Here is a 228,959-nt window from a genome sequence, read left to right on the forward strand (position 1 = left end):
AGTCATCCTGTTTCCCGACGCGCTCGTCCTCTGGCTGCCGCGCGCATTGGGCCTCTGAAACTGAAACTAATGAAAGAAGATACCGTCCATGATGACCCCCAACCGTTTCATCGATGTCATTTACACCCATACCGATGGTGAAGAGACATGCATAATCCCGGGCGCCATTCCTTATCCTTACGGTCTCAGCATCGTTGAGAAACGGGATTTCATACGTCAGAATTACGACACGGTTCGCACAGGATTGCTCAGAGAACCAAGAGGCCATCATGACATGGTGGGTGTGTTCGTGACGCCTCCCTCAAGTGCAGACTTTGATGCCGGCATGCTGTGGTGCGACGGTGACGACTTCATGGAAATGTGCGGTCATGGCACAATCGCGCTTTCCATGGCGATGGTTTCGCATGGCATGGTTCATGACGACGGCGGAGATGTGGTCAAGATCCGTTTTGAAACACCGGCAGGTCCGGTGACGTCGGAAGTGGGGCGTGAAAACGGGCAGATCGCCTGGACCCGCTTCCAGAATGTACCTGCATTCGTGCTGGCGCAAGACGTGCCAATCGACCTGCCGGGGGTTGAAGGCGTTGTGGCAGACATCGCATTTGGAGGAAACTTCTTTGCGGTGGTGAAATGGCCCTATGCGGACAAGCCTATCGGGCCCGACAATGGCCGGATGCTCTCTGATCTGGGCGTCATGGTGAAGGATCAGATCAATGCGAAAATGGACGTGCAACACCCCACGAAACCACACATTCGCGGATTGAACTTCACGACATTCTGGCAAGAACCGGACCATGCCGATAGCCTCTACCGCAACGTGCACGTCTTCAGCGATGGCAAGCTGGACCGTTCGCCGGGTGGCACAGGAACATCAATGATGATGGCGACCTTCGAGGCGCGCGGGAAGATCGGATTGGGTCAGAAGATATTTTCCGAGGGACTGCTTGGCATCGGCCGCTTCGAGGGCGAGCTGATTGGTGAAACAATGCTCGGCAGCCAGCGGGCAGTTATTCCGACAGTCAAGGGAACTGCCAAGGTGACCGGCTACGCAAAATGGTTGCTGGACGACACCGACCCCATCGGTCGCGGATTTGTGGTGAGATAACCAGCAACCCGAGAAGCAGTCTCAAAGCAGCAGCAAGCGGGGTCTATCGCCCGCTTGCGAGAGGCTAACGTACATCGCCATTACATGTCGCGTTCAAAAGAAACAATTTGAGCGCGACATGCATGAAGTTAGCAAAGCCGAATGCGGCGGGATCAGGTGTTGACGCCGATTTCGGCGAGGCGCGTCAGGCAGGATTCCTCGATATTGTCGAGTTCCAGCAGGGTTTCCTCGATGTCCTTGCGCTTCTGGCGCAAATCCTCACGTTTTTCCTCGATCTTGCGCATCAGAAGCCGCAATTGGCCGGCCTCTCCGGGCGGGTCCTTGTAGACCTGAATGATCTCGCGGATTTCAGCGATAGTGAAACCGATGCGCCGCCCCCGCAGGATCTCCTGGATCAAGCGGCGGTCAGTCGAGCGAAACAGCCGGGTTCTGCCGCGGCGCTCAGGCTGGACCAGACCCTCGTCCTCATAATACCGCAAAGTCCGGGTCGAAATGCCGAACTCGCGGGTCAATTCGGTGATGGTATAGTACTTATCCAATGTGGATCATTCCTGAAAATCGCCATGAGTATTACGCTTACGTATAAGTCAATATTTGCGCCATGACCACCATGCAGGCCGAGAAATCAGGTCATCGACAACCACCAGCCGGCCAATCCGAGGAACGCGAAAAAACCGACAACGTCGGTGACGGTGGTGACGAACACTGCCGAGGCGATCGCCGGGTCGGCGCCGACCTTGTCCAGCAGCAGCGGCAACAGGATGCCGGCAAGCGCTGCGGCCAGCATGTTGACCACCATGGCGGCAGCGATGATGCCGCCTAGTCCGGGGCTTGCAAACCAGCCGCCGGCGACGACGCCGATGATCACCGCAAACAGGATGCCGTTGATGAGACCGACAGCGGCCTCGCGCCGGATGATGCGGCCGGCATTGTAGATATCGAGATCCCTCGTCGCCAGCGCGCGCACGGTCACCGTCATGGTCTGGGTGCCGGCATTGCCGCCCATGGAGGCGACGATCGGCATCAGCACGGCGAGCGCCACCATCTGCTCGATGGTGGCGTCAAACAGGCTGATGACGCCGGAGGCAAGGATGGCGGTGCCGAGATTGATCAGCAGCCAGCTGAACCGCGAGCGCACCGTCGACAGGATGCTATCGGAGAGTTCTTCGTCACCGACACCGCCGAGGCGCTTGATGTCTTCATCGGCCTCCTGATGGATCACGTCGACCACGTCATCGATGGTCAGCACACCAACAAGCCGCTCGTTTTCATCGACCACGGCTGCAGACAGAAGGTCATACTGCTCAAACAGTTGCGCTGCTTCTTCCTGATCCATTTCGGCATCAATGCGATAGCGTGATTCCTCCATCACGTCCTCGATGCGGACCTGGCGCTTGGTGCGCAGTATCCGGTCGAGATCGACGGAGCCGAGCAGCTTGAAGGTCGGATCGATGACAAAAATCTGGCTGAAACTTTCCGGCAGATCTTCCTCGTCGCGCATGTAGTCAATGGTCTGGCCGACCGTCCAGAACGGCGGCACGGCCACGAACTCGGTCTGCATGCGGCGGCCGGCAGTATCTTCAGGGTAATCCAGCGAGCGGCGCAGACGCACCCGTTCGGTGAACGGCAGTGCCGCCAGAATTTCCTTCTGGTCTTCCTCGTCGAGGTCTTCGAGAATATAAACCGCGTCATCGGAATCGAGCTCGCCCAGCGCTTCGGCAATCCGGGCATTGGGCAGCGCTTCGATGATCTGCAGCCGGATGGCTTCGTCGACCTCGGTCAGCGAGGCGAAATCGAAATCATTTCCGAGCAGCGCAACCAGTGCGTGGCGTTGCTGGACATTGATCGATTCCAGCAGGTCACCGAGTTCGGACTCATGCAGGCGCATCACATGTTCGCGCAGGAACAGGATGTCGCGGTCGGCGATCGCCGCGCCGATGGCGGTCAGATAATCCTGCCGGATCGAGCCGTCCTCGCCGTAAATTTCGTCATGCTCCATCACATCCGGCGTCGCGGGTGACGCAGGAGGCGGTGTGATGTTTTCGTCGCGGTCAGCGGGGTCGGTCATGGGCCATGGCTCGCGGGCGGATCGTGTCAGCCGCTTGCGGCCAACAGGTTACAGGGGTGGAAGGCGTCACGCATCATAAGGGCTCAGGCAGATGCACACCAACCGTCGTTGGGGCATATTCGCACAGGAATGTCTGTTTAATTCAACCCTGCACAGAAGGACAGACGTATTTGACGTGTTGAGATGCTTCCGGCTTGAAAGCGCCCGTCGGTCAAAATGTCGAGGATGCCCGATACCGATGCAGGCAGGCCCACTCATGGGGAACCGTACCGTTCAGGGGCCACGGTCCGGATCAGATATCAGGGAGTTGAAGCGCTGCGAGAACGAACGCGAAAGCGGCCTTTTTTGCGTCTGCTGCGCGGCACTGTGACCAAATCGCAACTGAACCCAAATATATTCAAACATTCTGATCTATATGATGGAACCATGATCGGCATCGCTTGAACGGCAACAATGACTGCTTTAGTCAATTGAACAAGAGGTTCGCTTGGGGGTTGATTCCAGGCATTGGTGACATGGGGAATTTATTCCCTACTGAGGAGTCCAAGATGAAAAAAACTATTCGCCATCTTACCGCAACCGTTGCGCCTTTGGCGATGCTTATTGGAGCATCGTTTCCGGCTGCAGGTTGGGCAGGGACACTTGACGGCGACGAAGTCCTGATCGGAACATCCGGGGATGGCATTGTCTATGTCGACACAACCGAGAACGTTGTCGAACCCGGCATGAAGGCCATCACCTTTACTTCGACGCGGGTGCCCGGATCAAACCCGCCCGTGTACGTTGCGCCGTTTGAGAATATTACCCTGGACTATACTGACGGCACTAATCCCGCCGATCCATTGGGCAAATGGACACGCGGTGAGATCAGCAACTGCCTGATGGCCAGCAACACCAATTATTGCGACTCGGAATCAGGGTCCGGCAAGCGCATCAAGGCCTATCTCTACGGCCCCAATCCGTTGGATATGCGGATGAGCACTACCCCGAGCACGGCTTATCCGCAGGTGGATTACTTCACCTTCGGCAAGATCTCGAACTTTGCGCCGGCCCGGATTACCGGTTTCTCGATCGAGGTTCTCGATGCCGACGGCAACACGATGACCGGAACCGACGCCGAGAAGGTGTTGTTCAATCTCGACGCGACACAGGTAGGCCTTGGTGCTCGCCTGGTTGACGGCCTGTTTGGCGAGGGCGGACAGGAAGGCGAAGAAGGAGGCGTCGGTTTCTTCGATGCTCCGGACGGCACTCCCGGAGATACCGGACGCGCCGGCTTCAGCCTGGTCCAGAGCACTGATGTGCTCGACTTCGGCGGCGCAGCCGATCTGATCAGCAACGACGTTCACACGACGTTCTTCGGCAATGCGATGATATACGATGCCGCCGTACCGGACGGCATTTTCTGGGACGAGACGCCTGCAATCGATACTGATGAGAGCACCCTGCTCACCTGGTACCATACTGGCGATAAAACTTGGTATTATGGCAATCTCGGCACAGCAGCCACCCCGGAACTCGATGCCAAGCTCGCCGCCATTGCGGTCGATCTCGGCGTGGCTGTCGCTGACCTCGGCTACACAGCCGGCGGCGACGCAGTTCCAGCCGCAATCATTGCCGCGATGGAAGGTGACGATCTGTTCGCAATCGACAAGATCGAAGACCTGCGCAATGCCAACCTGAACTACACGATCACGGTCGGCAACGTCGAAGATGGCCAGTTCATCATCCGCATCGCGCCGCGCTTCGCCCCGGTCGTCGAGCTCGCCGGCACCCCGTACCAGTTTGCCGTGGCTGGAGCGCTTGACGCCTCCAATATTCCATACCTTGCAGCTGACCCTGGATATCAGGCGATGATCACCCAGGTGATGGCTCTTCCCACACTCGCTGAACAACAGAGCGCGATTGAAGAGTTGGGCTACAGCTTTCTTCGCACCTACATGGCGACAGGCCTGACGACAGGTCGGGAGCAGGTCTCCACGCTCAACACCCTCGGTCGGATCGGGGACGGACCCCAGGGTTCAACATGGTCCATGACTGACACCATTAGCGGCTTCCTGTCGGGCAACGGCACCGTCTCCAGCTTCGACCGGACAACCAACAATATCGGCTTTGATGTGACCAGCGGCTCGCTTTGGGCTGGCATCGAGTCAGAGGTGTCCAGCGACTTTTCATTGGGCGGCATGTTTGGTGGCTTCCAGTCCGATGGAACCATTGATGCTGGACGCGGCTCCCTGGACAGCAAGGGCTTTGGAACGGGTCTTTTCGCACGGGGCAACAATGTTTGGGGCCACCTGAACTTCCAGGCGATGGCCGGTTACCAGAATCTGGACTTCACCAGTTCGCGCAATGTCATTCCGGCAGGCTTGACTGCTCGAGGCGAGACAGATGCTGACCTGTGGTTTGGCGCAATAACCGCCGACTGGATGACCAAATACGGCGACTTTGAAGTCGGACCTACCGCTTCGTTGGAATATTACAATCTTTCAACCAAAGGCTTCACCGAAACTGGCGCCGGTATCTGGAACCTGACCATCGGTGAGCAGGACGACAATGTCACTATCGGGCGGATCGGATTGAAAGCCAACTATCGGATCGTCACAAGTTCCTGGGACATCGGCACCTCCGGCCATGTGGCCTATGCGGAACAATGGGGTAGCGATGCCGTCAATTCTGCGAAGTTTGCCGGATTGCCGCAGATGAACCTGGCGGTTGATGGTCTGGACTCAAGCAGTGTGGACTTCGGTGTTGGCTTCAAAGCCTCGCCTGCGTCGCATGACAACCTGCAGTTTGGGGTTTCCTATCGTGGTACGGTTGCGAGCAATGACACCAGCAACAGTGTTCAGGTGTTTGCGAGAATGAAATTCTGAGATTGAAATTCGCCCCTGGCAAAAGCCAGCGGGCACCAATCCAAACAGCCCAACAGACAGACCCGGCCAGAAATGGCCGGGTTTTTTCTGACTAAACCTCTCATGTGCCAGCGAACGAAGTCTGCAATAGCCTGAAGCTTACGCGAAACTTGCGCAAACACGATCCAGCTCTGCTGGGTCGTGGACATTGTTACCCGAATCGCTGAACCTACTGAGAGAGATTAAGTATTTTCAGTATTGCACAGTGTGATTTGAGTTTTCCAAACAACTCCTATCGGGACACGCACATGAGACATGCTCTTCGACTGGCCAAAATGCAGCAAATCCACAGCGACAAGGAGCCGGAGATTATCCGTCTTGTTACGGATCCGGCCACTTCCACTTATCAAAAACAGATGATCTATGGATGTCTGAACAAGATGTGCCGGATGTCGGCCAGCCTGTTCGGTGATCTTTCGAGCAAACCGGGCAATTACGATCTGATTGAACAGGCGGCAGAGCTCGACAAGGCGCTCTTGGATTTGCGCAGCTTCGTGGGAAGTCACATCTCAATCAGACTGCTCAAGGCAGCCTGAGCAAAAGGCCTGACACCGAGCACCCATCCGCTGCCGTTGTGCCGGCAGGGACAGGCGCTCCGCAGTCAAAACCAGTTCCCACCATCGTGATCGCCAGCCTCAGCGCAAGCGCCAGGCCTGGGTCCTGCCCAGGATCCGCTTTGAGGCAAACATGTGCAGCAACCGTGCGCCGGCATTGGTGTAGAAGATCATCATCCCCATCGCCGCCGCAGGTGCGATGTCGCCGGCATCGTCCATGTTCAGAACCGCAACTGACGCCAGCGCGGTGTGGGTGGAATAGATGAACACCACCGCCGACACTGTCGTCATCGCATTGACGAACATGTAGATCGAGATGTCGAGGATCGCCGGCATGCAGACCGGCACGGTGACGCGCGTGAACAAGCGGTAGAACGGCTGGCGCAGTGAACTGGCGACCGGCTCGAACTCTGCATCGATCTGTTTGAGTGCCGTCAGTGCAGTCAGGTGACCGACTGTGTAAAAATGCGTGACGGTGGAGACCACCAGAATGATCATGGTGCCGTAGATGAAATTCAACGGGTTGTCGGGATTGTTGAAGAAGAAGATATAGGCCAGCCCCAACACCATTCCCGGCACCGCCATCGGCAGCATGGCGAGAAACTGGAACAGCCCGCGCCCTGTTTTAAAGCCGTCGATCTTTTCGACCATATAGGCACCGGTGAAGACGATGACCGTTCCGAACACTGCCGTCAGGCAGGCCAGCTTGATCGAGTTGTAATAGGCCGACCAGCCTCCGCCATCCATCTTGTCGAAGGCGTAGTTGTTGAGACTGAGGCTGAGATTGTAGGGCCAGAACTTGATCAGCGCCGCATATTGGCAGATGGCGATGATGCCGACGATGTAGACCGCCATCAATGTGCACCAGGCCAGACACACCGCATCGAACTTGCGGTTGGGTTTGGGTTGATAGGGCACCGAGCGGGCCGACAGCAGCGAGACCTGTTTCTTCTGTACCTGGCGGTCAACGTAAAACGCCAGAACCGCCGGGATCAGCAGGATGACAGAGACCACAGCGCCCATTTCGAAATTCTGCTGACCGATCACCTGTTTGTAGATGTCGATGGCCAGCACATTGTATTGTCCGCCAATCACCTTGGGCAGGCCGAAATCGGTAATGACCAGGGTGAAGGTGACAAAGGCGGCGGAGATCAGGCCATAGCGCGCGCCCGGGATGGTCACGGTCCAGAAGGTGCGCCATTTGCTGGCGCGCAGGCTTTCGGCGGCTTCATACTGGCGCTGATCGGCGATCGACAGCGCCGTGGTGATGATGATCATCGCATGCGGGAAGGTGAAGAACACCGATCCGATGACGATGCCCAGAGGGCCATAGATGCTTTGCCCCATCAGCAGCGAATTGAGCATTCCCTGATTGCCGAACAGATAGATCAGCGCGATGCCGGGCAAAAGTGACGGCACCAGGATCGGCATCATGGCGACAAGCTTGAAGAACCCCTTGAACCGCATGCAACTGCGGTTGAGCGCATAGGCAAACCAAAAGGCAAATACCACGGTCAATATGGTGCTGACGACGGCGATGAACACCGAATTTTCGATCGAGGAAAACAGCGCCGGATTGGAGAAATACTCGACATAATTCTGCGGGCCGACGGATTGCACCGGTCGCAGATTGATCCGCCGGAAAGTGTTGCTGTCGTATTCGCGCCATTCAGTCGTGTTCTGCAGATCCAGACCGACCAGATAAGGTGCATCCGAAGTGGTGCCGCGAAGCCGGTATTTTACCGGGCTGCGGAAGCTGAAGTCCGGGAAGAAATCCGTGACCGTCAGCCGCCCGTCCGAATTGGACGCGAGATCATCAGCCGACTTCAACCCCAATTGCTCGTTGAGGGCCTCGGCGGTGACGGGCGCGCCAAACACGCCGGCCTCGTCGCTGACCTGAAACTCGTAGCGGTCGAGCTCGAATCCATAGGTGACAAAACTCTTCGACAGCATGGTGTAGAGCGGCAAGGCCAAAGCCACGATCAGATAAAGCGCGATCACCCCCATGAACAGGCGCTTGATGACACCGTCGCGATCAAGCTTCAGCTTGATAGCGGCTCCTGCAGGCAGGGTCACATCGGTCATGTTCATTCCCCCCGGGGGAATACGAGGACACGTTCGGCGGGCAGTTCGACCACCAGATCGGTGCCGGTCTTCATGTCCAGACGGCGCACGGCGTTGATCGAGAAATTCGCGATCAACGGAGCGTCACCCAGCACCGGGCTGCGCAGATGGCTGCGCCAGAAGGAACCCAGAAACTCCATATCGGTGATGGTGACAGGCAACATGTTGAGACCGCCCTCACCCATCACTTCCGTGCTGTGCGGCACAACGTCTTCCGGACGGACGGCGATGGTCACGGCGGCTCCCTCGGCAATGCCGGTTGCTTCAGTCGACAAATCAAGATTGCCGAGCGCAACTTTCGAGCCCTTCATAACCGAAGCCACCTTGTTGGTCTCGCCAATGAAATCTGCCACGAACAGCGTCGCCGGGTGGCGGTAGATATCGGTCGGTGTACCGATCTGCTCGACCGTGCCGTGGTTCATGACAACAATGCGATCGGCCATCGACAGCGCTTCTTCCTGATCATGGGTCACCATGATGGTGGTGACGCCGAGCTTGCGCTGCAGATCCTTGATCTCGTGGCGCAAATACACCCGAACCTTGGCGTCAAGCGCCGACAGCGGTTCATCCAGCAGCAACAGGCCGGGTTTGATGGCAAGGGCGCGGGCAAGCGCGATCCGCTGTTGCTGGCCGCCGGAGAGTTGCGCGGGATATTTGTCAGCCTGTTCAGGCAGTCCGACAAGTGTCAGCAATTCAGCGACACGCGCGGTAATTTCGGCTTTTGGACGTCCGGTATTCTCAAGCCCGAAGGCGATGTTGCGAGCGACTGTCAGATTTGGAAACAGAGCGTAGGACTGGAACACGATGCCATAGTCACGCCGTGACGGCGGCAGGCTCGAAATGTCGACGCCCGCCTGGCGGATTTCGCCGCGTGTCTGCGGATCGAGCCCCGCAACCGCACGCAGCAAAGTGGTTTTGCCACAACCTGAAGGTCCGAGAAAACAGATGAACTCGCCGGCCTGGATATCGAGATCGATATTCTTGAGCGCCAGAAAATCTCCAAAGGCCTTCCACAGACCCTTGATTTGCAAATAGGAAACGGGATCGGCGGTAGCGGTTTGCGCCACGCCTGTTTGGTCAGACATCATCATCATCTTCCAGATGGAGAACATGGAGAGACGCAGCGCACCGCACTGCGTCTCCGAGCTCGCTAACCGGAAGGGTCAGCCTTTGGGTTCAGACTTTGTATCGTAGCGCTTTGTCCACTCTTCCAGAATGGCAGAGCGGTTGTTCGCAGCCCATTCAAAGTCGTTATCGATCATCGCGTCGGTGATGCCCTCGGGGAAATATTCCACCGGCTTGGCAATGCCCGGAATTGCAACAACGGCGTAGCCGACATTGTACATTTCCATGGCCTTGGGCGTGATCGACCAATCGAGAAGTGTCTTGGCGGCTTCTTCATTGGCGGTGCCTGCAATCAGCGCAGAGGCTTCCATGTCCCAACCGATGCCTTCGCTCGGAACGATGATCTCGATCGGAGCGCCTTCAGCCTTGGACTTGGCGCCGCGGAAGGCAAAAGACACGCCGATTACGGTTTCGCCGGAGGCTGCCATCTTGCACGGCTTCGAGCCCGAATGGGTGTAGGCGGCAATGTTGTTGTGCAGCCCGTCCATAAATGCCCAGCCCTCATCTTCACCGAAGATCTGCAGCCAGGAGGAGACGTCCAGGAAGCCGGTGCCTGAGGACGCCGGATTTGGCATCACAACATGACCGGCATATTCCGGCTTGGTGAGATCCATCCAGCTGGTTGGCGCTGTCAAGCCAAGCTTGTCACCTTCAACCGTATTGAAGCAGACCGAGGCGACCCAGGCGTCCATGCCAACCCAGGACGGCGGGTTGTCGCCATCACGGAATTTTGGATCAAGCTTGTCGAGGCCGGCAGGCGCATAAGGCTCCAGCATGCCTTCTGTCTTGAGCACCAGAAGTGACGTGGCGGCAAGACCCCAGACCATGTCGGCCTGCGGATTGTTCTTTTCGGCCAGCAGCTTGGCGGTGATAACTCCAGTTGAATCGCGAACCCAATTGACCTTGATGTCAGGGTGTTCCTGATTGAAGGTTTCAGCGTAACGGGCCAGGTCTTCCGCCTCGACAGCGGTGTAAACGGTCAACTCAGTTTCGGCGAGTGCCATGGTGGTGCACAGCGCCGAGATTGCGGCAGTGAGATACAAGCGGTTCATTATAGTCATTTTATTCCCCTTTTTTATGAACTTGCAGCGTTGTTTTTGTTCCAGTTTTTGCTTTGATAAATTCCTCCGACAGGTCCCTATCTGGCTTGTTATTTTTCCAGTCTAGTCCATCTCGGACTACAGGAATAGATTTTTAAGGACCAATCCGGATTGGAGTGTGAGAACCGGCGATCAATAAGTAAAATCTATTTAATTTATGATTGCATCGATTCTTCCCTGAAAAATATTCATGTTCCGGCACAGTTGCACACGGTCTCTCGCGACAGGCGCAGCGGTGATCATTGCCGCTACCAGTCGCCCTGTCCCACCCTGTTACGGATATGCTGTCTGGTCAGCCAAAGATCACTCCACGCGTCTGGGCTCTCAATCTGGGGTCATGCGATTTGACATAGACCGGCTTGCCGGAAACCACTTCTGCGCACCGTTCCAGTGTTTCATACTCCAACCGTTGCATGGCTTCCTTCGTATAAAAAGTCAGGTGCGGGGACATGATCACCTGATCAAGCTCGAACAGCCGGCTCAGCGGGTGACCGGAACGCTTCAAAGGCTCGTTGGCAAAGACATCAAGCCCCGCCCCGGCGATCCACCCTGCCTCCAGTGCCCGCAGCAATGCCGCCTCATCGACAAGTGCGCCGCGTGAGGTGTTGATCAGATAGGCGGTTGGCTTCATCGCATTGAGCTCCGCCTCGCCGATCAGCCCCCGGGTGGTCTCGTTAAGGGTGCAGTGAAGCGATACAAAATCGCTTTCCGAAAGCAGTTGCTGCAGATCATCCCGTTTTGAGGCGCCCGCTGCCTGAATTCTGGCTTCTGACATATCCGGATTGTAGGCAATGACATTGGCCCGGAAGCCGGCCCCGGCCATCCGGGCGACGCTTCTGCCAATTTTGCCAAGTCCGACAATGCCAACGGTTTTGCCGGCAATATCGGAGCCCAGCCAGCGCTGTTCGGGCCAAGCCCAGCCATCGCGTTGCATCACCCGTCCCAGCGGCTGCAGCTTCTTGGCCAGGGCAATCATCAGCGCGAATGCACCTTCGGCGACGGTTTCCTCGGCATATTCCGGGATATTGACCACGGGAACACCGCGTTCGATGGCGGCAGGGATATCGATTGCATCAATGCCCACGCCGTATTTGACGATGCCCTTCAACCGGGGTGCCGAATCCAGAATGCGCCGGGTGATCGGCGTGTAGCACATCAAAACGAGATCGGCGTCACGCACCGCGTCCGCCAGTTCCGCCTCGCTCACCCCGTCGGGCAGCAGGACCAGATCATGGCCCTCATCACGCAGTGTGGCATCCACATGTGGCAGTTGCAGTTCACTGTCGGTCCTGACGATTTTCATCCGCTATGCCACTTCTGCCAGAATTGCCGTCTCGACAATATCCAGCGCCCGGTCCAGATCCTGCCGAGCAATCGTCAGCGGCGGCGACAGCGTCAGCACACAGCCGGCGCTGATCTTGAAACTCAACCCAGCCTCAAGGCAGCGGTAATAAATTCGCTCGGCGCGGTCACGCCCTTCGGCCCGCGTCTTCCGGTCGTCGACGATCTCGACCCCGAACATCAGGCCCCTGCCCCTAACATCCCCAACGAACGGACTTTTCGGCGCAAACTCCCTGAGCCGGTTCAGGGCGTAGGCGCCGAGTTCGGCGGAGCGCTCGACCAGACCCTCATCCTCGATGATCTGGATGGTGGTCAAGGCGGCGCGGGCCGTCACCGGGTTTTTCTCATGGGTGTAGTGGCCGATGGCGAAATCGCCGCAGACGTCGAGATCATGGCGCGCCACCACCGCGGCGATGGGCAGAATGCCACCGCCCAACGCCTTGCCCATCGTGACAATATCGGGAATGACCTCGTCATGCTCGAAGGCGAACATGCGCCCGGTCTTGCCGAGCCCGGTGGGAATTTCGTCCATGATCAAAAGCGCGCCGTGGCGGTTGCAGGCTTCGCGCACCGATTTCCAGAACCCCGGCGGCGGCACGGTGGGAACCGCACGCATCGGTTCGGCAATCACAGCGGCAACATCGCCCTCGCGGCCCAGCACGTAGTCGACCATCCCGGCGCAGGCCAGCCCGCATGTCTCGGGGCCGGCATGATTGTAGGGGCAGCGGTAGCAGGCAAAGGGGGCGACATGTTCGGTGCCGGCCATCAGCGGCCCGGCGATATGACTGCGAAAGGTCGCCTCGCCGCCAACGCTGGCAGCGCCCATGCCTGCGCCGTGAAACGCATCCCAGAAGGACACGGTCTTGAAGCGTCCGGTGGCGGCGCGGGCGATCTTGAGTGCAACCTCGTTGGCGTCGGACCCGCCGGTGGTGAACAGCACCTTGTTCAGGTCACCGGGTGCGATTTGCCCGAGCTTTTCGGCCAAGTCCACGGCGGGCTCATTGGTGAACCGGCGCGGCGCAAAGGACAGCTGATCGAGCTGGTCCTTGATGGCGGCAATCAGCCGTGGATGGGCGTAACCAATGTGGTGCACCGAGTTGCCGTGAAAATCCATGTAGCGCCGGCCAGCCGTATCCTCAATCCAGATACCTTCCGCCTTTGCGATGGTCGAGACACAAGGGCTCGACAGGCTTTGATGCAGAAAGGCGTCGGCGTCACGTTTCAACAGATCGCGCGTCGCAGTGTCGGGGTGCTTTGCGGCCCATGCGCGCCGGGCAGCCGATGTGTTGGATTCGCCTTCGGTGTGGGTGATCTTCATCGCGGGCCCTTCAGGTGAAACCGCGACCCGAAAGCCGCGTGAATGCAGTCGATATTGTTACATTAAGCGCCTGTATGATCGAATCCGGATGACGCTCCAGCTTGTTGTTTTTGAATCACAATCCTGCCGCCGACACGGCGAACGAACCATGCTTCATCGCGGCCAGGGCAACGAGTACGTCTTGACGTTGGTGAAGAACTTCATCGCCTCCAGCACGCCCTCCTTGACTGCATTGCCGCTGTCCTTGATCCCGCCGAAGGGTGACATTTCAATGCGGTATCCCGGCTGCTCCCAGATGTTGACGGTGCCTACCTCCAGCCCATTGACGAAGGCAATCGCCCTGTTGAGATCATTGGTGCAAACGCCCGAGGACAGGCCGAACTGGGTGCTGTTGGAGATCGCCATCACCTCGATGTCATTGTCGGGTACGCGAACGATCGGAATGATCGGGCCGAATGTTTCTTCCATCACCAGTTCCGACCCGTGCGGCACATGGTCGACGACTATGGGTGGCAGCAACGCGCCCTGACGGCCCGGGTGATAGAGGACCTTGGCGCCTTGGGCCTCGGCATCATGGACCCGGTTTTCAAAAGTCTCCGCCGCCTTGGCGTGAACCACACAGCCCAATTGTGTCTCGGGATCCATCGGATCACCAAAGCGCAGTTTTTTGGCTTTCTCCAGCACCAACGGCACAAACCGGTCGGCGACGCTTTCCTGCACCAATATGCGCTTGACCGCCGTGCAGCGCTGGCCGGAATTTCCTGTAGCTCCGGCAACCGCGATAGTTGCCGCTTTTTCCAGATCAGCATCAGAGAGGTCGTTGAGAATGATCAACGGGTCGTTACCGCCAAGTTCCAAAGCACAGCGTTTGTAGCCGGCCTTGGAGGCAATCATCTTGCCCACCGGCACGCCGCCGGTGAAGGTGATGATGTCGATATCGGGGTTGGTGATCATCTCGTCACCGATATCCTTCGGCCAACCGGTCACCACCTGGAACATCTCGTGCGGCAGTCCGGCCTCATAAAGGATGTCAGCCAGAGCGATTGCCGTCAGCGGTGTCAGTTCGGTCGGCTTGCAGACCACGCAGTTGTTGGTTGCGATCGCCGGGGCGATCTTGTGGCTGACCATGTTGAGCGGATGGTTGAACGGCGTGATCGCCGATATTGCTCCGACCGGTTCACGCAGAGTGAAGATCTTGCGTTCCTTGCCCTGGGGGGTGAGATCGCAGGAAAAGATCTGACCATCATCCAGAATGGCCATTTGTCCGGCCAGACTGAACACGTCATAGGCGCGCCCGGTCTCATAGAGCGCATGCTGCCAGCAGATTCCGAGCTCCAGCACCAGCCAGTAAGCCAGCTCTTCCCGGCGCTCCCTGATCAGCTCGGCTGTGCGAAACAGGATCTGCTGACGCTCGTACCGCGACAGTTTTGGCTTGTAGGCGGCGGCGATCGAGAAAGCGCGCCGGGCATGCTCGGCCTGCCCGGCGGGAACCGTGCCGATCATCTCATCAGTATAGGGGTAGTGAACCTCGACCACCGCATCGGTGAAAACCTTCTCGCCACCGATGCGCATGCCTTCATGGCGGATTTCCCGCTTGCGGGTGCGCGGATCATAGACTGGGGCACTGGCGTTCATGGGATGGTCCTTTCAGAGCGCTGCCGCAGTGGTGGCGTAGAAGAAGGCATCGAAATTGCGCAAGACCGGCTGGCTTGGCAGATCGATGACGCGATTGACGATGAAAGGCACTTCCTGTTCGGTCAAACCGCCATGGCTCCGCAGCGGTTCGTTGAGCGCTGCGAGATCGTGGCGGTGGGCTGATGTGCCGATGGTGACATTTTCGCCGGAGACCAGAACAATGTCGCCGATCCGGTCGCCGGGCAGTTCAAACCGTTCAACTGCCTCTTCCCTTGTCAGCACATGGGTGATGCCGTCGATGGCTTTCAGCCTGGCAATGATATCGGCCTGATCGGCGCCCTTTGGCAAATAGGCCGTGGCGAACGACCCGAGTGCGCCGTGGTGAACCACATAGGGGTCGGTGATCGGCAAGATCAGCCGGGCCGCGGCCTCGCCGAGCCATGTGTCGAGCAAATCCTGAACATAGATCACGGCGGGTGAGCCATCGGCCAGGTGCTTGGGCTTCATGCCGTGATCCGCAGTGACCACAATGGCAGCTCCCATGGCGTCGAGCTGGGTGAGATATTTGTCGAACATCTTGTAGAAGCTCTGCGCTTCGGGCTGTTCAGGGGCGTATTTGTGCTGAACATAGTCGGTGGTGGTGAGATACATCACGTCCGGCTTCCATTCAGCCATCAGCTTGACGCCGGCGGCAAAGACAAACTCCGAAAGCTCAGCCGAATAGACTTCCGGCTGCGGCATGCCAAGCCATTTGGAGGCTGCTTCCTGGCCATGCTCGGCAGTGGTTGAGGTGTCGGACTTCTCGGCGGAGAAACATTTGGCGCGGTCGTCATCAAACTTCAGCCCGGCGCCGAGCAGGGCGCGGAGCTTGTCCTTGGCGGTGACAATGGCAACCCGGGCACCGGCATTGTAGAATTGCGAGAAAACGGTCGGCGCGCGCAGGAAGCGCACATCGTTCATCATTACCTCTTCGCCGGTTTCGGGCTCGTAGAGATAGTTGCCGCAGATGCCGTGAACGATCGGCGGGCGACCGGTTGCAATCGACAGATTATTGGGATTGGTGAAGCTCGGGATGACCGAGTGGGCCAGCCGGTCGGTGCCGGTCTCGCGCATCCGCTTCAAGGTCGGCATCAGGCCTGCCTTGATCGCCTGTGTCAGATATTCCGGCTCGCAGCCATCGAGGCAAATCGCAATGGCCGTCACTTTCGGCCAGGGGTAGACTCGGTCATTTGCCGTAACGGGAGCATGGGTGGGGTTTGTCATTTCGGGTCCTTCAATTGGATCGTCTGAATATTTGAGAACATGTGCCGGTTCAGGCGCCGAGCTTGGCGCGTTCGGCAATGGCAGCGGCTGGTGGAGCGGCGGAAGCAACGTTCATTTCCGCAAGCGACTCCGCGGCGGCACTGACCACGCGTCGCATGATGTGTTCATCCATCCGGCCAATGCAGCCGACACGGAAGCTTTCCACCACGGTGAGTTTGCCAGGATAGATGATGAAGCCCTTTTGCTTCATCAATTCATAGAATGTCGTAAAGACGAAATTCGGATCTTCCGGACAGAAAAACGTGACAATGATTGGGGATAGCCAGCGATCTTTGAGCAATGTTTCAAAGCCCAGTTCACGCATTCCGCCGACCATGACATCACGGTTGCGAATGTAGCGTTCGCCCCTGCCTGCCACGCCGCCTTCGGCTGCATGGATCCTCAACGCCTCGAGAAACGCCGCTACCACATGGGTCGGCGGCGTATAGCGCCACTGGCCGGTCTTGACCATATTGGCCCATTGCGCATGAACATCGAGCACCAGCGAATGGCTGTTGCCCTTGCAGGCTTCAAGTTCAGCCTTGCGGGCAATGACAAAGCCAAAACCGGGCACGCCTTCAATACACTTGTTGGCCGAGGACACCATTGCCTCATAGCGGATCGTGTTGACATCAAGATCAATGGCGCCAAAAGCGCTCATTGAATCGACCAGCAGCTTGCGGCCACGGGCATAGGTGGCCTTGGAGATTTCGGCGATCGGATTGAGGATACCCGACGAAGTTTCACAGTGAATGGCGATGACATGGGTGATGGCCGGATCGGCATCGAGTGCTGCGGCAACTTCGTCACCGCGCGGCGGCATGTAGTCGCCCTTGTCGATCAGCGTAAAGGCACGACCGAGATAGCGCATGGTTTCGGCGGCGCGAAGCCCATAGGCGCCGTTGGCCAGCACCAGCACCTTGCCATCACGTGGAACGAAGGTTCCAAGCAGCGCCTCGACGCAAAAACTGCCCGAGCCCTGCATCGGCACGCAGGCAAACTCATCCCTGGTGTCGCCCGCCAACGCCACCAGTTGATCACACAGCGACTTGGTCATGGCGCGAAAATCGCCATCCCAGGAGCCCCAGTCACGCAGCATCATCTCTTTGACGCTGTAGGCAGTGGTCAATGGGCCAGGCGTAAGAAGGAAAGGTTCTCCCATCACGGGATCGGCGAAAGCTTCTGATTGCACGATCGACATCGGATTTCCTTGCTGTCAGAGTTTCGGTCTTGACCCAAGGTTTCCCATCCGACGTAATATATGTAAAATCGTTATTTTGTATTCCTTGATAAGTTTTTCTTTGATTTTTGCACTGTCAGGCCGGCTGCGCCAATCGGCTTTGCAGCAGTTGGCCGCTCTCGGTCAGGATCGGATACGCAACGGTGACAAGAAGTGAATTGATCTCCTTCAGCGCGCGGACAGTTTCAAGATGGATGTTGGAGGTGTTGATGCTGTCCGAATGGCCTTCGCGAAGACGGGCAAGATGCCGGTCATGGCTGTCGCGCTCGAGCTGCCGCATCGTTTCCTTTTCCTTGACCAGCTCGCGGGCGCTTTCGGTGTCGCCGGAGACGAGCACGTTGAGCGCAAGCTGAAAATTGGTTTCGACGCGGGCATGAAGATTGCACATTTCGGCCCAGCCTTCCGGTGAAAAATGCAGATTTGTCTGAGACCGCTCCTTGGCCAGAGCCAGAAGGCTCTTGGCGATGATATCGCCGATATGCTCGAGATTGATCGAGAAATCGGTTAGTTCGACCCCCTGCCGGATTTCCCGATCCGAGAGTTTGCCGCGGTTTACCTCGGCAATGAAAAGCTTGATGTCGGTGTGCATGCGATTGACCTGATCGTCGATCTTGCGAACGCGCTCGATCTGCTCAAGATTGCCTCCATCCATCAATTCCATCACCGGCCGGTACATGGCGCACACGGTTTCTCCCATGCGCAGGAGTTCGCGCTTGGCGCTGGCCAGGGCAACGCTGGGCAAAAGTGCCGGACCGCGCTGAAGCATGCTGGCAATCGCATCGGTCGCCACCGGATCAATTTCCGCGACTGGAACAGGAAGCAGCACCGCTGTGAGCCTTTCCATCGGCCGAACCAGCGGAATCGCAATCAACACCAGAGCCAGGTTGAAGGCCAAGTGAAAATTGACAAGTTGCACTGCTTCGGTGCCGCCGAGATAACCCATCGGCACATCGATGACCTGCAGGGCAGCGAGACCCAGTAGCGCCGCCGTGCCTCGGAAGATCAGGTTACCCAGCGGGATTCGGCGCGCCTCGATCTCCATGCCGCGGGTCAGCCAGACTGCGATCACACCACCGCCGACATTGGCGCCGAGCACCATCGGCAGCGCCACCTCAAGCGGCAGAAGATCGCTGGCCGCGAAGGTTACAAACAGCAGCACCGTGGCCACCGAGGAATGCACCACCCAGGCGATGACGGCAGCAACCACGAATGCGGTCAGCGGATCACCCTTCAGATAGCCGATCAGGCCGGGCAATGCGGCGCTGTCACGCAACGGTTCTGTGGCCTCGCCAACCATTTTCAGCGACAGCAGGATGAAAGCGATACCCAGCACGATGCGCCCGGACTGGCGGACCGTGCGGGCCTCGAACTTCAAAAACATCGTGGCGCCGACGAGCAGCAGAATCGGGATAAGCCCGCTAAGATTGAACGACAGGATCTTGACGACCAGCGCGGACCCGAGATCGGCGCCCAGAAGTGCTGCAATCCCGGAACTGACGGTAAGAATGCCACTGGTTGCGAATCCTGCGGCCAGAACGCCCACGGCCGTGGAGCTTTGCAACACGATGGCGAGGATTGTCCCTGCGGCAGCCATCTGCATGTTGCCGCCACGCGCATCGCGCAATGCCGATTTCAACCGGGTACCGTGCGCCCGCTCCACGCCGGTCCGCACCATGCGGACGGCCCAGAGCAAAAGCATGATAGCGCCGGCAAGATGCATCAGGAATGCGACTGGTAACATTATGACCTCATGGATTCATTTGCTGAAGGCAATCGGCAATTGAGCACCCTTGCCTTCCATAAAACAAATCGTTAGTTTTGATGGTTATATAACTTGAAGCTATCTTATACGGTTCCTTATGCGCTACGTCCAGTTACGTGCCTTTCACTTCGTCGCGATTTGCGGCGGCTTTTCGCGTGCAGCAGAAGAGCTGTTTCTGACACAGCCGGCAATTTCCGACCAGGTTCGCAAGCTGGAAGAAGAATATGACATCCTTTTGTTCAACCGCCACAAGAAACAGGTCACGCTGACGCCAGCAGGCGAGCGGTTGCTGGACATCACCCGTCGGTTTTTCGAAAATGAAAATCAGGCGCGTGAGCTCCTGTCGGAAAGCCGCGTGATGCGTGCTGGAACCTTGCGGATCATTGCCGACAGCGCTGTGCATGTGCTTAAAATCGTCGCCGAGTTCCAGAGGAAATATCCTGGCGTCGGCGTGACTATCCGGGGCGGCAATTCGGAAAGCGTGATTGAAAACCTGTTCAGCTATGAGGCGGATATCGGCGTTCTTGGTGAAATACCCCAGAGCCGCGAGTTCGAAACAATCCTGCTGAATGCCACACCGATTACCGCATTCGTTGCCGCCGGCCATCCGCTTTCTGCCAAAAAGTTCCTCAGCTTCAAGGATTTGACGGATCTTCCTTTGGTGATGCGAGAGCGCGGCTCCCGAACCCGCAAGAAGTTCGAAGAGCAAGCAGCACTGGCCGGGTTTGAATACACCGCCTCCATCGTCGCCGAAGGCCGTGAAGCCGTGCGCGAGATTGTCGCTTCCGGTGTCGGCGTAGGCTTCGTGTCGGTGGCCGAATTTGGCGAAGATCCACGGCTGGTCCGCATCCCGCTGGAGAGCAATGAAAACATGGTTATGGAGGAAACGCTGATCTGCCTGCGCGAGCGGCGCGGCGGCAAGCTGGTCAGCGCGTTTCTGGAAATTGCCCAGGACCTCGCCAAACCAGCCTGAGCTCGCTCAAACCGCCGGTTTGAGATGTAGCCGCGCTGCAAACACGTCTCCCGCCAGATCAATTGCATAGCTACCTTCGGTGAGATAGGCGCGATCAATTGGCTGGTCCGGCTCTTCAATCCGGCACAGCGCCACGGGGCGATCGAGCGTATGACCATGGGCCGCTGACATGACCTTGCCGACCGGCTCACCATTGCGCAGCAGCAACTCGCCGCCCCACAATTGCGGTGCCGGATCATCGAGACTGACCTGCACGATTTTCTGATGCAAGCCGCCCGCCGCGCGGGCTGCCACCAGTGCTTCCCTGCCGATGAAGCCATCGGGCTTGTCGTAGTCGACGGCAAAGCCGAGACCGGCCTCCAGCGGAGTGATGTCCGGGGTCAGTTCCCTGCCCCAGGCCCGGTAACCCTTTTCGATGCGAAGGCCCTCAAGCGCGTAGTAACCGACGTCGATCAGCCCCATGTCGGTGCTGTGCAAGGCTTCGTAGACGCCGACAGTGAATTCGACCGGAACGAACAACTCCCAGCCCAGTTCCCCGACATAGCTCATCCGGTTGGCGAGCACCGTGGCGTAACCAAGGTCGATTTCCCGCACGGTGGCGAAGGCAAAGGTATCTTCTGACAGATCGGCGCTGCTGAGTTTCTGCAATAGCTCCCGCGATTTTGGCCCCATCACCGCCAGAACTGACCAGGCATTGGTGACATCGGAAATCCAGACATCGGCGTCGTCCGGGGTGTTCTTGCGGATCCAGTCGGCATCATGGACGGTTTGCGCCGAGCCGGTGACCACCATGAATTTCTGCTCGGCAAGGCGGAATACGGTGAGATCGCTTTCATAGCCGCCGCGTGGGTTCAACAGCCCGGTGTAGACCGAGGAACCTATCGGGCGATCAAGGTCTGCAGCGCAGATGCGATTCAGAACGGCAAGCGCGTCGCGTCCTTCGACCATCAGCTTGGAAAACGAACTCAGGTCGAACATCGCAACATTGTTGCGCACGGCATGATGCTCTGTGGCCACAGCCTCGTGCCAGTTCTGGCGCCCGAAGGAATAGTCGATACGGGCCACCTCGCCTTCGGGAGCAAAATAGTTGACGCGTTCCCAGCCCATTTTCGAGCCCCAGACTGCTCCCTTGGCGGCAAAAATCGAGTACAGCGGCGAGCGGCGGAAAGGCCGGGCCGATTCCAGTTCCAGATTGGGCCAGGGCATGGCGTAGTGCAGGCCGAGGGTTTCCTTGACCCGGTCATGCAGAAAGGTCGGGTTGTTGTTGAAGCCGGCAAAACGGCGGATGTCGACCGGCCACAAGTCCATCGTCGGCGCGCCGTTTGCGATCCACTCGGCCAACGCCTTGCCGGCGCCGCCAGCGCTGGCAATGCCCATCGAGTTGAAGCCGGCCCCGACATAGAAGTTTTTCAACTCCGGCGCTTCCCCCAGCAGGAAATTGTTGTCCGGGGTAAAGCTCTCCGGTCCATTGTAGAATTTCTTCACTTCGGCACGGTCCAGGGCCGGGACCCGAACCAGCGCGTTCTCCATGAGAATTTCGAACTGATCCCAGTCGTCTTCGAGCAACTGGAAAGCAAAGTCATCGGGAATTCCATCCATCCCCCAGGGCTTGGCTGAGGGTTCAAAACCGCCCATCGCCAGACCACCGACCTCTTCCTTGAAGTAGATGAAGCCGTCAGGGTCGCGCATCACCGGCAGGTCGGGATGGACGCCGTCGACCTTGCCGGTGACGATGTACATGTGTTCGGCTGAGTGCATCGGCACGGAAACGCCGCACATCAGTCCAATCTTGCGGGCCCATTGCCCGGCGCAGTTGACGACAATCTCCGCGGTGATTGCCCCCTGTTCGGTTTCAACGCCGATGACGCGGCCTTTTTCGGTGGTGATCCCCGTCACCCGAATGCCTTCAAATACTTGGGCGCCGCCCATCCGGGCGCCCTTGGCCAGAGACTGTGTGAGATCGGTCGGATTGGCCTTGCCGTCGCCGGGCAACCAGATGCCGCCCTCGAGATCGTCAGTTGCCATTGGCGGCCACATCGACCCGGCCTCCTCCGCCGTCAGCAATTCCACCTCAACGCCCTGCGACCGGGCCGAGGCAACGGTGCGCTTCAACTGGATCATCCGTTCCTTCGTGCGTGCCACCGACAGCGATCCGCATTGCTTCCAGCCGGTTTCAAGTCCGGTCTCAGCGCTCAATTCGGCATAGAGTTTTGTCGAATACTGGATCAGCGAGGTCATCACCGAATGGCTGCGCAATTGCCCGACCAATCCGGCAGCATGCCAGGTCGTGCCCGACGACAATTGACCCTGCTCGAGCAGCACCACGTCGGTGATGCCGAGTTTTGCCAGATGATAGGCGACGGATGTGCCAATCACCCCGCCTCCAATGATAACGACGCGGGCATGGCTGGGCAGATTGGTGCTGGTCATAGCTTTGGGTACTCCCTCAAGTTTTGACAAGGCTACCCAGATTTGGCAATATTTGGAAAATATTTTAATTTATTGGCATATCAGTTTTGCTGTTGGCGGACTGCGCCGGAAAGAAATGAGCATGTCGGAACTTCCCTTCAGGCGTCATGCGTTGATCCTGCAACATCTTGAGCAGCATGAAGGCGCGCGCACCACCGAGCTTGCTGCGCTGCTTGACGTGACGCGAGAAACCATCCGCACGGATCTGGCGCACCTCTCGGACCGCAATCTGTTGCAACTGGTGCGCGGCGGTGCGGTGGCGATCGGGGCGCGCGAACCCGAGCTTGCGGAGCGTTTGTCGGCAAACCCGCTAGGCAAGGCGTTGATTGCAGCCGAAGCCGCCGCGATGGTTCCCGATGGTGCACGTGTAATCCTCGATTCCGGCTCGACGACCTTGGAGATCGCCAAGCGGCTACGTGGCCGCTCCGGGCTGAGAATCTGGACCAATGATATCGCCATCGCCTTTGAACTGATGCAGGTGGCGGAGGTGACGCTGCTCGGCGGACGGCTCGATGCCACCGAGCGCACGCTCGGTGGTCAAGACGCGATCGAGATGGTGCAAGGATATGCCACCGACCTGGCCTTTGTCAGCCTTGGCGGGCTCAGCGCATCGCATGGGCTGACCGATTTCGACCGTACCGGTCTGGCGCTTCGCCAGTCGATGATCCATGCCGCAACAGACGCCTATTATCTGGCAGATCAGACGAAATTCGGGCGCAATGCGCCACTTCGGTGGAAGCCGATGGCGCAGACCCGCGCCGTGATTTGCGACATCGCGCCGGACACCGGCATCGCGCAACGTCTGAATGAGTATGAGCTTGGCTTGATCCTGCCACGCCAGATGTGATCAGCAGCTTTTGCAGCGGCGGGCAAAACCGAATTTGATGGCTCACACTCATCGACAGTGATCGACTGGTCAATCATGTCCGGGCTTTGATTTCGGATGGTGGCCTCACGCTGGCTGCATCCATCGCCAAAAAACCTTTTTCGAACCAATCATCCATTTAGGGAATATCAAGATCCAGAGCTGATTACTCTGCCAGCCTTTCCAAGCGTTACGGACTATCTCCCGCTGGACGATTGCTAGGCGACTATGCAATGACAAGTGCAAACCAAACGGTATTGGAGACCTAGATGTCCGACAAAGGTAAACCCACTTCGCTGCGTTCCCAGCTCTGGTTTGACAACCCGGAAAACCGTGAAATGACGGCGCTCTATGTCGAACGCTATGTCAATTACGGCCTGACGCGCGATGAGTTGCAGTCGGGCAAGCCGATCATCGCCATCGCCCAGACCGGATCTGACCTGTCGCCGTGCAACCGGCACCACATCGAGCTTGCCAAGCGGATCCGCGATGGCATCATTGCCAATGGCGGCGTGCCGCTGGAAGTACCGGTGCATCCGATCCAGGAAACCGGCAAACGTCCGACAGCGATGCTCGATCGCAACCTGGCCTATCTGGGGCTGGTGGAATCGCTCTACGGCTATCCGCTCGACGGCGTGGTGCTGACCATCGGTTGCGACAAGACAACCCCTGCGCTGCTGATGGCGGCGGCGACGGTGAACATTCCGGCCATCGCCTTTTCCGTTGGACCGATGCTGAACGGCTATTTCCGCGGCGAGCGTACCGGATCGGGCACAGTTGTCTGGAAAGCGCGCGAACTCCACGCCGAAGGCAAGATCGATGACGAGCAGTTTGCCGAACTGGTGACATCCTCGGCGCCATCGGTTGGCTATTGCAACACTATGGGAACGGCTTCGACAATGAATTCGCTGGCGGAAGCGCTGGGTATGCAGTTGCCGGGCTCAGCCGCAATCCCCGCGCCCTACCGCGAACGCGGCCAGATGGCCTATGCCACCGGCAAACGCATCGTCGACATGGTGCACGAAGACCTCAAGCCATCCGACATCATGACCCGCGAGGCATTCGAAAATGTCATCGTGGTGAACTCCGCAATTGGCGGCTCGACCAATGCGCCAATTCACGTTGTCGCCGTCGCCAAGCATATCGGCGTCAGCGTCACAAATGACGATTGGCAGGCGCTCGGGCACCGGGTTCCATTGCTTACCAATCTGCAGCCGGCCGGCGAATATCTGGGTGAAGACTTTCACCGGGCCGGCGGCGTTCCCGCCGTTGTGGCAGAGCTGATGCGCGCCAATTTGCTGCCGCATCCGGGCGCACTCACCGTCAATGGCCGCAGCATCGGTGACAATTGCAAGGATCGCGAAAGCGAGAATGCCGATGTCATCCGACCGATCTCGAACGCGCTCGTCAATGAAGCCGGGTTCCTGAATCTGAAGGGCAATCTGTTTGACAGCGCGATCATGAAAACCTCGGTGATTTCCGACGCCTTCAGACAGCGCTATCTGTCAAATGCGGAGGACATGGAGGCTTTTGAAGGCTCTGCCATCGTGTTCGACGGGCCGGAGCACTATAACAAGATGATTGATGACCCGAGCCTTTCGATTGATGAAAATTCGATCCTGGTCATGCGCGGCACCGGTCCGCTGGGCTATCCCGGCGGCGCCGAAGTGGTCAACATGCGGCCGCCAAGCTATCTGCTGAAACAGGGCATCACTGCCCTGCCCTGCATCGGCGACGGGCGCCAATCAGGCACCTCGGCTTCGCCGTCGATTCTCAATGCATCGCCTGAAGCCGCCGCCGGTGGCGGGCTGGCGCTGCTGCGCAATGGCGACAGGATCCGCATCGATCTGCGCACCTTCCGGGTTGATGCGCTTGTGCCCCAGGACGAGTGGGAACAACGCGGGCGCGACCTCAAGGAGGCCGGCGGCTATCCGATTCCTGAAAGCCAGACGCCGTGGCAGAAATATTTCCGCGAACTGGCCGAACCGTTCTCGGAAGGCATGGTGCTGCGCGGCGCAGACGAATTCCAGGGTGTCGCCCAGAAACACAGTCCGCGCGACAACCACTGAGCCGGGAAGGAAACTCGAAAATGCTTGAGACCCTGGATCAGCAAGGCGTCTTTGTCGGACGCGCCTGGCTAGATGCTGCAGGCGGGCCCGCGGTGGTGACACTCCGTGACGGCATGCTGGTCGACATCACCAGTCGCGCCGCGCCGATGGTTCGCGATATTTGTGAGATGGACGATCCGGCTGGTCACGTCCGGTCTGCTGATGGCACAATCATCTGCGCGGTTTCCGAGCTAGGAAGCCGGGCAGATGTCACGATGCTTGCGCCCTGCGATCTGCAATCCATCAAGGCCTGTGGCGTGACCTTTGCCGAATCCATGGTCGAACGGGTGATCGAGGAACGCGCTGCGGGAGATCCTGCCAAGGCGACCGCGTTGCGCGCCCGCATTGGCGCAGAAATCGGCGCCAGCCTCAGTGATGTGGTGCCAGGTTCGGAAAAAGCAGTGCTGGCCAAGCAGGCGCTGATTCGCGAGGGTCTGTGGTCGCAATATCTCGAGGTCGGAATCGGCCCCTACGCCGAGGTGTTCACCAAATCCCAGCCGATGTCAGCTGTCGGCAGCGGTGCGCTGGTCGGCATTCACCCCGAATCGCGCTGGAACAACCCGGAACCGGAAATCGTGCTGGCGGTCAGTTCGACCGGCCGGATTGTTGGCGCAGCGCTTGGCAACGACGTCAATCTGCGCGATTTCGAAGGTCTGTCGGCGCTGCTGCTCGGCAAGGCCAAGGACAACAATGCTGCCTGCGCCATCGGACCGATGATTCGGCTGTTTGACAACAGTTTCGATCTCGACGACGTCCGCAGCGCCGAGCTGGACCTGACGGTGACGGGAACCGACGGCTATGTGCTGTCAGGCCATTCGAGCATGCGCAAGATCAGCCGCGCCCCCAGCGACCTGGTCGCGCAGACTACCGGACGCCACCATCAGTATCCGGACGGCTTCATGCTGTTTCTCGGGACACTGTTTGCGCCGGTGCAGGACCGTGGCGAAAAGGGCATGGGGTTCACCCATCATCTGGGCGACACGGTGGAAATCTCCAACGCCAAGCTCGGCGTGCTGAAAAACGTGGTGCAGCATTCAACCGACTGTCCGGAATGGACCTTTGGCTCCAGCCATTTGATGCGCAATCTGGCGCAACGCGGGTTGCTGTAAAGGTCGTAAGAGCTAATTTGCAGCTCTGCCGCCCTATCTCAGGCCCCTCGATTCAGGCGCAGCACACCGTCATGATGAACCACTTGTTCCTGATTGAAAATACAGGTTTTACGGCCGCCTTCGCGGCAAGTCGTTTTTGTGACGAATGCGCTTGTGCTGCCCAAATCCATTTGCTACATGCAGCGCGCCGACAGGTTTCGGCTCTACCACGTGCGGTCGTGGCGGAATTGGTAGACGCGCAGCGTTGAGGTCGCTGTGGGGTTAAACCCGTGGAAGTTCGAGTCTTCTCGACCGCACCATCAAACACCCGCTTCGGCGGGTTTTTTTGTGTCTTTAATCCGCATGCTGAGCCATTACCGGATCTGCCCGACAGTCGTGCATCCCAGGCCGATTACGTCTTATGTCGATGTGATCAGTATATGGGTCCGGCAAATCCCTTCCATTTTGGCGCCATCGGATCTAGACCAATCCAATGAACCAACGCGACACACTCGAGACACGGTTTTTCCCGCGAGACGGCAGTGCGCCGGTGAGATGGCGGATATCGGAAGGGCTGACGCCCTACCCCGACGCCGTGGCGCTGATGGAGGCTGAAGCCGAGAAGATCGCAGCCAGCCAGGCTGATGAACTCGTCTGGCTTGTCGAGCATCCGCCGCTCTACACCGCCGGTACCAGCGCCAAGGCGGAAGATCTGGTCGCTCCGGACCGTTTTGAAGTGCACCAGACCGGTCGCGGCGGCGAATACACCTATCATGGCCCCGGCCAGCGCGTGGCCTATGTGATGCTTGATCTCAAGCGCCGCCGGCAGGATGTGCGCGCCTTCGTTTCAGCCATGGAGGCGGTAATCATTGCGACGCTGGCAAGCATGAATGTCACGGGCGAACGGCGCGAAGACCGGGTTGGTGTGTGGGTGCGCCGGCCCGACAAGCCGCGGCTTGCCGACGGCGGCATGGCCGAGGACAAGATCGCGGCAATCGGCATTCGTCTGCGCAAATGGGTGAGCTTTCACGGGCTGGCATTGAACGTCGATCCGGATCTCGACCATTTCTCCGGCATCGTGCCCTGCGGTGTGCGGTTGCACGGGGTCACAAGTCTGGTTGATTTGGGCCTGCCCATTCCGATGCACGAAGCCGACATCAGGCTGCGCGATGCGTTTGAGACGACATTCGGAGCAACTCGGGACGACAGCCCGAATTCCCCCCAATAGCCTGCCCTGACGAATCAGACGGCCCCATACGAATTCTGACAACGCCATGCGCAGGACAAAGTTCTGGCTGAAGGGTGAGCGGGGTAGCCTCAGACCTCGATTTGGTCTGCGGCTTGCCTTCGGACGCCGCAATGACGTAAACTTAGCATCTACGAAAATCCCTGGCCCGCAGACAAAGCGGGCGGCGCTCTGGACTGAGTGTGCACAATCACCGATAGTAACGGTGCAGGAACAGAGACCTTGGCCGAGATTCGACAGGTCCTGCCTTCTCCCGAAGTAAAACATTACCCGGGGACGCCGCTCAAATCGTGGCTGCGGAAGGTCATTATGTGCAGCATGCTGATGCATGCCGCACGACGGTTGCAAAACTCCTTGGGTCAAAACCGATTCGAGGGCAGAGTTTTGCGGCAATTGCTGGAACGACAACAGAGTCCTTTACGCCTCCTTATTGAGGCGCGGCGCTGTGGGTTTCACACGAACGATACGATCCAGGCTTTGGCTGGTCCCGGACGGGATTGGCTGCCGCGCGCCTGATGGCGCAATTCGGCTTGTGATCGGCAAATCAAAGGAATGAACGACATGAATGTAATGACAGCGGAAATCTATGATGACGGCGACACCCTCGGCGGCAGAATTACACGCGCGCGCGACCTGTCCTCGCTGACTCTGGAAGATACCGCATCCAATATCGGCGTGACCGTCGAGACCCTGGCCGAATGGGAATCGGATCGCTCCGAACCACGCGCCAACAAGATCATGACCCTTGCCGGTGTGCTTGGCGTTTCGCCAGCCTGGCTGATCAGCGGCACCGGAGATGCGCCGCAACCCGCAGGCATTTCCATTGCAGTTGCCGAAATGTCGGGCGAAATCAATCGGCTCAGAGAACTTGCCACGCAAATCACCTCGAGTGTCGAAATGCTTGAAAGCCGTCTGTTGACATTGATACAGGCCGCAAACGACTGATCCATGCCTCGTTCAAATGGATCCATTTGAACAGCAAGTCATGTGCACGAATTCAAATTGTTACAGCGCCGCGCATTCAAATGAATGTGCGGCGTTGAAATTAGCTCAAAATCAGGGTTGAGCCGCGACTGCCGCTCTGGCAGGTATGGTTCGAATGACAAACACCATCCGGGAGCATTGCAATGGACGTTCGCGCAGCCGTAGCCTTCGAAGCGGGAAAACCGCTTGAAATCACCACCGTTCAGCTGGACGGACCGCGCGCGGGCGAGGTGCTTGTCGAAATCAAGGCCACCGGTATTTGCCATACCGACGAATTCACGCTGTCAGGCGCCGATCCGGAAGGCATTTTCCCGGCTATTCTCGGCCATGAAGGTGCCGGTGTGGTGGTTGATGTCGGCCCCGGCGTGACATCGCTGAAGAAAGGCGATCACGTCATTCCGCTCTACACGCCGGAATGCCGCGAATGCGAATACTGCCTCAATCCGAAGACCAATCTGTGCCAGGCGATCCGCACCACACAAGGCGCAGGCCTGATGCCGGACGGCACATCGCGGTTCTCGCTCAATGGCAAGCCGATATTCCACTACATGGGCACCTCGACATTCGCCAATTTCACCGTGCTGCCTGAAATCGCGCTGGCCAAGATCAACCCGGACGCGCCTTTCGACAAGGTCTGCTATATCGGCTGCGGTGTGACCACCGGTATTGGTGCGGTGATCAACACCGCCAAGGTGGAAATCGGCTCCAAGGCCATCGTCTTCGGTCTTGGCGGCATTGGTCTCAACGTGCTGCAGGGCCTGCGTCTTGCCGGCGCAGACATGATCGTTGGTGTCGACCTCAACCCGTCCAAGGTCGAGATGGCGAAGCGCTTCGGCATGACCCATTTTGTCAATCCGAACGATGTCGAAGGCGACCTGGTGCCTTATCTCGTCGATCTGACCAAGGGCGGCGCAGACTACACCTTTGACGCCACCGGCAATGTCGGCGTGATGCGTACAGCACTGGAATGCGCCCACAAAGGCTGGGGCGAAAGCATCATTATCGGTGTCGCCGGCGCCGGTCAGGAAATCTCCACCCGGCCCTTCCAGCTTGTCACCGGCCGCTCTTGGCGCGGCACGGCCTTCGGTGGTGCACGCGGACGCACCGATGTGCCAAAGATCGTCGAGTGGTATATGGAAGGCAAGATCGAGATCGATCCGATGATCACCCATACCATGGGGCTTGAGGGAATCAACGAGGCCTTCGACCTGATGCACAAGGGCGAAAGCATCCGCAGCGTTGTGGTTTACTGATATTTTGGCGAGGGCCTCCAGTGCGGAGACCCTGCCCCAACCGGGCGGCACAAGCATGAAAATCATTTCGGAAGCCAAATCCCACGGCGGCTGTCAGGGCGTCTATTCGACGCAATCGGACGCCTGCGGCGGCGACATGACCTTCGCCGTGTTCAGGCCTCTGGTGGCCAAGGAACAGCTGTGTCCGGTGGTCTGGTTCCTGTCGGGCCTCACCTGCACCCATGCCAATGTGATGGACAAGGGCGAGTACCGCCGGATGGCTGCCGAACTCGGCCTGATCATCGTTTGCCCTGATACCAGTCCACGCGGCGACCATGTGCCAGATGAGCCGGACAACTGGCAATTCGGCAAGGGCGCAGGATTTTACCTTGATGCGACGCAAGCGCCCTGGTCGCAGCACTACCGGATGGAAAGCCATATCCTTGACGAGTTGTCGGGACTGGTGGCGGCTCATTTCGCCGCCGACATGGGACGGCAGGGCATCATGGGCCACTCCATGGGTGGCCATGGCGCACTGACATTCGCCCTCAAGCATCCGGACCGGTTCAAGAGCTGCTCCGCCTTCGCGCCGATCGTCCAGCCGTCCACGGCTGACTGGTCACGCCCGGCGCTGGAAAAATATCTTGGTGCGGATGAGACGCTTTGGCGGCGACATGACGCAACGTTGTTGATCGAGGACGGCGCACGGTTTCCGGAGTTTCTGGTGGACCAGGGAACCGCTGACGGCTTTCTGGAGAACGGTCTGCGGCCTTGGCTACTGGAAGAAGCATGCCAGAAGGCTGATATCGGCCTTAGCCTGCGGATGCAGGAGGGTTATGATCACTCCTACTACTTCATCTCGACATTCATGGACGACCACCTCGCTTGGCATGCCGAGCGGCTGAAGTGATCTCGACCAGTTCCGTGTCACTGATTTACGTCCCGGTCGCGCCCAGCCTGCTCTACTGACTGTCAGGATCACTGCACTCGTTCTCGAGCGTGATGATGCAGGGTTCGCCATCGCTTTCTGCAGGCAATGATTCCGCCGCGGTAACGGGCATTTGCGGCCCGATGGCTGATACGGAGGGAGCGGCGGTCTGGGCTGGCACAGGCTCCTCGGCAGCCGGTTCGGCTGTCAGCAGCGGCTTTGAAATGTCGAGCGTCGGGCCGGCATCCGGATCCAGATCGAAATCCATCGTGGTCGGTGTGACGGTTCCATTGAGCAACGGATCAGCGGATAGAAACTCGATGTCGGTGAGGTTTTCAGGTTTCAGCATCGGGCTGGCGACCACGCGTTTGGTGCCGGTGACCGGATGCGGCGTGGTGCCGGACAGCCCAAGCATCGCCCGGATATCCTGCACCAGCCTGCTGACAAGGACAGTTTCGGCACGCTGCCCGTTTCGACGCGCAGACGTGGTCCGCAAGGCGCTTGTGCGTAGTACCTGTCCAGTGTTCGCATCCACAAGCACCAGATTGAGACTGGCTGCCCTGATGGAGCTGTCAAAGAAATTTATCAGGCCGGTCTCGGCACCGTAATCAAGCACGAACACCCGCAGGGTCGAGGTCTGGCCGATATCGGAGGTGGCGCGCCCGGCAGTAGCCTCAAGCCGTTGCTGCAGCCGTTGGGCAAAGTCCAGATCCCTGATGTTCTCGGCTGTGACCTGCACTTCGGTGACTGTGTAGGGCCGGGTCGGGTCAATCGGCTTGGGCCGGCCGGCGCATGCGGCCAGAACCACGGTTAATCCGAAGACGGCCAAAACCCTGAACAGCTGCGCCGTTAAATACTCTTTTTGACCCACGCCACTGCTCCCGAACAGGTAAATCCTGCAGGGGTAAAATCGCATTTTATGGTTAGCGCTTGGTTAAGAGGCTTCGTTCCTGGACAAATAGGAAGCGCCGAAGCCAATCGGATGTCGCACCCGTGCCGACAGGTTCAGGCCTTGCAGGCTGACAGGATCTGCGCTGCTGCTTGAAAATCGATCAGCCGTGTGGCGCGGCGCGCGGCGGCTTCATAATCCTCGCCCCACTGGGCGATATTGAAGTCCTCATCGACATGGGCAGCATCCCAGATCTCCGATGGTTCCGCCCTACCCTCGGCCAGCGCCAGAGCCAGCACCAGCGATCCGGTGATGGTGGTGATGGTGTGGAGCGCTGTGAGTTCCAGCGGGGTGGCATAGCGGCGCAACAGCACCGCAATGGCGCGGATGGCGTCAGCCGGCTGCTCGACATGGATGATGCCCTCGGCCAGAACCAGCCGTGCTCCCATGCTGGCTGCCCAATCGAGATGCGGGTCCCAGTGCTTTGCTTCACGCGCCACCAGCGCTTCCGGCCCGTCAGCACGGTAGCACAGCAGATCGGAACCGGCGTAGCGCAGGATGTCCTCGAACACCTCTTCCTCGGCGGTGGACACAGCATCGATCGCGGTGTTGATCATCCGCGTCAGCGGCATGGTTGCGGGATCGATCTTGTCGGTCTGCGCTTCCCATTCCGCAGCCAGGGCTGCAGCCAGATCTGCATAGGCAACACCAAGTTCCTGGCGGGACGGCGTGCGCACCGGTTTTCCGTCGAGCGCTACAACAAAACCGCCTTCAGCGCCGGGAATGACATTCGCCTGCTTGTAAAACCGCTTGGGCAAGACTTTTTTCAGGCCGGCCTGGGCTTCCCGGACCGGATCGGAGGGCTTGGCGTCTCCAAGATCAAGATCGCTCAAAATGTCGGACATGATCCGCGTCTCCTGTCGTCAGATAAGGGTGGCAATTTCGTCGGCGGTGGTGACCACGTGGTGCGCGCCGGATGCCGTAAGCGCGTCCACCGGGCCATACCCCCAGGAGACGCCAACGGCGCGCGCGCCGGCATTGACCGCCATCTGCATGTCATAGACCGCATCGCCGATCACCGTCGTCTGCCCCGGTTCGATCCCGGCTGCCGCACAGCACTCCAGCACCATGGCCGGATGCGGTTTGGAGGGGCAATCATCGGCGGTGCGGGTGACAAAGAAAGACTGGGTCAAATCGTGATGGGCCAAGATGGCGTCGAGACCGCGGCGGGATTTGCCGGTGACCACGCCAAGGATCACGTCATCGCGCGCAGCAAGCGCTGCAATCAACGGCAGCAAGCCCTCATAGGCCGGTTCAAGCAGCCCGCCGCTTTGGCGGTAAAGCATGAAGTGTTCTTTGTAACGCGCCGTCATCGCGGTGATTTCCGGATCGACGATGCGGTTGAGCATCTGCCCTATGGCAATATCCAGCGTCAGCCCAATGATCGATTTTGTCAGCTCCAGACCGGGCCTGGCCTGTTCAAAATCCTCAAACGTGCGTTCCATGCAGGCATGGATGACTGCGGCACTGTCAACAATGGTGCCGTCGCAATCAAACAAGGCGAGCTTCATTCGTCGGGCTCCCCGCCGGTCGCCTCTTCAAAGCCGAGCAGATTCCAGCTCTGCACCATGTGCGGCGGCAGCGGCGCGGTGACCGAGAGCCGGCCGCCATCGGGATGCGGTACCGAAATATGCCGCGCCAGCAGATGCAGACGCTTCTGGATGCCGCCGGGGAATTCCCAGTTGGGATCGAACTGGTAATATTTCGGATCGCCGATGATTGGATGGCCCATATGCAGAGCATGAATGCGCAGCTGGTGGGTGCGGCCGGTATAGGGTTCGAACTCGAGCCAGGCGAGGTTCTGCGCGGCCTTGTCGATGATCTTGTAGTAGGACACCGCATGATCGGCACCCTGCTCGCCATGTTTGGCAACCCGCATCCGGTCGCCATCATCGGTGGCTTCCTTGATCAGCCAGGTGGAGATCTTGCCTTCCTTTTCGCGCGGCACGCCGCGGACAAGCGCCCAGTAGGTTTTCTTGGTGGTGCGCTCGCGGAATGCAGCGGTCAGCGACTGCGCCGCACTGCGGCTACGAGCCACCACCAGAACGCCGGCAGTGTCGCGGTCGAGCCGGTGCACCAGTCTGGGCTTCTCGCCCTTCTTGTTGCGCCATGCCTCAAGCATTTCGTCAACATTGCGGGTCACGCCGGAGCCGCCCTGCACGGCGAGACCGGCGGGCTTGTTGAACACAAGCACCTTGTCATCTTCATGCAACAGCATCTGACGCAGCACGTCGTCGTCACCACGGTTCTTGATAGTGTTGGACGTCAGCGGGCCGGTGGGCTTCTCGTCGACATCCATCGGCGGCACCCGCACGGTCTCGCCTGAATGCACCCTGCGGTCGGTCTTGACCCGGCCACCGTCGACGCGGATCTGCCCGGACCTGAGCAGCTTTTGCAGCTGCGCAAAACCGAGACCCGGAAAATGTGTCTTGAACCAGCGATCGAGCCGCATGCCCGATTCTTCAGGATCAACCTGTATGAGCTGTACGCCCGCCATATCGATTATCTCTTTAACTTGCGTGATTACAGCTGGCGCGCCAGCCAAAGCCCGCCAAACAACGCCAAGATGGAAACTGTGACGCTGGCAATCACATAGGCTGCCGCCGCCGTCAACGCACCGCGCTCGTAAAGCGACACTGCATCAAGCGAAAAGGCAGAAAAGGTGGTAAAACCACCCAAAAAGCCGGTTGCCAGCAGCAGTCGCAGGTCCGCATCGCCCGATGAACGACGCGCAAGCCAGGCGATCAGCAAGCCCATGGCCAGCGAACCGACGATGTTGACCACCATAGTTCCCCACGGAAACCCCGGCCCAGACAGACGCATCACCGCCATCCCGGAGAGATGGCGTGACACAGCACCAAAGCCGCCGCCGAGAAAAACAAGCACCAGAGCGTTCATGGCGCCTGCTTAGCTCAAAACCGTGGCGCAATAAAGCTTTGGCCGAAGCGATCCGCAGATTTCGCCAGTTACGTCCAAGAAAGCCTCATATCTGCGTGCCTCAGGCTCTTGCCGCCAGCGCCACATCATCGGCAAACTCGCCGACAAAGCTGTCGAGTGCCGCCCAGTCGGTGAATTCATGATCCTGACTGGTATCTACCGGGCCGCCTTCGGCGGCTGCAATCTGACGCATCAACATGCGTTTGAAGAAATCATACTCGAGAAATTTCAGCGCACCGGCGGCGTGATGGATCCGGTTCATGTGAAATCCGGTCTTCTTTTCCAGTTTGGCGGGATAACTTTCCGCCTCGGCACGGTCTTCGGCATCCTTGCTGTAAATGCCGAGCGTGACGGAAATCAAGGCGGTCGGCACATCAGCCAGCGCAGCCTTCCAATCGATCAGAAATCGCACCACCGAGTCCGGATAGCGTCCAACGTGGATCGGCGCGCACAACAACACACCATCAAAGCGGCCCGGAATTGCGAAGCCGGGCTCGCGAAGATCGGCCAGCACCACACCTTGGCCCGCTTTCTCAAGCTGAGCTGCGGCATGCTCGGCAATCTTGCGGGATTGGCCCTCAATGGTGGCGTAAAGAACCAGAACAGTCACGGCGCGTCCTCCTTGATCATCTCAAGGTCACTATGCCTCTGACTGCGAGGTACTCGCCTTGACAGAGGTCAAGCCGCCGATCGATTCACCTGATGGCGGCCGCGCGCGCGATCGCCAGAAGATCTGAACCAAGCAATGCGGGTGATGCCCTGGCGGCGAAGGCATCATCCACCAGACGACAGATGAGTTGGTTGACCGGCGCAGTGCGGTCATGTGTCTCTGCCAGCGAGACGACCGCTCCGTTGAGAAACCGTGTTTCAGGCTCCCTGCCCGCTCTGAGGTCATCCCAGGAGGAGGATCGCGCCGTGTCATCCATCTTCAGTTGCTGGCGAGCGGCAATTCGAAACAACCATGTCGGCAGCCGCAAGACTTTCGGGATCAACCGCGGATTTGTGCGTGTCGCGCCAATCGCCCTGATGCCTGCTGCATCAAGCGCCTGCAACAACTCATCCATGGCCATGGCCAGCACGGTGCGGTAACCCGGATCGTCAAATTGCTGGCGCAGGGGCAGCCCGCTCAACACATTAAGCCCGTTGTTGAGGTTCAAAAGCAGCTTGCCCCATTGCACGGCTTCCAAATCCTGATGGACGTCCAGCTTCAATCCGGAGCCCTTCGCCAGAACTGCAAGTTTGCCGGAAGCCGCCGAGGGTCCGACCAGAACCTTGCCCTCCATCGCGCAGTGCACGGCATTGGGGGACAGCCGGACAACATTGAACGGCACCGTTCCGGCGACAATCTCATGGTCCGGCAAGATAGTATTGAGCACATCGACATTGCCGACGCCATTTTGCAGGCTGATAACGGTGGCGCCGGGTTTGAGGCAGACCGAGAGTTCGCGTGCCGCCGCCTCGGTGTCGCCGGATTTGGTACAGAACAGGATGATATCGCAATCAGCGAGGCACTCTGCGCCGCCAAACCGGTACTGTACCGGCTTCAGCTCAGCCTTGAAGCCGTCATAGCGGGTCAGCGCCAACCCGCGCGCGATTGAGTCCAGCGTGCGTCCCCGTGCGGCGAAGGCAACTGGTGCGCCACTGTGGGCCAGCATGCCGCCGACATAGAGCCCGATGGCACCGGCGCCCATGATGCCGATGTTCGGAACTGAACCCTCGCCTGCGCTGCTCATGCCGTCCTACCCCTTGCCGCCGCGCTCTTTTCGCAGCCGTGACCAGAAATCCAGCCGCTTGCGGATGTCGCGTTCAAAGCCGCGTTCGGGCGGATCGTAGAAGGTCTTGCGGCCCATGGCTTCAGGGAAATAGTCCTGTCCGGAAAAGGCGTCAGGCTGGTCGTGGTCGTAGCGGTAGCCCTCGTTGTAGCCCTCGGCCTTCATCAGCTTGGTAGGCGCGTTGAGGATGTGCTTGGGCGGCAACAACGAGCCGCCCTCCTTGGCGGCCCGCATGGCCGCTTTATAGGCGGTATAGACCGCGTTGGATTTGGGCGCCGTGGCGAGATAGACGCAGGCCTGCGCCAACGCCAGCTCACCCTCGGGTGAACCGAGAAAGTCGTAGGCCTCCTTGGCGGCATTGGCGATCACCAGCGCCTGGGGATCAGCCATGGCGATTTCTTCTGACGCCATACGAACCAGTCTCCGGCACAGGAACAGCGGATCCTCACCGGCGTCGAGCATGCGGCAGAGATAGTAGAGCGCCGCGTCGGGATCGGAGCCGCGGATCGATTTGTGCAGGGCGGAAATCAGATTGTAGTGCCCGTCCTGGCCCTTGTCATAGACCGGGGCGCGGCGCTGGACGATCTTGACCAGGGCTTCGGTGTCGAAGATTTCACCTTCGCGGGCGCCACGCCAGACTTCTTCGGCCAACGTCAGCACCGCGCGGCCATCGCCATCGGCCATTCGCAGCAGGCTCTGTCGGGCATTCTCATCGAGCGGCAGCGGATTGCCGGTGTCATCCTCGGCGCGCACGAGCAGGCTTTCGAGGCTTTCCTCATCATGCGACTTGAAGGTCAGCACCCGGGCGCGCGACAAAAGCGCGGCGTTGAGTTCAAACGACGGATTCTCGGTGGTGGCACCCACCAGCACGATGGTGCCGTCCTCCATCACCGGCAGGAAACTGTCCTGCTGTGCCCGGTTGAAGCGGTGGATCTCGTCAACGAACAGCAAGGTCTGACGGCCACCCATGCGCCGGGCACGGGCAGTTTCAAAGACTTTTTTGAGATCGGCAACGCCGGAGAAGATCGCCGAAATCTGATCGAAGGCCAGATCGGTCTCGCCTGCCAGCAACCGCGCAACGGTGGTCTTGCCGGTGCCCGGAGGTCCCCAGAATATCATCGAGCCGAGACTGCCCGAGGCGATCATGCGGGTGATCGCACCGTCCTCGCCCGTCAGATGCGGCTGGCCGGCAACCTCGGCCAGCGTTGCGGGCCGCAACCGGTCGGCAAGCGGACGGCGCCCGCTATTGGCTGCGTCAGGAGTGGCGAACAGATCACTCATCCCTTCACCGGATAATCTGACGAATGCGCTGACCGCCACGGATGATTTCGAACCGCCAGAAACTGGCACCATCGGCCAGTATCTGCTCCAGAATATCGACATTGGCGATATCGACGCCATTGATCACGGCTATCAGGTCGCCGGGGCGAACTCCATATCGGCGGGCCAGAGTTTTGGCCGGCACATCGGTGACGATGACGCCGTCAACCGATGCCGGAAGGCGCAGTTTCTCGGCAATACGCGGCGTGATGTTGGAGACGATGGCGCCCGAAAACGGGTTCTGGCCCCGCAGTGTGCGACGGGCGCGCGGATCATCCGCGGGTGGCGCCTGAAGCGTGATCTGCACGGTCTTGCGCCCCTTGCGGCTCAACACCTCCAGTTCTGCCAAAGCACCGACGCCGGTGGTGGCAAGACGGTAGCCAAGCGCATCGGGATGCTCGATCGGCTGGCCGTTGAAGCCGACGATGATGTCTCCGGCGCGCAGGCCGGACTTGCCTGCCGGACCATCGTCGGCAACATCCGAGACCAGCGCACCGGTGGCGCGATCAAGTCCAAGCGCTTCGGCGATGTCGGGTGTAACGCTTTCGAAGGTGGCACCAATGTAAGGCCGCTCGAACACGTCGCCGCCGGATTCGGCAGTCTGTGCCACCGCCCGCACCAGATTTGCCGGAATGGCAAAGCCAATCCCGTTGGAGCCGCCAGACCGGCTGAAAATGGCAGTGTTGATGCCGATCAGATCGCCATTCATGTCAATCAGCGCACCGCCGGAATTGCCGGGATTGATCGCTGCGTCGGTTTGAATGAAAAAGCCGAAATCCGATATGCCGACACGGTTGCGCGCCAGAGCCGAGACAATGCCGCTGGTCACGGTCTGGCCGACACCAAAGGGATTGCCGATGGCGAGCACGATGTCTCCGACCTCGATGGCGTCGGTGTCGCCGAATTCGATCGCCGGAAACGGGCCATCGCCTTCAATCTGCAGGATGGCAAGATCGAAGCGCTCATCCTTGAGCAGCACCCGGCTGTTGAACTCGCGACCGTCGGTCAGCGCCACCCGGATGTCGTCGGCATCCTTGATGACATGATTGTTGGTGACCACGATGCCGCGGCTTTCGATAATGACGCCCGAGCCGAGTGAGGACTGGCGTTCGGTGCGATTGGGCATCTGCTGGCCAAAAAACCGCTCAAAAAACGGATCACCGGCAAACGGCGAGGCGTTGCGCTGGACCTTGCGGTCGGCATAGACATTGACCACTGCCGGTGCGGTGGCTTTGACCAGCGGCGAGAAGGACTGCATCATGTCGGCTTGCGACCGCGGCGGCTCCCGGCGTAGCGCGAGCTGCGGTGTCGATTTTTGTGCCGCCGAACCGGCCGCCTTGTCGCTGTTCCCGCCCAGTACGTCGCGGAAAATCTTTCCAATTGCGTCGCTTACCGATTCTTCGGTTTTGGTCTGGGCAATGGCCGGCGCAAGATTGAAAGTTGTCAGCGCGACAATCGACAGCAGAGCAAGCAGGAGTGCGCGATGGCGCGAGCGATCTGGAATCATGACGGGGAATCCTCAGTGATTTGGGCAGTATGACCTTTATGACCCCGTAAAGTCATTATGAGTTTGACCGCTTGATGGCAAGAACGGCAGATACTGGCCTACCGGGCGATACAGGCTCCGTTCGCAGCCTGTTTTCCGGCCTGCAGTTACATTGATCACCTCATCTACACGAAAATGTGGTCGTGCAGCTCCTTTGCGGCGCTGCTCAATTGTATATCATGGAACAGTGTTCAAGCACGCGCCGGTAGCGCCGGTCCGTCTATCCCAGGAGCTATCAGGCCATGCGTCGTTACCGCCCTACCGCCATCCCCGGATCAGAGATCACGCCCGAGAGCAGCTATTTCGGCAGGCGCGACATCCTGCGCATGGCCGCTGCCGGCGGTTTTGCGCTGGCCGCGCCGTCACTGGCATTGAGCGCCTCCCAAACCGAACTGCAGTTCACGCCCGGCGGTTATGATCCGAAAGAAGAGATCACACCGGAAGCCGACGCAACCAGCTACAACAATTTTTATGAATTCGGCACAGGCAAGGCCGACCCTGCCGCCAATTCCGGCGATTTCAAGCCACGCCCGTGGAGCATCAAGGTCGACGGATTGGTCAACAAACCGGCCGAATTCGATCTCGACGCGCTGATGGCGCTTGGTCTGGAGGAGCGGATTTACCGGATGCGCTGCGTCGAGGCCTGGTCGATGGTGATCCCCTGGATCGGCGTATCCCTCGCCAGCCTGATTGAAAAGGTCGAGCCGCAGGGCAGCGCCAAATATGTCGCATTCGAAACTGTTGTCCGGCCTGCAGAAATGCCTGGCCAGAGCGGCATATTCCAACCGCTCAACTGGCCCTATGTCGAAGGTCTTCGGCTTGACGAGGCGCGGCACCCGCTGACCATTCTGTCGATGGGGATGTATGGCAAGACCCTGCCCAACCAGAACGGTGCGCCGGTTCGGCTGGTGACGCCATGGAAATACGGGTTCAAAGGCATCAAGTCCATTGTCCGCATCACCCTGACGGAGGAGCAACCGGCATCGACCTGGAACCAGATCGCTCCAGGCGAATATGGGTTTTATGCCAACGTCAATCCGGCAGTCGATCATCCGCGCTGGAGCCAGGCAACGGAAAACCGTGTCGGTGGCGGCGGTTTCTTCGGCTCGAACGACCGGCCGACGCTGCCGTTCAACGGCTATGGCGATGAGGTCGCCAGCCTCTATGCCGGCATGGATCTGAAAGCAAATTTCTGATCATGCCCCTGCCCGCTCTGCCAAAACGGTTTCATGCCGCATCGATATGGGCGCTCTACGGGCTCGGGCTGTTGCCTGCGGCATGGACCTTCTATCTTGGCGCAACAGGGCAGTTGATTGGCAATCCGGTCAAGATCTTCGAGCACCTGCTGGGCGAATTGGCCTTGCGGTTCCTGATCCTGACGCTGGCGATCTCGCCGCTAAGAGATCTCGCAGGCATCAACTGGGTGCGCTATCGCCGCGCGCTCGGGCTGCTGGCGTTCTATTATGTGGCGATGCATTTCCTCGCCTATATGGTGCTCGACAAACGGCTGGCGTTCAGTGTGATTGTCGAGGACATTTACAAACGCTGGTTCATCACCATCGGCATGGCGGCATTCGTGGCTCTGATCCCGCTGGCGCTGACGTCGAACCGCTGGTCTGTCCGCAAGCTTGGACCAGGCTGGGTCAAGCTGCACCGGCTGATCTATCCGATTGCGGCAGCGGGCGCGCTGCATTTTTGCCTGGCGGTGAAAGTGATAGGACCAGAACAGTTGATCTATTCCGGGCTGGTCGGCGTGCTGCTTGGCTGGCGTTTGCTACGCCCACGCTACATGGACTGGAAGCGTTCGACGCGTCAGAACAAGACCGGGTTTACGGCATCAAGGGCGCAACCCGAGTGAACGGCTGAATTGCTGGCCTCCCGATAGCAGCCCCCGGCATCAATCCACCAATCTCCGCACACGTCAAAACAGCGAAAAGCCGGGCGCGTGAAGCACCCGGCTTTTCAATATTTGCCAATTGGCTAAATCGGAAGCGCTTACGCTGCTTCGTCTTCGGCAGCAACTTCCATGGCAACGCGAGCGCGGTCCTTGGAACCCTTGGCATCCGGATCACGATCAACGAATTCAACAACGGCCATCGGCGCGTTGTCGCCGGTGCGGTAACCGGCCTTCATGATGCGAATGTAGCCGCCGTGACGGGTGGCGTAACGTGTGGCGATCGTGTCGAACAGCTTGCGAACAACTTCGTTGTCGCGGATCTGCGAGATCGCCTGACGGCGAGCATGCAGATCGCCGCGCTTGCCGAGTGTGACAAGCTTTTCAACGATCGGGCGGATTTCCTTGGCTTTCGGCAAGGTCGTCACGATTTGCTCATGTTCGATGAGCGAAGCCGCCATATTGGCGAACATCGCCTTACGGTGACTTGAAGTGCGGTTCAGCTTGCGACCTGCATTTCCATGGCGCATGGCTAGTCTCCTTCACATGCAGGCGCACGCCTGCCGTTTGACGGTTTAATATTGGTCTTCGTAACGCTTGGCGAGATCTTCGATGTTTTCCGGCGGCCAGGATGGAACTTCCATACCCAGATGCAGGCCCATGGAAGCCAAGACTTCCTTGATCTCGTTGAGTGATTTGCGGCCAAAGTTCGGAGTCCGGAGCATTTCGGCTTCGGTCTTCTGAATGAGGTCGCCGATATAGACGATGTTGTCGTTCTTCAGGCAGTTTGCCGAGCGGACCGAAAGTTCCAACTCGTCGACCTTCTTGAGAAGCGACGGATTGAAAGCGAGTTCGGCGACCGTTTCCTCGTGAACTTCCTTCTGCGGCTCGTCGAAGTTGACGAACACACCGAGCTGGTCCTGAAGGATGCGAGCTGCATAGGCAACGGCATCTTCACCGCTCACCGAACCATCTGTTTCGATGTTCAGCGTCAGCTTGTCGTAATCGAGAACCTGTCCTTCACGGGTGTTTTCCACCTTGTAGGAGCACTTCTTGACCGGCGAATAGAGGCTGTCGACCGGAATCAGGCCGATAGGCGCATCTTCGGCACGATTGCGGTCAGCAGGCACATAGCCCTTGCCGTTGTTGACGGTGAACTCCATACGGATTTCAGCGCCTTCATCAAGCGTGCACAACACGTGTTCCGGGTTGAGGATCTCGATGTCGCCTACGGTCTGAATGTCGCCAGCCTTGACCACACCCGGGCCCTGCTTGCGAACGACCATGCGCTTTGCTTCGTCGCCTTCCATGCGGATGGCGATTTCCTTGATGTTCAGGATGATGTCTGTGACATCTTCACGAACGCCCGGGATCGAAGAGAATTCATGCAGCACGCCGTCGATCTGCACCGCGGTGACGGCAGCGCCACGCAGTGAGGACAAAAGAACGCGACGCAGGGCATTGCCCAAAGTCAGGCCGAAGCCACGCTCAAGCGGTTCTGCAACCACGGTCGCCTTTGTGCGATCAGAGATGTTGAACTCGACCTTGCTCGGCTTGATCAATTCCTGCCAGTTTTTCTGAATCATATCTGCTGCCTTCCTGTTGCCGCACCATCCAATCGTGACGGCCAAGTGAGAAGAGGATCAGACGGGCGCAAGCGAAGCCTGACCCGTCGAAAAATTTGGAACGTATACTAGACGCGGCGCTTCTTGCGCGGGCGGCAACCGTTGTGCGGGATCGGAGTCACATCACGGATGGAAGTGATGGTGAAACCGGCAGCCTGCAGAGCGCGAAGTGCCGATTCACGACCTGAACCAGGTCCGCAAACTTCAACTTCCAGCGTCTTCATGCCGTGATCCTGCGCCTTTTTGGCAGCATCTTCAGCAGCCATCTGGGCTGCGAACGGGGTCGACTTACGCGAACCCTTGAAACCCTTTGCACCGGCTGACGACCAGGAGATCGTGTTGCCCTGCGCATCGGTGATGGTGATCATGGTGTTGTTGAATGTCGAGCTGACATGGGCAACGCCCGACGAGATGTTCTTGCGTTCGCGCCGTTTGACGCGTGCAACTTCCTTGGCCATTATTTATCCTTTCGAGATATCAGCACCGCCGTAGCACCAGCGGCTCCACCGGAATTCACCAGACCCGAGACGAAAACTTCAAAACGCCGGTCATCAGACCAAACGCTCCAAGGCAGTCGCCGCCGGGTCAGGCAGATTCCACTAATTACTTCTTCTTGCCGGCAATCGCACGTGCAGGACCCTTGCGGGTACGTGCATTGGTGTGGGTCCGCTGACCGCGCACTGGCAAGCCGCGACGATGGCGAAGACCGCGATAGCAGCCCAGGTCCATCAGACGCTTGATGTTCATCGAATTCTCGCGGCGCAGATCGCCTTCAACCTGATAGTCACGGTCAATGGTCTCACGAATCTGCAGGACTTCGGAATCAGTCAACTGATTGACACGGCGATCCAGAGGAATGCCGGCCTTTTCGACGATTTCGGATGCAAACTTCTGCCCGATACCGTGAATGTAGGTCAGCGCGATCACTACGCGCTTGTTTGTCGGAATATTTACGCCTGCTATGCGGGCCATGTGCTTCTCCATGTAGGCCGGTCGAGCCGGCGGGTTATCGTTGACCCGCGTCCGGTGGAGGCCGGCCCTTGCGGGGTAGTCCAGTCCAAACTCCGCTCAGCCATCTGGCAGAATGAAGCATATTTTCAAGCTCGGTCCCGGCGCACTTAAAAGCGACCAGAGCCGAATCCCTGAATTTCAAGGGAATCGCACCGATCGCTTGCATGTGGCGAGTTGAACGGCTCATAGCGGAACATCAAGGCTTTCGTCAACCTTTACCGCGATCTTATTTTCTGCACCTGGCAGATAAAAAGGCCGGATCTCTAAGTGGAGAACCGGCCTTTTTGAATTTCTTGTGCGATCAAAGCGACGCCAAAACGGTATCGATCTCTTCGGTGACCGCTTCAATCGACGCCATGCCATCGACAGTGCGCAACATGCCCTTGGCATAATAATAGCCGGTCAATGGCGCGGTCTTCTTGTAATATTCGCGCAGGCGTTCTTCGAACACCTCGGCGTTGTCATCCTTGCGCACCGGCTGTCCTGCCGCTGCAGCTTCCTCAGCACGCTTGATTATACGTCCGACAAGCGCCTTGTCATCAACAACAAGCTCAATCACCGTATCCAGCTTCAAACCCTTGCTGTTGAGCATGACCTCAACCGCATCGGCTTGAACGAGCGTGCGTGGATATCCGTCAAGAATGAATCCACGGACGCAATCCGGTTCATCAATGCGGTCTGAAACAATCGCATTGACGATATCGTCGGACACCAGTTCGCCGGCGTCCATGACAGCCTTGGCGCGTTTACCGACTTCAGTTCCGGCTGTGACAGCTGCCCGCAACATATCGCCCGTAGACAATTGCGGAATGGAATACTTCTCAACCAGACGCTGGGCTTGAGTCCCCTTCCCCGCGCCTGGTGGTCCCAAAAGTATAAGCCTCATCTTCCCTTCTTGCCTCCCCGAAGTTTCGACTTCTTGATCAACCCTTCATATTGCTGGGCGATCAGATGTCCCTGAACCTGCGCTACCGTATCGAGCGTCACCGAGACGACGATCAAAAGCGATGTCCCCCCCAGATAGAACGGAACGCCGGTCTGCGCGATTAGAAATTCGGGTAAGAGACAAACAAAAATCAGGTACATGGCGCCAATCAAAGTGATTCGCGTCAGCACATAGTCGATATATTCGGCCGTACGCTCACCCGGGCGGATGCCGGGGATGAACCCGCCATGACGCTTCAGGTTGTCAGCGGTGTCCTTCGGATTGAACACGATGGCCGTGTAGAAGAACGCGAAGAAGCCGATCATCAGGGCGTAAAGAGCCATATAGGCAGGCTGGCCATGCCCCAGGGATGCAAGCAATGTCGTTGCCCATCCCGGCAGATTGCCGCCGGTGTTGGCAAAGCCCGCCAGCGTGGCCGGCAGCAGCAACAGGGACGACGCAAAGATCGGAGGAATCACGCCGGCGGTATTGAGCTTGAGCGGCAGGTGCGAGGTGTCGCCCTGGAACATCCGCGAGCCTACCTGGCGCTTTGGATACTGGATCAGCAATTGCCGCTGGGCACGTTCGATGAACACGATAAACGCGATCACGGAAATGGCGACAACGATGATGGCAATGATCAGGCCTGTCGACAGGGCGCCGGTGCGACCCAGTTCCAGCGTACCGGCCACTGCCGTCGGCAGAGCCGCAACGATGCCCGAGAAGATGATCAGCGAAATGCCGTTGCCGATGCCGCGCGCGGTGATCTGCTCGCCGAGCCACATCAGGAACATGGTGCCGCCAACAAGAGTGATCACGGTCGCAATCCGGAAGAACCAGCCCGGATCGGTGACGATGCCGTTGCCTGATTCGAGGCCGACGGCGATGCCATAGGCCTGAACCGTGCCAAGCAGGACGGTGCCGTAACGGGTGTACTGGTTGATGACCTTGCGGCCCTGCTCGCCCTCTTTCTTGAGTTGCTCAAGCGTGGGAACGACAGACGTCATCAACTGAATGATAATGGAAGCCGAAATATAGGGCATGATGCCGAGGGCGAAAATCGCCATGCGCTCAACGGCGCCGCCTGCAAACATGTTGAACAGGCCAAGAATGCCGCCCGACTGGCCCTCAAACGCTTGCGCGAAGGCCGCGGGGTTGATCCCGGGAAGCGGAATATAGGTTCCAAGCCGGTACACAAGCAGTGCGCCGAGAGTAAACCAGATCCGCTTCTTCAGATCTTCCGCCTTGGAAAAAGCCGAAAAATTCAAATTGGAAGCGAGTTGTTCGGCTGCAGATGCCATTGCGTTCTCCGCGCGGCCCATCCGGCGCCTGATGAACCCGATCATCTCCGGAGGGTCTGAGTTGGTGTCACCGGACGGTGCGGCCAGGCCGGATTAAATGTGCCTGGCGCCTGTCCTGCCGACGCAACCTAAAGCGTCGACCGATCCCATATGGGACGAAAACCGCCCGATGTGAAGCACCGGGCGGTTATTATTTACTTATTCTTCAGCAGCTGCTGCAGGCGCAGGCGCCGGTGCGAGCAACTTGATCTTGCCGCCAGCCTTTTCGACCTTCTCGGCAGCCGCGCTTGATACGCCGGCAACTTCGAGGTTGAGCTTGGCCTTCAGGTCGCCGTCGGAGAGGACGCGAACGCCATCCTTGAGGCGACGGATCACGCCAGCAGCCTTCAACGCAGCAGCATCAATCATGCTCTTGCCGTCAAGCTTGCCAGCATCGATGGCAGTCTGAATACGACCGACCGACACGGTGTTGAAATCGGACGAGAAGATGTTGTTGAAGCCACGCTTTGGAAGGCGCCGGTAGATTGGCATCTGGCCGCCTTCAAAACCGTTGATGGCAACGCCTGAACGGGACTTCTGTCCCTTGACGCCACGTCCGCCGGTCTTGCCGCTACCCGAACCAATACCGCGACCTACGCGCTTGCGGTTCTTGTTGGCACCTTGATTATCGGTGATCTCATTGAGTTTCATGACAGTTCACTCCCACTCACTGCTCGTCGACGACGCGAACGAGGTGGCTGACCGAACGGATCATGCCACGAACGGACGGAGTGTCCTCGAGGGTCCGGCGGCGGTGCATCTTGTTGAGGCCCAAACCGATCAGCGTCTGACGCTGAACGTTGGGGCGGCGAATCGGGCTGCCGATCTGTTCGACGGTGACCGTCTTGCCCGTTTTATTGTCAGCCATGGTGTTGGCTCCCTAATAGGAATAAAGGCAGACGCCCGATTACTCTTCGGCGCCCGTGGTAACACCACGGCGTTCCTGGAGCGTGGAATACTTCATGCCGCGCTGAGAAGCGATGTCCTTTGGGTGGACCTGATTCTTGAGCGCGTCAAAAGTGGCACGGACCATGTTGTACGGGTTGGATGATCCCGTCGACTTAGCCACAACGTCCTGCATGCCGAGCGTTTCGAACACTGCACGCATTGGACCACCGGCGATGATACCCGTACCAGGCTTGGCTGCACGAAGCAGAACCTTGCCGGCACCGTGACGGCCATGCACATCGTGGTGCAGGGTCCGGCCGGAGCGCAGCGGCACGAAAATCAGATCGCGCTTGGCAGACTCAGTCGCCTTGCGGATAGCTTCCGGCACTTCACGCGCCTTGCCGTGACCGAAGCCAACGCGGCCCTTCTGATCTCCAACAACCACCAGGGCTGCGAAACCAAAACGACGACCGCCTTTGACGACCTTGGCAACACGGTTGATGTGTACGAGTTTGTCAACGAATTCGCTGTCGCGCTCATCGTCTCTACCGCGGTTGTCGCGGCGACCTTCCTTGGCCATGTTCCTTTTCCTTATTCTTTTCCGGAATCAATCGGCTGGTTCGAATTAGAAGCTCAGACCGCCTTCGCGAGCAGCTTCTGCGAGGGCCTTGATACGGCCGTGATAGATGAAGGCACCGCGGTCGAATACCACATCCTTGACGCCTGCCTCTGTTGCACGTTCGGCAATCAGCTTGCCAACCGCTGCAGCGGCAGATGTATCAGCGCCGGTCTTGAGATCGCCCCGAAGGCCGGTATCAAGCGTTGATGCTGCGGCAAGCGTAAGGCCAGCTGCGTCATCAATGATCTGCGCGTAGATGTTCTTCGACGAGCGATGAACCGACAGGCGCGGACGGCCATTGGCCACCGCTTTAAGCTGGCGACGGACACGATCGGACCGACGCGTAAGGGATTGTTTCCTGTTAGCCATTTCGCGTCTTCCTTACTTCTTCTTGCCTTCTTTGCGGACAATCCGCTCTTCAGCATATTTGACGCCCTTGCCCTTGTAAGGCTCAGGTTTGCGGTACGCGCGGATCTCTGCAGCCACCTGGCCAAGCACTTGCTTGTTGATGCCGGTGATGACGATTTCCGTCGGCTTGGGGCAAGCGATGTCGACGCCTTCTGGCGGGTGATAAACGACATCATGGCTGAAACCAAGTGCCAGCTGCAGGTTACGTCCCTGCATGGCAGCGCGGTAACCCACGCCGTTGATTTCAAGCTTGCGCACGTAGCCGTCCTTCACCCCGGTGAGGATGTTGGAAACCATGGTGCGCGACATGCCCCACTTGGAGCGGGCGTCCTTGGAATTATCCACTGGCATGACGACAACAGCATTGTCCTCAAGCTTGACAGTGACTTCGTCGTTGGCGACGAAAGACAATTCACCTTTAGGACCCTTGACGACCACTTTCTGGCCTTCAATCGTCGCGGTGACACCGGCCGGAACCGGGACGGGCTTTTTACCGATACGAGACATTGTTCAACCTGTCTGTTAGAGTTTGAGATCCTGCCTGATCAGAAGATCGAGCAGAGAACCTCACCACCAACATTGTGCTCGCGCGCAACGTGATCGGCCAAAACGCCCTTCGGAGTCGAAAGGATTGTGATACCGAGGCCGTTGGCGACCTGAGGAATGGACTTAACGGAGACGTATACACGCCGGCCGGGCTTGGAAACACGAGCGATCTCACGGATCACGGGCGCGCCTTCATGATACTTGAGCTCGATGCTCAGTTCAGCCTTGCCATTGTCGTATGCCACTTCGGTGTATCCGCGAATGTAGCCTTCGGCTTCCAGCACGTCGAGCACGCGAGCGCGCAACTTCGAAGCAGGAGTCGAAACCGACGATTTGCGGCGAGCAATACCGTTACGAATGCGGGTGAGCATATCACCCAGAGGATCTGTCATTGCCATATTGCGCGCTCCTTACCAGCTCGACTTGACCAGGCCGGGCACCTTGGCCATCGACCCGAGTTCACGCAATGCGATACGCGACATGCCCAACTTGCGATAATAGGCGCGCGGGCGGCCGGTAACCTGGCACCGATTGCGAACGCGAACTTTGGCCCCATTGCGCGGCATTTCAGCCAGCTTCAGGGTTGCACGAAAGCGCTCCTCGATCGGAAGCTCCTGGTTATGCGTGATCGCATTGAGAGCGGCGCGCTTTTCAGCATCGCGCTCGACCTGCTTGCGACGACGTTTGTTTTTTTCGATTGAGCTGACTTTCGCCATATCAGATATCCTTTTCCACGAATGCCGTTACGATTACTTCGGAAACGGGAAGTTGAACTCTGTCAGCAGAGCCCGCGCTTCGTCGTCCGTTTTCGCCGTCGTGCAAACGATGACGTCCATGCCCCAGATCTGATCAACCTTGTCGTAGTTGACCTCCGGAAACACGATGTGCTCCTTGATGCCCATGGCGAAGTTGCCACGGCCGTCAAAGCTCTTCGGGTTCAGGCCGCGAAAGTCACGAACGCGCGGAAGCGCAATCGTCACCAGGCGATCCATGAACTCATACATACGGGCTCCGCGCAGCGTGACCTTGGCGCCAATCGGCATCAGTTCACGAAGTTTGAAACCGGCGATCGAATTACGGGCGCGAGTGATGACAGGCTTCTGGCCTGCAATCGCCGCGAGATCCTCAGCCGCAATCGCGGGCTTTTTGGAATCGGCGGTGGCTTCGCCAACACCCATATTGATCACGATCTTGTCCATACGCGGGATCTGCATCACGTTCGCGTAAGCGAACTGCTCTTGCATGGCGGTGCGGATACGCTCGTTGTAGTCCGTCTTGAGCCGTGGCTCATATTTTGCTTCAGCCATCGATGACCACTCCCGAACGCTTAGCCACACGGACCTTCTTATCGCCTTCTACGCGAAACCCGACCCGGGTCGGCTTGCCGTCCTTGGGATCAGCAAATGCGATGTTGGAGATATGAAGCGAGGCTTCCTTGTTGATAATGCCGGCTTCCTGGGTCTGTGTCTGGCGCTGATGGCGCTTGACCATGTTCAGACCTCGGACAACCGCCCGGTCTTCCTTAGGCATGACAGCCAGGACTTCGCCAGTGCGGCCTTTGTCCTTGCCGGTAAGAACGACGACCTTGTCGCCTTTGCGGATCTTTTGCATCGGTTCGTTCCTTACAGCACTTCAGGAGCCAGAGAGATAATCTTCATGTGGCTCTTGGCGCGCAATTCGCGCGGAACCGGTCCGAAGATGCGGGTGCCGATCGGCTCTTTCTTGTTGTCGATCAGGACGGCTGCGTTCCGGTCGAACCGGATCACGCTTCCATCGGCGCGGCGAATGTCTTTGGCAGTACGTACGACTACCGCCTTCATTACATCACCCTTCTTGACGCGGCCACGCGGAATGGCTTCCTTGATCGAGACGACAATGATGTCGCCGATGGAAGCATATTTCCGCTTTGAACCGCCCAGAACCTTGATGCACATGACACGACGAGCGCCGGAATTATCCGCGACGTCGAGGTTTGTTTGCATCTGAATCATATCAGGCCGCCTTCTTGTTGTTACCGGCACGGTTGGGCACAAAGGCCCCCTATACCAGCTTATGAATCAATTCTATCTTGCGCGGGAAGATTTATGTCAGGGTGGTTTCCCTCAAGGGACCTTCCGTGCGCTGAAAGCAGAAGAACGCCCGTTACCGGGGCGTTCTTGCGCCAATGCCTGTGTCATACAGGATTCGCGGCAAGGTGCAAGAGCTCCCTGCCGCAAAAGCCGTTCAATCAGGCTTCTGTCGCTGAAACAACTGTCCAGCGCTTGTCCTTGGAGATCGGCGCACATTCCTGAATGGCAACCTCATCACCTACCTTGTACTGATTGGTTTCGTCATGCGCCTTGTAATTCTTGGTGCGACGAACAATCTTCCGCATGACCGGATGCGCGAAACGGCGTTCCACCCGGACAACCACGGTCTTCTCGTTCTTGTCACTGACAACAGTGCCCTGCAGAATGCGTTTTGGCATTTTATTCGTCCTTAGGCTTTGGCTACGGCCGCCTTCTGGCGGGCAATAGTCTTGATGCGAGCGATATCGCGGCGGACTTCAAGAACGCGCGATGTCTTTTCGAGCTGGCCGGTAGCGCCCTGGAAGCGCAGGTTGAACTGCTCTTTTTTCAGCTTGGCTAGCTCATCATTGATTTGGTCGACGCTCAAGGCGCGAACATCTGCGGCTTTCATGGTGCGTCTCCTTAATCTGCGATGCGCTGTACGAAGCGCGTCTTGACCGAGAGCTTGGCAGCGCCGAGGCGCAAAGCTTCACGGGCGAGCTCTTCGCTGACACCGTCAATTTCAAACATGATACGGCCGGGCTTGACCTTTGCAGCCCAGTAATCGACCGAACCCTTGCCCTTACCCATGCGGACTTCCGTCGGCTTGGATGTGACCGGCACGTCAGGGAAGATGCGGATCCATACACGGCCTGCACGCTTCATGTGACGCGTGATAGCCCGACGGGCAGCTTCGATCTGACGCGCATTCACACGGTCAGGCTCTTGTGCTTTCAAGCCATAGGCCCCGAAATTCAAGTCAGAGCCGCCCTTGGCGACGCCCTTGATGCGGCCCTTGAATTGCTTGCGGTACTTAGTACGCTTTGGCTGCAACATTGTCTAATTCTCCGAATTGTCTGCCAGGGGCAAAATCAGGCGTGTTCGCGCCGGCGATTGCCGCCAGAAGCGTCGCCTTCAGTGGCTCGGCGTTCAGACGCCATTGGATCATGCTCAAGAATTTCGCCCTTGAAGATCCAGACCTTGACGCCGCAAATTCCATAAGCAGTCTTTGCTTCAGCCGTGCCGTAATCGATATCGGCGCGCAGCGTGTGAAGCGGAACCCGACCCTCACGGTACCATTCCGTCCGCGCGATTTCCGCGCCGCCGAGACGACCGCCGCAAGTGATCTTGATGCCTTCGGCACCCAGACGCATGGCCGACTGAACCGAACGCTTCATGGCGCGACGGAACGCGATACGACGCTCCAGCTGCTGTGCGATCGACTGCGCAACCAACACTGCATCAACTTCCGGCTTGCGGACTTCGATGATGTTGAGGTGCGTTTCAGACTGGGTCATTTCCGACAGCTTGCGACGCAGCTTTTCAATGTCTGCGCCCTTCTTGCCGATGATCAGGCCGGGACGGGCAGCATGGATGCTGACGCGGCACTTCTTGTGCGGACGCTCGATGACGACCTTGGAAATACCGGCCTGCTTGAGCTCCTTGAGGAGATAGGCGCGGATCTTCAGGTCTTCATGCAACAGCTTGCCATATTCGGCATTGTCGGCGAACCAACGGCTGTCCCAGGTACGGTTGATGCCAAGGCGAAAACCGATTGGATTGATTTTTTGACCCATTACGCGGCCTCCCCTTTGGCTTCCATCTCGCGCACGACGATGGTCAAATGAGCGAACGGCTTTTCAATGCGTGACGAACGACCGCGACCACGGGCATGAAAGCGCTTCATGACGATAGACTTGCCGACGAATGCCTCGGCAACGAACAGCGAGTCCACATCGAGATCATGGTTGTTCTCGGCGTTTGCGATCGCTGATTCAAGGGTCTTCTTGACGGTCGAGGCGATGCGCTTGCGCGAAAACTCAAGTTCTGCCAGCGCTTTATCAACCTTCTTGCCACGGATCAAGGCCGCAACCAGATTGAGCTTCTGCGGGCTGACGCGAAGGGTGCGGGCTACTGCCTGCGCCTCGTTGTCCTTGAGCCGGCGTTCGGTTTTTGCCTTGCTCATAGTTACTTCCTCTTAGCTTTCTTGTCGGCGCCGTGGCCATAATAGGTCCGCGTCGGAGAATATTCGCCAAGCTTCTGACCAACCATGTCCTCGGACACGTTGACCGGAATGTGCTTGCTTCCGTTGTAGACGCCGAATGTCAGGCCGACGAACTGCGGCATGATGGTGGAGCGGCGGCTCCAGGTCTTGATCACTTCATTGCGGCCGCCTTCGCGAACCTTCTCAGCTTTCTTGAGAAGATAGCCGTCAACAAACGGACCTTTCCATACTGAACGAGCCATTGGAGACTTCCTCTCTTATTTCTTACGCTGATGGCGCGAGCGCATGATGAACTTGTCGGTCGACTTGTTCGAACGTGTGCGCTTGCCCTTGGTTGGCTTGCCCCATGGGCTGACCGGGTGACGACCGCCTGAAGTGCGGCCTTCGCCGCCGCCGTGCGGGTGATCGACCGGGTTCATTGCAACGCCGCGAACATGCGGACGCTTGCCCCTCCAGCGCGAACGACCGGCCTTGCCGTCGTTGATGTTGCTGTGATCCGGGTTGGACACGGCACCGACGGTCGCAAGGCATGTGCCCTGAACCAGACGCTGTTCACCGGAGTTGAGCCGCAGGATCGCCATGCCCTGGTCACGACCGACCAGCTGAGCGTATCCACCAGCGGAGCGAGCAATCTGACCGCCCTTGGCCGGCTTCATCTCGATGTTGTGGATGATCGTGCCAACCGGCATGAACTGAAGCGGCATGCAATTGCCAGGCTTCACGTCAACAGCCTTGTCGGACGAGATCACCTTGTCGCCAGCAGTCAAACGCTGCGGCGCCAGGATGTAGGACTTTTCGCCATCCGCATATGTAATGAGCGCAATGAAGGCGGTCCGGTTCGGATCGTATTCCATGCGTTCCACGGTGGCTTCAACGTCGAACTTGCGACGCTTGAAATCAACCATGCGGTAGGTGCGCTTGTGACCACCACCGATCGACTGGGCTGTAACCCGGCCGGCGTTGTTGCGGCCACCCTTGCTGTGCAGGCCGTGGGTCAAGGACTTGACCGGCTTGCCGCGATGAAGACCCGAACGATCAACGATGACCAGCTGACGCTGGCTCGGGGTCGTCGGATTGTAACTTTTCAGTGCCATTTTCCTGTTCCCTTTTGGGGGCTTGTTCCCGCGCGGACCTTACAGACCGGTGGAGACGTCGATCGACTGACCTTCGGCAAGCGTCACATACGCCTTCTTAACATCAGACTGGCGGCCGGCGATTCCGCGGAAGCGCTTGGTCTTACCCTTGCGCAGCAGCGTGTTGACCGCAGTAACCTTGACCCCGAAGAGCGCTTCAACTGCAGCCTTGATTTCAGGCTTGGAAGCGCGCCGCGCGACATTGAAGACAACCTGGTTCTGTTCGGAAACCATGGTGGACTTTTCGGTGATCGCCGGAGAGACGATCACATCATAATGGCGAATATCCGTCATTTGAAGCGCTCCTCCAGAGCAGCGACAGCATCCTTGGACAAGACAAGCTTGCCGCGACGCAGAATGTCGTAGACGTTGATGCCCTGCACCGGAAGCACATCCACATTCGGAATGTTCTTGGCGGCAAGACGGAAGTTCTGATCAAGCTCGGCACCGCCGATGAACAAAACGTTGGTCAGGCCCATCTTCGACAGCGAACCGGTCAGCGCCTTGGTCTTGACCTCGGCAGCCGTCAGGCTGTCGACGATGATGATGTCGGACGACTTGGCCTTGGAAGAAAGCGCGTGACGCAGAGCCAGAGCGCGGACCTTCTTGGTCAGATCGTGAGCGTGGCTGCGAACAACCGGGCCATGAGCCCGACCGCCGCCACGAAACTGCGGCGCACTTGCCGCATGGTGACGAGCGCGGCCTGTGCCCTTCTGCTTGTACATCCGGGCGCCTGTGCGGGCGATTTCCGAGCGGCCGAGGGTCTTGTGACCGCCCTGCTGCTTCTTGGAAAGCTGCCAGCGCACCATGCGCTGGATCAAATCCTGGCGCGGGTCGAGGCCGAAGATCGCGTCGGAAAGCGAAATCTTTCCTGCGTCCTTGCCCTCAAGTGTGGTGACGGTGAGATCCATTATTCGGCTCCCTCATTCGATACGGTTGCTGCCACGCGAAGCGCTGCAGGAAGAGGCGCATCAGCCGGGATGCCGGACTTGACTGCGTCGCGAACGACAATCCAGGTGCCCTTGGAGCCCGGAACCGCGCCCTTGATAAGGATCAGTCCACGATCGACATCGGTCGAGACGATTTCAAGGTTCTGGGTCGTCACGCGGGTATTACCCATGTGACCAGCCATCTTCTTGCCCTTCCAGACCTTGCCCGGATCCTGGTTGGAACCGGTCGAGCCGTGCGAACGGTGCGAAACCGACACGCCGTGGGTGGCGCGAAGACCACCAAAACCGTGACGCTTCATAGCGCCGGCAAAGCCCTTACCCTGGGTGACACCGGAGACATCAACCAGCTGCCCGGCAATGAAATGCCCTGCAGTGATCTCTGACCCGACATCGATCAAATTGTCCGAGCTCACACGGAACTCGACCACTTTGGCCTTGGGCTCGACATTTGCGATGGCAAAGTTGCCGCGCATAGCCTTGGATGTATTCTTGACCTTGGCAACGCCGGCACCGAGCTGAACAGCAGTGTAGCCATTCTTCTCTTCCGTACGCTGGGCCACCACCTGGCAGTTTTCCAACCGCAAGACGGTTACGGGCACATGATCGCCGGCGTCATTGTAGACCCGGGTCATTCCCAACTTTTGTGCAATCACACCTGAACGCATCGGTTCATTCCTCTTGAGATGAGCCTGTCGGGGGCCTGCCCCTTCATGCCTCGTTCCCTGTCTTCAAGGCTATGGGCCTTAAAGCTTGATTTCCACATCAACACCCGCGGCGAGATCCAGCTTCATCAGCGCATCTACGGTTTGCGGTGTCGGATCAACAATATCAAGAAGACGCTTATGTGTGCGCATCTCGAACTGCTCGCGGCTCTTCTTGTCGATGTGTGGCGACCGGTTGACCGTGAATTTTTCGATCCGGGTCGGCAGCGGCACCGGGCCACGTACGCTTGCTCCGGTCCGCTTTGCCGTCGACACGATTTCACGCGTGGAGGCGTCGAGGATCCGGTGGTCAAACGCCTTGAGGCGGATGCGGATGTTCTGGCCGTTCATTCGACTTGTCCTTGCTTGTGTGAGAACCGCATGGTCCGGATCAATCCGAACCATGCGCCCTAACCCAGTTTGTTACTCGATGATCGTAGCGACGATGCCGGCGCCGACGGTGCGGCCGCCTTCGCGGATAGCGAAGCGCAGCTTTTCTTCCATCGCGATCGGCACGATCAGTGCAACTTCAGCCGAGATGTTGTCGCCCGGCATCACCATTTCGGTGCCTTCCGGCAGTGTCACAATGCCCGTCACGTCGGTCGTGCGGAAATAGAACTGCGGACGGTAGTTGGTAAAGAACGGCGTATGACGGCCACCCTCTTCCTTGGTCAGAATGTAGGCTTCTGCCGTGAACTTGGTGTGCGGCTTGACCGAACCCGGCTTGCACAGGATCTGGCCACGCTCGACGTCTTCACGGCCAACGCCGCGAAGCAGTGCGCCGATGTTGTCGCCAGCCTGGCCCTGATCGAGCAGCTTGCGGAACATTTCAACGCCGGTGCAGACCGTCTTCTGGGTGTCGCGGATGCCGACGATTTCGACTTCTTCGCCAACCTTGACAACGCCACGCTCAACACGACCCGTGACAACCGTGCCGCGACCCGAGATCGAGAAAACGTCTTCGATCGGCATCAGGAACGGCATGTTGATCGGACGCTCAGGCGTCGGGATGTATTCGTCAACAGCGGCCATCAGCGCGCGGATGGCGTCTTCGCCCTGTGCCTTGTCGCCATCATTGAGTGCGACAAGCGCCGAACCCTTGATGATCGGAATATCGTCGCCCGGGAAATCGTAGGACGACAGAAGTTCGCGAACTTCCATTTCGACGAGCTCGAGAAGCTCTTCGTCGTCAACCTGGTCGACCTTGTTCAAAAACACCACCAGCGAAGGCACGCCAACCTGACGGGCCAGCAGGATGTGCTCGCGGGTCTGGGGCATCGGGCCGTCGGCAGCGGAAACGACTAGAATGCCGCCGTCCATCTGTGCTGCGCCGGTGATCATGTTCTTGACATAGTCGGCGTGGCCTGGGCAGTCGACATGGGCGTAGTGACGGGCCTCGGTCTCATACTCGACGTGAGCCGTCGAAATGGTGATGCCACGGGCTTTTTCTTCAGGTGCGGCGTCGATCTGGTCGTAGGCCTTGAATTCACCGAAATACTTGGTGATCGCAGCTGTCAGCGATGTCTTGCCGTGGTCAACGTGACCAATCGTGCCGATGTTCACATGCGGCTTATTGCGCTCGAACTTACCCTTTGCCATCTTTGGCTCTCCATTCTCATTCAGCCCGCTAGGGGCAAATTACAGTTTCGGTGTCCGGTCCGGACCGGCGTCGTTGGACGCGGGCCCGGCAATCCGGCAAATTATGCGTATTTCGCCTGAATCTCCTGGGAGACGTTCGACGGCACTGGTGCGTAATGATCAAAAGTCATCGTGTACTGTGCCCGGCCCTGAGACATGGAGCGCAGTGTATCGACATATTTGAACATGTTGGCCAGCGGAACGTGCGCATCGATCACCACGGCAATTCCGCGCATTTCCTGACCCTGAATCTGCCCACGACGGGAGTTCAGGTCGCCGATCACGTCACCGACGTAATCTTCAGGCGTCACAACTTCAACAGCCATGATTGGCTCGAGCAGCTGAGGACCCATGAACTTCGAATTCTCGCGGAAGCAGGCGCGACCGGCGATTTCGAAGGCGAGGACGCTGGAGTCAACATCATGGTAAGCGCCGTCGATCAGCGTTGCCTTGATGCCCAGCATCGGGAAGCCGGCAAGCGGTCCGGAATTCATCACGCTGTTGATGCCCTTCTGGACACCCGGGATGTATTCCTTGGGAACCGAACCACCAACGACCTTGGTTTCGAAGATGAACTCGTCGTTCTCGTCGTTTGGCTCGAACCGGATCTTGACGCGAGCAAACTGACCCGAACCACCCGACTGCTTCTTGTGAGTGTAATCGGCTTCGTAGGACTTCGTGATCGATTCACGGTAGGCAACCTGCGGCGCGCCGACATTGGCTTCGACCTTAAATTCGCGACGCATACGGTCAACGAGAATGTCGAGGTGCAATTCGCCCATACCGGCAATGATCGTCTGTCCGGATTCTTCGTCGGTCTTGACGCGGAACGAAGGATCCTCGGCAGCCAGACGGTTGAGCGCGAGGCCCATCTTTTCCTGGTCGCCCTTGGTCTTCGGCTCGATCGCGATCTGGATCACCGGCTCAGGGAATTCCATGCGCTCAAGAATGACCTGGTTGAGCGGATCACACAAAGTGTCACCGGTCGTGGTTTCCTTGAGGCCTGCAAGCGCAACGATGTCGCCGGCAAAGGCTTCTTCGATGTCTTCACGGGAGTTCGAGTGCATCTGCAGCATACGACCGACGCGCTCGCGCTTTTCCTTGACGGTGTTCTGAACCGACGTGCCCTTTTCGAGCTTGCCGGAATAGATGCGGGCAAAAGTCAACGAACCAACGAAGGGGTCGTTCATGACCTTGAAGGCCAGCATCGACAGCGGAGCTTCGTCCGTTGCTGAACGTGTTGTTTCCTGCTCGGTCTTGACGTCGATGCCTTCGATGGCAGGAACGTCAGCCGGGCTTGGCAGATATTCGACAACTGCGTCGAGCAGCGGCTGGACGCCCTTGTTCTTGAAGGCAGAACCGCAGAACATCGGGAAGAACTGCACAGCAATCGTGCCCTTGCGGACCAGTGCGCGGATCTCGTCATTGTCAGGCATTTCGCCTTCCAGGTAACGTTCCATGGCAGCTTCGTCAGCTTCCACTGCAGTTTCGATCAGCAGCTCGCGATATTCAGCAGCACGTTCCTTGAGATCGTCCGGGATCTCAACGATGTCCCACTGAGCGCCGAGCGATTCATCACGCCAGACAAGTGCGTTCATTTCGACCAGGTCGACAACGCCCTTGAATTCTGTCTCAGCGCCGATTGGCAGCTGCATGACAACGGCGGTAGCACCAAGACGGGACTTGATCATCGAAACCGAACGGTAGAAGTCGGCTCCGGTCTTGTCCATCTTGTTGCAGAAGATCATCCGCGGGACATTGTACTTGTCGGCCTGACGCCAGACAGTCTCTGTCTGCGGCTCAACACCGGCGTTGGCGTCGAGCAGCGCAATGGCGCCGTCGAGCACACGCAGCGAACGTTCTACCTCAATGGTGAAGTCAACGTGGCCTGGGGTGTCGATGATGTTGAAACGGCACATCTTGCCGGTACGGCCCTTCCAGTAGGTGGTGGTCGCAGCGGAAGTAATGGTGATACCACGCTCCTGCTCCTGCTCCATCCAGTCCATGGTGGCTGCACCGTCATGCACTTCGCCGATTTTGTGCGACTTGCCGGTGTAATAGAGTACCCGTTCGGTGGTCGTGGTTTTACCGGCGTCGATATGCGCCATGATTCCGAAGTTGCGGTAGTCTTCAATTGCGTATTCGCGGGCCATCTTGAATGCCTTTCGAGAACAGTTCGTGATTACCAGCGGTAATGCGAGAATGCACGGTTAGCGTCGGCCATCTTGTGGGTGTCTTCCCGCTTTTTGACTGCGCTGCCACGACCGTTGGCCGCATCCATGAGTTCGCCCGACAGGCGCTCAATCATGGTGGTTTCGTTGCGCTTGCGCGCAGCGGCAATCAACCAGCGAATGGCAAGAGCCTGACGGCGCTCGGGACGCACATCGACTGGCACCTGATAGGTAGCACCACCAACGCGGCGTGAGCGAACTTCCACATGCGGCGCGACATTGTCGAGCGCAGTATGGAACTGAACAACGGGCTCCTGCTTGGAACGCGCCTCAACCTGGTCAAGCGCACCATAGACGATCTGCTCGGCAACAGACTTTTTGCCGTGCATCATAATGGCGTTCATGAACTTGGTGATGATCAGATCGCCGAATTTCGGATCCGGGTTGATCTCACGCTTTTCTGCACTGTGACGTCGTGACATGCTTTTCGTCTTTCAACTGATGGGTCGAAACGGCCCGCCGCATCTCATGATGCGACCGGCCGACACAATTATTACTTCGGACGCTTGGCGCCGTATTTCGAACGGCGCTGCTTGCGGTTCTTGACGCCCTGTGTGTCGAGGACACCGCGAATGACGTGATAACGCACGCCGGGCAAATCCTTTACGCGGCCGCCGCGGATCATGACCACGGAGTGTTCCTGCAGGTTATGACCCTCACCCGGGATATAACCAATCACTTCAAAGCCGTTGGTCAAACGGATCTTGGCGACCTTACGAAGAGCCGAGTTAGGCTTCTTCGGAGTCGTTGTGTACACACGTGTGCAAACGCCGCGCTTCTGCGGATTCTGCTCCAGCGCGGGAACCTTGTTGCGCTTGACCGGCGCCTGGCGCGGCTTGCGGATCAGCTGGTTTACAGTTGGCATGTAACCATCCCTCTAGAACTCATGTTTCGCCCTCTCAGGCACCATGCACGTAAACCGAATGCGCAAAACAAGGGCCGGATCCGGTTTTCCCGGAAAGGCCCAAAAAAGCAGAGGACACCAGAAGCGTCATGCGTGCAGCATTATAAGTTCACTGTGCAGTCAGAGCCATTGTTTGAGGCAAATTTCAGGACGTGTCGTCCCGAAGAAATGCGCCTCACATCTGTCTCGGTGATCGGTAACTACTGATTTCGCCCCATGCAGTCAAGGCCATTGATGAATTATTCGCTCCTGACCGGGGGGGGGCACCAGGAATGCACGCCTGGCGCGACAGGTTATTGCGTCGCGCCAGGCTTATTGGGTGTTTAATTGCCCTCCCCGGAATATCCGGCGATTGAGGGAGCGAATCGAAGCCAATATCTGTCGCCGGCAGCCTCGCGGACAGGGGACACGCGACTCACCAGACCGCTTGCAGAGAATCAGGCTTTTCGCACAAGTCCTATAATAAACAGCAGAATCACCGCGCCGATGGTGGCGTGAATGATCGATCCGAGGATGCCGCCGCCGATAGATATGCCGACCATCGGCAGCACCAGGCCCGCAACAAATGCACCGACGATACCGACAATGATGTTGCCAACCAGGCCGAAGCCAAACCCTTTCATGATCACGCCGGCGAGCCAGCCGGCAACGGCGCCAATCAAAAGAAAAATCAAAAGCCCTTGGATGCCCATATGTAGTCCTCCCACGGTTCCAACAGATTGATGGATGGCACGGAGAAAGCTCCCTGCCCCGCAATCAGACAACCACGAAGCCGTCCCGACGGCAAGCGTCACCGTGGATTGGTGGTGGGCTCACCTCAAACACCAACTGATATTATCGCCGCCTGCTCGGGAGCTGCCAAATTTGGGGGACGTTACCGGGCAATGCGTTGCCTTCGCGCATGCAACATGGGAGGACAAGACATCCAGTCCCGGAGCAGAAAGGACAGTACGATGATCTCGGACAATGACAACGACCACAGCGACGAAGAAACACCTGCGATCTTCATCATCATCGGCCAGATCTGCAAACAGATGGGTGGCGAGAAAAAGCCGGTCCATGTCATGCTTGCCGCTCCCGACGAGGACACTGCCGTACGGCTCTGCCTGGATGCGCTGTCATCCAAGGGATATGCCGAGGCCGACCTCGATCAGATCGGCGTCATGGGTGGTATGCCCGGTGACGAACCGCATGCCTCTGCCTATCAGGGCGCGCTGGAAGGCGAAGTCGCCGTCATCGCTTTCGACTGATATTTCCGTTTCGCCACTGAATTGGCTGGTTACTTACTCGGGACGCCCCGTGCGGGTCACGATTTTGTGCGCATTTTACGGAAAAGATGATTTCGTCCTGTGGCAGCGACATGTTTGCATGGGGCGTCATGAGATTGAGGGCGACCGTATGTCTGTGAAAGCATCGCACGGAACCCTGCACTTGTTCAGTCGTTGACGTTATGAATTTCAACAGTCGAGGGAGACCTAATAACAATGGCGATCTACAGAAAACTCAGATTCGCAGCCGCCGCTACAACGGCAATTTTGCTGGCAACGAGCGTTTCGGCACGAGCCGAAGACGGCTGGGTGATCAAGAGCAGCGCTGTTTCAGTGGAAAAAACCGCTGACAAGCTGGTAGCGGCCGTGGAAAAGGCCGGTGCCAAGGTATTCGCCCGCGTCGACCACGCAGCAGGCGCCAAAAGCATCGATGCCGAACTGGCTGACATGACAATGGTTATGTTCGGCAATCCGAAAATCGGCACGCCAATTTTGCAAGCAGAACCGCGTGCCGGGCTCGATCTGCCGAATCGCGTTTTGATCTGGGATGATGAAGGTCAGACCAAGATCGGTTATCTGGATCCAGCAGACCTCAAGGCGCGCTACAAGATCACGGGTGCAGATAAGGCCTTTGATGTGATGACTGGCGCTCTTGGCAAATTGACCGACGCGGCATCACAATAATATCCGATAGCTGCTTTCGAAACGCAAAAGGCCGCCCCGAAGGGCGGCCTTTTTTAATGAGTGAACGCTTGGGCTTATTCGGCCGGCGTCGGCTCTTCTTCCGATGTCATCTTGGTCAGCATAGGTGCCGCCGATTCCGCACCAGATGTCTTGCGGCGTTCGTCCAGGATCAAATCGTCGCGCGCAGTGGCGATACGACGGATCAGGGTCATGGTGCCGCCGGTACCCGCAGGCACCAGACGTCCGACGATAACGTTTTCCTTGAGACCCTGCAGCGTGTCGACCTTGCCCGCAACTGCGGCTTCGGTCAGCACCTTGGTGGTTTCCTGGAACGACGCAGCCGAGATGAACGAAGGCGTCTGCAGCGATGCCTTGGTGATCCCGAGCAGAACCGGCACGCCGTAGGCTGGCTTCTTGCCATCTTCGACAAGACGATCATTAGCGTTATCAAGCTCGATCTGGTCGACATTGTCGCCAACGATGTAGACGGAATCGCCTGCATCAGTGACTTCGACCTTCTGCAGCATCTGACGAACAATCACTTCGATGTGCTTGTCGTTGATCAGAACGCCCTGCAAACGGTAGACTTCCTGGATCTCGTTGACGAGGTAGGACGCAAGTGCCTCCACGCCCTTAATTGCCAGAATGTCATGCGGCGCAGGATTGCCGTCGAGGATGTAGTCTCCCTTTTCGATGTAGTCGCCATCCTGAAGGTGGAAAGGCTTGCCCTTCGGAATCAGGTACTCGACCGGTTCCATGCCATCTTCAGCCGGCTCGATCAGGATGCGGCGCTTGTTCTTGTAATCGCGGCCAAAGCGGATTGTGCCATCGACTTCTGCGATGATGGCATGATCCTTCGGACGGCGAGCTTCGAACAATTCCGCCACCCGCGGCAGACCGCCGGTGATGTCCTTGGTCTTGGCGCTTTCGAGCGGCACACGGGCGAGAACATCGCCCTGGCTGACCTTGGCGCCGGGTTCGACCGACAAGATCGCGTCAACCGACAGCTGGAACCGGGCTTCGCCACCGCGAGCCAGTTTGGCGACTTCGCCATCCTTACCCTTGATCACGACGGAAGGCTTGAGATCGATACCGCGCGGCGTCGAGCGCCAGTCAATAACCTGACGCTTGGTGATGCCGGTTGCTTCGTCTGTGGCTTCGAGAACCGAGATGCCGTCGACGACATCTTCAAATTCCACGGTGCCTTCGACTTCCGTCAACATCGGACGCGTATACGGATCCCATTCGGCCAGACGCTGACCGCGCTTGACCGCATCGCCGTCGTCCACATAGATCCTCGATCCATAAGCAACACGCTGCGAAGACCGCTCGGTGCCACCTTCATCAAGAATCTGAACCGCCATGCTGCGACCCATGGCAATCAGGTTGCCATCGGAGTTGCGCAACATGTTGCGGTTCTTGATGCGAACCGTACCCTCGTAAGAGGCTTCCAGGAACGATTGGTCGACCACGGTGGCGGCGCCGCCAAGGTGGAAGGTACGCATGGTAAGCTGCGTGCCCGGCTCACCGATCGACTGCGCGGCGATAACGCCGACAGCTTCACCGATGTTGACAGGCGTACCGCGTGCAAGGTCACGTCCGTAGCAGGTTCCGCAAATTCCGGTCTGGATTTCGCAGGTCAGCGGCGAACGAATGCGGATAGACTGGATGCCGACAGCTTCGATATCTACCACTTGCGCTTCATCAATCGTCGAGCCGGCCTTGACCATAAGCTCACCGGTCAGCGGATGATTGATGTCATCAAGCGTGGTGCGGCCAAGGATACGCTGACCGATCGAGGCAACAACCTGTCCGGCGTCGACGATTGCTGTCATCGTCAGGCCTTCGGTGGTGCCGCAATCGACGTGGGTAACGATGCAATCCTGTGCAACATCAACCAGACGACGTGTCAGGTAACCGGAGTTCGCGGTCTTCAGCGCGGTGTCGGCAAGGCCCTTACGTGCGCCGTGCGTCGAGTTGAAGTACTCGTTCACGGTCAGGCCTTCCTTAAAGTTCGAGATGATCGGCGTCTCGATGATTTCGCCCGACGGCTTGGCCATGAGGCCACGCATGCCGCCCAACTGACGCATCTGGCTCGGAGAACCACGCGCGCCGGAATGGCTCATCATGTAGATCGAGTTCATCTGCTTCTGCCGGCCATTCTCATGGAACTCGACAGACTTAATGCGCGCCATCATTTCGTCAGCCACCTTTTCGGTAGCCTTGCCCCAGGCGTCAACGACCTTGTTGTACTTTTCGCCCTGGGTGATGAGGCCTTCATTGTACTGCTGCTCGTATTCCTTGACCAAGGTGTCGGTGTCGCCGACGATTTTCGCCTTGGTTTCCGGAATGACCATGTCGTCCTTGCCGAACGAAATGCCGGCGCGGCAGGCATGACCGAAGCCGAGCTGCATGATGCGGTCACAGAAGATGACCGTGTCTTTCTGACCGCAGTGACGATAGACCGTGTCGATCATCTTGGAGATGTTCTTCTTGGTCATTTCCTGGTTGCAGGTCTCGAACGGCACATTGACGTTCTTGGGCAGAAGCTCGCTGATGATCATGCGACCTGGTGTGGTCTCATAAATCTTCGAAACCGGCTTGCCTTCGGCATCAATTGTCTTGAACCGGCCCCTGATCTTGGTGTGCAGGGTGACGATCTTGCTTTCGAGTGCGTGGTGCAGTTCGCCCATGTCGGAGAATGCCATGCCCTGGCCCGGCTCGTTTTCAGCGACAATCGAGAGATAGTACAGTCCCAGAACCATGTCCTGTGACGGCACGATGATCGGTGCGCCGTTGGCAGGGTGCAGGATGTTGTTGGTCGACATCATCAGCACGCGGGCTTCGAGCTGAGCTTCCAGGGACAACGGTACGTGGACCGCCATCTGGTCACCGTCGAAGTCGGCGTTAAAGGCCGTGCAGACGAGCGGATGCAGCTGGATAGCCTTGCCTTCAACCAGAATCGGTTCGAAGGCCTGGATGCCCAGACGGTGAAGCGTCGGCGCGCGGTTGAGCAGCACCGGATGCTCGCGGATGACCTCATCGAGGATATCCCAGACTTCCGGCTTTTCCTTCTCGACCAGCTTCTTGGCCTGCTTGACGGTGGACGAATAGCCCTTGGCGTCAAGACGGGCATAGATGAACGGCTTGAACAGTTCGAGCGCCATCTTCTTGGGCAGGCCGCACTGGTGCAGCTTGAGTTCCGGACCGGTCACGATGACCGAACGGCCGGAATAGTCGACGCGCTTGCCGAGCAGGTTCTGCCGGAAACGGCCCTGCTTGCCCTTGAGCATGTCGGACAGCGACTTCAGCGGACGCTTGTTGGCACCGGTGATGGTGCGGCCACGGCGGCCGTTGTCGAACAGAGCATCAACGGCTTCCTGCAGCATCCGCTTTTCGTTGCGGATGATGATGCCAGGTGCGCGCAGTTCGATCAGACGCTTGAGACGGTTGTTGCGGTTGATGACCCGGCGATAGAGATCGTTCAGATCGGACGTCGCGAAACGGCCGCCATCCAGCGGCACCAGCGGACGCAGGTCGGGCGGGATCACCGGAACGATCTTCATGATCATCCATTCCGGGCGGTTGCCGGAATCAATAAAGCTCTCAACGATTTTGAGGCGCTTCATCAGCTTCTTCGACTTGAGTTCCGAGGTCGTGGTGGCAAGCTCGGTGCGTAGTTCACCGGCAATGCGCTCAAGATCCATCGAAGCAAGCAGTTCGAAAATGGCTTCCGCGCCGATCATGGCGGTGAAGCTGTCTTCACCGAACTCGTCGACGGCGATCATGTAGTCTTCCTCAGAGAGAAGCGAGTTCTCCTTGAGCGACGTCAGGCCTGGCTCGGTGACGATGTAGTTCTCGAAATACAGGACGCGCTCGATATCCTTGAGCGTCATGTCGAGCAGCGTGCCGATGCGCGACGGCAGCGACTTCAGGAACCAGATGTGGGCAACGGGGGCAGCCAGCTCGATATGGCCCATGCGCTCACGGCGCACGCGCGACAGCGTGACTTCGACGCCACACTTTTCGCAGATGACGCCCTTGTACTTCATGCGCTTGTACTTGCCGCACAGGCATTCATAGTCCTTGATCGGACCAAAGATACGCGCGCAGAAAAGACCGTCGCGTTCAGGTTTGAACGTACGATAGTTGATCGTCTCCGGCTTTTTGATTTCGCCGAAGGACCAGGAAAGAATCTTTTCCGGGCTGGCGATCGAAATCCGGATGGAATCGAACGTCTGCGCCGGTACGGCGTTGTTGAAAAGATTCATGACCTCATGGTTCATGCTGTCTCCTTTTAGGGCTGTTCGCCCTTAGCTTGCGACGGCGCCGGCAGACACCCGGCAACAGGCCATCGCCTGAAATTCGTTTAGTCCGCGTCAAACGCGGGCGTAATCTCCCTCCCGCTGATCGCGGGAAGGAGTATGGCGCGAGGAACTCGTGTCCCTCGCGCCTTCCAGGCTTTATTCGGCCGCGTCGGGAAGTTCTTCCCGGTCCGCATTGTCCTCGACCTTGGCCGATTCCAGCTCGACATTCAGTCCAAGCGACCGCATTTCCTTGATGAGAACGTTGAAGCTCTCCGGAATGCCGGCTTCGAAGGTGTCGTCGCCGCGCACGATGGCCTCGTAGACCTTGGTCCGTCCGGCCACGTCGTCCGACTTCACCGTCAGCATTTCCTGCAGGGTGTAGGCGGCACCATAGGCTTCCAGAGCCCAGACCTCCATTTCCCCGAAACGCTGACCGCCGAACTGCGCCTTGCCGCCCAGCGGCTGCTGGGTCACGAGCGAGTAAGGTCCGATCGAACGAGCATGGATCTTGTCGTCGACCAAGTGGTTCAGTTTGAGCATATAGATGTAGCCCACTGTAACCGGACGGTCGAAGGTTTCACCGGTACGCCCGTCATAGACCGTCGACTGACCCGACACATCGAGACCTGCCTGAGCAAGCATGATGTTGATGTCGGCTTCAACCGCACCGTCAAACACCGGTGTGGCAATCGATACGCCGCGGCGGGTCTGCTCTGCCAACAGCACAATCGACGGATCGTCGTATTGCTGGATCGGCTCGCCCTTCGGACCTGTACCAATCACACTGTCGATGGTGTCACGCAGCGGCTGGATATCTCCACCTGCATTGTAAGCATCGAGCATGGCGCCGATCTTCTTGCCCATTCCTGCGCAAGCCCATCCGAGATGGGTTTCAAGGATCTGTCCGACGTTCATGCGCGACGGCACACCCAACGGGTTGAGCACGATGTCGACATGGGTTCCGTCTTCGAGGAACGGCATGTCTTCGCAAGGCAGAATGCGGGAAACCACACCCTTGTTGCCGTGACGGCCAGCCATCTTGTCGCCGGGCTGAAGCTTGCGCTTCACAGCCACAAAGACCTTGACCATTTTCATGACGCCCGGCGGAAGTTCGTCGCCGCGCTGGACCTTTTCGACCTTGTCCATGAAGCGGCTCTCGAGCAGCTTCTTGGAATCGTCGTACTGGCCACGCAGAGCTTCGATTTCGCCCTGCAGCTTTTCGTCTTCGACAGCGAATGTCCACCACTGGGAGCGGGGATATTCGCCAATCGTGTCGGCGTTGACTTCGGAGCCCTTCTTGAAGCCCTTCGGTCCGGCGATTGCCGGCTTGCCCGCCAGCATGTCCGACAAGCGGCCATAGACGTTGCGGTCAAGAATGGCCTGTTCGTCGTCACGGTCCTTGGCCAAACGCTCGATTTCCTCGCGTTCGATCGCCATGGCGCGTTCGTCCTTTTCAACGCCGTGGCGGTTGAAAACGCGGACTTCGACGATTGTACCGTAGGTTCCGGGCGGCATCCGCATGGACGTGTCACGGACGTCAGAGGCCTTTTCACCAAAGATGGCGCGCAGAAGCTTCTCTTCCGGCGTCATCGGGCTTTCGCCCTTCGGTGTGATCTTGCCGACAAGAATGTCGCCCGGAGCCACTTCGGCGCCGATATAGACAATGCCGGCCTCATCGAGGTTCCGAAGCGCTTCTTCCGAGACGTTCGGAATGTCGCGGGTGATTTCTTCCGGTCCAAGCTTGGTGTCGCGCGCCATCACTTCGAACTCGTCGATGTGGATGGAGGTGAACACGTCATCGGACACGATGCGCTCGGAGAGAAGGATCGAATCCTCGTAGTTGTAGCCGTTCCAGGGCATGAACGCGACGAGCACGTTGCGGCCCAGCGCCAGATCGCCCAGATCGGTCGACGGACCATCGGCGATGATGTCACCCTTGTTCAAAATGTCACCCACGGTGACCAGCGGACGCTGGTTGATGCAGGTGTTCTGGTTTGAACGCTGGAACTTCTGCAGCCGATAGATGTCAACGCCCGAACTTGCAGCGTCGATATTTTCGGTAGCGCGGATAACGATACGCGTCGCGTCAACCTGGTCGACAACACCACCACGACGGGCAGCGATGGCAGCACCGGAGTCACGGGCCACGATCGGCTCCATGCCGGTGCCGACAAACGGCGCCTCGGCACGAACCAACGGAACCGCCTGACGCTGCATGTTCGATCCCATCAACGCACGGTTGGCGTCATCGTTCTCGAGGAACGGGATCAAGGCAGCAGCAACCGACACCAACTGACGTGGCGACACGTCCATCAGGTCGATATTGTCGCGCGGGGTCATCATCACGTCGCCGGAATGGCGGCAGACAACGAACTCGTTGACCAGATGGCCATCTTCACCGACGTCGGCATTGGCCTGCGCAACAAAATATTTCGCTTCTTCCATCGCCGACAGATAGACCACTTCCTTGGTGACCAGGCCGTCCTTGATCTTGCGATAAGGGCTTTCGATGAAGCCGTACTTGTTGACGCGCGCAAATGTGGCGAGCGAGTTGATCAGACCGATGTTCGGGCCTTCCGGCGTTTCAATCGGGCAGATACGGCCATAGTGTGTCGGGTGCACGTCGCGGACTTCGAAGCCTGCGCGTTCACGGGTCAGACCGCCGGGTCCAAGCGCCGACAGACGGCGCTTGTGGGTAATCTCGGAGAGCGGATTGACCTGGTCCATGAACTGCGACAGCTGCGAGGAGCCGAAGAACTCTCGCACGGCAGCAGCTGCCGGCTTGGCGTTGATCAGATCCTGCGGCATCACGGTGTCGATCTCGATGGACGACATGCGCTCCTTGATGGCGCGCTCCATGCGCAGCAGACCAAGACGGTACTGATTTTCCATCAGCTCGCCGACAGAACGAACCCGGCGGTTGCCGAGGTTGTCGATGTCGTCGATTTCACCCTTGCCATCGCGCAGCGAGACAAGTGTCTTGACCACGGCAAGGATGTCATCCTTGCGCAGAACCCGAACCGTGTCTTCAGCGTCCAGATCGAGACGCATGTTCATCTTGACGCGGCCAACTGCGGACAGATCGTAGCGTTCTGAATCGAAGAACAGCGAATTGAACATGGCTTCGGCCGAATCGATGGTCGGCGGCTCACCGGGACGCATGACGCGGTAGATGTCGAACAGCGCTTCCTGGCGATTGGTGTTCTTGTCTGCATGAAGCGTGTTGCGGATATAGGCACCGATGTTGATGTGATCGATATCAAGGATCTTGATATCGTCATACCCGGCTTCGATCAGATCGATCAGGTTGCCCTTGCGCTCGCCGGTCTTGGCGTCGACCACGAATTCAAGCTCGTCACCGGCTTCAAGATAGACTTCGCCGGTTTCCGGATTGACGATATCTTCAGCCAGATAGGCTCCAACCATGTCATCGTCGGTCGCCTTGATCGACTTGAGGCCCTTCTCGGTCAACTGCTTGAGCAGGCGCGGAGTGAGCTTCTTGCCGGATTCGACCACCACTTCGCCGGTGTCGGCGTCGATGATGTCGGCCATGGCCTTCTGACCCTTGAGGGTCTCGGGCTGGAACGGAATCCGCCAGCCTTCGCCATCCCGCGAATAGATCGAATGGGTGTAGAAGGTCGACAGAATTTCTTCGGCATCCATGCCAAGCGCCAGAAGCAGCGACGAGGCCGGAATCTTGCGGCGACGGTCGATACGGGCGTGGACAATGTCCTTGGCGTCGAATTCGATGTCGAGCCAGGAACCACGGTAAGGGATGACGCGTGCGGCAAACAGCAGCTTGCCCGACGAATGGCTCTTGCCCTTGTCGTGATCGAAGAACACACCAGGCGAACGATGCATCTGGGAAACGATGACGCGCTCGGTGCCGTTGACGACAAAGGTACCATTGTTGGTCATGAGCGGCATATCGCCCATGTAGACATTCTGTTCCTTGATGTCCTTGACCGACTTGGCGCCCGTATCCTCGTCGATATCAAACACGATAAGACGCAGCGTCACTTTGAGCGGCGCTGCGTAGGTCAGATCGCGCTGACGGCATTCTTCCACGTCGAACTTGGGATTTTCAAACTCGTAAGAAACGAATTCGAGCATCGCACTGCCGGAAAAATCGGAAATCGGGAAAACCGATTTAAAAACCGCCTGCAGTCCTTCGTCAGAACGGCCACCGAGCGGCTCGTCCACCATCAGGAACTGGTCATAAGAAGCCTTCTGAACCTCGATGAGGTTCGGCATCTCCGCCACTTCCGGGATTTTTCCGTAAACTTTGCGTACGCGCCTACGACCGTTGAAAGAAAGGGTCTGAGCCATCGTCGCTCCTTGTCAATTTGCATCCGGGCCTGCAACAGACGATCGCCGCTGGCCAAGCGACTCCGTCATATAAATGAATTCGTTCAATCTCGTCTCATTTCCCAGAGCGGCGCGGCCGGAGTGCCTTGCAGTCTGGTTCAAGACTATTCTTTTGAAGAACCCATTACCCAAAAGCCGTTTTTCGGGCTTTTGGGTAATCCGTTCATCGCCAGATACATCCGGGGGAGAGGAAACCTCACCCCCCGGACGCAATGTCGTCTTACTTGACGGTGACTTTGGCGCCAGCGTCTTCAAGCTTCTTCTTGATGTCTTCAGCTTCACCCTTGGAAATGGCTTCCTTGACTGCCTTAGGAGCAGCTTCGACCAGATCCTTGGCTTCCTTGAGGCCAAGACCTGTGATCGAACGGACTTCCTTGATGACGTTGATCTTGTTGGCGCCGATGTCGGCGAGGATCACGTCAAATTCAGTCTGTTCTTCAGCGGCTTCAGCAGGAGCAGCAGACGCAGCAGCGGCAGCAGCCGGTGCAGCGGCGGACACGCCCCATGTTTCTTCAAGCATCTTCGAAAGCTCAGCAGCTTCCATGACGGTCAGGGCGGAAAGTTCTTCCACGATTTTGGCGAGATCAGCCATTTTCATATTCCTTGTATTCGGTTCGAACCGGTTTTGACTTGTTAAGCGAAGGTCTGCCTATGCAGCCTCGTCCTTGCGGGCATATGCGCCGATGACACGCGCGACGGAACCCGCCGGTGCGTTGACGATCTGGGCAATGCGCGTTGCCGGTGTGACAATCATGCCAACCAGTTTTGCGCGCAGCTCGTCGAGCGATGGGAGCGTGGCCAAAGCCTTGATCCCGTCGGCGTCGAGCATTGTTGACCCCATCGCGCCACCAAGAATGACCAGCTTTTCGCTGACCTTGGTGAACTCGACGGCGATTTTCGGAGCTGTCACAGGATCATCACAATATGCGATGAGCGTCTGACCCGTGAAGAGATCTGCGACCCCTTCTGACTCCGTGCCCTGAAGAGCGATTTTGGCAAGGCGGTTCTTCGCGACCTTGACCGTGCCTCCGGCTGTGCGCATGCGCGACCGGAGGTCGTTCATTTGCGCAACCGTCAGACCGGCGTAGTGGGCTACGACAACCGAACCTGCGTTTGTGAAAACGCCGTTCAGTTCCGCGACGAATTCGCGTTTTTCCGCTCTATCCACTGCGTTTCTCCAGTTGGCAGATGATGCACGCACCACCTGCCGGGTTTGCCTTTGCCGCCAGGGATTCTCAACGAACCCACAAGCGACGCTTGAGGATCCTGTCCCCTCGCGCCGAAACCGACAAGCGGATGCGACACAAGGCAAGCGAGGTTCGAACCGCTGAGAGTTTTCACTCTTCAAATCGGATCTTACCCGTCTCATGCAGGCTACCAAATTAAGGTGAACCGGTTAGGGCGCACCACCTGCAGTCTCGGACAGGGAGCCCGGGGATTGCGCCCCGGACCTTTTCGGCCCGAAGGCCGAAAACTGAAGAGGGCCGGACAACTTGTCCGATCCTCCTAAACTTTTCAGTCGGCGCTGAGCGACGACATATCGATCTTGACGCCAGGGCCCATGGTCGATGAAATCGCCATGCGCTTGAGGTAGTTGCCCTTGGCGCCTGTTGGCTTTGCCTTGATGACCGCATCGGCAAAAGCACGAATGTTTTCTTCGATCTGCTCGGGGCCGAAAGAAGCCTTGCCGATACCGGCATGGATGATACCAGCCTTTTCGACGCGGAACTCGACAGCGCCACCCTTGGAAGCATTGACCGCACCGGTCACATCCATGGTCACGGTGCCAACCTTCGGGTTGGGCATCATGCCGCGCGGGCCGAGAACCTTGCCGAGACGACCGACAAGCGGCATCATATCCGGCGTGGCAATGCAGCGATCAAAGTCGATCGTGCCAGCCTGAACGATGTCCACCAGCTCTTCAGCACCGACAATGTCAGCACCAGCTGCGCGGGCTTCATCAGCCTTTTCGCCACGGGCGAAAACGGCGACGCGAACGGTACGTCCGCTTCCGTTTGGCAGGCTGACGACACCGCGAACCATCTGGTCAGCGTGACGCGGATCGACGCCGAGGTTCATCGAGATTTCAATGGTCTCGTCGAACTTGGCAATCGCCCGTTCCTTGATCATCGAAACGGCTTCGCCGAGCGGGTAGTATTTGTTGCGGTCAACACCTTCATTGACCTTTTGCATGCGCTTTGCAGTCTTGGTCATGGTCTTATCCCGTCACTTCCAGGCCCATGGAGCGGGCAGAGCCCTCAACCATAGCCATCGCGCCTTCGATGTCGGCAGCGTTCAGATCCTTCATCTTGGCTTCGGCGATCGCACGGACCTGGTCACGCGTGACCGAACCGGCAACTTCCTTGCCCGGCAACTTCGAACCGGACTTGAGCTTTGCTTCCTTTTTGAGGAAGTAGCTCACCGGGGGCTTCTTCATCGCAAAATTGAAGGACTTGTCCTGGTAGTAAGTGATGACGACCGGAATCGGCATCCCTTTTTCCATTTCCTGGGTAGCAGCATTGAATCCCTTACAGAATTCCATGATGTTGATGCCACGCTGACCAAGTGCCGGACCAATCGGGGGCGACGGAGTCGCCGAACCGGCCGGTACCTGCAGCTTGAGTTGGCCTGCAACTTTCTTAGCCATATTCTCTCTGCCTCTCGTTATGGCGCCGCTTGAAGCGTCGCCTTAGTGCCGGACAAGTCCGGCGGCTGCGGTTGCGTGGTGCGGTTCGAAAGGCCGGCTACAGCCCCCTCGCCTTCCACGCGGTAACATCACCGGCAATCCGGCAATGCAAAACCCGTCCGCATCCTCTTGACAAAGACGCGAGCCGGGCAATTCGTATCAGACCTTCTCGACCTGACTGTATTCGAGCTCGACCGGGGTCGCACGACCAAAGATGGATACCTCTACCTTGAGACGCGACCGCTCTTCGTCGACTTCCTGAACCGTACCGTTGAACGAGGCGAATGGTCCATCGGACACTCGCACCTGTTCGCCGATCTCGAAAGCGATCGACGGCTTTGGCCGCTCGACGCCTTCCTGGACCTGAGTAAGGATGCGCTCAGCCTCGGAATCCGGAATCGGCAACGGACGGGAGTCACTGCCGAGAAAGCCGGTTACCTTCGGTGTGTTCTTGATCAGATGAAAGGCTTCATCGGTCAAATCGGCGCGAACCATCACATAGCCGGGGAAGAACTTGCGTTCCGCATCAACCTTGCGGCCACGGCGAATCTCAACAACCTTCTCGACGGGCACCAAGATCTTCTCGAACAGATGGCTCAAGCCCTTCTGGCGCGCCTGCTCCTCGATCGATTCGGCGACCTTCTTTTCGAAGTTCGAATAGGCGTGGACAATGTACCAGCGTGCAGTCATCTTATTCCCCGCCTCAAGCGCCGATGTTCAGGATAAGCGAAATCGCCCAACCCAAGATTTGGTCGGCCGTAAAAAAGAAAATGGAGGCCAACACCACCATAACGAGGACCATGATCGTCGAGATCGAGGTCTCGCGGCGCGACGGCCACTTCACTTTCGCAGTTTCAGCCCGAACCTGCTGGAGGAATGTAAACGGATTTGTTTTGGATGCCATTGTCTGCCCACGCTTATACGGCGCGTAAAGCCGGTCTCCCAGCTCCACGCACCGCGTGTCTGTTAACGTCCTACATAAAGCCCGATTCTTGAAATCACAAGAGGTAATCGGTCTTTTTTCGATATCTACCGGTCAACTGGCCCGAAGATTGCCCTCAGTCCAGACGTCCGGGCCAAATGTCCGGCCCATTCGAATATTTACCAACACCGGCTGGCAGGGGCAGCAGGACTCGAACCTGCGACCTACGGTTTTGGAGACCGTCGCTCTACCAACTGAGCTATACCCCTAGGCCGGTGGCGGCTCTGATAGCGTCAAAAGCACGGGCAATGCAACAAAGAAGTGACGGCAATCGCTTCGACAGCTTCTTTTTCTGCCTCGGGATCGGTTTTGGCGCCGTATCAACCCGGATCTGACTGCGGTGCAACCGGTATCTACAGCCTGCTTCTGCCCGGTCGCTGACCGATTCCCACCCTGCCATCTCTGGCCGCCCGCGGCTCTCCAGAGCCCGGCAGTAGTCATGCTGCGCTTTCCAGCGCCGCGATGTCGGCGCCGGTGACGGCATCAACATTGCGGCCTATCTTTTCGACCTCCCAGTCCCACCAGCCAACCGCCATCAACCGCTGCACAATTTCCGGCGAAAATCGCATGCGGATGATTTGTCCCGGATTACCGGCAATGATCGCATAGTCGGGTACATCGCGCGTGACGACGGTGCGGGCTGCGATGATAACACCATTGCCGATCCGGACACCCGGCATCACCACCGATTCGAATCCGAGCCAGACATCATGTCCAATTTCCGTGTCGCGATGATTGCCGACAGTCGAGGCATAGCTGCCGATCAGATCCCGGTTGAATACCGCGAAGGGAAAAGTCGAAAATCCGTCCATGGCGTGATTGGCAGAGCTGGTGATAATACGCGCGCCGTGGGCAACCTGACAGTATTTGCCAATTGTCAGGCGTTCGGGCGCACCGGGATAGAGATAGGGCGCAATCGAGGCGGCATAGTCCGTGAGCGTTTCAAATCCCGAATAATAGCTGAAATCGCCAATGGAGAAATTGGGGTGGTCGACGACCTGGTTGAGATGGACGGTGCCCGTGTGGGGCGAACCGTCAGGCAGGACAATCGGATGCCGCAAGGCGGCGTCAAGAAAAGGACGAGGCATGGATCTGCTCTTTCAATCTGAATGATGATTTTCCGGATTTTCAGAACAGGGACTTGTTCACCGTCGCCTCCATGGTTTTGACGTGTAGCCAGCGATGTCGATGTGCTCCGCCGGCAGAATTTCCGTTTTAAGCCCGGACATGAGGCTTTTCAACCCGGTCAGCCGGAGGATTTTCGCAGCGCGCATTCCTTGTTGAGCCCGGTTCCCGGCGCGTTTTCAAAGGTGCATTTTTGTGTCGGCGGATTGCCGCACTGTGCTTTCAGCGACTTGTGAAACCGGCGCATTTTTTCGTGGCGTTGATCCTGTAGCCCGGACCGCCCTTGCAACCGCACCCGGTACATGGCGGACGCTCGGGGCAGCCCGCAGCATGGCTCGCCGCCACCGGCGACAGCAGGCTCGATCAATGCGACAGTAACCGCGACCCGCCCCATGAAACGCAAGCTGTCCCCATTTCAATATCAACTGCGGGTATGCACCCTGCCCGCGCCCTAGCCAAGCTGCAGGCAGCATCACTGGATGCACGGCAGCGCCACGCGCCATGTCGGTGTTGCCAGGCCAGGGCGGGCTCACTCACAAAACAAAAACGCGGGCCCGAAGACCCGCGTTGTGCAGTGCTCTCAATGCCGTCGGCAGCTTTCGCCATCGACGTCCGATCATCGATTACTCGATGATCGTAGCGACGATGCCGGCGCCGACGGTGCGGCCGCCTTCGCGGATAGCGAAGCGCAGCTTTTCTTCCATCGCGATCGGCACGATCAGTGCAACTTCAGCCGAGATGTTGTCGCCCGGCATCACCATTTCGGTGCCTTCCGGCAGTGTCACAATGCCCGTCACGTCGGTCGTGCGGAAATAGAACTGCGGACGGTAGTTGGTAAAGAACGGCGTATGACGGCCACCCTCTTCCTTGGTCAGAATGTAGGCTTCTGCCGTGAACTTGGTGTGCGGCTTGACCGAACCCGGCTTGCACAGGATCTGGCCACGCTCGACGTCTTCACGACCAACGCCGCGAAGCAGTGCGCCGATGTTGTCGCCAGCCTGGCCCTGATCGAGCAGCTTGCGGAACATTTCAACGCCGGTGCAGACCGTCTTCTGGGTGTCGCGGATGCCGACGATTTCGACTTCTTCGCCAACCTTGACAACGCCGCGCTCAACACGACCGGTGACAACCGTGCCACGACCCGAGATCGAGAACACGTCTTCGATCGGCATCAAGAACGGCATGTTGATCGGACGCTCAGGCGTCGGGATGTATTCGTCAACAGCGGCCATCAGCGCGCGGATGGCGTCTTCGCCGATTGTCTTGTCGCCATCGTTGAGCGCGACAAGCGCCGAACCCTTGATGATCGGAATATCGTCGCCCGGGAAATCGTAGGACGACAGAAGTTCGCGGACTTCCATTTCGACGAGCTCGAGAAGCTCTTCGTCGTCAACCTGGTCGACCTTGTTCAAAAACACCACCAGCGAAGGCACGCCAACCTGACGGGCCAGCAGGATGTGCTCGCGGGTCTGGGGCATCGGGCCGTCGGCAGCCGACACAACCAGGATCGCGCCGTCCATCTGCGCAGCACCGGTGATCATGTTCTTGACATAGTCGGCGTGGCCTGGGCAGTCGACATGGGCGTAGTGACGGGCCTCGGTCTCATACTCGACATGGGCCGTCGAAATGGTGATGCCGCGGGCCTTTTCTTCCGGTGCCGCGTCAATCTGGTCATAGGCCTTGTACTCACCAAAGAACTTGGTGATCGCAGCTGTCAACGACGTCTTGCCGTGGTCAACGTGACCAATCGTGCCGATGTTCACATGCGGCTTGTTACGCTCGAACTTACCCTTTGCCATCGTCCTGTATCCTGTAATTCTGTTGGCAGACTGTGGATCCGGAGGTTTTGAACCCGGACCCGCGAGAAGTTAACGCGACATAAGGGTTTCGTTCTGGTTTCGCAAGCCCAAATCGCGATGCCGGAAATGCAACAAACCCGCGTAAATGGCTGCAAAAAGTCTCATTCGCCACACCAGACCATGGCCAAAAATCCGGGTCGCCAGAAGAATGCGCCAGCGATTCGCCCTGCAGGCAACATACCCCCCTGCGGCACGTGATTGCTTGTTTGTTTGGACTGATCCATCTTAAGGGAAATTCAGCACGGTGGCCGAAAAATCGGGAGCCCGCGTCACACTAAATCGTTTTTTGATTAGCATTTTGAATGCCGTAAACGGCTTGCAATCATATGTTTTCACCACACAAGAAATTGAGTTTTGGAAGGGATGCCCACCTGGCTGACCGCCCTGATATTCGTTTTGTTTGTCCTGTTTCCAATCGGCATTTTGTTTTTGGGACTGAAGCAGATTATGAAAGTCCACCGTTTCCGGAAAACGCGATCCGGGTGAACGGTACGGTCGTCGACATGAAAGAGACGACCAGCCGAGACGAAGACACCATCACGACCACCTATCAACCGATATTCGAATTTACCGGGCCCAATGGCGAATTGCTACGTGGCGACACATTGCTTGCGGCCGCGAATTACAATTTCGAGCGCGGCAGCCAGCACACCATTCTAGTGAATTTTAAGCGAGCCTGGCACAGTTCACATGCCCGGCACCTGGCCCTATATCATCGGAACGGCGATGGTGGTGGTTGGCGGAATTATGGCCTATTTCGGCAGCGGCGCCTTGTCCGTATCGGGATAAATCGGCAGCAAAAAATCCCGTGATGGCGCACCACCGCTTGCTGACGCGCGTGGATCGTCAATCATTTAAAAGGAAGAGTTGACGTGCCGATTCCCAGGTCGCGTCAGTCAGTTGCTTCGCATGTATCCAGACATTGGCTGAGGACTGCCCGCCCCTCTGAACCTGGGCAGGTATCGTCATAGGCATCCTCTTCCGTAATATAGACCCCGGGGTTTTTCACAGGATGGCGCGCGTCAGGCGCCTTCTGTGCACCGGAACTCTGCGGATTCAGCGCTTGCCACTGCTTCTCCTCGTCGGCGGCGCACTGCAGAATTGCTGCGTCATTCGCATCAAAGCACTTCTGTTCGCACTGCCGCTGGTCCGCCTGGTCTTGCGCCGCTGTCGCCGAAACGACAAAGACGGTACAAGCGAGGCTTGCCAGCAGGCGCAGGGCAAAGCCGCAATCAACAATTTGTTTGATCATCGGGGCCTGGCTTTCTGATGGTTCGGATGTGGACGGGCAGCCCTTGCTTAACAGTCCGCAGGGCTCCCCAAAACAGACAGCGCGACATTGATCAGGAAGTGACAGTACTGGGCAATCCACGATCTAATCACCGACCAACCGTAGCACGTCTATGCGAGACCATTGAAAGAATTTGGAAATTCACGGAAATTCTGGAGCGGGTAGAGGGAATCGAACCCTCGTATTCAGCTTGGAAGGCTGCTGCTCTACCATTGAGCTATACCCGCATTCACGACCCCGCGACGGTGGTGGAGGAAGTTGGATTTGAACCAACGTAGGCGAAGCCAACGGATTTACAGTCCGTCCCCTTTAACCACTCGGGCATTCCTCCGGTCCAACCGTCAGGGTCATGCATCCAAGATGGACAACCCGAAAACCATCGGGCTTCGCTCGCCAGGTGATTGGTTAGAAACACCAAGCTTGCGGTCGGCGTTATGACGGCGCATGGTTCCCGTGTCAACAAGCTTTGCCACAAAAACAACCGGTTCCGGCCAGCTTCTTCACCAAGGCTCACACGGCCGATCTTTTCGACCTGTCGCCACTTGCGATGTTCCGCTGCCTCGCAGCCTGCTGCGCCATGTTGCACCCCGGACCAATAAGGGTATAAAGCGCGCCATGAGCAAAGATGATGATGCCGGCGCGGCCGGTTCCAACCGCGATACCCATTATGCCAAGCTGCGCCGCACCCATCGCGACGCAAAGCGGGATCAACAGGGGCTGCCGCCAGTCCAACCGGGGAGCAAGCGCGACCTGCCTGCCCGCAAGGGATCACTGTATGGCGAGAAGGTGGCGCCCGATACGGTGTATCTGTACGGGCTGCACACGGTGCGCGCCGCACTCGACAACCCGGCACGCCGCATCACCTCGTTCAAGGCAACCCGCAACGCGCTGATGCGGCTGGAAATCGCCGAGGATGCCGTGTTGCCGTTTCCACTGGAAATGGTCAGCCCGCAGGAAATCGACCGGTTACTCGGCGATGACGCCGTGCACCAGGGCGCGCTGCTGGAAGCTGCCCCGCTCAAGCCACGGCCATTGACCGATCTCGGTGAGGCGCGGCTTCTGGTGATTCTCGACCAGGTGACCGATCCGCACAATGTCGGCGCCATCATGCGCTCCGCGGTGGCGTTTGGCGCCGGCGCGATTGTCACCACGCAACGCCACAGCCCGCAGGAATCCGGCGTGCTGGCAAAGGCTGCTTCAGGTGCGTTGGAAATGATCGATCATATCGAGGTTCGCAACCTGGCTGCCGCGATCGAGGAGATCAAGGCGCAGGGCTTTGTCACCATCGGGCTTGATTCGGATGGCCCGGCACCGATTGAAACCGGACTGTCGGGCGGCAAGATCGCGCTGGTGCTTGGCGCCGAGGGCAAGGGCCTGCGACAGAAAACCCGTGAAACGGTTGATGCACTGGTCCGTCTCGACATGCCTGGCGCGATCAAATCGCTCAACGTCTCCAACGCCACCGCGATTGCGCTCTATGCCGCGCAGCAGTTTTTGAACAAGGACGGCGCCGCCTGAAACCACTCGGAAGCGGCCTGACTGGCCGGTTTCGCACCAATTTCCGTCCCCGGTTTGGGGACGGAATCAGATTGAGATCCGTGATCACGCGGATTTTGCTTTACAGACGCGGTGGATATGCTATCCGCATCCCCGCTGCCCTTGTAGCTCAGTTGGTAGAGCACCTGATTTGTAATCAGGGGGTCACGGGTTCGAATCCTGTCGGGGGCACCATTTTTCTTAATGATTACAAATGCTTACATGCATTGTAATTGCCCTATACGAACTTTTTTCGGTTCGTATTACGCACTTCCACCCTTTTGCTACAATTTTAAGCCTGTCTAAAAATTCGGCATTTCCACCTATGCGCGATTTTTGATCGAACATTTCGCACAGTTCACGAATTTTATCGCGGGCTCGAATAAGGGCTCTGCATAATCACTTGGCGCTAACACCACCGACAATTGGGTATTCTGGAATTCTTCGCATCGCTAGCCAACGATGCGGTCGACAGTCCGGTTAAAATCGGTGTTGTCGCTGGCTAGCCCAATTCAAATTTTCTTGGACCGCAATTACTGCACACCATCAACCATTCTGAGAATCCTTACTGCCCTCACTGGTTGACTCCCCTCCAAGACTCGCGGATGGATTTAAACGTTCACAGATCGGCACCTAATTCATGAATCGCTTAGCAATCATTCTTACAATCGTCCTCATCGCTGCAGGATGCGCCAAACGACCCGACGCGATCGTGCCGACATCCATTTCGAGCGATATTTATACGGCTTTGGACTGCAAGCAGATAGGAGACGAGCTCGCCCGCGAAACGCAGACCTTAACTACGCTTTCGCGCGCCCAGAACGATGCGGCTACGGGAGATGCTTTCAGCGTGTTCGTAATTGGCGTGCCGCTCGCCAGCGCGGCAGGCGGCAACAAGGAAGGGCTCATCGCCGTATCAAAGGGCAAAGTGCAGGCGCTGGAAGGCGCGAAGCTGCGCAAGAGTTGCTGAACTGCGGCGACCTTTGCGGCACGGCCATCACTTATGCCTATGCCAAGAACGCCTCGCCCGAGCAGATTGCCAAAGTTTCCGGCGGTTTGCGGTTTGACGAAAATGTAAGTTGGGCTGCAACTTAAGATGCGCGACATTTACCTCTACAGGTAAGCATGAAACCTTAAGGCGACATTGAAAATCTAAGGGGGGAGGATTCGGTGCAACTCAGATCGATACGGATAGAAAAATTCAAGCGGATCGAATCTATCGATTTGCCTCTTGCAGACCTAAACATACTTGTGGGCTCCAACGGGAGCGGGAAGTCGTCAATACTTCAGGCGCTACATCTTGCATCATGCCTCATGCGCCAAGCTGATCGAATTCGAGCTAGTACAACGGTGATGGTGCGGGTCAGTGATCTCGACTATCTTCCTTCAGATCAATATTGGCGCCTAGGCCACGGCGCTGACTGGGGCAACAGATCAAACAGCCCCTCTACTAAGGTGTTTTTTGAGTTCCGGGATCACGAGGGAGCGCCAATAACAGCTCAGTGCGAAATGCGATCGGCAAGAAACGCTGGCATCTCGGTCCAAGGAGAACTTCCCGAAACGTTGCGAACCCAGTTCCGTGGTGCTGACAACTTTTTCAGCGGATTTATTCCCGGGATATCTGGCATTCCGAACGTCGAGCAAAAGAACTCTAAGAGGGTTGTTTTGAAGGCGTGTTCGTTTGGTGATTCAAACGTCTATCTTCGCAACGCATTGGATCTTCTGTCTGCTGACGAATTGATCCAAATCGAAACTTGGCTGGAGCCGCTCCTAGGTGAAATCAAGTTGAAGGTAAAATTCGATCAGACGGAAGATTTCGATATTCACGCGGAGGCAGAAATTGGCGGCCTATCAATTCCGCTCGAGTTGCTCGGAACCGGATATCTGCAACTAATACAAATATTCTGTTACATTTTGCTTTTTAAACCCAAGATACTTCTGGTTGATGAACCAGATATCCATCTGCACCCGAGTGTGCAGGAAAAACTTGCTGTAAGCCTCCTGCAAATTGCTCGCATCCAGGGCATCAAGATAATCATGACTACACACTCTCCGTTTATTGTGAGAGGTGCGCCGGCAGGAACAAACGTCGTGTGGCTAGCAGATGGCCAGAAAAAGACTGACGAACGATCCGTTGTCGAACTCGCGTTGGGCTGGGGCGCCTTTGGCAAAAAGGTAATTGTAGTCAGCGAAGACGCGAAGAATGACCTGCTGAAAAAGCTCATTCGCCAGTGGCCCGAGATCGAACAGGCGGTGACGGTACTCCCAGGGAGGGGATATAAGCACTTGTTGACCAAGGCTGAGGCAGAAGAACTCAGAGCTTCCCTAGGTGGTAAATTTAAGGTGCTAGTGCATCGAGATCGCGACTCCCTCACCGATGCCGAAGTCACTCAGTTGAAAGATTCATATGCCAGCGATGGTATCCGGCTGTGGGTGACGGATCAGTCGGATATCGAAGCTGAATTCTGTGATCCAGGATTCCTATCTTCGTTGACAGGTGAGCCAATCCACACGTGTGAAACTTGGCTGTCCGAAATCCTGACCCAAAATCAAGCCCCGATTGGAGATCAGTTCAGTAATCAACGTGCGGCGCATAATCAAGAGCTGCATAAGGCTGGAGGTAGCCCAACCAATGATGACGTGTGGGCTGTATTTCAAGAGCGATCTTTGAAAGGCGCCAAGGGAAAATATGTTTTTGGGCAGTTGAAGAACAAGGTTCCGGCAAATGGGTTTTCAGACTCTACAGTCGATTTGCAGACGGACTATCCAGAACGCGCGGCAAGCCTCAAAGCTAACTTGAAAGACCTGATTGCCTAATCGTACATTCAGGAAACGAGTTTTCGGCTGTTCCGGTCGCTGACCCAAATCCCCTAGGCATCCCGAAAACGCCTCCTTGAAGCGCCTGGCGCTGCGCGGCCTCGGCTTGGCGTCCGGTGCAGACACAGACGATTGATCGCGTTCAGGTTGCGACATATGCAAGAAACGAATTACGAACCGGGGGTGATCGACCCTGAGAGACGCTGAGAGGAAAATGGCCCCAATAGTGCGTAAAATCCGCAGCAGAGGTGGGTTGCCGCGCAATTTGTAATCAGGGGGTCACGGGTTCGAATCCTGTCGGGGGCACCATTCTTTTTACATGATATTGTTGGGGTCGGGTTTGATGGTGCTTTGACACACCTTCTCATCGATCTCGTCGCTGTCGATGATGCAGGCGGTGCTTGCGAATTCGACCGCCCTCCCCCTCCGCCGTCAATTTCAGTTATATCATTGACGTAACAGTACTAAATCGAAGAATCGAAAGTCTGCGCCTTCTGCCGGACTACTGATCATTCTCTGAAGAATGTTCAGTGTCTTGCGCTGATTTGAAATGGGTCATCTCGCACGCGGTGACTGTACCGTTTCAAGCACTCGATTCGATCATCTCATCCCAGATATTATAAACTCTCTTTCGGCCGGCGATTTGAACAGCTGCAGGAAATGAGAACCGGGAATGTCTGGAAAACTCGGGGTAATTCAGTGTGCTGTCGGATCTTCCGCATCCCCTGAGCGTCCTTCGCACGCCCAATCGGATGCGCGGTGCTGTAGGATCGCGATGACACAATGCGCTTTCGAGGCAGCCTGGTGCCGCTTGGCCTCATTTGACCCTGACACCCGGGCGATGCGGCGTCAGGCCAGAAGCGGCCCCTTCTGGTCCATATAGGTCGGATCAAACTGTGCAAAAACAGCCAGCCGATCATAATCGTCGAAAGTGACGAAGCCTTCGCGAAATGTCACCATTCCAGCTTCGCGCAACTGGCGCAGGACCCGGTTGACGTGCACCGCACTGAGGCCCAGCGCGTCGGCCAGATGGTATTGCGTCAGCGGACAGGCGTAGCCTGCCTTGCTGCCCAGTCCGACCAGCGAAAGCCTGCGGCCAAGCTCCAGCAGGAAATGCGTCATGCGTTCGGCCGAGTTGCGGCGCCCCAGATTCACCAGATGCTCCACCACCATCGCCTCGTCCCTTGAGGCGGCCCAAAGGACGGCAGCAGCCAGCCGGGGCGTTCGCGCAAACGCATCAAGAAGGTCAGACGCCAGAACTTCCGTCACCTCAATGTCGCTGACGGGCTCGATGCTGTGATCGGATACGTGCAGCAATACGCTGCGCAGCCCGAGGAAATCGCCCGGGATCTGAAAATCGACGATCTGTCGTTGCCCGTCCTGCAGGAGCTTGTAGGAGCAGGCCCACCCCGAGGCGAGAATATAGGCAGCCTGATCCGATTGCCCCTGATGGACAAGATCGCGGCCGGCGACGAACGTGCGGCGGCGCTCGTGCAGCGTATCCAGCACGGAAAGTTCGGTCTCCGACAGCGCTACGAAAGCGCCAAGCTTGCGGACAAGTGGAGTATCTTCGATCGTCAGCCCCTTTTTCTGGAACCCGGCGAACTCCTCGACAAGGAGATCTCACTGGAAACTGATGTCTATCAGCTCAACCCATCAAATTCTATGGAAGTTTGGCCTCAACACGCACACCATCCCCAGCGGCGCACGCGCCGGAAAGGAATCGCCTTATGACAGACGACCAAACGCAATCAGGAATGGCCGCACTTTCAATTTGCGAGGCCCTGCTTCTTGCACTCAATGACGCAAAAATCTTGCCCGAGGATGAGATTATCGGCGTTTTGGGGGATGCAGCATCCGCACATGAGAGTGCTGGAGGCTCGGATGCCGATGTCGAAATGAACAAGGGCGCTGCCGCGCTTATCCGGAAGATCATCGCTGGCGGAAATTCGGTCCGGAGACGATAGAATTGGCCGGGCTGTCAGCAGCGATCTGTCTGTATGGTTGGTACCTGCCGGAGATGACATTTCGGCAGAGGCCATAGTCTGTGCTGGCGCATCGTGAGCCCATCCATCAACAATGACGGACCCTCATCCTAACCTGCATCAGTCCGGAGTGTTTTTGGACGTGGTAGTTCCCTAATCTGAATAACATGACAGATTCAGTATCAACATGCCTGTCAATTCATTCCCGCGGAAACGCCGCGGGCAATCGAACTGCTACGGCAGACTGACCGCGCCCGACAGCAACAGCTGCACTCATGGGCCTTTTGCAGGTGCTTCCAACCCATGGTCGTCACCCGCAAAACAATAAAATTAGAAAGATACCCATATATGAAACGCATTCTTTTCGCTGCTGCAGTGGCAGCACTCGCGTCCCCTACAGCGGCTTTGGCACAGGAAAACTGCGGCGAAGTCACGATCACCCAGATGAACTGGGATTCAGCCGCCATCGTGACAGCGGTCTCGAAATTCCTGATGGAACAGGGCTATGGCTGTGACGTGACGGCGGTCCCGTCCGACACCACGCCGGCCATGACTTCGCTGTCTGAAAACAACGAGCCAGACATTGTAACCGAGCTGTGGGAAAATTCCGCTGGCGATGCTTACAAGAAGTTGAAGGCTGACGGCAAAATCGTCGAGCTCGGCAACGTCCTTGATCCCGGCGGCGTCGAGGGCTGGTGGCTGCCGACCTATCTGGTCGAGGAGCATCCAGAACTTGCGACAATCGATGGCGTGATGGCCAATCCTGAACTCGTCGGCGGCATGTTCAACAACTGCCCCGATGGCTGGGGCTGCCGCATTGTCAACGACAATTTGATCCGTGCCTACGATCTGGAAGGCAAGGGCTTCGAGATCTTCAATCATGGTTCCGGCGAAACGCTGGCAACCTCGATGGCTGCTGCCTTTGAGAGCAAGGAAGCTTGGTTCGGCTATTATTGGGGCCCAACGACGCCGCTCGGCAAGTTCGACATGACCAGCATTGATATGGGTGAATACAACGAGGAAGCGTTTCTGGCTAGCCAGAACGCCGATGCGCCCGACCCCAAGCCATCCGCATTTCCGGCAGCGTCTGTGCTGACGATTGTGACCAAGGACTTCATGGCATCCCATCCTGATATCGCCAAGCTGATGAGCAACGTGACTTTCCAGACGGATACGATGAGCCAGTTGCTGGCCTGGAAGGAAGAGAAAAACGCATCCAATGAGGAAGCGGCTGTGTATTTCCTCAAGAACAATCCGGATGCGTGGAGCGGCTGGATCAATGATTCCGCCAAGGAAAAACTGGCCGTACTGCTGAAGTAACGGGTTCCGGCTGGCACGTCTCGTGCCAGCCTTCGCCTGAATGATTTGCCAACAGAGAGGGCCAGGCTGACATCAGCCGGCCCTTTCATTGATCAATAAAATTGAAAACGGTGGCCCGCTATGGGGCCACTGTTTTATGTCCGGATGAGGGATGAATGGCGACTTACGATTTCGTTTTCAACGCGCTGGGACTGCGCAACTGGTGCGGCGACAGCGGTGATGATGCCGGCGGCATGACCTCCATGGCGCAACTGCTGGCCGAGACTTCGGGCAACGAGGGTGTCGTATCGCCATGGGAAACACCATTTCCTTCCATGGACGCACTGCATGAAGCATGCACCTCGTTTCCGCGATCGCGCGAACTGACCAGCGGCCTGGAAGAAGGCTTTCTTTCGGTCAAGGACAGTCTGAAAATGGTTGTCGACCCGCTGACCCAGCCCCTGAGCTGGGCGCTGAATGAATCGCTTTGGGTGATGCAATCGGTGCCATGGTTCATCATGATCCCGCTGTTGATGCTGATTTCCTGGGTGGTCGGCCGGCAGCTGAAACTGGTCGCGCTGGTCGCCATCTGTTTCGGGTTCCTCGGCTTTGTTGATTATTATGTCTACACAATGCAGACGCTGGCGATCATCTTCGTCTGTGCGTTGACCTGCGTGTTGCTGGGGGTTCCCATCGGGATTGCGATGTCGCGCAGCGACCGCGTCCAGCGCGTCATGATCCCGATTCTGGACATGCTCCAGACCCTGCCGCCTTTTGTCTATCTGATCCCGTTGATCTTCCTGTTCTCGGTCACCGAGCCGAAGCTCTATGGCATCGCCATCATTCTCTACGCCATCGTGCCTGTGGTCAGGCTGACTGATCTCGGCATCAGGCTGGTAGACCCGGACGTGATCGAAGCGGCAGACGCCTTTGGCATGACCAAGCAGCAAAAACTGTTCAACGTGCAAATCCCGCTGGCGCTTCCCAACATCATGGCCGGCGTCAACCAGACCATCATGATGAGCCTGGCAATGGTGGTGATCGCATCGCTGGTGTCGGCCCCTGGTCTGGGTGTGCTGGTGCTGCGCGGCATCCGGTCGCTGGAGCTTGGCGTCGGCCTGCTCTCGGGTCTTGGCATTGTGCTTCTGGCGATCATTCTCGATCGCGTCACCAAGGCGGCACTGGCCCGCATCAATGTAAGTCAGTCGAGATAGGCGGTCACAGATATGAACGATATAGAAATCAAGATCTCGATCCGCAATCTCTACAAGATTTTCGGAGACAATCCCGAAGCGGCTCTGCAAATGGTCAATGACGGCATGAGCAAGACGGAACTGCTCGAAAAACACAATCATGTGCTAGGCCTCAACGACATCAATGTCGATATGCGCGCCGGGGCAACGACCGTCATCATGGGGCTGTCCGGCTCGGGCAAATCGACGCTCATCCGGCATCTCAACCGGCTCATCGAGCCGACAGCGGGCGAGGTGTGGGTCGCAGGCGAGAACATCATGGAGTATGGCGAAAGCCAATTGCGGCATCTGCGTCAGCACAAGATGTCCATGGTTTTCCAGAAATTCGCGCTGTTGCCGCACCGCACGGTGTTGCAAAATGCCGGCCTGGCGCCTTCCATCGAAGGGCAGAGCGAACGCAAATACGCCGATGAGGCGCGCAAATGGCTCGACCGTGTCGGACTGCAGGGACAAGCCGACCAGTATCCTCATCAGCTCTCGGGCGGAATGCAGCAGCGGGTGGGCATTGCGCGCGCGCTGACCAGCAATTCGGACATCATGCTGATGGATGAGGCGTTTTCAGCACTTGACCCGCTGATCCGCACCGACATGCAGAATCTGTTGAACGATTTGCAGGCCGAGCTGCAGAAGACCGTGGTGTTCATCACCCACGATCTGGACGAGGCACTGAAACTGGCGGACCACCTGGTCATCCTCAAGGACGGCTTTGTTGTCCAACAGGGCGAACCGCAGCACATTTTGCTGCATCCGGCCGATCCCTACATCGAGGATTTCGTCAGCGACATCAACCGCGCGCGGGTGCTGCGGGTCCGTTCCGTCATGCTCGCGACACCACACGCGCCGGGCGAACGAGCGGGCGAGATCGATCATGACGACACGCTGGAATCCGTGATTGCACGGTCCGAAGGCGACACCGCCCTGAGCTATCGCGTGATGAAGAACGGCAAGCCGGTTGGTGTCCTGGACATGCGTAAGCTGGTCCGCGCACTGGTGCCGTCAGAACAATCTGACACTCCGGAGAGTGCTCGACTTAGCGGTTGACCGGGCAGCCCGCTTGCGGGAAAGCCCATTGCCCGGAGATTTTCGGGCGGGAGTTGAATTGGCATGACCGAATTCGACGCATGGCCGCAATGAAAGTGAATGTCGCAGCGACCCAGCTTTCCTTTCTGAAAACACTTGCAGTCCACGGCGCATGAGCTCAGGCGCGCTAACGCCTGAGCAAGTAGTTCGCTGACGGCGCATCATCTCGCGCTCATTGAGAGAGCTTGCGCCTGCCAGGCAAGGTCAAGGGCGTCCATGTCGCCATCACTGCTAAGCACGGGGAAAAAGAAGCTCCAGGACCGAATGGTCCTCAACAGCCGTGCGAGACAAGGCTTTAGAAAGACCGTCCGCACAATCAGAACTATCTGCAGATCCATGACCTCACACTGCGCATCGACGCGATCGACCTTATCGAATGGTAGAAGAAACAAAACCGCAATTATCTTTGTGGCGTCCTTGAAACCTCAGCAATGCAGCTGCGCATTGTATCGCGCTACCAGCAGCCCCACCTTAACAACATGACCACATCAGCGGCGCCAACATTCGAGCATCAAATAGCGATCACACCGGGCGATATCGACGGCATGGGGCATGTTAACAATGCTGTGTATCTTCGATGGGTGCAGGAGGCCGTTGTCGGATATTGGCAACACATCTCCCCCCTTGATGCTCAGGAGGAACTTCTCTGGGTGGCTCTCAAACATGAGATCGTCTATCGAATGCCGCTATATCTAAATGATCAAGTGTATGCCCTGGTCACGGCGACTGGAACGCGCGGGTCTCGGGCGTCATTTTCAACAGACTTCCGGCGCGGTGAAGATGTGGTCGCCGAAGTGCGCAGTTCGTGGTGTTGTGTCAATGCGATTACCCGACGACCACAAAGGATCGCTCACGACATTGCTCGACGGTTTTTGCCAAGCTGAACTGTTTCGTCCGTATTGATAATGATGGAGCTACTGCACGCGAACTTTCCCCTACCAGGTTTTGGGTTATTTCCAGGCAGAAGCGATTTGCCCTGGCAGGGCAGAGCTTGTGCAGGATGCTCGCCAAGAATGGTCGCAGCAGGCTGACAGTTTCGCTGGCCCATCTCAGATTTCGACAGCTTCAGAGATCGTCAATGCCAAGGGGAGCAGGTTCACAACAACCTCCCGTCTGGCAGACCTCACTCGGCGATCAGCAATTCGACGCCGCGGCGTTCGAATTCCTTGGCGTCTGAATCGGATATTCCGTCATCGGTAATGAAGGAATTTACCAGTTCGAGCGCGCCGAGACGGGTGAACGAAGTGCGGTTGATCTTGGTCGAATCCGCCACGAGATAGATGTGGCTTGCCGCCTTGATCATGGCTTCTTTCAACTGAAGATCAGCGAAACTCGGATAGGTCAGACCCGCGTCCAGCGCCACGCCGGCCGTTGCAAGAAACAGTTTTCCGGCAAAAATGCCGCGAAAATACTCAACCGATTTGTCACCGGACAGCGACAGGGTCGGCGCTTTGAACTGCCCGCCGGGCATATGCACGGCGAAGCCCGGAACTGTTCCAAGGATAACTGCGATGTTGAGCGCATTGGTGATGACGGTAAGGTTCTTGCGCGTGCCGAGGCGTGTGGCAATCTCGGTCGTTGTCGTGCCTGCATCAAGGATCAGGGTTTCGCCATCAGCAACAAGGCTGGCGCCATACGCGCCAATCTTGCGTTTCTTGTCCATATTGACCTGATGGTGAAGAACAAAACCCGGCATCTGTCCGCGCATGGCGTTGAGAAAGGCGCCGCCATGTTCGCGGGTAATGTGGCCTTCCTTTTCCAGACGTTCGAGATCCTGGCGTATGGTGGCTTCCGACACCTGGAAGGCAGCAGACAGATCACGGACGCGGGCAGAACCCTCCTCCTCAATCCACTCAAGGATACGGCGACGGCGTGGCTCGGACAGCAGGCCGGCCATGTTTCCGTTGCGTTCGGTATCCGGTTGTTCCTGCAAGCCGTAACTCCTTGACCCCGGTCATTCGTTTCGAATGACCGCATGACGACCTCACTTAGTTTCAAACACCTGCAAGAGCAACAACTCAGCCAAACTTCGCACAATCCGCGCCCTACTTGTTCAGGGCAACCTCCTGGGCAAGCGCCACCCTCGCCTGCAGACGGCTTTGCGCTTGGTCGATGACCACGGCTGCAATAATGACAAGGCCTTTGACGACCATCTGCCAGAACGAGGATACCCCCATCATGACGAGGCCATCGGACAGAATACCGATCACGAAAGCGCCGATGATCGTGCCGGCAATCCGTCCGCGCCCCCCGGACATCGACGTTCCGCCCAGAACCGCGGCGGCGATGGCGTTAAGCTCGAAAAACTCACCCGTGGCCGGATGAGCGGCGCGAAGCTGTGACGCAATGATAAGGCCGACGATCGCAGCCATCAGGCCGGCAAACATGTAGACAAACATCTTTACCCGGTTGACCCGGACGCCGGACAGGGCGGCACCCCGCTCATTGCCGCCTGTGGCATAGATCTGCCGTCCAAGCGGCGTCCGGCTGGCAATGTAGGATGCGCCAAGTGCAACCACGATCAGCATCCAGATCATCACCGGCAGGCCAAGGAAGTTGCCGGTGCCGATCAGCGGGAACGTGTCCGATCCATATTCAGGATTGCCGTTGAGGTTGGGGAACGTACGTCCGCCCGAAAAAAGCAGTGCCGCACCACGGGCGACGTAAAGCATGCCGAGCGTGGCTATGAACGGCGCCACATTGAGCCTGGTTATCAAGATGCCGTTGATCCAGCCGACGAACACACCGGCGAGGCAGACGATCGCGGCAATCTCAAAAGTGTTGAACTGGATCGACCATCCAAGCCCGACATCGATGCCGTTCAATACCAGCCAGCCTGCCACCATGCTGGTCAACCCGACCACCGAGCCGACAGAAAGATCAATACCGCCGGTGATGATGACGAAGGTCATCCCGATTGCCAGGAAGGCGTTAATCGCCACATGCTTCGATACGAGTATGGCGTTGGCAGTGCTGAGGAAATTCGGCGCCATGACCGAAAAGAACGCCAACACCAGCAGCAGCGCCACGAAAGTGCGCGCCTTGAGCAACAGCAAAAGCCAATTGGTGTTGGATCCCGATTTCACTGCGACGCTATCACTCTTCACACTCATGACACCAAGTCCTTGTTCTTGCTTCTGGCATTGGCCGGAGTGGCGGCGGCGATCACTTCGGCAGCATTTGCATTCCTGCCGAACTCACCGCTGATGCGACCATCAGCCATAACGATGATCCGGTCAGAGAGCGCCAGAACCTCCTCGAGGTCTGAGGTCACGAAAATGATCCCGATCCCTTCGGCTGCCAGATCCCGCATCTTGTGATAGATTTCGGCCTTCGCCCCAATATCGATCCCGCGGGAGGGTTCATCCATCAACAGCACCTTCGGCCCGGTCATCAGCGCCTTGCCGATGACGACCTTTTGCTGATTGCCCCCCGACAGGGATGAGATCGGATTGTCGGGGCTGGCGACCTTCACCGTCATCCGCTTGATGAATTCGACAGCGCGGGCCGCTTCTTTTCGCAGGCTGAGGTGAAAGCCGGTGGTGAACTGGGGAAGAGAAGACAGGGTTATGTTCTCGCGAACCGACATGATCTGTATCAGCCCGTCGCGCTTGCGGTCCTCCGGCACCAGCGCGATGCCGCGCGCAATCCGTCCCGAGACGTGTTTCTCGCGCATTTCCTTGCCATCGACAAAAAAGTGCCCCCTGGATTCAGGGTGCTGCGCCATGATGCATTCAAGAAATTCGGAGCGTCCGGCGCCCATCAATCCGTAGAGGCCGAGAATTTCGCCGGCACGAACGGACAGCGATACATGATCGACCATGAAGCCGCCGCCCATCTTGGGCAGTGCAATGTCTTCTGCACGGAAGACTTCCTCGCCGAATTCATGGCCAAGGGATTGCGAGAAATCTTTTGATTTTCCACCAATCATGGCCTGCACGATCCAGGGAATATCGACCCCCTGCATCGAACGTGAACCGGTGATCTCACCATCACGCAAAACGGTGATGTAATCCCCCACCCGGATAAGCTCCTCAAGCCGGTGCGAGATGTAGACAATTCCAACGCCCTGGGCTTTCAGCTCATCGATGATGCGAAACAGAACCTCGACTTCCGCGGCCGATAGCGCGGATGTCGGCTCGTCGAGGATCAGGATTTTCGCGTTCTGCGCCAGAGCCTTGGCAATCTCGACCACCTGTTGCTGCCCGATCCTGAGATGCCCCAGCGTCGTATTCGGATCGATGTCCTGCTCCAGCCGATGCATCAGAACGTGTGTGCGGTCCTCAACGGCGGCGCGGTCGATATCCACTCCAAACCGCACAGGCTCCCTGGCCATGAACACGTTTTCACTGACACTCATATCCGGGAACAGGTTGAGCTCCTGAAAGACGATGCCGATGCCGTTGGCCACTGCGTCATCCTTGGTGCGGAACTCCACGGGGCGGCCATCTACTTTTATTTGCCCCCCGGTCAAGGTTTCGACGCCGGCGATGACCTTCATCAGGGTTGACTTGCCGGCTCCATTTTCGCCCACGAGTACGTTGACCGCGCCCATGCGTATGTCGAAATCCACGTTCTTGAGCGCCACAGTGCCGGGATAGACCTTGGTGGCGCCTCGGATGGTCAGTCCGATGGGGTGACCGTCGTCGATCAGCTGAGCCAGTGTCATGGCTTCACATCCACACTGATCGGGGTCACGACAATCGCCTCGTCTGCCTTCTTGAGAGGAACCACGCCTGTGAACGTCATCGAACGGCCGATCAGGTCGCCTTCGGGCAACTGCAGCATAGCCGAGATGCGATCGTTGAGCGCGCGACCAAGCTTGGCGAATTCTATCTGGTCACGAAAGTCGTCGAAATTGTAAAATGGCGCGATGTCGCGCAATGCGTTTCCACGGATCACAGGACCGAGCTGTACGGTCAGATCTGCTGCGCCATCACCATCAATGTCCAGATCGGCCACACGGGCGCGCGTGTCGAGTTTGGCCGAGACGATGACACCCGTGTCCGCTACTGCAAAGTTCCATGCAGCCCCAGCACCCGAGCCGCGATTTCCGTGCGCTTGCCCGGCAATATCAAGCCCCTTGGCGAGAGCGGTTTTCAGGGCAGCAAAGTCCAGCGCCTTGTCACGTACATAGGGCAGGAGTTGTGTTTCGAAGGTATCGGCGATGCGTTGCTCGGTTCGCACTCTATCGCCGCCGGCACCGGCAGATACAGCCTTTTCACCCTCGGGCAGGTTCTTGACCAGCTTGCAACCGGAAAGGCTGAATATGGCAACGGCACAAAGTGCCAGGATCGTTTTGCGGGTCATGATGCTCTCTGCCGTAATGATTGAAATGCAGCACAGAACACGGCGGGCCGGCTCCTTGCCATTTCATATCCGGCCCCAGGGCCGGCAGTCGCATAAACCAAAACCGGAGCGCGGATGCCCGCGCCCCGATCGGACTATGCAGCGCCTTAGTTGGAGAGAGCAAATGTCTCGAGCTTGGAAGCGTTGTCGCCATTGATCAGCACGCAATCCATCAGCTGCTTTTCATCAAGGCCGGTCGAGCCGGTCTTGATGTACTGGTCTGCCTGCGAGACAGCCAGCTGCGCTTGCTGATAGGCCGGCTGCAGCACAGTGGCCTTGATGCCACCAGCCATGATCGAGTCCCGCACATCGTTCGAGCCGTCAAAGCCCACAACGATCACGTCGTTCTTGCCGGCTGCTTCAAGTGCTGCGCGTGCCCCCATCGCCATGGTGTCGTTGCCGGAAATGACGCCCTTGATACCAGGATTTGCCTGGAGCATCGATTCCATCACGGTGTAGGCTTCGGTCTGCGACCAGTTGGCCGTCTGCCGTGCAACCGACTTCAGGTCCGGATACTGGTCGATGACGTCGTGGTAGCCCTGGCTGCGGATACCGGCATTGGTGTCGGACTCCTTGCCAACGAGCTCGGCATATTCGCCTTCTTCGCCCATAAGCTTGACGAACTCTTCGGCGCCGAGCTGGGCACCCTGATAGTTGTTCGACACGATCTGCGAGACCGCAACGCCAGTGGCGGTGATTTCGCGGTCGATGAGGAATGACGGGATACCGGCATCCTTGGCCTTCTGCACGGCTGCGACCGATGCGTCAGCGCCGGCGTTGTCGAGGATGATCGCGACCACTCCGGCTGCAATGGCGCTGTCAAACAGTTCAGACTGCTTGTTGGCGTCATCATCGTGCACCAGAACCATGGTGTCGTAGCCCAGCTCCTTGGCCTTGGCGTCAGCGCCATCGGCCTCGGCCTTGAAGAACGGGTTGTCATGGCTTGGCGTGATGATGGCGATGGTGGCCGCCGAAGCAGCAAAACCGGATGCAGCGCCAAACACGCTTACAGCCATGGCGGTGATAAGCAGACGTCTCTTGATATTCATGATGTAACCTCCCTTGAAAATCACACCCCCTCCGGGCGCAACTTCTGGGCGGGAATTCGGCATTAATTTTTGTTTGTTGTCAATATCTATTTCGTTTGCTGCGTTTTTTGTGATGACTTCGGGGCATTCGAAACCCGTCGAAATCGTGCCAATCGGAAATATATTCAACATTTTCAGCACAATAAGGTAATTTCTGCCAATATTGATGGAATATAACCATACCCAGGAGCTCTGAAGGGATGAATCCCAAATTTACCAGCTTGCTTCAAAACGAGCTATTCGATAACATTCGAAACCATACGAAAGCCAACGATCTCGTGTGTCGATGATGATCGCGCCGGCATTGTGGTAACGGGAGGACCAGATGATACGGACTGTAAACCGCAGGATTTCGCTTGGCGTTGTGATTGGAAGCCGCGCCTTCTTCAGTCCAGCTCCATGTATTGATGCACGCACGCAGGTGTTGGCGCAACTGGAAAAGCTGGGTGTCGATGCTGTCATCCTGCCGGTTGAGGCGACCGATAACGGCGCCGTTCAATCGATCCCCGACGCCAAGCTCTATGCCGAGCACTTCAAGAAGCATCGGGACAACATCGATGGTTTGGTGATCTGCCTGCCCAATTTCGGTGACGAGATTGCCATTGCGGAACTGATCAACCGCACCAAACTCGATGTGCCGATCCTGCTTCAGGCTTCCAATGACGAGTTGGACAAGGTGGATGTGCATTCCCGCCGGGATGCCTTTTGCGGCAAGCTCTCGGTTGCCAACAATTTCTGGCAATATGGCGTTCCATTCACGGAAACGACCAACCACACCTGCGATATCGATGGCGATGAATTCCTCGGCGATCTGGACCGTTTCTCCCGTGTTTGCCGCACAGTCTATGGCTTGAGGAATGCCCGGGTCGGCGCGATTGGCGCGCGGACCGCGCCGTTCCAGACAATGCGGTTTTCAGAGAAACTGCTGCAGCAATCCGGCATTACCGTGATTACGGCAGATCTGTCCGAACTCATCGGGGCTGCTGAAGCCATCAAGGACAGCGACAATGATCTGGTGTCCGGCCTTGAACGGATTCGTAATTATGGCCGTATTCCCAAACATATCCGCGAAGCCCAGGTGCTCAAGCAGGCGAAATGGACATTGGCCGTCAACCGCTGGATCAATGAGAACGAATGCGATGCATCGGCGATCCAGTGCTGGCGTTCGCTTCAGGACAATTTCGGCTGTGCCACCTGCCTGACCATGTCGATGATGGGCGAGGATTTGGCGCCGTCGGCCTGTGAAGTCGATGTGATGGGGGCGGTCTCGATGTATGCGCTGACGCTGGCCTCCAGCGCGCCGGCCGCCATTTTGGACTGGAACAACAACTACGCCGACCATGTCGACAAGTGTGTCTGCACCCATTGCGGCAACTTCCCCAAAACCTTCCTGGGCACGACACCGGAAATCGGCGAACTCGATGTGCTCGGCGAAGTCATTGGCCGCGAGAAGTGCTTTGGCGCGGTCAAAGGCAAGGTGCAGGCAGGAGACATGACCTATTTCCGGCTCTCATCAGATGACCGCAACGGCATGCTCAAGGCCTATCTGGGCGAAGGCGAGTTTACCGACGATCCCTTCGGCATGGACGGCGGCATTGCCGTCACCAAGGTTGAACGGTTACGCGAGTTGATGCGGTTTGTCAGCCAGAATGGCTTCGAGCACCACGTGGCCATGGTGCGAGGTCACTATGCCGATGTCGTCAACGAAGCGATCACCCGGTATCTCGGCTGGCCCACCTATCACCACAACGGCACGCCCGAGCCTGAACTTTTCTTTCCGAACCGCAAGTGAGACAGGCGTATGACCCGCGCACTGAAAACCGATAATTCTGACGCTCTCATCCGTGACAAGGCGCTGTGGATGCGGCAGCAGGCCATGAAGATGGTCTACGCCAAGCAGCTTGGTCACCTTGGCGGCGATTTCTCAGCAATTGACGTGCTGGCCACGCTGTACTTCGGCGTGCTTCGGTACGACCCTGCACGGCCGGATTGGTCGGAGCGGGACCGTTTCGTGATGTCGAAGGGGCATGCGACTGGAGCGCTCTACACCGCACTGGCTGCCGCAGGGTATTATCCGCAGGATTGGCTCGACACCTATATGGGCCACCACTCAAAACTCAACGGTCACCCGAACCGTCAATATCTGCCGGGTGTCGAGACCAACACGGGACCGCTTGGTCACGGTTTTCCGGTCGCGTTGGGGATTGCCATTTCCGGCCAGATTACCGGAGCGGACTATCGCACCTACGTGCTCACCGGAGACGGAGAACAGCAAGAAGGGTCGAACTGGGAAGCGGCCATGACCGCAGGCAACCGCAAGGTGAAGAACCTGACGCTGATCATCGACCGCAACCGCCTGCAACAGGGCGCACGGACCGAAGACACCAACGGGCTCGACCCGCTTGACGACAAATATCGCGCCTTTGGTTGGCATGTCGTCGAGATTGATGGCCATGACTACGGCCAGTTGCTCGACACGCTTAGCGCGCCGGTGGGCAACCGAGAGAAGCCGCTTTGCGTGATTGCCAATACGGTGAAGGGCAAGGGTGTCTCATTCATGGAAGATCAGGCGAAATGGCACCATGGTGTGCCCAACGCCGAACAATTCGCGCAAGCAATGAAGGAACTGGTCTAATGGCTGTCGCTGCAGCAACCACCGCCCCGGGGTTCGATTGCCGCAAGGCCTGGGCCGAGACCCTTGAAGAGCTCGCGTCGGCTGATGACCGGATTGTCGTTGTGGTCAATGACTCGGTCGGATCGTCCAATCTCGGCGGATTTCAGGAGAAGTTCCCCGGTCGCACCATCAATGTCGGCATTGCCGAGCAGAACATGGTCGGCATTGCCGCCGGTCTGGCCAATGGCGGGCGGATTCCATTTGTTTCGGCCGCGTCGTGTTTTCTGACTGCGCGGGCCATGGAACAGCTCAAGGCGGATGTCGCCTATGCCGGCTTCAACGTCAAACTTGTCGGCCAGTCATCCGGCATCGCCTATGGCGAACTGGGCGCCACACACCACTCGATCGAGGATTTTGCCTGGTTGCGGGCGCTTGGTCCGATTACCGTGGTTGCGCCCTGCGACGCATGGGAAACCGCTGAAGCAGTCAAATGGGCTGCGGCGCATGAGGGACCGGTTTATCTGCGGCTGTCACGGATGAAGGTCCCCACACTGGATTTGCCAGACCGTACCTTCACACCCGGCAAGGCGGAATTGCAGAGATCTGGTTCCGACGTAACAATCATGGCCAATGGCACGACAGTTCACCTTGCCCTGCAAGCCTCGGACACACTGTCTGAGGAAGGCATCTCCGCCCGCGTTCTCAACATGCACACGATTTCACCGCTCGATACCGACGCGGTCACGGCGGCAGCGAAAGAAACCGGCGCGATCGTGACCGTGGAGGAAGCGCTTGATCGCGGCGGGCTCGGCGGTGCCGTTGCGGAATGCACCTCGGCGACCCATCCTGTGCCCGTCCAGCGCGTAGGCTTCCCGGGCTTCATGCCGACCGGATCCATCGCCAGCCTGTTTGAGGAATTCGGCTTGAGCCGGGAAGGCATTGCCAGCGCCGCCCGCATCGCCATTCGCCGCAAGGGAGCCTGATTCATGCTTGTCTTGGCGATCGATCAGGGAACCACAAACACCAAGGCTCTGATCGTCGACGAGTCCGGACATATACATGCACGGGCTTCGTCCCCGTCGAGCACTCAATATCCGCATCCTGGATGGGCGGAGCAGTCCGCCACAGGAATATGGGATGATACACGTTCCGTGATCGGCGCGGTTGTGGCGCAGATGAATGGCCGCAGCATTGATGCCATCGCGATTTCGAACCAGCGCGAAACCATCGTGGCGTGGGATGCGGAAACCGGCAAACCGGTCGGCCCGGCGATCTTATGGCAATGCCGGCGCACAGCGCCCGAATGTGCTTCACTGATATCGGCAGGGCACAACAAAGCCGTGGAAGCTGCGACCGGGCTTGGCATCAATCCGATGTTTCCCGCGTCTAAACTGGCCTGGATACTCAAGAACCGGCAGGAAGCGAGAGAGCTGCTTTCGCAAGGTCGGCTGCGCGCCGGGACGGTCGACAGCTGGCTGTTATGGAAACTGACGGACGGAGCCGTGTTCGCGACAGACCATTCCAACGCGTCGCGCACGCAACTGTTCGACACGGAGAGACTGGAATGGAGCAGCGAACTGGCGGAGATATTCGGGACACCGACATCCTGCCTGCCTGAACCCCGGCCTTCGGACAGCCGGTTCGGTGAGACGGCCGCTGGAGTGACCAGTCTTCCATCAGGCACCCCCATCATGACGATGCTTGGGGACAGCCATGCAGCACTTTACGGTCACGGCGTCCGCCGTCCCGGCACCGTCAAGGCCACATATGGCACCGGCTCTTCACTGATGACGTTGACCCCGCAACGGGTGTCCTCGAGCCACGGGCTTTCAGGCACCATCGCCTGGACCGACAAATCCGGCACCGCTTATGCCCTTGAAGGGAATATACTGGTGTCGGCACAAGCCGCCGCCTTTATCGCAGGCCTTCTGGGGATCGGTGATGCGGGGCAGCTTTCCGATCTGGCGCAAACGGTGGACACAGCAGACGGGGTTACCTTCGTGCCTGCCCTCTCCGGACTTGGCGCACCGCATTGGAACGATCACGCGACAGGCACAGTGGCTGGCATGACCCATGGCACCACACCGGCGCATGTCGCCCGCGCAACCTTCGAAGCAATTGCCATGCAGATCGCTGACGTCTTCGAAGCGATGCAGTCGGATGTGGGCATGCGGCTTTCAGGCCTGCGGACTGACGGGGGGGCCTCGTCAAATGCGTTCTTGATGCAACTGCAATCGGACCTGCTTCAGTGCTCGGTTGAAAGCGCCGTGGTTGAGGAAGTCAGTGCGCTTGGCGCCGCCGCAATGGCTTTCCGCGCATTGGGAAAAGAATGGCTGCCCGACACACGCAGCAAACGCTATGAGCCCTGGATGACGCCGGAAGCAGCCGCTGCCATCCGCGCGACATGGCAGGACGCCATACGGCGCGCCTGCGACTAGCTTTCTATCCTTATAATCCATTCCGGTTTCAGACGCAGGATTGTTTCATTTCACGGCGCCCAAACAGCTGGTTTTCAGCGATGTGTCGCTGTATCGCGCTTCGAGTGAACCAGTTTATGCAGGCCAAAATGGGCTTTTCGTCCCGTTGCCATCCTGCGGCGCTTGCAGGTGAGCAAACGCCTAAGACACCACCCGAGCGCCCGGTGCAATGGTCGGTGGAGCCGCTTTCAGCCTATCGCGGGCAAACCCGGCTGCGGCTTTGTATTTCGCCATGAACTCGGCCCGTTCGGCCTTCGGGATCACGTCATCGATATCGTCGAACTCGCCGCTACAGCGGTCGTTGACCATGTTCAGCAGACCGAACGGCCCGGCCCCGCGGTTGCGCAAAATCAGCGCCGAGATCGGTTCGCACAGGTCCGCGTTGTAGGCGGAGAGAGCGTCTTTGCCGACGCCATGAGCAAGGAATTTTGCGCCCAGAATGCGCGCATCGATGATTGCCTGGCTGGCGCCGTTCGAGCCGGTTGGATACATGGCGTGCGCCGCGTCTCCCATCAGGGCAACCGGCCCGTCCACCCATGTCGGAATCGGGTCACGGTCGATCATCGGGTTTTCAAAGGCGATATCGGCGCCACGGATCAAAGCCGGAACATCCAGCCAGTCATAGGTCCAGTCCTCGAAATGATGGATGAAGTCCCCAATCTCGACGGGTCGGTACCAGCCCATGGTTTCATGGGCTGAAGGATCATCATGGGTGACCTCGGCGATCCAATTGACCAGGGCCAGCCCGGTTTGAGGATCGGGACGCGAGATCGGATAGATCACCATCCGGTGCTTGTGGGTTCCCAGCCCGACGAAGGACGAACCGGTCCGGACCGGCCTGGCAAGGGACGTGCCGCGCCACATCATGGCACCACCCCAGTGAATCGGCGGTTGCGCGGGATGCATCTGCGCCCGGATGGCGGAATGGATTCCGTCCGCCCCGATCAGCAGCGCGCCGGTTTCATGCCGCTCGCCCGATTTCGTCTCAACGGTCACCGTCACGCCGCCGTCCGGGTTGGTGGCGTAGCCGGTGGCACGACTGCCAAGCCGAACGGCATCTTTTCCGCCCAACTGGACAAAGCGCCGATACAGCGCCATGTGAAACTCGCCTCTGTGCAGGGCGTATTGCGGCCAGTCATAACCGGCCAGCAGGCCACGTGGCTCGGAATAGATTTCCTGCCCCTTCATCCCGACCAGCGCCCATTCCTTGGCCTGAACCCCGAGGGCATCCAGGTCTTCTGCTGTGACACCAAGGTCGAAAAGTTCGCGAACGGCGTTGGGTTGCAGATTGATACCAACCCCTAAAGGCTTGAGTTCGTTGACGGCTTCCAGCACAACACAGTCAACGCCAATCTGGTGCAATGTCAGCGCAAGCGCCAGCCCGCCGATGCCGCCACCGGCGATGATCACCCTGCTATCCGCCATATTGAAAGGCTCCATCCGCTTGTTCTTGCGCGCCGGTGCGCGTGATCGCACTACCATCGTGGGCAGAACTGACAGTTTCAGATTGAACGCCGACGAAAGAATTGCAAGTCGGGCAAGGCGGGGTCAGACGCACGGTCCGAGCGCTGAAGCCATTATGCACGGGCGTCGTGACTGTACCGGCGAACGCCGATATCACAGCCCGTTCTCCGCTTTCCAGTCCCGCTTGATCTTCTTGGCCAGACTCCATTTGTGAACCTCGGTCGGGCCGTCATAGATCCGGAACGCGCGAATTTCACGGAACACCTGTTCGACGATCGTATCGGCTGACACGCCCTGCCCGCCCATGCACTGCACACAGCGGTCGGCCACGCGCATCAGCGCCTCGGAGACGGCGACCTTGGCCATCGAGCTTTCTGCGCCGCCCTGCGCGCCACTATCGAGCACATCGGCGCACCAGTAGATCATCAGCTCTGCCTGTTTGAGATCCATGAGATTCTCGGCCAGCATGAAGCCGACACCTTCATGATCAATCAACGCTTTGCCGAAGGCCATGCGGCGGTTGGCATAATTGGTGGCGATCTCGTGGGCGCGCACGCAGGCGCCAAGCCAACGCATACAATGGCTCAGACGCGCGGGCGCCAGACGGACCTGAGCATATTTGAACCCTTCACCCGATTCGCCCAGCATCTGATCTGCCGGAATGCGCAGATTGTCGATGGTGATCACCGCATGGCCACCGGGCATCGAACTGTCGATGGTGTCCATCACCCGTTCGATGCGGATCGCGGAATCAGGCAGATCGACAAGGAACATGCAGGCACCGTCATCGGATTTCGCCATGATAATGCCCATGCCGGCGCCGTCTGCGCCGGTGATGAAGGTCTTGCGGCCATTCACGACCCAATGATTGCCGTCCATCTTGCAGGTGGTCTGCATCATAGACGGGTCCGAGCCGGCACCGCCATCCTCTGCGGGCTCAGTCATGAAGAAGGCGGAACGCATGCTGCCGTCGACCATCCGCGGCAGAAACCGCTCTTTCAGCTCCGGCGAAGCGACTTTGCCCAAAAGATACATGTTGCCCTCGTCAGGCGCACAGGTGTGGCAGGCCAGCGGCCCCAGGATCGACAGGCCCGATCGCATCAGCACGGCGGCGGTTTCGGTTTGGGTCAGGTGATCGCCATCGTCAAGGATATGCGGGGTCATCACGCCGGCAGTGCGCGCCAGCGCTTTCATCTCATCGGCCAGTTCCTCCGACGGCCCATGAGCTCCACAGCGCGGATCGCGTTCATAGAGCGCGACGGTTTCACGGACAAAAGCCTCGACCTTGTCGGCAATGGCGAGCGCGCGGGCCGGAACCCCTTCTCTTTGCAACAGTTTGCTCATATCGGATCAATCCTGATTCTGGCTGCCGGTTGATTTTGCTGACCGGCGGGCGGTGGCGCTGAAGGGATACCAGCCGCAAATCTTCGATACAACGTGTGTCGCGCCTGTACAGACGCGGGCCCCGCTACATTTTCCAGACATGCAATCTGGTTTTTCTGCCATCGGACACATCAATTATCCGGTCTGGCTGGTGATCAGGCACGGAAAAACTATTGCTGACGAAAAGCGTGCCTGGCCGCATTTCCTTGCGTGCCTTGCGGTACATCTCCGGCATCGGCACCGGCGACAAAAAGCAGTAGACCAGATCGTAGGCACCCAGATCCTCCTGCCAGATGTTGCGGTATCTGATCGCGGCATTGGCCGGTGCGAGCACTGCAACCCGGAGCTTTGACAGCAGATAGACAAGCGGCGCTGTCTCCACCCCGGTCACGACGAGATCCGGGAGGGCGCGGGCGAGAAACACCACGCCGCCGCCCGAGCCGCTGCCAAGGTCGATAAAAGACTTTGCACCAGCCCCCTTTGCCAGTGTCTGAATGGCGGTCCAGGTTTTGGTGTTGGTCAGATACAAAGGTACCTGCCCCGTTGCACTGTTCCAGAACACCAGCGCACACAGCACGAAGCCGGTCAGGTAGAGCCAGGCCGGGATCACATTCGAATAGACAAGCGCAAAAGGCAGCAGCAGCTGGATCGGAATCCAGTAGACCGACAGGCCGAGCACCCGCCCGGCAAGCGATGCGGTCACCCCGACCAGCAGAAGCGACACAATGGCGTTGCCGGTGAGAAATTCGCGCGCCAGAAACAGGCAACCAAGGCCCAGCAGCTGCGCCACAATCACCTTGATCCACGGGACGATGTGCCGGACCACAAAATTCATGCAAGCTCCTGCCAAACCGTGCCGCAGCCCATCATTTCACCATTCGCATTCGCATCTGATCGTTTCCGGTTCCAATGCCTTGTTGCCGCTGGTTCAGCCTCTGTCAAACGACAGTCCTCAGTCTGCACAGGAAGCTGTCCGCAGACCTCATTTGACCGACTGGCATCAGAGCAGATGGCGGATCGCGTTGGCATAATAGGCAACCAGCGGCTTGTCCCTGGCATTGATCACAAGCTGACCGTCCTCGGTCTCGCTGACAATCCGGCGCAACAGCAGCATGCGCAGTCCAACCGTGATCTCATAGTCCCGGTCCTGCCTAGGCACATGCACATGCACGCCGTTGCCGACGAGACGGTCAATCAATGCACCGATGCGGATCTTGAGTTCGAGACGATCCACCGGAGCCGCAGCCGCGTCGATCAGCGCCAATGATACCAGCGAGACCGGCAGCACCGGGATGAGCGCTCCGATCGACTGCATCAATTGATGGGCCAGCGTTTCGGTCAAACGGTCACGCTTGGCTTCAGTGAGCGCCGACCATTTGCTGATGCCATGGGCAGCGAGAAATGTGTCAACCGATACCGGATCGCCAAAGGACACGCTGGCGTAGCCAAAGCGATGCCACTTGCCCGACAGCCGCAGCCGCAGGTTCCGGAACAGAAAGGCAGAGGTTTTTGCGGTTTTCTGCCAGCTCGACAGCGGCGGCCCGTCGCGGTCTGCTTCAAACACCAGCGAACGGTCTTCAAGCACCCGGTCGTAATTGAGGCCGACCGGGATGAACACCGTGTCATGGGCAACGTGATCATGGGCAGACACGATATAGGAGATCAGGCCGATGCGCGGCGGACGCAACAGCCCGTCGCGCGACAGGCCACCTTCCGGGAAGACAGCCTGGGTGACGCCGGCCTCGGTCGCCATCCGCACATAGGTGGCAAGGACTTTGCGATAGAGCGGATTGCGGGCGTTGCGCCGGATGAAATAGGCGCCCATGAAACGGATCAGAGTCTGCAGCACCGGCAGCCGCGCCCATTCGCCTACGGCATAGGATAACGCTGTCGAGGACGAGGCGAGATAGGTGACCAGCACATAATCCATGTTGGAGCGGTGGTTCATGACAAACACCACCGAGGAATCCGGCGCAACCTTGGCCAGAGCATCGGTGTTGGTGTAACCAAGCCGCACCCGGTAGAGTGCGGTGGCCAACCAGCGTGCCAGCCGCGTACCGATGCGGAAATAGGCATAGGCATTGAACATCGGAACGATTTCGCGCGCATAGCGGGAGGCTCTTGCGATCACCACCTGGATCGGAGTTCCGGTCTCCCGAGATAAGGCTGCAACGGCTTCAACCACATGCGGGTCATTGCTGACCCGGTCAATCAGCACTTCCCTGCGTGTGGTTCCGAATGACCTGATCTTGAGCTGAAGCCGGGTGTTGAGTTCTTCAATCGCCTGATTGACCCGCCGCCGGAAAAACCAGCGCACCGCAGGCGACAACAACCGGTCGGTAATGGCGATCGCAGCAAGAACCGATGCAATGATGATCACCCAGAACGGCACTTCGATGGTTTGTGACATGGCCCCTCCGCCCCAAGGCCAACACACTAGTGGTTCGCAAAGCCATGTCCAGCAAAGCTCTTCACCCCAACGCATGACGACGCGGCGCTTGGATGCTATTGGAATCGTCCATAGACTGAGTCCGGACGTGCTGTTTGGTGCGCTTGAAACCCGTCTACCTGACCTCACTGTGTGGCGGCGCTCGCGGCCCGGAGCCGATTAGCAATGAACTACTTTTTTCAAGATCGTCTGAATGCCGGACTTTTGGCCATTGCGCTGGCGGGACTTGTCAGCGGACTTGTCCTCAGCCTCACCGGATTTCCGACGGCGGCGGAGTTTGTCTGGACTGCCGGCGTGATCCCGGTTCTGGTGGCCCTGGTTGTCGATATTGCGCGAAGCCTGCGGCGCGGCGAAGTCGGTCTTGATATTGTCGCAGTGCTGTCAATGTCGGCGGCGCTATTGTTCGGCGAGACCCTGGCAGCATCGGTGGTGGCGTTGATGTATTCAGGCGGAACCTCGCTTGAAAGTTTCGCGGAGGGCCGTGCCAGGCTTGAGATGAGAGATCTTCTGTCGCGTGTGCCCCGCACGGCGACGCGGCACCACAATGGAGCGCTCGAAGAGGTTGACCTGGACACGATCGTGCCCGGAGATCTGTTGCTGATCCGCCAGGGTGATGTGGCGCCGGTCGATGGCACAGTTGCCAGCGAACGGGCGATGCTCGACCAATCAGCGCTGACTGGGGAATCGATGCCGGTCGGACTGGAACGCGACAGCGAGGTGATGAGCGGATCCACAAATGCAGGCGAAGCCTTTGATCTGATGGCCAGCCGCCCGGCCAAAGACAGCACATATGCCGGAATTGTCCGGCTGGTGGAGACTGCGCAGAAATCCAAGGCACCGATGGCCCGGCTTGCCGATCGCTATTCGCTGGTGTTCCTGGCGGTCACGGTTTCCCTGGCTTCTGCAGCCTGGTGGTTTACCGGAGACCCGGTCCGCGCGGTTGCTGTTCTGGTTGTCGCCACCCCCTGCCCGCTCATCATCGCTGTTCCGGTGGCGCTGGTGGCAGGGCTGTCGCGGGCTGCGCATTTCGGTGTGCTGATCAAGGGCGCCAAACCGCTCGAGGCGATGGCGCAGATCCGGACGCTGATCCTCGACAAGACCGGCACGCTGACCGACGGGCGTCCGCAGATTGTCACGATAGAGAACCACGGCACGCTCAGTGACGATGAAATCCTCTATTTCGCCGCCGCTCTGGATCAGGCGTCAAAGCATCCCATTGCACAGGCGCTTGTCGCCGCGGCAAAGGCTCGCGGAATGCAGCTTCCGGTCCCGCAGGAACCGGACGAAACTGCCGGAGAGGGTGTTTCAGGCAGCATTGACGGTCGTGCGGTTATTGTTGGTGGCACCGGTTTTGTTGCTGCGCGGGCGGGCGCTTCCGGCTCATCCGAAGCCTTGGCTGAACCGGGCGCCGTCATCGTGGCTCTTGCCGTAGACGGAAAGCCGGCGGGCCATCTGGTGATGGCGGATGCGCTCAGGTCCGGCATGGCGGAGCTTCTGTCGAGTTTGCGCCGCGAAGGCATCAACCGCATTCTGCTGGCGACCGGCGACCGGCGCGCCGTCGCCGAAGCCGTGACCGAAGGGCTGGGCCTTGACGCGGTCCGGTCGGACCTCACCCCGGACCAGAAAGTGCTGCTGGTTCTCACCGAACGCAAAAACGGCCCGGTGATGATGGTCGGCGACGGCGTCAATGATGCCCCCGCACTTGCCGCAGCCGATATCGGCGTCGCCATGGGCGCCCGTGGTGCCGCGGCTTCCGCCGAAGCTGCCGACGTCGTGTTGCTGGTCGACAATCTCGATCGGTTGTTGCCCGGGTTCAAGGTGGCACGTGGATCGCGCCAGATAGCGGTGCAAAGCGTCATCGCCGGGATAGGTCTATCGATCGCCGGGATGATTGCCGCGGCGCTCGGCCATATCACCCCCGTGCAAGGCGCCATCCTTCAAGAAGTAATTGATGTGGCCGTCATTTTGAATGCGCTCAGGGCCTTGCGGATCAAGGCCTGAACCATGCCGGACTGGCGATGGCGCGACGGCGGACATTGTTGCCATTGCCCGACCCACACCCCTTGCGTCCGGACCGCTCAATTGCCATTGTCATGCAAGGAGCGGGAGTAACCTCATCACATGACACGGAAATTCAGTTTCATCGCCTCATCCGCGCCGGATGCTCAGGCGGCCGCCAAACACCTTGCGGCGCTTTATGGCAATGTCCGCGAGGACGAGTCCGATGTGATTGTGGCGCTGGGCGGCGACGGCTTCATGCTACAGACCCTGCACAGCCAAATGAACAGCGGACGCATGGTCTATGGGATGAACCGGGGCTCTGTCGGCTTTCTGATGAACGTCTACACCGACGAAGATCTGGTCGGCCGCGTCGATGCAGCGGTGGAAAACATCATCCGTCCGCTCGAAATGATTGCCACGGACGTGTCCGGCAAGACCCACCGGGCGCTGGCGATCAACGAAGTCTCGCTGCTCCGGCAAAGCTACCAGGCGGCAAAATTGCAGCTGTCGGTCGATGGCCAGGTGCGGCTGGAGGAACTGATCTGCGACGGCATCATGGTGGCGACCCCTGCCGGATCAACTGCCTATAATCTGTCGGCGCACGGCCCTATCCTGCCGCTTGATGCCCAGCTTCTGGCACTCACGCCAGTCAGCGCCTTCAGGCCACGGCGCTGGCGTGGCGCATTGTTGCCGAGCAAGGTGACCGTCACGATTGATGTGCTCGAATCCGACAAGCGCCCGGTGAATGCCGTGGCCGACCACAACGAAGTCAAATCAGTGACCCAGGTCCGGGTGGCCGAATCTCTCGATGACACCACCCGCATCCTCACTGATTCAAGCCATTCATGGAATGAACGCATTCTGGCCGAACAATTCCTTCCTTGAATTTTCAATCCTGGAGAATTGGACTGATGACCTACCCTGCCCCTAAAATTCTGCTTGTGCTGGCCGGCCTGATTCCGGCGATGATGTCTGCCGGATTTGCACAGGATGCCTCCATGCTGGCGGAGACGGTTCCCGACCGTGTCCTGTTCGTCACCAGCGGCGGATTCTGGCAGGATCAGGACGAACCGGAGACTGAGGAAGCCGCTCCTGAAACGAGTGCTGAAGCCGGCCAAACTGCCGCAGAACCGGAAACGGTCACTCCACCTGCGGCGCGCGGCTATTACCGCCTGATCGCCATTCGCGGCGAAGACAACAAGTCGCTGGTCTATCTTCAACAGATCGCGCTGACCCCACAGGGGCCTGAATCGACCTTGACCATAGGCCTCGACGAGATCAATGCGCTCGGCGGTTATGTCACCGATATCAGACCGGAAGATTCGACCGGAGCGGCCAGCCAACCCGGCTTTGCTGCCTATATCTACCTCAAGACCGATCCCAAGGTGATCGAACCGGATACATGGTCCGTCTACATCGATGAACTCGGCGATATCCGGGTCGAGCAATCAAGCAATTAGACATAGAAACGGGGGCCAAAGCCCCCGTTGCCGACCTGAAATCAGGTCTATTTGATGAGTTTCACGGTGTCGGCCGCATGCTTGGTATTCTGCATGTGCCAGCTGAGCTCGACCTTGCTGCCGGCCTTCAGGCCCGGGTCCTTGAAGCCGCTTGGCAACGAAAAGGCAGTGCCGTCATTCAACGTCAGCGTCAGCTGTTTTGCGTCAAAGGACTTGACGACTCCGGAGGTCATCGTACCGGCTGCAAAAGCAGCAAATGAAGACAGAAGAATTGCACCGGCAGTCAGGGTGGCGAGAACAACACGCATTAATGTCACTCCATGTATATCCGGCAGGGCGGGCTCGTTCTTGAGAGATTGGCCTTGCGCGGATCAACCGAAGCCGTCTGGTCAGGTCGCGTCGTGGATCAGGATCGGTTCCCGCTCCACCGGCTTGATCCGGCTTCGGATGTGAATCTAGGCTTCCTGAAGACAGGGTGCCAATTACAGATATTTAATGTTGCGCGGCACCATATCGCCCAATTTCGGCCATGCGGTTAGGCAGCACATCGGAAGCAATCGGCTCACACAGATCGTTGCGCAAATGCTCACTCGAAATGCCCAAGGACGCAGATCAGTCGATGTCTGCCACGTCTGTTGCGCCGCCGTAGACGCGCTGGGCGAGTGCTGCTTCCATGAACTGGTCAAGATCGCCGTCAAGCACGCCTTGCGGATTGGTACTCTCGGTACCGGTCCGCAAATCCTTGACCAGCTGGTAGGGCTGCAGAACATAGGAGCGGATCTGGTGGCCCCAACCGATTTCGGTCTTTGAGGCAGCCTCTTCGCTGGCTGCATCTTCGCGCTTTTTCAGTTCCGCCTCATAGATCCGCGCCCGGAGCATGTCCCAAGCCTGTGCACGGTTCTTGTGCTGCGAACGTTCCTGCTGGCACTGAACCACGATTCCGGTCGGAACGTGGGTGATGCGGACGGCGGAATCGGTGGTGTTGACGTGCTGTCCGCCGGCGCCTGAGGCACGGTAGGTGTCGATGCGGCAATCGCTTTCATTGATGTCGACATCAATGGTGTCATCGATTACCGGATAGGTCCAGATGCTGGAAAACGAGGTGTGGCGGCGGGCCTGACTGTCATAGGGCGAGATCCGAACCAGCCGGTGAACGCCGGATTCGGTCTTGAGCCAGCCATAGGCGTTGCTGCCCTTGACCAGCAGCGTCGCCGACTTGATGCCGGCTTCTTCGCCATCATGGATTTCCAGCAGTTCGACCTTCATGCCGTGTTGTTCTGCCCAGCGGGTGTACATTCGCAACAGCATGTTGGCCCAGTCCTGGCTCTCGGTGCCGCCGGCGCCCGAATGCACTTCCAGATAGGTGTCGTTGCTGTCGGCCTCGCCGGACAACAAGGATTCAATCTGTTGCCTTGTGACTTCGGTTCTGAGCAGTTTAAGCGCGGCTTCGGCTTCACCGATGATGCCGGCATCGCCCTCTTCTTCGCCCATCTCGATCAGCTCGAGATTGTCGGAAAGCTGGGCTTCCAGACGATTGAGACCGTTGATCGCATCATCGAGATGCTGGCGCTCGCGCATCAGCTTCTGGGCTTCCTGGGCATCGTCCCAGATCGACGGATCTTCAGCCTTGGCGTTCAGCCATTGCAGGCGTTTCTGGGCAGGTTCCCAGTCAAAGATGCCTCCTCAGCAGGCTTATGGCCTGCTTGATTTCGTCGACAACGACTTGGGTTTCTGCGCGCATGAGAGTCCGGTTCCGTCAGTTTTCAGGCAAGGTCTCTTGCCAAAGCGGGCGGACCATAAGGTCCAGCCCGATTGATGTAAAGCCGTCAAAGGAAGTGATTATCAAACCACTTCAAGTCTCTAGTACAACCCGCCTGCGCCTGTAACCACGGCTTGGTTGGCTTGCGGCGAAATCGTGGTAATGGCTTCGCCCGTCGCATAATCCTCGAGCCCGATGACCGAATAGACATCGGATGGACCAGTGCCGGGTTTGAACGCTTCCATGATCACATCGCCTTCGCCCGACATTGCCTGCATTCCGGTCTTGCGGTTGATGGCTATCAGCTTCATGCCTTGCGGCACGCGGAAATCGACAGGCCGGGTGCCCTCGAGTGCGGCGAGCATGAACTCGTTGAACACGGGAGCAGCCAATGCGCCGCCGGTCGAGCCGCGTCCCATCGGGGTCGGATTGTCGAAACCGATGAACACACCTGCCACCAGATCGGCGGTATAGCCCATGAACCAGGCGTCTTTTTCCTCATTGGTGGTCCCAGTCTTGCCCGCTGTCGGGCGACCAAGATTGACCTTGCTTGCGGCTGTGCCGCGGGTCACAACACCTTCCATCATCGAAGTGATCTGGTAGGCCGTCATCGGGTCAAGCACCTGTTCGCGGGTATCGACGACTTCCGGTTCGGCCTGCGACAGCCACGCCGTGGCCACACATGCGTCGCAGCTGCGCTCCTCATGCTTGAAGATGGTCTTGCCGTAGCGATCCTGAATGCGGTCGATCAGCGACGGCTTGATCTGCTTTCCGCCATTGGCGAGCACTGAATAGGCCGAAGCCATGCGCATCACGGTTGTTTCGCCCGAACCCAGCGACATCGCAAGCACCGGCAACATGTCATCATAGACACCAAAACGCTCGGCATATTCAGCCACCAGATTCATGCCCATGTCCCTGGCAAGCCGGACAGTCATCAGGTTGCGCGAACGCTCGATCCCGAGACGCAAGGTCGATGGTCCGGCCGAACCGCCACCATAGTTCTTGGGTTTCCAGATCTCTCCGCCCGAAACAATCTCGATCGGCGCATCCAGCACCACGGACGCGGGCGTATATCCATTGTCGAGTGCTGCGGCGTAGACGAACGGCTTGAAGGCAGATCCCGGCTGGCGCTTGGCCTGGGTAGCGCGGTTGAACTCGGACTGGGCGTAGGAGAACCCGCCAACCATCGCAAGCACGCGGCCGGTATGGGGATCCATGGCCACCAGCGCGCCCTGAACCTTTGGCGGCTGCCGCAGCCGCAGGCGCTGTTCGCCTTCCTTTTCGAAGGACTCAACATAAACCACGTCGCCCGGATTGAGCACGTCCGACGCCTTTTTGACGTTGCGAGCCTTTTCGCCTGGGATATTGACCCGGAAAGCCCACTTCATGTCGTCGGCCAGAATTGATCCCGTCAGACGTTCAGAACCGACTGTCCCGGAGACTTCCCGGCCCGGACGCAGTCCAACGTCAACAACATCGTCAGTTGCGGACAGAACCACAGCCAGTTGCCATTCGGGAACATCGCGCAAGGGATCGATTTCACTCAGCAACGTGCCCCAGTCGCCGGAGACCTCAATCTTCTTGACCGGCCCTCGGAAACCCCGGCGCTCGTCATAACTCGTCAGGCCTTTTTGCAGCGCCTTGCGCGCCAGTGCCTGAAGCTTCGGATCAAGGGTCGTGCGGACCGAAAGGCCGCCTTCGTAGAGCGCATCATTGCCGTAGCGATCAATCAGTTCGCGGCGAACCTCTTCGGCGAAGTACTCGGATGCAAACAGATAGGAACCAGTCTTGCGTGGTGTCACGCCGAGCGGTTGCTGCTTTGCGTCGGCGCCGTCAGCGGCGCTGACATAGCCATTTTCGACCATCCGGTCGACAACCCAGTTACGGCGTTCGATCGAGCGTTCAGGATGCCGGAAGGGATGATAGTTGGATGGTGCCTTCGGCAAGGCCGCCAGATAGGCGGTCTCGGCGATGGTCAGTTCATTGACCGACTTGTTGAAATAGGTCAGCGCTGCGCCGGCAATACCATAGGCGTTGAGACCGAAGAAGATTTCATTGAGATAGAGTTCGAGGATGCGGTCCTTCGAATAGGCCTGCTCGATGCGGAACGACAGAATCGCTTCCTTGATCTTGCGCTCGTAGGTCTGGTCGGCGGTGAGAAGGAAGTTCTTGGCAACCTGCTGAGTGATCGTCGACGCACCCTGGCGCGCGCCGGTGCGGATGTTGTTGACGACTGCGCGGGCCAAACCAATCGGGTCGACACCAGGGTGCGAATAGAAATTCTTGTCCTCGGCAGACAGAAATGCAGCTTTCACCCGGTCAGGAATCGCCTGAATTGGAAGAAACAAGCGGCGCTCATGCGCGTATTCGGCCATCAGTTCGCCCGAGGCCGCATGCACACGCGTGGTCACCGGCGGTTCGTAGCTGTTGAGGACTTCGTAGTCCGGCAAATCCTTGGAGACATCTCCAATATACCAGGCAACGCCGGCCGCAACGATCAGGAACAGCACGGCTCCAATCCCGAAGAGATATCCAATCAGTCGTATCATCAGTCCGCTACCGTTTGTTTTTTGTTGACCTGAAGGCCCGCGCCAAAATCTTGGCCAACCAATCCATGCACCCGGTTAGCCCGGACATTGTGAGTAAAATAGGGCCTAGTCCCGGATTTGCTCCGGCACAAGCCCTTGTCCCGCAAGCAGATGCGATACTGTCACACTGCCGCAACACCCTGGAGCCGATATAGGCGTTATCTGCCATCATTGCCGGTTCGCCAAGATCGTTTTGCGGTAATTTTCAACAGACTGCGCCAGCAAGCGTGCGGTGTTGTGCCGCCATTCGTCGTCAGTCAGCAATTTTTCGTCTTCATGATTGGACAGATAGCCCAGCTCAACCAGTACCGAGGGGACATCAGGCGCCTGCAGAACCCGGAAACCGGCGTGACGCAGCGGATTGTTGATCAGCTTGACCTGCCCCTCAAAGGAATTGACCACCTGCCGAGCCAGACCGGCCGAGAAAACCCGGGTTTCGGTGCGGGCGAGATCGACGAGAATCGCCGCAACCGCTTCGGGCGCGTCCTGCAGATTGGCGCCGACGATGACGTCATCTCGATTTTCCTGATCGGCCAGAGACTGCGCCAGCGCATCGGAAGCCTTGTCTGACAAGGTATAAACCGTTGCGCCGCGCAAGGAGCGGATCGAGATCGAATCGGCGTGCAGCGAAATCAACAGGTCAGCTTCCTCATGGCGAGCCTTCCTTACCCGGGCCGAAAGCGACAGAAACGAATCGTCGGTCCTGGTCATCGCCACGCGGACGCCATCGACATCCTCGAGAGCTTCCTTGAAGGCCTCGGCAAAGGCCAGCGTGACATTTTTCTCAGTCGAACCCGCTGGCCCTTCGGCGCCACCGTCGATTCCGCCATGCCCGGCATCGATGACTATCATCAGGTCATCGTCTGCCGGACCGGAAGACTTCTCGGCAGCCGTTTTTTGGTCGACATCCGCCCAGACCGAGCCTGCAACTTCCGCGGAAAACGCCGCATCGTCAATGGCAACGGCATCAAACACCATGCGGTGGATGACTACGGAAACGTCGTCGGTGGTTTCAACAAGATACATCCGGGCCGGTGCGGTGAATTCGAACACCATGCGCGCCCGGCCCTCCCCCGAAACGCCATGTCGAACAGCAGAAACCAGTCCGCGCGGTTTCAGCGAGTCTTCGGGAAAAGCCAGCACCGTGTCCGGTAGGTCGAGAACGGCACGATAGGGATCCTGCAGATAGTGTATTTGGAATTCCGGTTGCCGCTCGAAATCGAGAACAAGCCGGACCCGGCTCTCGTCACCGGCCATGCGTGCCGCAATGGCAATATGCCGGCTGGCATTGGCAGTGTCCGGCTCGGCCTGCGCCAACGCCGGCGAGATAATGAGCGCAGCCAGGACATAAGCCGCAAAAGCCGCGCAGCGCCCCGCACCCACTCGGGCCCCGAAGTCTTGATCCCGCCAGGTCTTTGCCAAAAACTGCATTCGATTGCCAATCTCTCCAACGTGCATGGGGGCTGCAATTTGCCAGGGCACCATGCGCTCCACCCCGGAGGGCGGGGCCATGGCCTGATTCGGATTTTTCTGCCCGACAGCAGCTTCGCTCAATACGGTTAACCGTTCGTTTACCATGTTGATCAGGGCCAAACCTTACTCAACGACACTTTTGACCAGCCCAGCAAGTTGGGCAAATGTAATGGAGGTGTTTTCAGCTTGCCAGATGGCGGTTCTCCCCATAGAAGCTTGGTTAGGAAAGTGTATTGACGGGATAGAACTGTCACCCTTCCGGCCGCCGCCCGTATCGGGCCTACGGCGCCAGGAGTGCGGATCGTCCGTCGTCTATTGAAGTACCTTTCCCCGGAGCGGACGGCTCACAGTTTCCATCTCGGAAACCCAATCTGTTTGTTCCTGCAAGGCAATATGGCTGAAAATACGGCAAGGCGTCTCTGCTTTCGACCGGAACAAGGCCAGGACATTGATTAAACCGGCGGGCGAGGATTCCTGCCACAACCTCCGCGGCGCATTTGCCGCATGCCCCAACTGGGGCTTTCATCGGTCCGCAAGGACTATACGCAAATGAATTCCGGCTGGCTCTTATGGTGCAAATGCGGATCTCCCCAAGTGTGAACAGGCCCCGGGCGTTATACGCCCCGGTGACGTCCCTGTTGAGCACCGCCCCATGCCGAGCCCCGGAATATCTTTCATCCGGCGCACTTCCAGTCGACTTGCTCCTGCCCCGCCTTTCGAGGCGGCGGAGCACACCGTCGAAGTCGCGCCGAGGAGCTCATACTAAATGTCAGAAAAAATGCTTATCGACGCTTCCCATCCCGAGGAGACACGCGTCGTTGTCGTTCGTGGAAACCGCATAGAAGAATTCGATTTCGAATCGGAACACAAAAAACAGATTCGTGGAAATATCTACCTGGCAAAGGTCACACGCGTGGAGCCATCGCTCCAGGCAGCCTTTGTCGATTATGGCGGCAATCGCCACGGCTTCCTGGCTTTCTCGGAAATTCACCCGGACTATTACCAGATCCCGCTGGCCGATCGCCAGGCGCTGCTTCAGGCTGACGCCGAAGACGCGGCCAATGATCCAGACTTTGAAAGCGTCGACGAAGCCGACAACGGACCCAGCAAAACAAAGTCCAGGTCAAAATCAAAGGCAAAGCCGGCTGAGGCCGAAGCTGTTGATGGCGAAGACGCCAAGACAAGCAAGTCGCGTCCACGCCGCAGCCGCCGGGGCAAGAAGACCGGCGACGAGGTCAAGGCCGAAGATGCAGACGCCGGCGAGGCCGTAGCGGAACCTGCAGATGATGCCGCCGAAACGGTGACTGCCGACACTCCGGCTGCAACTGAAGAAACATCCGCTGCAAGCAGCGATGATTCCGCAGATTCAAACGCTGACGCTGGCGAAGACAACACCGACAACGATGACAAGCCGACCCAAATGTCGGCAGATGTCGAAGCCGATGAAATCTCCGAGCCGGCACCGCGCCGCAAGCGCAGAAACGGCGGCAGCGACAACGGCAATGACGACAGTGACGAGGATTCGGTTGAATCCGTCGGCTCCGAAGACGCGATGGAAGAAGTCCCGACGCGGTCGCAGCGCAAGCCGCGCAAGCAGTACCGCATTCAGGAAGTCATCAAGCGCCGCCAGATCCTGCTGGTTCAGGTGGTCAAGGAAGAACGCGGCAACAAGGGCGCAGCGCTCACCACCTATCTGTCGCTGGCAGGCCGTTATTCGGTGCTGATGCCGAACACCGCCCGTGGCGGCGGTATCTCGCGCAAGATCACCAACCTGCCCGATCGCAAGCGTCTCAAGGAAATCGCCCGCGAACTGGAAGTGCCGAAGGGCATGGGCGTCATCCTGCGCACCGCCGGCGCCAACCGCACCAAGGTCGAGGTCAAGCGCGACTTCGAATACCTCATGCGGTTGTGGGAGAACGTACGCAACCTGACGCTGAAGTCGACGGCGCCAAGCCTCGTCTACGAGGAAGGCAGCCTGATCAAGCGGTCGATCCGTGACCTTTACAACAAGGACATCTCGGAAATCGTCGTCTCCGGCGAGGAAGGCTACCGCGAAGCCAAGGACTTCATGAAGATGCTGATGCCGAGCCACGCCAAGGTGGTTCAGCCCTATCGCGACCTGCATCCGATTTTCTCACGCTCGGGCATCGAAACCCAGCTTGACCGCATGCTGCAGCCGCAGGTGACACTGAAGTCCGGCGGCTACATCATCATCAACCAGACCGAAGCGCTGGTCGCCATCGACGTCAACTCCGGTCGTTCGACCCGCGAGCACTCGATCGAAGACACGGCGTTGCAAACCAACCTGGAAGCAGCCGACGAAGTCGCACGGCAACTCAGACTGCGCGACCTGGCCGGGCTTATCGTCATCGACTTCATCGACATGGAAGAAAACCGCAACAACCGCGCGGTTGAAAAGCGGATGAAGGATTGCCTGAAAAACGATCGCGCCCGCATCCAGGTCGGCCGGATCTCGCATTTCGGCCTTCTGGAAATGTCACGTCAGCGGATCAGGGCGTCAGTGCTGGAAAGCACCATGCAGATCTGCCCGACATGCGGTGGCAATGGCCATATCCGGTCGGAGTCTTCGGTGGCACTGCACGTGCTGCGCGGCGTCGAGGAATATCTGCTCAAGAACACCACGCACGATATCATCGTGCGCACCACGGCAGACACCGCGCTCTACATGCTCAATCACAAGCGCGACACGGTTGTCGATCTGGAAAATCGTTTCGGCGTTTCGATCAGCTTCTCGGCAGATGAAGCAGTCGGGGCCAACCACTTCGCCATCGATCGCGGCGCGGCGGTGGAATCGCCAGTCAATATCGAGCACATCACCGTCAACACGCCTGCCTATCCGGAGGATGATGACGATCCGGAGATTGTCGAGGAAACTCCTGAAGACAGCGCAGAGACCGAAGAGACATTAGAGGTCGTTCAGGCTGAGAGCAATCCCGAGCGCGAAGACGGCCAAGGCAAGAAGCGCCGCAGACGGCGTCGGCGCGGCGGTCGCAAGCCTGATGGCGAAAACGGCAATGGCGACGAGCAGACTGCCTCATCAGATGACAGCTCTGACGCCAGCGATAACGAGAATGACGATGCGTCCTCTGACGATGAAACCTCAGCCTCCGACGGCGACAGCGACGATCAGCATCGTGGCAAGCGCCGCCGGCGCGGCAAGCGCGGCGGACGCCGCAACCGCGAAGAGGACGCAACCGAGTCAACGGAAAACAATGGCGAAGCCGCACAGCCGGTTGCAGCAGAAGCCTCAACAGGTGATGGCGATGCCGTGACCGCTGAGGTTCCCGAAGCCGCTGTTGCAGCCGAGGCTGCGCCTGCAGTTGCTGCAGCCGAGCCTGAAGCTGAACCGGCAAAACCTGCCAAGCCCGCTCGGCGCCCGCGCCGCACCAAGGCGCAGATCGCCGCGGACAAGGCTGCGGAAGCCGAAGCTGCTTCAGCTCCTGTCGAACCGGCTCCAAGCACTGAGGAAGTCAGCGTCCCTGTCGAGGCAACGGAAGTGGTTGCTGAAACCGCTGCACCCGAGGAAGCCAAACAGTCCGAAGCGCCTGAAGCGGTTGTCGATATCGCTGCAGCCGCCACAGCGCCGGTGGTGACGTCGTCCACCGCGCCTGACGAAGCCAAGAAGCCCAAAAAGGGCGGCTGGTGGCAGAAGCGCGGTTTCTTTTGATCGCCTCTGAAACAGAATGACAAAAAACCGGCGGGTGACCGCCGGTTTTTTATGTCCGAAATCCTGAAGTAGATGGCTTTCCGGCCGTGGCAGCAAAGCGCTGTAAACAACTGATTATGTTGATTGCGACAGCGGCACGACGCGTCTCAGCGTTTGCCGAGCCAGTGTTCTATCCGGTCGAGCGCGGTGGTCATGTCAGCGTGACTGCCGGCATAGGAAAACCGCATGAACCGTGCACCGTCTACAGGATCGAAATCCCTGCCCGGCGTTGCCGCGACATGAATGTCGGCCAGCATCTGGTGGGCAAAGGCCATGGAATCGTTGGTATGTCCCGACACATCCACCCAGGCGTAAAACGCGCCGTCCATCGGCGCTGCAAACGGCAAGGCAAGTTCCGGCAGACGCTTGGCCAGCAATGATCGGTTTATCTGGTAGCCGGCGCGCACTGCTTCCATCTCGGCGATGCCAGCCAAAGCGGCCTCTGCCGCTATCTGCGACAATTCCGGCGGGCTGATATAAAGGCTTTGGGCCAGGCATTCGACCGGCCGCACCAGATCTTCGGGCAGCACCATCCAGCCGATGCGCCAGCCGGTCATGCAGAAATATTTCGAGAATGAATTGATCACCACGGCGTTATCGGAGACCGACAGGGCGGTTGTCTCCTCGCCACTCCAGGTCAGGCCATGATAGATTTCATCAGAAATGAAGGCCACGCCGCGCTCGGCGCACCAGGCATCGAGATCTGTGATGGCCTGTCTTGAATGCACCGCGCCGGTGGGATTGGCCGGGCTGGCAATCAGCACGCCTGCTACCCGGGCGCCGGCTTCGCGTTCGGCGGCCTCGATGGCTGCGGGCGTCAGCGCGTGTCCGGTGTCCGCCCCGACCGCGATCTCGACAACCTTGAGACCCAAGGCGGACAGGATGTTGCGGTAGGCAGGGTAACCGGGCCGCGTGATGACCACCAGATCGCCGGGATTGAAGAGCTGCAGGAAAGCCAGATTGAACGCCGCCGAGGAACCGGTTGTCACGGCGACGCGGCGCGGATCAAGCTCAATGCCATATTGGCTCTGGTAACGGGTGGCGATCGCCTGACGCAAGCTCTTGAGGCCAAGCGCATCGGTGTATCCCAAACGCCCGGCTTCGAGCGCACGAGCGGCGGCAGTCAGCGCAAGTTGAGGCGCGGGATGCGCCGGCTGGCCCACCGCCATGGAAATGACGTCATTGCCTAAGCTTTTGAGCCGCGTTGCTTCGGCCAGAACGTCCATGGCGTGAAACGGCTCGACCGACGGTTTACGCTGAATTGTCAAAACCAAACTCCCTGATTGAACCAAGCGGCGCTAGGCCACAAGACTGGCCGCAATACTACGGCTAGCCTGCTGCAACACCTTCAAAATCTACTGATCGCATCGGATGCGAACGATGTCAGCGGCGCATGGCCGCACAAATGCCCGATTGTCGTGGCCTTCACAAGAGCGAGAGCCTAGTGTCTTGTCTGGCTCATACGATTGATTTTCCAGACTTAGCCACTACCTTTCATATCAATGACGAGGACATCAGCAGACATGGTGAAAATCCGAGCTACACCAAAAGGGATAGTCCGCCGGACCATTGGCACGTTGACGGCCGCACTGCTTTGTTGCGCGCAGGTCTTGCCAGCCAGTGCCCAGAGCAATGTCGCAGTTGTGCGCGACGCGGAAATCGAGACCCTGCTCAAGGACTACGCCACACCGGTGCTCAATGCCGCAGGTCTGAATGCAAGCCGGGTCGAGATTGTTCTGGTCAATGATCCGGGTTTCAACGCGTTCGTTGATGGCCAACGCATCTTCGTCAACACCGGCGCTCTCACCGCAGCAGCCGTACCCAACGAGATCATCGGAGTCATCGCACATGAGGCCGGCCATCTGGAAGGCGGTCATCAACAAAGGCTGCGCGAGCAGATTGCCACGGCCCGCACTCTGGCTATTGTCGGCAGCCTGCTCGGTGCCGGCGCCATCGCCGCTGGCAGCATCGCAGGAAGTTCCGGAGGCGCGCAGGCCGGTGGCGCGTTGATTACTGCCGCACCGGGACTGGCGCAGCGAAACCTGTTGAGCTACCGGCGTTCTGAGGAAATGAATGCCGACCAGGCGGCCGCGCGCTACCTCGACGCCACCAAGCAATCCATCCGCGGCATGCTGACAACCTTCGAACGCTTTTCCCAAAGCCTGTCGCTGTCGGGCATCCAGGTGGACCAGTACCAGATCAGCCATCCGCTGCCGCGTGAACGCATCGCGTTGCTGGAGGAACTTGCGCGCAAGAGCAAATATTTTGACGCGCAGGATCCGAAAAGACTGAATGAACGGCACCAGTTGATGCGGGCCAAGATTGCCGCCTATTCGGGTGGAGCCGCTGCCGTTGCCCGATTGTTTTCCAAGGACCGGGGTTCTCTGGCCGCGCGCTATGGCGACGCAATCGCCACCGACCTTTCCGGCAATTCAGCGGCGTCGCTGAAAAAACTGGATGCCTTGATCAAGGAACAACCCAAGAATCCGTATTTTCATGAGTTCCGCGGCGAAGTCCTGATCAAGCTGCGAAAAAGCGACGAAGCGATCGATGCGTTCGCCAAGGCAGCCAAGCTCGATGCTGCCCGATCGCCGTTGATCCGGGCGCGGCTGGGATTTGCGCTCGTGGCTTCAGGCAAGCCGGCCAATATGGGCCGCGCCATTGAAGAATTGCGCGCATCGCTGCAGGGTGAACCTGAAAACTATGATGCCTACAGGCATCTCTCCCAAGCCTATGGCCAGACAGGCGATATCGCGAACGCCGAACTGATAATGGCGGAGGGCAATTTTCGCGCCGGCAATTTGAGAGAAGCCAAGGTATTCGCAGCCCGCGCCTTGCAGAAGCTGCCAAAAGGTTCGACCAGCGCGCGCCGGGCCAACGACATCTTAACCATCGGGAAATAGAACATCCTGCAGAGCAAAACCCGCCCGCCAAGGGCAGGCAAGAGGAGCAACCGACATGACATTTCATCCCCGCAAAGGCCTGCTGGCCGCCCTTCTCATCGGCATGTCAACGGCATTGCCGCTGCCTGCTGCTGCCCTTGACGACAGCCAGAAAAAGGAATTTGGCGCTTTCATCCACGAGTATTTGCTAGCCAACCCGGAAATCATCGAAGAGATGAGCCAGGCGCTGGAAATCAAGAAGGAAGCTGAAAGCCGGGTCATGGCCCAGGCCGCGATCAGCAGCAACGAGGACGCAATTTTCCGCGCGCCGGAAGACATCGTACTGGGCAACCCCGATGGCGACGTTACCGTGGTCGAGTTCTACGATTACAATTGCAGTTTTTGCAAACGCGCCATGAACGACATGGTGGGTCTCCTGGAAAAGGACCCGAATGTCCGTTTCGTGCTGAAAGAATTTCCGATCCTGGGCCCGGATTCGCTCGCCGCGCACCGGGTCGCCATGTCGTTTCGCAAGCTCGCACCGGAGCATTATCGTGACTTCCACGTCGCGCTGCTGGGTGGTGATGTCCGCGCCACCGAAGCACATGCCATTGAAGTCGCCACCGGGTTCGGCGTTGACGCAGCGGCTTTGAAAGCCGGTATGGACGATCCGGCAATTGATCAGTCAATCAAGCAAACCTATGAACTCGCCAACGCTCTTGGCATTTCAGGTACGCCTTCATTCATCATCGGCGACGAAGCCGTTTTTGGCGCCGTTGGCGAGGAAACGCTGCAAGCCAAGATCACCAATATGCGCCAGTGTGAAAGCACGGTTTGCTAGCAGACGCGCAGACTGGTTCGAGCAGGGATCAGACCCAATCGCTTGTGGACAATCGACCAGGTCGGGAGAAAGCCGCCCACGCCGATTGGCAAGCAGTGTATGACTGAAGGTCAAACCCTCCCGGCGCGCGGGGTTAAGGTCTATTCACAGCCCGGCGCTCACCGAAGACTTGTCAGGTGGCAGTGCGGGGCTGTAAAGGGACGGACAATTGGCGTGGCGGCTCAACGACCGCCTGCAACAACAAGACAGAGGCAATAATCCGATGGCAACACGAAAACCGTCGATTGACCAGGATCTGATCCGGGATCTCGCAAATATCCTCAACGAGACCGATCTGACCGAGATCGAGATTGAACAGGATGACCTGCGTGTCAGGGTGAGCCGTGCGGGATCGCCTCAGATGATCCATGCGCCGATCGCGCAGCAGCAAGTGCCGGCACCGGTGGCGCAGGCCCCGGCCGCACCGTCAGCGGAAACAGTTGCCGCAGCCGCTGCAAAATCCGCCAACACGGTGACCGCGCCGATGGTCGGCACTGTCTACATGTCGCCTGCGCCCGGATCGAAGGCTTTCGTGGAGATCGGCCAGATGGTCAAGGAAGGTCAGACAATCCTGATCATCGAAGCCATGAAGACGATGAACCAGATACCCTCGCCGCGGTCCGGCAAGGTCGTCAACATCATGGTCGCTGACGGTGACCCGGTGGAATTCGCCGAACCGATGATTGAGATCGAGTAAGTGAGTCAGGCCATGTTCTCCAAGGTTCTCATTGCAAATCGTGGCGAAATCGCACTCAGGGTGTTGCGGGCCTGCAAGGAGCTCGGCATCAAGACCGTCGCGGTGCATTCAACCGCCGACCAGGACGCCATGCATGTGCGCCTGGCCGACGAGAGCGTTTGCATCGGCCCACCGCCATCACGCGACAGCTATCTCAACATTCACCAGATCGTTGCGGCCTGCGAAATCACCGGTGCCGACGCGGTGCATCCGGGCTATGGCTTTTTGTCCGAAAACGCCAAGTTCGCCGATATTCTCGATGCGCATGGCATCACCTTCATAGGCCCGACCGCAGACCATATCCGCCTCATGGGCGACAAGATCACCGCCAAGAAAACCGCTGTATCGCTAGGCATTCCTTGTGTCCCGGGCTCTGATGGCGAGGTGTTCGACGTCGAGCAGGCTATCAAGGTTGCCGAGGAAACCGGTTACCCGGTGCTGATCAAGGCAACCGCTGGCGGTGGCGGCAAGGGCATGAAAGTGGCCAACAATGCCGAAGAACTGTCGGAAGCCCTGACAACGGCGCGATCCGAAGCTCTGGCAAATTTCGGCAATGATGCCGTTTACATGGAAAAATATCTGGGCAGGCCGCGTCACATCGAGGTTCAGGTTCTTGGTGATGGCGAGGGCAATGCGGTCCATCTTGGTGAACGGGATTGTTCATTGCAACGGCGACACCAGAAGGTCTGGGAAGAGGCCAATTCACCTTCGCTGAACGAAAATCAGCGGATGGAAATTGGCGAGATCTGCGCGGTAGCAATGCGTAAGCTGAAATATCGCGGCGCCGGCACCATCGAGTTTCTCTATGAGAACGGCGAATTCTTTTTCATCGAGATGAACACCCGCTTGCAGGTGGAACACACGATCACAGAGGCGATCACCGGCATCGATCTGGTCAACGAGCAGATCCGCATCGCTTCGGGCGGCGGACTTTCGATGACCCAGGAAGACATCCGGTTTCATGGTCACGCCATCGAATGCCGTATCAACGCCGAAGATCCGAACACGTTTGTCCCCTCACCCGGCACAATCACCCATTACCACCCGCCCGGCGGCCTTGGCGTCAGGGTCGATTCCGGCGTCTATCAGGGCTACAAGATACCGCCCTATTACGACAGCCTGATCGGCAAGCTGATCGTACACGGGCGAACCCGGGTGGAATGCATGATGCGGCTGCGACGGGCGCTCGACGAGTTCGTCGTCGATGGCATCAATACCACGATCCCGTTGTTTCGCGATCTTCTTGCCAATCCGGACATCGCAAATGGTGACTATGACATTCACTGGCTGGAAAAGTTTCTTGCGGCCAAAGCAGGAAAATAGGCTTCTCCTGACAATCGTTCAGGGAGCCTGAGCTTTGCAGCGCGGCGCGCACCTCCAGATCACACCTGACCTGTTGCTGCGCGCCTATGCCTCGGGCCTGTTTCCGATGGCCGATTCGGCTGATGATCCGGAGATCTTCTGGGTCGAACCGGAAATCCGCGGCGTGGTGCCGCTCGACAACTTCCACATTCCCAAGCGCCTGGCCCGGACTGTGCGGCAACAACCCTTCGAGATACGGGTCAACACCGCTTTTGACGAAGTAGTCGCTGCCTGTGCAGAGAGTGTTGAAAACCGGCCCTCCACCTGGATCAACGCAACGATCACGGGGCTTTACAGCAGCCTTCACCAACTGGGTCACGCCCATTCGGTCGAGGCCTGGAGTGACGGGAAACTGGTGGGTGGGCTTTACGGCGTCTCGCTGCGACGGGCATTTTTCGGCGAAAGCATGTTCAGCCGCGCTACTGACGCCTCGAAAATCTGCCTGGTGCATCTTGTCGAACGTTTGAGTGAGCGCGGATTCGTGCTTCTCGACACCCAGTTCACCACCGACCATCTCAAACGCTTCGGTGCAGTCGACATTCCGCGCCAGGACTACGCCGAACTGCTGGCGGAGGCGCTCGACGGGCCAGATCTGCCGTTTTCCGACCCACTTTGATTCCCCACAGATCAACCTCGTCCGAAGCGGAACCTTAACGGACCGAGCGCGTTGGAGTTGCGAAGGGTACTTGACCTTACAGGAGATCTCCACGTGACATTGACACGACTTTTGCTTGCCTCAACCGCCATAAGCCTTGTTGGTATCGGCTTTTCCCACGCTGCACCGTACAGCCAGTCCCGCGTGCTTGACGCACCGAAATCGGCATTCAGCAGTTCTGTGACCAGAGTGCAGTTGAGCGTCGGCGACGCAGCAGCAGCTTTGACCGCAGCACAGACACGCTTGGCCGAAGCAGAAGCTTCGGGTGGCGATGTGGCAGCCGCGCAGGCGGACGTCGCTGCGGCGCAGGCCGAGCTTGGAGCAGCCAGCGCCGCCGCTGAAGCTGCCCCTCCTGCCCCGGAAGCTGAAATCCCCGTACCCGAAGCTCCCGCCGCGTCGGAAGCAGCCGAGACTGCGCCAGAAGCGGCCCCGGCTGAAGCAGCCCCCGAACCTGCAGCAGTGGCTGAACCGGCTGTCGAAGAGGCCCCCGCACCAGAGCCTGCAGAAGAAGCGCTCGCGCCCAAGGTAGAAGAACCGGCTGAAGAGCCGGCGAAGGAAGTGGCTCCCGTTGAAGCAGCACCGGAGGTGACGCCCGCCCCGGCTGCAGAGGCGGCACCTGAAGCCGCTGTCGAGGAAACCGCACCTGAAGTAGCTGCCCCAGAAGCGGAAGCCGCACCTGAAGTACAGGTCGAGGTGCCCGTGGAAGCAGTTCCCGCTGCACCTGAAGCACCGGCCGAAGCGGCTCCCGCTGCGCCAGAAGCAGTCACGCCGGCACCGGCACCGACCGAAGCAGCCCCCGAAACAGAGGCGGCGACCGAGAAGCCTGTTCCCACTCCGGAAACCAAACCTGCAGCGTCCGAGGAAGTTCCTGCACCGGATGCAGCACCGACGCCGGCTGCAAAACCCGCAGCGTCGGAGGAAGTCCCTGCACCGGATGCAGCACCAACTCCGAAAGCAAAACCCGCCACGACTGAGGAAGGTCCTGCCCCGGAAGCAGCACCGACTCCAGCTGCAAAACCTGCAGCCCCTGCGGCGGAAACCGCACCAGCCGAAGCTGCTGAGGAATCAAAACCCGCAACACAGGGTGATGGCCAGCAGACCGACGGCGCTGCCGCGCCTGTGCCGGAAACCGACGGCGCTGCCGCGCCTGTGCCGGAAGAGGTGCTGAACCTGCCGGTGCAAGATGGCGCTCCGGTGCTCGACAGCGCCAAGGAAAAACCTGTGAAGGGCGACAAGCCGTCCACTGCGCCTGCTGCATCCAACGAGCCTGCTCCACCACCGCCTGCATCAGACGAAGAAGCCCAGGCACCGGCACTGAGAAGCGCTCCTGCGCCGGAAGCGATGTCAGAGCGTGGCGAGCGCGTCAAAGAGCGGCCTGCGCGTGAAGCCCAGACAGATGTGACCATCATCAACCAGATCGACAACCGCACCCTTATTGAAGTCGACAACCGCACCATCATCGAGCATGACGAGCGCGACCGGCTCCGTGCGGGCAGCGAGGAAGTCTATTATGAACAGCTGCGCGGCGGACGGGTGCGTGAAGTCATTGTCCGTCCAAATGGCGTGCAACTGGTGACCATTACCAACCGCTGGGGCGATGTGGTGCAGCGCAGCCGGGTTATGCCGGACGGACGGGAATACGTGTTGTTCTTCTCCAACGCCAATAGCGATGGTTCGCGTGAAGCCTTTGTCGATCCGGGTCGCGCGCTGCCACCGCTGCGGCTGTCTATTCCGATCAACGAATACATCCTTGATTCAACCGACGCTGAACCATCGGCCTATCTGGAGTTCCTGATGGAGCCACCGGTCGAACAGGTCGAGCGCCTGTACACGGTGGAAGAGGTAACCCGGTCTGCCCGGCTGCGTGACAAGGTTCGCCGGATCGACCTTGATTCGCTGACCTTCGAATTTGGCAAGGCGACCATCGCCGAAGACCAGATCCAGCGGCTCTCCGATGTTGCCGACGCCATGACCGATATACTCGGAAACAACCCGGCCGAGACCTTCCTGATCGAAGGCCACACCGATGCTGTTGGCAAGGATGAAGCGAACCTGGTGCTGTCAGACCGTCGCGCAGAAACCATCGCGGTAGCACTGAGCGACGTGTTCGGAATTCCGCCGGAAAACATGGTGACGCAGGGTTATGGCGAACGCTATCTCAAAGTGAGCACCGAAGCGCCTGAACGGTTGAACCGAAGGGTTACCATTCGCCGGATCACCCCGCTGGTCACGCCTGTCGCATCACGTTGATGCGGCGGCAGGTCAACTTGCCCCGACTATGAAACAAAACACCGCGCGTTCGATCGAACGCGCGGTGTTTTCAATTTGACTATGGGATTTGCCGTGGCGGCGGCCTGATCGATCTCAGTTGCCTGAGGGAGCAGGAACCTCGGAGACCTGTTTGCATTCTTTCAGCCAGACGTCATAGACCGCATGATCGACCGCATTGAGACCGGGCGAATCAGCAAACATCCATCCAGTGAACAGGCGCCGGATCTTGCGATCGAGAGTTATTTCGTCAACTTCGACAAAGGTTGTGGTTTTCGGCGCTTCGGTCTCGTCACGGCTGTTGCACACGCGCGGGGTCACCTGAAGCGCGCCAAATTGCACAGTCTCGTTGACATAGACGTCGAACGTGGTGATTCGACCGGTGATCTTGTCGATTGCGGAAAACACCGCCACGGGATTTTCGATGACTGCCGCTGCAGCCGGAACTGCCGCGCCGGTGAAAATCGAGACGGCGACAAGAATCGGGCTTACGTTCCTGGCAAAAATGTTGGCTTGGTATGTCATCTGCTTCACTCGTCACAAGGCCCGACCCGGACCGGTCCCGGCATGTTTCGGATCTCGATACTAACCCGCTGCCGTCAAAGAAGCCTTAACCATGAATTGTGGCATGGTCGCGCCAAAGACGTGGCAGCTTGTCAGGATTTTGGTGTCCAGGCGTCATAGTCGCCGGTCACATGCGGACGGGCGCCCTGATTGAGGATGGAACCCTTGGGTCGGTAAGCGCGGCCGGTGCCTGTCAGGTTCGGCTGATGCGCCTTTTCCCAGGTTTTCGCTGCATAGTCCTCGGACGCAGGCGACACATCAGTGCGGTGATGCATCCAGCCGTGCCAGCCTGGCGGTATGGTGGAGGCTTCGGATGGACCGTTGTAGATCACCCAGCGGCGGGTCCGGCCTTCGGAGTCCGAGCCGCCTTCATAATAGACATTACCCAGCGCATCTTCGCCGACACGATTGCCATGTCGCCAAGTATGGTACCTGGTTCCCAGGGTTTGCCCGTTCCACCAGGTGAATATCTGAAGCAGTAGCGTCTTCATGAAAGCCTCTCGTCCGTGGCCCGGCGGCGATGAGTATTCAGCCGCGTCCTGTCCCGCCTTATGGCCCGCTGGATCAATATTGTCCAGTACCGGGCAGCCTGTGCTCAGGCCAAATTCATCTTGAAACCGACATGGCTGGCGACGAATCCGAGCCGTTCATAGAACCGGTGCGCGTCAATCCGATCAGCGTTGGACATCAGTTGAACCATTGTCGCGCCCTCGGCCCTGGCCTGCGCGATGGCATGGGTCATCATCACCTGGCCGATCCCGTTGCCACGCATATCACTGCGGGTATGCACCGCCTTGATTATGAAGCTTGATGCGCCCTTGCCGGTCAGCGCGACAATCAGCGTTGTTTGGAACGTGCCGACAATCTCGCCGGCACGGACTGCAACATAGAGTGTGTCATTGGGACTGGCCGCAATCCGGTCGAAAGCCGTGAGGTACAGCGGAAAATCGGCAGGATCGGCGCTGTCGCCGTGCCCGACCAGCGTTTCCTGGGCCAACATGGCCGCTATTGCGGCAACATCCCGGCGCATTGCTATCCGGATTTCAACCCCGGTCACGTCATCAGACTTTCGGTTGCGACAGGGTGGCGACGGAGAACAAGACGCTGAACTGCTCGCACCAGATGACAGCCGAACCCCAGTCATTGATATCGGTTCCATCAGGGATGACATAGCTCTGGTCGCCCTTGTTGCCCTTGAGCGGCCCCAGAGACAGCCATTGGCTGGCGTTCACATCGGCAGATTTTTTCGGATCGGGATCCTTGACCAGCCAGACCTCGAGATCCGGGCCGTTGGTAACCTGGAACTCGGTAAAACGCAGCAATGCGCCGCCACCGTCGGCCACCAGAATTTTGGCTGACCCGGAGCCACGATGCGCACCATCGGCATTTCGAAACTCACCTGACCGCGCTTCGCTGAGGACAAAGCCCGAAGGCAATTGCTCATTGACCACACGGTCAATGAATGAAGGCGAAAAAACATACCAGAAAGCATTCCCGGCGATAAATCCGACAATGAAAACCGGGATGGCAATTTTGTAAAATCGTATCATTCACCCAACCTGAACATTGGCATTTGCGGGGGTGTTTCTAACATGGCTTACGTCGAGTGTCGTAAGGTAAGGTTGCAGATACCACCCCCAGAAATAGTACATTACAATTGACGTTCCGACAGGGCGCGCAGCAAGCAGGTTTGCAAGCATCAGCCACCGCTTGCCTACACGGAGAGTTGCTTGGTCAGGATCATTGCCGGAATGCCGGATTCTCCCTTGCCGCAATTGTCGGTGTGTCCGGTCTCGGCCAGCTCATGCGCCTTGTAAAAGCCGATCGCCGGTTCGTTGCCGGGGTCGACCTCGACACTGAGGCTTTTCGCATCGGGAAAACAGGTCTCGATCTCGGCGAACAGATCGCGGCCAATGCCCAATCCCTGACATTCGGGCCGAACATAAAGCTGGTGCAATGACACCACTTTGGTTCCGGGCGCATAGCTGGCAAAGGCGATGCCGCCGATCAGCTTGCCGTCATCTGCCACCAGATATTCACCGCCCGGCTTGTCTAGATTGGCCTGGATGGCCGCTTCGGAATGCCACTCGGCGATGATCTCCTCGACCTTGGCAGCCCCATAAAACGGCGCATAGGTCGCCCTCCAGGTATCCACGAGCACATTGCGGATGGCATCAATGTCTCGGGCAGAGGCGGATCGGACAAAAAACATTGGCAGTTTCCTCAAATTGTCACGGCGAGACGACCGTCGTCAGCGGTTCGGCGAAGCAGGCCGGTTTCATATGGAGATCAATCAGCGGTCAAGTGAACGCACACCCTCCGGCAGATGGTGCGTAAAGCCTGCCGCGACAAGGGTGCCGAAGGCAGTTCGCACCGCAGGCGGAATTGTTTGGCTGGCCTGAAAACCATTTTCGGCATAGGCGGCCATGCGCCAGACATCCCCGACCATTTCGGAAATCAAAGCCTCGAATGGGTGGTGATCGGTCGGTTGCGCCGCCAGATCATGCGCGGGCGCGGTGATCATTGACGTTGCCTCGGGCCAGGCGACCGCCAGCGTGGCGCTGACCCGGCGCCGTGTCTGCGGCTTCGTCACCCAGATCACCCGCCCGGCAGCTGCAAGCATGGCGCGGACGAAACTGATGTTCTCGGCGATATTGGTGGATTCCTGTTCAAGGCTGATGGCCGCAGTGGGCACGCCGAGTGCGATGGCGCGTTCAGCGAAGGCCTGCGCTTCCGAGTTCGCATACAAGCCGCGGGTCCAGTTGCCCGAGGCTCCGGTAAACACAATCTTCGGCGCCAACCCACTCAGAAACAGTTCGGTGCAGCGGTCAGCCACCCGCAAGTCGTAACTGCCAAGTCCTATGATCGCGTCGGCGGCTTCGAGCGGCGTCCCGGTGTCGTGATAATCCCAGAGAATTTGGGCATTCCGCATCACCAGGGCGTCGCTGATGGCCATCGGTGCTGTCAGTCCTCGATGCCGAGCTTGGTCTTGACCAGTTCCTGCACGGCTTTCGGATTGGCCTTGCCGCCGGTGGCCTTCATCACCTGACCGACGAACCAGCCAGCCAGGGCCGGTTTGGCCACGACCTTGGCCACCTGATCGGGGTTGGCGGCGATGATTTCATCGACAGCCTTTTCGATGGCGCCGGTGTCGGTGACCTGCTTCATGCCCCTGGCTTCGACGATCTCGGCCGGGTTGCCGCCCTCGTTAAAGACGATCTCGAACAGGTCCTTGGCGATCTTGCCGGAAATGGTGTCGTCCTTGATCAGATCCAGAATGCCGCCAAGCTGAGCGGGCGAAACCGGAGTCTCTTCAATGCCTTTGCCGGCTTTGTTCAAGCCGCCCAGCAAGTCGTTGATGACCCAGTTGGCGGCGGTCTTGCCGTCACGCCCGGCGGCCAGTTCCTCGTAATAATCGGCAATCGCCTTTTCCGAGACCAGGATTGAAGCGTCGTAGACCGACAGGCCCATGTCACGCACCAGGCGCGCCTTCTTGTCGTCAGGCAATTCAGGCAGATCCGCCTTCAACGCGGCGACATAGGCATCGTCGAATTCCAGCGGCAGCAGATCGGGATCGGGGAAATAGCGATAGTCATGCGCATCTTCCTTCGACCGCATCGAGCGGGTTTCGCCCTTGCCGGGATCAAACAGCCGGGTTTCCTGGTCGATGGTGCCGCCGTCTTCGATGATGGCGATCTGGCGGCGGGCTTCGTAGTCGATGGCCTGACCGATGAATCGGATCGAGTTGACGTTCTTGATCTCGCAGCGGGTGCCGAAATCGCCGCCGGGCTTACGCACCGAGACATTGACGTCGGCACGCATCGAGCCTTCGTCCATGTTGCCGTCGCAGGTGCCGAGATAGCGCAGGATCGACCTGAGTTTGGTGACATAGGCCTTGGCCTCGTCAGCCGAGCGCATGTCGGGTTTCGAGACGATCTCCATCAGCGCCACGCCGGAGCGGTTGAGATCGACATAGGACATGGTCGGGTGCTGGTCGTGCATCGACTTGCCGGCGTCCTGCTCCAGATGCAGCCGCTCGATGCCGATCTCGATGTCCTCGAAATTGCCCTTGCGGTCCGGACCGACCGAGATGATGATTTCGCCCTCGCCGACAATCGGATCCTTGAACTGCGAAATCTGATAGCCCTGCGGCAGATCGGGATAGAAATAGTTCTTGCGGTCAAACACCGAACGGTTGTTGATCTGCGCTTTCAGGCCAAGCCCGGTGCGCACGGCCTGAGCGACGCATTCCTCGTTGATCACAGGCAGCATGCCTGGCATTGCCGCGTCAACCAGACTGACATTGGAATTGGCGGCATTGCCGAATTCCGTCGAGGCGCCCGAGAACAGCTTGGAATTGCTGGTCACCTGAGCGTGAACTTCGAGACCAATGACAATCTCCCAATCGCCGGTGGCGCCAGCAACAAAGCGCTTGGGTTCAGGGGTGCGGGTATCAACGAGGGTCATGGCAGGCTCATTATTCTGGAAATTTCGATACCCCGTCCGGTAGAACAAAGGCGGACGAACTGCAAGACTTTCCAGCCATCACTGCGTCTGGCGAGCGATAAAACCACCTGCGAAATGTTTGACCGAGATCAATGCGACCCCGCTGGCGGCATGCGATTCTTGCATCAACGCCAAAGAGGAGTGGTTCATGAGCACGTTCGATTATTTCAGCCGATTGACCCAGCGCGCCGACCTGATGGACGGCATGATGAACAAGCTCAAAGTTGTTGACGAGATGAAATCGATGCCGGGCCACGCCGGAGTTTTGCGCCGTGCGGCCAACCGTTGCCTGACTTGCAACCAGCCTGATGCCTGCCAGCAGTGGCTGCTGGATGAGCCAAATCCTGATGAAGCGCCAGGTTTTTGCCGCAACCATGACCTTTTTGAGCGGGTAACTTCAAAGCTCGATATCGAGAAATCACCCGACGTCTGAATTGCAGATCCCTCTAGGCAGAGCTCGCTTTGCCCAACTGAACAGCCCGGACTGGCCTCCCGCCTCCGGGTCTTTTTTTGTCTGCAAACACCGCTGCTCAAATGCCGTAAAGGCCATCCTCATCGATACCGGGTTCGACCGGTTCTGTGCCGGGGTAAAATTCCCTGATCATCTCGACCTTGTCGATGTCTTCATCCAGTGGTTCGGAATAGGTGACAAAATAGGCCTTCACACGGTAGCCCAGACGCTTGTAGAGCCGGATCGCGCCGGCGTTGCGGGCATGGGTGTCAAGCCGGGCGGCAGGATAGCCACGTTCCCTGATACCGGCCTCAATGGCTTCGAGCACGACAGTGCCGATGCCCCTGCCCTGAAACTCCGGATGAACCCAGAGGTCGGTGATGAAGTCGTCGGCCTTTTCACACGATCCCCACCCGGCCAGATCGCCGTCCCATTCGCCAACCAGAATGTCGGGCCAGTGGGCGGTGCAGAATTCGTAAAAGGCTTCCTTGGCGTTTTCACGCAACCGGTCGGCATCCTCGCCCCAGACCCGGATTGCCTTCTCCCACGCAGCCAGCCCGATCCAGGCAAGATCCTGCGCTTCAGCGGAACTGGCAGGCCGGATTGTCAGCATGAATACGGCTCCGTCAGGTGATGACTACGCCCAAGGGCGCGGTGGTTGGTATGACTGTCGCCGGAATTGCGCGGTTCATCAAGCCCTGAGGGATTTTATGGCGTGGTTGTGACGGCGTGTGCGACGTGTCTTCAAGGCAATGATGCAACACCGGCAGTCTTTCTGGGTGTTGAATATCGCGGTCAAACTTGATCCTCCTGAAGGCTTCTCTTATCCTGAACAGATCCATCAACGGAGCCTTTATGTTCTCTTCGAACGAGTCCCGGTAAGGGGCCTGCCCGCGTACAAAACGCCGCGCACGGCCCGTCAAAAACATGAAACCGCTGACGTCATTGATGTTGGCTGATGTTTTTGCGCGCTCACACGAGCGCTATCCCGGACACGAAACCAATGGATATTTCCCGCGCCGAACAGCGCATCTTGCACCTGCTCGCCCAGGGCGGCAGGATCGAACTCACCCGCAATGACGCCAGGAAGATCGCCGACGCCAAGCTCATCACCCGTGAGGGCTGGCTGTATGGCGGACTTGATCTCGAAATCTTCCGCAAGCTCAAGCGCAGACGTGCCATAAGCTCGCGCAAGGGACAGCCTTACGGCGTCACCCGACGCGGCCTGGAACTGGTCCGATCGCAATTGAACAACAGGTAACCGCAAAGCGGCGCCTTCGGGCGCCGCTTTATCGCGTCAACCTACCACCAACGCTTCGCCTCGAACCGGCCAGCGGCCTGTTCGATCACGTGGGCGGTCTTGAACAGGGTTTCTTCCTCGAACGGGCGGCCGATCAGCTGCAGGCCGAGCGGCAGACCCTTGGGGTCGAGACCGGCAGGCACGGCGATGCCCGGAAGCCCTGCCATGTTGACGGTGACGGTGAAGATGTCGTTGAGATACATTTTCACCGGATCGCTGGCCAGGTTCTCGTCGCCAACGGCAAAGGCCGAGGACGGGGTGGCGGGCGTCAGGATGGCGTCGACGCCAGCTGCAAAAGCCAGTTCGAAATCGCGCTTGATCAGGGTGCGGACCTTCTGGGCGCGCAGGTAATAGGCGTCATAATAACCGGCCGAGAGCACATAGGTGCCGATCATGATGCGGCGCTTGACCTCCTGGCCAAATCCTTCGGCGCGGGTCTTTTCATACATCTCGGCAATGTCCCTGCCGGGCACCCGCAGACCGTAGCGGACGCCGTCATAGCGGGCCAGGTTGGACGAGGCTTCGGCAGGTGCGACAATGTAATAGGCCGGCAGCGCGTATTTGGTGTGCGGCAGTTCGATGTCGACGATTTCGGCGCCTGCTTCCTTGAGCCAGGCGATGCCCTGCTGCCAGACGGCGTCGATCTCTTCGGGCATGCCCTCGATGCGGTATTCACGCGGGATGCCGATCTTCAGGCCCTTGACCGAACCGCCGAGTGCGGCTTCGTAGTCAGGCACCGGCAGATCGACCGAGGTGGTGTCCTTGGCGTCGACCGAGGCCATGGATTTAAGCATGATCGCCGCATCGCGGACATCGCGGGCAATCGGACCTGCCTGATCGAGCGACGAGGCAAAGGCTGCAATGCCCCAGCGCGAGCAACGGCCATAGGTCGGCTTGATGCCGACCGTGCCGGTAAACGCCGCAGGCTGGCGGATCGAGCCGCCGGTATCGGTTGCGGTGGCGCCGGCGCAGAGCAGTGCGGCAACAGCGGCAGCCGAGCCGCCGGAAGAACCGCCGGGCACCAGATTGGCGTTGGAGCCTTCAGCACGCCACGGGTTGATCACCGGGCCGTAATAAGAACTCTCATTGGACGAGCCCATGGCGAATTCATCCATGTTGAGCTTGCCCAGCATGACCGCGCCATCGGCCCAGAGATTGGCCGTGACTGTGGATTCGTAGCGCGGCTCAAAGCCGTCGAGCACATGGCTGCAAGCCTGGGTGTGGACGCCTTCGGTGGCGTAGAGATCCTTGATGCCGAGCGGAATGCCTTCCAGCGCGCCGGCCTTGCCGTCGGTGCGGCGGGCGTCGGAAGCCTTGGCCATGTCGCGGGCCTTGTCGGCAGTAACCTTGACATAGGCATTGATCGCCGGATTGGCGGCATCGATGGCCGCCAGATAGGCATCGGTCAGCTCGAGGCTGGAAAAGGTGCCCTTGCTCATTTCGTCACGGGCTTCGGCGATGGTCAGACGGGTCAGGTCGGTCATGCGGACAACTTCTTTTCAAAGAACCGGGAATATCCGGCTTCAGGGTCATCAAGGACGGCGCCACATTCGGTGAAGCCAAGACTTTCACAAAGCCGGACGGCGGCGGCAAGCGGAACCAGATGCGCGATCTTGTGCGGCAACGGCGTTTCGTTTGCGACCAGCGCCATCATAAGCTTACTCGACCACCTTCGGGACAACGAAGAAATTGTCGGTGGATTCGGGCGCGTTGGCAACGATGTCTTCGGCCTTGGAGCCGTCGGTAACGACGTCCTCGCGCTTCTTCATCATCATCGGCGTCACTGACGTCATTGGCTCGACGCCGTCGACATCGACTTCGGAAAGGTGCTCGACAAAGCCCAGAATGGCATTGAGTTCGCCTTCCATGCGCGCGGCGTCCTCGTCGGTGACGGCAATACGGGCCAGGTGCGCAACGCGTTTGACGGTGGCAAGATCTACGGACATAGGGTCCTCATCGGGTGGTGTGAACAGGTGGCCCCGCTATAGCGGCGAGCGGCGGCGCGCGCAACCGCGGGCCAAGGATTTGTCATTGTGGCCAGGCTGAAAGTGGTTTGAAAGCGGGCTTCATTTGATTGCGGTGGCATGGAGCCATGTGGTCGGCTTGCCGTCATAGCCTCCGCCCATTTCGGTGGTGATATCCACGTCCGCCCATCCCGCCGCCGAGTACCATTCCCGAAGTGCGGACGCTGACGGGTAGTTGTAATAGCGGTCAAACTGGTCGCGGCCTTCTGTTTCTCCGGCCTTGAAGCTGGCATAAAACACCCCGCCATTCGTCAAGGCTGATCGAATTTTCGACAAGATCCCTGGCAGATCTGCACGGGGAACATGCAACAGGCAGGCATTCGCCCATACTCCGTCATACCTGCCTTGCTCGTTCAGATCCGCGAACAACAGCTTGGCCACCGGTATGCCGAGGCGCTGCTGTGCCGCTTGCGCCAGTTCGAGTGTTCCATCGGTCGGACGCACATCGATCCCCCTGCCGATCATGAATTCAGTGTCCCGCCCGGCGCCGCATCCCAATTCGAGAATGGCGGCGCCGGACGGTAGCAAGGACAGAAAAGCCTCGATGTGCTTCGAATTCGAATATTCATCGCGTGAGGCATAGGCGGACGCTTGCTGCGTATAAAAGCTGAGCGTCTGGTCATCCTGGGTCATTGTATTCCCATGTTCTTCTTTGTCACGACAAAGCTGCGGCAAGGCCCGTCTCAGACATCAACGCTTTCGCCGGATTTGGGCACTGCGACGTTCTTGGCGTCGTCTTCCATGCCTTCCAGAAAGGCGTCGGCGGTCTGATCGATGATCGGGAAGGTGCCGTAATGGCACGGCAGCACCTTGGCAAAGGAGAAATACCTGCGGCAGGCAAGAGCTGCTACCGCGCCGCCCATGGTGAAGCGGTCGCCGATCGGCACAATGCCGATTTCCGGGCGGTGCAACTCGTTGATCAGCGCCATGTCGGAGAAAATGTCGGTGTCGCCCATATGCAGGAGACTGGGCTCGTCCTCGAAATGCAGCATCAGGCCATTGGCGCTGCCGAGCGAGTGCGACACGCCATCGCTGGTGATATGGGCCGAGGAATGGAACGCGTTGACGAAGGTGGCGGAGAAACCGTCCAGCGCAACGGTGCCGCCAGTATTGCCCATCTCCAACCGCTCCACGCCCTGATGATGGGTCAGCCACATGCCAAGATCGTAGTTGGCCAGCACGACTGCGCCGGTCTCTTTGGCAATCTCGGCGGTATCGCCAACATGGTCGCCATGGCCATGGGTGAGCAGGATATGAGTGACGCCCTTGACCGCTTCCTTGCGGTCATTGCCTTCAAAACTCGGATTTCCGGTGAAGAACGGGTCGATCAGGATGGTGGATTTGGCGGTTTCCAACCGGAATGCCGAATGGCCGAGCCATGTGATTTTCATTGGATACGCTCCCTCGCATTATTTGGGCTTGTTCGCTAAACCCATCATCTAGCCCGGCATGTGCCCGGGCGCAAAGGCGGAGTTTGAAAAATGGCGGCGATCGGGATCGAAGAGCTGAATGACCGGCTGTTGCCGGGACAGACCATTGCCGGCATCGATCTGGGCACCGTGACCATCGGTCTGGCTATCTCGGACCTGTCGCTCAGACTGGCTTCGCCGCGGCCGATGATCAAGCGCAAGAAATTCACTCTAGATGCGGTGGTGCTGCTCGAATCGCTGGCGCGCGACAATGCCGGCGCGGCAATCATCGGTCTGCCGGTCAATATGGATGGCAGCGAGGGGCCCCGTTGTCAGGCAACACGCGCCTTCGTGCGCAGCATGGCGGAGAAAACCGACCTGCCCTTCGTGTTCTGGGACGAGCGATTGTCGACTGTGGCCGCCGAGCGGGCGCTGATCGAGATGGATGTGTCGCGCAAGAAGCGCAAGGAGCGGATCGATTCGGCCGCCGCCAGCTTCATTTTGCAGGGCGCGCTCGACCGGCTTGCGGGCCTGCGCAGATCCAAGGCAGATTCAGCTGGTTCTTGAAAAGTCAGACTGTGGTTGAACCTCAGTCTGGTCTGATGTGGTGTGCCCGCCTGTCCAGTGGAAGAATTGGCACAGCGCGGCCCAGATCTGTTTGCGGCGGCGCTTGATCACGATGAAACCGACGACCAGGAATGTGTCGAAGATGACGGCCTTGACCACCAGCGGCGGGATCGATTCAGGCTCAATGCCGAGCAGATTGCCATAGATCGTGAAAACCAGATCGTGCAGCTCGCGGGTCAAAATGCGATAGCCGAAATTGATGTCGTAATAGGACAGGCCGTACCAGCTGCCGAGCAGGATGATGGGCATGATCCAGAGGACTAGAAAAACCTTCATGAGGCAGAGCCCCGCCGCGAGAATGACGCAAGTTGGGCGCTGAACGCCGCGTGGTTGGCAGCATGGTCAGCGATCACGTCATCAAGTGCTGCCACATCTCCAGCCTTGGTGTCGGCAGGCGCGATTGCCGATTGTGCAAGAGACGTCACCGTCAGCAGAAGACCGCCAAGGGCTGTCAGTTGCAGCACCATCAGGGCGCCTGCCTGGCCGCCGGCAAAAGACACCGCGACCGAAAGAGCTGCGGCCGCAGCCGTACAGGCCGCCGCCCCTTCGGCCAATGGCCGCGCCTCGCGCTGCTCGCGCTCTTCGCCAAGCACGCAGAACATCATGGCAAACAGAAGCAATCCGGCGGAAGCGACATTGAATCCGCCAAGAACTCCGAAAACCACGCTTTGAGCCATCAGTGAAAGGCCAATGCCATCCATCGCCGTCATGGCGGCATCAACCAGCCCAGTGTCGACAAACAGCGTCAAACCCGCCAGTTCCACCCCGCCCTGCGGAGCATAGGTCACAACCAGCGCCAGCAGCGCCAGGAAACTGATCCAGAACAGCATCATTGAGGTGTAGAACAGGCGGCTTGTTTTCATTGCGGATCCGTCGACCTTCTCGAAGTTCAGTCTGTCTGATGCTGTCAGAATGACCGCCTGGCCGTCCCGACGCAATGTAAACCATTTGTTAAGGTTAACGGCTGCCATTGCCCGACGGTTCCGTAGCCCCTATGAGGTGGTTCCCATCATCCGGCGAGACCCATGTTCCTGATATTCGAAAGCATTCTGCCGATTTTTCTGATCGTGGTTCTGGGCGTGGCGTTGAGGCGCGCCCCGTTCATAGACCATAGCGTCTGGCCCGGCCTTGAAACGATCGGATACTACGTCCTGTTTCCGTCACTCCTGTTCCTGACCCTTGCAACGGCGGATTTTTCCAGCATCGAGCTGGGCACTGTTTCGCTGGTGGCACTGATCGCTGTCGCAGTCGTCACAGTGCTGCTGATTGCTCTCCATCCGCTGGCCCGCGCCCGCGGCATGTCGGACGCAAGTTATTCGACCCTGTTTCAGACATCTTCACGGTGGAATTCGTTCATTGCCCTGGCCATTGCCGAGAAACTGGCAGGTCCCAGCGGCCTGGCACTGGTTGCGCTGGTCATGGCGGTGATCATCATCCCGCTCAACTTCATCAATGTGATCGTGCTGGTCTGGTATGGAACCGGTGGACGCAGCATGGCCACACTGGTCAAGCGCATTGCCGGCAATCCGCTGATTCTGGGCTGTGTGGCTGGCATGATTGTCAACGCCCTGCCCTTTGGCATCTACCAACCGTTGGAACAGGCGATTGATCTGATCGCGCGATCGGCGCTGGGACTGGGGCTGCTGATGGTCGGCGCTGGCCTCAAGCTCAATGACGCGCTGCGCCCCGGACCTGCCGTGCTGGCGCCGACGGCGCTCAAGCTGATTGTGTTTCCGTTGATCATGACCGGGCTGGCGCTGGCCTTCGGCCTGACCGGTGAACCGCTGATAATCGTGGTGCTTTGCGCTTCAGTGCCAACGGCGATGAACGGGTATCTGCTGGCCCGCCAGATGGGCGGAGACGCGCCGCTCTACGCAGCTGTCACCACGGTGCAGACGGTCGCATCTTTCCTCACCATTCCGGCGGTGATGTGGGCCGTTGCTCAGATTGCAGGCGGATAAAGCAGATCGACAATCTGACGGGCGTCAAAACGAGCGTCAAGCATTCCATAAGTTGAGCGCCAGGCGCCGGCGAGCCGGGTCTCGACAAAGGCTTCGGCGACATGGCCGGCGCCAAGCCGGGTCAATTCGGCAGCTGCTGCAGCCAGTGCGAACTGTTCTGTCAGCAAACGTGCCGCACCCTGGTCACGCTCGGCAACCGCCATGCAGGCTCTGAGCACATCGACCGTGCGCGGACCGGCTGCGCCAAGATCGTTGTTGATGCTGTCAAGCGCCACTTCACACAGATCACGCCCCCGGGTAAGAACTCTGAGTACATCGAGCGCCATGACGTTGCCCGAGCCTTCCCAGATCGCATTGACCGGGGCCTCGCGGTAATGACGGGCCACGGCGCGCTCCTCGACATAACCATTGCCGCCCATGCACTCCATCACCTCGTAGATCACCGATGGGGCAATCTTGCAGACCCAGTATTTGACCACCGGCGTCAGCAGCCGGGCTATCGTGGCTTCGGCAGGATTGTCGCGGGCCATGTCAAAGGCGCGGGCCAGCCGCATCGACAACGCTGTCGCCGCGGCAACCTCAAGCGCCAGGTCGGCAAGAACCCGGATCATCAGCGGCTGGTCGATCAGCAATTCGCCAAAAACACGGCGGTGGCGGCAATGATGCACCGCTTCGGCAAGGCTGGCGCGCATCATGCCGGCGGAGGCCAGAGCACAATCGAGCCGGGTCAGCGTCACCATGTCCAAAATGGTACGCACGCCCTCGCCTTCGCCACCGAGCAGGAAACCGAATGTATCGCTGAACTCAACTTCGGAGGACGCATTGGAGCGGTTTCCAACCTTGTCTTTCAACCGCTGCAGCCGCAACCCGTTGAGGTTGCCGTCCTCGAGAATGCGGGGCACCAGAAAACAGCTCAGTTCGTTGCCGGATTCCTCGCCGGTCTGGGCCAGCATGACAAAGCCGTCGGACATTGGTGCGGACAGGAACCATTTGTGTCCGGACAGCCGGTAGACGCCTTCGCCGGCGCGGGTCGCCACGCTCTGATTGGCGCGGACATCGGTGCCTCCCTGTTTTTCGGTCATGCCCATGCCAATGGTCACACCGGATTTCTGCATCGCCGGGCGATGGCTCGAATCATAGCGGCGTGACACCACCTGCGGCGCCCAGGCTTTCTCGATCCGCGGCGACGCCATGATCGCGGCGATCGAGGCATTGGTCATGGTCAGCGGACACAGATGTCCGCATTCGAGACCGGCGGTGAGGAAAAACCGGATCGCGCGAGCCTGATGGGCCAGACCGGCCTCCTCGCGACGGCCTTCCCAGACCGAGCCCTGCAGCCCGATCGAGACCCCGCGACGCATCAAGGCGTGCCAGCTGGGATGGAAATCGACCTGATCAATCCGGTTGCCAAAACCGTCATGGGTCTTCAGCTCGGGGATGGCATGGTTGGCCAGGCGGGCAAGATCCTGCGCTTCGGCCGACGCCACGAATTTACCGACCGTCTCGAAATCATCGCGAAGCGCGCGCGGCATGTCAGCCGCGATGTCCTTCAGCAAAGGGTCGGAACGGTAGGCGTTGTGCCCGGAAAAGGGCGGGCTTTGATTGTCGGCCTGCTGGCCGAAGGCTTGGATTGGGCTCATGAAACCTCGCTTACAGGGATTCGCGCCGTTTTGCATGGGGACATCGCGTATTTCCGGCATTGCGACGCTTGCCCCTGCCCCGGAACCTTTCTATAGACCCACCAAGACCTCAACCCCATGGGACGCATGATGTCATTTCCGCACCGCCACCTGCTCGGAATAAAGGGGCTTTCGGAGCAAGACATCCATTATTTGCTCGATCGGGCCGATGAGGCAGTCAAAATCTCCCGTCAGCGCGAAAAAAAGACCTCGACGCTGCGCGGCCTCACCCAGATCAACCTTTTTTTCGAAGCCTCCACCCGAACGCAGGCGTCGTTTGAACTGGCCGGCAAACGGCTTGGTGCCGATGTGATGAACATGTCGGTGGCAAATTCCAGTGTCAAAAAGGGCGAAACGCTGGTCGACACGGCGATGACGCTCAATGCCATGCGGCCCGATGTGCTGGTGGTGCGGCATTCCTCCGCCGGTGCGGTGGCGCTGTTGTCGCAAAAAGTCGGCTGCCCGGTGATCAATGCCGGCGATGGCGCGCATGAACACCCCACCCAAGCGCTGCTTGACGCACTGACCATCCGCCGCATCAAGGGCAAGGTCGGACGCCTGATCGTCGCCATTTGCGGCGACGTGCTGCATTCCCGCGTCGCGCGCTCGAACATCATGCTGCTCAATGCGCTGGGCGCGCGGGTTCGCGTTGTTGCGCCTTCGACACTGTTGCCATCGGGCATTGAACAAATGGGCGTGGAAGTGTTCCAGCGCATGGAGGACGGGCTCAAGGACGCCGATGTGGTGATGATGCTCAGGCTGCAGCGCGAGCGCATGGCCGGTTCCTTCGTGCCGTCGGTGCGCGAATATTTCCGTTATTATGGTCTGGACGCTGTAAAGCTCAAATTTGCCAAGGATAACGCGCTGGTGATGCATCCCGGCCCGATGAACCGCGGCGTCGAAATTGCCTCCGACATTGCCGACGGACCGCAAAGCGTCATCGAATTGCAGGTCGAGATGGGAGTTGCCGTCCGCATGGCGGTGATGGAAACGCTGATGCTGTCGCAGGGGAATCAGCCATGACGTCGCGGGTTCTCACCAATGTCCGTATTGTCGATCCCTCGACGCAGATGGACGAGATTGGCGACATTGTCGTTGTTGACGGCAAGATCGCTGCCATCGGTGCCAGCGCTGTCGGGTTTGACAAGTCGTCCGATTGCGAGATCGAGGATTGCACCGGCCTGATCGCCATTCCCGGCCTGGTTGATGCCTGCGTGCATATCGGCGAACCCGGCGCCGAGCATCGCGAGACCATCGCCTCGGCCAGCCGCGCCGCAGCACGGGGCGGCGTCACATCCATCGTCATGATGCCCGACACCGATCCGGTGATTGACGATGTGGCGCTGGTCGATTTCGTCCAGCGGTTGGCGCGCGATGAAGCCATTGTTCGTGTCTACCCCGCGGCGGCCCTGACAAAGGGTCTCAAGGGCGAGGAGATGACCGAATTCGGTCTGCTTCTCGAGGCTGGCGCTGTCATGCTGAGCAACGGACGGCATACGGTGGACAATCCCGCGGTGATGCGGCGCGCCATGACCTATGCGCGCGATTTCGGAACCGTGATCGCGGTGGCGACGCAGGACCGGCAACTGGGCGCCGGCGGCGTGATGAACGAAGGGCTGTTCGCCAGCTGGCTGGGGCTGTCCGGCGTGCCGCGTGAGGCCGAGATCATTCCGCTCGAACGCGACCTGCGGCTCGCGGCGCTGACTGGCGCCCGCTATCACGCGATGAGCATTTCGGTGCCCGAATCCGCCGATGTAATCCGCACGGCCAAAGCGCGCGGGCTCAAGGTGACCGCCGGGATCTGCATCAATCACCTGACGCTGAATGAAACCGACATCGGCGAGTATCGGACGTTCTTCCGGCTGTCGCCGCCACTTCGCACCGAGGATGACCGGCGCGCCATGGTGGCAGCCCTTGCCGATGGCGCCATCGATATCATCGTCTCGGCGCATGATCCGCAGGACGTCGACACCAAGCGGTTGCCGTTCGCGGACGCCGAAAACGGGGCTATTGGTTTGGAAACGCTGCTGGCAGCGGCGCTGCGGCTCTATCATTCCGGCGATGTGCCGCTGATGCGCCTTGTCGACGCGATGTCGACCCGCCCGGCGCAAATTCTCGGGCTTGATGCGGGCACGCTTGGGGTCGGCGCGCGCGCCGATATCGCGCTGGTTGATCCGGAATATCCCTGGGTGCTGTCAAAAGACGATATTGTGTCGAAGTCCAAGAACAGCGCTTTCGAGGATGCACGGTTTAGCGGCAAAGTGTTGCAAACACTGGTTGCAGGTGTCACTGTTCATCGCGCCTGACACCCGTTTCGTGTCTGTCAGAGCATGGTTTTGGGGAGAAGTTTCGTCGTGCCGGATTTGATCCAATGGTCGCTTTCCACACCTGTGATGCTCGGGGCGCTGCTGTTCGGCTATCTCTGCGGCTCCATCCCGTTTGGCCTGATCCTGACCCGCAAAGCCGGGCTCGGCGATCTGCGGACCATCGGATCCGGCAATATCGGCGCCACCAACGTGCTGCGCACAGGCAACAAGAAGCTCGCGGGCCTGACCCTGCTGGCCGACGCGCTGAAGGGAACGGTGGCAATTGTCGTCGCCCGTCAGGTCATTGGCATGGAAGCGGCGCTGATTGCCGGTCTGGGGGCATTTTTGGGCCATCTCTATCCGGTCTGGCTGAAATTCAAGGGTGGCAAGGGCGTCGCAACCTATCTGGGCGTTCTGCTGGGGCTGGCGCCGGTGATCGTGCTGGTATTCGCCGCAGTCTGGCTCAGCATGGCCAAGCTGTTTCGCTATTCCTCGCTGGCGGCGCTGACTGCGGCAGTGGCGGTACCCATCGCTCTTTATCTCTACGGGCGACCGGAAGTGGCGTCGCTGTTTGTGATCCTGTCGGTGATCACCTTTCTCAAGCACCATCAGAATATCCGCCGGCTGCTCGCAGGAACAGAGAGCCGCATCGGGGACAAGGGCTGATGCCGCCGGGCGATGAAGGAAGGCGCGGTGTCGCCCTTTCTGATCGCCAGCGACTTTCCTGGCTGCGCCTGATCCGTTCCGACAATGTCGGCCCGGCGACCTTTCGCGACCTGATCAACCATTTCGGCTCTGCGGAGACGGCGATCGAGCAATTGCCGGAACTGTCCCGGCGTGGCGGGTCTGCGCGGACCATCCGGGTGGCCAGCATCGACGACGCCGAACGCGAACTGGAAGCCGCACACAGATTCGGCGCGGTTTTCATCGGCATTGGCGAACCGGACTACCCACCCGCACTCAGGCGGATCGACGGCGCGCCGCCCTTGCTGTCGGCGATTGGCAATCTGACTCTGGCGACGCAGGTTTCTGTCGGCATCGTCGGCGCCCGCAACGCTTCGGTGTCGGGGGCAAAGATGGCGGCGCGGATGGCGCGGGAGCTTGGCGCTGCCGGATACACGATTGTCTCGGGCATGGCGCGCGGTATTGACGCGGCGGCGCACCGGGCAAGCCTGGAAACCGGAACCATCGCCGCACTGGCGGGTGGTCTGGATCAGCCCTACCCGCCTGAAAACCTCGAACTCTACCGCGAGATCTGTGCCGGCCAAGGCTTTGCGATCAGCGAAATGCCGATGGGATGGGAGCCACGGGCGCGGGATTTCCCTCGCCGCAACCGGCTGATCGCCGGCGTCGGCCTTGGCTTGGTTGTAATCGAGGCGGCGCATCGATCCGGCTCGCTGATCACGGCGCGGCGCGCCGCCGATTTCGGCCGGCTGGTCTTTGCCATTCCCGGCTCGCCGCTTGATCCCAGAGCCGCGGGCACCAACGGACTTCTCAAGGAAGGTGCCATTCTGACCACCGAAAGCCGCGATGTCATCGACGCGCTTGCGCCGTCGAGCCGGCTGTTTTCCGATGGCGACCCGGTGATGGAAGAGCCCGGCACCGAGGACGGTGCGCCGTTTACCGAACCGGGAGATGACGACCGCGCCCGGGTAATTGAGTCGCTGGGCCCCTCACCCGCCGATATTGACGACATCATCCGCCACACCGGTGTTGCCGCGGCGACTGTCTATCTGGTGCTGCTCGAACTGGACCTGGCCGGACGGTTGCATCGTCATCCCGGCGGAATGGTGTCCTTGTCTTTTGACGAGGACCTGGACGGATAGGTGCCGAACTCTCCTACCCTTATCTTTCAGCAACTTTGAGCGGTCGCTCCCCGGCCAGCACGTCACCCGCTTCAAGGTAGGCCATCTCGATCAGATAGCACAGCATATCGGCCTTCTCGCCCTCGGCAACACTGCGCAATTCCACCAGCATCTGCCTGATATAAGCGATGTTCTGCTCTGTTTGAGCGGTCGCCAATGATCCTTGATTGGGGCGCGTCGGCATCGTTGCTTCCTTGTGTCTGACAGCGCAACCGCTCCCGGAGCGGTCGAACAGATCATTGAAATACGATAGCTTAATTATCTATAATTGCAATACAGTTGCAAGCTCGCATTGGTTGTATTCAGGCGAGAAAAGGCAGGAATCGGGAAGTTGGGCTTGACCGCGCCGCATTCGATGTACATTTCGTGGGCCAAATCGGTACGGTGCGAATTCGCGCGGCATGCCGAATTCCATGGCCGAATGCGAGCAATCTTATGAATGTAGTGGTAGTCGAATCGCCTGCGAAGGCAAAAACCATCAACAAATACCTCGGAAGCGGCTACACGGTGCTGGCATCGTTCGGTCACGTTCGTGACTTGCCGGCCAAGGACGGCTCGGTGCTTCCCGATGAGGATTTCGAGATGAAGTGGGAGGTCGACACTGCCTCCAACAAGCGCCTCAAGGACATTACCGAAGCGCTCAAGGGCGCCGACTCCCTGATTCTGGCGACTGACCCGGATCGCGAAGGCGAAGCCATTTCCTGGCATGTACTGGAAGTGCTGACCAAGAAGAAGGCGCTGAAAGACAAGAAGGTCTCCCGCGTCGTCTTCAACGCCATCACCAAGAAATCGGTTCTCGACGCGATGGCCAATCCGCGCGAGATCGACACGCCGCTGGTCGACGCCTATCTGGCGCGCCGGGCACTCGACTATCTGGTTGGCTTCAATCTCTCGCCGGTGTTGTGGCGCAAATTGCCAGGCGCCCGTTCGGCAGGACGGGTCCAGTCGGTGGCGCTCAGGCTTGTCTGCGACCGCGAAAGCGAGATCGAACGGTTCAACTCTGAAGAATACTGGCAGATCTCGGCCGATCTGAAGACCCCGCGCGGAGACGGCTTTACCGCACGGCTCACCTCGCATGACGGCGAGAAGATGACCAAGATGTCGGTCACCAATGGTGACCTGGCCGGAAACATCAAGGACATGCTTGAGGGCGCGTCCTTTGTCACCGACAGCGTCGAAGCCAAGCCAACCAAGCGCAACCCGTCGCCGCCGTTTACGACGTCGACATTGCAGCAGGCCGCGTCCTCAAAGCTCGGCTTCAATGCCTCGCGGACAATGCAGGTGGCGCAAAAGCTCTATGAGGGCATCGACATTGGCGGCGAGACCGTTGGTCTGATCACCTATATGCGTACCGACGGCGTGCAGATGGCGCCCGAGGCGATCGAAGAAGCCAGAGCCGCGATTTCGGCACGCTTCGGCGCGCGTTACTGCCCGGAAAAGCCGCGTCTTTACACAACCAAGGCCAAGAATGCGCAGGAGGCCCACGAAGCCATCCGGCCAACCGGCTTTGAACGGGCGCCTGACGACGTCAAACGCTATCTCGATTCCGACCAGCTCAAGCTTTATGACCTGATCTGGAAACGCGCCACCGCCAGCCAGATGGCGTCAGCCGAGATCGAACGCACCACGGTCGACATCACTGCTTCCAAGGACGGCAAGACCGCCGGCCTGCGCGCCACCGGTTCTGTGGTCCGGTTTGACGGCTTCATCGCCGCCTACACCGACGCCAAGGAAGATGGCGAGCAATCCGACGGCGACGATGATGATGCCCGCCTGCCGGAGATCAACGCCCAGGAAGCGCTGGCCAAGGAAAAGATCAACGCCACCCAGCATTTCACCGAGCCTCCGCCGCGGTTTTCGGAAGCTTCGCTGATCAAGAAGATGGAAGAGCTCGGCATCGGCCGCCCTTCGACCTATGCCTCGACACTGGCAACGCTGCGCGACCGTGAATATGTGACGATCGAGAACCGCAGGCTGACCCCTGAGCCGAAGGGCCGTCTGGTCATTGCGTTTCTGGAGAATTTCTTCAACCGCTATGTCGAATTCGGTTTTACCGCCGATCTCGAGGAAAAGCTCGACCGGATTTCGGCGGGTGAACTGGCCTGGAAGGATGTGTTGCGCGAATTCTGGACCGAATTCCATCAGCATATCGACGACACCAAGGACCTTCGCGTTACCCAGGTGCTTGATGCGCTCAACGAGGCGCTGGCGCCGCTGGTGTTCCCGGTGCGCGAAGATGGTTCCAACCCGCGGATCTGCCCGACCTGCGGCACCGGCAATTTGTCGCTGAAACTCGGCAAGTACGGCGCCTTTGTCGGCTGTTCGAATTATCCCGATTGCAGCTTCACCCGGCAGCTTTCCAACGATCAGAACGCCGAAGGCGATGCGGCGCTGTCTAATGAACCCAAGGATCTGGGCAAGGATCCCTATACCGAAGAACCCATCACGCTGCGCACCGGCCGTTTCGGCCCCTATGTGCAGCGCGGCGAAGGCAAGGAAGCCAAACGCGCCAGCTTGCCCAAGGGCTGGGCGGTCGATACGATTGATCACGAGAAAGCTCTCGCACTGCTGAGCCTGCCGCGTGATGTCGGCCAGCACCCCGAATCGGGAAAGATGATCTCTGCCGGACTCGGCCGCTATGGCCCGTTCGTGCTGCATGACGGGACCTATGGCAATCTGGAAAGCGTCGAAGACGTGTTTTCAATCGGCCTCAACCGCGCAGTCACCGTGATCGCCGAAAAGGTGGCCAAGGGACCTGGCCGCGGACGTGGCACACCCGCAGCGCTCAAGGCGCTGGGCGACCACCCCGATGGTGGACCGGTCACCGTGCGTGACGGCAAATATGGCCCCTATGTCAACTGGGCCAAGATCAACGCCACGCTGCCCAAGGACAAGGTGCCCACCGAGGTAACGCTTGAAGAAGCGCTTGAGATGATCGCCGCCAAAGCTGCCGCATCAGGCAAGAAAACCAAGGCGCCGGCCAAGAAGGCCGCCAAGCCGAAGGCCAAGGCGAAGCCGAAAGCCAAAGCAAAGAAACCAGCCGCCGCGAAGGCGAAGAAGGACTGACATTGGGACATCCTCCCCGCAAACCGGGAACTGCCAAACCGAAACCCGGCAAGACCGACGACAAGACTGAAGACGCGCGCCCGGCGTTTCGCCGCGGCGACATGCCGGACAAGGACACCATCCTGCAGTTTCTCAGTGAAAACCCTGATCGAGCTTCCAAGCGCGACATCGCCAAGGCCTTTGGCCTGAAAGGCGACACCAGGGCCGAGCTGAAGGACATGCTCCGCAACCTCGAAGAAGAGGGAATGATCGAGCGTGACCGGAAAATGCTGCGACGTCCCGGCACATTGCCGGCAGTCGCGGTGCTCGAAATCACTGTGCGCAACCCGGATGGTGATCTGATCGCCCGTCCGGCGGAATGGCTCGAGGATCATGGCGAAGCACCGCCCGTGACCGTGCGCCAGTCGAACGCCGGACGCGACCGCAGCAAATCCCGCGCGCCGTCGACGGCGGCAGGCATAGGCGACCGGGTTCTGGCGCGGATCTTTGCCACGACGCATGGCGCCAAGACCACCTACACCGCCCGCATCATGAAAGTGCTGGACCGGCGCGAAGGCCTGGTTCTGGGCGTGTTCCGGGCCTTGCCCGACGGCGGTGGACGGCTGATGCCGATCGAACGCCGTGGCGAGGAATTTGCCATTGCTGCGGACGCCGCTGGCAATGCCAAGGACGGCGATCTGGTCGAGGTGGAATCGATCAAGCTGAGCCGCATGGGGCTGCCACAGGCCAAGGTGCATGCGGTGCTGGGCTCGGTCGATGGCGAAAAGGCGATCTCGATGATCGCCATTCATTCCCACGGCATCCCGCATGTGTTTCCCGCCGAAGTGATCGAGGCCGCCGAAAACGCCAAGCCGGCGCCGCTTTCGGGCCGCGAGGACTGGCGCAAGATTCCGCTCATCACCATCGACCCGCATGACGCCAAGGACCATGACGACGCGGTCTTTGCCGAAGAGGATCCCTCGCCCGACAATCCCGGCGGCATCATCGCCACCGTGGCGATTGCCGATGTGTCCTGGTATGTGCGCACCGGGTCTCCGCTCGACCGCGAAGCGCTCAAGCGCGGCAACTCGGCCTATTTTCCCGACCGGGTTGTTCCGATGCTACCGGAGCGGATTTCCAACGATCTGTGTTCCCTGCGCGAGGGCGAAGACCGCCCGGCGCTGGCGCTGCGCATGGTGTTTTCCAGTGAAGGCCGCAAGATCGGCCACAAATTTCACCGGGTGATGATCAAGAGTGCCGCCAAGTTGTCCTATCAGCAGGCGCAGGCGGCGATTGACGGCAACCCGGACGACAAGTCCGGGCCGCTGCTCGAGACCGTCCTGAAGCCGTTGTGGGCTGCCTACGCAGTACTCAAGCGCGAGCGCAACCGGCGCCAGCCGCTTGATCTCGACATGCCGGAGCGCAAGATCCTGCTGACGCCGGAAGGCAAGGTCGACAAGGTGATCGTGCCCGAACGGCTCGATGCGCACAGGCTGATCGAGGAATTCATGATCCAGGCCAATGTGGCCGCAGCCGAAACGCTGGAAAAGCGCAAGCAGGCCTTGATCTACCGGGTTCATGACCAGCCATCGCTGGCCAAGCAGGAAGTGCTGCGCGAGTTTCTCGGCACGCTCGGACTGTCGCTGGCGCGCGGCGCGGCGATACGGGCCAGTTCGTTCAACGGCATCCTCGCCAAGGCATCCGGAGAGCCCTATCAGGGCATGGTCAACGAGATGGTGCTGCGCAGCCAGAGCCAGGCGATCTACTCGCCGGAAAATCTTGGCCATTTCGGCCTCAATTTGATGAAATACGCGCATTTCACCTCACCGATCCGGCGCTATGCCGATCTGATCGTGCACCGCGCACTGGTCGGATCGCTTGGCCTTGGCGAAGGCGGCATTACACCGGAGCAAGAAGCAGCGCTGGAAACCATTTCCGCGGAAATTTGCGTCACCGAGCGGCGCGCCATGGCGGCCGAACGCGATACAGTGGACCGGCTGGTTGCCCACCACCTCGCCAGCCGCATTGGCGAGGCCTTCACCGGGCGCATTTCCGGGGTGACCAAATCCGGGTTGTTCATCAGCCTGCCTCAATTTGGCGCAGATGGATTCGTCCCGATTTCGACACTCGGGCTTGACTATTATCATCATGATGAGGCTCATCAGGCGCTGACGGGGGAGAAAACCGGGCTTGGATACCGGCTCGGAGATGAGGTGGAGATCAAAATCGTCGAAGTGATCCCGCTGGCCGGCTCGATGCGATTCGAGATGCTCAGCGAGGGACACAAGATGCCCGCGGGCACCCGCTCGTTCCACAAGTCCGGCCGTGCGCGCCGGGGTGGTCCCAAAAAACCCGGGACACGGCCAGCTCGCGGCCGGCGCTGAGACAGCGTTGCACAACAATTTGAGGCGTGAAAACGCCCTATCATAATCAGGAGATGAGCCATGCTCGAATTTGGCGGCAACACGACCCCGAACCTGGCAAAAGACGAACCGCGCAACACCTGGCGCGCGATCAAACGCGGCCTGTCAGGCCGCTGCCCCCATTGCGGCGAGGGCAAACTGTTTCGGGCCTTTCTGAAACCGGTCGATGCCTGCGACGTGTGTGGAGAAGAGATGTTTCACCACCGGGCCGATGATTTCCCGGCCTATCTGGCGATTTTCATTGTCGGTCACATAGTCGTTGCGGGCTATATGGCGACCGACAGCTGGCTGGTGCTTGAAAGCTGGCAGCACCTGATGATCTGGATCCCGATCACGATCCTGTTGACATTGGTGATGCTGCAACCACTCAAGGGCGGTGTCATCGGCCTGCAATGGGCATTGCGCATGCATGGTTTCGGAGGCGAGTCGGAAGAGCCGATGCTCGCTGAGCCTTCTCACGAGGATGCGCGATGAATGGCGACGCGACCGCCAAAACGGAATTCCTGACCGAAGATCACTTGGCCAGGTTAAGCGAAAATCGGTATCCACCGCGAACACCGCGTGACGCGGCATCGCTGATTCTCATGGACCGAAGCAGCAAAGTTCCGCGCGCATTGCTGGGAAAGCGCGGCAAGGGCCATGCGTTCATGCCCGATCTCTACGTTTTTCCCGGTGGACGGCGCGATCCCGGCGACAATAGAACACCGCTGGCCCAGCCCTTGCGGGATGAAGTCGCGGAGAAACTGGTGCTGCGAACAAACGCACGGTTTCAAAACTACGCCGCGCGCGGCCTGGCCGTAGCTGCGGCGCGTGAAATGGAAGAGGAAGCCCATCTTTCCCTGACGCCGCCGGAATATGCCGGTACACTGCGCCCCGATGTTTCGCATTTCCGTTTCCTCGCCCGCGCGATCACACCCTCGGGACAGTCGCGCCGGTTTGACACACGATTTTTTGCCTGTTTTTGCGACGAACTGGGGCTGGATCCGACCCAGATTCGCGATAGCGACGAATTGCATGACCTGACATGGCTGCCTATCGATGCCCATGAAAATCACCCGACCCCCGGGATAACCAAGGTGATTTTGGCGGAACTCGCAGAGGCGCTTGAGGAGGATCCGGCCTTGCTGTTTGGCAGGGCGGTCCCGTTTTACTATTTCCGTAACGGACGATTCGTTCGAGAAGTGATTTAAGGCAAACCGACATGGATCACTCATCCTCACGCCCTCCCGCGATTCGCGAGGTGATCCATTGGCCAGCATTGATAGCAGCCGTGTCCGCCATTACCGCCGTTGGCATCGCCATCGGCCTCGGATTACCGCTGTTGTCGATCATCCTCGAAAAACGCGGCGTTTCCTCTTCGATGATCGGCCTGAATTCGGCAATGGCCGGGGTGGCGGCCATGGTGGCAGCGCCTCTCACCACGATGATTGCGCGGCGCCTGACCGTCGTCAACACAATGGTGTTGGCAATTGTCGCAGCCGCGGTCAGTGCGCTGGGTTTCTACTATGCCGAGGCGCTGTGGATGTGGTTTCCGTTGCGCGTGATTTTCCACGGCGCCATCACGATCTTGTTCGTGCTGTCCGAATTCTGGATCAACACTGCAGCGCCGCCATCCCGGCGGGGGCTGGTTCTCGGCATCTACGCCACGGTGCTGTCTCTCGGTTTTGCCGCCGGACCACTGATATTCTCGATCATCGGATCCGATGGAATCCTGCCGTTCCTGATCGGCTCCGGCGTTATCCTGCTGGCGGCGGTCCCGATTCTGATGGCGCGGAAGGAAAACCCGCCGATCGACGAATCGCCGAATTATTCGTTCATGCGTTACGTCTTCCTGGTGCCGACGGCGACTGCCGCAGTGTTCATCTTTGGCGCAGTCGAATCAGGCGGCCTGGCGCTGTTTCCTGTCTATGCCAACCGCACGGGATTTACCGAGTCACAGGGCGCGCTGCTGCTGATGATGATGGGGCTTGGGAATGTGCTGTTCCAGATTCCGGTCGGTCTGATTGCAGACAAGATAGGCGACCGCCGCCGGCTGCTGTCACTGTTTGCCTTCATAGGTCTCATTGGCTCTCTCGCCCTGCCCTACCTCATCCACGACTGGCTGTTGACGGCGGTAATCCTGCTGTTCTGGGGCGGCAGTGTCGCCGGGCTCTATACGGTCGGCCTGGCGCATCTGGGCGACAAATTGCACGGCTCCGATCTCGCATCGGCCAATGCCGCATTTGTTTTTTGTTATGCGCTGGGCATGCTGGTCGGGCCGCAAACCATCGGCGTGGCCATGGATGTGGCCGGTGATCACGGTTTTGCCTGGGCGCTGGCGTTCTTTTTTGCACTTTATGTGGCTCTGACGCTGTTTCGTATTGTACTCGGACCTAAACGGGCTTGACTTTCGGCCCGGCTTTTGTAGGTTCCGCGCAAGTTTCGCCGTGGAGCCTTCTGTGCTGTCCGCGGCTTCATTTTTGAAGAAGGCAAGACACCATGGCCAAGGCGACCACTATCAAGATCAAGCTCCTGTCGACAGCCGACACAGGGTTTTTCTATGTAACCAAGAAAAACAGCCGTACTTTCACCGACAAGATGACGAAGACAAAGTACGATCCCGTCGCCAAGAAGCATGTTGAATTCAAGGAAGCCAAGATCAAGTAATCTGGCTCCGCTTCCCGCCTTTGTGCGGGGGTGCATCGTTCAATACAAAAAACCCGCCTCCTTCCGGACGCGGGTTTTTTGTATTGAAGGCCGGTCAGGACAAAGGCGTGGAACGAGGATACCACATTGCACTTGGTCTTGACCGGCCACCCCACGACCCAGGAGATGCGGCGGACCTGACATCATGGGGTATCGGAGAATTTTCACAATTATAGCCTGCCCGTGTGACAGTCTCAAAACGCTTCAGGCACGGTGGACAATTGTCCCAAAACAGAAACAAATCAATAGTTTCTTAACCTTATGTAGAAACTACCTACGGGTGTGGTTAATATTGGAAATAATTTTAATCGTTTCTTCAACACCACAGCACTGCGGCACCGAGCACGACATTTGATCTCTATCCGCTTTGAAAATCATTGTTCCCCCGCATGCCAGTCGCGATTCGGCATCTGTGCAGTCAATGTTGGTGAACTGCTTGGGCTTTTCTCTGGCAGATCAATGCTAATGCATGTCGCGTTCAATGGATACGCGGCGCTGTAGGGCATCGGGCAGAACCAGACACACCGAAAGGTACGAAGTTGTGTGGAAACTCATAGCGCGCTTGGCCAGACGACGGAGGGTGACCGCCGTAACGAAATGCTCACCAGGGATTGGCTCAATGGCCCCGCGTCAGGCCGCCTGGCTGACAACGCGGTTACGACCGTCATGTTTGGCCTGGTAGAGCGCCTTGTCGGCACGGCGAAGCAGCGAATCAGCGGCTTCGCCGCCCTTTTCCAGCGTGGCGATCCCGACAGACGTTGTCAGAGGCGCAGCGCGGCCGGAAGCCGAGATCTTGAATGGTGCAGCGGCAATGGCATCCCGCAAGCGTTCTGCAACCTGAGCGGCGATCTCAGGCGTCGTATCGGGCATTACCACCACGAATTCCTCGCCGCCATAGCGGCAAGCAAGATCCGCACCACGGACAGCGCCGCGGACCCGGCGGGCGAATTCACGCAATACATCATCGCCACCCTCGTGACCGTGGGTGTCGTTGATGGCTTTGAAATGATCAATGTCGGTGATCAGCACGGAAAGCGGCCGGTCGCGCCGGTTGGAACGTTCCACCAGCGTCGCCAGATGGGTGTCGAGATAGCGACGGTTATTAAGGCCGGTAAGCGCGTCCGTGACGGCAAACTCGACCGATTGTGACAGACTGGCACGCAACTGGTCCGAATAGCGCTTGCGGCGGATCTGGGTGATGCTGCGCGCCACCAGTTCATTGGGATCGAGTGGTCTCAGCAGATAATCATTGACTCCAAGTTCGAGCGCCCGGATCACCAGTTCTTCTTCGCCCTGCTCGGCGACCGCGAGCATCGGAATAAACCGCGTACGCTCGAGCGACCGCATCTGCGAACACAGCCGCAATGGATCATAGTCTTCCAGCGCGGTGGAAACGATCACCAGTTCATAGGGTTTTTCAGCCGCTTCAAACAGGGCTGCCTGGGGATCACCGATCGCGGTGATCTCGGCAACGCCCTTGAGCGCCCGTATCATGCGGTCCTGGGCGTTGGCACGCCCTTCCACCAGCAAGACCAGGCCCGGCTCTTCCAGCTGGCCCTGGTGCGGCGCCAGCAGGGTTTCCAAGCCAAGGCTGCGCGCGGTCTCGGCACGCAGACGAAGCTCATCGGTCAAAGCTTTGAACCGGATGAGGCTTTTCACCCGGGTCATGAGCTGCAGGTCGTTGACGGGCTTGGTCAGAAAGTCATCAGCACCAGCTTTAAGCCCACGCACCCGGTCGGCAGCCTGATCCAGCGCAGTCACCATGACAACCGGAATATGGGCGGTACGCGGATTGTTCTTGAGCCGCTCGCAGACTTCAAATCCATCAATTCCGGGCATCATGATGTCGAGCAGGATGAGGTCGACCGGCGTCTGGTCGCAGATCGACAATGCGGTCATTCCATCGGCGGCGGTCAGCACTTCGAAATATTCGGCCAGAAGCCGAGCCTCGAGAAGCTTCACATTTGCCGGAATGTCATCAACCACCAGGATGCGTGCGGTCATGGTCTTACTCCACCCTCAAGCATCGCCAAGGTACGTCTTGATGGTTTCAATGAATTTGGGAACCGATATCGGCTTGGAAATATAGGCTTCGCACCCGCCCTGACGGATGCGTTCCTCGTCGCCCTTCATCGCAAATGCGGTGACAGCGATGACCGGGATCATGTGCAGGTCGTCGTCCTGCTTGAGCCATTTGGTGACCTCCAGACCGGACACTTCTGGCAACTGAATATCCATCAGGATGAGATCCGGACGGTGCTGGCGCGCAAGGTCCATCGCTTCCATGCCGTTGCGGGTCTGGATCGTCTTGTAACCTGACGCTTCAATCAGGTCGCGGAAGAGTTTCATGTTGAGTTCGTTGTCTTCAACAATCATCACTTGCTTTGTCATACCCGTTCCCATCCCCGATCCGGCCTGGCCAACTGCCCGCCTGATACTGCTGTTGCCGGCGGCCGGTGGCCAGAAGTACCGGTTTCTGGCCGGTACGGTTTGCGGAGTTTTCGACCCGAAAATCCGGTCAACACGGTCACCATAGTTTCATTAGGTTGAAAAAGTGGTAATCGGACACTTCGAATGTGGTTCATGTCACCCTGAAGAGGCGCGAAGGCGATGGCGGATGCAGAAGACACGGCGATTGCTGTGCTGGTTTGGCTTGCAGGCGAGCCCGAATTGATGGGCCGATTTCTGGCTTTGACCGGACTTGAGGCCAGCAATATGCGCGATGCAGCCAAGGAGCCGGGTTTCCTCGCCGGTGTGCTCGGGTTCCTGATGAACCATGAACCGACCTTGATGGATTTCTGTGCCGCCACCGACACCAAGCCTGAGACTGTTGCCCGCGCATTCCATGCTCTCGGCGGCGCAGGAGAAGCAGGATGATGCTGATCCCCGACGCCGAGCATGATGATCTGGTCTTGACCGACCGCCCGCTGGTTGTGTGCGACATCGACGAGGTGGTGCTCGAGTTCCTCACGCCATTCCAGGCTTTTCTGGTCGACAACGGCTTTGAGCTGCGCCCCACATCGTTTCGCCTCAATGGCAATGTTTTCAGCCTTGCAGATGGGGTGGAAACCCGTGAAGACAAGGTGGCTGCGCTGCTGGAGGCCTTCTTCACCAGCCAAGATGAGTGGCAGACGCCGGTCAATGCCGCAGCCGACAGCCTTTCGCGCCTGGCCGAGCATGCCGATATCGTGTTTCTGACCGCGATGCCGCCGCGTCACCGCGCGGTGCGCCGACGGCTGCTCTCCCGACACGGCTTCGACTATCCGATGATTGCCACCGAATCGGCCAAGGGGCCTGCGGTGCTGGCCCTGCATGGATCGCGAACGCAGCCGGTGGTGTTTGTCGATGATATTTTCACCAATCTGCAATCGGTGCGCAAACATGTGCCCGACAGCTTGTTGCTCAACCTGATGACCAATGACATTTTTCGGGCTCTGGCGCCGCATCCGGGTGACGGCGTCGACATCGCTACTGACTGGGCTCACGCCGAAGCGCTGATCAAAGCCCATTTCGGACAGATCGCTGACTGAAATAGTTGTGCCAACAGCCGTGACAGGCGCCCTGCAGTACGCACAGGATCTCCAGGTGCGGCCACAGTTCGGGCGTGACGGGACGGATGGTCAGGCTCATTGGTTTTGGCTTTCAACGAAACGGGGCAATTCACTGAGTCGAAATCTATTGCGAATTTGCTCGATGTTCAATATTTGTTCTCACCATGTCCGCAGCGTCTTCCCTTCCCGGCTTTTGCCGTGACTGCCTGGCCACCGCCCGCGCGGAGGCAAGGCGGTGCCATGCCTGTGGCAGCCCACGCATCATCCGCCACGCCGAGATCGACACGCTGACGCTGGCGCATGTGGATTGCGACGCGTTTTACGCAACGGTGGAAAAGCGCGACAATCCGGAACTTGCCGACAAGCCGGTGATCATCGGCGGCGGCCAACGCGGCGTGGTCTCGACCTGCTGCTACATCGCCCGCATTCATGGCGTGCGTTCGGCCATGCCTATGTTCAAGGCGCTCGAGGCCTGCCCCGATGCGGTGGTGATCAAGCCGGACATGGAAAAATATGTCCGCGTCGGGCGCGATGTCCGGCGGCTGATGGAAGAACTGACACCCCTGGTGCAGCCGATCTCCATCGACGAGGCATTTCTGGACCTTGCCGGAACCGAGCGATTACACAAGGACACCCCTGCCCGCACCCTGGCGCGCTTTGCCGCCCGCGTTGAAGCCGAGATCGGCATCAGCCTGTCGGTCGGATTGTCCTACTGCAAGTTCCTCGCCAAGGTGGCCTCCGATCTCGACAAGCCGCGCGGATTCTCCGTCATTGGCAAACAGGAGGCACTTGAATTTCTCAAGCCGCGCCCGGTGACCATGATCTGGGGCGTCGGCAAGGCCTTTGCGGCGACGCTGGAGCGCGATGGCATCCGGACCATCGGCCAGTTGCAGACGATGGAAGAAACCGCGCTGATGCGCAGCTACGGGGTGATGGGCAAGCGGCTGTATCATCTGGCCCGCGGTGAGGACGAGCGCACAGTTCATCTCAATGAGGGCGCCAAGAGTGTTTCAGCCGAAACCACCTTCAATTCCGACCTGTCGGACGCCAAGGACCTCGTGCCGGTGCTCAGGCGGCTCTCGGAAAAGGTGTCTGCCCGGCTCAAGGCCTCCGCGATCGCCGGACAAACCGTGGTGCTGAAGCTCAAGACGTCGGATTTCAAAAGCCGGACGCGCAACCTCAAGCTTGAGGACCCGACCATGCTGGCCGACCGGATTTTCCGCACCGGGCTGCATCTGCTGGAGCGCGAGCTTGGCCCGGACCTGTTCCGGCTGATCGGCATCGGCGTTACCGACCTCACCGACGCGGCGCGCGCCGATCCGCCCGACCTGGTCGACCCGGCAGCGGCGCGGCGAGCAGTGGCAGAAAGCGCTATCGACAAGGTGCGACAAAAATTCGGCCAAAACATAGTCGAAACAGGATATACATTCGGGACATCACGCAAGCTTCGGCAGGCGGAGGAGGACTGAACCCACTTCTGGTTCAGTTGGCCGCGGAGTTTTGGCATGATCAAGACTGCGCCAATCAGCGGGGTTGGCAAAGACGTGGGAGCATCCTGAATCTTGACACCTTCTTCTTCCTTGCGCGAGCGGCTGCTATTGCCAGCCGGCGTTTTGATTGCCGGACTGCTTCTGGCGGCACTCGTCTATGCCGCACTGACCGAAGTTGGCGGAAAGAATTCCGCGGCTCTGGTCGCCGATGCATTTTTGAACGGCCGACTGTGGGTTGAAACCTGCTTCGATCTCGATTGCGCCAGTTTCAATGGCCGGACCTATGTGGTGTTTCCGCCATTCCCCGGCTTTGCCGCGATGCCGCTGGCTGCCATCGGCGGAGCATCAACTTTCGGCTTCATCCCTCTGACAATACTCTGTTTCCTGTTGTCACTGTTGATATGGATCCGTGTCTTCCGGCTGTTGGGAGTGAGGTATCCGGCATGGATCTGGCTGATTATGGCGGTCGGCTTTTCCAGCCCCCTGCTCTTTGTCACCATTCGTGGTGACGGCATTTGGTTCTTCGCCCAGTCTATCGGATTCCTGATGACCAGTCTGGCCATTCACGAGGCGTTGGCCGGGCGTCTGGTAAGCGCAGGCGTGGCTATATCCTGTGCCTTTCTGAGCCGGCAGATGAGCATCTTCTACGTACCGCTGCTTTTGATCTTTTCGCTGCGGACCGAGGCGCCGCTGTTGTCGGCAATGCCGGACAAGATCAACCGGACGATCAAACTGGGGATACCGGTGGTTGCGGCGATCGGAATTTATCTACTCTACAATCAGGCCCGCTTCGGCTCGCCGTTCGATAGCGGCTACGCCTATATCGACTATCCACCCGGCATTCTGAAAGAGCGGCTGGCCACGCATGGATTGTGGAGCCTGAGCTATTTGCCCTTCAATCTTTACCATGCGCTGGTGCAGGGATTTCACGCGCGGTTCGAGGGGCCGGGAAACATGGAGCTGGTAGGAATTGACCGTTTCGGCACCGCATTCCTGGTGGCGAGCCCATGGTTGGCGATGCTGTTTTTCACTCCGATCAACCGCCGCACCGTGTTTTCCGGGCTACTGGTGGCGGGGCTGATCACGGTGATGCTGTTTTACCACTCCAACGGCTACACCCAGTACAATGTCCAGCGCTATATGCTCGACTGGCTGCCGGCGGCACTGGTGATGCTCGCCTATGCAATTCAACGCCAGAAGTCACCGCTGTTTCCACTGACCGTGCTGTGGGGCATGGGACTGAATGCCATAACCATTGCCACCATGGCGGTTGTCCATTAGCAACAGCGCCTTGAAATAACGTATTTAAGCCACCGCACAGCTTAAACCAGTTCGACATCCAGCACGCCGGGCGCCGCCTTCAGCGCCGAGGCAATCTGTGGCGTGATCCTGTAGCGGTCCGACAGCGTCACCTCGATTTCGCGGCGGCCATCATCCTTGATCATGACAAATGACACCTGCCCCTCGCCACGGGTTTTCAGATGCGTCGATACAGAATTGAGCGGCTTTGAATCACGCATATAGACCCGCAGTGCGGACTGGCCGCGCGCCGCCCGGTCTTCCAGCGAATCGGCAGTCTGGATCCGGAGCCCGACACCTTCCGGCCGTTCCTCGGCGGTAACGGTGATGACGATCGACTTGCCGGGTTCGAGCAGGTCCCGGTAGAGCGCCAGGCCTTCGGAAAACAGCACTGCCTCATACTGACCGGAGCTGTCGGAAAAGGCGATGATGCCCATCTTGTTGCCGGTGCGGGTCTTGCGTTCCTGCTTGCTGGTAACGGTGCCTGCAAGCCTGCCGGCAGTGGCGCCGGCCTTGACCGCGAGCGAGAAATCCGCCCAGGTCTGGACTCGCATCTTGGCCAGCAATTCATTATAGGAATCAAGCGGATGGGCGGACAGGTAAAAGCCCAGCGCCTGGTATTCGCGGTGCAGCTTGTCGGCTGGCAACCAGGGCATGACAGCGGGCAACTGTATGGTTTCGGCCTCTGTCGCACCACCGCCGCCGATACCGAACATGTCGCTCTGCCCGCTGATGCGGTTTTCCTGGGCGCGCTGGGCAAAGCCCAGAATCCGGTCAAGGCCGCCACTCAAGGCAGCACGCTCCTGGCCAAAACAATCGAAGCCGCCGGCGGCGATCAGGCTTTCAAGCACCCGCCGGTTGACCTGGCGGGGATCAATGCGCGTGCAGAAATCCTCGAGTGAAGCAAAAGCTTCATCGCCGCGGACCGTCACAATATGCTCGACGGCCGCATCGCCAACGCCCTTGATGGCAGCCAGCGCATAGTAGATCCGGTTGTCGCCGGTTTCGAAATGGCGGAAGCTGGTCTGCACCGATGGCGGCACAACTTCGATGCCCAACCGCTTGGCGTCCTGACGGAAGTCATTCAGCTTGTCGGTGTTGGACATATCGAGCGTCATCGAGGCGGCGAGAAACTCGACCGGATAATGCGCCTTGAGATAGGCCGTCTGATAGGAAACGATACCGTAGGCCGCGGCATGAGACTTGTTGAAACCGTAATTGGCGAACTTGGCGAGAAGGTCAAAAATCAGATTGGCCTGCGGCTTGGACACGCCGCGTTCGACGGCGCCATCGACAAAGCGGGCGCGCTGCTTGTCCATTTCCGCCTGGATCTTCTTGCCCATGGCGCGGCGCAAAAGGTCGGCTTCGCCGAGCGAATAGCCGGCCAGAACCTGGGCGATCTGCATCACCTGTTCCTGGTAGACGATGACGCCCTGGGTTTCGGCAAGAAGACCATCGATCTTGGGATGGATCGACGCCAGTTCCTCCTCGCCATGCTTGCGCGCATTGTAGACCGGGATGTTTTCCATCGGGCCCGGACGGTAGAGCGCCACCAACGCGATGATGTCCTCGATCCGGTCGGGACGCATGCCGATCAGCGCCTTGCGCATGCCGGCCGATTCCACCTGGAATACGCCGACGGTTTCGCCGCGCGACAGCATCTCGTAGGTCGGAGTGTCATCAAGCGGCAAGGTTTCGAGATCAATGGTAATATTGCGCTTGGCGATAAAACCGACCGCAGTCTTGAGAACCGTCAGGGTCTTGAGGCCAAGAAAGTCGAATTTGACCAGGCCTGCCTGCTCCACCCATTTCATGTTGAACTGGGTGACCGGCATGTCAGAGCGCGGATCGCGGTACATCGGCACAAGCTGCGACAAGGGCCGGTCGCCAATGACGATACCCGCGGCGTGTGTCGAGGCGTGGCGGTACAGACCCTCAAGCTTTTGCGCGATGTCGAGCAAGCGGCCAACCGCCGGTTCCTTTTCGACTTCCTCAGCGAAGCGCGGCTCTTCCTCGATCGCCTTGTGCAGTGGCGTTGGAGCGGCTGGATTGTTGGGCACCAGTTTGCAGATGCGGTCGACCAGACCATAGGGCATTTCGAGCACCCGGCCGACGTCGCGCAAGGCGGCGCGCGCCTGCAGGCTTCCGAATGTTATGATCTGCCCGACCTGCTCGCGGCCGTATTTCTTCTGCACATAGCGGATCACCTCTTCACGGCGATCCTGGCAGAAATCGATGTCAAAGTCGGGCATCGATACCCGGGCGGGGTTGAGAAAGCGCTCAAACAGCAGAGAGAAGCGCAACGGATCGACGTCGGTGATGGTCAACGCGTAGGCGACCAGCGAACCAGCGCCGGAACCACGGCCAGGACCTACCGGTATGCCCTGATCCTTAGCCCACTTGATGAAGTCAGCCACGATTAGGAAGTAACCGGGAAATTTCATTGACTCGATGATGTCGAGTTCGACCTGCAACCGCTCGCGATAGTCCGTTTCGACAAATCCGTCGGCCATGCCGGTCCGGGCAAGCCGGCGCTCCAGCCCCTCGAGCGATTGCCGCCGCAATTCGGAGGCTTCGGCGGCCAGAGCTGCCTCCGGGTCATCCTCACCACCACCGGTGAACCGGGGCAGGATCGGAGCGCGGCTCTCGACAATCGCGCTGCAGCGACGGGCGATTTCCACTGAGTTTGCCAACGCTTCCGGAATGTCGGCAAACAGGCTTGTCATTTCGCTGCGGGATTTCAGGCAATTGTCGACGCTCAGACGCGGCCGCCGATCATCGGACATGACCGCATTGTGGGCAACCGCCATCAGCGCGTCATGGGCCTCGAAATCATCGGGGGTGGGAAAGAACGCCTCGTTGGTCGCAACCAGCGGCACTTCGCACTCATAGGCGAGCGCAATCATCTTGGCTTCGTGTGCCCGGTCAAATCCGCGCTGGCGCTGCAATTCGACATAGAGCCGGTCGCCGAACACGGATTTGAGTCGTTCAAGACGGTCTCTGGCCCGGTCCGGATATCCCTCGCGCAAAACCTGATCCACCGGCCCACCGGCAGCACCGGTCAGGGCAATCAGCCCTTCGGCGCCCTGTTCAAGCCATGACAGCGAAATATGCGGACGATCGCTGTTGTCTCCATCGAGATAGGCCTGGCTGACAAGCGCCACCAGCCGGTCATAGCCAGCCGCCGTCGCTGCAAACAAGACTATGTGCGGCGCCTTTTGCAGATGATCACGATGAGAACGGCGCTCCGTGTCCTGGCCATCCTCCATGTCAATATCGAGTTGGCATCCGATGAGCGGCTGAATGCCCGCTTCGATGGTCTTGACCGAAAACTCTAATGCCCCGAACAGATTGTTGGTGTCGCTGATGGCCAGCGCAGGCTGATCGTCAGCCACTGCCCGCTTGATCAGGGTCTTGATCGGCAGCGCGCCCTCAAGCAGCGAATAGGCAGAATGAACGCGCAAATGCACAAAGCCCGGCCACGCTTCCGAGCTGCGGCCTTCGATATTGGTGTCACGCTCACGCGCCTGCTGCGTACCCGCAGCCAGATTGGCCAGCACCTTGGCCGACTTGCTTTCCCGCGCCATTGAAATCCCTTGCCGATTGGCCCGAGGTCAGGCGTCCAATCGACGCGACCCAAGACTCAAACAACAATTGTGAGGACCCGGACCATAAAGTCCAGAGCGCAGGCTGTGAAATGATGACAACGCACAGCCCAATGAAGACTGATATCCCCGGCGGCGCGACCGGTCCGTGTTTCAGGCTTACAAAACGCTGCTGACGCTTACCCGGACCAATCCGGGCCGGCGAAGGATCAGGCAGGAGACCAGCGCCACTTGCGGCAAAAACACGTCGCAAGACCAGGCGCACAATGCAGCCAATGCCCACCCAGCGAACCGTGGCGCAGCCGGTGGCAAAACTATTGGATTAGAACGCCATCGCAAGGACGGCAAAGCTCGCCACAAACAGTGACATGGAAACGAAAGCGGCAAGATCGCGGGCAAATGCTGTCATGATCAACTCCTATATTCCCTGTATGTTTCTTTATAGTTCCTTGTTTGTTCTCTTGTCAAGCGCACTGCACCAGATTGTAGGGAACGCATTCCGGACCGCTATCCGCGTGCCGGCAAACTGATCAGCAGGCACAAAAAAGCCCGGGCGCTGGCGCCCGGGCTTCGTTGATTTGCTTCAGGACTGCGGCTTAGTTGCACGCATCCTTGAGGCCCTTGCCGGCCGAGAATTTCGGCACGTTGCGGGCCGGAATATCGACTTCAGCGCCGGTCTGCGGGTTGCGGCCCTTGGAGGCTTCGCGACGTGACACTGTGAAATTGCCAAAACCAATCAGGCGAACGTCGCCGCTGTTTTTGAGTTCGCCTGTGATGGTTTCAAAAACCGCCTCGACAGCCGATGTTGCGTCACCCTTGCTGAGGCCTGATTTTTCGGCCACAGCAGCCACGAGTTCATTTTTATTCATTTTAATACCTTTCCTGGCGTTTCGTCGACTCAGTTTGTTCGATGCCGTGATCCTACGCATCTCGACGCAGCAAGCAACCAAACTCCCCGCAAACCGGGGCTTTATAGAGGTTTTCTACAGACAATTTGGCCACGATCTGCGGCTTGAGTGGACAAAGAACGCATAAGGTTACCAAAAGGTTGCGAACCCGTCCGAGATTGTGCCCGTTCATACGAAACCAAACACATATGTACGAAACCGTACCGAACCGGTCGTGACCGCCATGAAACCCGCCACCGACCGATAACAGCGACAGCTCCAGATACCGCGCCGGTCAAACGCAAGCGGGCCGCACATCTCGTCGATGCGCGGCCCGGTGTCTTGTTCGCAATATGGTATTCGCGGCTCAACTGAACCCAGTCAGGCCGGCCATCTATCAGTGGGCGATGGTCGTACCGGTATCGCCCGTGTCGCCTGCATCAGATGCGATCGGAGCTTCCGGCTTGGCATCGGGATCCCAGGTGATGGCCTCGGGCATCCGGACCAGCGCGTGACGGAGCACGTCGCCCATCTTCGCCACCGGAATGATCTCCAGGCCGTTTTTGACATTGTCCGGAATCTCGGGGAGATCACGGGCGTTGTCTTCCGGAATCATCACGGTCTTGATGCCACCGCGCAGAGCCGCCAACAGCTTTTCCTTGAGGCCGCCAATCGGCAAGATACGACCGCGCAGGGTGATCTCGCCGGTCATGGCGACATCGCGGCGCACCGGAATGCCGGTCATGATCGAGACGATCGCCGTTGCCATTCCGACACCGGCCGAAGGACCGTCCTTCGGTGTGGCGCCTTCGGGCACGTGAACATGAATGTCCCGCTTGTCGAACATCGGCGGCTCGATGCCGAAATCAACCGCCCGCGAGCGTACATAGGACGCCGCCGCCGAAATCGATTCCTTCATCACATCACGCAAATTGCCGGTGACCGTCATCTTGCCCTTGCCGGGCATCATGACACCTTCGATGGTCAGCAGTTCGCCGCCAACTTCGGTCCAGGCCAAACCAGTGACCACACCAACCTGATCGTCGAACTCGGCCTCGCCGTAGCGGAAGCGCGGCACGCCGAGATAATCGGCGAGGTTTTCCTCAGTCACACTGACCTTTTTCACCCCGGTCCTGAGGATCTCGGTCACAGCCTTGCGCGAAAGCTTCATCAATTCGCGTTCGAAGTTACGCACACCGGCTTCGCGTGTGTAGGTGCGGGCAATCTGCAGCAGCGCGCCGTCGGTGATCTCGAATTCCTCGGGACGCAACGCATGGTCACGCACGGCCTTGGGAAGAAGATGCCTGCGGGCAATCTGCTGTTTCTCGTCCTCGGTGTAGCCGGCGATGCGGATCACTTCCATCCGGTCCATCAGTGGTGCTGGAATGTTGAGCGTGTTGGCCGTGGTGATGAACATCACGTTGGACAGGTCATACTCAACCTCAAGATAGTGATCCATGAACGTCGAATTCTGTTCCGGATCCAGCACCTCGAGCAATGCTGACGATGGATCGCCACGGAAATCCTGACCCATCTTGTCGATCTCGTCGAGCAAGAACAGCGGGTTGATTTTCTTGGCCTTCTTCATCGACTGGATGACCTTGCCGGGCATCGAGCCGATATAGGTGCGGCGGTGACCACGGATTTCGGCTTCGTCACGAACGCCGCCCAATGCCATACGGACATATTCGCGACCGGTGGCCTTGGCGATCGATTTGGCGAGCGAGGTCTTGCCGACGCCGGGAGGTCCGACAAGGCAGAGGATAGGGCCCTTGATCTTCGAGGACCGTGCCTGCACGGCAAGATATTCGACGATCCGCTCCTTGACCTTTTCCAGGCCGAAGTGATCTTCGTCAAGCACCTTCTCGGCGGCCTTGAGGTCAATCTTGACGCGGGACTTCTTGCCCCACGGCAGACCCAGCAGCCAATCGAGATAGTTGCGGACGACGGTGGCTTCCGCCGACATCGGGCTCATCTGCTTGAGCTTCTTGAACTCGCCGTCAGCCTTTTCGCGGGCTTCCTTGGACAGCTTGGTCTTGGTGATGCGGGCTTCCATCTCGGCCATTTCGTCGCGGCCGTCTTCGCCGTCGCCGAGTTCCTTCTGGATCGCCTTCATCTGCTCGTTGAGATAATACTCGCGCTGGGTCTTCTCCATCTGCCGCTTGACGCGGGAGCGGATGCGCTTTTCAACCTGCAACACCGAAATCTCGCCTTCCATGAAGCCGAGCGCCTTCTCCAGGCGGCCCTTCACCGAGATGGTCGACAGCATGTCCTGCTTTTCGGGAATCTTGATCGACAGATGCGAAGCCACGGTGTCGGCGAGCTTGGAATAATCGTCGATCTGGCTAGCCGCGCCGACAACCTCTGGCGAGATCTTCTTGTTGAGCTTGACGTAGTTTTCAAACTCCGAGACGACCGAACGCGACAGCGCTTCGACCTCAACCGGATCCTCTTCAGGCTCAGCGAGTTCGACGGCGCGGGCTTCGTAGTATTCTTCACGGTCGGTGTAACCGACGATTTCGGCGCGCGCACGGCCTTCGACCAGCACCTTGACGGTGCCATCGGGCAATTTCAGCAATTGCAGGACGTTGGCGATCGCGCCGATTTCATAAATGCCCGAGGGATCTGGATCGTCATCGCTGGCATTGATCTGGGTGGCAAGCATGATCTGCTTGTCGGTGCCCATGACTTCCTCAAGTGCGCGGATCGATTTTTCGCGACCGACGAACAGCGGTACGATCATATGCGGAAACACGACAATGTCGCGCAACGGAAGAACGGGATAGACACCAGCCTCTTTGGGCGAATGAGCAGAACTCACTTTTTTGTCCGGCATTTGATTTCCTTTCGTGGCCAGTCGGGCCGATTGGCAACGCGGGGTGCAGCCCCGGTTGATCCAGCGACCGCCATTCGCGCCCTTTAAGACATAAAGCCTTCTACAGTCTAATTGGAGAACCTGCGACCCGGTTTCAAGTCGAACCTATGCCGGAATTGCTCCATTTCCGATTCGGAAGCATATTAGACAACGAAAGTGGCGGGAAGCTGGAGCCTTGCCCAAACACCACTGAACAGCATTTCCAGAACTCAGCACCAAACTGAGCCCGGCGACAAACGCGAACGGGCCCCGAAGGGCCCGCTGGCAACAAGATATCGACTTGCCAACCGAGGTCGTCAGGCCGAAGCCGAGCCCTTGGTCTCGTCGCCACGCTCCGCATAGATATAGAGCGGCCGGGCGTTGCCAATGACCACGTCGTCGGAGATGACGACTTCGCGCACACCTTCGAGTGTCGGCAGTTCGAACATGGTATCGAGCAGGATTTTCTCCATGATCGAGCGCAGTCCGCGTGCACCGGTCGCACGGACGATGCCGCGCTTGGCGATTTCAACCAGAGCACTTTCGTGGAATGTGAGTTCCACATCTTCCATCTCGAACAGACGCTGATACTGCTTGACCAGCGCATTCTTCGGCTGGGTCAGGATCTGGATCAGAGCATCTTCATCAAGATCTTCAAGTGTAGCCAACACCGGCAGACGGCCGATGAATTCCGGGATCAGGCCGAACTTCACCAGATCCTCGGGCTCGAGCTCGCGCAAGACGGCGCCGACACGGCGTTCATCCTGGGCGCGGACATTAGCACCAAAGCCGATTGAGGTTTTCTCACCGCGCGCGGAGATGATCTTGTCGAGGCCGGCGAAGGCGCCGCCGCAAACGAACAGAATGTTTGTGGTGTCGACCTGCAGGAATTCCTGCTGCGGATGCTTGCGGCCGCCCTGCGGTGGCACCGAGGCAACCGTGCCTTCCATGATCTTGAGCAGCGCCTGCTGAACGCCCTCGCCCGAAACGTCGCGGGTGATCGACGGATTGTCCGACTTGCGCGAGATCTTGTCGACCTCATCGATGTAGACAATGCCGCGCTGGGCGCGTTCGACGTTGTAATCAGCGGACTGCAGCAGCTTGAGAATGATGTTTTCCACATCCTCACCGACATAACCGGCTTCGGTCAGTGTCGTGGCATCTGCCATTGTGAATGGCACATCGATGATGCGCGCCAGTGTCTGCGCCAGATAGGTCTTGCCGCAGCCGGTGGGTCCGACGAGCAGGATGTTGGACTTGGCCAGTTCCACTTCGCCCGATTTGGACGAATGGTTGAGCCGCTTGTAATGGTTGTGAACCGCTACAGAGAGAATTTTCTTGGCCTGGTGCTGGCCGATCACATACTCATCAAGCGTGGCGATGATTTCCTGAGGAGTGGGAACGCCATCACTCGCCTTGACCATCGAGGATTTGTTTTCCTCACGGATGATGTCCATGCACAATTCCACGCATTCATCACAGATGAACACTGTTGGACCGGCAATGAGTTTTCGCACTTCATGCTGGCTCTTGCCGCAGAAAGAGCAATAAAGGGTATTCTTGGTATCGCCGCCGTTGCTGCCGCTGACCTTGCTCATTTCACTTTCCTTCCCGCATTCCCGGCATCAAGCCCGGATATGTCGCACCTGACTTCCCCGACGCCGGAGCGTCAGGGCCTACAGGCAATTCGGGGTACAATCCCGGTCCTCAGGTAATCAGTCCTGAAGCCGAGGGCAACGAATCCCCGTCAATCTGACGATGCTATGCCATAGAATTTGAACATAGACTTAACGTCCATTCTAGCGCGATGCACAGGTTGCGCCACCCCAAGCCCACGAAAACGTGTTGCAGGAGTAGCGCAATGGCTGTGAAAACGCCGTTTTAGCATTCAAATGGATCCGATCCGACCGCTATGTCGGCGTTTCGATGTATTCACGCTTGTCGATAACCCTATCAATCAGGCCATAATCGAGCGCTTCGGCCGCCGTCATGAAGTGATCCCGGTCCAAAGTTTTCTCGACTGTCTCGTAATCCTTGCCGGTGTGGGTGACATAGATTTCGTTGAGCCGGCGCTTCATCTTGATGATGTCCTGAGCGTGGCGCTCGATGTCGGACGCTTGTCCCTGGAAGCCGCCGGACGGCTGATGCACCATGACGCGAGCGTTCGGCGTGGCAAAACGCATGCCCTTTTCACCAGCGCACAAAAGCAACGATCCCATTGACGCAGCCTGGCCGACGCACAAGGTCGAGACAGCAGGCCGAATGAACTGCATGGTGTCATAAATCGCCATGCCGGCTGTGACCACGCCACCGGGCGAATTGATATAGATGGCGATTTCCTTCTTCGGGTTCTCGGCTTCGAGAAACAGAAGCTGGGCGCAGACCAGTGTCGCCATGTGATCCTCGACCGGACCAGTGATGAAAATGATCCGCTCCTTGAGAAGCCGCGAAAAAATATCATAGGACCGCTCGCCGCGGTTTGTCTGTTCAACGACCATGGGCACCAGGGCCATGGCGTTATCAACTGTATTTTTCATTGCGCTTCCCTTGTCAAACGGCCCCACAAGCGCCACGGCCTGCGGGGAATCAATCTCTTTGAACCCACTACATAGAGTGTGCCCCCCCGTCGCTTCAAGATGTAAGGCTGTGAAACGGTTAGGCGACGTTGTTCCCGATTGGCGTTAAAGCGAGGTTACGGTTTTGAAATACGGGCAAATAAACACCCAAACCGCGCCTGATCATGCCGATCTACGCAGCCGATCTCTGTTTCGTTCCGGAATGCCGTCCGTGGTCAACCGGGCTTCCGTACCTCAGATTGATCTACCTCAGCACGGACTGACTTCATATCGCCGCAAGCACGCTGGCACAAAAGGAAAGGCCGAGTGAACCACCCGGCCTTCCGGCTTTTGACTGCAGACAGATTGAGATCCTCAGTCCGCTATTCCACTGTCCAGGACGAAATGGCGTCATCCAGATTTTTTGGGAGAGCCTTTTGACTGGACCTGTAAACCTTGCATGTGCCTGAGAAGTCCGCATCGGTGCATACTCTCACCTTCACCTTGCCGACAATCTCGATAGACGAAATCCGGTCGTTCCACCCAGCCGGAGAAGACGTCGCCCGATCACTGGTCTCAGCGCAGAACTTCGCGCCCTTGAATGCCGGAGATTCGTAAAAACATGCATAACTGGCTTTCATGACCGCCTGAGCCGTTGCCGTTGCAAGACCGGCTTCCGTATCGTTGTTGCGGTTGCGGTTCTGATTTCCGCTCTGGTTCTGGTTCTGGTTTTCTGCACTGTTCTGGGTCTGGTTCTGATTCTGGTTTTCTGTACTGTTCTGGTTCTGATTTCCGCTCTGGGTCTGGTTCTGGTTTTCTGCATTGTTCTGGCTCTGGTTCTGATTTTGCGCGAGAAGCAAATTGCCGTTCTCCGCCCGGGCGACCAGCACTTTGACCGCTCCGACGTGCGCTGCTTGCATCTGCCAACCGGCCATCGTGGCTGCACCTGCGGCCATTGGCTGGAGCGCCAAGACCAAGACAGCGCCCGCCTTAACAAGATTGATACTCATACCCGAACCTCCCGTTTGATGATTACCTCCATGCAACGCATGGAATACGTTCAGTATATTGCTCATCATTGGGAACCGGCATTGATCTCCGTCAACGGATCTCCACGAAGTCACTTCGAAGCTGACTTGTTCGTCCTGTAAATCGACCACAAGTGGCAGGATGCCATCAAGTCCGGATTGGCTTCTGACGAGAGAGAGGCCAAGACGATTATCTAGCCTTCATCCCGGCCTTGCCATGCTTCCCCCCGCAAGGAAGCAAGGTTTTCGCCGCCTTTGAGATCCGATTCCGAAAATCACGCTGAAGCGCCGTCTGAATATCGGGGACGTAGAGGTAGCAACACCGATCGGCATTTTCGGCCGTCTCGGGCCGTGCCGCATAAAGATCTCCCATGGACCCCGCGATTGCGCCGTATCCGGCCACGCGCACAATGCCTGACAGAGCGACAGTATCGGTTGGTGTTTACCAGGCACTTTAACGCAAGGTTTTGCTTCCCTCAGCGCCGGGACTGCGGCACACTTGCTGCCACCAAAGAACAATGACGGCCGATCAAGTGCCGCGAGCGTCATCAGGGAGAGCAACATGTCGGATTATTTGTCCATTCGCCGCGGAGCAATCGCAACAGTACTGGCCGTGTCCATGGCATCGCCGGCGTTTGCCGGCGGCAAGACCTTGGCCTGCTATCAGCAGGTCCACCAGCCAGCAGTTTACAAGACCGTGCATCAGCAAGTGGTGGTGCGGCCCGGCGGTGTGGTGCACGAAACCATTCCGGCGCGCTACGGCACGATCACCGAGCAGGTGCTGATCGAACCGGAGCGGGTGATCGCCCGCACCATCCCGGCTGTGACCAGGACAGTGCACCAGAAGGTTCTGGTCCGCGCCAAATCCGTCGGCTGGGAATGGCGCCATGTGCACGGGGTCAAAACACTTTGCAAAGTGGTGCATCCTGCGAAATACGCCACGCAAGCCCAGACCGTGGTCGTGCAGTCGGCACGCACCGTGCATGAGCGAATTCCGGCGCGTTATGGCCACCGTACCCGCACGGTGGTTGTCGAACCCGCACGCACCATCGCGCGTCAGGTGCCGCCGGTGATCAAAACGGTGGCGCGCACGGTCGAAGTTCGCCCCGCCTCTGCCGGCTGGGTGCAGGTATCGGGCAAGAAACGCTGCAATTAAGCCCGACAATCAGGCTATCTGGCACCGCAAAGCCGCTCCCTCGACCGGAGCGGTTTTTTATACAATTTATCCCCGGGAAATCGGAGGCTGTCCCAAAGCATTGGATTTCGTTGCAGTTCAATCCGCGCTAAGCCTCGGCAATGACCTCGCACCAGCTTTTCATTTCGCAAGATCCCCGTGAGCCTGACTTCGTTCAAAACCCGTACCGGTTCTACGCAGACATGCACCGCACTTCTCCGGTTTTCTACTGGGAAGAATATTCCATGTGGTGCGTGGCGGGCTATGATCTGGCCAATCGCCTGCTGCGCGACCGGCGGCTGGGCCGGGAAAACCGCTGGGGCGCACCGCTGAACCCGGTCGAGGGTCGCCAGCATCTTGCCGATTTTGACCGGATCGAAAGCGGTTCGCTGCTCGAACGCGAACCACCTGCGCACTCGCGGCTCAGAACCTTGGTCAACCGCGCCTTTGTCTCGCGTTCGGTGGAACGGTTAAGGCCGCGCATTCACGCGCTGGCACAGGAGTTGATTGATGCCCTGCCCGCTGGCCAAGCCTTCGATTTGCTGCCGTATTTTGCCACACCCATTCCGCTCACGGTAATTTGTGAATTGCTCGGTGTTCCCGTGGCTCGCGCCAATGACCTGCTCGGCTGGTCGCATGCCATGTGCGAGATGTATGTGCCGCAGCGCTCCCGCGAAACTGAAAAAAGGGCCAACCGTGCCTCGGCAGATTTCGGCGCGTTTCTGACGGCGCATATCGAAGAGCACAGACACACCAATGCCGATGATCTGTTGTCGGCGCTGATTGCGGTGCGCGATACCGGTGAAAAGCTCAGCGATGACGAACTGATCTCCACCTGCGTGCTGCTGCTCAATGCCGGGCACGAGGCCACCGTGCACCAGACAGGAAACGCGGTGAAAACCATTCTCGATCAGGGCGGCGATCCGCGCCGGTTCTTCGAGACTCCAGCAGCATCGGCAGCCACGGTCGAAGAAGCATTGAGGTTTGACGCGCCGCTGCACATGTTTACCCGCTATGCCTATGAGGAGATCGATCTCGGCCCGGTGACGCTGAAGCCGGGCGAACAGGTGGCGTTGCTGCTGGGTGCAGCCAATCGTGATCCGTCCGCGTTCGAGGCGCCGGACCAATTCCGACCTGGAAGGGCTGACCAGAAAAATGTCAGTTTTGGCGCCGGTCTGCATTTTTGTATCGGGGCGCCGCTGGCGCGGCTTGAACTGCAGGAATCGCTTGCGGTGCTGTTTTCGCGGTTGCCCGACCTCAAGCTCACCCAACCGCCGCGCTATCGCGACAGCTACCATTTTCACGGGCTGGAAAGCCTGCTGGCCCGCTCATAGCTAGAGCCGGATGACGTAGTCCTTACGAGTCGTTTCAATCACTTGCCAGCTTCCCTTGAAGCCAGGCAGCAAGATAAAACTGTCGCCTGCCTTCACAGTGACTGCCTCGCCGCCATCCTCCGAAATTACCGAGATGCCTTCGAGAATGTGGCAATACTCCCACTCGTCGTAGGAGATCCGCCATGTGCCCGGCGTCGACTGCCAGATGCCGCAGTAAAGACCGTCGCGCTCCTCTAGGTTCCAGGTGGTGTGAACCGGATCGCCTGCGAGCACTTTTTCCGGCTCGGGCCTCGAGACTTCGGGCTCGACGGAAGGGCTGACTCGGATGAAATTTGGTGTGGCCATGGTAGCTCGCAATTGCTGAAACATTCCCTACAATGCCTCAATGCCTCAATGCCTGCTCGCAAAGCAATTGAAAGCTCACCTATAGAAGGTCTGACCAGACGTGAACGGCATACAGATCAACAGACCTGTGTGCCGCATTCGCTGATGGTGTATTTCTCTTCAGGTTCGGTCAGAGAGCCATCGAACTGACGACCATCGGCGCACTGGGCACGGGCTTCAAAAGTCAGCCGTCCGGCCAACTCGCCTTCCTTCATGTTGAGAAAGTAGTCGACTGCGCAATCCTTCTCGATGGCGAGTTGCTCTGACAGCTGATCGAGCCAGGCTGGATTGGCCGATTGCGCTTGGGCCAGCGGTGTCAGCGCCAGGGTCAAGGCGGCGGCATTCATGAGAACAGACACATTGAATCGCGGCATGCAGGCCTCCACTGATTGGGTTCAGTTCAAGTCTAGCGCGTTCCGGAATGTTTGGGATTGTTGCAGATCAAACGGCCCGGCATTGTTTGCCGGGCCGTTCTTCGTTCAGCGGATCTGCATCAAGCCTTGGCAAGCGCCTGCTCGAGATCGGCAATGATGTCCTTGACGTCTTCGATACCAATCGACAAACGCACCACGTCCGGGCCGGCGCCTGCCGCGGTCTGCTGCTCGGGAGTCAACTGGGCGTGGGTGGTCGAGGCCGGATGGATCACCAGCGAGCGGGTGTCGCCGATATTGGCCAGATGCGAGAACATCTCCAGACCATCGACAAGCTTGACGCCTGAATCATAACCGCCCTTGAGGCCGAAGGTGAAAACCGCGCCGCCGCCCTTGGGCGAATAGCGCTGCTGGAGTGCGTGGTTGTCGTGGCCAGGCAGGCCGGCATAATGCACCCAGGCGACCTTGTCGTGCTTGGACAGCCATTCGGCGACAGCCAGCGCGTTGTCGCAATGGCGCTGCATGCGCAGCGGCAGCGTTTCGGCGCCGGTCAGGATCATGAAGGCGTTGAACGGCGAGATTGCCGGGCCGAGATCCCGCAGGCCGATCACGCGGCAAGCAATGGCAAAGGCAAAATTGCCAAAGCTCTCGTGCAGCACGATGCCGCCATATTCTGATCGCGGCTCCGACAGGGTCGGGTATTTGCCGGATTTCGACCAATCAAACGATCCGCCGTCAACAATCACGCCGCCCATGGAATTGCCGTGACCGCCAATGAATTTGGTCAGCGAGTGGAGAACGATGTCGGCGCCATGTTCGATCGGCTGGATCAGATAGGGCGAGGCCATGGTGTTGTCGACGATCAGCGGCAATCCATGCTTGTGCGCCACTTCGGCGATGGCATTGATGTCGACGAATGTGCCGCCCGGATTGGCCAGGCTTTCGACGAAGATCGCCTTGGTGCGCTCATCAATCTGGCTTTCAATGCTCGCCATATCGGCCGGATCGGCCCAGCGCACATTCCAGTCAAACGATTTGAAGGATTTGCCGAACTGGTTGATCGAGCCACCGTAGAGCTGGTTGGCGGCAACAAAATTGTCGCCCGGGCTCATGATGGTGTGGAACACGATCAATTGTGCTGCATGGCCGGAGGCCACAGCGAGCGCCGCGGTGCCGCCTTCGAGCGCCGCAACCCGCTCCTCGAGCACAGCCTGGGTCGGGTTCATGATGCGGGTGTAGATGTTGCCGAAGGCCTTCAACCCGAACAGCGAGGCTGCATGATCGGCGTCATCAAAAACGAAGGCGGTGGTCTGGTAGATCGGCGTGGCGCGCGCGCCCGTCGCAGGATCCGGCTGGGCTCCCGCGTGAATGGCAAGCGTGTTAAAACCTGGTTGATTGTTCGACATGGACTTCTCCCCTTGTGCCCGACAAATAGTCTGGAAGGGGTTATCCCGCATGTGCGGGCCGCGGTCAAAGCAGAATTTTTCGCTGCCGCAGGTTGTGTGAGGATGGATTTGCTGGAGGACCAAAGCCGTGGCGCGCCGCAATGATGCAGATTCGAATTGCGCCAGACACCATACCGGCTGCCTTTGCGAATATCGGACTGCCTTTTCGACACCGGGTTTTACATGACGGAATTCCGTATCAGGCGGCTATGGACTGGCGCCAGAGGGATATGATCTGCTCGGACAGGGTCATCGGGTCGAATGGCTTTGATATGACACCTATCGCCCCAAGCTTGCGATAGGATTCCTTTTCATGCGTCTGCACCTTGGCTGTCATGAAGATCACGGGAATCTCCTTCGCCCGTGGCATCTGCTGCAGCTGCTCCAGCGTTTCCGGTCCGCTCATTCTCGGCATCATCACGTCCATCAAGATCAGTTGCGGCGCGAATTCAACAACCGCGTCAAGCGCCTTCTGGCCACCGTCGCAATGAATAACGGTGAAACCGCCAAGCTCTTCAAGCGCCATCAGCACGACCTGTGCGATGCTGTCATCATCCTCGACGTACAAAATCCTTGTCAGTGTCTCGGTCATTGCCTAGGCCCTCATCTTTCTTGCCGGACAGGCCGGCAGAGTGAAAGTGAAAGTTGATCCTACACCCTCCTCGCTTTCGAAGGTCACCGTGCCATCAAATGCTTCGATGATTTTCTTGGTGATATTCAGTCCAAGTCCGCTGCCGCCCTTGATCCGGGTTGCCGAGCCATCCGCCTGGGCAAATTTGCCGAATATCTTGCTGCGAAAGGCTTCCGGAATGCCGGAGCCGCAATCACACACCGACACTTCCACATTGGAATTTGAATTCACGGAGACTCTGACTTCGACCTTGTCGCCGTATTCGGAGAATTTTGCCGCATTCGACAACAGGTTGACCAGCGCCTGGTCGAACCTGTCCTGATCGAGATTGACATAGGCTTCCGTCACGTCGAAACGCAGTCCAAATTCGACACCATATTTTTCGGCAAATGATTGCTGTCTCTCGACGACTTCGGCGACAAGGTGGCAGACTTCGACCACTTCCAACTGGTAGTCGAGCTTGCCGGCGGCAATCTTTTCCATGTCGAGGATGTCGTTGACGAGACGGGACAGACGCAAACAGCTGTCATAGGAAAGTCGAAGCAGCTTCTGGCTTTTTGTGTCGGCATTGTTGCCGGACAAGGCCATCAGCAGACCGAGTGAACCCTGAATTGCTGTCAGCGGCGTGCGCAGTTCGTGATTGACGGTGGAAATGAACTCGTCCTTCATAATGTCCATTCGCTTGCGCTCGGAGATATCACGAACAATGCTGCTGTAGATTATCCGATCACCGATGTTCACTTCACTCACAGAGAGATCGAGCGGAACTTCACTGGCATCTTTTCGGCTGCCTTCGACTTCACGCTCCCCCAGCCCCTGATCCTGTTCCAGAGTGCCTTGATGCGCGCCGAGATAAGGGGCAGGCATCAGCATCGTCACATTGCGGCCGATCACTTCATTGGCCTTGTAGCCAAAAATGCCCTCACAGGCCCGGTTGAAGGTTTCCACCGTTCCCTGGGCGTCGGTGGTAAACAGCCCGTCCACGGTGTTGTCGACAATGGCAGTCAGTTTGGCTTCCTTGGTCGCCAGTGCCCGTGTCTTCTGATCAAACGCGCGCGCCAGTTCGCCAATCTCGTCGCCGCGTTCCAGAGGCAGGTTTTCCAGTTTCTTGTGGCCGCTCGAATGTTTGATTTCGGCGGTCAACCGATTGAGTGGCGCGGTAAAACTGCGCGCCATAACCAGTGATGCCGCAAAACAGCACAGTACCAGCACCCCGCCCCAGACCAGGCTGTCCCTGCGCGCTTGGAAAGCCGAGCTCATCAACTCGGCATAAGGCACCCGCACAACCACGCCCAGAAAGGCGTCAGGGTTGTCCGGATCGATGTTCAGCCGCACGAAATAGGAAACGTCAGAATCCGAAACGAAGGCTTCTTCATCCAGTCTGGTTTTCAATATCTGATCGACAAACAGCGGAGGAGGCGCCGAATAGTTGTCGCGAAATTCAAAGCGTCCAATTGCACCGTCTCCGGTATACTCCATGTAATCTCCGGAATTGTTCAAAACAAACGTGTTGTCCTTCGGAGAAATCTCGACAAAAGCCCTCCGCAACATCTCCGAATAATCGGCATTGATAACGATCATCCCGAAGATCGTGCCGCTTTCATCGAAGATTGGCATCACCACGCGAACAGTGGGCACCAGCGCACTGTCCAGCGCACCGCGCTCCCTGTTGTAGGTAACTTCCGAAAAATGGACGCCGTTCCGCGGAGTTGCGAGGCCAGCCTGAAAATACGGCTCCTCGGCTTTCTGCTGCAGGGCTGCATCGGCTACAATTTCAATGCCAGACGCCAGACGATTGGTCCGCACAAGTTCACGCCCTTGATCTTTCAATCCAATATAGCGGAGTTGAACGTAATCTGGCCTTGCTGCCATCATCGAGGCAAATGTGGTGCCAAGCCATTGCTGCCAGACCTTGGTGCTCGCTCCGTCCAGTGGATCAACACCACCGTTCATGGTGCTGCGCGCGATCCCCTGAATCGGCGGCGTCTGCGACAGCACCTGAACGTCACTTTTCATCTGATCATAGGAAAATCTGAACCGTTGCGCCATCAGACGGGTCTCGCCGGCCAATGTCTCCACCGACGCGTCAAGAACAATGGCTTCAATACGGTAGTAATTTATGCCACCGACCAGCAGCGCACTCAGCAAGGCACACGCGCAAGCCAGCATGACGATCTTGTTCTTCAGAGAGACGACGGCAGGCTGCCAGATTCGTCTGGCCCACTTTGACACGTTGAGTCCGGCTGCCGCGTGCTTGTTCATCTGTCAGTCTCCACGATTGCGCCGACCCATGCTCAAGCATGAAAACAGACACATTGAACGCCTGTCCCGAAACATCATCTTCGGATCAAACACTCTGCGAAAAACGTGAAGTAACCGGTTATTTCCCGCCCTGAATTATTGCGCAAATTCCAATGAAAACTCAGGGTCGGCATTCAATACAGACGACGGGTCCATGACTTTATACTCAACGAAAAGCCATCGAACAGGGGCCGGCACAGGGCTCGGGCTTTTGGCGAACATATCTTCGTCAGGAACCAAATGAACTACAGAGCTGGCGGCAGTCCGTGCTGCCCCGCTATTCACAGGTGAACAAAGAGGCAGCAGAGACCAGCACCGCGCGCGTCACTGGCCGGTTATTTTCCAGTACTGGCCTGAATAATCACCGGTATCGGCCAGTTGCAGCTTATTGTTGACCCCGTCATTGACAACATCAAGAGACTTGCCTTCGCCCTGCCAATCGGTGGTCAGTCGGTAATATCCGTTTGACTGACGCACAACTCGCCAGTGCTGACCTGAATAATTACCGGTATCGGCGAGCTGCAGCCTGTTGTTTGTCCCATCATTGATAACATCGAGAGACTTGCCGTCGCCCTGCCACTGCGTTGTCAAACGGTAAGATCCGTCGTCGAGCTCGGTCAATTTCCAATACTGCCCGGAATAATTTCCGGTATCAGCAAGGATCAACTTGTTGTTGACCCCGTCGTTGACGACATCGAGCGATTTGCCTTCGCCCTGCCACATGGTGGTCAGCCGATAATATATTCCATTGTCAAATTCCTGGGCCTGCGCACTAAATGGTACAAACAGAACAAGTGATGCGAGCAAGCCCAAGACAGTCCGCTTGCAGATCGGCTGAGTTCGGGGGTGATGGGTAAATGTCTTAAAACAAGTTGTGGTAATCATAATGCATTACTCTCAGTTGATAGATATAATATGCTGATACTATTCAGCATTCAGGCGCCATGGTCAAAGAGAATATACTTGCGGAAATTTGTGCAATCCGCGCTGTGATGGTCAGGGAGGGAATTTATTTGCGCGTTTCGCTCAATCGCTGTCGTTCGGCAGTCTCAAACCGTAGCTTTGAAAGCCTGACCGCATCACCGGCTTGCGCGACGAGATCATGCCGCTGTTGACGCCATTCCAGCCGATCTCGCCCGACAGCCGGGCGTATTCGATTTTCGGGCAGCGATTCATCACCACCTTGATCCCCGCCGCTTCGGCGCGGGCGGCGGCCTCATCGTGGCGTACGGTGAGCTGCATCCATATCACCTTGGGCAGGGGATCCAGCGCCAGCACCTCATCGACAATGCCCGGAACAGCATTGGATGCCCGAAAAACGTCGACCATGTCGATTGCCACCGGAACATCGCTTAGGGCTGCATAGGTCATCTGTCCGAGGATGGGTTTGCCCGCCTGCCCCGGATTGACTGGGATGACGTCATAGCCCTTGGCGAGCAGGTATTTCGTCACGAAAAAGCTGGGCCTGACATCATTGGCCGACGCGCCGACGACTGCAATTGTCCTGACCGATTGCAATATGCCGGAGATGTAGGAATTGGCGTAGCTGTAGTGGTCCATCGGTAGCGCATCCCGTAAAATCTGGTCTGGTTGTCGCAAACGGCATCTGAGGGCGTCAAGCCATCGCCTTTGTCCGTGGACAAATCTGCGACATATTGCGTCTGTAACCTGCAGTGTGAGGCCAGACAGGAGACAATCACCATGAGCATGCGCCTGATCACAAGCAGTATAATCGCGATGGCTGCGGCAACGGCGAGCTTTATCGCTGAGAGCGACCCGGCACACGCCATCAGCCGCATTGAAACCACCAAGACCGATTGCCATGCGATCAGGGGCGCCCTGATCCGCGAGGGGGCTGCCATCCTGCGGCATACGTCCAAAAACGGCTTGCCAATCTATGATCGTTACGTCAGTTCATCGCTGATGTGCCAAAGTCCGGAGATCGGCGTCTGGGCCAGCGTGCCGGCGCGCGACACCAAGAGCTGTCGGGTGATCGCTTGCGATGCCAACGCCAGCGACGACGATCTGATCCGGTTCCGGCCGCTGTTGCGGATTACGCCATAGGCAAGCTGTCAGTCTGGCAAGCTCATGTGACCGTCTTCGCCCAGAGGCATGAATGGATTGTGCGCCAATTCCCACAAATGCCCGTCCGGATCGGCGAAATAGCCCGAATACCCGCCCCAAAACACCTCATGCGGCTTTTTCACCGGCTTGGCGCCGCATTCAACTGCAAACTCCCAGGCGGTATCGACTTCGGTGCGCGAACCAAAATTGTGAGCCAAGGTAACGCCCTCAAAACCGTGCCGCCTTGTCGGCTCCTGGCCCGCGTCGGCAGCCAGCGCATCACGCCCGAACAGCCCCAGCACAGTGCCATTCATGTGGAAAAACGTCACGCTGTCATTGGATGCGGAAGACCGCTTGAACCCCAATCTCTGATAGAACGCGGTCGCGACAGCGACATCGGCAACGCCGAGCGTGATCATGGTGATGCGCGGGTCAAAACTCATCGTCTGAAACTCCTGTAGCAACTCTGTCTGAACAGCCAGGCGCCTGCTTGGATTAGCACATATAGAGAACAAACCTGCAAGCCAGCAGCAAGTCAAGACGCTACTGAAGATCGAGGCCTTTCGGCTACTCCCCGGTCCATTCCGGCATTCGCTTGTCGATGAAGGCGTTCATGCCTTCCTCCGCGTCACGGGCCAGCATGTTTTCGACCATCACCTGGGCGGTGTAATCATAAGCATCTTCCAGTGACATTTCGGCCTGGCGGTAGAAGGCCTCCTTGCCGATCTTCACCGTCAAAGGTGATTTGGAGGCAATGACATCGGCGTATTTCATCACCACCTGAGTCAGGTACTGGCGCGGCATGATCCGGTTGATCAGGCCGAACTCGCGCGCAGTCGAAGCGTCGATGGTTTCGCCGGTAAGCAGCATTTCCATGGCCTGCTTGCGGTGCACATTGCGACTGAGCGCCACCATCGGGGTGGAGCAGAACAGCCCGATATTGACGCCGGGGGTGCAGAAGGCGGAAGTGTCCGTGCACATGGCCAGATCGCATGATGCCACAAGCTGGCAGCCGGCAGCGGTGGCAAGGCCGTCGACCTCGGCGATCACCGGGACCGGCAGATGCACAATCGCCTGCATCAGTTCGGCGCAGAGTTTCATGGATCGGGCAAAGAACGCCCTGCCCCGGTCCTCATCGGCACGGTGCAATGTCAGTTCCTTGAGGTCATGACCGGCGGAAAACAGCTTGCCGGGCGTCGCCGAGGCGATGATCACCACCCGGATGGCCTTGTCCTGACGGGTTGCATCCAGCGCATCCTTGAGCGCCTGCATCAGCGCAATCGACAAAGCGTTGGCCGGTGGGTTGTTCATCTCCAGTCGCAGCACACCATTGCGGATTTCGGATTTGACCAGGCCGGTCGGCGTGCTCGGGTTCAACTCAACGACGTTCATGCAGGAAACCTTTCATGTTCGGGTTTCAGTTTAACCCGATGATCAGGGCGCGGGAACCCCATCCCGGCGTTGACCGGACACCGATTTTCCGCAACGTTGCCGGGCAAACAGAATCCCGCCTCCGCACAGGATCACAGGTATGCCCACACCAGCCAAGCCGGTCATGACCGCTCCAGAAGTTTCCGCCTATCTCGACGAGGTGTTTCCGCAGATCAAGGCCAATGGCGACAACATTTCTGTTGCGGAAGTGTCAGCAGGAACCGCGCTTGTGCGGCTTGCGGCGGACGACAAGCACCTGCGCCCCGGCGGCACTGTCAGCGGGCCGACACTGTTCATGCTGGCCGATCTTGCGGCTTACGCGGTGATCCTGGCCCATATCGGTCGCGTCGCGCTTGCGGTGACGACCAATCTCAACATTAATTTTTTGATGAAGCCCGAACCGGGGCCGCTTGATGCCACTGCAACCATCCTCAAATTGGGCAAACGGCTGGTGGTCACCGACATCGCAATCCGCGATTCCGGGGGCGAACTGGTGGCCCACGCCACCGCCACCTATTCGATTCCGCCACGAAATTGACCGGTTTGAAGCGAGAAATGTGCGGTATTATAATACCGCATAGATAACCCGCTGTTTTCATTGCGTTATATTTGCAAGACTGGCTTTTGCACTGCTTGACGGTGTTTTCTCAGCCGCTTATAAGCACGCAGCGTCCACGTCCTTGAGGCGATGGCGCACAGTTGGTTCGTGACCTGTTGTGGTTCCGGGACAACCCAAGCAACAAGAAACGTCCGGGCGGGTTATCCTGCCTCGGATCCTGAATGAAAAGAGAAACCCATGAAAACCTTCTCGCAGAAGCCTGCAGAGGTGGAAAAGAAGTGGATCATTATCGACGCCGAGGGTCTCGTCGTCGGTCGTCTGGCCACTGTCATCGCCACCATCCTGCGCGGCAAGCACAAAGTCACCTACACCCCTCACGTTGACGATGGCGACAATGTCGTGGTCATCAACGCTGAAAAGGCGGTTCTGACCGGCAGCAAATATGCCGACAAGAAATATTACTGGCACACCGGCTATCCCGGCGGCATCAAGGAGCGCACCGCGCGCCAGATCTTCGAAGGTCGCTTTCCTGAGCGGATCGTCGAAAAGGCTGTCGAGCGCATGGTTCCCCGCGGACCGCTTGGCCGTCGCCAGATGAAGAACCTTCGGGTTTATGCTGGTTCCGAACATCCGCATGAAGCTCAGCAGCCGACCGTTCTTGACGTCGCGGCCCTGAATTCCAAGAACAAAAGGAGCGCCTGATTATGGCTGAACTCAATTCGCTTGAGGAGCTCGGCGCAACTGTGACCGCAGCAGCCGAACCGGCAGCCCCGGTTCACGTCCGCAAGGTCGACGACCTCGGCCGGTCCTACGCAACCGGCAAGCGCAAGAACGCGATTGCCCGCGTCTGGATCAAGCCAGGCACCGGCAAGATCACGGTCAACGGTCGCGATTTCGTCACCTATTTCGCACGTCCCGTGCTTCAGATGGTCGTCCAGCAGCCTGTCGTTGCTGCTGACCGTCAGGGCCAGTTCGACGTGGTCTGCACCGTTGCAGGCGGCGGTCTTTCCGGCCAGGCCGGCGCCGTTCGTCACGGCATCTCCAAGGCGCTGACCTATTACGAGCCGGGCCTGCGCCCAGTGCTCAAGAAGGGTGGCTTCCTGACCCGCGACAGCCGCGTTGTCGAACGTAAGAAATACGGCAAGGCCAAGGCCCGCCGATCGTTCCAGTTCTCCAAGCGTTAAGTCGCCTGGTCGACATTGGAAAGCATATTGGACGGGGCTTCGGCCCCGTCTTTTTTTGTGCCTTGTCCGAAGAGTGCGGTCGTGCCCACGGCGAAAAGACAACACGCCTGCCCGCCCGGCTTTATCATGTTGCAGGATTGGGTTAGACCAGTAAAGAAGTCCTTCTCGCGTCCGGAACCTGACCCATGGCCAACAAATCCATCGACCACGCTTTCACCACACGTTCGCTGACATCGGCGGCGAGTGACCCGACTTACGCCGGAGCGCTGTCGTTCATGCGGCGCAAATACACCAAGATGCTGAAGGGCGCCGATGCCGTGGTCTGGGGCATTCCGTTTGACGCGGCGGTGTCCAACCGCCCCGGTGCGCGCTTTGGCCCGCAGGCGATCCGTCGTGCATCTGCAATCCTCGACAATGATCCGCAATACCCCTTCAACCGCGACCTGTTCGAGGCGATGGCGGTGATCGATTATGGGGATTGCCTGCTCGATTACGGCAATCATCAGAAAACCCCCGCGACGATCGAACGCGAGGCAACAAAGATCCTCGCTTCAGGCGCGTTCCTGATGAGTATGGGCGGCGATCATTTTGTCACCTGGCCGCTGCTCAAGGCGCATGCGGCAAAGCACGGACCGCTGGCACTGGTACAATTCGACGCGCATCAGGACACCTGGTTTGACGACGGCAAACGGATTGATCACGGCTCCTTTGTCGGACGCGCTGTGCGCGATGGCGTGATTGACCCGACGCGGTCGATTCAGGTCGGCATCAGAACCCATGCGCCGGAGGATTGCGGCATCCGGATCCTCTATGGTCACGAAGTCGAGGACATGACGGCTGCGCAGATAGCCAGCACGATCCTTGAGCATGTCGGCGATGGCGCCTGCTACCTTACCTTCGATATCGATTGTCTCGATCCGGCCTTTGCGCCCGGAACCGGAACGCCGGTGGCCGGCGGCCCGTCGAGCGCCAGAATGCTATCGGTGCTGCAGAAACTCGGAGGCCTTGATATCAAGGGCGCTGATATTGTAGAAGTGGCGCCAGCCTATGACCACGCGGACATTACCGCGATCGCCGGAGCCGCCGTAGCCATGCAATATCTCGGACTTCTCGCAGAACGCCGCGTGCGACGATAAAGTCTCGCAAGCCTCATGAGCCGCTTCGGGCATCGATTCCGAAGCGCTGCGCAAGCCCTTGATTTTTATGCATGAACGGAGAAGCCCGATGGCTCCCAAGATTTTCATTGACGGTGAACACGGAACAACTGGTCTGCAGATCGTTTCGCGACTGCAGGACCGGGCCGATATCGAGCTGATGTCGATGCCGCCCGAGCAACGGCGGGAGGCCGATGTCCGAACAAAGTTCCTGCGCGAGGCCGACATCGCCATTTTGTGCCTTCCCGACGATGCGGCGCGCGAAGCAGTGGCGCTGGCGGCAGATGCCGGAACCCGGTTTATCGACGCGTCGACCGCGCACCGGATCCATCCGGACTGGGCTTTTGGCTTCGCCGAGCTTTGCGAAGGTCAGGCCGCGCGTATCGCGGCAGCGCAGTTCGTCTCCAATCCCGGCTGCTATTCGACCGGTGCCCTTGCGCTGATCGCCCCGCTGGTCGCTGCCGGCCTGCTGCCCGCCGATTATCCGCTGACCATCAATGGAGTGTCAGGCTATACCGGCGGCGGCAAACAACTCATCGCGCAGATGGAAAATGCCGGCCAGGATGATGCGATCACAGCGGCCTATTTCGCCTATGCGCTGACGCTTGGCCACAAACATGTGCCGGAGATCGTCAGCCATGCGGGCTTGACGCGGAAACCGATTTTTACCCCTGCGGTTGGCCGGTTCGCGCAAGGCATGCTGGTCAGTGTGCCGTTGCATCTCGATCTGATGACGGGCATCCCGTCAATGGCCCAGGTGCACGCGTCGCTCGCCGCACATTATGCAGGCTCGGCTGTTGTTGAGGTGGCAGCACTTTCAGATGCCGCGACACTGGCCCGGCTCGATCCGGAAGAGATGACCGGCACGGACCGCATGAAACTCTATGTCTGCGGAAAGGAGGGCGCCGGCCAGGTCAATCTGGTGGCGTCGCTCGACAATCTCGGCAAGGGCGCCTCGGGTGCTGCGGTTCAAAATCTCGACCTGATGATCGGCGAGTAGGGCCAATCAATAGCGCCGAGTCATAGCAATACAGCAGGTTGATCCCGGCAGGGCAAAACCTGCTGATTGCCGCTCATCGCGTTAGGGTTCGAACCGTTTGGCGAGATCTTCGTAGTCGTTGTCCTTGACGTAGCGCAGTTCACGGATGATGCGCAGCGTCGGCTTCAGCGCGAAACAGACGGACCCGATGACAAAGCACCAGGTTCCGGCCGTGCTCCAGTCATCATAAAACCCCATGATGGATCCCGCCACGAACAGCACTGCGGCGCTAACGTCGACAGTCGTGTAAGCCAGTTCGAACCAGGCGTAGTATTCTTCGTCGGAGACATATTTGCGATGACGAGACAGCTTGAAAAGCGCCATTGCACTCTCCTCCTTAAAAATGCGGTATTGCCCTCACACCGTCTCCCGACGGCACGGCTTGGTCAACTCCTGAGACGGATTTTGGTCTCCAGCGGATAGGCGCCGTAAAAGCCGCGCCAATGGGCGACTGCGAAGCCTAGCACGACAATGGCCCAGCCCTGATGCACCAGCGCCCAGCCAAAAGGCACCTGCCCCAGGATCACGACAATTCCGATCAGCGCCTGAATAGTGACCATTACGAAAAGCAGCACGGCGCGACGGCAATGGGTACTGCCCCTGCCCTGAACGATTGACGCCACCATGTGCCACAGCGTCAGGGCAAACAATATATAGCCGCCCAGGCGATGCACGAATTGAACCGTCAGCTCGTTCTCGAAGAAATTGCGCCAGGCCGGCATAATTTCCAGCAGTCCCTCAGGCACCAGTGCGCCATTCATCAACGGCCAGGTGCTGGAGGCCAGACCGGCATCAAGTCCTGCCACCAGCCCCCCCAGATAGATCTGCACCAGCACGAGGCCAACCAACGCCCCTGCCCCACGCCTCAGTCCAATGCTTGGAACAGGATCGGCGGAATGTGGCGCAAGCCCGCGCATCACCCAGACAATCGCCGCGAAAATCAGACAGGCAAGCGTCAGGTGCGTGGCCAATCGGTACTGGCTGACATCGACGCGATCAATCAGGCCGGACGCCACCATCCACCATCCCACCGCACCCTGTAGCCCGCCCAGGACCAGCAGCCCGAACAGCGGCCAGCGCAGCCGTTTTTCAACACGGCCGGTGGCAAGGAAGACCAGAAACGGAATTCCAAACAGCACGCCGACACCGCGGGCCAGGAACCGGTGCACCCACTCCCACCAGTAGATGGTCTTGAACTGATCCAGGCTCATGCCCTTGTTGATCAGCTGGTACTCGGGGATTTGGCGATAGAGTTCGAGCTCCTCCTGCCATTCCGGCTCGCTCATCGGAGGGATCACACCGTGAATCGGCTTCCACTGTGTGATCGACAAGCCTGAATCGGTCAGCCGGGTGGCGCCCCCGACCAGAATCAGGGCAAAAATTGCGACAAGAACCAGGCCAAGCCATATCCGCTGCGCTGTTCGATTGCGACGAATACGCCGCTCTTCGGTGATCGCGGGGCCACCGTCGTGAACGGCAGGGGTGGACGGTGTTAACGGCATGGCGGGCATCGGCGATCTTATCCTTTGAACAGTGCCGAACATGTGCACCACCCCCCGTTGCAAGGCAAGAGCGGCGCCTTTGCGGCATGCGGTCGCGGCGCAGTCCACCCCGCCTGCCCTTGCGTTCAGCGCCAAAGCCGTTATGTCCAAGTTCGAACAAGGAAAAGGCCCATCCATGCCCGTCCGCATCAGAAAGCTTATCGGAACCGTGCTCATTCTGGCGCTTGTCGTGCTTTACGCGCTCGTCGCCACGACGATTGCGACCTATCGCCTGGCAGAATCCGCCTGGTATGTGCATTTGCTCTATTTTCTGCTCACCGGCATCTTCTGGGTGGTGCCGGCGATGTTCCTGATCCGGTGGATGGAAGGCCCGCGCAAAAGCAAGCAGCCCTGACTGTCATGCCCGCATTCGACCGAACTCACCGCAGTTGTTAACGCCACATTAGCCTTCGGAACGGCTTTTTGCTTCGCGCGCGGCGCTCTTTACCGGACACTAGTGAGATCCGGGCATGCTTGGCGCCAGAAGCATGATTTTCCGCGAGCGTTGAAACAATGGCGAACACACATGACATGACAGCGCCGATCTCCCGGCCCACCGCCAGACACTCAAACCCGCCAGCCAACAGCCTGATCGCACATGTTGCTTCTGGTCCGGATGACGTATTGGCGTTATGGCAAAGGCTGGAAACTGATCCGGCGGTGACATTTCATCAAAGCCGTGTCTGGGTCGAGGCCTGGACGGCTGCCACCAGCGCTCGGCTTTCTATTGTCACGCTGGAACACAATGGCGATGCAATTGCGATTCTGCCGCTCGAGATCACCCATATCGGCGGTTTGAAGATCGCACAGTTCGCCGGAACCGCCTTCTCCAACGAAAATTCAGGGCTTTTCGATCTTGCCAAACTGAGCGTTGTCGACCCGATTTCCGCAGCCGAGCTTGCAGCCGCTCTCTCTCATGCGGGCCTGGACGCCGATATCGTATTACTCGACAAGATGACGCCGGAAACGGCTGCATGTGCAGCTTTTTCAGATTTACCGCGCGTCTTCCATCAAAATCCCAGCTTCCAGTTGCCACTGTTTGCCGACTTCACGGCTGTGCTGGCGCAAATCAATGGCAAACGCCGCCGGAAGAAGTTCCGGGTTTCGGAACGGCGCCTTGAAGCCCTGGGCGGATACCGGCACATCATCGGCGATGATGATGCTCTGGCGTTGCGATTGCTCGACACATTCCTAGAGCAGAAGACGCTGCGATTTGCCGCCCAAGGCTTGCCGGATGTTTTTGCCGATCCCGGTATTCGCAAATTCTTTCGTCAACTCGCCACCACCCGCGACGCAGAAGGCCGGGCAGCGCTCGAGCTTCATGGCATCGAGCTGACCGGCGGAGAGCATGAAGGCCAGATCATCGCTGTTGCCGGGTTGACGATCAAGCATCGGCACGTCACCTGCCAGTTCGGTTCCATCAATGAAGAGATCGCCGCAGATGTGAGCGCCGGCGAGTTGCTTTTCTACCGGATGATTGAACGGGCCGCGTTAGCTGGCCATGCAGTCTTCGATTTTGGCGTCGGAGATCAACCGTACAAACGCTCATGGTGCCCGCAACGCAGTGAACTGGTGGATTGTTATGTTCCGCTCACTGTGAAAGGGCGGATGGCCGCTCCGCTGATCGCCGGCCTGATCCGGCTGAAACGAACCATCAAGACCTCACGCAGACTGCACCGCAGCGCTGTCTGGGCGCGCGGGTTGCTGACACGCAGACAACAGCTAACACCCGAGGCCGACTAGGTTGCTTCATGCACGTTGTGCATTGGGCAACAGATCATGGATCATGCCGCCGAATTGCGCTGACCCAGAGGCCCTGTTGGAAGACCTGGCGTCATCAGCAACACATCTCCAAAGCCCTGTTCGTTGAACTCCGCAAGGAACCGTCCCACTTCCGATGCATCCGAGCGCAGGATGGACAGCACGATTTCACTGTTCTCCACCCGGGCAATGCGGGCAACCGCGGCCGCGTCAGCAGCACCGCATTCCACGATGACCATGTCATAGGCTTCCGTCAGCGCGTCGATGATCATTGGCAACCGGTCGATCGCACGCATCGCGCGGCGTGCGTTGGCGTTGCCGTGCGGAATGATGTGGGCTGATGACAACCGGTCGGGATGGATCGAATCTGCAATGGCGATATCGCCACACATCAGATCCGTCAGACCGGGCAAGCGCCGGGACTCGGCCATCAGCTCGGTAGGACAGGCAGATCCGGTAAGATCGATCAACAAAGTCTTGAGGCCGTCGCCAGCAACCGTACGCGCCAGCATGACTGCTGCTGCTGACCCCTCGTCGCCCTCCGGCGATACACAGATCGCTACCGGAGTTCCGTCGGTGACGAGCTGGTCGGCGACCGACTCGACGCTGAAATCATCTGCGTCGTTGGAGATGTTTGGCAGGGTCTCGATCGCCAGCTGCGGCTCGGCGGAAGGTTCACCGCCTGTGTCCTCGGCAACAGCCACGGAATGCTCATCAGTCGCCACGGAGTGCTCGTCTGTCTCGTCAGCATCGCGGATCAGGCCTGTGGATGGCCGCAAGGCCCGCCCGGAGAACAGCTCACCAAGCATCACCCCAATGGACGACAACAGGAAAGTCGCAAACGCGGCAACACCGATGATCGGCAGCATCTTGGGATAATGCGATTCTGAAGCCGGCACGGCGCGCGAAATCACCCGGGCATCGGCAGGCAAGGATTTTGGTTCGGTGCGTGAGGCAGCCTCGCGATAGCGTCCCAGATAGGTCTCGAGAAGATCGCGCTGAGCTGCAGCTTCGCGCTCCAGCGAGCGCAATTCAACGGATTCCTCGCCTTCACGCGCAGAACCAGCCTTGAGTGCGTTGAGCTGGGCCGTCAGTTCTTCTTCGCGAATTCGCGCCACGCGCGTGTTGCTCTCCAAGCTTGACAGCACCTTGCGGATTTCGCTGTAGATTTGCCGTTCCACATCCTTCAGTTGGGCCCGCAGGCCTTTCATGCGCGGATGCGCCTCAAGCAAGGTGGTCGACAGATCGGCGATCTGTGCACGGATATTGCCTTCGCTTTCACGCAGACGCTGAACCACCGGCGAGCCCAGAACATCAGAAACCGCATCAACTGCCTGGCCGTTACTCAGCGCGTTGCGGACCGATTGCGCCCGGGCTTCGGAATCTGCCCGTTCGGCACGAACCCGGCTCAATTCGGTTGAAATGTCGGACAATTGCTTGGCCGCGATGGTGTCTTGCTGATTAACCAGCAGCAGCCCGGTTTCCGAGCGGTAGGCCGCGACTTTCTCTTCAGATTCGCGGACTTTTCCACGCAGCCTGGCAATTTCCGGTTCCAGCCAGGCGCTGGCGTCGGTGTTGTTTTCGAGCTTTGCGCTCGACTGGAAGGCAAGATAGGCATCGACAAGCGCGTTTGGCACACGCGCGGCAAGCGCTGCGTCCTCTGATGAAAACTCGATCCCGATGACCCGCGATCCGGGCACAGCATAGACGTCGAGCTTCTTGAAGAACTCCTTCAGGATGCGCTCTTCGGCAGGCACATCAAGCGGGTTCTTCTTCAGCCCGATCATCACCAGCAGATCGCCAATCGCTGACGGATTTGCCGCGGGGTCAAACTCTTCGCGAGACGACAGATCGAGCTCACGGGCCACCTGTTTGACAAGATCGGTCGACTTCAGAATCTCGACCTGGCTGGTCACCGCCCGCTCGTCCAGCGCTACATCTGCGGTCTGCTGGTTCTGGTCGCCCGAATAGACCGGCTCCCGGGTTTCGACCAACAACCGGGTCTCCGACTTGTAGAGCGGATTAATCATACCGGTGACAAGAAAGGCCAGCCCCGCAGCGGCGGCAGTCAGCCCCAGGACGAGAGTCTTCCGCTCCCAGACGGCTGTTACCAGACGGCCAAGATCAATATCGACATCGGGTTGCGGCGTTGCTGAAACGGACATGCGAGGGCTACTCCATACTTACACTTGCGGAGAAGCGTAAACGAACATGGTAACGCAACGGTTAAGGGGCCGGTGAGTAATTACCCACCCCTGAATTCGTGATTTCCGGTTCTTCTACCGGCCTATGCCAGGACGGATGCGATGACCTGGAAGGGGTTTGCGCCTTTGAGGCGTGCGGTATCGACTGTCGTGCGTATGTTCGCTTCGGCTTGGGCGGCCCACATGGCGCGATATCCGTTTGTCACCTTTCGCTGAATGACCCATGGACGGAGCTTTCGCTCAGATGTGTTGTTGGTGACATCGACTTCTCCGGGATAGTCGCAAAACGTCAGCAGCTGATCGCGGGCCCGCCCGATCTTGGCCTGGAGCTTTTGGGCCAGGTCGCATGAAGTCGGGGCGCATAGAAGCCCGGCAAGCTGTTTATCGAATTTGCGCTTCTTGCTTGCGACGGTAGACGCAGCGAATGTGCTTATGGCTCTGGCGAAATCAAACACACGGCCAAACCAAAGCTGGAAGCGAAGAGGGAGATCATCCTCGCCATGTTCCAGCGCAAAGGCTGTATCACGCGCCAAATGTGCAAGGCAGGTTTGATGTCGATGGCCGTGAGATTGCTGGGCTGAATACCGATCAGATATCCATACCTCGGGGACATGGCCGCCCATGGTCTCGTGAACGACCCGTGCTGCACGGGAGTAATCGGGCTGGTGGACAACGGCATCCTTGCAATGAAAAACCCAGTGTTGGGCATTTGTGCCCTCAATACGCACACCGGTTTCGTCGCTGGCGACAACGCGGGCGGCTCGAAGGCTGGCCTTGGCGGCCTGTGCTGTGGCCTGGAAGCTCGGACGGGAGCGGGCAAACATGTTCATGATCGCGCCCTCGCTCGCATGGAGGCCGAAGATATCCATGAACACACCGCTCAGGCGTTCGTAAGACAATGCATGGAAACTCTTGAGGTAGATCGCCAGCGCGTGAATGCCTGGCCCGAACGGCGTTGCGGTTGCCACGGCAGGTGCGGTGGCTTTTGTCGTCGTGCCGCATTGCGGGCAATGACAGGAAAAACGCCGATGCCGGGTGACATGAGGACGGATCGCAGGAATATCGATCTCGTCATAGGCCCCGGCCAGCACCATCGTATCATCACCGGAAAACGCATGGCCGCATCTCTTGCAGGCGGTCGGTTCATGATCGCGAAACATGTCGGCAAAATCCGCCAGCACCCTATTGTGGGGTTCATGCCCGGGCTTGGCTCCACCCGGTCGTGAGTTGACGCGTTTCTCTTTCTTGTCCGTAGAGGGCGGCTTGGAAGACGTCCGAGAATCCTTGGCAGGCCGTTGGAGCCGAAGCACCATCTCGATCAATTCGTCCTTGCTCAGCTGCTGCAAATCAGTCCGATCCATATCATCATGGATTCAGACATTGTGGTGCATGGCAAGGGGGTGGGTAATTACGCCGGTGACGCTTCCTTTACCTTTGGCGCCCTGCTCCAGAGCGCAGCTTTTTCACCCGACGCCACATTTATCTGCGGAGTTTTACCGCCCGTTAACCCTAATGGATCGATAACGGTAATCGAAATTCACACGTTTCGCGTGGAGCACGTAAAGAATGAAACCCGCCAAGTCCAAAGTGACGACCCTGCTGGCGGCCGCCATGACTTCAGTCATGCTGGCGGGATGTTCCGGCTATCATCCGGCGCCCAAGGCATTCCATGAAGCCGTGATGCAGCCCTACCGGCTTGATGCGGGAGACCGATTGCGCGTCACCGTTTTCGAGCAGACAGGATTGACCGGAACCTATTCCATTGACCAGGCCGGTTATATCGCCTTTCCGCTGATCGGTGCCGTGCCGGCGCGCGGACGGACGCTGCAGGAGATGGAAGGCACGATCGCCGGAAGCCTGCGGCAAGGCTATCTGCGCGATCCGGACGTAACCATTGAAATCGACCGGTACCGTTCATTTTTCGTCCTGGGTGAGGTTGGTCAGGCCGGGCAGTATTCCTACGTCGCCGGAATGACCGTACAAAATGCTATCGCCATCGCTGGTGGTTACTCGGCAAGAGCCTATCAACACAATGTCGACATTACCCGCAACATCAACGGCGAAATCATGACTGGTCGGGTGAAGATTACCGATCCGATCCTTGCGGGTGACACGATTTATGTGCGCGAGCGGTTGTTCTAACACCATGGTTTCAGACAAGCCCTTGCGGATCCTGCATTGCTTCCGGTCACCGGTGGGTGGAATTTTCCGCCATGTCCGGGATCTGGCGGAAGAACATGCCAAGGCGGGTCATCAAGTCGGTATCATCTGCGATTCCAACACCGGCGGCGCCTATGAGGACGCCCTGTTTGAAAGCATCATGCCACATCTGGCGCTCGGGCTCACACGCTTGCCCATGCGCCGGTCCCTCGGAATTTCCGACATCGCGATAGCAGTCAAAACCTTTCGTGAAGTCAAAAGTTTGCAGCCGGATGTGTTGCACGGACATGGCGCCAAGGGCGGCGCTTACGTGCGACTTGCCGGCTCCCAGTTACGGGTATCCCAGTCTCGCGTTGCCCGTTTTTATTCACCGCACGGCGGAAGCCTGCATTACGACCAGAAAACACTGCGCGGCCAGGCCTACTTCGCCATCGAACGGCTGCTTGAACGCTGGACGGACAGGCTAATCTTTGTCTCGGACTACGAGCGGCGGACCTATGAGGAAAAAATAGGAAAGCCGCGCGCCGAGTGGCGTCTGATCCACAATGGGCTGCGCGCGCATGAATTTGAGCCAGTCGAAAACGTTTCGGACGCGGTGGATTTTCTCTATATCGGCATGATGCGCGACCTCAAGGGACCGGATGTGTTCATTGAGGCGATGCGGCGGGCCGAGCAACTGGCGGGAAAGCCGTTGCGCGGCGTCATGGTCGGTGACGGCGAGGACAAGCCACGCTACCAGGCGCGGCTCGACGCGCTCGGCATGGGTGACCGGGTGACAATGCGCGATGCGATGCCTGCACGGGAAGCCTTTGCGCTTGCCCGCACAGTTGTTGTTCCGTCCCGGGCTGAATCCATGCCCTATATCGTTTTGGAAGCGGTTGCCGCTGGCAAGCCGGTGATTTCGACGCAGGTTGGCGGCATCCCTGAAATTCTCGGGCCTGACTTTGCAGGTTTCGTGCCGCCCGGAGATGCCGAATCGCTTGCCGGTGCGATGGCCAAGACCATCAACAACACGGACTGGTTACCCTCGGCGATGCCGGAGATGGACAGTTTTCGCAGTCATTTTTCTGCGCTGACAATGGCCGAACGGATGTCGGCCGTCTATCAGGAATGCCAGATCGGCACTGTTTCCTGAGCGAATAGCCAACGGCGTCAAGCCTTTCTTAGGGTGCACATGCTATCCCGGTAGCATGAGTTTCCGGGGAGAGTTCGGCCGTGAACAAGATCGACAATCACAACACCTTCAGTTCGGCATCCATTCGCAAGGCGATGGCCGAGATTGAAACCAAGCCGGGCCCGAAGGGCAAGGACGGCGAAACCGGTATCCAAATGAGCCGCCTGGCGCTTCAAACCGCCAACCGGCTCTCGCAGGAAAACTACTCCCCGACCATGATCATCGGCACGCTGCGGCTTGCGGAATTTGCACTGATCGCAATTACCGGGTTTGTCGTTTACGCTCTCTATGTCGGCATTACCCAAGAGGCAACGCTGCTCTACTACGGACCGGCCATTCTCATCGGATCTTCGTTGGTGGTTCTGCTGATTCAGATCGCAGACGGCTATCAGGTCCCGGCGCTCCGAAGCGCCCTGAAAACCTTGCCCAAGGTGCTGTCGTCATGGGCCATCGCGTTTGCGGTGATCGCCCTGGTGGCCTTCTTTCTACAATACAGTCTGGCATTCTCGCGGGTGTGGTTTGCCGCCTGGTTCATTTCCGGCGCCGTTTCCCTCATCATCAGCCGCAACATCGTCGCCTATGGCATTCGTCGCTGGGCACGCAACGGGGTGATGGAACGCCGCGCCATCATCGTCGGCGGCGGCGAGATCGCAAAGGCGCTGATCCGGTCCATCGAACAGGACGCCGACAACGATATCCGTATCTGTGGCTTCTTTGATGATCGTGACGAACGGCGCTCGCCGTCAATGGTGGCAGGCTATCCGAAACTCGGCAATATCGACTCGCTGATGGCATTTGCCCGTATGGCCCGCATCGACATGCTGATCATCGCGCTGCCGCTCAATGCTGAATCGCGGGTGTTGCAGTTGCTCAAGAAGCTCTGGATCCTGCCGCTCGACATCCGCCTTGCAGCGCACGCCAACAAGCTCCGGTTCCGGCCACGCGCCTATTCCTACGTCGGCGCCGTGCCGATGCTCGACATTTTCGACCGTCCTATCACCGACTGGGATTCGGTGGCCAAGCGGATTTTCGACGTGTTCTTTTCGCTGCTGGCGATTGCGCTGCTGTGGCCGGTGATGATCGGAGCGGCGATAGCCATCAAGCTCGATTCCAAGGGACCGGTCCTGTTCAAGCAGAAACGCCACGGCTTCAACAATGAAGTTGTGGAAGTGTTCAAGTTCCGGTCGATGTATACAGATCAATGCGATCCCACCGCGCGCGCTGCCGTCACCAAGGGTGATCCGCGCGTCACCAAGGTGGGCCGCTTCATCAGAAAGACGTCAATCGACGAACTGCCTCAGTTCTTCAATGTTCTGCGCGGCAATCTTTCGCTGGTCGGACCGCGGCCCCACGCCGTTGTCGCAGCCACCCATGACCGGCTGTTCGCAGAAGTCGTTGACGGCTACTTCGCCCGTCACCGGGTCAAGCCGGGCGTGACCGGCTGGGCCCAGATCAACGGCTGGCGCGGCGAGATCGACAATGACGAAAAGATCAAGCAACGCACCGCCTGCGATCTCTACTACATCGAGAACTGGTCACTGCTGTTTGATCTCAAGATCCTGTTTCTCACGCCGATCCGGCTGTTCAACACGGAACACGCCTATTGACCAGCGCCGCCCTCCCCGCACCCGCTACCTTTCAGCCGCAACGCGCGGCGATCTCGCTGATTGCCTCTCTCGGCGTGGCCTTCGGCGTGTTCCTGTCGGGGTTCGTGATCAACGAGCCGGCGCCCTATGAGGTGTATTTTGCGGCATTGATCGGCATCTGGGCGATTTTCGGGCTCAGACTGTCGCGCCACATCGCCCCGCTGATCGGCTTGTACATCGTCTTCAACATCGGCGGAATGTTCTCGATCCTGACCATGGAAGAGGTCAACGATACGCCTATGTACATGGCTGTGTCGCTGTTTCTGGCTTTCACGGCGATGTTCTTCGCCGCCATCATCGAGGCCGATCACCGGCGGCTCCGGTTGATCTATCGCGCCTATCTGGCGGCTGCGATCATCACCGCGCTGCTGGGGATACTCGGGTATCTCGGCGCCATCCCCGGCGGCGAGATATTTACCCGCTACGGCCGCGCCATGGGGGCCTTTCAGGATCCCAACGTGTTCGGACCCTACCTGGTGTTGCCGGCGCTCTATCTCATGCACGGGCTTCTGACCGGTACACTGAAAGCCGCGCCGTTGCGGGCCATCGGCCTGACGATTCTTGTTCTCGGCGTGTTTTTCTCATTCTCACGCGCGGCCTGGGGGCTTCTGGCAATCTGCATGATGCTTCTGGTCCTGACCATGCTGATCAAGGAACGTACCGGCGCATTCCGCCTGAAGATCCTGATCATGACGTTGATCGGCTCCTTGCTGCTGGTTGGCGCAATCATAGTTGCCCTGCAGTTCGACCAGATCGCCGATTTGTTTTCCGACCGCGCAAAGCTTGTCCAGGCCTATGACGGCGCGCGGCTCGGCCGTTTTGAACGGCATGCGATCGGCTTTTTGATGGCGATGGAGCACCCGCTGGGCATCGGCCCGCTGGAGTTCGGACTGATGTGGGGAGAAGATACCCACAATATCTGGCTCAAGGCGCTGATGGATTATGGCTGGCTCGGATTTGTCAGTTACCTGGTGCTGATTACATGGACGCTGGTGCTGGGATTCCGCTTCCTGCTGCGCGAACGTCCCTGGCAGCGCTATCTGATGCTGGCCTACATCGTGCTGGTCGGCCACACGATTATCGGCAGTGTGATCGACACCGACCACTGGCGGCATTTCTATCTGTTGATGGGCATCGTCTGGGGCTGTATTGCGCTTGAAATGCGCTGGCAATCCGACCTGCGACGCTGAAGCGGCGCAGGAATACCACGGCGCAATCACAACACACCTGTCGATTCAGACGCGAACATCCGGACACCGTGAGGCGTCTGCTCGGGCTCTTTGAACCGACAAACGATAAAAAATCAGGTTTTGAATAAATGGTCGGAGCGGCGGGATTCGAACCCACGACCCCTTGTCCCCCAGACAAGTGCGCTACCGGGCTGCGCTACGCTCCGACTGGTCAAAGGCCATAGATCATCGACGTTTTCGGCGCAAGGCCGGTTTTGATTTTTGCGGCAAAATCCATGCTGGATTTCTGTCACCGACACCCCGGAGGTTCTCCCGAATCCAGGCGAGACCACCAATTCTCACCCCCAACAATTTCAATGCAATTGTTAGATGTGTTCCGGCTTTATCAAATGTTCCTTTAACCTTGAATCGTAGTTTGGACGACAGAAATACCAGAAAACAGGGCAGAAGATGACCGTTCGACAAGACAAATCGACGCCAACCGCCCGAGCCAGGTACAGATTCAGGGATATCGAGATGCTGAAGAAAGCCGCCGTGCTTAAAGACACATCCGGCAATTTTGGGATGGCATTCGCCATCCTTTCCGTGCCGGTCATGCTGGCTGGCGGGCTCGCGGTCGACTATGTCGGTTTGAGCGTTCAAAAGAGAGAATTACAGAACGCGACGGATGCAGCCGCATTGGCGGTTGCCCGCGAAGGCAATGTCACCGGCCAGCAAGCAGTAGAGATCGCACGTCAAATCGTTGCCGCCAATTACGGCTTCACCGCCGCGCAGATCACTGCCACCTCGGAAGACGGGGTCGCAAGCGTGAATGCAAGCATCGACAAGCCACTGGTTTTTGGCGGGCTCATGAGCAAGACGTCCATGCTGGTGGATGCCACTTCGGAAGCAACCTATGCTTCCACCAAATACGAAATCGCGCTCGTGCTCGATACCACCAACTCAATGTTGGGCGGGAAACTGGTGACATTGCAGAACGCCATCATTGGCCTTGTTGAGGATATTGAAGGACTGGGTCTTGCAAAGGACCAGGTCAAGATTGCACTCGTCCCCTACTCGGGCTTTGTCAACGTCGGTCCGGAATTCGGCCCAGTGATCAACGGCGGTGGCAAGGTCAAGACTCCTGCGGCCGACTGGCTTGATCAGGACGCCAAGGCGCCAATCCCGCAATCGGATTTGCCGTCGGAGTTCAGCCGCTTCGCCATGTTCAGGCATTTGAAGGTGGATTGGCCCGGATGTGTGGAAACCCGTGTGCCCAATGGCAGCGCCTTGCACGACGTGTATGACACCGTTCCCGACCCGGCAGACAAGCAGTCGCTGTTCACGCCGTTCTTTGCAGTCGATGAACCCGACATCCCGCTGTTGTATGCAAATTCCTACCTGGCGGATTCCGGACTGCCTCTAATTGGCAAAGGCGCGACGGAAACCGACAAGGAAGATCAACTTGCTCGCTATGGCCGTACGGGCAAATACGTCAAACCAAAGGATACGGATGACGCCATCGTCCAGGTGATGAAATGGAAGAAGCCGAAGACAGATTTTTCGCCTTCCAGTACGCTTTCCATCCGGTCTGCACCTAAAGGCCCTGGCTTTGGCTGCGAAGCTGAGCCGCTGGTGACGCTGACAACCGACTTTACCGAGATCAAGGCATCAGTGAAAAATCTCACAGCCTCCGGAACCAACAATATGCTGGAAGGTGTGATGTGGGGCTGGCGGGTGCTTTCGAGCCGCGAACCCTTTACCGAAGGTGCAGCTGAAGGCTCGAGCGGTGTCGAGAGAATCATGATCTTCGTCAGCGATGGCCAGAATTCCTTTGGCAATCTGAGCAATCTCATGGGGTCGGGTTACACCAGCATGGGTTACCTGGTTGACGGCCGGCTGGATGGTATCACCGCCGCAAGCTCTGGTCAGACTGCCACGGCGCTCGACAAGAAAACACTGGCCGCCTGCACCAATGCCAAGGAAGACGGCATTGAGATCTACACGGTGCGGCTCGAAAAACCCATCGTCAGCACGGAAACAGTATTGTCGGAGTGCGCCTCCACGGTAATTACCCACCCCCTTGCCATGCACCACAATGTCTGAATCCATGATGATATGGATCGGACTGATTTGCAGCAGCTGAGCAAGGACGAATTGATCGAGATGGTGCTTCGGCTCCAACGGCCTGCCAAGGATTCTCGGACGTCTTCCAAGCCGCCCTCTACGGACAAGAAAGAGAAACGCGTCAACTCACGACCGGGTGGAGCCAAGCCCGGGCATGAACCCCACAATAGGGTGCTGGCGGATTTTGCCGACATGTTTCGCGATCATGAACCGACCGCCTGCAAGAGATGCGGCCATGCGTTTTCCGGTGATGATACGATGGTGCTGGCCGGGGCCTATGACGAGATCGATATTCCTGCGATCCGTCCTCATGTCACCCGGCATCGGCGTTTTTCCTGTCATTGCTCGCAATGCGGCACGACGACAAAAGCCACCGCACCTGCCGTGGCAACCGCAACGCCGTTCGGGCCAGGCATTCACGCGCTGGCGATCTACCTCAAGAGTTTCCATGCATTGTCTTACGAACGCCTGAGCGGTGTGTTCATGGATATCTTCGGCCTCCATGCGAGCGAGGGCGCGATCATGAACATGTTTGCCCGCTCCCGTCCGAGCTTCCAGGCCACAGCACAGGCCGCCAAGGCCAGCCTTCGAGCCGCCCGCGTTGTCGCCAGCGACGAAACCGGTGTGCGTATTGAGGGCACAAATGCCCAACACTGGGTTTTTCATTGCAAGGATGCCGTTGTCCACCAGCCCGATTACTCCCGTGCAGCACGGGTCGTTCACGAGACCATGGGCGGCCATGTCCCCGAGGTATGGATATCTGATCGGTATTCAGCCCAGCAATCTCACGGCCATCGACATCAAACCTGCCTTGCACATTTGGCGCGTGATACAGCCTTTGCGCTGGAACATGGCGAGGATGATCTCCCTCTTCGCTTCCAGCTTTGGTTTGGCCGTGTGTTTGATTTCGCCAGAGCCATAAGCACATTCGCTGCGTCTACCGTCGCAAGCAAGAAGCGCAAATTCGATAAACAGCTTGCCGGGCTTCTATGCGCCCCGACTTCATGCGACCTGGCCCAAAAGCTCCAGGCCAAGATCGGGCGGGCCCGCGATCAGCTGCTGACGTTTTGCGACTATCCCGGAGAAGTCGATGTCACCAACAACACATCTGAGCGAAAGCTCCGTCCATGGGTCATTCAGCGAAAGGTGACAAACGGATATCGCGCCATGTGGGCCGCCCAAGCCGAAGCGAACATACGCACGACAGTCGATACCGCACGCCTCAAAGGCGCAAACCCCTTCCAGGTCATCGCATCCGTCCTGGCATAGGCCGGTAGAAGAACCGGAAATCACGAATTCAGGGGTGGGTAATTACTGAACATGTTTGCCCGCTCCCGTCCGAGCTTCCAGGCCACAGCACAGGCCGCCAAGGCCAGCCTTCGAGCCGCCCGCGTTGTCGCCAGCGACGAAACCGGTGTGCGCATCGAGGGCACGAATGCTCAGCACTGGGTTTTTCATTGCAAGGATGCCGTTGTCCACCAGCCCGATTACTCCCGTGCAGCACGGGTCGTTCACGAGACCATGGGCGGCCATGTCCCCGAGGTATGGATATCTGATCGGTATTCAGCCCAGCAATCTCACGGCCACCGACATCAAACCTGCCTTGCACATTTGGCGCGTGATACAGCCTTTGCGCTGGAACATGGCGAGGATGATCTCCCTCTTCGCTTCCAGCTTTGGTTTGGCCGTGTGTTTGATTTCGCCAGAGCCATAAGCACATTCGCTGCGTCTACCGTCGCAAGCAAGAAGCGCAAATTCGATAAACAGCTTGCGGGGCTTCTATGCGCCCCGACTTCATGCGACCTGGCCCAAAAGCTCCAGGCCAAGATCGGGCGGGCCCGCGATCAGCTGCTGACGTTTTGCGACTATCCCGGAGAAGTCGATGTCACCAACAACACATCTGAGCGAAAGCTCCGTCCATGGGTCATTCAGAGAAAGGTGACAAACGGATATCGCGCCATGTGGGCCGCCCAAGCCGAGGCGGATGTACGCACAACCGTCGATACCGCCCGCCTTAAAGGCGCAAATCCCTTCCAGGTTATCGCATCCGTCTTGGCGTAGGCCGACATCAAGGCCCGAAATCATAAATTCAGGGGTGGGTAATTACCCTCCACGAAAAGCCACTACTTCGACGCGCCATCGCGGCAGCAGCTTGCGCCGATCATGGACGCGATCAAGAAGGGCGTGGTCCAACTGCGCATCACTTCCTGACAGACAGATCGGGAAGCATAGCCAATGGAAAAGGCCGGGACAGTGCCAAACAGTCCGGGTCTTCTCTATGAGAGAACTTTGCTGCGCGTAGTCGCGAAACCTGACCGGCCATTCCGAACGATGGCAGTACTTATCATCTGACACCGAGGCGTCCAAAGAACCTCAGGTAGCGCAAAGAGTGCCAGACCCCTCCGAAAAATATGGCAGTTGTTAGATGTTTCATCGTTTTCTAAACCGAACATTTAACCTTGTAGCTTACAAAATAGGCAAGTTCCGGACCTGACCATTGCAAAGAGGTTCGCTTCGGAACGCACATCGCCTTTTGATCGCAACACGACAGGAGCCAGTTCGGATTATGCAGAAACAAGCATCAATCTTCCGGGATAAATCCGGAAACTTCGGCCTGGCTTTCGCAATTCTTTCCGTACCGGTCATGCTGGCTGGTGGGTTGGCGGTCGATTATGTCGGTTTGAGCGTCGAAAAAAGCGAGTTGCAGAATGCATCCGATGCAGCTGCACTGGCGGTTGCCCGGGAAGGCAACCTCACCGACAAACAGGCTCTGGAGATGGCACGTCAAACCATTGCTGCCAACTACGGATACACCGCCGCGCAGGTTTCTGTCACGATGAAAGACGGCGTCGCGGCCGTTGACGCCAGCGTCGACATACCATTGATCTTCGGTGGCTTCATGGGCAAGAAGTTCATACCGGTGAATGTCGCTTCGGAAGCAACTTTTGCCTATACGAAATATGAAATTGCGCTGGTGCTCGACACCACCGGCTCGATGGCCGGTGGCAAGCTTGTTTCCTTGCAAGACGCCGTCATCGGCTTGGTCGACGGTATGGAAGCGCTGGGACTGCAGAAGGATCAGATCAAGTTCGCACTGGTTCCCTATGCCGGTTTTGTCAATGTCGGGCCCGATTATGGTCCGAAGGTCGATGGTCTGGGGCTGATTTCCAAGCCCGGTGCCGATTGGCTGGATCAGGATGCCAAGGCGCCGGTCTCTCAATCTGACTTGCCATCGGAGTTCAGCCGGTTCGCGATGTACAAGCACCTGGGCGCCAAATGGCCTGGCTGTGTGGAAACCCGTATTCCCGAAGGCAAAGCCCAGCATGATGTCGATGATACGGTGCCCGACATCACCAATGCCAAATCACTCTTCACACCGTTCTTTGCCAGCGACGAACCGGATGTCGCATGGAAATATCCGAATTCCTACCTCCCGGATGAAGGACAACCGATCAAGGGCAAGAACGCGACAGAGACGGATAAGGAAAACCAGCTTGTTCGCTATGGCATGACCGAGAAATACGAAAAGCCGAAAAATGTTCTCGACGCAATCATTAAAACCCTCAAGTGGAAGAAGCCGAAAATCGACGATTCTCCGTCGTCCTTCTACTCAAACAAATCCGACCCGAAGGGTCCCGGCTTTGGCTGCGAAGTCGAACCGCTGGTGCCACTGACCGCGAAGTTCAGCGATATCACCAAGACCGTGAAGAAGCTTGAAGCCAATGGCTCTACCAACATGCTCGAAGGCGTGATGTGGGGATGGCGGGTGCTTTCCAGCCGCGAGCCCTTTAGCGGTGGTGCGGACGAAAGTGACAGTTCGGTCGAAAAGATCATGATCTTCCTGACCGACGGCAAGAACTCCTTCGGCAATCTCAACAACGATCTCGGGTCTGATTACACCAGCATGGGATATCTGGTTGACGGGCGCCTGGACAATCTGACCGCCGCGTCCGCAAATCAAACCACCAGCGCGCTGGACAAGAAGACCCTGTCCGCCTGCACCAACGCCAAGGCGGACGGCATCGAGATATATACAATCCGGCTCGAGGAACCAGATCTTGCGACAGGCAACCTGCTTTCCGAATGCGCTTCAACAAAGGCCCATTTCTTTGACGCCCCGTCGCGCCAGCAGCTTGCACCGATCTTCGACGCCATCAAGAAGGGCGTGGTGAAACTCCGGCTCAGCTCGTAATTCTATTATTGGCTATGTCGCAAACAACGAAAGACCGGGATTGCACCACGCAATCCCGGTCTTTTTCTGTTCATGGGGCCGTTGCTCCATGGCTGCTTGGAATAAAACCGGACGGGCGCGCCGCGAACGGTGGCGTCAACCCTTGCACCCGCCCGGCAAACCGCTGGTCGTTAGGCTTCCCCGGCGGTTTTGGAGTTCAGAAGGACGATATTGTCGCTCCGTTCTGAAAACGCGAGTTTCATTTTAAGACGCAGCAATGCATCCAGATTTGTTTCCGAACCTTTTGACGGCTCGCTGCCTTCCCAATCGAGCGCGGTCTGCAGCACGGCCATGTTGATAAGATGGCTCAGATCACCATTCTTGAGCCGTTCTGCTTCGTCACGGCAGGTGACCAGCGTGCGGATGATCCAGGCATAGGATGTCGCTTCAGTTGAAAGCATCAGCTCTGCCTCTCACATCTGCTGACTATGAAAATGCGCATGACGCGCAGCGGAGAGTTCAAGCGGGCCCTGAACATGCCACGCGCCTTCCGGACGGATCAGGCGATAGGGCCCGTCCATAAGCGAGATGGCGGTCGGAGAAGGCTCGATATCATCGACCATTTCAACAAACACATGATCGGAGAAGGCAAATGGCGCGCCGTTTTCCTTGAGCTTGAAGCCGAAATGCTGCCAGAAGGGCAGATAATCCTCGCGCGCGTGACCATAAATGCGGCGGAAGCCCTTCTCCTTGCACAGCGCAACACTGGCGCGCACCAACTCGAAGGCCGTGCGTGAGGTGCGGAACTCCTTGCGCACTGCCAGCCGCTCCATTTTGGCGAAGTCACCAAAATAGCGCACGCGCATGCATCCTGCCGGCTCGTTGTTGACCAGCGCGAGCAGATGGGTCGCAGCCAGATCATTGCCATCGAATTCCTCATCGAACGGGCAAGCCTGCTCACCGATGAAGACCGCCGAGCGCACCGCAGCGACGCGCATCATGTCATCAAAGCCGGTGACCACCCGAATGCCGGTTGGCCGCAAAACAGGATCATGCGTGGCATAGCGAGGCAGACGCTCGGCAAGTGTTTTCGGCCGGCGCGGGATCATGTAGAAATCCTCGAGAAAGCGGCCTTCGTGCCAGACGCCGTGCTCAAATCCGCGCCGCACCATGGCGCGATGTCCACGGACGGTAAACGACGTGGAGACAACGTCCGCCTCGGCATAATGGGGCGAATCAAACCGATCCATGACGCGGTTGATCCCGGCAGCCAGGATGCCCGGCGTAAAACTTGCCCAGACATAAATTGCCGCCGGTCGCTCATGTTGGCACACAAGATATTCGTCCTGCGGATCGAGCAGGTTCAAGCTGCCGTCGAAAAGAGCTGAACGTCCTGCTTCATTGAGCAAAAGCGCCGACATGAAGCCCTCTGCGTGGGACCTGCCCCGGCGCGCGAACAACCATATCGCGTCAGGGTTTTTCTGCGCAATGCGAATGACTGTTTCAGGTTCTGCCAGCCGTCCGATGACCTTTCCAGCTGCCTCCAGAAGTCGCGGCACTTCGGCCTGTTCCAACCTGTTTGACACAGTAACCATCGCGGCGGCACGCTGCATCCGTTCAGCTTCCAGTGCCGCCTCCGCAGTCAACCCGCTTGCATTTGCTGGGAAAAAACTATTTTGTGGTGTGGCGGACATGGTGCGACCCTCTCGATCTTGCCGAGAACGTAACCAAGTCCTTCGCGTTTGACTTTGGCAAATAGTGCTACAGAGAGTTCCCCCTATGGAACACCAATGGCGGAACGCTGATTGGAACAGCATCCGGGTTTTTCTATCCGTTGCGAGGCTCGCGAGCTTTCGCAAGGCGACAAAAGAGCTCGGCATGTCTGTCAATACGGTGCGTCGAACGATTACCAGGCTCGAAGACCAGTTGGGCTATGCTTTGCTGTTTCGCGAATCCGAGGGCGTGAGATTGACCGACGAAGGCCGCCGCGTGGTGCTGGCCGCGCGGGACGTCGAAAGTTCTGTATCGGACATGTGGCGCGTGGCCGCCATGGCAGAGCGCGAGGCCAGTGGCCCGATCCGGCTTGCCATCACCGAAGGCCTGGGCAGTTTCTGGCTGACGCCGCGAATTGTCGATTACATGAACCAGACCGGCGCACAGAACCGGATCGAGCTGCAATGCGCCATGCGGTCAGTTGATGTCTTGCGCATGGAAGCCGACATTTCCGTACAACTGGAAATGCCCAAGCGGCCGGAGCTCAAGGTCAAACGGCTGGGGTATCTGCACCTCATTCCCTTTGCCAGCGCAAGCTATCTGGAGCAATTCGGTCGCCCTAAAAATGTTGCCGACATGGTCAATCACCGCGTCGTCGAACAGCAGACCGACCAGTTGCGGGGCTATGAACTCGACAAGATCTTCGGATCCAAGATTGCCGACCGCATGGTGCGGATGAAGACCAATTTTTCCTCCGCGCATTACTGGGCCGTCGCAAAGGGCGCAGGCATCGGCCTGATGCCGAATTATGCAAGAGCAATCGGCGGCGATGTCGAGCACATCGATCTCGGCTTCGATTTTCGTGTCGAAATCTGGCTTGCGACCCACCCGGAAGTCGCCAAAAGCGCCCGCCACAAAGCCTTTATCGATTTTCTGACAGACAGCTTTGACGACCGGAAATATCCATGGTTCGGACCTGACACAATGACGCCCGCGGAGATCGAGAAGCGGTTTTCGCAGGACGACCTCAGGTCATATTTCGAAGGGTTTACTGCACGCTCATGACTTCGCGCCGTTCATCACGTGTCTCCCCGGACGTTGTCACCCTGGCGACGCAAGATGAGAGCGATCGTCTCGCCATGATCGTGATGCAACTGGACATGGCGCTGGCGCTGGCGCGCGACAAGGGATTTGTTGACGTTGTGACCTATCTCGAATCGGCGCTGGACGAAGCACGGCGGGTCCACAGAACATGGTTGAACTGAGCGCTGATCGTCCCTGCTCTTTCAACCGGTCACCGGACCTGATCAAGTAGCCGCTTGCATTCCAGAAGATCGTAAAGCGCTTCCTGCAGAAGGGCCCTGTCGTCGCGCATAAGTCCGCCGCCGCTTGATCCGGCCGCCCCTTCCGAAGCCTCCTGCCCGGACTTGTCGGTGTCGCCGCCAAGTCCGAAAAACCGGCGGGTAGAGGGCAACCGCGCTTTACCAACCAACTGGTCTTCTTCTTCCACCTTGGCCGGAGGCCGTGATGGGGCCGCCTCCTGGGCCATACTGGCAGACAAGGCCTCGACTGCCGCCATGTCACCGGCGCCAACAGCATTGACGAACTTGTTGCCGTTGACCTTCAACAGCTTCTGCACGCCCTTGATCGTGTAACCCTGATCGTAAAGAAGGGTGCGGATACCCTTGAGAAGGTCAATGTCGTCCGGCCGGTAATATCTCCGGCCTCCGCCACGCTTCATCGGCTTGATCTGGGTGAATCTTGTCTCCCAAAATCGCAGCACATGCTGCGGGAGGTCCAGGTCATCCGCCACCTCGGAAATAGTCCGGAACGCGTCAGGGCTCTTGTCCATAATGCTACTCCGTTTTTGGGGCCATCCCTGCCCGAACACATGACCGCGCAGATCGCTCCAACACTTCGATTTTCTGCATCGAGATTTTAGAGCATCAAGCCGGATTTACCGATCAGTGCAGCAGCGAATCGCAATCATTGACCGTCAGGTCAGCGCTATTTCAAAGGTTTGCGAAGACATTATCAAGTGCGGTATGACCGATGCCCACCGTTACGGCAGATCCAACCAGACTCGCCATGGCTTGGGCAGGCGACAAAAGCCGCCTTACGGCTTGGTCTTGCCTTTGACCTTGCGGGTCGTGTGGCCTTTGAGGACGCGGCTCTTGAGCACGTTGGAAGCTTTGAAGGTCATCACCCGGCGCGGACTGATCGGCACCTCTTCCCCGGTCTTGGGGTTGCGCCCGATCCGTTCCTTTTTCTCGCGGACTTGAAATGTCGCAAATGAGGAGAGCTTTACGCTGTCGCCACGAACGATGGCTCCACAGACTTCGTCAATGACCATTTCAACAAGTTCTGCAGATTCAGTTCTGGAGAGCCCTACTTTGCGGAATACCGCTTCTGCAAGGTCAGCTCTGGTGATCGTTTTACCACTCATAATTTCCAACCAAACTGGTCAGCTTCCCCGCCGCCCGTTAATGCAGTTCGATAACACTATGGTTCAAGCCGCTCAAGGTCAAGCAACTCCGGCGAAGCCACATGCGTTGTCACCGACAAACCCTAATTCGCAATACACTGTGGCGGCCAAATTCCTGTTTAGACGACCATCTGGCTACCAGCGCAAAAGCACCGATCCCCATGTGAAGCCACCACCCATCGCTTCAAGCAGGACAAGGTCGCCCTGCTTGATCCTGCCATCAGCCGCCGCTTCGGCAAGCGCCAGCGGAATTGATGCTGCAGAAGTATTACCATGGTGGTCAACGGTGACAACCACTTTGGCATCGTCAATGCCGAGTTTGCGCGCTGACGCGTCGATGATCCGACGGTTTGCCTGATGCGGAACGAACCAGTCGATGTCATCGGACCCCAGACCGGTGGCTGCATAGGCTGCCTCGATCACGTCGGTGATCATCCCGACCGCGTGCTTGAAGACTTCGCGTCCCTGCATGCGCAAATGCCCTACAGTGCCGGTGGTCGACGGACCGCCATCGACATAGAGTTTTTCGCGGTGGGCGCCGTCTGAGCGCAAATGCGCCGTCAGCACGCCGCGATCGTCGTTGGTCCCGTCACCTTCGGCTGCCTCCAGCACGATCGCTCCTGCGCCATCGCCGAACAGCACGCATGTGGTCCGGTCTTCCCAGTCAAGAATTCGGGAAAACGTCTCGGCACCGATGACCAGCACACGCTTGGCCAGGCCCGACTTGATGTAGCTGTCGGCCGTCGTCACGGCAAAAACAAATCCCGAGCAGACCGCCTGCAAATCAAAGGCCGCACCATGATGCATGCCGAGACGGTTCTGGATGTTGACCGCGGTTGCCGGGAATGTGTTGTCCGGCGTCGAGGTTGCGCAGATGATCAGGTCAATATCTGCTGGTGTCATTTCAGCGCGAGCGAGGGCTGCTCGAGCGGCCATTTCTCCGAGTGAAGCGGTGGTTTCGCCTTCGCCTGCAATATGGCGCTGACGAATACCGGTCCGCTGAACGATCCATTCGTCACTGGTCTCGATAACACCTTCGAAATCACTATTTTTCATGATTCGCTCGGGGAGTTGAGCCCCGAAACCACGTACAACTGAACGGATCATTATTCTGGCATCCTAGCTGGAAGAGCTGTCGACGGCCGGCACGGCAAGCGCGGAGCGACGTGTGTGATAGAGATTGAGATCGTGCTCGATCTTGGATTTCAAACCATTGCGGACCATGTCGTAGCCGACATCGACCGCTGCGGCGAAGCCATCGACGTCAGCGCCGCCATGGCTCTTGATGACAATGCCGTTGAGGCCAAGAAACACGCCACCATTGACCTTACCCGGATCCATTTTCTCGCGCAGCAGATCAAAGGCACCCTTGGCGAAAAAATATCCAATCCGAGCCATCAGGGTTCGCGACATGGCGGCCCGCAAATATCCGGCGATCTGGCGAGCTGTGCCCTCCGCCGTCTTGAGCGCTACATTTCCGACGAAGCCTTCGGTGACCACCACATCGACGGTCCCCTTGCCCAGATCACCGCCTTCGACAAAGCCGTAATAGTCGAAACTTGGCATCGCCGCCTCGCGAATCAGGCGCCCGGCTTCCTTGACCTCTTCCATGCCCTTGACTTCCTCGACACCGATATTGAGGAGCCCGACAGTGGGTTTTTCGATCTCGAACAAGGCCCGCGCCATCGCGGCTCCCATCATGGTGAAGTCAATAAGCTGCTGTGCATCGGCGCCGATTGTGGCGCCGACATCAAGCACGATGCTCTCGCCGCGCGCGGTGGGCCAGATCGCCGCAATCGCCGGACGATCTATATTGGCCATGGTACGAAGGCAAAACCTCGACATCGCCATCAATGCGCCGGTGTTGCCTGCCGAAACGCAGACATCTGCGTCACCGGTCTTGACGGCCTCGATGCTGCGCCACATCGACGACCGGTACCGTCCGTGGCGCAACGCCTGACTCGGCTTGTCATCCATGCTCACTGCAATTTCGCAGGCCACGAAGGTCGAGGCTTGGCGAAGAGCGGGAAACTTCTCAAGCACGGCAAGACACTCGGCCTCGAGGCCGAACAGGGTGAAGCGGATCTCCGGGTGACGCTCCAACGCCTTGGCGACGCCGGGCACGACCACCTTGGGGCCATGATCACCCCCCATTAAGTCCACTGCGATTCTGATCACACCCCATCCTTTATCCCCGGCTCTAAAGGCCGGATTGGTCGGCAGAAAATACCCGTTTTCGCACAGGGCACAACCGCTTTGTCACGGTGGATGCAGCTAACCGGTGGAATCTTCGCGCTTCAATCCTTGCAGAACAGAAAAAGGTGACGGTTTTTTGTCCGATGACGGATCACTCTCGATCCTGTCACTGAATTCCAGACCCGGTTTGCGTGGGTAGGAATCGATTGCAAGCGCTGCAAATTCGGCAACGACAGCACCAAGATCGATAGAATCGCCACTGAAGGTTTCCGGCAAATCCGGACCTTCCGGGTCGAGAAACATCTCGCCATTGCCGTCGAGTATGCGGGCTGCAAGTCGGGAGTTCTCCGGCAGGAAGATGGTTTCGAAGTCCTCTTCAAGCTGCTGAGTCACCGGCTCCAGGGTCGCGACACATGGCTGGACGATTGAAGCACTGATATGACCGGAAACCCTTACGCCATCGCGTTTCCATCGGCCCAGCACCACTTCTGCCTTGAATGCCGTCACCTCGGACACGCCCCATTGGCTCTCAAGCCGCTTGAGATCGGCTGCATCAGCTGAAAAGCGAAGGGTAGCCGGGCTGGCCGATATGTTGCTTACCTTGACCGGATAGGAATACGGATCGTTGTCTGACTGTTTCATCGGATCATCTTTCTCAATTCGCCTCGGGGAAAGACAATTGCCCCGCGGCCAGCGTTTCTTCGGAGACGTCCTCGAGCTTCTGCGCCGTGATCATCATCCACTCCGAGAGTGCTTTCATCGACGGCGCCGTGTCAGGGTGGTCGGGATGCAAGTTGCGCCTTAACGCATCGACCAAGGCATCACTGTCACCGGCGGCAATCGCCACTCCATAGGATTTGGCCCGGCCATAGAACATGCGAGCCAATTTCTTCATCCGTTTGGGCACGCCGGTATCACCCACGCCCAGTTCACGGATGGAATGATCAATGTCTTCAAAAAAGGCATCCACAATTTCCTGGGCAATGCCCTGCGAGGCATCGCCCGCAGTGCCGGTTCGCCGAAGATACAGCACCAGATGCAGTGTAATCATCTCGAAACGGCCCATTACCGTATCAGGCGCGCCCATTTCCGCATAGAATACGGGAGAGCGAGCAGATCGGGTGATCTGAGCATATTGCCTCTCAACCAGAGCCTGATTGGCTTTATTTCGCTTGAACAGGTTCCAGATCATCAAAATGCCTTCAATAGCGGATGGATATCATCGCAACTGCGATTGACTGGCGTGTTGCATCCGTGTGGAAGCTGGTTTACCGAATGGAACACAAAACGCAATGGCTGCAGCAGTCAGGCTCGCATGCCAAAGGGAGATGTTGTTGACGATGAGAGTTTTCAAGGCAACCGGACGGTGTTTACGTCTCGGCACCGCAATCGCGGTCGTCTCAGCGCTCGCGCTAACCGGCTGTTCAACGGGTGAAGTGTTCAATCAGGGCTATGTCGTTGACCAGACATCACTGGACCTCACTCCCGTCGGGTCAAGCCGCGAGCAGGTCCTGTTGTCGCTGGGGACGCCGTCAACGACGGCGACCTTCGACAATGAGGTCTTCTACTATGTTTCTCAAAAGCGCACACGTGCGGCAAGTTTCATGAAGCAGAAGCTGGTCGGACAATCGGTGCTGGCGGTCTATTTTGATGAAGAAGGCACCGTCAAGAACATCGCCAACTACACACTGCAGGACGGCCGGGTGTTCGATATGATTACCCGCACCACTCCAACCGGTGGCCTCGACAAGTCCTTCCTGGCGCAAATTCTGTCTGGTGCAGGCGGGGCGGATGGAACACGGAATTCCGTCGCCCGATCTATTCTGGGCGGCGGCACCTGATCCGCGCCTCGGACTGCAAAAACCTTCGGGTTTGCGCAATCTGAGACGGACTGACATGCTGCCTCCGTCGATTAGCAGACACATAAAAAACCCCGCGGAGATCGCTCTCCGCGGGGTTTTCAGTTTGAAGGCCGTGTGCCTGTCTGTCTGGCTTAGTGCGCGAGCACGGCCAGCAGCAACAACGCCACGATGTTGGTAATCTTGATGGCCGGATTGACGGCCGGACCGGCAGTGTCCTTGTAAGGATCGCCGACGGTATCACCGGTCACAGATGCCTTGTGGGCATCGGAACCCTTTTCGTGCTTGACGCCGTCCTTGTCGACGAAACCGTCTTCAAAGGATTTTTTGGCGTTGTCCCATGCACCACCACCCGAAGTCATCGAGATGGCGACGAACAGGCCGTTGACGATCACGCCCAGGAGCGATGCGCCCAGTGCGGCAAAGGCCGAGGCCTTGGAGCCAGAGATCAGCAGCACGCCGAAATAGACGAACAGCGGAGCCAGAACCGGCAGCAACGACGGCACGATCATTTCCTTGATCGCGGCCTTGGTCAGGATGTCCACGGCGCGGCCATAGTCAGGCTTTTCGGTGCCTGCCATGATGCCTGGCTTTGCCTTGAACTGAGCGCGGACTTCTTCCACGATCGAACCCGCAGCGCGACCCACGGCTGTCATGGCGATACCGCCGAACAGATAGGGGATCAGACCGCCGAAGATCAGGCCTGCGACCACGTAAGGATTGGACAGATCGAACGAGATCTCGCCCATGTCCTTGAAGTAAGGATAGAGCGTTGAGCCTTCGGCATTTGCCTTGGCGGCAAAGAACTTCAGGTCGTTCGAGTAGGCAGCAAACAGCACCAGTGCGCCGAGACCGGCAGAGCCGATGGCGTAGCCCTTGGTCACGGCCTTGGTGGTGTTGCCGACCGCATCAAGAGCGTCGGTTGCCTGACGCACTTCCGGCGGAAGACCGGACATTTCGGCAATGCCACCGGCATTGTCGGTGACCGGACCGAAGGCGTCGAGAGCCACGATCATGCCGGCAATGCCGAGCATGGCGGTGACAGCGATACCGGTGCCGAACAGGCCAGCAAGCTGGTAGGTCGAGATGATGCCGCCGACGATGACGATTGCCGGCAGAGCGGTGGATTCAAGCGAAATGGCGAGGCCCTGGATCACGTTGGTGCCGTGACCTGTGACCGAAGCCTGGCTGATCGAGTTGACCGGACGCTTGTTGGTACCGGTGTAGTACTCGGTGATCACCACGATGAGCGCGGTGACGATCAGGCCGACAACGCCGCAGGCAAACAAGCCTGAACCGGTGATCGACTTGCCGTCGATCACAGCGATTTCGCCCCAACCTATAGTCAGCGACGTCGCGCCGCCAAGACCGACAATCGACAGCAGCCCGGTGACGATCAGGCCCTTGTAGAGAGCGCCCATGATCGAGCCGTTCTGGCCGAGCTTGACGAAGAAGGTGCCGACGATCGAGGTGATGATCGAAGCGCCACAGATGGCCAGCGGATAGAGCATTGCCGATCCGAGGATATCCATGCCGCCGAAGAAGATCGCTGCCAGAACCATGGTGGCGACAACGGTCACCGCATAGGTTTCAAACAGGTCGGCGGCCATGCCGGCGCAATCGCCAACATTGTCGCCGACATTGTCAGCGATGGTGGCCGGGTTGCGAGGATCATCTTCCGGGATACCGGCTTCAACCTTGCCGACGAGATCGCCGCCAACGTCAGCGCCCTTTGTGAAGATGCCGCCGCCCAGACGGGCAAAGATCGAGATCAACGATGCGCCGAAACCGAGAGCCACCAATGCGTCGATAACCTGGCGGCTGTCCGAGGCAAGCGCCATCGGGCCGGTGAGGATGTAGTAATAAACCGCAACGCCGAGAAGCGCGAGGCCAGCAACCAGCATGCCGGTGATGGCACCCGCCTTGAAGGCGATGTCGAGACCGCTTGCAAGATTGACGGAGGAAGCCTGTGCCGTGCGCACGTTGGCGCGTACCGAAACGTGCATGCCGATGTAACCGGCCGCACCCGACAATATGGCGCCGATGAGGAAGCCGACTGCGGCGGTGCCGCCAAGCAACAGATAGGTTACGACGACAACGACTACGCCGACGATGGCGATGGCAGTGTACTGACGGTTCAGGTAGGCCTGAGCGCCTTCACGAATATAGCCTGCGATTTCCTGCATGCGTGCATTGCCCTGATCGGCGGCCATCACCGATTTGGTCGCCCAGATGGCGTAAACAATGGAAAGCAATCCACAGGCGATCACAGCAAAAAGAATGTTCATGCTGATTTCCCTCCAATTTGACCGGAATCAAAAGACTCCCCCCGGCCATAAAATACCGCGGCGAAAGGAGTTAGAGCCACATGCTCAGACCCCCTGCCGCATCGCGGCGGATGATTGCGACACAGGCGGGGTGCCGTCAAGAGCAGAGGCGGGCGAATTGCCGGGGCGTGCGCAATAAGCTCTGGGAAACCCGCCTGAACGGTCAAATTGAACCTGTCTGCTGCGGATCCTAGCCTAAAGGCGTATTACAGGGACCTGCGGCGTTCCCACAGATTCTGTGTGCCCAGCGCCAACAGGCAGAACAGCGCCACCGGCCAAAACAAGCTGTTGAGCGCATCCCAACCCCAGGCATTGAGAACCTTGCCGGACATCAGGGAAGTGAACGCGACAATTCCGAACAGGGTGACATCGTGAAACCCCTGCACCTTGTTCTTTTCCGACGGGCGGTAGGTCGCGGTCACCATGGTGGTGGCGCCGATGAAGCCAAAGTTCCAGCCAATGCCCAGCAGCACAAGGGCAAGCCAGAAGTTCCACAACTCGATCCCCATATGGGCGACGACGGCACAGCCAAGCAGGATGACAAGGCCAGCAGCCGTGATGGTGTCGCGGCCGAAACGGGCGATCAGCTTGCCGGTGAAAAAGCTCGGTGCAAACATCGCCATCACATGCCACTGAATGCCAAGCGTGGCGAGTTCGGGCGAGAAGCCGCAGCCGACCATGGCCAGCGGAGCGCCGGTCATCATGAACACCATCAAGGAATAGGATCCGACACCGCAGATCATCGCGGTTACGAACCGCGGCTGGCTGATGATTTGACACAACGGGCGGGCCGGCGTTTCATCGTGCCCGGCTTCGCCCGGCTTGGTGTCATTGGGAATGCGCAGGAACCAAATGATCGACATGGTGATGAGTGCCAGCGGCACCAGCGCCATGAACGAGCCTGCGAACATGACCGGCGCAAACAGCTCCCGCGTGTAGATGACTGTTTGCGGACCGATAATTGCAGCAAAGACGCCGCCGGCAAGCACCCAGGATATGGCCTGCGCCTTGAAATTGGACGGCGAACCGTCGGCTGCGGCGAATCGGTACTGCTGAACAAATGCACCGCCCAACCCGATGAAGGCCATTCCGAAAGCGAAGAACCAGAATTCATGACGAAACAGGGCGATCGCCGAAAGGATGCCGCCAAGCGCGGTCATGGCCATGCCCGACAGGAAACCATATCGCCGACCGATCTGGCGCATCAGCCAGGCGGCAGGCAGAGCTCCGACGGCAACACCAAGGTTGAAACCGGTGACTGGTGCGGTTGCCAGCGACTTGTCGGCGCCAAGAAGATAAAATCCGGCAAGACCGCCCATGGAAATGGCGATCGGCGCCGCAGCACCACCAAAAGCCTGAGATGCTGACAGCAGCAGCGCATTGCGGCGCGCCAGGTTCTCGGCATCGGTCGCGCCGGCCAATCCGACCTTATCGAGAAAAGCCATTGAGGTCAGTCCTTGCCGGTTTTTTGATCACCGCGATACTTGCGTGCCAGACGGTCAAGCACAGCATTGACGATTTTGGTCTCGTCACCTTCAAAAAATGCCCGCGCCACATCGACATATTCGTTGACGATGACTGCAACCGGCACGTCCCTCTTGGTGGTCAGTTCCCAGGCCCCTGCTCGCAGGATCGCGCGCAAAGTGGCGTCGAGCCGTGACAGCGGCCAGTCTTCGTTCAGGCTGGCACGGATTTCCGGATCTAGCTCACGCTGATTTTCGACAACACCCGAAACAACGGCGCGAAACCAGGCCGCATCCGCAGGCCGGTATTGCTCGCCGTCAATCTCGTTGCCGAGGCGATGGGCTTCATATTCGGCCACGATTTCCAGAACGCCGCCGCCGCCGATATCCATCTGGTACAGCGCCTGAACTGCAGCCAGCCGTGCAGCGCCACGCTGGTTGGCTGACTTGATTTCGGACGAGGGCGTCGAAGATGGGGGGTGATCAGTTGTCATGGTCACCCTGCCAGCTGGCTTTTCAGCGCGATCATCGACAGCGCCGCACGTGCGGCAAAGCCGCCCTTGTCGAGCCGGTCCTTCTTGACCCGCTCCCAGGCCTGATCGGCATTTTCTGTGGTCATGATGCCATTTCCGATGGCCAGCGATTCGGACACCGACAACGTCACCAGACCGCGGGCGGACTCGTTTGCGACAATTTCGAAATGATAGGTTTCGCCGCGAATGACGACGCCGAGCGCGACAAAACCGTCAAATTCAACCCCACCTTCATCCATGGCATCCAGCGCCATGGCGATGGCTGCCGGAATTTCCAGCGCACCAGGCACTGTGACAACTTCATAAATAGCGCCTGCCGAGTCGAGTGCGGATGTAGCGCCATCCAGAAGCGCATCGGACATATCATCATAAAACCGCGCTTCAACAATCAACAGATGCGGTGTCTTGGACTTGGCCATGACGGAGTTCCTTCTTGCGTGCGGTTTTTCCACGCGTCACGGGGTTCCGGAACGGAACCGGATAAACAGGTCGGATCAGAGCGCGGTCAAAACACTTTGTCCGCCGCTTGGCAAGCGGAAAAGGACGTCTGCGGCGGCTTAGCGGCCTTTTGTCCTTGTGTAGGATGAAACTTGCTCTGGCGACTGACGACGCTGGCAACCAGCACAATCGGTACGGCGAGGCCGACACACATGATCTTTGCGCTGCAGCGCGACTCCGCTATGCAGGCAATCATGCGCACACCAAAACCCAAGGAAACCGACCTCTATCCACCGGTCAAAGCCCTGCTCGAAAGCCAGGGCTATGCGGTCAAGGGCGAAATCGGCGCGGCTGACATTGTCGCCATCCGCGATGATGAGGATCCGGTTGTCGTCGAACTGAAGACCGGCTTTTCGCTGTCGCTGTTTCATCAAGGCATCGAGCGGCAGGCCATAACTGACGTGGTTTATATCGCCGTGCCGCGTGGCACCGGACGGGCGTTCCACAAAGCGCTGGCTGCCAACACCTCACTGTGCCGCAGGCTTGGCCTGGGCTTGATGACCGTACGCCTGAAGGACGCGCTGGTTGAAGTTCACGCCGACCCCTCTCCCTACAAGCCACGAAAATCCAAGATCAAGAAGGCCCGGCTTCTGCGTGAATTCGCAAAACGGACCGGCGACCCCAATGCAGGCGGCGCGACGCGTCAAGGTCTGATGACTGCCTATCGTCAGGACGCTTTGCGCTGCGCCCGAACCTTGTCCGAACTCGGCCCCACCAAGGCAGCACAGGTGGCGAAAGCCTCCGGCGTGGAAAGGGCGCGAACGCTGATGGCGGCCAATCATTATGGCTGGTTCGAACGGGTGGATACCGGGATCTACGCGCTTTGCGCCAAGGGGTCTGAAGCACTGCTGCTGCTTGGCGACCCGGATGGCGGGCAGGCATCGACTGAGAATATTGATTGATGCGCCGACGATGAGCCAGCGTCATGTTTCCCTACTTATGCCAATTGGTCTGAGCGGCGAAAAATTTACCGTTGATTAACCATAAATGCGGATGCTTGCAGCCTGACACCTCTTGCCCAGGCAATGGCATGCGCCATCCATCTTTCGGTATTCCCGGACAGCCGGCCCGACCGGTTTTGCCCCAACTGCAAAGCGGACGGCACCTGGCTCGTCCCGGTGCAATGCCGTTCCGTGTGGTCCGCATGACCGCCGTCATTTTATCGGCACTCGGCCTGGCGCTGATGCTGATTTCGTTACGCCCATTTGCTGGCGCCAGCATAGTCAACGAGACCGGCGCCAATGAGGGCAGCCTGCTCAATCAGGTCGGCTTTGTTGCTGCCGGTCTGGTGTTTGCGCTGGCGATGATGGGCCTGACCAGCCGCAAGGTTCTCGCCAGCCTGCTGACACCGAGCATGCTGCTGCTGGCCCTGGTGCTCGGGTACAATGTCGCGACCTCTCCAAATCCCGATTCAACGTTGCGCGCCGTGGTTTTCACCGTGATCGGCATGTTCATTGCTTTTTCGACCGTCGTTCTGCCGCGCGGCGAGAAAGATTTCCAGATAGCGCTGATGATAGGCGCGGCTGCAGCGCTGGCGATGTCCTATGGCGGGCTTGTTCTCGTCCCGAATCTGGCAATGCACGGCTTCGACGCCTATGAACCACAACATGCCGGCTTGTGGCGCGGCCACTTCAGTCACAAGAATGTTGCTGGCCCGGTGATGTGCATCATCGCGATTTTCGGTGTCTATCTGATGCGCACCGGCCACCGTTTTGTCGGATTGATCATCTTTGCAGCCGGTGCATTGTTTGTGCTGAAGACCGGATCCAAGACCACCAGTGGCTTCTTTCCGCTGTCGATCCTGATCGTATTCATGGCAAGTCTCTTCGGGCGCAGTTCCGCAGCAATCCTCGTCCACCTTGTCGTGCTCACCATGGTTGGTGTGCTTACTCTCGGCTCGCTCTACAGCCCGGAAGTCTCCAACATGGTCGCAGACCTGTTGAAGGACGAAACCTATACGGGCCGCACCACATTGTGGGAATTCGGCCTGTCAAAGATTCCCGAGCATCCATGGCTGGGATTTGGGCTTTACAATTTCTGGGGTACCGACACTGTCTTCCTGCTCGATAAGCCGTTCGAATCCGCGTGGGACTACCGCTTCATCGTCCACGGACATAACAACTATGTCGACATCCTGCTCAATCTCGGTCTGATTGGCGGCTCGGTGGTGATCTGGTTTCTGTTTGTCGGCCCGATTTTCAATTATGCGAAGGCGCGGCGTATTCCCGGCAATGCCAGGCTGGCCGACATGTTTTTCATGGTCATTGTCTTTGCCAGTCTGCTGTCATTCCTCGAGACGTTCTTTCTGGCGCGCAACAGTCCGCTATGGCTGATGCACGTCTTCGCCGTCTTCGGGCTGCACCTGCTTGCCCGGTTCCGCATGGGCAACCCGGTTCCAGGGCGGTGAGTGACCCTAGCCGTCAGGCCTGTGCGGCACTCTCGGCAAGACGCGCCGCATAGCGGGCCATCTGGTCAACCTCGAGATTGACGTGATCGCCCTCCGCCCGCTCGCCCCAGGTGGTGACGGACAGCGAATGCCTGATCAGAAGCACATCGAAGTCGCTACTATTGACCGCATTGACGGTCAGGGATGTTCCATCCAGCGCCACCGATCCCTTTGGCGCGATGAATTTGGACAGCTCGACTGGTGCGCGCAGGGTAAAGCGGCGGGCCTCGCCCTCGTCCTTGATGGCGATGATCTCCGCCTGTCCATCGACGTGACCCGAGACCATGTGGCCGCCGAGCTCATCGCCAATTTTCAGCGAGCGCTCGAGATTGATGCGTTGACCCTGCGTCCAGTTAGCGATGGTGGTCAGCCGCAGCGCCTCTTCCCAGGCCTCAACCTCGAACCAGCGTGAATTGTCACCGTGCTGCGGCAAAGCCGTGACGGTCAGGCAGACGCCGGAACAGGCAATGGATGCGCCGATGTCGATGCCAGCCGGATCCCAGGCAGTTTCGATGCGAAGGCTGACGCCTTGATCGCGCGCCGCCACAACGGCCACACGGCCGATATCGGTGATGATGCCGGTAAACATGGTTTCAAACCCTTTCGTATTCGTCCATCCGGTCGGTGCCAAAGGTCGCGGATGAGACCAGACGGAAAGCTGATGGGATGGTCTGGCGTGTGATCGGTGCATCCACTGCATCGCCGTCAATTGTCGCTTCGCCGGTCAGCAGCACGAGACGATCAACCAGCCCCTCGGCGAGAAACGATTGCGCCACCGCGGCACCGCCTTCAACGAAGACAGTGGAAAGACCGCGTGCCGCCAGATCTTCCAGCAATTCGGGCAGCGCCAGCCGGTCCTGATGTGCATCGGAGGCGATGAACTCCGCGCCGCAGGCCGCAAGCTCTGCGCGCCGCGGATCGTCCTGTTGGGCCGCGGTGGCGATCCACAGCGGCACGTCGCGCGCGGTGTGCGCCAATCGCGACGTCAGCGGCAGTCTGAGATGCGTGTCGAGCACCAGCCGGATCGGAGACCGGTCTTCGAGGCCAGGAAGCCGGCAGGTCAGATCAGGGTCGTCATTGATGGCGGTTCCGACACCGATCAGAATCACATCCGACAGCGCCCGCAGGGCATGCACCTGCCGGCGGGAGATTTCCCCGGTGATAGCGACCTGCTTGCCATCGCGGCGACCGATCTTGCCATTGGCGGAAACTGCAAGCTTCAGAGTCACATGCGCCCGGTTCTTCATGCGTCGAGTCAGGTAACCGGCGAGTCCACGCTCGGCTTCGGCGGCCAGCACCCCCTCCTCCACCTCGATACCGGCGGCACGCAAGATCGCGTAGCCCCGCCCCGAGACTCGTTCATCCGGATCGGTGGCGGCGGCCACCACACGGGCAATGCCTGCCGAGACCAAAGCCTCAGCGCACGGTGGCGTCCGGCCATGATGGGCGCAGGGTTCAAGCGTGACATAGGCGGTTGCGCCACGCGCCAGCTCACCTGCTTCTGCCAGCGCTTGCGGCTCGGCATGGGGACGCCCGCCTATCGCGGTGACGCCACGGCCGACAATTACCGGCGAACCGTCAATCTCGCGGACGATCAGCGTAGCCACGGATGGATTGGAGCCGGTGCGGCCTTCGTGCTCGCGCGCCAGACGGATTGCCGCCGCCATCAAGCGTCGGTCAAGCGCCTCGGCGGACATGGGCCTAGATATCCCCGACAGAGCTATCGCCGGCAATCCGCGCGGTCAGTTCGGAGATTGTCCGCTCGAAATCCTCGGGCCCGGTGAAGTCCCGGTAGACCGATGCATAGCGGACGAAGCCGACATCATCGAGCGCCTTGAGCGCTTCGAGCACCAAGAGACCAATAGCATCGGTGGCGATCTCGGTTTCGCCGGAGCTTTCCAGGCGGCGGACAATGCCCGACACCGCACGGTCGATCCGCTCGGGATCGACCGGCCGCTTGCGCAGCGCGATCTGGAATGATTTCGCCAGCTTGTCCCGATCAAACGGCACCTTGCGTCCGGTTTTCTTCAGCACCTGCAAATCGCGCAACTGCACCCGCTCGAATGTGGTGAAGCGGCCGCCGCAATCGGGGCACACCCGACGCCGGCGGATCGCGGCGCCGTCTTCGGCGGGCCGCGAATCCTTCACCTGGCTGTCTTCAGAACAGCAATAGGGACACCGCATCCGCCGTTACCCGAGATAGGGGTAGAGAGGGAAACCGTCGGTGAGCGCCATTACCTTCTTCTTCACTGCAGCCTCCACTGCAGCATTTCCGTCCTCGGAATTGGCCATTTTCAGACCATCGAGCACCTCGGAGATGAGATTGCCGATTTCGCGGAACTCAGCCTCGCCGAAACCGCGGGTGGTGCCCGCAGGACTGCCGAGCCGGACGCCGGATGTGACAAAGGGCTTTTCCGGGTCAAATGGGATGCCGTTCTTGTTGCAGGTGATATTGGCGCGGCCAAGTGCCGCTTCAGCGCGCTTGCCGGTGGCATTTTTCGGCCGCAGGTCAACCAGCATGAGGTGATTGTCAGTACCGCCGGAGACGATATCGAGACCGTTGTCCTTCAGCGACGCCGCAAGTGTGCGGGAATTGGCGACGACGTTTTCGGCATAGGTCTTGAAAGCCGGCGTCAGCGCTTCCGCAAAGGCCACGGCCTTGGCGGCGATGACATGCATCAAAGGACCGCCCTGCAGGCCCGGAAACACCGCCGAATTGACCTTCTTTGCAATGACTTCGTCATTGGTCAAAATCATGCCGCCGCGCGGGCCGCGCAGTGATTTGTGGGTTGTGGTGGTGACCACATGGGCATGCGGAATTGGCGAAGGATGCTGACCACCGGCGACCAGACCAGCAATATGGGCCATGTCGACCATCAGATAGGCGCCAATGGAATCAGCAATCTCGCGGAACCGCTTCCAGTCCCAGATGCGCGAATAGGCGGTGCCGCCGGCAATGATCAGCTTGGGACGTTCGCGTTCTGCTGTTGCCGCGATCGCGTCCATGTCGAGGAGATTGTCATCCTCGCGCACGCCATAGGAAATTACCTTGAACCACTTGCCCGACATATTGACGGGCGAGCCGTGGGTCAGGTGTCCGCCAGAATTGAGATCGAGGCCCATGAAGGTGTCGCCGGGCTGCAGAAGCGCCAGGAACACCGCCTGGTTCATCTGCGAGCCGGAATTGGGCTGCACATTGGCAAACTGGCAGTCGAACAGCTTCTTTGCCCGTTCGATGGCAAGGGTTTCGGCAATATCGACGAATTCGCAGCCGCCATAATACCGCTTGCCCGGATAGCCTTCGGCATATTTGTTGGTCATGATCGAGCCTTGGGCTTCAAGCACAGCGCGCGACACAATGTTTTCTGATGCGATCAGCTCGATTTCATGCCGCTGGCGACCCAATTCACTCTGGATCGAGCCAAACACTTCCGGATCGGCTTCGGCCAATGGCTTGTTGAAAAAGGCGTCCGCCAGGCTGGCGGCAGAAGTCGCGTTGGACATGTTCCAGGTTCCTTGTGTGGCTCGGGTCTGGCAGAACGACTGCCTGGTTTCGGCGGCGCTCCGGAAATCGGTTCGACTCCGGCACGAACCGTGTCGAGCCGGAAGCGGCTGTTTAACCCTGTCGCATCACAAGGGCAATATCCGCAGGCTCAAATGCGTCATTGTGAGCATCAAACACACCCTCCATACAAGAAAAGCCGCCCGTGTCAGGGCGGCTTTCTAAGGTTGTGATCCCGGTTGGGCAGAGCTCAGCGCAGCGCCAGTTCTTCCACACCGTCGCGCTGATAGACATCATCGCGGAACTGGACAACGCCATCTTGCGAGGCCCAGGCGGTGAAATAGGTGAAATACACCGGCACCGGGGTTGTCAGCAGGATTTCCGTGTTCTCACGCGAGGCGATGGTCGCCTCCATGGTCTGCCGGTCCCAGCCGGGCGTGTCCCGGAGAAGCCAGGTGTTGAGGTCGCGCACGTTCTGAACACGCACACAGCCGGATGATTCAAACCGCAACAACTTGTTGAACACGCCCTGCTGTGGGGTGTCATGCATGTAGACGGCATGCGGATTGTGGAAATTGATCTTGGTCGAGGACATGGCGTTGCCCTTGCCCGGATCCTGACGGAACATCAGGTTCGGAGCCTTTTCGGCATTCCAGTCAACCAATTCGGGCTGGACTTCATTGCCCTGGCCATCAAACAGACGAATGTTGTTCCGCGTCAGATAGGTCGGATCCTTGCGCATCAACGGCACGATGTCTTTTTCGATGATCGAGCGCGGCGAGGTCCAGTAGGGATTGAGAATGATCTCGTGGATCTTGGAATTCAGGATCGGTGTCTGACGGTCAATCTTGCCAACGATCGCGGTGTGCCGCAGCACAACGCTGCCGTTTTCGACTGCCTCGATCTGCGCCGCGGGAATATTGACCATCACATAACGGTCGCCCAGAAAGCCCGACATCGAGCGCAGCCGCACGAGATTGGTCTCAAGCTGCCCCAACCGAACGTCGGTAGAAACATTGAGCGCCTGATAGGTGTAGCTGCCCAGAACACCATCCGGGGGAAGGCCGTGGCGCGCCTGGAATTTCTTGACGGCTCCATCGACATAGGAATCGAATTCGTTGGAAAGACCCGCGCTGCGGTCCATATCGCCGGAGGCGATCAGACGCTCGCGCAGAATGCGCACGTCAGGATCGGACACGCCCATGCGCAATTTCTTGGTTGCCGGCACCCTTGGCCAGCCGCCGCGTGCGAGCGAATCCTGATAATCAAAAATCGCGCGTTCGACAAAAGCGATGGTGTCGGCGCTGGCGATGGGATGCCGTGTCGCCGTCTCGGCCACCGAACGGGAGCTCTTGGCGTCGAACTGATCGTCCCATGAGCCACGCCGGGGTGAACTGATGATGTCCTGGATTGTCGACTGGGCGAAAGCCGGGCCTGCGGCAAGTGCTGCAGCGGCCATGGCTGCCGTGCGGCCGATAAAGCGGCGCCGGGAAACCTTGTCTAGTCCGGTTTTTGTCATGTGTAATCCACCATGCATTCGAAGCTGACGTTTAGAGTTGCGAATTCGAGTACCATGCTAATACTAAAAATTTGGAACCAAAAGCTATCCCTCAAGCCTGTCGCGACACATTTGCGTGAGCGCGAGACAAGACCGCGACCTCATGGGCCGTTTCCTTGCTGCCTGAGTGATGGCCATTGTAACAGCTGTCACGGCAATATGGCTAATTCATGGTGTGCCGCAGCATGCAGTCTTTGTCAGGAGACAAGGGACCGCGAGCTTCAACCGGATAATCCACATGAAATCAAAGCTTTAACCCAAACAAGACGACCCGGATCGAGATCCGCTCGGCAAATCCTGCATCGGTATCGGAGCTACCCAGCGCTTTGGACACGATCGAGCCGATGACATCCGAATTCGTTTGAACCCTGGACAAAAAAGCGGCGGAACCGAGTCCGCCGCATTTTTCTATAATAATCGCGACCGGATCAAAGGCGATAGAGAATCTGGTCGTTCCAGAACCGGTCAAGCCGCTGCATCAGCCTGTTAAGTTCCTCGAACTCGCTGGCACCAATGCCGCCAACCTTGGCGATCGAGTTGATGTGGCGGTCATAAAGACTTGCAACGATCTCGGCGATTTCGATGCCGTGCTCGGTCAGGCTGATCCGCACTGCGCGGCGGTCGACCCGTGAGCGCTGATGATTGATATAGCCCAGATCAACCAGTTTCTTGAGGTTGTAGGACACGTTCGAACCCAGATAATAGCCACGGCTTCTCAATTCGCCGGCGGTCAGTTCCGAATTGCCAATATTGAACAGCAACAGGGCCTGGATTGCGTTGATATCGGTGCGGTTGGCGCGGTCGAACTCATCCTTGATGACGTCCAGCAGCCGGCGATGAAGCCGCTCGACCAGCTGGAGCGATTCCATGTAAAGGTCGCGCAGACCTTCCGACTCGTCATTTGCTGCATCTGGCTTGGGCGCTGCGGCGAGCGCGGAATTGGTATATGACATAAGGACTGCCTCACTGTTTGTTGTGGCGGTTATTAGTCCCGCCTTGAGACAGACCCTATCGAATACCCATAAAATTCTACTTAAACTGTAGGCTTAACAGCAGGTTACCTTTGGGCGACCGCAGATTAGAGTGAATCAGTTCTTACCTGCTTTGCATCCTGGCGACGCTTCACGAACAGCGCGACACGAAATCCTATATAGACAGACGCCACCATCGCGTGGGCGATCATCAGCAGCGGGCGCTCGCCGAACCACAACGGCAACCCCTTGTGCATAGCCACTTCAGAACCTGCTGCTGCCACCCAGATCACCGGACCCCAGGGCACATGCATCCAAAGGCCAACAGCTGCCACAGGAAGTAGTACCGCCAGCGAGGCGGATGCCAGTTGCCAATAGGATGGGATCAAATCAAAACGGGACATGCCGCCATCCGAATAGCCAATCAGCCGACCCCAGTATTGCAATCCCGCGATGATACAGCTCACCGCCACAAGACGCATGAACAGCCGGAAACTGGCTTCAAGAGCGCCTGTGCCCAATTCCGGCGCGGTGCCAATCTGCAGTATCGCCATAAACGGCTTCTCCTGTTGAGGTGCATGCGTCGCGCATACGCGTCATTGAAGTGCAGTCATACTCATTCCGACGTTCGCGGCGCAAGCCTGAGCCAGTGACCCAGGCGCGGCAAGTGATCAAAGCCATGGCAATCTGCTCTGCTTCTTGACCGCCCTGCCCCGGTTGCGGTCTAAGCACAAACCAGATGAGCGCGGGCCACCGCGCAGCCGGGACAAGAAGGACGCAATGACATGAGCGACAACACCAAAAACACGGCAGCCGGACTGGCGGCAGCCGCAGCAAGCGATGTCGATGAGATCACCGGTCACCGCCGGATGCGCCGCACCCGGGTTGCCGACTGGTCACGGCGGATGGTGCGCGAGACGCGGCTGACGGTCGACGATCTGATCTGGCCGATCTTCATCATTCCCGGCACAAATGTAAGCGAACCCATCGCCGCCATGCCCGGCGTCAACCGGATGAGCGTCGACAAGGCTGTGGAAGCGGCAAAGATGGCCGCCGATCTCGGCATTCCGGCACTTGCCACTTTCCCCAATGTGGAAATGGAAAAACGCGACGTCACCGGCTCGCACGCGCTAGATCCCGACAACCTGATCAATCAGGCAACGCGCGCCATCAAGAAGGCGGTGCCAAACATCGGCATCATTACCGATGTGGCGCTCGACCCATTCACCAGCCACGGCCATGACGGGATTTTGCGCGATGGCGAAATTGTCAATGACGAGACCGTGCGCGCAATCGCTGCGGCGGCTGTGCATCAGGCCGACGCCGGCGCCGACATCATTTCACCGTCCGACATGATGGACGGCCGCATCGGCGCCATCCGCCGGGCGCTGGATGCCGGCGGCCACCACAATGTGGCGATCATGTCCTATGCAACCAAATTTGCCTCGGCCTGTTACGGCCCCTACCGCGAGGCAATCGGCACCTCCGGACTTTTGAAGGGCGACAAGCGCACCTATTATCTCGATCCGTCCAACGCCATGGAAGCGATCCGCGACGCCGGTCTCGATGTCGAGGAAGGCGCTGACATGCTGATGGTCAAGCCCGGCCTGCCCTATCTCGATATCTGCCGCGCGCTGAAGGACACCTATGGCCTGCCGACCTTCGCCTATCAGGTGTCGGGCGAATATTCGATGATCAAGGCCGGCGATGCGGCGGGCTATATCGATGGCGAGCGGATCATGATGGAAAAGCTGCTGGCTTTCAAACGCGCCGGCTGTGATGGAATTCTGACCTATTTCGCCCCCGAAGCAGCCCGGTTGATTGCCAATGGTGGCGGGTGAACCGACAGGATTGCAGCGTCCGGTGATACCACCTGCTGTCAGCGAAAAGGCATAACCTCTCAGGCTTGCGTCATCCCGGCCTCCGAGCCGGGAACCAGCCACCACGCGTCGGCGTGGTGAGAGACTCCATTAGGCGATTCAACAGACGTGAGCCATAAAGAGTCTACAGGCTCGCAGACGCTCGCCTGC

The 228,959-nt window shown here is 58.5% G+C and carries 216 protein-coding genes, 6 tRNA genes and 1 pseudogene (1 of these 223 running past the window's edge); 83 read left to right on the forward strand and 140 right to left on the reverse strand.

The window, feature by feature from the left end; translation table 11 throughout:
* Together IMCC20628_RS10660 and IMCC20628_RS10665 are read left to right on the forward strand one after the other, a co-directional pair.
* A protein-coding gene (locus tag IMCC20628_RS10660) for a TRAP transporter large permease (RefSeq protein WP_047030201.1) crosses the window boundary here: on the forward strand, positions 1-58 show its 3' portion. It extends 1,223 nt beyond the left edge of the window; the window shows 58 of its 1,281 coding nt (coding positions 1,224-1,281); its start codon lies off the left edge, out of view; the stop codon is at positions 56-58.
* Between the two features lie 30 nt (positions 59-88).
* On the forward strand, positions 89-1,105 hold the full coding sequence (locus IMCC20628_RS10665) for a proline racemase family protein (RefSeq protein ID WP_082128100.1): 1,017 nt from the start codon (positions 89-91) through the stop codon (positions 1,103-1,105).
* 152 nt (positions 1,106-1,257) lie between these two features.
* Here the strand turns inward: IMCC20628_RS10665 and IMCC20628_RS10670 are convergent, their stop codons facing one another.
* Positions 1,258-1,644, reverse strand: coding sequence for a MerR family DNA-binding transcriptional regulator (locus IMCC20628_RS10670; protein WP_047030202.1), 387 nt, complete (start codon positions 1,642-1,644; stop codon positions 1,258-1,260).
* Positions 1,645-1,730: 86 nt separating this feature from the next.
* Positions 1,731-3,173, reverse strand: a complete 1,443-nt coding sequence (gene mgtE / locus IMCC20628_RS10675) for a magnesium transporter (RefSeq protein ID WP_047030203.1) — start codon at positions 3,171-3,173, stop codon at positions 1,731-1,733.
* Positions 3,174-3,613: 440 nt separating this feature from the next.
* Between mgtE and IMCC20628_RS10680 the strand changes: the two genes are divergently transcribed.
* Entirely contained in the window at positions 3,614-6,040 is a 2,427-nt protein-coding gene (locus tag IMCC20628_RS10680; RefSeq protein ID WP_156174476.1) for a choice-of-anchor F family protein, read from the forward strand.
* 287 nt (positions 6,041-6,327) lie between these two features.
* Positions 6,328-6,615, forward strand: a complete 288-nt coding sequence (locus tag IMCC20628_RS10685) for a hypothetical protein (protein WP_047030205.1) — start codon at positions 6,328-6,330, stop codon at positions 6,613-6,615.
* 99 nt (positions 6,616-6,714) lie between these two features.
* Here IMCC20628_RS10685 and IMCC20628_RS10690 read toward each other — a convergent pair whose 3' ends face one another.
* From IMCC20628_RS10690 to IMCC20628_RS10730, 9 genes are all read right to left on the reverse strand, one after another.
* A complete protein-coding gene (locus IMCC20628_RS10690) occupies positions 6,715-8,718 on the reverse strand; it encodes a putative 2-aminoethylphosphonate ABC transporter permease subunit (protein WP_156174477.1) in 2,004 nt (667 codons plus the stop codon).
* Between the two features lie 2 nt (positions 8,719-8,720).
* On the reverse strand, positions 8,721-9,842 hold the full coding sequence (locus IMCC20628_RS10695) for a putative 2-aminoethylphosphonate ABC transporter ATP-binding protein (RefSeq protein WP_052766614.1): 1,122 nt from the start codon (positions 9,840-9,842) through the stop codon (positions 8,721-8,723).
* A 78-nt stretch (positions 9,843-9,920) separates the two neighbouring features.
* Complete coding sequence (locus IMCC20628_RS10700) at positions 9,921-10,934, reverse strand: putative 2-aminoethylphosphonate ABC transporter substrate-binding protein (protein ID WP_047030207.1); 1,014 nt, start codon at positions 10,932-10,934, stop codon at positions 9,921-9,923.
* A 340-nt stretch (positions 10,935-11,274) separates the two neighbouring features.
* Positions 11,275-12,285, reverse strand: coding sequence for a C-terminal binding protein (locus IMCC20628_RS10705; protein ID WP_047030208.1), 1,011 nt, complete (start codon positions 12,283-12,285; stop codon positions 11,275-11,277).
* A gap of 3 nt (positions 12,286-12,288) precedes the next feature.
* The gene (locus IMCC20628_RS10710) at positions 12,289-13,641 is read right to left on the reverse strand and encodes an aspartate aminotransferase family protein (RefSeq protein ID WP_047030209.1); all 1,353 of its coding nucleotides are present in this window, start codon (positions 13,639-13,641) and stop codon (positions 12,289-12,291) included.
* Between the two features lie 153 nt (positions 13,642-13,794).
* On the reverse strand, positions 13,795-15,276 hold the full coding sequence (gene phnY, locus IMCC20628_RS10715) for a phosphonoacetaldehyde dehydrogenase (protein WP_047030210.1): 1,482 nt from the start codon (positions 15,274-15,276) through the stop codon (positions 13,795-13,797).
* A gap of 12 nt (positions 15,277-15,288) precedes the next feature.
* Entirely contained in the window at positions 15,289-16,539 is a 1,251-nt protein-coding gene (phnA, locus tag IMCC20628_RS10720; RefSeq protein ID WP_047032466.1) for a phosphonoacetate hydrolase, read from the reverse strand.
* Between the two features lie 49 nt (positions 16,540-16,588).
* Positions 16,589-17,779 (reverse strand): 2-aminoethylphosphonate--pyruvate transaminase, encoded by a 1,191-nt coding sequence (locus IMCC20628_RS10725; protein WP_047030211.1) that lies wholly within the window; start codon positions 17,777-17,779, stop codon positions 16,589-16,591.
* A 115-nt stretch (positions 17,780-17,894) separates the two neighbouring features.
* Entirely contained in the window at positions 17,895-19,559 is a 1,665-nt protein-coding gene (locus IMCC20628_RS10730) for a Na/Pi cotransporter family protein (RefSeq protein WP_047030212.1), read from the reverse strand.
* A 118-nt stretch (positions 19,560-19,677) separates the two neighbouring features.
* Here IMCC20628_RS10730 and IMCC20628_RS10735 point away from each other — a divergent pair, with 118 nt between their 5' ends.
* Positions 19,678-20,553 (forward strand): LysR substrate-binding domain-containing protein, encoded by an 876-nt coding sequence (locus IMCC20628_RS10735; RefSeq protein ID WP_047030213.1) that lies wholly within the window; start codon positions 19,678-19,680, stop codon positions 20,551-20,553.
* Positions 20,554-20,559: 6 nt separating this feature from the next.
* Here IMCC20628_RS10735 and IMCC20628_RS10740 read toward each other — a convergent pair whose 3' ends face one another.
* A complete protein-coding gene (locus IMCC20628_RS10740) occupies positions 20,560-22,983 on the reverse strand; it encodes an FAD-dependent oxidoreductase (RefSeq protein WP_047030214.1) in 2,424 nt (807 codons plus the stop codon).
* Between the two features lie 121 nt (positions 22,984-23,104).
* On the opposite strand from IMCC20628_RS10740, the gene IMCC20628_RS25105 reads away from it, so the two are divergent.
* From IMCC20628_RS25105 to fghA, 8 genes are all read left to right on the forward strand, one after another.
* Positions 23,105-23,869, forward strand: a complete 765-nt coding sequence (locus tag IMCC20628_RS25105; protein ID WP_197078436.1) for a DeoR/GlpR family DNA-binding transcription regulator — start codon at positions 23,105-23,107, stop codon at positions 23,867-23,869.
* Between the two features lie 287 nt (positions 23,870-24,156).
* Entirely contained in the window at positions 24,157-25,956 is a 1,800-nt protein-coding gene (locus tag IMCC20628_RS10750; protein ID WP_047030215.1) for an IlvD/Edd family dehydratase, read from the forward strand.
* 20 nt (positions 25,957-25,976) lie between these two features.
* Positions 25,977-27,104 (forward strand): fumarylacetoacetate hydrolase family protein, encoded by a 1,128-nt coding sequence (locus IMCC20628_RS10755; RefSeq protein ID WP_047030216.1) that lies wholly within the window; start codon positions 25,977-25,979, stop codon positions 27,102-27,104.
* Positions 27,105-27,316: 212 nt separating this feature from the next.
* Positions 27,317-27,403: transfer RNA gene (locus tag IMCC20628_RS10760), tRNA-Leu, on the forward strand.
* A 173-nt stretch (positions 27,404-27,576) separates the two neighbouring features.
* On the forward strand, positions 27,577-28,311 hold the full coding sequence (gene lipB / locus IMCC20628_RS10765) for a lipoyl(octanoyl) transferase LipB (protein WP_047030217.1): 735 nt from the start codon (positions 27,577-27,579) through the stop codon (positions 28,309-28,311).
* Between the two features lie 579 nt (positions 28,312-28,890).
* Positions 28,891-29,274, forward strand: coding sequence for a helix-turn-helix domain-containing protein (locus tag IMCC20628_RS10770; protein WP_047032468.1), 384 nt, complete (start codon positions 28,891-28,893; stop codon positions 29,272-29,274).
* A gap of 182 nt (positions 29,275-29,456) precedes the next feature.
* Positions 29,457-30,566, forward strand: a complete 1,110-nt coding sequence (locus IMCC20628_RS10775; protein ID WP_047030218.1) for an S-(hydroxymethyl)glutathione dehydrogenase/class III alcohol dehydrogenase — start codon at positions 29,457-29,459, stop codon at positions 30,564-30,566.
* Positions 30,567-30,621: 55 nt separating this feature from the next.
* Entirely contained in the window at positions 30,622-31,455 is an 834-nt protein-coding gene (gene fghA, locus IMCC20628_RS10780; protein WP_047030219.1) for an S-formylglutathione hydrolase, read from the forward strand.
* A gap of 52 nt (positions 31,456-31,507) precedes the next feature.
* On the opposite strand, the gene IMCC20628_RS10785 is transcribed toward fghA, so the two are convergent.
* The 9 genes from IMCC20628_RS10785 to IMCC20628_RS10825 all read right to left on the reverse strand — a co-directional run bounded on the left by IMCC20628_RS10785 (position 31,508) and on the right by IMCC20628_RS10825 (position 39,712).
* Complete coding sequence (locus tag IMCC20628_RS10785) at positions 31,508-32,281, reverse strand: hypothetical protein (protein ID WP_047030220.1); 774 nt, start codon at positions 32,279-32,281, stop codon at positions 31,508-31,510.
* A 197-nt stretch (positions 32,282-32,478) separates the two neighbouring features.
* Entirely contained in the window at positions 32,479-33,267 is a 789-nt protein-coding gene (locus IMCC20628_RS10790) for an ATP12 family protein (RefSeq protein WP_047030221.1), read from the reverse strand.
* 18 nt (positions 33,268-33,285) lie between these two features.
* Positions 33,286-33,933 (reverse strand): HAD-IA family hydrolase, encoded by a 648-nt coding sequence (locus tag IMCC20628_RS10795; protein ID WP_047030222.1) that lies wholly within the window; start codon positions 33,931-33,933, stop codon positions 33,286-33,288.
* Positions 33,930-34,919, reverse strand: a complete 990-nt coding sequence (locus IMCC20628_RS10800) for an RluA family pseudouridine synthase (protein ID WP_047030223.1) — start codon at positions 34,917-34,919, stop codon at positions 33,930-33,932. Before IMCC20628_RS10800 ends, IMCC20628_RS10795 begins: the two co-directional genes overlap by 4 nt.
* A gap of 26 nt (positions 34,920-34,945) precedes the next feature.
* Positions 34,946-35,320 (reverse strand): fluoride efflux transporter CrcB, encoded by a 375-nt coding sequence (crcB, locus tag IMCC20628_RS10805; protein ID WP_047030224.1) that lies wholly within the window; start codon positions 35,318-35,320, stop codon positions 34,946-34,948.
* A 100-nt stretch (positions 35,321-35,420) separates the two neighbouring features.
* Positions 35,421-35,969: a flavodoxin domain-containing protein gene (locus IMCC20628_RS10810; RefSeq protein ID WP_047030225.1), complete on the reverse strand. Its 549-nt coding sequence runs from the start codon at positions 35,967-35,969 to the stop codon at positions 35,421-35,423.
* Between the two features lie 85 nt (positions 35,970-36,054).
* Positions 36,055-37,092: a 2-dehydropantoate 2-reductase gene (locus IMCC20628_RS10815; RefSeq protein WP_047030226.1), complete on the reverse strand. Its 1,038-nt coding sequence runs from the start codon at positions 37,090-37,092 to the stop codon at positions 36,055-36,057.
* 6 nt (positions 37,093-37,098) lie between these two features.
* Entirely contained in the window at positions 37,099-38,412 is a 1,314-nt protein-coding gene (locus IMCC20628_RS10820) for a replication-associated recombination protein A (RefSeq protein ID WP_047030227.1), read from the reverse strand.
* Positions 38,413-38,416: 4 nt separating this feature from the next.
* Positions 38,417-39,712: a DegQ family serine endoprotease gene (locus tag IMCC20628_RS10825; protein WP_245307944.1), complete on the reverse strand. Its 1,296-nt coding sequence runs from the start codon at positions 39,710-39,712 to the stop codon at positions 38,417-38,419.
* Positions 39,713-40,239: 527 nt separating this feature from the next.
* Here IMCC20628_RS10825 and msrP point away from each other — a divergent pair.
* Together msrP and msrQ are read left to right on the forward strand one after the other, a co-directional pair.
* A complete protein-coding gene (msrP, locus tag IMCC20628_RS10830; protein ID WP_047030228.1) occupies positions 40,240-41,193 on the forward strand; it encodes a protein-methionine-sulfoxide reductase catalytic subunit MsrP in 954 nt (317 codons plus the stop codon).
* A complete protein-coding gene (gene msrQ, locus IMCC20628_RS10835; RefSeq protein ID WP_197078475.1) occupies positions 41,193-41,855 on the forward strand; it encodes a protein-methionine-sulfoxide reductase heme-binding subunit MsrQ in 663 nt (220 codons plus the stop codon). The genes msrP and msrQ overlap by 1 nt, the downstream gene beginning before the upstream one ends.
* Positions 41,856-41,992: 137 nt before the next feature.
* Here msrQ and rplQ read toward each other — a convergent pair whose 3' ends face one another.
* From rplQ to IMCC20628_RS10995, 32 genes are all read right to left on the reverse strand, one after another.
* Positions 41,993-42,421, reverse strand: coding sequence for a 50S ribosomal protein L17 (gene rplQ / locus IMCC20628_RS10840; protein ID WP_047030230.1), 429 nt, complete (start codon positions 42,419-42,421; stop codon positions 41,993-41,995).
* A gap of 45 nt (positions 42,422-42,466) precedes the next feature.
* The gene (locus tag IMCC20628_RS10845; RefSeq protein WP_047030231.1) at positions 42,467-43,477 is read right to left on the reverse strand and encodes a DNA-directed RNA polymerase subunit alpha; all 1,011 of its coding nucleotides are present in this window, start codon (positions 43,475-43,477) and stop codon (positions 42,467-42,469) included.
* A 107-nt stretch (positions 43,478-43,584) separates the two neighbouring features.
* A complete protein-coding gene (gene rpsK / locus IMCC20628_RS10850) occupies positions 43,585-43,974 on the reverse strand; it encodes a 30S ribosomal protein S11 (protein WP_047030232.1) in 390 nt (129 codons plus the stop codon).
* Between the two features lie 145 nt (positions 43,975-44,119).
* Entirely contained in the window at positions 44,120-44,488 is a 369-nt protein-coding gene (gene rpsM / locus IMCC20628_RS10855) for a 30S ribosomal protein S13 (RefSeq protein ID WP_047030233.1), read from the reverse strand.
* Positions 44,489-44,828: 340 nt separating this feature from the next.
* Positions 44,829-45,413 (reverse strand): adenylate kinase, encoded by a 585-nt coding sequence (locus tag IMCC20628_RS10860; protein ID WP_047030234.1) that lies wholly within the window; start codon positions 45,411-45,413, stop codon positions 44,829-44,831.
* Complete coding sequence (secY, locus tag IMCC20628_RS10865) at positions 45,410-46,753, reverse strand: preprotein translocase subunit SecY (protein ID WP_047030235.1); 1,344 nt, start codon at positions 46,751-46,753, stop codon at positions 45,410-45,412. The genes IMCC20628_RS10860 and secY overlap by 4 nt, the downstream gene beginning before the upstream one ends.
* A gap of 198 nt (positions 46,754-46,951) precedes the next feature.
* Positions 46,952-47,443 carry a 50S ribosomal protein L15 gene (rplO, locus tag IMCC20628_RS10870; protein ID WP_047030236.1) on the reverse strand — a complete coding sequence of 164 codons (492 nt, stop codon included), beginning with the start codon at positions 47,441-47,443 and terminating at the stop codon, positions 46,952-46,954.
* Positions 47,444-47,459: 16 nt separating this feature from the next.
* Complete coding sequence (gene rpmD, locus IMCC20628_RS10875) at positions 47,460-47,660, reverse strand: 50S ribosomal protein L30 (protein WP_047030237.1); 201 nt, start codon at positions 47,658-47,660, stop codon at positions 47,460-47,462.
* Positions 47,661-47,699: 39 nt separating this feature from the next.
* Positions 47,700-48,260, reverse strand: a complete 561-nt coding sequence (gene rpsE / locus IMCC20628_RS10880) for a 30S ribosomal protein S5 (protein WP_047030238.1) — start codon at positions 48,258-48,260, stop codon at positions 47,700-47,702.
* A gap of 45 nt (positions 48,261-48,305) precedes the next feature.
* On the reverse strand, positions 48,306-48,668 hold the full coding sequence (rplR, locus tag IMCC20628_RS10885) for a 50S ribosomal protein L18 (protein WP_047030239.1): 363 nt from the start codon (positions 48,666-48,668) through the stop codon (positions 48,306-48,308).
* 12 nt (positions 48,669-48,680) lie between these two features.
* Positions 48,681-49,214: a 50S ribosomal protein L6 gene (gene rplF, locus IMCC20628_RS10890; protein WP_047030240.1), complete on the reverse strand. Its 534-nt coding sequence runs from the start codon at positions 49,212-49,214 to the stop codon at positions 48,681-48,683.
* A 38-nt stretch (positions 49,215-49,252) separates the two neighbouring features.
* Entirely contained in the window at positions 49,253-49,651 is a 399-nt protein-coding gene (gene rpsH / locus IMCC20628_RS10895; RefSeq protein WP_045648393.1) for a 30S ribosomal protein S8, read from the reverse strand.
* 12 nt (positions 49,652-49,663) lie between these two features.
* Complete coding sequence (gene rpsN, locus IMCC20628_RS10900) at positions 49,664-49,969, reverse strand: 30S ribosomal protein S14 (RefSeq protein ID WP_047030241.1); 306 nt, start codon at positions 49,967-49,969, stop codon at positions 49,664-49,666.
* A gap of 33 nt (positions 49,970-50,002) precedes the next feature.
* Complete coding sequence (gene rplE / locus IMCC20628_RS10905) at positions 50,003-50,560, reverse strand: 50S ribosomal protein L5 (RefSeq protein WP_047030242.1); 558 nt, start codon at positions 50,558-50,560, stop codon at positions 50,003-50,005.
* A complete protein-coding gene (rplX, locus tag IMCC20628_RS10910) occupies positions 50,553-50,864 on the reverse strand; it encodes a 50S ribosomal protein L24 (RefSeq protein ID WP_047030243.1) in 312 nt (103 codons plus the stop codon). The genes rplE and rplX overlap by 8 nt, the downstream gene beginning before the upstream one ends.
* An 11-nt stretch (positions 50,865-50,875) precedes the next feature.
* Entirely contained in the window at positions 50,876-51,244 is a 369-nt protein-coding gene (gene rplN / locus IMCC20628_RS10915) for a 50S ribosomal protein L14 (RefSeq protein ID WP_035528307.1), read from the reverse strand.
* A 236-nt stretch (positions 51,245-51,480) separates the two neighbouring features.
* Positions 51,481-51,720 carry a 30S ribosomal protein S17 gene (rpsQ, locus tag IMCC20628_RS10920; RefSeq protein WP_047030244.1) on the reverse strand — a complete coding sequence of 80 codons (240 nt, stop codon included), beginning with the start codon at positions 51,718-51,720 and terminating at the stop codon, positions 51,481-51,483.
* 11 nt (positions 51,721-51,731) lie between these two features.
* Complete coding sequence (gene rpmC / locus IMCC20628_RS10925; protein ID WP_047030245.1) at positions 51,732-51,932, reverse strand: 50S ribosomal protein L29; 201 nt, start codon at positions 51,930-51,932, stop codon at positions 51,732-51,734.
* 11 nt (positions 51,933-51,943) lie between these two features.
* On the reverse strand, positions 51,944-52,357 hold the full coding sequence (gene rplP / locus IMCC20628_RS10930; RefSeq protein ID WP_047030246.1) for a 50S ribosomal protein L16: 414 nt from the start codon (positions 52,355-52,357) through the stop codon (positions 51,944-51,946).
* A 35-nt stretch (positions 52,358-52,392) separates the two neighbouring features.
* Positions 52,393-53,097 (reverse strand): 30S ribosomal protein S3, encoded by a 705-nt coding sequence (gene rpsC / locus IMCC20628_RS10935; protein ID WP_047030247.1) that lies wholly within the window; start codon positions 53,095-53,097, stop codon positions 52,393-52,395.
* Complete coding sequence (gene rplV / locus IMCC20628_RS10940; RefSeq protein ID WP_047030248.1) at positions 53,097-53,486, reverse strand: 50S ribosomal protein L22; 390 nt, start codon at positions 53,484-53,486, stop codon at positions 53,097-53,099. The genes rpsC and rplV overlap by 1 nt, the downstream gene beginning before the upstream one ends.
* A gap of 2 nt (positions 53,487-53,488) precedes the next feature.
* Positions 53,489-53,767 carry a 30S ribosomal protein S19 gene (gene rpsS / locus IMCC20628_RS10945; protein ID WP_045648402.1) on the reverse strand — a complete coding sequence of 93 codons (279 nt, stop codon included), beginning with the start codon at positions 53,765-53,767 and terminating at the stop codon, positions 53,489-53,491.
* A 15-nt stretch (positions 53,768-53,782) separates the two neighbouring features.
* A complete protein-coding gene (rplB, locus tag IMCC20628_RS10950) occupies positions 53,783-54,619 on the reverse strand; it encodes a 50S ribosomal protein L2 (RefSeq protein ID WP_047030249.1) in 837 nt (278 codons plus the stop codon).
* A 39-nt stretch (positions 54,620-54,658) separates the two neighbouring features.
* Positions 54,659-54,952, reverse strand: a complete 294-nt coding sequence (locus IMCC20628_RS10955; RefSeq protein ID WP_047030250.1) for a 50S ribosomal protein L23 — start codon at positions 54,950-54,952, stop codon at positions 54,659-54,661.
* Complete coding sequence (rplD, locus tag IMCC20628_RS10960) at positions 54,949-55,569, reverse strand: 50S ribosomal protein L4 (protein WP_047030251.1); 621 nt, start codon at positions 55,567-55,569, stop codon at positions 54,949-54,951. Before rplD ends, IMCC20628_RS10955 begins: the two co-directional genes overlap by 4 nt.
* Positions 55,569-56,273, reverse strand: coding sequence for a 50S ribosomal protein L3 (rplC, locus tag IMCC20628_RS10965; RefSeq protein ID WP_047030252.1), 705 nt, complete (start codon positions 56,271-56,273; stop codon positions 55,569-55,571). The genes rplD and rplC overlap by 1 nt, the downstream gene beginning before the upstream one ends.
* A gap of 78 nt (positions 56,274-56,351) precedes the next feature.
* The gene (rpsJ, locus tag IMCC20628_RS10970) at positions 56,352-56,660 is read right to left on the reverse strand and encodes a 30S ribosomal protein S10 (protein ID WP_003547547.1); all 309 of its coding nucleotides are present in this window, start codon (positions 56,658-56,660) and stop codon (positions 56,352-56,354) included.
* A gap of 72 nt (positions 56,661-56,732) precedes the next feature.
* Positions 56,733-57,908 (reverse strand): elongation factor Tu, encoded by a 1,176-nt coding sequence (tuf, locus tag IMCC20628_RS10975; RefSeq protein ID WP_047030253.1) that lies wholly within the window; start codon positions 57,906-57,908, stop codon positions 56,733-56,735.
* Between the two features lie 101 nt (positions 57,909-58,009).
* Entirely contained in the window at positions 58,010-60,100 is a 2,091-nt protein-coding gene (gene fusA / locus IMCC20628_RS10980; protein ID WP_047030254.1) for an elongation factor G, read from the reverse strand.
* A gap of 29 nt (positions 60,101-60,129) precedes the next feature.
* The gene (gene rpsG, locus IMCC20628_RS10985; protein ID WP_047030255.1) at positions 60,130-60,600 is read right to left on the reverse strand and encodes a 30S ribosomal protein S7; all 471 of its coding nucleotides are present in this window, start codon (positions 60,598-60,600) and stop codon (positions 60,130-60,132) included.
* Positions 60,601-60,671: 71 nt separating this feature from the next.
* Positions 60,672-61,043, reverse strand: coding sequence for a 30S ribosomal protein S12 (gene rpsL / locus IMCC20628_RS10990; protein WP_047030256.1), 372 nt, complete (start codon positions 61,041-61,043; stop codon positions 60,672-60,674).
* A gap of 476 nt (positions 61,044-61,519) precedes the next feature.
* On the reverse strand, positions 61,520-61,774 hold the full coding sequence (locus IMCC20628_RS10995; RefSeq protein ID WP_047030257.1) for a GlsB/YeaQ/YmgE family stress response membrane protein: 255 nt from the start codon (positions 61,772-61,774) through the stop codon (positions 61,520-61,522).
* Positions 61,775-62,035: 261 nt separating this feature from the next.
* Between IMCC20628_RS10995 and IMCC20628_RS11000 the strand changes: the two genes are divergently transcribed.
* Both IMCC20628_RS11000 and IMCC20628_RS11005 read left to right on the forward strand, forming a co-directional pair.
* The gene (locus IMCC20628_RS11000) at positions 62,036-62,332 is read left to right on the forward strand and encodes a hypothetical protein (RefSeq protein ID WP_047030258.1); all 297 of its coding nucleotides are present in this window, start codon (positions 62,036-62,038) and stop codon (positions 62,330-62,332) included.
* A gap of 234 nt (positions 62,333-62,566) precedes the next feature.
* A complete protein-coding gene (locus IMCC20628_RS11005; protein WP_047030259.1) occupies positions 62,567-63,034 on the forward strand; it encodes a DUF302 domain-containing protein in 468 nt (155 codons plus the stop codon).
* Between the two features lie 74 nt (positions 63,035-63,108).
* Here the strand turns inward: IMCC20628_RS11005 and rpoC are convergent, their stop codons facing one another.
* The 11 genes from rpoC to tuf (IMCC20628_RS11065) all read right to left on the reverse strand — a co-directional run bounded on the left by rpoC (position 63,109) and on the right by tuf (IMCC20628_RS11065) (position 78,301).
* A complete protein-coding gene (rpoC, locus tag IMCC20628_RS11010) occupies positions 63,109-67,320 on the reverse strand; it encodes a DNA-directed RNA polymerase subunit beta' (RefSeq protein WP_047030260.1) in 4,212 nt (1,403 codons plus the stop codon).
* A 177-nt stretch (positions 67,321-67,497) separates the two neighbouring features.
* On the reverse strand, positions 67,498-71,670 hold the full coding sequence (gene rpoB, locus IMCC20628_RS11015; RefSeq protein ID WP_047030261.1) for a DNA-directed RNA polymerase subunit beta: 4,173 nt from the start codon (positions 71,668-71,670) through the stop codon (positions 67,498-67,500).
* A gap of 259 nt (positions 71,671-71,929) precedes the next feature.
* A complete protein-coding gene (gene rplL, locus IMCC20628_RS11020; protein WP_047030262.1) occupies positions 71,930-72,301 on the reverse strand; it encodes a 50S ribosomal protein L7/L12 in 372 nt (123 codons plus the stop codon).
* A 57-nt stretch (positions 72,302-72,358) separates the two neighbouring features.
* Positions 72,359-72,877, reverse strand: a complete 519-nt coding sequence (rplJ, locus tag IMCC20628_RS11025; RefSeq protein ID WP_047030263.1) for a 50S ribosomal protein L10 — start codon at positions 72,875-72,877, stop codon at positions 72,359-72,361.
* Positions 72,878-73,224: 347 nt separating this feature from the next.
* On the reverse strand, positions 73,225-73,923 hold the full coding sequence (gene rplA, locus IMCC20628_RS11030; RefSeq protein WP_047030264.1) for a 50S ribosomal protein L1: 699 nt from the start codon (positions 73,921-73,923) through the stop codon (positions 73,225-73,227).
* Between the two features lie 4 nt (positions 73,924-73,927).
* Complete coding sequence (gene rplK / locus IMCC20628_RS11035) at positions 73,928-74,356, reverse strand: 50S ribosomal protein L11 (protein WP_047030265.1); 429 nt, start codon at positions 74,354-74,356, stop codon at positions 73,928-73,930.
* 198 nt (positions 74,357-74,554) lie between these two features.
* Positions 74,555-75,085 carry a transcription termination/antitermination protein NusG gene (gene nusG / locus IMCC20628_RS11040; RefSeq protein WP_047030266.1) on the reverse strand — a complete coding sequence of 177 codons (531 nt, stop codon included), beginning with the start codon at positions 75,083-75,085 and terminating at the stop codon, positions 74,555-74,557.
* A 13-nt stretch (positions 75,086-75,098) separates the two neighbouring features.
* On the reverse strand, positions 75,099-75,299 hold the full coding sequence (secE, locus tag IMCC20628_RS11045; RefSeq protein ID WP_047030267.1) for a preprotein translocase subunit SecE: 201 nt from the start codon (positions 75,297-75,299) through the stop codon (positions 75,099-75,101).
* Positions 75,300-75,510: 211 nt separating this feature from the next.
* Positions 75,511-75,586: transfer RNA gene (locus tag IMCC20628_RS11050), tRNA-Trp, on the reverse strand.
* 228 nt (positions 75,587-75,814) lie between these two features.
* Entirely contained in the window at positions 75,815-76,465 is a 651-nt protein-coding gene (locus tag IMCC20628_RS11055; protein WP_047030268.1) for a CatB-related O-acetyltransferase, read from the reverse strand.
* 660 nt (positions 76,466-77,125) lie between these two features.
* Positions 77,126-78,301 carry an elongation factor Tu gene (gene tuf / locus IMCC20628_RS11065; protein WP_047030269.1) on the reverse strand — a complete coding sequence of 392 codons (1,176 nt, stop codon included), beginning with the start codon at positions 78,299-78,301 and terminating at the stop codon, positions 77,126-77,128.
* A 386-nt stretch (positions 78,302-78,687) separates the two neighbouring features.
* Here tuf (IMCC20628_RS11065) and IMCC20628_RS25110 point away from each other — a divergent pair, with 386 nt between their 5' ends.
* The gene (locus IMCC20628_RS25110; RefSeq protein ID WP_156174480.1) at positions 78,688-79,173 is read left to right on the forward strand and encodes a hypothetical protein; all 486 of its coding nucleotides are present in this window, start codon (positions 78,688-78,690) and stop codon (positions 79,171-79,173) included.
* Positions 79,174-79,253: 80 nt separating this feature from the next.
* Here the strand turns inward: IMCC20628_RS25110 and IMCC20628_RS25115 are convergent, their stop codons facing one another.
* The 3 genes from IMCC20628_RS25115 to IMCC20628_RS11080 form a co-directional block, all read right to left on the reverse strand.
* Positions 79,254-79,613, reverse strand: coding sequence for a hypothetical protein (locus IMCC20628_RS25115; RefSeq protein ID WP_156174481.1), 360 nt, complete (start codon positions 79,611-79,613; stop codon positions 79,254-79,256).
* A 192-nt stretch (positions 79,614-79,805) separates the two neighbouring features.
* Positions 79,806-79,879: transfer RNA gene (locus tag IMCC20628_RS11075), tRNA-Gly, on the reverse strand.
* Between the two features lie 19 nt (positions 79,880-79,898).
* Positions 79,899-79,983 (reverse strand) — tRNA-Tyr (locus tag IMCC20628_RS11080).
* 284 nt (positions 79,984-80,267) lie between these two features.
* Between IMCC20628_RS11080 and rlmB the strand changes: the two genes are divergently transcribed.
* The 4 genes from rlmB to IMCC20628_RS11100 all read left to right on the forward strand — a co-directional run bounded on the left by rlmB (position 80,268) and on the right by IMCC20628_RS11100 (position 84,005).
* Positions 80,268-81,170 carry a 23S rRNA (guanosine(2251)-2'-O)-methyltransferase RlmB gene (gene rlmB / locus IMCC20628_RS11085; RefSeq protein ID WP_047030271.1) on the forward strand — a complete coding sequence of 301 codons (903 nt, stop codon included), beginning with the start codon at positions 80,268-80,270 and terminating at the stop codon, positions 81,168-81,170.
* Between the two features lie 137 nt (positions 81,171-81,307).
* Positions 81,308-81,383 (forward strand) — tRNA-Thr (locus tag IMCC20628_RS11090).
* A 445-nt stretch (positions 81,384-81,828) separates the two neighbouring features.
* A complete protein-coding gene (locus IMCC20628_RS11095; protein WP_047030272.1) occupies positions 81,829-82,158 on the forward strand; it encodes a hypothetical protein in 330 nt (109 codons plus the stop codon).
* Positions 82,159-82,358: 200 nt separating this feature from the next.
* Positions 82,359-84,005, forward strand: coding sequence for an AAA family ATPase (locus IMCC20628_RS11100; protein WP_047030273.1), 1,647 nt, complete (start codon positions 82,359-82,361; stop codon positions 84,003-84,005).
* 849 nt (positions 84,006-84,854) lie between these two features.
* On the opposite strand, the gene IMCC20628_RS11105 is transcribed toward IMCC20628_RS11100, so the two are convergent.
* The gene (locus IMCC20628_RS11105) at positions 84,855-85,514 is read right to left on the reverse strand and encodes a Crp/Fnr family transcriptional regulator (RefSeq protein WP_245307918.1); all 660 of its coding nucleotides are present in this window, start codon (positions 85,512-85,514) and stop codon (positions 84,855-84,857) included.
* 221 nt (positions 85,515-85,735) lie between these two features.
* Here IMCC20628_RS11105 and IMCC20628_RS11115 point away from each other — a divergent pair, with 221 nt between their 5' ends.
* The 5 genes from IMCC20628_RS11115 (at position 85,736) to IMCC20628_RS11140 (ending at position 90,506) form a co-directional block, all read left to right on the forward strand.
* Positions 85,736-85,972: a hypothetical protein gene (locus tag IMCC20628_RS11115; protein WP_047030276.1), complete on the forward strand. Its 237-nt coding sequence runs from the start codon at positions 85,736-85,738 to the stop codon at positions 85,970-85,972.
* 366 nt (positions 85,973-86,338) lie between these two features.
* Positions 86,339-87,310 (forward strand): ABC transporter substrate-binding protein, encoded by a 972-nt coding sequence (locus IMCC20628_RS11120; protein WP_047030277.1) that lies wholly within the window; start codon positions 86,339-86,341, stop codon positions 87,308-87,310.
* Between the two features lie 155 nt (positions 87,311-87,465).
* Entirely contained in the window at positions 87,466-88,503 is a 1,038-nt protein-coding gene (locus IMCC20628_RS11125; protein WP_047030278.1) for an ABC transporter permease subunit, read from the forward strand.
* A 12-nt stretch (positions 88,504-88,515) separates the two neighbouring features.
* The gene (locus IMCC20628_RS11130; RefSeq protein ID WP_047030279.1) at positions 88,516-89,583 is read left to right on the forward strand and encodes a betaine/proline/choline family ABC transporter ATP-binding protein; all 1,068 of its coding nucleotides are present in this window, start codon (positions 88,516-88,518) and stop codon (positions 89,581-89,583) included.
* Between the two features lie 470 nt (positions 89,584-90,053).
* Positions 90,054-90,506, forward strand: a complete 453-nt coding sequence (locus IMCC20628_RS11140) for an acyl-CoA thioesterase (RefSeq protein WP_197078437.1) — start codon at positions 90,054-90,056, stop codon at positions 90,504-90,506.
* 239 nt (positions 90,507-90,745) lie between these two features.
* On the opposite strand, the gene IMCC20628_RS11145 is transcribed toward IMCC20628_RS11140, so the two are convergent.
* The 5 genes from IMCC20628_RS11145 to IMCC20628_RS11165 form a co-directional block, all read right to left on the reverse strand.
* Entirely contained in the window at positions 90,746-91,555 is an 810-nt protein-coding gene (locus IMCC20628_RS11145; RefSeq protein ID WP_245307919.1) for a DeoR/GlpR family DNA-binding transcription regulator, read from the reverse strand.
* Between the two features lie 112 nt (positions 91,556-91,667).
* Positions 91,668-92,735, reverse strand: a complete 1,068-nt coding sequence (locus IMCC20628_RS11150) for an ABC transporter permease (protein ID WP_047030281.1) — start codon at positions 92,733-92,735, stop codon at positions 91,668-91,670.
* Entirely contained in the window at positions 92,732-94,291 is a 1,560-nt protein-coding gene (locus IMCC20628_RS11155) for a sugar ABC transporter ATP-binding protein (protein ID WP_047030282.1), read from the reverse strand. Before IMCC20628_RS11155 ends, IMCC20628_RS11150 begins: the two co-directional genes overlap by 4 nt.
* Complete coding sequence (locus IMCC20628_RS11160; RefSeq protein WP_047030283.1) at positions 94,288-94,932, reverse strand: DUF2291 domain-containing protein; 645 nt, start codon at positions 94,930-94,932, stop codon at positions 94,288-94,290. Before IMCC20628_RS11160 ends, IMCC20628_RS11155 begins: the two co-directional genes overlap by 4 nt.
* A 146-nt stretch (positions 94,933-95,078) precedes the next feature.
* Positions 95,079-96,020, reverse strand: a complete 942-nt coding sequence (locus tag IMCC20628_RS11165; RefSeq protein WP_047032472.1) for a D-ribose ABC transporter substrate-binding protein — start codon at positions 96,018-96,020, stop codon at positions 95,079-95,081.
* 364 nt (positions 96,021-96,384) lie between these two features.
* Between IMCC20628_RS11165 and IMCC20628_RS11170 the strand changes: the two genes are divergently transcribed.
* The 4 genes from IMCC20628_RS11170 to IMCC20628_RS11185 are packed head-to-tail and all read left to right on the forward strand — an operon-like array spanning position 96,385 to position 101,111.
* Positions 96,385-97,851: a fucose isomerase gene (locus IMCC20628_RS11170; RefSeq protein WP_047030284.1), complete on the forward strand. Its 1,467-nt coding sequence runs from the start codon at positions 96,385-96,387 to the stop codon at positions 97,849-97,851.
* A gap of 9 nt (positions 97,852-97,860) precedes the next feature.
* Complete coding sequence (locus tag IMCC20628_RS11175; RefSeq protein ID WP_047030285.1) at positions 97,861-98,694, forward strand: transketolase; 834 nt, start codon at positions 97,861-97,863, stop codon at positions 98,692-98,694.
* Entirely contained in the window at positions 98,694-99,656 is a 963-nt protein-coding gene (locus tag IMCC20628_RS11180; RefSeq protein ID WP_047030286.1) for a transketolase C-terminal domain-containing protein, read from the forward strand. Before IMCC20628_RS11175 ends, IMCC20628_RS11180 begins: the two co-directional genes overlap by 1 nt.
* A 3-nt stretch (positions 99,657-99,659) precedes the next feature.
* Positions 99,660-101,111, forward strand: coding sequence for an FGGY-family carbohydrate kinase (locus IMCC20628_RS11185; protein ID WP_047030287.1), 1,452 nt, complete (start codon positions 99,660-99,662; stop codon positions 101,109-101,111).
* A gap of 180 nt (positions 101,112-101,291) precedes the next feature.
* Here the strand turns inward: IMCC20628_RS11185 and IMCC20628_RS11190 are convergent, their stop codons facing one another.
* The 4 genes from IMCC20628_RS11190 to IMCC20628_RS11205 form a co-directional block, all read right to left on the reverse strand.
* Positions 101,292-102,575, reverse strand: a complete 1,284-nt coding sequence (locus IMCC20628_RS11190) for a flavin-dependent oxidoreductase (protein ID WP_047032473.1) — start codon at positions 102,573-102,575, stop codon at positions 101,292-101,294.
* 192 nt (positions 102,576-102,767) lie between these two features.
* A complete protein-coding gene (locus IMCC20628_RS11195; protein WP_047030288.1) occupies positions 102,768-103,958 on the reverse strand; it encodes an acyl-CoA dehydrogenase family protein in 1,191 nt (396 codons plus the stop codon).
* Positions 103,959-104,082: 124 nt separating this feature from the next.
* Positions 104,083-104,832, reverse strand: a complete 750-nt coding sequence (locus IMCC20628_RS11200; RefSeq protein ID WP_047030289.1) for a hypothetical protein — start codon at positions 104,830-104,832, stop codon at positions 104,083-104,085.
* Positions 104,833-104,997: 165 nt separating this feature from the next.
* The gene (locus IMCC20628_RS11205; protein ID WP_047030290.1) at positions 104,998-106,407 is read right to left on the reverse strand and encodes a 1-acyl-sn-glycerol-3-phosphate acyltransferase; all 1,410 of its coding nucleotides are present in this window, start codon (positions 106,405-106,407) and stop codon (positions 104,998-105,000) included.
* A gap of 204 nt (positions 106,408-106,611) precedes the next feature.
* Here IMCC20628_RS11205 and IMCC20628_RS11210 point away from each other — a divergent pair, with 204 nt between their 5' ends.
* The 3 genes from IMCC20628_RS11210 (at position 106,612) to IMCC20628_RS11220 (ending at position 109,907) form a co-directional block, all read left to right on the forward strand.
* Positions 106,612-108,447 carry a heavy metal translocating P-type ATPase gene (locus IMCC20628_RS11210; RefSeq protein ID WP_047030291.1) on the forward strand — a complete coding sequence of 612 codons (1,836 nt, stop codon included), beginning with the start codon at positions 106,612-106,614 and terminating at the stop codon, positions 108,445-108,447.
* A gap of 120 nt (positions 108,448-108,567) precedes the next feature.
* Complete coding sequence (locus IMCC20628_RS11215) at positions 108,568-109,332, forward strand: NAD kinase (protein WP_047030292.1); 765 nt, start codon at positions 108,568-108,570, stop codon at positions 109,330-109,332.
* 26 nt (positions 109,333-109,358) lie between these two features.
* Positions 109,359-109,907 carry a hypothetical protein gene (locus IMCC20628_RS11220; protein ID WP_047030293.1) on the forward strand — a complete coding sequence of 183 codons (549 nt, stop codon included), beginning with the start codon at positions 109,359-109,361 and terminating at the stop codon, positions 109,905-109,907.
* A gap of 47 nt (positions 109,908-109,954) precedes the next feature.
* Here the strand turns inward: IMCC20628_RS11220 and IMCC20628_RS11225 are convergent, their stop codons facing one another.
* The 4 genes from IMCC20628_RS11225 to IMCC20628_RS11240 all read right to left on the reverse strand — a co-directional run bounded on the left by IMCC20628_RS11225 (position 109,955) and on the right by IMCC20628_RS11240 (position 115,688).
* The gene (locus IMCC20628_RS11225; protein ID WP_047030294.1) at positions 109,955-110,215 is read right to left on the reverse strand and encodes a DUF1344 domain-containing protein; all 261 of its coding nucleotides are present in this window, start codon (positions 110,213-110,215) and stop codon (positions 109,955-109,957) included.
* A 304-nt stretch (positions 110,216-110,519) separates the two neighbouring features.
* Positions 110,520-111,648, reverse strand: a protein-coding gene (gene prfB / locus IMCC20628_RS11230) for a peptide chain release factor 2 (protein ID WP_156174482.1) whose coding sequence is annotated in 2 segments (ribosomal slippage) — positions 110,520-111,578 and positions 111,580-111,648 — 1,128 coding nt in all. Because the reading frame shifts where the segments join, the coding sequence is not laid out codon by codon here.
* Positions 111,649-111,767: 119 nt separating this feature from the next.
* Positions 111,768-114,218 carry a penicillin-binding protein 1A gene (locus IMCC20628_RS11235; RefSeq protein WP_047030296.1) on the reverse strand — a complete coding sequence of 817 codons (2,451 nt, stop codon included), beginning with the start codon at positions 114,216-114,218 and terminating at the stop codon, positions 111,768-111,770.
* Between the two features lie 207 nt (positions 114,219-114,425).
* On the reverse strand, positions 114,426-115,688 hold the full coding sequence (locus tag IMCC20628_RS11240) for an N-acetylmuramoyl-L-alanine amidase (protein ID WP_082128321.1): 1,263 nt from the start codon (positions 115,686-115,688) through the stop codon (positions 114,426-114,428).
* Positions 115,689-116,496: 808 nt separating this feature from the next.
* Between IMCC20628_RS11240 and IMCC20628_RS11245 the strand changes: the two genes are divergently transcribed.
* Positions 116,497-119,418 (forward strand): ribonuclease E/G, encoded by a 2,922-nt coding sequence (locus IMCC20628_RS11245; protein WP_047030297.1) that lies wholly within the window; start codon positions 116,497-116,499, stop codon positions 119,416-119,418.
* Between the two features lie 146 nt (positions 119,419-119,564).
* Here the strand turns inward: IMCC20628_RS11245 and IMCC20628_RS11250 are convergent, their stop codons facing one another.
* On the reverse strand, positions 119,565-120,683 hold the full coding sequence (locus IMCC20628_RS11250) for an aminotransferase class I/II-fold pyridoxal phosphate-dependent enzyme (protein WP_047032475.1): 1,119 nt from the start codon (positions 120,681-120,683) through the stop codon (positions 119,565-119,567).
* 384 nt (positions 120,684-121,067) lie between these two features.
* On the opposite strand from IMCC20628_RS11250, the gene IMCC20628_RS11255 reads away from it, so the two are divergent.
* The 6 genes from IMCC20628_RS11255 to IMCC20628_RS11280 all read left to right on the forward strand — a co-directional run bounded on the left by IMCC20628_RS11255 (position 121,068) and on the right by IMCC20628_RS11280 (position 128,222).
* The gene (locus IMCC20628_RS11255; RefSeq protein WP_245307920.1) at positions 121,068-122,360 is read left to right on the forward strand and encodes a M48 family metalloprotease; all 1,293 of its coding nucleotides are present in this window, start codon (positions 121,068-121,070) and stop codon (positions 122,358-122,360) included.
* A 55-nt stretch (positions 122,361-122,415) separates the two neighbouring features.
* A complete protein-coding gene (locus IMCC20628_RS11260; protein WP_047030298.1) occupies positions 122,416-123,180 on the forward strand; it encodes a DsbA family protein in 765 nt (254 codons plus the stop codon).
* 262 nt (positions 123,181-123,442) lie between these two features.
* Positions 123,443-123,916, forward strand: coding sequence for an acetyl-CoA carboxylase biotin carboxyl carrier protein (accB, locus tag IMCC20628_RS11265; RefSeq protein ID WP_047030299.1), 474 nt, complete (start codon positions 123,443-123,445; stop codon positions 123,914-123,916).
* Positions 123,917-123,928: 12 nt separating this feature from the next.
* The gene (gene accC / locus IMCC20628_RS11270) at positions 123,929-125,278 is read left to right on the forward strand and encodes an acetyl-CoA carboxylase biotin carboxylase subunit (RefSeq protein ID WP_047030300.1); all 1,350 of its coding nucleotides are present in this window, start codon (positions 123,929-123,931) and stop codon (positions 125,276-125,278) included.
* Positions 125,279-125,312: 34 nt separating this feature from the next.
* Positions 125,313-125,933 (forward strand): leucyl/phenylalanyl-tRNA--protein transferase, encoded by a 621-nt coding sequence (gene aat / locus IMCC20628_RS11275; RefSeq protein WP_047030301.1) that lies wholly within the window; start codon positions 125,313-125,315, stop codon positions 125,931-125,933.
* A 93-nt stretch (positions 125,934-126,026) separates the two neighbouring features.
* The gene (locus IMCC20628_RS11280) at positions 126,027-128,222 is read left to right on the forward strand and encodes an OmpA family protein (RefSeq protein WP_052766393.1); all 2,196 of its coding nucleotides are present in this window, start codon (positions 126,027-126,029) and stop codon (positions 128,220-128,222) included.
* Positions 128,223-128,336: 114 nt separating this feature from the next.
* On the opposite strand, the gene IMCC20628_RS11285 is transcribed toward IMCC20628_RS11280, so the two are convergent.
* The 7 genes from IMCC20628_RS11285 to gatB form a co-directional block, all read right to left on the reverse strand.
* Positions 128,337-128,765: a DUF2155 domain-containing protein gene (locus tag IMCC20628_RS11285; protein WP_047030302.1), complete on the reverse strand. Its 429-nt coding sequence runs from the start codon at positions 128,763-128,765 to the stop codon at positions 128,337-128,339.
* Between the two features lie 131 nt (positions 128,766-128,896).
* The gene (locus IMCC20628_RS11290) at positions 128,897-129,295 is read right to left on the reverse strand and encodes an NADH:ubiquinone oxidoreductase subunit NDUFA12 (protein WP_047030303.1); all 399 of its coding nucleotides are present in this window, start codon (positions 129,293-129,295) and stop codon (positions 128,897-128,899) included.
* 104 nt (positions 129,296-129,399) lie between these two features.
* On the reverse strand, positions 129,400-129,834 hold the full coding sequence (locus tag IMCC20628_RS11295) for a GNAT family N-acetyltransferase (protein ID WP_245307921.1): 435 nt from the start codon (positions 129,832-129,834) through the stop codon (positions 129,400-129,402).
* Between the two features lie 31 nt (positions 129,835-129,865).
* Positions 129,866-130,354: a DM13 domain-containing protein gene (locus IMCC20628_RS11300; RefSeq protein ID WP_047030305.1), complete on the reverse strand. Its 489-nt coding sequence runs from the start codon at positions 130,352-130,354 to the stop codon at positions 129,866-129,868.
* Positions 130,355-130,518: 164 nt separating this feature from the next.
* Positions 130,519-131,016 (reverse strand): GNAT family N-acetyltransferase, encoded by a 498-nt coding sequence (locus IMCC20628_RS11305; protein ID WP_047030306.1) that lies wholly within the window; start codon positions 131,014-131,016, stop codon positions 130,519-130,521.
* Between the two features lie 81 nt (positions 131,017-131,097).
* Complete coding sequence (locus IMCC20628_RS11310) at positions 131,098-131,760, reverse strand: YdcF family protein (RefSeq protein WP_047030307.1); 663 nt, start codon at positions 131,758-131,760, stop codon at positions 131,098-131,100.
* An 8-nt stretch (positions 131,761-131,768) separates the two neighbouring features.
* A complete protein-coding gene (gatB, locus tag IMCC20628_RS11315; protein WP_047030308.1) occupies positions 131,769-133,271 on the reverse strand; it encodes an Asp-tRNA(Asn)/Glu-tRNA(Gln) amidotransferase subunit GatB in 1,503 nt (500 codons plus the stop codon).
* 118 nt (positions 133,272-133,389) lie between these two features.
* Here gatB and IMCC20628_RS11320 point away from each other — a divergent pair, with 118 nt between their 5' ends.
* Positions 133,390-133,743, forward strand: coding sequence for a DUF6455 family protein (locus tag IMCC20628_RS11320; protein ID WP_047030309.1), 354 nt, complete (start codon positions 133,390-133,392; stop codon positions 133,741-133,743).
* 97 nt (positions 133,744-133,840) lie between these two features.
* Here IMCC20628_RS11320 and IMCC20628_RS11325 read toward each other — a convergent pair whose 3' ends face one another.
* Positions 133,841-134,374: a GNAT family N-acetyltransferase gene (locus tag IMCC20628_RS11325; protein WP_052766394.1), complete on the reverse strand. Its 534-nt coding sequence runs from the start codon at positions 134,372-134,374 to the stop codon at positions 133,841-133,843.
* 390 nt (positions 134,375-134,764) lie between these two features.
* On the opposite strand from IMCC20628_RS11325, the gene IMCC20628_RS11335 reads away from it, so the two are divergent.
* The gene (locus tag IMCC20628_RS11335; RefSeq protein WP_047030311.1) at positions 134,765-135,022 is read left to right on the forward strand and encodes a YjhX family toxin; all 258 of its coding nucleotides are present in this window, start codon (positions 134,765-134,767) and stop codon (positions 135,020-135,022) included.
* Between the two features lie 41 nt (positions 135,023-135,063).
* Here the strand turns inward: IMCC20628_RS11335 and gatA are convergent, their stop codons facing one another.
* The 5 genes from gatA to IMCC20628_RS11355 form a co-directional block, all read right to left on the reverse strand.
* Entirely contained in the window at positions 135,064-136,545 is a 1,482-nt protein-coding gene (gene gatA / locus IMCC20628_RS11340; RefSeq protein WP_047030312.1) for an Asp-tRNA(Asn)/Glu-tRNA(Gln) amidotransferase subunit GatA, read from the reverse strand.
* On the reverse strand, positions 136,542-136,715 hold the full coding sequence (locus IMCC20628_RS24700; protein WP_245307922.1) for a hypothetical protein: 174 nt from the start codon (positions 136,713-136,715) through the stop codon (positions 136,542-136,544). The genes gatA and IMCC20628_RS24700 overlap by 4 nt, the downstream gene beginning before the upstream one ends.
* 4 nt (positions 136,716-136,719) lie before the next feature.
* Positions 136,720-137,007: an Asp-tRNA(Asn)/Glu-tRNA(Gln) amidotransferase subunit GatC gene (gatC, locus tag IMCC20628_RS11345; RefSeq protein ID WP_047030313.1), complete on the reverse strand. Its 288-nt coding sequence runs from the start codon at positions 137,005-137,007 to the stop codon at positions 136,720-136,722.
* A 120-nt stretch (positions 137,008-137,127) separates the two neighbouring features.
* Entirely contained in the window at positions 137,128-137,718 is a 591-nt protein-coding gene (locus IMCC20628_RS11350) for a class I SAM-dependent methyltransferase (protein WP_047030314.1), read from the reverse strand.
* 50 nt (positions 137,719-137,768) lie between these two features.
* Positions 137,769-138,476 carry a metal-dependent hydrolase gene (locus IMCC20628_RS11355; RefSeq protein WP_047030315.1) on the reverse strand — a complete coding sequence of 236 codons (708 nt, stop codon included), beginning with the start codon at positions 138,474-138,476 and terminating at the stop codon, positions 137,769-137,771.
* 90 nt (positions 138,477-138,566) lie between these two features.
* On the opposite strand from IMCC20628_RS11355, the gene ruvX reads away from it, so the two are divergent.
* Entirely contained in the window at positions 138,567-139,061 is a 495-nt protein-coding gene (gene ruvX / locus IMCC20628_RS11360) for a Holliday junction resolvase RuvX (protein ID WP_047030316.1), read from the forward strand.
* Here the strand turns inward: ruvX and IMCC20628_RS11365 are convergent.
* Together IMCC20628_RS11365 and IMCC20628_RS11370 are read right to left on the reverse strand one after the other, a co-directional pair.
* Positions 139,047-139,397, reverse strand: coding sequence for a DUF6105 family protein (locus IMCC20628_RS11365; RefSeq protein ID WP_082128106.1), 351 nt, complete (start codon positions 139,395-139,397; stop codon positions 139,047-139,049). The two genes, ruvX and IMCC20628_RS11365, sit on opposite strands and share 15 nt — an antisense overlap.
* Positions 139,394-139,984: a hypothetical protein gene (locus IMCC20628_RS11370; RefSeq protein WP_156174484.1), complete on the reverse strand. Its 591-nt coding sequence runs from the start codon at positions 139,982-139,984 to the stop codon at positions 139,394-139,396. Before IMCC20628_RS11370 ends, IMCC20628_RS11365 begins: the two co-directional genes overlap by 4 nt.
* A 162-nt stretch (positions 139,985-140,146) precedes the next feature.
* Between IMCC20628_RS11370 and IMCC20628_RS11375 the strand changes: the two genes are divergently transcribed.
* Complete coding sequence (locus IMCC20628_RS11375; RefSeq protein ID WP_047030318.1) at positions 140,147-141,082, forward strand: AEC family transporter; 936 nt, start codon at positions 140,147-140,149, stop codon at positions 141,080-141,082.
* On the opposite strand, the gene IMCC20628_RS11380 is transcribed toward IMCC20628_RS11375, so the two are convergent.
* On the reverse strand, positions 141,064-142,722 hold the full coding sequence (locus IMCC20628_RS11380) for an acyl-CoA dehydrogenase family protein (RefSeq protein WP_047030319.1): 1,659 nt from the start codon (positions 142,720-142,722) through the stop codon (positions 141,064-141,066). The genes IMCC20628_RS11375 and IMCC20628_RS11380 overlap by 19 nt on opposite strands.
* Positions 142,723-142,848: 126 nt before the next feature.
* Here IMCC20628_RS11380 and IMCC20628_RS11385 point away from each other — a divergent pair, with 126 nt between their 5' ends.
* From IMCC20628_RS11385 to dprA, 4 genes are all read left to right on the forward strand, one after another.
* Positions 142,849-143,784: an aspartate carbamoyltransferase catalytic subunit gene (locus tag IMCC20628_RS11385; protein WP_047032480.1), complete on the forward strand. Its 936-nt coding sequence runs from the start codon at positions 142,849-142,851 to the stop codon at positions 143,782-143,784.
* Positions 143,781-145,067: a dihydroorotase gene (locus IMCC20628_RS11390; protein WP_047030320.1), complete on the forward strand. Its 1,287-nt coding sequence runs from the start codon at positions 143,781-143,783 to the stop codon at positions 145,065-145,067. The genes IMCC20628_RS11385 and IMCC20628_RS11390 overlap by 4 nt, the downstream gene beginning before the upstream one ends.
* An 87-nt stretch (positions 145,068-145,154) precedes the next feature.
* Positions 145,155-145,733, forward strand: coding sequence for a glycerol-3-phosphate 1-O-acyltransferase PlsY (gene plsY, locus IMCC20628_RS11395; RefSeq protein WP_197078478.1), 579 nt, complete (start codon positions 145,155-145,157; stop codon positions 145,731-145,733).
* Positions 145,733-146,893 carry a DNA-processing protein DprA gene (gene dprA / locus IMCC20628_RS11400; protein ID WP_047030322.1) on the forward strand — a complete coding sequence of 387 codons (1,161 nt, stop codon included), beginning with the start codon at positions 145,733-145,735 and terminating at the stop codon, positions 146,891-146,893. Before plsY ends, dprA begins: the two co-directional genes overlap by 1 nt.
* A gap of 19 nt (positions 146,894-146,912) precedes the next feature.
* On the opposite strand, the gene IMCC20628_RS11405 is transcribed toward dprA, so the two are convergent.
* Positions 146,913-147,116, reverse strand: a complete 204-nt coding sequence (locus IMCC20628_RS11405) for a hypothetical protein (protein WP_047030323.1) — start codon at positions 147,114-147,116, stop codon at positions 146,913-146,915.
* A 251-nt stretch (positions 147,117-147,367) separates the two neighbouring features.
* Here IMCC20628_RS11405 and topA point away from each other — a divergent pair, with 251 nt between their 5' ends.
* From topA to rpmG, 6 genes are all read left to right on the forward strand, one after another.
* Positions 147,368-149,998, forward strand: coding sequence for a type I DNA topoisomerase (gene topA / locus IMCC20628_RS11410; protein WP_047030324.1), 2,631 nt, complete (start codon positions 147,368-147,370; stop codon positions 149,996-149,998).
* Positions 149,995-152,361 (forward strand): ribonuclease R, encoded by a 2,367-nt coding sequence (gene rnr, locus IMCC20628_RS11415; protein WP_047030325.1) that lies wholly within the window; start codon positions 149,995-149,997, stop codon positions 152,359-152,361. The genes topA and rnr overlap by 4 nt, the downstream gene beginning before the upstream one ends.
* A 60-nt stretch (positions 152,362-152,421) precedes the next feature.
* Positions 152,422-152,874, forward strand: coding sequence for a DUF983 domain-containing protein (locus IMCC20628_RS11420; RefSeq protein ID WP_047030326.1), 453 nt, complete (start codon positions 152,422-152,424; stop codon positions 152,872-152,874).
* Positions 152,871-153,590: an NUDIX domain-containing protein gene (locus tag IMCC20628_RS11425; RefSeq protein ID WP_052766395.1), complete on the forward strand. Its 720-nt coding sequence runs from the start codon at positions 152,871-152,873 to the stop codon at positions 153,588-153,590. Before IMCC20628_RS11420 ends, IMCC20628_RS11425 begins: the two co-directional genes overlap by 4 nt.
* Positions 153,591-153,601: 11 nt before the next feature.
* Positions 153,602-154,786 (forward strand): MFS transporter, encoded by a 1,185-nt coding sequence (locus IMCC20628_RS11430; RefSeq protein ID WP_047030327.1) that lies wholly within the window; start codon positions 153,602-153,604, stop codon positions 154,784-154,786.
* 92 nt (positions 154,787-154,878) lie between these two features.
* Positions 154,879-155,046 (forward strand): 50S ribosomal protein L33, encoded by a 168-nt coding sequence (rpmG, locus tag IMCC20628_RS11435; RefSeq protein WP_047030328.1) that lies wholly within the window; start codon positions 154,879-154,881, stop codon positions 155,044-155,046.
* Between the two features lie 669 nt (positions 155,047-155,715).
* Here the strand turns inward: rpmG and IMCC20628_RS11440 are convergent.
* Positions 155,716-157,089 (reverse strand): PleD family two-component system response regulator, encoded by a 1,374-nt coding sequence (locus IMCC20628_RS11440; RefSeq protein WP_047030329.1) that lies wholly within the window; start codon positions 157,087-157,089, stop codon positions 155,716-155,718.
* A gap of 15 nt (positions 157,090-157,104) precedes the next feature.
* Positions 157,105-157,476, reverse strand: coding sequence for a response regulator (locus IMCC20628_RS11445; protein WP_047030330.1), 372 nt, complete (start codon positions 157,474-157,476; stop codon positions 157,105-157,107).
* A 219-nt stretch (positions 157,477-157,695) separates the two neighbouring features.
* Between IMCC20628_RS11445 and IMCC20628_RS11450 the strand changes: the two genes are divergently transcribed.
* From IMCC20628_RS11450 to IMCC20628_RS11465, 4 genes are all read left to right on the forward strand, one after another.
* A complete protein-coding gene (locus IMCC20628_RS11450) occupies positions 157,696-157,962 on the forward strand; it encodes a DUF3572 domain-containing protein (RefSeq protein WP_047030331.1) in 267 nt (88 codons plus the stop codon).
* Complete coding sequence (locus tag IMCC20628_RS11455; protein WP_156174486.1) at positions 157,959-158,615, forward strand: hypothetical protein; 657 nt, start codon at positions 157,959-157,961, stop codon at positions 158,613-158,615. Before IMCC20628_RS11450 ends, IMCC20628_RS11455 begins: the two co-directional genes overlap by 4 nt.
* Before the next feature lie 185 nt (positions 158,616-158,800).
* Positions 158,801-160,105: a DNA polymerase IV gene (locus IMCC20628_RS11460; RefSeq protein ID WP_047030332.1), complete on the forward strand. Its 1,305-nt coding sequence runs from the start codon at positions 158,801-158,803 to the stop codon at positions 160,103-160,105.
* A 93-nt stretch (positions 160,106-160,198) separates the two neighbouring features.
* Positions 160,199-161,407 (forward strand): hypothetical protein, encoded by a 1,209-nt coding sequence (locus tag IMCC20628_RS11465; protein ID WP_156174487.1) that lies wholly within the window; start codon positions 160,199-160,201, stop codon positions 161,405-161,407.
* A gap of 41 nt (positions 161,408-161,448) precedes the next feature.
* Here the strand turns inward: IMCC20628_RS11465 and dnaE are convergent, their stop codons facing one another.
* The 6 genes from dnaE to IMCC20628_RS25120 all read right to left on the reverse strand — a co-directional run bounded on the left by dnaE (position 161,449) and on the right by IMCC20628_RS25120 (position 172,336).
* Entirely contained in the window at positions 161,449-165,012 is a 3,564-nt protein-coding gene (dnaE, locus tag IMCC20628_RS11470) for a DNA polymerase III subunit alpha (protein WP_082128107.1), read from the reverse strand.
* Between the two features lie 614 nt (positions 165,013-165,626).
* Positions 165,627-165,899 carry a DNA-binding protein HupB gene (gene hupB / locus IMCC20628_RS11475; protein WP_047030333.1) on the reverse strand — a complete coding sequence of 91 codons (273 nt, stop codon included), beginning with the start codon at positions 165,897-165,899 and terminating at the stop codon, positions 165,627-165,629.
* Positions 165,900-166,314: 415 nt separating this feature from the next.
* On the reverse strand, positions 166,315-168,753 hold the full coding sequence (gene lon / locus IMCC20628_RS11480; RefSeq protein WP_156174488.1) for an endopeptidase La: 2,439 nt from the start codon (positions 168,751-168,753) through the stop codon (positions 166,315-166,317).
* A 335-nt stretch (positions 168,754-169,088) separates the two neighbouring features.
* Entirely contained in the window at positions 169,089-170,369 is a 1,281-nt protein-coding gene (gene clpX / locus IMCC20628_RS11485; protein WP_047030334.1) for an ATP-dependent Clp protease ATP-binding subunit ClpX, read from the reverse strand.
* A gap of 312 nt (positions 170,370-170,681) precedes the next feature.
* Positions 170,682-171,308 carry an ATP-dependent Clp endopeptidase proteolytic subunit ClpP gene (gene clpP, locus IMCC20628_RS11490; RefSeq protein WP_047030335.1) on the reverse strand — a complete coding sequence of 209 codons (627 nt, stop codon included), beginning with the start codon at positions 171,306-171,308 and terminating at the stop codon, positions 170,682-170,684.
* Between the two features lie 401 nt (positions 171,309-171,709).
* Entirely contained in the window at positions 171,710-172,336 is a 627-nt protein-coding gene (locus tag IMCC20628_RS25120) for a peptidase inhibitor family I36 protein (RefSeq protein WP_052766397.1), read from the reverse strand.
* A 580-nt stretch (positions 172,337-172,916) separates the two neighbouring features.
* On the opposite strand from IMCC20628_RS25120, the gene IMCC20628_RS11505 reads away from it, so the two are divergent.
* Together IMCC20628_RS11505 and IMCC20628_RS11510 are read left to right on the forward strand one after the other, a co-directional pair.
* The gene (locus tag IMCC20628_RS11505) at positions 172,917-173,510 is read left to right on the forward strand and encodes a hypothetical protein (RefSeq protein ID WP_047030337.1); all 594 of its coding nucleotides are present in this window, start codon (positions 172,917-172,919) and stop codon (positions 173,508-173,510) included.
* Between the two features lie 140 nt (positions 173,511-173,650).
* The gene (locus tag IMCC20628_RS11510; RefSeq protein WP_047030338.1) at positions 173,651-174,862 is read left to right on the forward strand and encodes a cytochrome P450; all 1,212 of its coding nucleotides are present in this window, start codon (positions 173,651-173,653) and stop codon (positions 174,860-174,862) included.
* On the opposite strand, the gene IMCC20628_RS11515 is transcribed toward IMCC20628_RS11510, so the two are convergent.
* The 7 genes from IMCC20628_RS11515 to IMCC20628_RS11545 all read right to left on the reverse strand — a co-directional run bounded on the left by IMCC20628_RS11515 (position 174,863) and on the right by IMCC20628_RS11545 (position 181,554).
* Positions 174,863-175,207: a cupin domain-containing protein gene (locus IMCC20628_RS11515; protein WP_047032487.1), complete on the reverse strand. Its 345-nt coding sequence runs from the start codon at positions 175,205-175,207 to the stop codon at positions 174,863-174,865. It lies immediately after the preceding gene.
* A 116-nt stretch (positions 175,208-175,323) separates the two neighbouring features.
* Positions 175,324-175,620 carry a hypothetical protein gene (locus IMCC20628_RS11520; protein ID WP_047030339.1) on the reverse strand — a complete coding sequence of 99 codons (297 nt, stop codon included), beginning with the start codon at positions 175,618-175,620 and terminating at the stop codon, positions 175,324-175,326.
* Between the two features lie 119 nt (positions 175,621-175,739).
* The gene (locus IMCC20628_RS11525) at positions 175,740-177,023 is read right to left on the reverse strand and encodes an O-acetylhomoserine aminocarboxypropyltransferase (RefSeq protein WP_047030340.1); all 1,284 of its coding nucleotides are present in this window, start codon (positions 177,021-177,023) and stop codon (positions 175,740-175,742) included.
* 238 nt (positions 177,024-177,261) lie between these two features.
* The gene (locus IMCC20628_RS11530; protein ID WP_047030341.1) at positions 177,262-177,654 is read right to left on the reverse strand and encodes a response regulator; all 393 of its coding nucleotides are present in this window, start codon (positions 177,652-177,654) and stop codon (positions 177,262-177,264) included.
* A gap of 3 nt (positions 177,655-177,657) precedes the next feature.
* Positions 177,658-179,955 carry an ATP-binding protein gene (locus tag IMCC20628_RS11535; protein WP_047030342.1) on the reverse strand — a complete coding sequence of 766 codons (2,298 nt, stop codon included), beginning with the start codon at positions 179,953-179,955 and terminating at the stop codon, positions 177,658-177,660.
* 363 nt (positions 179,956-180,318) lie between these two features.
* Entirely contained in the window at positions 180,319-180,879 is a 561-nt protein-coding gene (locus tag IMCC20628_RS11540; protein ID WP_082128110.1) for an RICIN domain-containing protein, read from the reverse strand.
* Positions 180,880-181,020: 141 nt separating this feature from the next.
* Positions 181,021-181,554, reverse strand: a complete 534-nt coding sequence (locus tag IMCC20628_RS11545) for a CoA-binding protein (protein ID WP_047030343.1) — start codon at positions 181,552-181,554, stop codon at positions 181,021-181,023.
* 141 nt (positions 181,555-181,695) lie between these two features.
* Here IMCC20628_RS11545 and IMCC20628_RS11550 point away from each other — a divergent pair, with 141 nt between their 5' ends.
* Positions 181,696-182,058, forward strand: coding sequence for a hypothetical protein (locus IMCC20628_RS11550; protein ID WP_052766398.1), 363 nt, complete (start codon positions 181,696-181,698; stop codon positions 182,056-182,058).
* Between the two features lie 8 nt (positions 182,059-182,066).
* Here the strand turns inward: IMCC20628_RS11550 and IMCC20628_RS11555 are convergent, their stop codons facing one another.
* Entirely contained in the window at positions 182,067-182,501 is a 435-nt protein-coding gene (locus IMCC20628_RS11555) for a VOC family protein (RefSeq protein WP_047030344.1), read from the reverse strand.
* A 124-nt stretch (positions 182,502-182,625) separates the two neighbouring features.
* Positions 182,626-183,450 (reverse strand): enoyl-CoA hydratase, encoded by an 825-nt coding sequence (locus tag IMCC20628_RS11560; RefSeq protein WP_047030345.1) that lies wholly within the window; start codon positions 183,448-183,450, stop codon positions 182,626-182,628.
* Positions 183,451-183,589: 139 nt separating this feature from the next.
* On the opposite strand from IMCC20628_RS11560, the gene IMCC20628_RS11565 reads away from it, so the two are divergent.
* The 5 genes from IMCC20628_RS11565 (at position 183,590) to argC (ending at position 187,386) form a co-directional block, all read left to right on the forward strand.
* Positions 183,590-184,027: a PaaI family thioesterase gene (locus IMCC20628_RS11565; protein ID WP_047030346.1), complete on the forward strand. Its 438-nt coding sequence runs from the start codon at positions 183,590-183,592 to the stop codon at positions 184,025-184,027.
* A gap of 258 nt (positions 184,028-184,285) precedes the next feature.
* The gene (rplM, locus tag IMCC20628_RS11570) at positions 184,286-184,750 is read left to right on the forward strand and encodes a 50S ribosomal protein L13 (RefSeq protein WP_047030347.1); all 465 of its coding nucleotides are present in this window, start codon (positions 184,286-184,288) and stop codon (positions 184,748-184,750) included.
* A 2-nt stretch (positions 184,751-184,752) separates the two neighbouring features.
* Positions 184,753-185,232: a 30S ribosomal protein S9 gene (gene rpsI, locus IMCC20628_RS11575; protein WP_047030348.1), complete on the forward strand. Its 480-nt coding sequence runs from the start codon at positions 184,753-184,755 to the stop codon at positions 185,230-185,232.
* Positions 185,233-185,417: 185 nt separating this feature from the next.
* Positions 185,418-186,368, forward strand: a complete 951-nt coding sequence (gene speB / locus IMCC20628_RS11580; protein ID WP_047030349.1) for an agmatinase — start codon at positions 185,418-185,420, stop codon at positions 186,366-186,368.
* A gap of 88 nt (positions 186,369-186,456) precedes the next feature.
* On the forward strand, positions 186,457-187,386 hold the full coding sequence (gene argC, locus IMCC20628_RS11585) for an N-acetyl-gamma-glutamyl-phosphate reductase (protein WP_047030350.1): 930 nt from the start codon (positions 186,457-186,459) through the stop codon (positions 187,384-187,386).
* 81 nt (positions 187,387-187,467) lie between these two features.
* Here argC and IMCC20628_RS11590 read toward each other — a convergent pair whose 3' ends face one another.
* Together IMCC20628_RS11590 and IMCC20628_RS11595 are read right to left on the reverse strand one after the other, a co-directional pair.
* Positions 187,468-187,749 (reverse strand): YrhK family protein, encoded by a 282-nt coding sequence (locus IMCC20628_RS11590; RefSeq protein ID WP_047030351.1) that lies wholly within the window; start codon positions 187,747-187,749, stop codon positions 187,468-187,470.
* Positions 187,750-187,811: 62 nt separating this feature from the next.
* Positions 187,812-188,936, reverse strand: coding sequence for a COX15/CtaA family protein (locus IMCC20628_RS11595; protein ID WP_245307764.1), 1,125 nt, complete (start codon positions 188,934-188,936; stop codon positions 187,812-187,814).
* A gap of 166 nt (positions 188,937-189,102) precedes the next feature.
* On the opposite strand from IMCC20628_RS11595, the gene IMCC20628_RS11600 reads away from it, so the two are divergent.
* Positions 189,103-189,321, forward strand: coding sequence for a DUF2842 domain-containing protein (locus tag IMCC20628_RS11600; protein ID WP_047032491.1), 219 nt, complete (start codon positions 189,103-189,105; stop codon positions 189,319-189,321).
* A 305-nt stretch (positions 189,322-189,626) separates the two neighbouring features.
* A complete protein-coding gene (locus tag IMCC20628_RS11605) occupies positions 189,627-190,709 on the forward strand; it encodes a GNAT family N-acetyltransferase (RefSeq protein ID WP_197078291.1) in 1,083 nt (360 codons plus the stop codon).
* A 41-nt stretch (positions 190,710-190,750) separates the two neighbouring features.
* On the opposite strand, the gene IMCC20628_RS11610 is transcribed toward IMCC20628_RS11605, so the two are convergent.
* Positions 190,751-192,892: a Wzz/FepE/Etk N-terminal domain-containing protein gene (locus IMCC20628_RS11610; RefSeq protein WP_047030352.1), complete on the reverse strand. Its 2,142-nt coding sequence runs from the start codon at positions 192,890-192,892 to the stop codon at positions 190,751-190,753.
* A 122-nt stretch (positions 192,893-193,014) separates the two neighbouring features.
* Positions 193,015-194,292, reverse strand: a complete 1,278-nt coding sequence (locus tag IMCC20628_RS11615; RefSeq protein ID WP_047029005.1) for an IS66 family transposase — start codon at positions 194,290-194,292, stop codon at positions 193,015-193,017.
* 205 nt (positions 194,293-194,497) lie between these two features.
* Between IMCC20628_RS11615 and IMCC20628_RS11620 the strand changes: the two genes are divergently transcribed.
* The 4 genes from IMCC20628_RS11620 (at position 194,498) to IMCC20628_RS11635 (ending at position 199,101) form a co-directional block, all read left to right on the forward strand.
* Positions 194,498-195,073 (forward strand): polysaccharide biosynthesis/export family protein, encoded by a 576-nt coding sequence (locus IMCC20628_RS11620; protein ID WP_047030353.1) that lies wholly within the window; start codon positions 194,498-194,500, stop codon positions 195,071-195,073.
* A 4-nt stretch (positions 195,074-195,077) separates the two neighbouring features.
* On the forward strand, positions 195,078-196,226 hold the full coding sequence (locus IMCC20628_RS11625) for a glycosyltransferase family 4 protein (RefSeq protein ID WP_047030354.1): 1,149 nt from the start codon (positions 195,078-195,080) through the stop codon (positions 196,224-196,226).
* A gap of 134 nt (positions 196,227-196,360) precedes the next feature.
* Entirely contained in the window at positions 196,361-197,872 is a 1,512-nt protein-coding gene (locus tag IMCC20628_RS11630) for an undecaprenyl-phosphate glucose phosphotransferase (protein ID WP_156174674.1), read from the forward strand.
* Complete coding sequence (locus tag IMCC20628_RS11635; RefSeq protein WP_047030356.1) at positions 197,869-199,101, forward strand: O-antigen ligase family protein; 1,233 nt, start codon at positions 197,869-197,871, stop codon at positions 199,099-199,101. Before IMCC20628_RS11630 ends, IMCC20628_RS11635 begins: the two co-directional genes overlap by 4 nt.
* Positions 199,102-199,230: 129 nt before the next feature.
* Here IMCC20628_RS11635 and IMCC20628_RS11640 read toward each other — a convergent pair.
* Positions 199,231-199,307: transfer RNA gene (locus IMCC20628_RS11640), tRNA-Pro, on the reverse strand.
* Between the two features lie 310 nt (positions 199,308-199,617).
* Here IMCC20628_RS11640 and IMCC20628_RS11645 point away from each other — a divergent pair.
* The 4 genes and pseudogenes from IMCC20628_RS11645 (at position 199,618) to IMCC20628_RS11660 (ending at position 205,399) form a co-directional block, all read left to right on the forward strand.
* Positions 199,618-201,186 (forward strand): pilus assembly protein, encoded by a 1,569-nt coding sequence (locus IMCC20628_RS11645; RefSeq protein ID WP_047030357.1) that lies wholly within the window; start codon positions 199,618-199,620, stop codon positions 201,184-201,186.
* 12 nt (positions 201,187-201,198) lie between these two features.
* Positions 201,199-202,476 carry an IS66 family transposase gene (locus IMCC20628_RS11650; RefSeq protein ID WP_082128113.1) on the forward strand — a complete coding sequence of 426 codons (1,278 nt, stop codon included), beginning with the start codon at positions 201,199-201,201 and terminating at the stop codon, positions 202,474-202,476.
* A gap of 30 nt (positions 202,477-202,506) precedes the next feature.
* Positions 202,507-203,268, forward strand: a pseudogene (locus IMCC20628_RS11655) (transposase); the annotation flags it as partial.
* A gap of 505 nt (positions 203,269-203,773) precedes the next feature.
* Positions 203,774-205,399 (forward strand): pilus assembly protein, encoded by a 1,626-nt coding sequence (locus tag IMCC20628_RS11660; RefSeq protein ID WP_047030359.1) that lies wholly within the window; start codon positions 203,774-203,776, stop codon positions 205,397-205,399.
* A gap of 170 nt (positions 205,400-205,569) precedes the next feature.
* Here the strand turns inward: IMCC20628_RS11660 and IMCC20628_RS11665 are convergent, their stop codons facing one another.
* Both IMCC20628_RS11665 and IMCC20628_RS24250 read right to left on the reverse strand, forming a co-directional pair.
* Complete coding sequence (locus tag IMCC20628_RS11665; protein ID WP_047030360.1) at positions 205,570-205,839, reverse strand: hypothetical protein; 270 nt, start codon at positions 205,837-205,839, stop codon at positions 205,570-205,572.
* A 12-nt stretch (positions 205,840-205,851) separates the two neighbouring features.
* Positions 205,852-207,258 carry a GNAT family N-acetyltransferase gene (locus IMCC20628_RS24250; RefSeq protein WP_082128115.1) on the reverse strand — a complete coding sequence of 469 codons (1,407 nt, stop codon included), beginning with the start codon at positions 207,256-207,258 and terminating at the stop codon, positions 205,852-205,854.
* Here IMCC20628_RS24250 and IMCC20628_RS11675 point away from each other — a divergent pair.
* Positions 207,158-208,156, forward strand: a complete 999-nt coding sequence (locus IMCC20628_RS11675) for a LysR family transcriptional regulator (RefSeq protein WP_047030361.1) — start codon at positions 207,158-207,160, stop codon at positions 208,154-208,156. The two genes, IMCC20628_RS24250 and IMCC20628_RS11675, sit on opposite strands and share 101 nt — an antisense overlap.
* Positions 208,153-208,356, forward strand: a complete 204-nt coding sequence (locus IMCC20628_RS11680) for a hypothetical protein (RefSeq protein ID WP_047030362.1) — start codon at positions 208,153-208,155, stop codon at positions 208,354-208,356. Before IMCC20628_RS11675 ends, IMCC20628_RS11680 begins: the two co-directional genes overlap by 4 nt.
* 29 nt (positions 208,357-208,385) lie before the next feature.
* Here the strand turns inward: IMCC20628_RS11680 and IMCC20628_RS11685 are convergent, their stop codons facing one another.
* From IMCC20628_RS11685 to IMCC20628_RS11710, 6 genes are all read right to left on the reverse strand, one after another.
* Positions 208,386-208,943 carry a MerR family transcriptional regulator gene (locus IMCC20628_RS11685; protein ID WP_047030363.1) on the reverse strand — a complete coding sequence of 186 codons (558 nt, stop codon included), beginning with the start codon at positions 208,941-208,943 and terminating at the stop codon, positions 208,386-208,388.
* Positions 208,944-209,207: 264 nt separating this feature from the next.
* Positions 209,208-209,537, reverse strand: a complete 330-nt coding sequence (locus IMCC20628_RS11690) for an integration host factor subunit alpha (protein WP_047030364.1) — start codon at positions 209,535-209,537, stop codon at positions 209,208-209,210.
* Between the two features lie 174 nt (positions 209,538-209,711).
* Positions 209,712-210,683, reverse strand: a complete 972-nt coding sequence (locus tag IMCC20628_RS11695) for a beta-ketoacyl-ACP synthase III (RefSeq protein ID WP_047030365.1) — start codon at positions 210,681-210,683, stop codon at positions 209,712-209,714.
* Between the two features lie 12 nt (positions 210,684-210,695).
* Positions 210,696-211,754, reverse strand: a complete 1,059-nt coding sequence (gene plsX, locus IMCC20628_RS11700; protein WP_047030366.1) for a phosphate acyltransferase PlsX — start codon at positions 211,752-211,754, stop codon at positions 210,696-210,698.
* Between the two features lie 96 nt (positions 211,755-211,850).
* A complete protein-coding gene (locus IMCC20628_RS11705; protein ID WP_047030367.1) occupies positions 211,851-212,414 on the reverse strand; it encodes a DUF177 domain-containing protein in 564 nt (187 codons plus the stop codon).
* A 13-nt stretch (positions 212,415-212,427) separates the two neighbouring features.
* Positions 212,428-212,964, reverse strand: coding sequence for a ubiquinol-cytochrome C chaperone family protein (locus IMCC20628_RS11710; protein ID WP_047030368.1), 537 nt, complete (start codon positions 212,962-212,964; stop codon positions 212,428-212,430).
* A 148-nt stretch (positions 212,965-213,112) separates the two neighbouring features.
* Here IMCC20628_RS11710 and IMCC20628_RS11715 point away from each other — a divergent pair, with 148 nt between their 5' ends.
* The gene (locus IMCC20628_RS11715; protein ID WP_245307946.1) at positions 213,113-213,613 is read left to right on the forward strand and encodes an outer membrane protein assembly factor BamE; all 501 of its coding nucleotides are present in this window, start codon (positions 213,113-213,115) and stop codon (positions 213,611-213,613) included.
* 152 nt (positions 213,614-213,765) lie between these two features.
* Here IMCC20628_RS11715 and IMCC20628_RS11720 read toward each other — a convergent pair whose 3' ends face one another.
* The 4 genes from IMCC20628_RS11720 to ribH form a co-directional block, all read right to left on the reverse strand.
* The gene (locus IMCC20628_RS11720) at positions 213,766-215,919 is read right to left on the reverse strand and encodes a sodium-translocating pyrophosphatase (protein WP_047030369.1); all 2,154 of its coding nucleotides are present in this window, start codon (positions 215,917-215,919) and stop codon (positions 213,766-213,768) included.
* A gap of 245 nt (positions 215,920-216,164) precedes the next feature.
* Complete coding sequence (locus IMCC20628_RS11725; RefSeq protein ID WP_047030370.1) at positions 216,165-217,403, reverse strand: MFS transporter; 1,239 nt, start codon at positions 217,401-217,403, stop codon at positions 216,165-216,167.
* Positions 217,404-217,408: 5 nt separating this feature from the next.
* Positions 217,409-217,915 (reverse strand): transcription antitermination factor NusB, encoded by a 507-nt coding sequence (gene nusB / locus IMCC20628_RS11730; protein WP_047030371.1) that lies wholly within the window; start codon positions 217,913-217,915, stop codon positions 217,409-217,411.
* Between the two features lie 2 nt (positions 217,916-217,917).
* Positions 217,918-218,373 (reverse strand): 6,7-dimethyl-8-ribityllumazine synthase, encoded by a 456-nt coding sequence (gene ribH, locus IMCC20628_RS11735; RefSeq protein ID WP_047030372.1) that lies wholly within the window; start codon positions 218,371-218,373, stop codon positions 217,918-217,920.
* Positions 218,374-218,544: 171 nt separating this feature from the next.
* Between ribH and IMCC20628_RS11740 the strand changes: the two genes are divergently transcribed.
* Positions 218,545-219,354 (forward strand): DUF2161 family putative PD-(D/E)XK-type phosphodiesterase, encoded by an 810-nt coding sequence (locus IMCC20628_RS11740; protein ID WP_245307765.1) that lies wholly within the window; start codon positions 218,545-218,547, stop codon positions 219,352-219,354.
* Between the two features lie 242 nt (positions 219,355-219,596).
* Positions 219,597-220,859 carry an O-antigen ligase gene (locus IMCC20628_RS11745; RefSeq protein WP_197078292.1) on the forward strand — a complete coding sequence of 421 codons (1,263 nt, stop codon included), beginning with the start codon at positions 219,597-219,599 and terminating at the stop codon, positions 220,857-220,859.
* Between the two features lie 13 nt (positions 220,860-220,872).
* Here the strand turns inward: IMCC20628_RS11745 and IMCC20628_RS11750 are convergent, their stop codons facing one another.
* From IMCC20628_RS11750 to IMCC20628_RS11780, 7 genes are all read right to left on the reverse strand, one after another.
* Positions 220,873-221,487, reverse strand: a complete 615-nt coding sequence (locus tag IMCC20628_RS11750) for a riboflavin synthase (protein ID WP_047030374.1) — start codon at positions 221,485-221,487, stop codon at positions 220,873-220,875.
* 4 nt (positions 221,488-221,491) lie between these two features.
* Positions 221,492-222,595, reverse strand: a complete 1,104-nt coding sequence (gene ribD / locus IMCC20628_RS11755) for a bifunctional diaminohydroxyphosphoribosylaminopyrimidine deaminase/5-amino-6-(5-phosphoribosylamino)uracil reductase RibD (RefSeq protein ID WP_156174490.1) — start codon at positions 222,593-222,595, stop codon at positions 221,492-221,494.
* Between the two features lie 4 nt (positions 222,596-222,599).
* A complete protein-coding gene (gene nrdR, locus IMCC20628_RS11760; protein ID WP_047030375.1) occupies positions 222,600-223,082 on the reverse strand; it encodes a transcriptional regulator NrdR in 483 nt (160 codons plus the stop codon).
* 6 nt (positions 223,083-223,088) lie between these two features.
* Positions 223,089-224,402 carry a serine hydroxymethyltransferase gene (gene glyA / locus IMCC20628_RS11765; protein WP_047030376.1) on the reverse strand — a complete coding sequence of 438 codons (1,314 nt, stop codon included), beginning with the start codon at positions 224,400-224,402 and terminating at the stop codon, positions 223,089-223,091.
* Positions 224,403-224,650: 248 nt separating this feature from the next.
* Positions 224,651-225,919 (reverse strand): L,D-transpeptidase family protein, encoded by a 1,269-nt coding sequence (locus tag IMCC20628_RS11770; RefSeq protein ID WP_047030377.1) that lies wholly within the window; start codon positions 225,917-225,919, stop codon positions 224,651-224,653.
* A 467-nt stretch (positions 225,920-226,386) separates the two neighbouring features.
* Positions 226,387-226,911 (reverse strand): MarR family winged helix-turn-helix transcriptional regulator, encoded by a 525-nt coding sequence (locus IMCC20628_RS11775; protein ID WP_047030378.1) that lies wholly within the window; start codon positions 226,909-226,911, stop codon positions 226,387-226,389.
* Between the two features lie 125 nt (positions 226,912-227,036).
* A complete protein-coding gene (locus IMCC20628_RS11780) occupies positions 227,037-227,483 on the reverse strand; it encodes a DUF6163 family protein (RefSeq protein ID WP_047030379.1) in 447 nt (148 codons plus the stop codon).
* Positions 227,484-227,714: 231 nt separating this feature from the next.
* Between IMCC20628_RS11780 and hemB the strand changes: the two genes are divergently transcribed.
* Positions 227,715-228,770 carry a porphobilinogen synthase gene (gene hemB / locus IMCC20628_RS11785; RefSeq protein ID WP_047030380.1) on the forward strand — a complete coding sequence of 352 codons (1,056 nt, stop codon included), beginning with the start codon at positions 227,715-227,717 and terminating at the stop codon, positions 228,768-228,770.
* Positions 228,771-228,959: the final 189 nt, after the last annotated feature.

It is taken from the genome of Hoeflea sp. IMCC20628, from assembly GCF_001011155.1.
In the GTDB taxonomy this organism is placed as follows: domain Bacteria; phylum Pseudomonadota; class Alphaproteobacteria; order Rhizobiales; family Rhizobiaceae; genus Hoeflea.

Coding starts and splice junctions, on each gene's coding strand:
- IMCC20628_RS11540 (WP_082128110.1), bottom strand. CDS start 180,879: ATGATTACCACAACTTGTTTTAAGACATTTACCCATCACCCCCGAACT.
- IMCC20628_RS11430 (WP_047030327.1), top strand. CDS start 153,602: ATGGATCACTCATCCTCACGCCCTCCCGCGATTCGCGAGGTGATCCAT.
- nrdR (WP_047030375.1), bottom strand. CDS start 223,082: ATGCGGTGTCCCTATTGCTGTTCTGAAGACAGCCAGGTGAAGGATTCG.
- IMCC20628_RS11125 (WP_047030278.1), top strand. CDS start 87,466: ATGGCGACTTACGATTTCGTTTTCAACGCGCTGGGACTGCGCAACTGG.
- IMCC20628_RS11375 (WP_047030318.1), top strand. CDS start 140,147: ATGTTCCTGATATTCGAAAGCATTCTGCCGATTTTTCTGATCGTGGTT.
- IMCC20628_RS11460 (WP_047030332.1), top strand. CDS start 158,801: ATGTCCGCAGCGTCTTCCCTTCCCGGCTTTTGCCGTGACTGCCTGGCC.
- IMCC20628_RS10825 (WP_245307944.1), bottom strand. CDS start 39,712: ATGATGCAGTCCTTCTCGCCGCTGGTCAAAGCCACCGCACCGGCAGTG.
- IMCC20628_RS11780 (WP_047030379.1), bottom strand. CDS start 227,483: ATGGCGATACTGCAGATTGGCACCGCGCCGGAATTGGGCACAGGCGCT.
- rpsI (WP_047030348.1), top strand. CDS start 184,753: ATGGCTGAACTCAATTCGCTTGAGGAGCTCGGCGCAACTGTGACCGCA.
- rplB (WP_047030249.1), bottom strand. CDS start 54,619: ATGGCACTGAAAAGTTACAATCCGACGACCCCGAGCCAGCGTCAGCTG.
- nusB (WP_047030371.1), bottom strand. CDS start 217,915: ATGACAACTGATCACCCCCCATCTTCGACGCCCTCGTCCGAAATCAAG.
- IMCC20628_RS11350 (WP_047030314.1), bottom strand. CDS start 137,718: ATGACCCAGGATGACCAGACGCTCAGCTTTTATACGCAGCAAGCGTCC.
- IMCC20628_RS11325 (WP_052766394.1), bottom strand. CDS start 134,374: ATGCTGACAATCCGGCCTGCCAGTTCCGCTGAAGCGCAGGATCTTGCC.
- rplP (WP_047030246.1), bottom strand. CDS start 52,357: ATGTTGCAGCCAAAGCGTACTAAGTACCGCAAGCAATTCAAGGGCCGC.
- IMCC20628_RS11665 (WP_047030360.1), bottom strand. CDS start 205,839: ATGCTTTCAACTGAAGCGACATCCTATGCCTGGATCATCCGCACGCTG.
- rlmB (WP_047030271.1), top strand. CDS start 80,268: ATGAGCAAAGATGATGATGCCGGCGCGGCCGGTTCCAACCGCGATACC.
- IMCC20628_RS11775 (WP_047030378.1), bottom strand. CDS start 226,911: ATGTCATATACCAATTCCGCGCTCGCCGCAGCGCCCAAGCCAGATGCA.
- lipB (WP_047030217.1), top strand. CDS start 27,577: ATGAACCAACGCGACACACTCGAGACACGGTTTTTCCCGCGAGACGGC.
- rplN (WP_035528307.1), bottom strand. CDS start 51,244: ATGATTCAGATGCAAACAAACCTCGACGTCGCGGATAATTCCGGCGCT.
- IMCC20628_RS11535 (WP_047030342.1), bottom strand. CDS start 179,955: ATGAACAAGCACGCGGCAGCCGGACTCAACGTGTCAAAGTGGGCCAGA.
- plsY (WP_197078478.1), top strand. CDS start 145,155: ATGCTCGGGGCGCTGCTGTTCGGCTATCTCTGCGGCTCCATCCCGTTT.
- IMCC20628_RS10790 (WP_047030221.1), bottom strand. CDS start 33,267: ATGTCCGACATTTTGAGCGATCTTGATCTTGGAGACGCCAAGCCCTCC.
- IMCC20628_RS11745 (WP_197078292.1), top strand. CDS start 219,597: ATGACCGCCGTCATTTTATCGGCACTCGGCCTGGCGCTGATGCTGATT.
- IMCC20628_RS11705 (WP_047030367.1), bottom strand. CDS start 212,414: ATGAAACAGTCAGACAACGATCCGTATTCCTATCCGGTCAAGGTAAGC.
- rpsL (WP_047030256.1), bottom strand. CDS start 61,043: ATGCCAACTGTAAACCAGCTGATCCGCAAGCCGCGCCAGGCGCCGGTC.
- IMCC20628_RS10955 (WP_047030250.1), bottom strand. CDS start 54,952: ATGACGGATATTCGCCATTATGATGTGATCGTCTCTCCGGCGATCACC.
- fusA (WP_047030254.1), bottom strand. CDS start 60,100: ATGGCCCGCGAATACGCAATTGAAGACTACCGCAACTTCGGAATCATG.
- rplE (WP_047030242.1), bottom strand. CDS start 50,560: ATGGCTGAAGCAAAATATGAGCCACGGCTCAAGACGGACTACAACGAG.
- IMCC20628_RS11370 (WP_156174484.1), bottom strand. CDS start 139,984: ATGAAAACAAGCCGCCTGTTCTACACCTCAATGATGCTGTTCTGGATC.
- IMCC20628_RS10775 (WP_047030218.1), top strand. CDS start 29,457: ATGGACGTTCGCGCAGCCGTAGCCTTCGAAGCGGGAAAACCGCTTGAA.
- IMCC20628_RS11365 (WP_082128106.1), bottom strand. CDS start 139,397: ATGAAGGTTTTTCTAGTCCTCTGGATCATGCCCATCATCCTGCTCGGC.
- rpsQ (WP_047030244.1), bottom strand. CDS start 51,720: ATGCCAAAACGCATTCTGCAGGGCACTGTTGTCAGTGACAAGAACGAG.
- IMCC20628_RS11170 (WP_047030284.1), top strand. CDS start 96,385: ATGATACGGACTGTAAACCGCAGGATTTCGCTTGGCGTTGTGATTGGA.
- rplA (WP_047030264.1), bottom strand. CDS start 73,923: ATGACCAAGACTGCAAAGCGCATGCAAAAGGTCAATGAAGGTGTTGAC.
- dprA (WP_047030322.1), top strand. CDS start 145,733: ATGCCGCCGGGCGATGAAGGAAGGCGCGGTGTCGCCCTTTCTGATCGC.
- rplD (WP_047030251.1), bottom strand. CDS start 55,569: ATGGATCTCACCGTCACCACACTTGAGGGCAAGGACGCAGGAAAGATT.
- IMCC20628_RS11695 (WP_047030365.1), bottom strand. CDS start 210,683: ATGATCCGTTCAGTTGTACGTGGTTTCGGGGCTCAACTCCCCGAGCGA.
- IMCC20628_RS10795 (WP_047030222.1), bottom strand. CDS start 33,933: ATGAAGCTCGCCTTGTTTGATTGCGACGGCACCATTGTTGACAGTGCC.
- argC (WP_047030350.1), top strand. CDS start 186,457: ATGGCTCCCAAGATTTTCATTGACGGTGAACACGGAACAACTGGTCTG.
- rpmD (WP_047030237.1), bottom strand. CDS start 47,660: ATGGCTGACAATAAAACGGGCAAGACGGTCACCGTCGAACAGATCGGC.
- IMCC20628_RS11440 (WP_047030329.1), bottom strand. CDS start 157,089: ATGACCGCACGCATCCTGGTGGTTGATGACATTCCGGCAAATGTGAAG.
- IMCC20628_RS11140 (WP_197078437.1), top strand. CDS start 90,054: ATGCAGCTGCGCATTGTATCGCGCTACCAGCAGCCCCACCTTAACAAC.
- IMCC20628_RS11185 (WP_047030287.1), top strand. CDS start 99,660: ATGCTTGTCTTGGCGATCGATCAGGGAACCACAAACACCAAGGCTCTG.
- IMCC20628_RS25110 (WP_156174480.1), top strand. CDS start 78,688: ATGTTTTCACCACACAAGAAATTGAGTTTTGGAAGGGATGCCCACCTG.
- clpX (WP_047030334.1), bottom strand. CDS start 170,369: ATGAGCAAGGTCAGCGGCAGCAACGGCGGCGATACCAAGAATACCCTT.
- rpsK (WP_047030232.1), bottom strand. CDS start 43,974: ATGGCCAAGGAAGTTGCACGCGTCAAACGGCGCGAACGCAAGAACATC.
- IMCC20628_RS10755 (WP_047030216.1), top strand. CDS start 25,977: ATGCTTGAGACCCTGGATCAGCAAGGCGTCTTTGTCGGACGCGCCTGG.
- IMCC20628_RS11425 (WP_052766395.1), top strand. CDS start 152,871: ATGAATGGCGACGCGACCGCCAAAACGGAATTCCTGACCGAAGATCAC.
- IMCC20628_RS11450 (WP_047030331.1), top strand. CDS start 157,696: ATGGCGGATGCAGAAGACACGGCGATTGCTGTGCTGGTTTGGCTTGCA.
- IMCC20628_RS11650 (WP_082128113.1), top strand. CDS start 201,199: ATGGATCGGACTGATTTGCAGCAGCTGAGCAAGGACGAATTGATCGAG.
- IMCC20628_RS11385 (WP_047032480.1), top strand. CDS start 142,849: ATGATGTCATTTCCGCACCGCCACCTGCTCGGAATAAAGGGGCTTTCG.
- rpsJ (WP_003547547.1), bottom strand. CDS start 56,660: ATGAACGGCCAGAACATCCGCATCCGCCTCAAGGCGTTTGACCACCGG.
- IMCC20628_RS11180 (WP_047030286.1), top strand. CDS start 98,694: ATGGCTGTCGCTGCAGCAACCACCGCCCCGGGGTTCGATTGCCGCAAG.
- IMCC20628_RS11000 (WP_047030258.1), top strand. CDS start 62,036: ATGATCTCGGACAATGACAACGACCACAGCGACGAAGAAACACCTGCG.
- rpoC (WP_047030260.1), bottom strand. CDS start 67,320: ATGAACCATGAGGTCATGAATCTTTTCAACAACGCCGTACCGGCGCAG.
- rplV (WP_047030248.1), bottom strand. CDS start 53,486: ATGAGCAAGGCAAAAACCGAACGCCGGCTCAAGGACAACGAGGCGCAG.
- tuf (WP_047030253.1), bottom strand. CDS start 57,908: ATGGCAAAGGGTAAGTTCGAGCGCAATAAGCCGCATGTGAACATCGGC.
- IMCC20628_RS11750 (WP_047030374.1), bottom strand. CDS start 221,487: ATGTTTACCGGCATCATCACCGATATCGGCCGTGTGGCCGTTGTGGCG.
- IMCC20628_RS11630 (WP_156174674.1), top strand. CDS start 196,361: ATGGCCGAGATTGAAACCAAGCCGGGCCCGAAGGGCAAGGACGGCGAA.
- rpsE (WP_047030238.1), bottom strand. CDS start 48,260: ATGGCCAAGGAAGGTCGCCGCGACAACCGCGGTAGAGACGATGAGCGC.
- IMCC20628_RS11610 (WP_047030352.1), bottom strand. CDS start 192,892: ATGTCCGTTTCAGCAACGCCGCAACCCGATGTCGATATTGATCTTGGC.
- IMCC20628_RS10770 (WP_047032468.1), top strand. CDS start 28,891: ATGAATGTAATGACAGCGGAAATCTATGATGACGGCGACACCCTCGGC.
- IMCC20628_RS11595 (WP_245307764.1), bottom strand. CDS start 188,936: ATGCCCGCCATGCCGTTAACACCGTCCACCCCTGCCGTTCACGACGGT.
- IMCC20628_RS11715 (WP_245307946.1), top strand. CDS start 213,113: ATGAGAGTTTTCAAGGCAACCGGACGGTGTTTACGTCTCGGCACCGCA.
- mgtE (WP_047030203.1), bottom strand. CDS start 3,173: ATGACCGACCCCGCTGACCGCGACGAAAACATCACACCGCCTCCTGCG.
- rpsC (WP_047030247.1), bottom strand. CDS start 53,097: ATGGGTCAAAAAATCAATCCAATCGGTTTTCGCCTTGGCATCAACCGT.
- IMCC20628_RS11505 (WP_047030337.1), top strand. CDS start 172,917: ATGTCGGATTATTTGTCCATTCGCCGCGGAGCAATCGCAACAGTACTG.
- IMCC20628_RS11615 (WP_047029005.1), bottom strand. CDS start 194,292: ATGGATCGGACTGATTTGCAGCAGCTGAGCAAGGACGAATTGATCGAG.
- IMCC20628_RS11305 (WP_047030306.1), bottom strand. CDS start 131,016: ATGTTTTTTGTCCGATCCGCCTCTGCCCGAGACATTGATGCCATCCGC.
- IMCC20628_RS11150 (WP_047030281.1), bottom strand. CDS start 92,735: ATGAGTGTGAAGAGTGATAGCGTCGCAGTGAAATCGGGATCCAACACC.
- IMCC20628_RS10995 (WP_047030257.1), bottom strand. CDS start 61,774: ATGGGCATCCAAGGGCTTTTGATTTTTCTTTTGATTGGCGCCGTTGCC.
- IMCC20628_RS10800 (WP_047030223.1), bottom strand. CDS start 34,919: ATGGCGGGCGTACAGCTCATACAGGTTGATCCTGAAGAATCGGGCATG.
- hemB (WP_047030380.1), top strand. CDS start 227,715: ATGAGCGACAACACCAAAAACACGGCAGCCGGACTGGCGGCAGCCGCA.
- clpP (WP_047030335.1), bottom strand. CDS start 171,308: ATGAAAAATACAGTTGATAACGCCATGGCCCTGGTGCCCATGGTCGTT.
- IMCC20628_RS10700 (WP_047030207.1), bottom strand. CDS start 10,934: ATGAACCGCTTGTATCTCACTGCCGCAATCTCGGCGCTGTGCACCACC.
- IMCC20628_RS25115 (WP_156174481.1), bottom strand. CDS start 79,613: ATGATCAAACAAATTGTTGATTGCGGCTTTGCCCTGCGCCTGCTGGCA.
- IMCC20628_RS11710 (WP_047030368.1), bottom strand. CDS start 212,964: ATGATCTGGAACCTGTTCAAGCGAAATAAAGCCAATCAGGCTCTGGTT.
- rpmG (WP_047030328.1), top strand. CDS start 154,879: ATGGCCAAGGCGACCACTATCAAGATCAAGCTCCTGTCGACAGCCGAC.
- IMCC20628_RS11510 (WP_047030338.1), top strand. CDS start 173,651: ATGACCTCGCACCAGCTTTTCATTTCGCAAGATCCCCGTGAGCCTGAC.
- IMCC20628_RS11160 (WP_047030283.1), bottom strand. CDS start 94,932: ATGACCCGCAAAACGATCCTGGCACTTTGTGCCGTTGCCATATTCAGC.
- IMCC20628_RS11660 (WP_047030359.1), top strand. CDS start 203,774: ATGCAGAAACAAGCATCAATCTTCCGGGATAAATCCGGAAACTTCGGC.
- hupB (WP_047030333.1), bottom strand. CDS start 165,899: ATGAATAAAAATGAACTCGTGGCTGCTGTGGCCGAAAAATCAGGCCTC.
- rplK (WP_047030265.1), bottom strand. CDS start 74,356: ATGGCTAAGAAAGTTGCAGGCCAACTCAAGCTGCAGGTACCGGCCGGT.
- IMCC20628_RS11220 (WP_047030293.1), top strand. CDS start 109,359: ATGACCTACCCTGCCCCTAAAATTCTGCTTGTGCTGGCCGGCCTGATT.
- fghA (WP_047030219.1), top strand. CDS start 30,622: ATGAAAATCATTTCGGAAGCCAAATCCCACGGCGGCTGTCAGGGCGTC.
- IMCC20628_RS11355 (WP_047030315.1), bottom strand. CDS start 138,476: ATGAAAATCACATGGCTCGGCCATTCGGCATTCCGGTTGGAAACCGCC.
- dnaE (WP_082128107.1), bottom strand. CDS start 165,012: ATGGCGCGGGAAAGCAAGTCGGCCAAGGTGCTGGCCAATCTGGCTGCG.
- ribD (WP_156174490.1), bottom strand. CDS start 222,595: ATGTCCGCCGAGGCGCTTGACCGACGCTTGATGGCGGCGGCAATCCGT.
- IMCC20628_RS11620 (WP_047030353.1), top strand. CDS start 194,498: ATGAAACCCGCCAAGTCCAAAGTGACGACCCTGCTGGCGGCCGCCATG.
- IMCC20628_RS11210 (WP_047030291.1), top strand. CDS start 106,612: ATGAACTACTTTTTTCAAGATCGTCTGAATGCCGGACTTTTGGCCATT.
- IMCC20628_RS11260 (WP_047030298.1), top strand. CDS start 122,416: ATGACATTTCATCCCCGCAAAGGCCTGCTGGCCGCCCTTCTCATCGGC.
- IMCC20628_RS11720 (WP_047030369.1), bottom strand. CDS start 215,919: ATGAACATTCTTTTTGCTGTGATCGCCTGTGGATTGCTTTCCATTGTT.
- IMCC20628_RS11115 (WP_047030276.1), top strand. CDS start 85,736: ATGACAGACGACCAAACGCAATCAGGAATGGCCGCACTTTCAATTTGC.
- IMCC20628_RS11420 (WP_047030326.1), top strand. CDS start 152,422: ATGCTCGAATTTGGCGGCAACACGACCCCGAACCTGGCAAAAGACGAA.
- IMCC20628_RS11770 (WP_047030377.1), bottom strand. CDS start 225,919: ATGACAAAAACCGGACTAGACAAGGTTTCCCGGCGCCGCTTTATCGGC.
- IMCC20628_RS11300 (WP_047030305.1), bottom strand. CDS start 130,354: ATGATACGATTTTACAAAATTGCCATCCCGGTTTTCATTGTCGGATTT.
- IMCC20628_RS11130 (WP_047030279.1), top strand. CDS start 88,516: ATGAACGATATAGAAATCAAGATCTCGATCCGCAATCTCTACAAGATT.
- IMCC20628_RS11550 (WP_052766398.1), top strand. CDS start 181,696: ATGAGCATGCGCCTGATCACAAGCAGTATAATCGCGATGGCTGCGGCA.
- IMCC20628_RS11245 (WP_047030297.1), top strand. CDS start 116,497: ATGTCAGAAAAAATGCTTATCGACGCTTCCCATCCCGAGGAGACACGC.
- topA (WP_047030324.1), top strand. CDS start 147,368: ATGAATGTAGTGGTAGTCGAATCGCCTGCGAAGGCAAAAACCATCAAC.
- IMCC20628_RS11190 (WP_047032473.1), bottom strand. CDS start 102,575: ATGGCGGATAGCAGGGTGATCATCGCCGGTGGCGGCATCGGCGGGCTG.
- phnA (WP_047032466.1), bottom strand. CDS start 16,539: ATGACAAACCCCACCCATGCTCCCGTTACGGCAAATGACCGAGTCTAC.
- IMCC20628_RS11590 (WP_047030351.1), bottom strand. CDS start 187,749: ATGGCGCTTTTCAAGCTGTCTCGTCATCGCAAATATGTCTCCGACGAA.
- IMCC20628_RS11285 (WP_047030302.1), bottom strand. CDS start 128,765: ATGACATACCAAGCCAACATTTTTGCCAGGAACGTAAGCCCGATTCTT.
- IMCC20628_RS11680 (WP_047030362.1), top strand. CDS start 208,153: ATGACTTCGCGCCGTTCATCACGTGTCTCCCCGGACGTTGTCACCCTG.
- gatC (WP_047030313.1), bottom strand. CDS start 137,007: ATGTCCGTAGATCTTGCCACCGTCAAACGCGTTGCGCACCTGGCCCGT.
- IMCC20628_RS24700 (WP_245307922.1), bottom strand. CDS start 136,715: ATGATGGCGCTGGTCGCAAACGAAACGCCGTTGCCGCACAAGATCGCG.
- IMCC20628_RS11215 (WP_047030292.1), top strand. CDS start 108,568: ATGACACGGAAATTCAGTTTCATCGCCTCATCCGCGCCGGATGCTCAG.
- IMCC20628_RS11545 (WP_047030343.1), bottom strand. CDS start 181,554: ATGGACCACTACAGCTACGCCAATTCCTACATCTCCGGCATATTGCAA.
- rpsS (WP_045648402.1), bottom strand. CDS start 53,767: ATGGCTCGTTCAGTATGGAAAGGTCCGTTTGTTGACGGCTATCTTCTC.
- rplF (WP_047030240.1), bottom strand. CDS start 49,214: ATGTCTCGTATCGGTAAAAAGCCCGTCCCGGTTCCGGCCGGTGTCACC.
- IMCC20628_RS11295 (WP_245307921.1), bottom strand. CDS start 129,834: ATGCGCCGGGATGTTGCCGCAATAGCGGCCATGTTGGCCCAGGAAACG.
- IMCC20628_RS11095 (WP_047030272.1), top strand. CDS start 81,829: ATGAATCGCTTAGCAATCATTCTTACAATCGTCCTCATCGCTGCAGGA.
- IMCC20628_RS11290 (WP_047030303.1), bottom strand. CDS start 129,295: ATGAAGACGCTACTGCTTCAGATATTCACCTGGTGGAACGGGCAAACC.
- IMCC20628_RS10665 (WP_082128100.1), top strand. CDS start 89: ATGATGACCCCCAACCGTTTCATCGATGTCATTTACACCCATACCGAT.
- accB (WP_047030299.1), top strand. CDS start 123,443: ATGGCAACACGAAAACCGTCGATTGACCAGGATCTGATCCGGGATCTC.
- IMCC20628_RS11645 (WP_047030357.1), top strand. CDS start 199,618: ATGCTGAAGAAAGCCGCCGTGCTTAAAGACACATCCGGCAATTTTGGG.
- IMCC20628_RS11225 (WP_047030294.1), bottom strand. CDS start 110,215: ATGCGTGTTGTTCTCGCCACCCTGACTGCCGGTGCAATTCTTCTGTCT.
- rpsN (WP_047030241.1), bottom strand. CDS start 49,969: ATGGCGAAAGTCAGCTCAATCGAAAAAAACAAACGTCGTCGCAAGCAG.
- gatA (WP_047030312.1), bottom strand. CDS start 136,545: ATGACCGACCTGACCCGTCTGACCATCGCCGAAGCCCGTGACGAAATG.
- rpmC (WP_047030245.1), bottom strand. CDS start 51,932: ATGAAAGCCGCAGATGTTCGCGCCTTGAGCGTCGACCAAATCAATGAT.
- IMCC20628_RS11195 (WP_047030288.1), bottom strand. CDS start 103,958: ATGAGCAAACTGTTGCAAAGAGAAGGGGTTCCGGCCCGCGCGCTCGCC.
- nusG (WP_047030266.1), bottom strand. CDS start 75,085: ATGACTGCACGCTGGTACATTGTCCACGCCTATTCGAACTTCGAAAAG.
- IMCC20628_RS11685 (WP_047030363.1), bottom strand. CDS start 208,943: ATGGACAAGAGCCCTGACGCGTTCCGGACTATTTCCGAGGTGGCGGAT.
- IMCC20628_RS11120 (WP_047030277.1), top strand. CDS start 86,339: ATGAAACGCATTCTTTTCGCTGCTGCAGTGGCAGCACTCGCGTCCCCT.
- IMCC20628_RS24250 (WP_082128115.1), bottom strand. CDS start 207,258: ATGCCGAGCTCTTTTGTCGCCTTGCGAAAGCTCGCGAGCCTCGCAACG.
- secE (WP_047030267.1), bottom strand. CDS start 75,299: ATGGCATCCAAAACAAATCCGTTTACATTCCTCCAGCAGGTTCGGGCT.
- phnY (WP_047030210.1), bottom strand. CDS start 15,276: ATGAACGCCAGTGCCCCAGTCTATGATCCGCGCACCCGCAAGCGGGAA.
- rpsM (WP_047030233.1), bottom strand. CDS start 44,488: ATGGCCCGCATAGCAGGCGTAAATATTCCGACAAACAAGCGCGTAGTG.
- glyA (WP_047030376.1), bottom strand. CDS start 224,402: ATGTCCAACGCGACTTCTGCCGCCAGCCTGGCGGACGCCTTTTTCAAC.
- tuf (WP_047030269.1), bottom strand. CDS start 78,301: ATGGCAAAGGGTAAGTTCGAGCGTAACAAGCCGCATGTGAACATCGGC.
- IMCC20628_RS10845 (WP_047030231.1), bottom strand. CDS start 43,477: ATGATTCAGAAAAACTGGCAGGAATTGATCAAGCCGAGCAAGGTCGAG.
- rplX (WP_047030243.1), bottom strand. CDS start 50,864: ATGCAAAAGATCCGCAAAGGCGACAAGGTCGTCGTTCTTACCGGCAAG.
- IMCC20628_RS10740 (WP_047030214.1), bottom strand. CDS start 22,983: ATGACCAGCACCAATCTGCCCAGCCATGCCCGCGTCGTTATCATTGGA.
- IMCC20628_RS11725 (WP_047030370.1), bottom strand. CDS start 217,403: ATGGCTTTTCTCGATAAGGTCGGATTGGCCGGCGCGACCGATGCCGAG.
- IMCC20628_RS11555 (WP_047030344.1), bottom strand. CDS start 182,501: ATGAGTTTTGACCCGCGCATCACCATGATCACGCTCGGCGTTGCCGAT.
- IMCC20628_RS11250 (WP_047032475.1), bottom strand. CDS start 120,683: ATGGACGTTCTGGCCGAAGCAACGCGGCTCAAAAGCTTAGGCAATGAC.
- IMCC20628_RS11530 (WP_047030341.1), bottom strand. CDS start 177,654: ATGACCGAGACACTGACAAGGATTTTGTACGTCGAGGATGATGACAGC.
- IMCC20628_RS11625 (WP_047030354.1), top strand. CDS start 195,078: ATGGTTTCAGACAAGCCCTTGCGGATCCTGCATTGCTTCCGGTCACCG.
- rplQ (WP_047030230.1), bottom strand. CDS start 42,421: ATGCGCCATGGAAATGCAGGTCGCAAGCTGAACCGCACTTCAAGTCAC.
- IMCC20628_RS10705 (WP_047030208.1), bottom strand. CDS start 12,285: ATGAAAATCGTCAGGACCGACAGTGAACTGCAACTGCCACATGTGGAT.
- IMCC20628_RS11520 (WP_047030339.1), bottom strand. CDS start 175,620: ATGCCGCGATTCAATGTGTCTGTTCTCATGAATGCCGCCGCCTTGACC.
- IMCC20628_RS11515 (WP_047032487.1), bottom strand. CDS start 175,207: ATGGCCACACCAAATTTCATCCGAGTCAGCCCTTCCGTCGAGCCCGAA.
- rpsG (WP_047030255.1), bottom strand. CDS start 60,600: ATGTCACGACGTCACAGTGCAGAAAAGCGTGAGATCAACCCGGATCCG.
- accC (WP_047030300.1), top strand. CDS start 123,929: ATGTTCTCCAAGGTTCTCATTGCAAATCGTGGCGAAATCGCACTCAGG.
- IMCC20628_RS25105 (WP_197078436.1), top strand. CDS start 23,105: ATGTCGGAACTTCCCTTCAGGCGTCATGCGTTGATCCTGCAACATCTT.
- crcB (WP_047030224.1), bottom strand. CDS start 35,320: ATGAACGCTCTGGTGCTTGTTTTTCTCGGCGGCGGCTTTGGTGCTGTG.
- secY (WP_047030235.1), bottom strand. CDS start 46,753: ATGGCATCTGCAGCCGAACAACTCGCTTCCAATTTGAATTTTTCGGCT.
- msrP (WP_047030228.1), top strand. CDS start 40,240: ATGCGTCGTTACCGCCCTACCGCCATCCCCGGATCAGAGATCACGCCC.
- IMCC20628_RS11235 (WP_047030296.1), bottom strand. CDS start 114,218: ATGATACGACTGATTGGATATCTCTTCGGGATTGGAGCCGTGCTGTTC.
- rplO (WP_047030236.1), bottom strand. CDS start 47,443: ATGAAACTCAATGAGATCACCGATAATCAAGGTGCCAACAAGAACCGC.
- IMCC20628_RS25120 (WP_052766397.1), bottom strand. CDS start 172,336: ATGAGTATCAATCTTGTTAAGGCGGGCGCTGTCTTGGTCTTGGCGCTC.
- IMCC20628_RS11165 (WP_047032472.1), bottom strand. CDS start 96,020: ATGAATATCAAGAGACGTCTGCTTATCACCGCCATGGCTGTAAGCGTG.
- rplC (WP_047030252.1), bottom strand. CDS start 56,273: ATGCGTTCAGGTGTGATTGCACAAAAGTTGGGAATGACCCGGGTCTAC.
- IMCC20628_RS11455 (WP_156174486.1), top strand. CDS start 157,959: ATGATGCTGATCCCCGACGCCGAGCATGATGATCTGGTCTTGACCGAC.
- IMCC20628_RS10685 (WP_047030205.1), top strand. CDS start 6,328: ATGAGACATGCTCTTCGACTGGCCAAAATGCAGCAAATCCACAGCGAC.
- IMCC20628_RS11380 (WP_047030319.1), bottom strand. CDS start 142,722: ATGAGCCCAATCCAAGCCTTCGGCCAGCAGGCCGACAATCAAAGCCCG.
- IMCC20628_RS11390 (WP_047030320.1), top strand. CDS start 143,781: ATGACGTCGCGGGTTCTCACCAATGTCCGTATTGTCGATCCCTCGACG.
- IMCC20628_RS10735 (WP_047030213.1), top strand. CDS start 19,678: ATGCGCTACGTCCAGTTACGTGCCTTTCACTTCGTCGCGATTTGCGGC.
- IMCC20628_RS11335 (WP_047030311.1), top strand. CDS start 134,765: ATGGATATTTCCCGCGCCGAACAGCGCATCTTGCACCTGCTCGCCCAG.
- IMCC20628_RS10730 (WP_047030212.1), bottom strand. CDS start 19,559: ATGTTACCAGTCGCATTCCTGATGCATCTTGCCGGCGCTATCATGCTT.
- ruvX (WP_047030316.1), top strand. CDS start 138,567: ATGGCGGCGATCGGGATCGAAGAGCTGAATGACCGGCTGTTGCCGGGA.
- IMCC20628_RS11690 (WP_047030364.1), bottom strand. CDS start 209,537: ATGAGTGGTAAAACGATCACCAGAGCTGACCTTGCAGAAGCGGTATTC.
- IMCC20628_RS11565 (WP_047030346.1), top strand. CDS start 183,590: ATGCCCACACCAGCCAAGCCGGTCATGACCGCTCCAGAAGTTTCCGCC.
- rplL (WP_047030262.1), bottom strand. CDS start 72,301: ATGGCTGATCTCGCCAAAATCGTGGAAGAACTTTCCGCCCTGACCGTC.
- IMCC20628_RS11405 (WP_047030323.1), bottom strand. CDS start 147,116: ATGCCGACGCGCCCCAATCAAGGATCATTGGCGACCGCTCAAACAGAG.
- IMCC20628_RS11205 (WP_047030290.1), bottom strand. CDS start 106,407: ATGTCACAAACCATCGAAGTGCCGTTCTGGGTGATCATCATTGCATCG.
- rpoB (WP_047030261.1), bottom strand. CDS start 71,670: ATGGCTCAGACCCTTTCTTTCAACGGTCGTAGGCGCGTACGCAAAGTT.
- IMCC20628_RS10725 (WP_047030211.1), bottom strand. CDS start 17,779: ATGTCGATCGTGCAATCAGAAGCTTTCGCCGATCCCGTGATGGGAGAA.
- IMCC20628_RS10820 (WP_047030227.1), bottom strand. CDS start 38,412: ATGAGTGATCTGTTCGCCACTCCTGACGCAGCCAATAGCGGGCGCCGT.
- IMCC20628_RS11525 (WP_047030340.1), bottom strand. CDS start 177,023: ATGTCGAACAATCAACCAGGTTTTAACACGCTTGCCATTCACGCGGGA.
- IMCC20628_RS11175 (WP_047030285.1), top strand. CDS start 97,861: ATGACCCGCGCACTGAAAACCGATAATTCTGACGCTCTCATCCGTGAC.
- IMCC20628_RS11445 (WP_047030330.1), bottom strand. CDS start 157,476: ATGACAAAGCAAGTGATGATTGTTGAAGACAACGAACTCAACATGAAA.
- rplR (WP_047030239.1), bottom strand. CDS start 48,668: ATGGCTAACAGGAAACAATCCCTTACGCGTCGGTCCGATCGTGTCCGT.
- IMCC20628_RS11200 (WP_047030289.1), bottom strand. CDS start 104,832: ATGAATTTTGTGGTCCGGCACATCGTCCCGTGGATCAAGGTGATTGTG.
- rplM (WP_047030347.1), top strand. CDS start 184,286: ATGAAAACCTTCTCGCAGAAGCCTGCAGAGGTGGAAAAGAAGTGGATC.
- IMCC20628_RS11055 (WP_047030268.1), bottom strand. CDS start 76,465: ATGCCTCGTCCTTTTCTTGACGCCGCCTTGCGGCATCCGATTGTCCTG.
- IMCC20628_RS11155 (WP_047030282.1), bottom strand. CDS start 94,291: ATGACACTGGCTCAGCTGATCGACGACGGTCACCCCATCGGACTGACC.
- IMCC20628_RS11560 (WP_047030345.1), bottom strand. CDS start 183,450: ATGAACGTCGTTGAGTTGAACCCGAGCACGCCGACCGGCCTGGTCAAA.
- IMCC20628_RS11005 (WP_047030259.1), top strand. CDS start 62,567: ATGGCGATCTACAGAAAACTCAGATTCGCAGCCGCCGCTACAACGGCA.
- IMCC20628_RS10860 (WP_047030234.1), bottom strand. CDS start 45,413: ATGAGGCTTATACTTTTGGGACCACCAGGCGCGGGGAAGGGGACTCAA.
- IMCC20628_RS10815 (WP_047030226.1), bottom strand. CDS start 37,092: ATGAGCAGCGCAGGCGAGGGTTCAGTTCCGAACATCGGCATCATGGGC.
- IMCC20628_RS10710 (WP_047030209.1), bottom strand. CDS start 13,641: ATGAAGATCACCCACACCGAAGGCGAATCCAACACATCGGCTGCCCGG.
- IMCC20628_RS10750 (WP_047030215.1), top strand. CDS start 24,157: ATGTCCGACAAAGGTAAACCCACTTCGCTGCGTTCCCAGCTCTGGTTT.
- IMCC20628_RS10695 (WP_052766614.1), bottom strand. CDS start 9,842: ATGTCTGACCAAACAGGCGTGGCGCAAACCGCTACCGCCGATCCCGTT.
- IMCC20628_RS11600 (WP_047032491.1), top strand. CDS start 189,103: ATGCCCGTCCGCATCAGAAAGCTTATCGGAACCGTGCTCATTCTGGCG.
- lon (WP_156174488.1), bottom strand. CDS start 168,753: ATGCCGGACAAAAAAGTGAGTTCTGCTCATTCGCCCAAAGAGGCTGGT.
- IMCC20628_RS10690 (WP_156174477.1), bottom strand. CDS start 8,718: ATGACCGATGTGACCCTGCCTGCAGGAGCCGCTATCAAGCTGAAGCTT.
- ribH (WP_047030372.1), bottom strand. CDS start 218,373: ATGGCCAAGTCCAAGACACCGCATCTGTTGATTGTTGAAGCGCGGTTT.
- IMCC20628_RS11310 (WP_047030307.1), bottom strand. CDS start 131,760: ATGGCCATCAGCGACGCCCTGGTGATGCGGAATGCCCAAATTCTCTGG.
- IMCC20628_RS11240 (WP_082128321.1), bottom strand. CDS start 115,688: ATGCAGTTTTTGGCAAAGACCTGGCGGGATCAAGACTTCGGGGCCCGA.
- speB (WP_047030349.1), top strand. CDS start 185,418: ATGGCCAACAAATCCATCGACCACGCTTTCACCACACGTTCGCTGACA.
- rpsH (WP_045648393.1), bottom strand. CDS start 49,651: ATGGCAATGACAGATCCTCTGGGTGATATGCTCACCCGCATTCGTAAC.
- IMCC20628_RS11675 (WP_047030361.1), top strand. CDS start 207,158: ATGGAACACCAATGGCGGAACGCTGATTGGAACAGCATCCGGGTTTTT.
- gatB (WP_047030308.1), bottom strand. CDS start 133,271: ATGACCCTCGTTGATACCCGCACCCCTGAACCCAAGCGCTTTGTTGCT.